This window comes from Streptomyces asoensis, from assembly GCF_016860545.1.
Taxonomy (GTDB): Bacteria; Actinomycetota; Actinomycetes; order Streptomycetales; family Streptomycetaceae; genus Streptomyces; species Streptomyces asoensis.
The window spans coordinates 57,672-285,658 of sequence record NZ_BNEB01000002.1; the positions used below are offsets into that span (position 1 = coordinate 57,672).

Annotated in this window: 208 protein-coding genes, 3 rRNA genes, 1 pseudogene and 1 riboswitch (1 of these 213 only partly in view); of the genes and pseudogenes, 125 read left to right on the top strand and 87 right to left on the bottom strand. The window is 72.0% G+C overall.

Annotation, left to right across the window (positions count from 1 at the left end):
* Positions 1–34 carry the final stretch of a CBS domain-containing protein gene (locus Saso_RS03385; protein WP_189916638.1) on the top strand. Its footprint begins 401 nt before the window's first position, so the window shows 34 of its 435 coding nt (coding positions 402–435); its start codon lies beyond the left edge, outside the window; the stop codon is at positions 32–34.
* A gap of 58 nt (positions 35–92) precedes the next feature.
* Here the strand turns inward: Saso_RS03385 and Saso_RS03390 are convergent, their stop codons facing one another.
* On the bottom strand, positions 93–1,220 hold the full coding sequence (locus tag Saso_RS03390; protein ID WP_189916636.1) for a magnesium and cobalt transport protein CorA: 1,128 nt from the start codon (positions 1,218–1,220) through the stop codon (positions 93–95).
* Positions 1,221–1,394: 174 nt separating this feature from the next.
* Here Saso_RS03390 and Saso_RS03395 point away from each other — a divergent pair, with 174 nt between their 5' ends.
* Complete coding sequence (locus Saso_RS03395; protein WP_189916634.1) at positions 1,395–2,189, top strand: methyltransferase; 795 nt, start codon at positions 1,395–1,397, stop codon at positions 2,187–2,189.
* A gap of 86 nt (positions 2,190–2,275) precedes the next feature.
* Here Saso_RS03395 and Saso_RS03400 read toward each other — a convergent pair whose 3' ends face one another.
* Positions 2,276–3,340, bottom strand: coding sequence for a carbohydrate kinase family protein (locus tag Saso_RS03400; RefSeq protein WP_189916632.1), 1,065 nt, complete (start codon positions 3,338–3,340; stop codon positions 2,276–2,278).
* Positions 3,337–4,245, bottom strand: coding sequence for a pseudouridine-5'-phosphate glycosidase (locus Saso_RS03405; RefSeq protein WP_189916630.1), 909 nt, complete (start codon positions 4,243–4,245; stop codon positions 3,337–3,339). The genes Saso_RS03400 and Saso_RS03405 overlap by 4 nt, the downstream gene beginning before the upstream one ends.
* Before the next feature lie 97 nt (positions 4,246–4,342).
* Here Saso_RS03405 and Saso_RS03410 point away from each other — a divergent pair, with 97 nt between their 5' ends.
* The gene (locus Saso_RS03410) at positions 4,343–4,771 is read left to right on the top strand and encodes a VOC family protein (RefSeq protein ID WP_189916628.1); all 429 of its coding nucleotides are present in this window, start codon (positions 4,343–4,345) and stop codon (positions 4,769–4,771) included.
* On the opposite strand, the gene Saso_RS03415 is transcribed toward Saso_RS03410, so the two are convergent.
* From Saso_RS03415 to Saso_RS03425, 3 genes are all read right to left on the bottom strand, one after another.
* On the bottom strand, positions 4,762–6,081 hold the full coding sequence (locus Saso_RS03415) for an MFS transporter (RefSeq protein ID WP_189916626.1): 1,320 nt from the start codon (positions 6,079–6,081) through the stop codon (positions 4,762–4,764). The genes Saso_RS03410 and Saso_RS03415 overlap by 10 nt on opposite strands.
* Positions 6,082–6,150: 69 nt before the next feature.
* Positions 6,151–6,705 (bottom strand): methylated-DNA--[protein]-cysteine S-methyltransferase, encoded by a 555-nt coding sequence (locus tag Saso_RS03420; RefSeq protein ID WP_189916624.1) that lies wholly within the window; start codon positions 6,703–6,705, stop codon positions 6,151–6,153.
* 88 nt (positions 6,706–6,793) lie between these two features.
* Positions 6,794–7,672: a glycerophosphodiester phosphodiesterase gene (locus tag Saso_RS03425; protein ID WP_189916622.1), complete on the bottom strand. Its 879-nt coding sequence runs from the start codon at positions 7,670–7,672 to the stop codon at positions 6,794–6,796.
* A 263-nt stretch (positions 7,673–7,935) separates the two neighbouring features.
* On the opposite strand from Saso_RS03425, the gene Saso_RS03430 reads away from it, so the two are divergent.
* From Saso_RS03430 to Saso_RS03460, 7 genes are all read left to right on the top strand, one after another.
* Positions 7,936–8,799 (top strand): MHYT domain-containing protein, encoded by an 864-nt coding sequence (locus tag Saso_RS03430; RefSeq protein WP_189916620.1) that lies wholly within the window; start codon positions 7,936–7,938, stop codon positions 8,797–8,799.
* Positions 8,800–8,883: 84 nt separating this feature from the next.
* Positions 8,884–11,028, top strand: a complete 2,145-nt coding sequence (gene uvrB / locus Saso_RS03435; protein WP_189916619.1) for an excinuclease ABC subunit UvrB — start codon at positions 8,884–8,886, stop codon at positions 11,026–11,028.
* Positions 11,029–11,187: 159 nt separating this feature from the next.
* A complete protein-coding gene (locus Saso_RS03440; protein WP_057580284.1) occupies positions 11,188–11,766 on the top strand; it encodes a TerD family protein in 579 nt (192 codons plus the stop codon).
* Positions 11,767–11,819: 53 nt separating this feature from the next.
* Positions 11,820–13,850: a TerD family protein gene (locus tag Saso_RS03445; protein ID WP_189916617.1), complete on the top strand. Its 2,031-nt coding sequence runs from the start codon at positions 11,820–11,822 to the stop codon at positions 13,848–13,850.
* A 225-nt stretch (positions 13,851–14,075) separates the two neighbouring features.
* Positions 14,076–15,077: a TerC/Alx family metal homeostasis membrane protein gene (locus tag Saso_RS03450; RefSeq protein WP_189916615.1), complete on the top strand. Its 1,002-nt coding sequence runs from the start codon at positions 14,076–14,078 to the stop codon at positions 15,075–15,077.
* 127 nt (positions 15,078–15,204) lie between these two features.
* Positions 15,205–15,519 (top strand): hypothetical protein, encoded by a 315-nt coding sequence (locus Saso_RS03455; protein WP_189916613.1) that lies wholly within the window; start codon positions 15,205–15,207, stop codon positions 15,517–15,519.
* A 190-nt stretch (positions 15,520–15,709) separates the two neighbouring features.
* Positions 15,710–16,810: a calcium:cation antiporter gene (locus Saso_RS03460; protein WP_189916611.1), complete on the top strand. Its 1,101-nt coding sequence runs from the start codon at positions 15,710–15,712 to the stop codon at positions 16,808–16,810.
* On the opposite strand, the gene Saso_RS03465 is transcribed toward Saso_RS03460, so the two are convergent.
* Positions 16,800–18,104 carry an MFS transporter gene (locus Saso_RS03465; RefSeq protein ID WP_230426615.1) on the bottom strand — a complete coding sequence of 435 codons (1,305 nt, stop codon included), beginning with the start codon at positions 18,102–18,104 and terminating at the stop codon, positions 16,800–16,802. The genes Saso_RS03460 and Saso_RS03465 overlap by 11 nt on opposite strands.
* A 167-nt stretch (positions 18,105–18,271) precedes the next feature.
* Between Saso_RS03465 and aroQ the strand changes: the two genes are divergently transcribed.
* The gene (gene aroQ, locus Saso_RS03470; RefSeq protein WP_189916607.1) at positions 18,272–18,745 is read left to right on the top strand and encodes a type II 3-dehydroquinate dehydratase; all 474 of its coding nucleotides are present in this window, start codon (positions 18,272–18,274) and stop codon (positions 18,743–18,745) included.
* Positions 18,746–18,782: 37 nt separating this feature from the next.
* Here aroQ and Saso_RS03475 read toward each other — a convergent pair whose 3' ends face one another.
* The 5 genes from Saso_RS03475 to Saso_RS03495 all read right to left on the bottom strand — a co-directional run bounded on the left by Saso_RS03475 (position 18,783) and on the right by Saso_RS03495 (position 23,071).
* A complete protein-coding gene (locus Saso_RS03475) occupies positions 18,783–19,553 on the bottom strand; it encodes an amino acid ABC transporter ATP-binding protein (RefSeq protein WP_307822190.1) in 771 nt (256 codons plus the stop codon).
* The gene (locus Saso_RS03480) at positions 19,550–20,482 is read right to left on the bottom strand and encodes an amino acid ABC transporter permease (RefSeq protein ID WP_189916605.1); all 933 of its coding nucleotides are present in this window, start codon (positions 20,480–20,482) and stop codon (positions 19,550–19,552) included. Before Saso_RS03480 ends, Saso_RS03475 begins: the two co-directional genes overlap by 4 nt.
* The gene (locus tag Saso_RS03485; RefSeq protein WP_189916603.1) at positions 20,479–21,381 is read right to left on the bottom strand and encodes an ABC transporter substrate-binding protein; all 903 of its coding nucleotides are present in this window, start codon (positions 21,379–21,381) and stop codon (positions 20,479–20,481) included. Before Saso_RS03485 ends, Saso_RS03480 begins: the two co-directional genes overlap by 4 nt.
* A 337-nt stretch (positions 21,382–21,718) precedes the next feature.
* A complete protein-coding gene (locus Saso_RS03490; RefSeq protein WP_189916601.1) occupies positions 21,719–22,375 on the bottom strand; it encodes an MBL fold metallo-hydrolase in 657 nt (218 codons plus the stop codon).
* Positions 22,376–22,384: 9 nt separating this feature from the next.
* Positions 22,385–23,071 (bottom strand): maleylpyruvate isomerase family mycothiol-dependent enzyme, encoded by a 687-nt coding sequence (locus Saso_RS03495; protein ID WP_189916599.1) that lies wholly within the window; start codon positions 23,069–23,071, stop codon positions 22,385–22,387.
* Between the two features lie 233 nt (positions 23,072–23,304).
* Between Saso_RS03495 and uvrA the strand changes: the two genes are divergently transcribed.
* Positions 23,305–26,382 carry an excinuclease ABC subunit UvrA gene (gene uvrA, locus Saso_RS03500; RefSeq protein ID WP_189916597.1) on the top strand — a complete coding sequence of 1,026 codons (3,078 nt, stop codon included), beginning with the start codon at positions 23,305–23,307 and terminating at the stop codon, positions 26,380–26,382.
* Positions 26,383–26,520: 138 nt separating this feature from the next.
* On the opposite strand, the gene Saso_RS03505 is transcribed toward uvrA, so the two are convergent.
* Positions 26,521–27,444 carry a carbohydrate kinase family protein gene (locus Saso_RS03505; protein ID WP_189916595.1) on the bottom strand — a complete coding sequence of 308 codons (924 nt, stop codon included), beginning with the start codon at positions 27,442–27,444 and terminating at the stop codon, positions 26,521–26,523.
* Positions 27,445–27,604: 160 nt separating this feature from the next.
* Positions 27,605–28,573 carry a hypothetical protein gene (locus Saso_RS03510; RefSeq protein WP_189916593.1) on the bottom strand — a complete coding sequence of 323 codons (969 nt, stop codon included), beginning with the start codon at positions 28,571–28,573 and terminating at the stop codon, positions 27,605–27,607.
* Positions 28,574–28,880: 307 nt separating this feature from the next.
* Between Saso_RS03510 and uvrC the strand changes: the two genes are divergently transcribed.
* The 12 genes from uvrC to Saso_RS03570 all read left to right on the top strand — a co-directional run bounded on the left by uvrC (position 28,881) and on the right by Saso_RS03570 (position 44,544).
* Entirely contained in the window at positions 28,881–30,998 is a 2,118-nt protein-coding gene (gene uvrC / locus Saso_RS03515; RefSeq protein WP_189916591.1) for an excinuclease ABC subunit UvrC, read from the top strand.
* Positions 30,995–32,053 carry an RNase adapter RapZ gene (gene rapZ, locus Saso_RS03520; protein ID WP_189916590.1) on the top strand — a complete coding sequence of 353 codons (1,059 nt, stop codon included), beginning with the start codon at positions 30,995–30,997 and terminating at the stop codon, positions 32,051–32,053. Before uvrC ends, rapZ begins: the two co-directional genes overlap by 4 nt.
* Complete coding sequence (locus tag Saso_RS03525; RefSeq protein WP_189916588.1) at positions 32,050–33,117, top strand: gluconeogenesis factor YvcK family protein; 1,068 nt, start codon at positions 32,050–32,052, stop codon at positions 33,115–33,117. Before rapZ ends, Saso_RS03525 begins: the two co-directional genes overlap by 4 nt.
* A complete protein-coding gene (whiA, locus tag Saso_RS03530; protein WP_189916586.1) occupies positions 33,108–34,097 on the top strand; it encodes a DNA-binding protein WhiA in 990 nt (329 codons plus the stop codon). The genes Saso_RS03525 and whiA overlap by 10 nt, the downstream gene beginning before the upstream one ends.
* A gap of 145 nt (positions 34,098–34,242) precedes the next feature.
* Complete coding sequence (locus Saso_RS03535; protein WP_189916585.1) at positions 34,243–37,197, top strand: M14 family metallopeptidase; 2,955 nt, start codon at positions 34,243–34,245, stop codon at positions 37,195–37,197.
* Positions 37,198–37,426: 229 nt separating this feature from the next.
* Complete coding sequence (gap, locus tag Saso_RS03540; RefSeq protein ID WP_189916583.1) at positions 37,427–38,437, top strand: type I glyceraldehyde-3-phosphate dehydrogenase; 1,011 nt, start codon at positions 37,427–37,429, stop codon at positions 38,435–38,437.
* A gap of 155 nt (positions 38,438–38,592) precedes the next feature.
* Positions 38,593–39,804 (top strand): phosphoglycerate kinase, encoded by a 1,212-nt coding sequence (locus Saso_RS03545; RefSeq protein WP_203833504.1) that lies wholly within the window; start codon positions 38,593–38,595, stop codon positions 39,802–39,804.
* Positions 39,805–39,810: 6 nt separating this feature from the next.
* Positions 39,811–40,587: a triose-phosphate isomerase gene (gene tpiA, locus Saso_RS03550; RefSeq protein ID WP_203833505.1), complete on the top strand. Its 777-nt coding sequence runs from the start codon at positions 39,811–39,813 to the stop codon at positions 40,585–40,587.
* 127 nt (positions 40,588–40,714) lie between these two features.
* Entirely contained in the window at positions 40,715–40,945 is a 231-nt protein-coding gene (secG, locus tag Saso_RS03555; protein ID WP_020131907.1) for a preprotein translocase subunit SecG, read from the top strand.
* Positions 40,946–41,156: 211 nt separating this feature from the next.
* Complete coding sequence (locus Saso_RS03560) at positions 41,157–41,492, top strand: RNA polymerase-binding protein RbpA (RefSeq protein ID WP_078615979.1); 336 nt, start codon at positions 41,157–41,159, stop codon at positions 41,490–41,492.
* 361 nt (positions 41,493–41,853) lie between these two features.
* Entirely contained in the window at positions 41,854–43,506 is a 1,653-nt protein-coding gene (pgi, locus tag Saso_RS03565) for a glucose-6-phosphate isomerase (RefSeq protein ID WP_203833506.1), read from the top strand.
* Positions 43,507–43,614: 108 nt separating this feature from the next.
* Entirely contained in the window at positions 43,615–44,544 is a 930-nt protein-coding gene (locus Saso_RS03570; protein ID WP_189928745.1) for a sulfur globule family protein, read from the top strand.
* A gap of 30 nt (positions 44,545–44,574) precedes the next feature.
* Here Saso_RS03570 and pgl read toward each other — a convergent pair whose 3' ends face one another.
* From pgl to tkt, 5 genes are read right to left on the bottom strand one after another with little or no spacing between them, the layout of a single operon-like run.
* Positions 44,575–45,357 (bottom strand): 6-phosphogluconolactonase, encoded by a 783-nt coding sequence (pgl, locus tag Saso_RS03575; protein WP_189928744.1) that lies wholly within the window; start codon positions 45,355–45,357, stop codon positions 44,575–44,577.
* Entirely contained in the window at positions 45,354–46,478 is a 1,125-nt protein-coding gene (opcA, locus tag Saso_RS03580; RefSeq protein ID WP_189928743.1) for a glucose-6-phosphate dehydrogenase assembly protein OpcA, read from the bottom strand. Before opcA ends, pgl begins: the two co-directional genes overlap by 4 nt.
* A complete protein-coding gene (zwf, locus tag Saso_RS03585; RefSeq protein ID WP_203833522.1) occupies positions 46,475–47,998 on the bottom strand; it encodes a glucose-6-phosphate dehydrogenase in 1,524 nt (507 codons plus the stop codon). The genes opcA and zwf overlap by 4 nt, the downstream gene beginning before the upstream one ends.
* Before the next feature lie 3 nt (positions 47,999–48,001).
* Positions 48,002–49,120, bottom strand: a complete 1,119-nt coding sequence (gene tal, locus Saso_RS03590; RefSeq protein WP_189927931.1) for a transaldolase — start codon at positions 49,118–49,120, stop codon at positions 48,002–48,004.
* A 33-nt stretch (positions 49,121–49,153) separates the two neighbouring features.
* On the bottom strand, positions 49,154–51,241 hold the full coding sequence (gene tkt / locus Saso_RS03595) for a transketolase (protein WP_189927930.1): 2,088 nt from the start codon (positions 51,239–51,241) through the stop codon (positions 49,154–49,156).
* Positions 51,242–51,596: 355 nt separating this feature from the next.
* Between tkt and Saso_RS03600 the strand changes: the two genes are divergently transcribed.
* From Saso_RS03600 to Saso_RS03615, 4 genes are all read left to right on the top strand, one after another.
* Entirely contained in the window at positions 51,597–52,550 is a 954-nt protein-coding gene (locus Saso_RS03600) for a heme o synthase (RefSeq protein WP_189927929.1), read from the top strand.
* Between the two features lie 135 nt (positions 52,551–52,685).
* Complete coding sequence (locus tag Saso_RS03605) at positions 52,686–53,042, top strand: hypothetical protein (protein ID WP_189927928.1); 357 nt, start codon at positions 52,686–52,688, stop codon at positions 53,040–53,042.
* Positions 53,043–53,117: 75 nt separating this feature from the next.
* Positions 53,118–54,224 (top strand): amidohydrolase family protein, encoded by a 1,107-nt coding sequence (locus Saso_RS03610; RefSeq protein WP_189927927.1) that lies wholly within the window; start codon positions 53,118–53,120, stop codon positions 54,222–54,224.
* Between the two features lie 18 nt (positions 54,225–54,242).
* On the top strand, positions 54,243–55,016 hold the full coding sequence (locus tag Saso_RS03615) for a nucleotidyltransferase (protein WP_189927926.1): 774 nt from the start codon (positions 54,243–54,245) through the stop codon (positions 55,014–55,016).
* 34 nt (positions 55,017–55,050) lie between these two features.
* Here the strand turns inward: Saso_RS03615 and Saso_RS03620 are convergent, their stop codons facing one another.
* The 4 genes from Saso_RS03620 to Saso_RS03635 form a co-directional block, all read right to left on the bottom strand.
* Positions 55,051–56,061: a COX15/CtaA family protein gene (locus Saso_RS03620; RefSeq protein ID WP_189927925.1), complete on the bottom strand. Its 1,011-nt coding sequence runs from the start codon at positions 56,059–56,061 to the stop codon at positions 55,051–55,053.
* A gap of 67 nt (positions 56,062–56,128) precedes the next feature.
* Complete coding sequence (locus Saso_RS03625; protein ID WP_189927924.1) at positions 56,129–56,899, bottom strand: ABC transporter permease; 771 nt, start codon at positions 56,897–56,899, stop codon at positions 56,129–56,131.
* Positions 56,896–57,819 carry an ABC transporter ATP-binding protein gene (locus Saso_RS03630; protein ID WP_189927923.1) on the bottom strand — a complete coding sequence of 308 codons (924 nt, stop codon included), beginning with the start codon at positions 57,817–57,819 and terminating at the stop codon, positions 56,896–56,898. Before Saso_RS03630 ends, Saso_RS03625 begins: the two co-directional genes overlap by 4 nt.
* An 87-nt stretch (positions 57,820–57,906) precedes the next feature.
* Positions 57,907–58,707 (bottom strand): AAC(3) family N-acetyltransferase, encoded by an 801-nt coding sequence (locus Saso_RS03635; RefSeq protein ID WP_189927922.1) that lies wholly within the window; start codon positions 58,705–58,707, stop codon positions 57,907–57,909.
* A 182-nt stretch (positions 58,708–58,889) separates the two neighbouring features.
* Between Saso_RS03635 and Saso_RS03640 the strand changes: the two genes are divergently transcribed.
* From Saso_RS03640 to Saso_RS03675, 8 genes are read left to right on the top strand one after another with little or no spacing between them, the layout of a single operon-like run.
* Positions 58,890–59,633 (top strand): helix-turn-helix transcriptional regulator, encoded by a 744-nt coding sequence (locus Saso_RS03640; protein ID WP_189927921.1) that lies wholly within the window; start codon positions 58,890–58,892, stop codon positions 59,631–59,633.
* Positions 59,630–61,054, top strand: coding sequence for a Fe-S cluster assembly protein SufB (sufB, locus tag Saso_RS03645; RefSeq protein WP_189927920.1), 1,425 nt, complete (start codon positions 59,630–59,632; stop codon positions 61,052–61,054). Before Saso_RS03640 ends, sufB begins: the two co-directional genes overlap by 4 nt.
* 56 nt (positions 61,055–61,110) lie before the next feature.
* A complete protein-coding gene (sufD, locus tag Saso_RS03650) occupies positions 61,111–62,295 on the top strand; it encodes a Fe-S cluster assembly protein SufD (protein WP_189927919.1) in 1,185 nt (394 codons plus the stop codon).
* On the top strand, positions 62,295–62,615 hold the full coding sequence (locus Saso_RS03655; RefSeq protein WP_189927918.1) for a non-heme iron oxygenase ferredoxin subunit: 321 nt from the start codon (positions 62,295–62,297) through the stop codon (positions 62,613–62,615). Before sufD ends, Saso_RS03655 begins: the two co-directional genes overlap by 1 nt.
* Before the next feature lie 8 nt (positions 62,616–62,623).
* Positions 62,624–63,388, top strand: coding sequence for a Fe-S cluster assembly ATPase SufC (gene sufC, locus Saso_RS03660; RefSeq protein WP_189927917.1), 765 nt, complete (start codon positions 62,624–62,626; stop codon positions 63,386–63,388).
* On the top strand, positions 63,385–64,641 hold the full coding sequence (locus Saso_RS03665; RefSeq protein WP_189927916.1) for a cysteine desulfurase: 1,257 nt from the start codon (positions 63,385–63,387) through the stop codon (positions 64,639–64,641). Before sufC ends, Saso_RS03665 begins: the two co-directional genes overlap by 4 nt.
* Before the next feature lie 16 nt (positions 64,642–64,657).
* On the top strand, positions 64,658–65,125 hold the full coding sequence (sufU, locus tag Saso_RS03670) for a Fe-S cluster assembly sulfur transfer protein SufU (protein WP_189927915.1): 468 nt from the start codon (positions 64,658–64,660) through the stop codon (positions 65,123–65,125).
* On the top strand, positions 65,122–65,454 hold the full coding sequence (locus Saso_RS03675; RefSeq protein WP_062649699.1) for a metal-sulfur cluster assembly factor: 333 nt from the start codon (positions 65,122–65,124) through the stop codon (positions 65,452–65,454). Before sufU ends, Saso_RS03675 begins: the two co-directional genes overlap by 4 nt.
* Before the next feature lie 108 nt (positions 65,455–65,562).
* Here Saso_RS03675 and Saso_RS03680 read toward each other — a convergent pair whose 3' ends face one another.
* A complete protein-coding gene (locus Saso_RS03680; protein WP_189927914.1) occupies positions 65,563–66,411 on the bottom strand; it encodes an AbfB domain-containing protein in 849 nt (282 codons plus the stop codon).
* A gap of 228 nt (positions 66,412–66,639) precedes the next feature.
* Between Saso_RS03680 and Saso_RS03685 the strand changes: the two genes are divergently transcribed.
* The 3 genes from Saso_RS03685 to dapD all read left to right on the top strand — a co-directional run bounded on the left by Saso_RS03685 (position 66,640) and on the right by dapD (position 68,689).
* On the top strand, positions 66,640–66,960 hold the full coding sequence (locus Saso_RS03685; RefSeq protein ID WP_189927913.1) for a DMT family transporter: 321 nt from the start codon (positions 66,640–66,642) through the stop codon (positions 66,958–66,960).
* Positions 66,960–67,553 carry a TetR/AcrR family transcriptional regulator gene (locus Saso_RS03690; RefSeq protein WP_189927912.1) on the top strand — a complete coding sequence of 198 codons (594 nt, stop codon included), beginning with the start codon at positions 66,960–66,962 and terminating at the stop codon, positions 67,551–67,553. Before Saso_RS03685 ends, Saso_RS03690 begins: the two co-directional genes overlap by 1 nt.
* Positions 67,554–67,699: 146 nt before the next feature.
* A complete protein-coding gene (gene dapD / locus Saso_RS03695) occupies positions 67,700–68,689 on the top strand; it encodes a 2,3,4,5-tetrahydropyridine-2,6-dicarboxylate N-succinyltransferase (RefSeq protein ID WP_189927911.1) in 990 nt (329 codons plus the stop codon).
* Between the two features lie 66 nt (positions 68,690–68,755).
* On the opposite strand, the gene Saso_RS03700 is transcribed toward dapD, so the two are convergent.
* On the bottom strand, positions 68,756–69,259 hold the full coding sequence (locus tag Saso_RS03700; protein WP_189927910.1) for an HAD domain-containing protein: 504 nt from the start codon (positions 69,257–69,259) through the stop codon (positions 68,756–68,758).
* A gap of 729 nt (positions 69,260–69,988) precedes the next feature.
* A complete protein-coding gene (dapA, locus tag Saso_RS03705) occupies positions 69,989–70,903 on the bottom strand; it encodes a 4-hydroxy-tetrahydrodipicolinate synthase (RefSeq protein ID WP_189927909.1) in 915 nt (304 codons plus the stop codon).
* A gap of 260 nt (positions 70,904–71,163) precedes the next feature.
* On the opposite strand from dapA, the gene Saso_RS03710 reads away from it, so the two are divergent.
* From Saso_RS03710 to Saso_RS03720, 3 genes are all read left to right on the top strand, one after another.
* Complete coding sequence (locus tag Saso_RS03710; protein WP_189927908.1) at positions 71,164–71,817, top strand: DUF3618 domain-containing protein; 654 nt, start codon at positions 71,164–71,166, stop codon at positions 71,815–71,817.
* A gap of 180 nt (positions 71,818–71,997) precedes the next feature.
* Positions 71,998–72,729, top strand: a complete 732-nt coding sequence (locus tag Saso_RS03715) for an ArsR/SmtB family transcription factor (RefSeq protein WP_189927907.1) — start codon at positions 71,998–72,000, stop codon at positions 72,727–72,729.
* A 12-nt stretch (positions 72,730–72,741) separates the two neighbouring features.
* Positions 72,742–73,497: an SRPBCC family protein gene (locus Saso_RS03720; protein ID WP_189927906.1), complete on the top strand. Its 756-nt coding sequence runs from the start codon at positions 72,742–72,744 to the stop codon at positions 73,495–73,497.
* A 3-nt stretch (positions 73,498–73,500) separates the two neighbouring features.
* On the opposite strand, the gene Saso_RS03725 is transcribed toward Saso_RS03720, so the two are convergent.
* Complete coding sequence (locus Saso_RS03725) at positions 73,501–75,327, bottom strand: endonuclease/exonuclease/phosphatase family protein (protein ID WP_189927939.1); 1,827 nt, start codon at positions 75,325–75,327, stop codon at positions 73,501–73,503.
* 291 nt (positions 75,328–75,618) lie between these two features.
* On the opposite strand from Saso_RS03725, the gene Saso_RS03730 reads away from it, so the two are divergent.
* The 6 genes from Saso_RS03730 to Saso_RS03755 all read left to right on the top strand — a co-directional run bounded on the left by Saso_RS03730 (position 75,619) and on the right by Saso_RS03755 (position 83,602).
* Entirely contained in the window at positions 75,619–77,046 is a 1,428-nt protein-coding gene (locus Saso_RS03730; protein WP_189927905.1) for a hypothetical protein, read from the top strand.
* Positions 77,047–77,294: 248 nt separating this feature from the next.
* On the top strand, positions 77,295–78,776 hold the full coding sequence (locus Saso_RS03735; protein WP_189927904.1) for an alkaline phosphatase PhoX: 1,482 nt from the start codon (positions 77,295–77,297) through the stop codon (positions 78,774–78,776).
* Between the two features lie 503 nt (positions 78,777–79,279).
* Positions 79,280–80,869, top strand: a complete 1,590-nt coding sequence (locus Saso_RS03740; RefSeq protein ID WP_189927903.1) for a TROVE domain-containing protein — start codon at positions 79,280–79,282, stop codon at positions 80,867–80,869.
* Positions 80,870–81,126: 257 nt separating this feature from the next.
* Positions 81,127–81,777 (top strand): GntR family transcriptional regulator, encoded by a 651-nt coding sequence (locus Saso_RS03745; protein ID WP_189927902.1) that lies wholly within the window; start codon positions 81,127–81,129, stop codon positions 81,775–81,777.
* 36 nt (positions 81,778–81,813) lie between these two features.
* Positions 81,814–82,830 (top strand): 1-aminocyclopropane-1-carboxylate deaminase, encoded by a 1,017-nt coding sequence (locus Saso_RS03750; protein WP_189927901.1) that lies wholly within the window; start codon positions 81,814–81,816, stop codon positions 82,828–82,830.
* 199 nt (positions 82,831–83,029) lie between these two features.
* Complete coding sequence (locus tag Saso_RS03755; protein WP_189927900.1) at positions 83,030–83,602, top strand: TetR/AcrR family transcriptional regulator; 573 nt, start codon at positions 83,030–83,032, stop codon at positions 83,600–83,602.
* 49 nt (positions 83,603–83,651) lie between these two features.
* Here Saso_RS03755 and Saso_RS03760 read toward each other — a convergent pair whose 3' ends face one another.
* From Saso_RS03760 to Saso_RS03790, 7 genes are all read right to left on the bottom strand, one after another.
* On the bottom strand, positions 83,652–84,851 hold the full coding sequence (locus Saso_RS03760; protein WP_189927938.1) for a TerD family protein: 1,200 nt from the start codon (positions 84,849–84,851) through the stop codon (positions 83,652–83,654).
* 104 nt (positions 84,852–84,955) lie between these two features.
* Complete coding sequence (locus Saso_RS03765; RefSeq protein ID WP_189927899.1) at positions 84,956–85,945, bottom strand: zinc-dependent alcohol dehydrogenase family protein; 990 nt, start codon at positions 85,943–85,945, stop codon at positions 84,956–84,958.
* Positions 85,942–86,766 carry a carbohydrate ABC transporter permease gene (locus Saso_RS03770; RefSeq protein WP_189927898.1) on the bottom strand — a complete coding sequence of 275 codons (825 nt, stop codon included), beginning with the start codon at positions 86,764–86,766 and terminating at the stop codon, positions 85,942–85,944. Before Saso_RS03770 ends, Saso_RS03765 begins: the two co-directional genes overlap by 4 nt.
* Positions 86,763–87,701 (bottom strand): carbohydrate ABC transporter permease, encoded by a 939-nt coding sequence (locus Saso_RS03775; RefSeq protein WP_189927897.1) that lies wholly within the window; start codon positions 87,699–87,701, stop codon positions 86,763–86,765. Before Saso_RS03775 ends, Saso_RS03770 begins: the two co-directional genes overlap by 4 nt.
* Complete coding sequence (locus tag Saso_RS03780; protein WP_189927896.1) at positions 87,698–89,068, bottom strand: ABC transporter substrate-binding protein; 1,371 nt, start codon at positions 89,066–89,068, stop codon at positions 87,698–87,700. Before Saso_RS03780 ends, Saso_RS03775 begins: the two co-directional genes overlap by 4 nt.
* A gap of 80 nt (positions 89,069–89,148) precedes the next feature.
* A complete protein-coding gene (locus Saso_RS03785) occupies positions 89,149–89,919 on the bottom strand; it encodes a DeoR/GlpR family DNA-binding transcription regulator (RefSeq protein ID WP_189927895.1) in 771 nt (256 codons plus the stop codon).
* 263 nt (positions 89,920–90,182) lie between these two features.
* A complete protein-coding gene (locus tag Saso_RS03790; protein WP_189927894.1) occupies positions 90,183–90,992 on the bottom strand; it encodes an NAD-dependent epimerase/dehydratase family protein in 810 nt (269 codons plus the stop codon).
* 235 nt (positions 90,993–91,227) lie between these two features.
* Between Saso_RS03790 and Saso_RS03795 the strand changes: the two genes are divergently transcribed.
* Positions 91,228–92,187 carry a 5-dehydro-4-deoxyglucarate dehydratase gene (locus Saso_RS03795; protein WP_189927893.1) on the top strand — a complete coding sequence of 320 codons (960 nt, stop codon included), beginning with the start codon at positions 91,228–91,230 and terminating at the stop codon, positions 92,185–92,187.
* Positions 92,188–93,363, top strand: coding sequence for a hypothetical protein (locus Saso_RS03800; RefSeq protein ID WP_189927892.1), 1,176 nt, complete (start codon positions 92,188–92,190; stop codon positions 93,361–93,363).
* Here the strand turns inward: Saso_RS03800 and Saso_RS03805 are convergent.
* Positions 93,300–94,538 (bottom strand): MFS transporter, encoded by a 1,239-nt coding sequence (locus Saso_RS03805; RefSeq protein WP_189927891.1) that lies wholly within the window; start codon positions 94,536–94,538, stop codon positions 93,300–93,302. The genes Saso_RS03800 and Saso_RS03805 overlap by 64 nt on opposite strands.
* A 111-nt stretch (positions 94,539–94,649) precedes the next feature.
* On the opposite strand from Saso_RS03805, the gene Saso_RS03810 reads away from it, so the two are divergent.
* The 17 genes from Saso_RS03810 to Saso_RS03890 all read left to right on the top strand — a co-directional run bounded on the left by Saso_RS03810 (position 94,650) and on the right by Saso_RS03890 (position 113,626).
* Entirely contained in the window at positions 94,650–95,252 is a 603-nt protein-coding gene (locus tag Saso_RS03810) for a TIGR03086 family metal-binding protein (RefSeq protein ID WP_189927890.1), read from the top strand.
* A gap of 163 nt (positions 95,253–95,415) precedes the next feature.
* Complete coding sequence (locus Saso_RS03815) at positions 95,416–96,177, top strand: MBL fold metallo-hydrolase (RefSeq protein WP_189927889.1); 762 nt, start codon at positions 95,416–95,418, stop codon at positions 96,175–96,177.
* A gap of 164 nt (positions 96,178–96,341) precedes the next feature.
* Entirely contained in the window at positions 96,342–97,022 is a 681-nt protein-coding gene (locus Saso_RS03820) for a GntR family transcriptional regulator (RefSeq protein ID WP_189927888.1), read from the top strand.
* Positions 97,019–97,930, top strand: a complete 912-nt coding sequence (locus Saso_RS03825) for a dihydrodipicolinate synthase family protein (protein ID WP_189927887.1) — start codon at positions 97,019–97,021, stop codon at positions 97,928–97,930. Before Saso_RS03820 ends, Saso_RS03825 begins: the two co-directional genes overlap by 4 nt.
* The gene (gene araD, locus Saso_RS03830) at positions 97,918–99,672 is read left to right on the top strand and encodes an L-arabinonate dehydratase (RefSeq protein ID WP_189927886.1); all 1,755 of its coding nucleotides are present in this window, start codon (positions 97,918–97,920) and stop codon (positions 99,670–99,672) included. The genes Saso_RS03825 and araD overlap by 13 nt, the downstream gene beginning before the upstream one ends.
* Before the next feature lie 116 nt (positions 99,673–99,788).
* Complete coding sequence (locus Saso_RS03835) at positions 99,789–100,724, top strand: carbohydrate ABC transporter permease (protein ID WP_189927885.1); 936 nt, start codon at positions 99,789–99,791, stop codon at positions 100,722–100,724.
* Entirely contained in the window at positions 100,721–101,620 is a 900-nt protein-coding gene (locus tag Saso_RS03840) for a carbohydrate ABC transporter permease (RefSeq protein WP_189927884.1), read from the top strand. The genes Saso_RS03835 and Saso_RS03840 overlap by 4 nt, the downstream gene beginning before the upstream one ends.
* A gap of 199 nt (positions 101,621–101,819) precedes the next feature.
* The gene (locus Saso_RS03845; protein WP_189927883.1) at positions 101,820–102,980 is read left to right on the top strand and encodes a Gfo/Idh/MocA family protein; all 1,161 of its coding nucleotides are present in this window, start codon (positions 101,820–101,822) and stop codon (positions 102,978–102,980) included.
* Positions 102,980–103,834, top strand: a complete 855-nt coding sequence (locus Saso_RS03850) for a DUF6807 domain-containing protein (RefSeq protein WP_189927882.1) — start codon at positions 102,980–102,982, stop codon at positions 103,832–103,834. The genes Saso_RS03845 and Saso_RS03850 overlap by 1 nt, the downstream gene beginning before the upstream one ends.
* Positions 103,831–105,375, top strand: coding sequence for a glycoside hydrolase family 43 protein (locus Saso_RS03855; protein WP_189927881.1), 1,545 nt, complete (start codon positions 103,831–103,833; stop codon positions 105,373–105,375). Before Saso_RS03850 ends, Saso_RS03855 begins: the two co-directional genes overlap by 4 nt.
* Before the next feature lie 164 nt (positions 105,376–105,539).
* Entirely contained in the window at positions 105,540–106,877 is a 1,338-nt protein-coding gene (locus Saso_RS03860) for an ABC transporter substrate-binding protein (RefSeq protein WP_189927880.1), read from the top strand.
* Between the two features lie 107 nt (positions 106,878–106,984).
* A complete protein-coding gene (locus tag Saso_RS03865; protein ID WP_189927879.1) occupies positions 106,985–107,785 on the top strand; it encodes a rhamnogalacturonan acetylesterase in 801 nt (266 codons plus the stop codon).
* Positions 107,786–107,875: 90 nt separating this feature from the next.
* On the top strand, positions 107,876–109,171 hold the full coding sequence (locus tag Saso_RS03870; protein ID WP_189927878.1) for a pectate lyase family protein: 1,296 nt from the start codon (positions 107,876–107,878) through the stop codon (positions 109,169–109,171).
* A 99-nt stretch (positions 109,172–109,270) separates the two neighbouring features.
* Positions 109,271–110,407 (top strand): pectinesterase family protein, encoded by a 1,137-nt coding sequence (locus Saso_RS03875; RefSeq protein ID WP_189927877.1) that lies wholly within the window; start codon positions 109,271–109,273, stop codon positions 110,405–110,407.
* Between the two features lie 4 nt (positions 110,408–110,411).
* Positions 110,412–111,440: a pectinesterase family protein gene (locus tag Saso_RS03880; protein WP_189927937.1), complete on the top strand. Its 1,029-nt coding sequence runs from the start codon at positions 110,412–110,414 to the stop codon at positions 111,438–111,440.
* Between the two features lie 140 nt (positions 111,441–111,580).
* The gene (locus Saso_RS03885) at positions 111,581–112,693 is read left to right on the top strand and encodes a right-handed parallel beta-helix repeat-containing protein (RefSeq protein WP_189927876.1); all 1,113 of its coding nucleotides are present in this window, start codon (positions 111,581–111,583) and stop codon (positions 112,691–112,693) included.
* A 135-nt stretch (positions 112,694–112,828) separates the two neighbouring features.
* Complete coding sequence (locus Saso_RS03890) at positions 112,829–113,626, top strand: HAD family acid phosphatase (RefSeq protein WP_189927875.1); 798 nt, start codon at positions 112,829–112,831, stop codon at positions 113,624–113,626.
* Positions 113,627–113,689: 63 nt separating this feature from the next.
* On the opposite strand, the gene Saso_RS03895 is transcribed toward Saso_RS03890, so the two are convergent.
* Both Saso_RS03895 and Saso_RS03900 read right to left on the bottom strand, forming a co-directional pair.
* The gene (locus tag Saso_RS03895; RefSeq protein ID WP_189927874.1) at positions 113,690–114,565 is read right to left on the bottom strand and encodes a hypothetical protein; all 876 of its coding nucleotides are present in this window, start codon (positions 114,563–114,565) and stop codon (positions 113,690–113,692) included.
* Positions 114,562–115,131 carry a SigE family RNA polymerase sigma factor gene (locus Saso_RS03900; RefSeq protein WP_189927873.1) on the bottom strand — a complete coding sequence of 190 codons (570 nt, stop codon included), beginning with the start codon at positions 115,129–115,131 and terminating at the stop codon, positions 114,562–114,564. Before Saso_RS03900 ends, Saso_RS03895 begins: the two co-directional genes overlap by 4 nt.
* 269 nt (positions 115,132–115,400) lie before the next feature.
* On the opposite strand from Saso_RS03900, the gene Saso_RS03905 reads away from it, so the two are divergent.
* The gene (locus Saso_RS03905; protein ID WP_189927872.1) at positions 115,401–116,852 is read left to right on the top strand and encodes an NCS2 family permease; all 1,452 of its coding nucleotides are present in this window, start codon (positions 115,401–115,403) and stop codon (positions 116,850–116,852) included.
* A 49-nt stretch (positions 116,853–116,901) separates the two neighbouring features.
* Here Saso_RS03905 and Saso_RS03910 read toward each other — a convergent pair whose 3' ends face one another.
* From Saso_RS03910 to Saso_RS03920, 3 genes are all read right to left on the bottom strand, one after another.
* Positions 116,902–118,356, bottom strand: a complete 1,455-nt coding sequence (locus Saso_RS03910; protein ID WP_189927871.1) for a penicillin-binding transpeptidase domain-containing protein — start codon at positions 118,354–118,356, stop codon at positions 116,902–116,904.
* 107 nt (positions 118,357–118,463) lie between these two features.
* On the bottom strand, positions 118,464–118,934 hold the full coding sequence (locus Saso_RS03915; RefSeq protein ID WP_189927870.1) for a GNAT family N-acetyltransferase: 471 nt from the start codon (positions 118,932–118,934) through the stop codon (positions 118,464–118,466).
* Positions 118,935–118,937: 3 nt separating this feature from the next.
* The gene (locus Saso_RS03920) at positions 118,938–119,711 is read right to left on the bottom strand and encodes an IclR family transcriptional regulator (protein ID WP_189927869.1); all 774 of its coding nucleotides are present in this window, start codon (positions 119,709–119,711) and stop codon (positions 118,938–118,940) included.
* Positions 119,712–119,851: 140 nt separating this feature from the next.
* On the opposite strand from Saso_RS03920, the gene Saso_RS03925 reads away from it, so the two are divergent.
* The 5 genes from Saso_RS03925 (at position 119,852) to Saso_RS03945 (ending at position 124,776) form a co-directional block, all read left to right on the top strand.
* Positions 119,852–121,381, top strand: coding sequence for an aldehyde dehydrogenase (NADP(+)) (locus tag Saso_RS03925; RefSeq protein ID WP_189927868.1), 1,530 nt, complete (start codon positions 119,852–119,854; stop codon positions 121,379–121,381).
* A 249-nt stretch (positions 121,382–121,630) separates the two neighbouring features.
* Entirely contained in the window at positions 121,631–122,239 is a 609-nt protein-coding gene (locus Saso_RS03930) for a DUF1349 domain-containing protein (protein WP_189927867.1), read from the top strand.
* A gap of 64 nt (positions 122,240–122,303) precedes the next feature.
* Complete coding sequence (locus Saso_RS03935; RefSeq protein WP_189927866.1) at positions 122,304–122,807, top strand: GNAT family N-acetyltransferase; 504 nt, start codon at positions 122,304–122,306, stop codon at positions 122,805–122,807.
* Between the two features lie 102 nt (positions 122,808–122,909).
* The gene (locus tag Saso_RS03940; RefSeq protein ID WP_189927865.1) at positions 122,910–123,626 is read left to right on the top strand and encodes a DsbA family oxidoreductase; all 717 of its coding nucleotides are present in this window, start codon (positions 122,910–122,912) and stop codon (positions 123,624–123,626) included.
* A 97-nt stretch (positions 123,627–123,723) separates the two neighbouring features.
* Positions 123,724–124,776, top strand: a complete 1,053-nt coding sequence (locus Saso_RS03945; RefSeq protein ID WP_189927864.1) for an aminotransferase class V-fold PLP-dependent enzyme — start codon at positions 123,724–123,726, stop codon at positions 124,774–124,776.
* An 84-nt stretch (positions 124,777–124,860) separates the two neighbouring features.
* On the opposite strand, the gene thpD is transcribed toward Saso_RS03945, so the two are convergent.
* The 5 genes from thpD to Saso_RS03970 form a co-directional block, all read right to left on the bottom strand.
* On the bottom strand, positions 124,861–125,748 hold the full coding sequence (gene thpD / locus Saso_RS03950; protein WP_189927863.1) for an ectoine hydroxylase: 888 nt from the start codon (positions 125,746–125,748) through the stop codon (positions 124,861–124,863).
* 5 nt (positions 125,749–125,753) lie between these two features.
* On the bottom strand, positions 125,754–126,158 hold the full coding sequence (locus tag Saso_RS03955) for an ectoine synthase (RefSeq protein WP_189927862.1): 405 nt from the start codon (positions 126,156–126,158) through the stop codon (positions 125,754–125,756).
* Between the two features lie 57 nt (positions 126,159–126,215).
* Positions 126,216–127,487: a diaminobutyrate--2-oxoglutarate transaminase gene (ectB, locus tag Saso_RS03960; protein ID WP_189927861.1), complete on the bottom strand. Its 1,272-nt coding sequence runs from the start codon at positions 127,485–127,487 to the stop codon at positions 126,216–126,218.
* 113 nt (positions 127,488–127,600) lie between these two features.
* Positions 127,601–128,107: a diaminobutyrate acetyltransferase gene (gene ectA / locus Saso_RS03965; RefSeq protein ID WP_189927860.1), complete on the bottom strand. Its 507-nt coding sequence runs from the start codon at positions 128,105–128,107 to the stop codon at positions 127,601–127,603.
* A 344-nt stretch (positions 128,108–128,451) separates the two neighbouring features.
* A complete protein-coding gene (locus tag Saso_RS03970) occupies positions 128,452–129,552 on the bottom strand; it encodes an aminotransferase class V-fold PLP-dependent enzyme (RefSeq protein WP_189927936.1) in 1,101 nt (366 codons plus the stop codon).
* A gap of 205 nt (positions 129,553–129,757) precedes the next feature.
* Between Saso_RS03970 and Saso_RS03975 the strand changes: the two genes are divergently transcribed.
* The 5 genes from Saso_RS03975 (at position 129,758) to Saso_RS03995 (ending at position 134,515) form a co-directional block, all read left to right on the top strand.
* A complete protein-coding gene (locus tag Saso_RS03975) occupies positions 129,758–130,621 on the top strand; it encodes a transporter substrate-binding domain-containing protein (RefSeq protein ID WP_189927859.1) in 864 nt (287 codons plus the stop codon).
* Between the two features lie 4 nt (positions 130,622–130,625).
* Positions 130,626–131,459: an amino acid ABC transporter permease gene (locus Saso_RS03980; RefSeq protein ID WP_189927858.1), complete on the top strand. Its 834-nt coding sequence runs from the start codon at positions 130,626–130,628 to the stop codon at positions 131,457–131,459.
* Positions 131,456–132,250: an amino acid ABC transporter ATP-binding protein gene (locus tag Saso_RS03985; protein WP_189927857.1), complete on the top strand. Its 795-nt coding sequence runs from the start codon at positions 131,456–131,458 to the stop codon at positions 132,248–132,250. Before Saso_RS03980 ends, Saso_RS03985 begins: the two co-directional genes overlap by 4 nt.
* 14 nt (positions 132,251–132,264) lie before the next feature.
* Positions 132,265–133,356: an amidohydrolase family protein gene (locus Saso_RS03990; RefSeq protein ID WP_189927856.1), complete on the top strand. Its 1,092-nt coding sequence runs from the start codon at positions 132,265–132,267 to the stop codon at positions 133,354–133,356.
* 166 nt (positions 133,357–133,522) lie between these two features.
* Positions 133,523–134,515, top strand: a complete 993-nt coding sequence (locus tag Saso_RS03995; RefSeq protein ID WP_189927855.1) for an SCO1860 family LAETG-anchored protein — start codon at positions 133,523–133,525, stop codon at positions 134,513–134,515.
* Between the two features lie 55 nt (positions 134,516–134,570).
* Here Saso_RS03995 and cobC read toward each other — a convergent pair whose 3' ends face one another.
* From cobC to cobM, 6 genes are read right to left on the bottom strand one after another with little or no spacing between them, the layout of a single operon-like run.
* Entirely contained in the window at positions 134,571–135,677 is a 1,107-nt protein-coding gene (gene cobC / locus Saso_RS04000; protein WP_189927854.1) for an Rv2231c family pyridoxal phosphate-dependent protein CobC, read from the bottom strand.
* A complete protein-coding gene (locus Saso_RS04005; protein WP_189927853.1) occupies positions 135,667–136,584 on the bottom strand; it encodes a sirohydrochlorin chelatase in 918 nt (305 codons plus the stop codon). Before Saso_RS04005 ends, cobC begins: the two co-directional genes overlap by 11 nt.
* Positions 136,581–137,183, bottom strand: coding sequence for a precorrin-8X methylmutase (locus tag Saso_RS04010; RefSeq protein ID WP_189927852.1), 603 nt, complete (start codon positions 137,181–137,183; stop codon positions 136,581–136,583). Before Saso_RS04010 ends, Saso_RS04005 begins: the two co-directional genes overlap by 4 nt.
* Positions 137,180–138,889, bottom strand: a complete 1,710-nt coding sequence (gene cobJ, locus Saso_RS04015) for a precorrin-3B C(17)-methyltransferase (RefSeq protein ID WP_189927851.1) — start codon at positions 138,887–138,889, stop codon at positions 137,180–137,182. Before cobJ ends, Saso_RS04010 begins: the two co-directional genes overlap by 4 nt.
* Positions 138,886–140,139, bottom strand: coding sequence for a precorrin-6y C5,15-methyltransferase (decarboxylating) subunit CbiE (gene cbiE, locus Saso_RS04020; protein ID WP_189927850.1), 1,254 nt, complete (start codon positions 140,137–140,139; stop codon positions 138,886–138,888). Before cbiE ends, cobJ begins: the two co-directional genes overlap by 4 nt.
* Positions 140,136–140,954, bottom strand: coding sequence for a precorrin-4 C(11)-methyltransferase (gene cobM / locus Saso_RS04025; protein ID WP_189927849.1), 819 nt, complete (start codon positions 140,952–140,954; stop codon positions 140,136–140,138). Before cobM ends, cbiE begins: the two co-directional genes overlap by 4 nt.
* A gap of 99 nt (positions 140,955–141,053) precedes the next feature.
* Here cobM and Saso_RS04030 point away from each other — a divergent pair, with 99 nt between their 5' ends.
* A complete protein-coding gene (locus Saso_RS04030; protein ID WP_189927848.1) occupies positions 141,054–141,857 on the top strand; it encodes a ZIP family metal transporter in 804 nt (267 codons plus the stop codon).
* Positions 141,858–141,889: 32 nt separating this feature from the next.
* On the opposite strand, the gene cobI is transcribed toward Saso_RS04030, so the two are convergent.
* From cobI to Saso_RS04075, 9 genes are all read right to left on the bottom strand, one after another.
* Positions 141,890–142,636 carry a precorrin-2 C(20)-methyltransferase gene (cobI, locus tag Saso_RS04035; protein WP_189927847.1) on the bottom strand — a complete coding sequence of 249 codons (747 nt, stop codon included), beginning with the start codon at positions 142,634–142,636 and terminating at the stop codon, positions 141,890–141,892.
* Positions 142,621–144,048, bottom strand: a complete 1,428-nt coding sequence (locus tag Saso_RS04040; protein ID WP_372442400.1) for a cobyrinate a,c-diamide synthase — start codon at positions 144,046–144,048, stop codon at positions 142,621–142,623. Before Saso_RS04040 ends, cobI begins: the two co-directional genes overlap by 16 nt.
* A 4-nt stretch (positions 144,049–144,052) precedes the next feature.
* Positions 144,053–144,652 carry a cob(I)yrinic acid a,c-diamide adenosyltransferase gene (cobO, locus tag Saso_RS04045; RefSeq protein WP_189927846.1) on the bottom strand — a complete coding sequence of 200 codons (600 nt, stop codon included), beginning with the start codon at positions 144,650–144,652 and terminating at the stop codon, positions 144,053–144,055.
* Complete coding sequence (locus tag Saso_RS04050) at positions 144,652–146,697, bottom strand: putative cobaltochelatase (protein ID WP_189927845.1); 2,046 nt, start codon at positions 146,695–146,697, stop codon at positions 144,652–144,654. Before Saso_RS04050 ends, cobO begins: the two co-directional genes overlap by 1 nt.
* Positions 146,694–150,350, bottom strand: a complete 3,657-nt coding sequence (cobN, locus tag Saso_RS04055; RefSeq protein ID WP_189927844.1) for a cobaltochelatase subunit CobN — start codon at positions 150,348–150,350, stop codon at positions 146,694–146,696. Before cobN ends, Saso_RS04050 begins: the two co-directional genes overlap by 4 nt.
* Positions 150,347–151,879: a cobyric acid synthase gene (locus Saso_RS04060; RefSeq protein ID WP_189927843.1), complete on the bottom strand. Its 1,533-nt coding sequence runs from the start codon at positions 151,877–151,879 to the stop codon at positions 150,347–150,349. The genes cobN and Saso_RS04060 overlap by 4 nt, the downstream gene beginning before the upstream one ends.
* Entirely contained in the window at positions 151,876–152,859 is a 984-nt protein-coding gene (locus Saso_RS04065) for a cobalamin biosynthesis protein (protein WP_189927842.1), read from the bottom strand. The genes Saso_RS04060 and Saso_RS04065 overlap by 4 nt, the downstream gene beginning before the upstream one ends.
* A 101-nt stretch (positions 152,860–152,960) precedes the next feature.
* Positions 152,961–153,100: riboswitch (cobalamin riboswitch) on the bottom strand.
* A gap of 131 nt (positions 153,101–153,231) precedes the next feature.
* Positions 153,232–153,453: a hypothetical protein gene (locus Saso_RS04070; protein WP_189927841.1), complete on the bottom strand. Its 222-nt coding sequence runs from the start codon at positions 153,451–153,453 to the stop codon at positions 153,232–153,234.
* 34 nt (positions 153,454–153,487) lie between these two features.
* Positions 153,488–154,744: an inorganic phosphate transporter gene (locus Saso_RS04075; RefSeq protein ID WP_189927840.1), complete on the bottom strand. Its 1,257-nt coding sequence runs from the start codon at positions 154,742–154,744 to the stop codon at positions 153,488–153,490.
* Positions 154,745–155,305: 561 nt separating this feature from the next.
* On the opposite strand from Saso_RS04075, the gene Saso_RS04080 reads away from it, so the two are divergent.
* The 3 genes from Saso_RS04080 to Saso_RS04090 all read left to right on the top strand — a co-directional run bounded on the left by Saso_RS04080 (position 155,306) and on the right by Saso_RS04090 (position 158,955).
* Complete coding sequence (locus Saso_RS04080) at positions 155,306–156,031, top strand: class II aldolase/adducin family protein (protein WP_189927839.1); 726 nt, start codon at positions 155,306–155,308, stop codon at positions 156,029–156,031.
* Between the two features lie 136 nt (positions 156,032–156,167).
* Complete coding sequence (locus Saso_RS04085) at positions 156,168–157,304, top strand: alpha/beta hydrolase (RefSeq protein WP_189927838.1); 1,137 nt, start codon at positions 156,168–156,170, stop codon at positions 157,302–157,304.
* Between the two features lie 214 nt (positions 157,305–157,518).
* On the top strand, positions 157,519–158,955 hold the full coding sequence (locus Saso_RS04090) for a hypothetical protein (RefSeq protein ID WP_189927837.1): 1,437 nt from the start codon (positions 157,519–157,521) through the stop codon (positions 158,953–158,955).
* An 84-nt stretch (positions 158,956–159,039) separates the two neighbouring features.
* Here Saso_RS04090 and Saso_RS04095 read toward each other — a convergent pair whose 3' ends face one another.
* Positions 159,040–159,450, bottom strand: a complete 411-nt coding sequence (locus Saso_RS04095) for a VOC family protein (protein ID WP_189927836.1) — start codon at positions 159,448–159,450, stop codon at positions 159,040–159,042.
* 249 nt (positions 159,451–159,699) lie between these two features.
* Between Saso_RS04095 and abc-f the strand changes: the two genes are divergently transcribed.
* The 3 genes from abc-f (at position 159,700) to Saso_RS04110 (ending at position 162,860) form a co-directional block, all read left to right on the top strand.
* Entirely contained in the window at positions 159,700–161,298 is a 1,599-nt protein-coding gene (abc-f, locus tag Saso_RS04100) for a ribosomal protection-like ABC-F family protein (RefSeq protein WP_189927835.1), read from the top strand.
* 389 nt (positions 161,299–161,687) lie between these two features.
* Positions 161,688–161,909, top strand: a complete 222-nt coding sequence (locus Saso_RS04105; RefSeq protein ID WP_004002281.1) for a helix-turn-helix domain-containing protein — start codon at positions 161,688–161,690, stop codon at positions 161,907–161,909.
* A 147-nt stretch (positions 161,910–162,056) separates the two neighbouring features.
* Positions 162,057–162,860, top strand: a complete 804-nt coding sequence (locus Saso_RS04110; protein ID WP_189927834.1) for an enoyl-CoA hydratase/isomerase family protein — start codon at positions 162,057–162,059, stop codon at positions 162,858–162,860.
* 22 nt (positions 162,861–162,882) lie between these two features.
* Here Saso_RS04110 and Saso_RS04115 read toward each other — a convergent pair whose 3' ends face one another.
* Entirely contained in the window at positions 162,883–163,596 is a 714-nt protein-coding gene (locus Saso_RS04115) for a nucleopolyhedrovirus P10 family protein (protein WP_189927833.1), read from the bottom strand.
* A gap of 96 nt (positions 163,597–163,692) precedes the next feature.
* On the opposite strand from Saso_RS04115, the gene Saso_RS04120 reads away from it, so the two are divergent.
* From Saso_RS04120 to amaP, 5 genes are read left to right on the top strand one after another with little or no spacing between them, the layout of a single operon-like run.
* Positions 163,693–164,175 (top strand): Asp23/Gls24 family envelope stress response protein, encoded by a 483-nt coding sequence (locus tag Saso_RS04120; RefSeq protein ID WP_189927832.1) that lies wholly within the window; start codon positions 163,693–163,695, stop codon positions 164,173–164,175.
* A 44-nt stretch (positions 164,176–164,219) separates the two neighbouring features.
* Positions 164,220–164,405 (top strand): hypothetical protein, encoded by a 186-nt coding sequence (locus Saso_RS04125; protein WP_189927831.1) that lies wholly within the window; start codon positions 164,220–164,222, stop codon positions 164,403–164,405.
* On the top strand, positions 164,402–164,785 hold the full coding sequence (locus Saso_RS04130) for an Asp23/Gls24 family envelope stress response protein (RefSeq protein WP_189927830.1): 384 nt from the start codon (positions 164,402–164,404) through the stop codon (positions 164,783–164,785). The genes Saso_RS04125 and Saso_RS04130 overlap by 4 nt, the downstream gene beginning before the upstream one ends.
* On the top strand, positions 164,782–165,408 hold the full coding sequence (locus Saso_RS04135; RefSeq protein ID WP_189927829.1) for a DUF6286 domain-containing protein: 627 nt from the start codon (positions 164,782–164,784) through the stop codon (positions 165,406–165,408). The genes Saso_RS04130 and Saso_RS04135 overlap by 4 nt, the downstream gene beginning before the upstream one ends.
* Positions 165,409–165,413: 5 nt before the next feature.
* Entirely contained in the window at positions 165,414–165,992 is a 579-nt protein-coding gene (gene amaP, locus Saso_RS04140; protein ID WP_189927934.1) for an alkaline shock response membrane anchor protein AmaP, read from the top strand.
* Between the two features lie 78 nt (positions 165,993–166,070).
* On the opposite strand, the gene Saso_RS04145 is transcribed toward amaP, so the two are convergent.
* From Saso_RS04145 to Saso_RS04165, 5 genes are all read right to left on the bottom strand, one after another.
* Complete coding sequence (locus Saso_RS04145) at positions 166,071–166,826, bottom strand: SDR family oxidoreductase (protein ID WP_189927828.1); 756 nt, start codon at positions 166,824–166,826, stop codon at positions 166,071–166,073.
* Positions 166,827–166,831: 5 nt separating this feature from the next.
* The gene (locus Saso_RS04150) at positions 166,832–168,619 is read right to left on the bottom strand and encodes a glycoside hydrolase family 15 protein (protein ID WP_189927827.1); all 1,788 of its coding nucleotides are present in this window, start codon (positions 168,617–168,619) and stop codon (positions 166,832–166,834) included.
* A gap of 95 nt (positions 168,620–168,714) precedes the next feature.
* The gene (locus Saso_RS04155) at positions 168,715–169,506 is read right to left on the bottom strand and encodes an SURF1 family cytochrome oxidase biogenesis protein (RefSeq protein WP_189927826.1); all 792 of its coding nucleotides are present in this window, start codon (positions 169,504–169,506) and stop codon (positions 168,715–168,717) included.
* Positions 169,507–169,597: 91 nt separating this feature from the next.
* Positions 169,598–169,831, bottom strand: coding sequence for a hypothetical protein (locus Saso_RS04160; RefSeq protein ID WP_078615750.1), 234 nt, complete (start codon positions 169,829–169,831; stop codon positions 169,598–169,600).
* Between the two features lie 80 nt (positions 169,832–169,911).
* Positions 169,912–170,913, bottom strand: coding sequence for a DEDDh family exonuclease (locus Saso_RS04165; protein ID WP_189927825.1), 1,002 nt, complete (start codon positions 170,911–170,913; stop codon positions 169,912–169,914).
* A gap of 390 nt (positions 170,914–171,303) precedes the next feature.
* Between Saso_RS04165 and Saso_RS04170 the strand changes: the two genes are divergently transcribed.
* The 3 genes from Saso_RS04170 (at position 171,304) to Saso_RS04180 (ending at position 173,805) form a co-directional block, all read left to right on the top strand.
* Complete coding sequence (locus Saso_RS04170; protein ID WP_189927824.1) at positions 171,304–172,014, top strand: VIT1/CCC1 transporter family protein; 711 nt, start codon at positions 171,304–171,306, stop codon at positions 172,012–172,014.
* A gap of 115 nt (positions 172,015–172,129) precedes the next feature.
* Positions 172,130–173,137 carry a sterol desaturase family protein gene (locus Saso_RS04175; protein WP_229901565.1) on the top strand — a complete coding sequence of 336 codons (1,008 nt, stop codon included), beginning with the start codon at positions 172,130–172,132 and terminating at the stop codon, positions 173,135–173,137.
* Positions 173,134–173,805 (top strand): lysoplasmalogenase, encoded by a 672-nt coding sequence (locus Saso_RS04180; RefSeq protein ID WP_189927823.1) that lies wholly within the window; start codon positions 173,134–173,136, stop codon positions 173,803–173,805. Before Saso_RS04175 ends, Saso_RS04180 begins: the two co-directional genes overlap by 4 nt.
* 33 nt (positions 173,806–173,838) lie before the next feature.
* Here Saso_RS04180 and Saso_RS04185 read toward each other — a convergent pair whose 3' ends face one another.
* The 3 genes from Saso_RS04185 to Saso_RS04195 form a co-directional block, all read right to left on the bottom strand.
* A complete protein-coding gene (locus tag Saso_RS04185; protein WP_189927822.1) occupies positions 173,839–174,789 on the bottom strand; it encodes a CopD family protein in 951 nt (316 codons plus the stop codon).
* Between the two features lie 96 nt (positions 174,790–174,885).
* Positions 174,886–176,367, bottom strand: coding sequence for a CoA transferase (locus Saso_RS04190; RefSeq protein WP_189927821.1), 1,482 nt, complete (start codon positions 176,365–176,367; stop codon positions 174,886–174,888).
* A gap of 147 nt (positions 176,368–176,514) precedes the next feature.
* On the bottom strand, positions 176,515–178,047 hold the full coding sequence (locus Saso_RS04195; RefSeq protein ID WP_189927820.1) for a S8 family serine peptidase: 1,533 nt from the start codon (positions 178,045–178,047) through the stop codon (positions 176,515–176,517).
* 313 nt (positions 178,048–178,360) lie between these two features.
* On the opposite strand from Saso_RS04195, the gene Saso_RS04200 reads away from it, so the two are divergent.
* From Saso_RS04200 to moaA, 3 genes are all read left to right on the top strand, one after another.
* Positions 178,361–178,717, top strand: a complete 357-nt coding sequence (locus Saso_RS04200) for a DUF485 domain-containing protein (RefSeq protein WP_189927819.1) — start codon at positions 178,361–178,363, stop codon at positions 178,715–178,717.
* The gene (locus Saso_RS04205) at positions 178,714–180,339 is read left to right on the top strand and encodes a solute symporter family protein (RefSeq protein WP_189927818.1); all 1,626 of its coding nucleotides are present in this window, start codon (positions 178,714–178,716) and stop codon (positions 180,337–180,339) included. The genes Saso_RS04200 and Saso_RS04205 overlap by 4 nt, the downstream gene beginning before the upstream one ends.
* Before the next feature lie 170 nt (positions 180,340–180,509).
* On the top strand, positions 180,510–181,499 hold the full coding sequence (gene moaA, locus Saso_RS04210; protein WP_229901564.1) for a GTP 3',8-cyclase MoaA: 990 nt from the start codon (positions 180,510–180,512) through the stop codon (positions 181,497–181,499).
* On the opposite strand, the gene Saso_RS04215 is transcribed toward moaA, so the two are convergent.
* Both Saso_RS04215 and Saso_RS04220 read right to left on the bottom strand, forming a co-directional pair.
* Positions 181,496–181,738, bottom strand: a complete 243-nt coding sequence (locus tag Saso_RS04215) for a hypothetical protein (protein WP_189927817.1) — start codon at positions 181,736–181,738, stop codon at positions 181,496–181,498. The genes moaA and Saso_RS04215 overlap by 4 nt on opposite strands.
* A gap of 208 nt (positions 181,739–181,946) precedes the next feature.
* Positions 181,947–182,354 carry a DUF3099 domain-containing protein gene (locus tag Saso_RS04220; RefSeq protein ID WP_189927816.1) on the bottom strand — a complete coding sequence of 136 codons (408 nt, stop codon included), beginning with the start codon at positions 182,352–182,354 and terminating at the stop codon, positions 181,947–181,949.
* Between the two features lie 244 nt (positions 182,355–182,598).
* Between Saso_RS04220 and Saso_RS04225 the strand changes: the two genes are divergently transcribed.
* Positions 182,599–182,877 (top strand): GlsB/YeaQ/YmgE family stress response membrane protein, encoded by a 279-nt coding sequence (locus Saso_RS04225; RefSeq protein WP_189927815.1) that lies wholly within the window; start codon positions 182,599–182,601, stop codon positions 182,875–182,877.
* Between the two features lie 76 nt (positions 182,878–182,953).
* Here Saso_RS04225 and tyrS read toward each other — a convergent pair whose 3' ends face one another.
* The 3 genes from tyrS to Saso_RS04240 all read right to left on the bottom strand — a co-directional run bounded on the left by tyrS (position 182,954) and on the right by Saso_RS04240 (position 187,213).
* Complete coding sequence (gene tyrS, locus Saso_RS04230) at positions 182,954–184,222, bottom strand: tyrosine--tRNA ligase (RefSeq protein WP_189927932.1); 1,269 nt, start codon at positions 184,220–184,222, stop codon at positions 182,954–182,956.
* Positions 184,223–184,289: 67 nt separating this feature from the next.
* The gene (locus Saso_RS04235; protein WP_189927814.1) at positions 184,290–185,693 is read right to left on the bottom strand and encodes a metallopeptidase TldD-related protein; all 1,404 of its coding nucleotides are present in this window, start codon (positions 185,691–185,693) and stop codon (positions 184,290–184,292) included.
* Entirely contained in the window at positions 185,690–187,213 is a 1,524-nt protein-coding gene (locus Saso_RS04240) for a TldD/PmbA family protein (protein WP_189927813.1), read from the bottom strand. The genes Saso_RS04235 and Saso_RS04240 overlap by 4 nt, the downstream gene beginning before the upstream one ends.
* Positions 187,214–187,457: 244 nt before the next feature.
* Between Saso_RS04240 and fabG the strand changes: the two genes are divergently transcribed.
* The 3 genes from fabG (at position 187,458) to Saso_RS04255 (ending at position 189,455) form a co-directional block, all read left to right on the top strand.
* Positions 187,458–188,162, top strand: coding sequence for a 3-oxoacyl-[acyl-carrier-protein] reductase (gene fabG / locus Saso_RS04245; RefSeq protein ID WP_189927812.1), 705 nt, complete (start codon positions 187,458–187,460; stop codon positions 188,160–188,162).
* A 5-nt stretch (positions 188,163–188,167) separates the two neighbouring features.
* Positions 188,168–188,935, top strand: coding sequence for an enoyl-ACP reductase FabI (gene fabI, locus Saso_RS04250; RefSeq protein ID WP_189927811.1), 768 nt, complete (start codon positions 188,168–188,170; stop codon positions 188,933–188,935).
* 163 nt (positions 188,936–189,098) lie between these two features.
* Complete coding sequence (locus tag Saso_RS04255) at positions 189,099–189,455, top strand: hypothetical protein (protein ID WP_189927810.1); 357 nt, start codon at positions 189,099–189,101, stop codon at positions 189,453–189,455.
* Here Saso_RS04255 and Saso_RS04260 read toward each other — a convergent pair.
* The gene (locus Saso_RS04260) at positions 189,436–190,125 is read right to left on the bottom strand and encodes a FadR/GntR family transcriptional regulator (protein WP_189927809.1); all 690 of its coding nucleotides are present in this window, start codon (positions 190,123–190,125) and stop codon (positions 189,436–189,438) included. The two genes, Saso_RS04255 and Saso_RS04260, sit on opposite strands and share 20 nt — an antisense overlap.
* Before the next feature lie 70 nt (positions 190,126–190,195).
* On the opposite strand from Saso_RS04260, the gene Saso_RS04265 reads away from it, so the two are divergent.
* The 4 genes from Saso_RS04265 (at position 190,196) to Saso_RS04275 (ending at position 192,797) form a co-directional block, all read left to right on the top strand.
* Positions 190,196–191,641 (top strand): CynX/NimT family MFS transporter, encoded by a 1,446-nt coding sequence (locus tag Saso_RS04265; RefSeq protein ID WP_189927808.1) that lies wholly within the window; start codon positions 190,196–190,198, stop codon positions 191,639–191,641.
* 56 nt (positions 191,642–191,697) lie between these two features.
* Positions 191,698–191,814, top strand: coding sequence for an SGM_5486 family transporter-associated protein (locus Saso_RS38720; RefSeq protein ID WP_267926429.1), 117 nt, complete (start codon positions 191,698–191,700; stop codon positions 191,812–191,814).
* A 178-nt stretch (positions 191,815–191,992) separates the two neighbouring features.
* Positions 191,993–192,199 carry a hypothetical protein gene (locus tag Saso_RS04270; RefSeq protein ID WP_189927807.1) on the top strand — a complete coding sequence of 69 codons (207 nt, stop codon included), beginning with the start codon at positions 191,993–191,995 and terminating at the stop codon, positions 192,197–192,199.
* Between the two features lie 79 nt (positions 192,200–192,278).
* Complete coding sequence (locus Saso_RS04275) at positions 192,279–192,797, top strand: SixA phosphatase family protein (protein WP_189927806.1); 519 nt, start codon at positions 192,279–192,281, stop codon at positions 192,795–192,797.
* 69 nt (positions 192,798–192,866) lie between these two features.
* Here Saso_RS04275 and serB read toward each other — a convergent pair whose 3' ends face one another.
* Positions 192,867–194,081 carry a phosphoserine phosphatase SerB gene (gene serB, locus Saso_RS04280; protein ID WP_189927805.1) on the bottom strand — a complete coding sequence of 405 codons (1,215 nt, stop codon included), beginning with the start codon at positions 194,079–194,081 and terminating at the stop codon, positions 192,867–192,869.
* A gap of 204 nt (positions 194,082–194,285) precedes the next feature.
* On the opposite strand from serB, the pseudogene Saso_RS38905 reads away from it, so the two are divergent.
* Positions 194,286–194,372, top strand: a pseudogene (locus tag Saso_RS38905) (ATP-binding protein); the annotation flags it as partial.
* 528 nt (positions 194,373–194,900) lie between these two features.
* Here the strand turns inward: Saso_RS38905 and Saso_RS04290 are convergent.
* Entirely contained in the window at positions 194,901–196,823 is a 1,923-nt protein-coding gene (locus Saso_RS04290) for a streptophobe family protein (protein ID WP_189927804.1), read from the bottom strand.
* A 245-nt stretch (positions 196,824–197,068) separates the two neighbouring features.
* Between Saso_RS04290 and Saso_RS04295 the strand changes: the two genes are divergently transcribed.
* Positions 197,069–199,597 carry an ABC transporter ATP-binding protein/permease gene (locus tag Saso_RS04295; RefSeq protein ID WP_189927803.1) on the top strand — a complete coding sequence of 843 codons (2,529 nt, stop codon included), beginning with the start codon at positions 197,069–197,071 and terminating at the stop codon, positions 199,595–199,597.
* A gap of 70 nt (positions 199,598–199,667) precedes the next feature.
* Here the strand turns inward: Saso_RS04295 and Saso_RS04300 are convergent, their stop codons facing one another.
* The 3 genes from Saso_RS04300 to Saso_RS04310 all read right to left on the bottom strand — a co-directional run bounded on the left by Saso_RS04300 (position 199,668) and on the right by Saso_RS04310 (position 202,533).
* On the bottom strand, positions 199,668–200,399 hold the full coding sequence (locus Saso_RS04300) for a transglycosylase SLT domain-containing protein (RefSeq protein ID WP_189927802.1): 732 nt from the start codon (positions 200,397–200,399) through the stop codon (positions 199,668–199,670).
* Positions 200,400–200,698: 299 nt separating this feature from the next.
* Positions 200,699–201,838: an S-adenosylmethionine:tRNA ribosyltransferase-isomerase gene (locus Saso_RS04305; protein WP_189927801.1), complete on the bottom strand. Its 1,140-nt coding sequence runs from the start codon at positions 201,836–201,838 to the stop codon at positions 200,699–200,701.
* Complete coding sequence (locus Saso_RS04310) at positions 201,835–202,533, bottom strand: SDR family NAD(P)-dependent oxidoreductase (RefSeq protein ID WP_189927800.1); 699 nt, start codon at positions 202,531–202,533, stop codon at positions 201,835–201,837. Before Saso_RS04310 ends, Saso_RS04305 begins: the two co-directional genes overlap by 4 nt.
* 242 nt (positions 202,534–202,775) lie before the next feature.
* Here Saso_RS04310 and Saso_RS04315 point away from each other — a divergent pair, with 242 nt between their 5' ends.
* From Saso_RS04315 to Saso_RS04330, 4 genes are all read left to right on the top strand, one after another.
* Positions 202,776–203,954 (top strand): GAF domain-containing sensor histidine kinase, encoded by a 1,179-nt coding sequence (locus Saso_RS04315; protein ID WP_189927799.1) that lies wholly within the window; start codon positions 202,776–202,778, stop codon positions 203,952–203,954.
* Positions 203,947–204,588: a response regulator gene (locus Saso_RS04320; RefSeq protein ID WP_189927798.1), complete on the top strand. Its 642-nt coding sequence runs from the start codon at positions 203,947–203,949 to the stop codon at positions 204,586–204,588. Before Saso_RS04315 ends, Saso_RS04320 begins: the two co-directional genes overlap by 8 nt.
* A gap of 190 nt (positions 204,589–204,778) precedes the next feature.
* Complete coding sequence (locus Saso_RS04325; RefSeq protein WP_189927797.1) at positions 204,779–205,024, top strand: chaplin; 246 nt, start codon at positions 204,779–204,781, stop codon at positions 205,022–205,024.
* Positions 205,025–205,216: 192 nt separating this feature from the next.
* A complete protein-coding gene (locus Saso_RS04330; protein WP_189927796.1) occupies positions 205,217–205,456 on the top strand; it encodes a chaplin in 240 nt (79 codons plus the stop codon).
* A gap of 90 nt (positions 205,457–205,546) precedes the next feature.
* On the opposite strand, the gene Saso_RS04335 is transcribed toward Saso_RS04330, so the two are convergent.
* The gene (locus Saso_RS04335; protein ID WP_189927795.1) at positions 205,547–206,329 is read right to left on the bottom strand and encodes a hypothetical protein; all 783 of its coding nucleotides are present in this window, start codon (positions 206,327–206,329) and stop codon (positions 205,547–205,549) included.
* A 152-nt stretch (positions 206,330–206,481) separates the two neighbouring features.
* Here Saso_RS04335 and Saso_RS04340 point away from each other — a divergent pair, with 152 nt between their 5' ends.
* The 3 genes from Saso_RS04340 (at position 206,482) to Saso_RS04350 (ending at position 208,856) form a co-directional block, all read left to right on the top strand.
* Positions 206,482–207,279 (top strand): ABC transporter ATP-binding protein, encoded by a 798-nt coding sequence (locus Saso_RS04340; RefSeq protein ID WP_189927794.1) that lies wholly within the window; start codon positions 206,482–206,484, stop codon positions 207,277–207,279.
* Positions 207,280–207,331: 52 nt separating this feature from the next.
* The gene (locus Saso_RS04345; protein WP_189927793.1) at positions 207,332–207,763 is read left to right on the top strand and encodes an NfeD family protein; all 432 of its coding nucleotides are present in this window, start codon (positions 207,332–207,334) and stop codon (positions 207,761–207,763) included.
* Between the two features lie 142 nt (positions 207,764–207,905).
* Positions 207,906–208,856, top strand: a complete 951-nt coding sequence (locus Saso_RS04350; RefSeq protein ID WP_189927792.1) for an SPFH domain-containing protein — start codon at positions 207,906–207,908, stop codon at positions 208,854–208,856.
* A 130-nt stretch (positions 208,857–208,986) separates the two neighbouring features.
* Here the strand turns inward: Saso_RS04350 and Saso_RS04355 are convergent, their stop codons facing one another.
* The 3 genes from Saso_RS04355 to Saso_RS04365 all read right to left on the bottom strand — a co-directional run bounded on the left by Saso_RS04355 (position 208,987) and on the right by Saso_RS04365 (position 211,133).
* Positions 208,987–209,493 carry an HNH endonuclease gene (locus Saso_RS04355; RefSeq protein ID WP_189927791.1) on the bottom strand — a complete coding sequence of 169 codons (507 nt, stop codon included), beginning with the start codon at positions 209,491–209,493 and terminating at the stop codon, positions 208,987–208,989.
* Positions 209,494–209,690: 197 nt separating this feature from the next.
* Positions 209,691–210,230, bottom strand: a complete 540-nt coding sequence (locus tag Saso_RS04360) for a YbhB/YbcL family Raf kinase inhibitor-like protein (protein ID WP_189927790.1) — start codon at positions 210,228–210,230, stop codon at positions 209,691–209,693.
* Positions 210,231–210,350: 120 nt separating this feature from the next.
* Positions 210,351–211,133: a sporulation protein gene (locus Saso_RS04365; RefSeq protein ID WP_189927789.1), complete on the bottom strand. Its 783-nt coding sequence runs from the start codon at positions 211,131–211,133 to the stop codon at positions 210,351–210,353.
* Positions 211,134–211,282: 149 nt separating this feature from the next.
* Between Saso_RS04365 and Saso_RS04370 the strand changes: the two genes are divergently transcribed.
* The 5 genes from Saso_RS04370 (at position 211,283) to Saso_RS04390 (ending at position 219,906) form a co-directional block, all read left to right on the top strand.
* Entirely contained in the window at positions 211,283–211,924 is a 642-nt protein-coding gene (locus tag Saso_RS04370) for a DNA-3-methyladenine glycosylase (RefSeq protein WP_189927788.1), read from the top strand.
* A gap of 615 nt (positions 211,925–212,539) precedes the next feature.
* Positions 212,540–214,065 (top strand): 16S ribosomal RNA (locus tag Saso_RS04375).
* A 317-nt stretch (positions 214,066–214,382) separates the two neighbouring features.
* Positions 214,383–217,505, top strand: a 23S ribosomal RNA gene (locus Saso_RS04380).
* A gap of 101 nt (positions 217,506–217,606) precedes the next feature.
* Positions 217,607–217,723 (top strand): 5S ribosomal RNA (gene rrf, locus Saso_RS04385).
* The 16S, 23S and 5S rRNA genes sit together here, the layout of an rRNA operon.
* Positions 217,724–219,096: 1,373 nt before the next feature.
* Entirely contained in the window at positions 219,097–219,906 is an 810-nt protein-coding gene (locus tag Saso_RS04390) for a tetratricopeptide repeat protein (RefSeq protein WP_194540239.1), read from the top strand.
* Positions 219,907–220,009: 103 nt separating this feature from the next.
* Here the strand turns inward: Saso_RS04390 and Saso_RS04395 are convergent, their stop codons facing one another.
* The gene (locus tag Saso_RS04395) at positions 220,010–221,293 is read right to left on the bottom strand and encodes a DUF1015 domain-containing protein (protein WP_189927650.1); all 1,284 of its coding nucleotides are present in this window, start codon (positions 221,291–221,293) and stop codon (positions 220,010–220,012) included.
* Positions 221,294–221,366: 73 nt separating this feature from the next.
* On the opposite strand from Saso_RS04395, the gene Saso_RS04400 reads away from it, so the two are divergent.
* The 4 genes from Saso_RS04400 (at position 221,367) to Saso_RS04415 (ending at position 225,451) form a co-directional block, all read left to right on the top strand.
* Complete coding sequence (locus tag Saso_RS04400) at positions 221,367–222,395, top strand: HAD hydrolase-like protein (protein WP_189927649.1); 1,029 nt, start codon at positions 221,367–221,369, stop codon at positions 222,393–222,395.
* Between the two features lie 71 nt (positions 222,396–222,466).
* Complete coding sequence (locus Saso_RS04405) at positions 222,467–223,510, top strand: FecCD family ABC transporter permease (protein WP_189927648.1); 1,044 nt, start codon at positions 222,467–222,469, stop codon at positions 223,508–223,510.
* On the top strand, positions 223,507–224,568 hold the full coding sequence (locus Saso_RS04410; protein ID WP_189927647.1) for a FecCD family ABC transporter permease: 1,062 nt from the start codon (positions 223,507–223,509) through the stop codon (positions 224,566–224,568). Before Saso_RS04405 ends, Saso_RS04410 begins: the two co-directional genes overlap by 4 nt.
* 58 nt (positions 224,569–224,626) lie before the next feature.
* Positions 224,627–225,451: an ABC transporter ATP-binding protein gene (locus tag Saso_RS04415; protein ID WP_189927646.1), complete on the top strand. Its 825-nt coding sequence runs from the start codon at positions 224,627–224,629 to the stop codon at positions 225,449–225,451.
* Here Saso_RS04415 and Saso_RS04420 read toward each other — a convergent pair.
* Positions 225,435–225,782 carry an SCP2 sterol-binding domain-containing protein gene (locus tag Saso_RS04420; RefSeq protein WP_189927645.1) on the bottom strand — a complete coding sequence of 116 codons (348 nt, stop codon included), beginning with the start codon at positions 225,780–225,782 and terminating at the stop codon, positions 225,435–225,437. The genes Saso_RS04415 and Saso_RS04420 overlap by 17 nt on opposite strands.
* A 42-nt stretch (positions 225,783–225,824) precedes the next feature.
* Between Saso_RS04420 and Saso_RS04425 the strand changes: the two genes are divergently transcribed.
* From Saso_RS04425 to Saso_RS04435, 3 genes are read left to right on the top strand one after another with little or no spacing between them, the layout of a single operon-like run.
* Complete coding sequence (locus Saso_RS04425) at positions 225,825–226,148, top strand: hypothetical protein (protein WP_189927644.1); 324 nt, start codon at positions 225,825–225,827, stop codon at positions 226,146–226,148.
* 7 nt (positions 226,149–226,155) lie between these two features.
* Entirely contained in the window at positions 226,156–226,971 is an 816-nt protein-coding gene (locus Saso_RS04430; RefSeq protein ID WP_189927643.1) for a TlyA family RNA methyltransferase, read from the top strand.
* Positions 226,968–227,873, top strand: coding sequence for an NAD kinase (locus Saso_RS04435; protein WP_189927642.1), 906 nt, complete (start codon positions 226,968–226,970; stop codon positions 227,871–227,873). The genes Saso_RS04430 and Saso_RS04435 overlap by 4 nt, the downstream gene beginning before the upstream one ends.
* Positions 227,874–227,987: the final 114 nt, after the last annotated feature.

The window sequence follows — 227,987 nt, forward strand, 5'->3', positions numbered from 1 at the left end:
CGTCTACTCCATGTCCGCCCCCTCCCCGCACTGACACCGCCGCCGCACCGGCCCGGGTCGCCGCACCGGCCCGGGGCGCCGGACCGCGCGGCTCAGAGCCAGCCGTTGCGCCGGAAGCCGCGGTACAGGACCCAGCACGCGACGGTTATCACGCCGATGACCAGCGGATAGCCGAACCTCCAGTGCAGCTCCGGCATGTCGTCGAAGTTCATGCCGTACACACCGCAGACCATCGTCGGCACGGCGATCACCGCGGCCCAGGCCGTGATCTTCCGCATGTCCTCGTTCTGCGCGACCGTGACCTGCGCCAGGTGGGCCTGGAGGATCGAGTTGAGCAGTTCGTCGAAGGCGGCGATCTGCTCGGTGGCACGCAGCAGGTGGTCGGAGACGTCCCGGAAGTACGCCTGTATCTCCGGGTCGACCACCCGGACCGGCCGGTCCGCGAGGTCCAGCAGCGGACGGCCCAGAGGCACCACCGCCCGCTTCAGTTCGAGGAGTTCGCGCTTGAGCTGGTAGATGCGCCCGGGGTCGGCGCGGGCGCCGTTCGCCGCGAACACGTCCGTCTCGACCTGGTCGATGTCCATCTGCACGGCGTCGATGACGTTGAGATAGTCGTCGACCACGTGGTCCGCGATCGCGTGCAGCACCGCCGACGGCCCCTTGGCCAGCTGGGTCGTGTCGGACTCCAGCTCCTCGCGCAGCGGCCCCAGCGACCCGTGCCGGCCGTGGCGCACCGTGATCACGAAGTCCTGGCCGACGAACACCATGATCTCGCCGGTGTTGACCACCTCGCTGGTCGCCGTGAGCTCCTCGTGCTCGACGTAGCAGACCGTCTTGAACACCGCGAAGAGCGTCTCCCCGTACCGCTCGACCTTCGGCCGCTGATGGGCCTCGACGGCGTCCTCGACCGCCAGGGGGTGCAGGTCGAACAGCTCGGCGATGCCCGCGAACTCGTCGTTCGTCGGCTCGTGCAGACCGAGCCACACGAAACCGTGGCCGTTCCTGCGCACCCGTCGCACCGTGTCGACCAGGTCCCCGCCGTGCGGGGCCCGCACGCCGTCCTGGTACGTCACGCAGTTCACCACCGAGGAACCCAGCGGGGACCGCGCGGGGTGACTCAGGTCGACCCGCGGCCGCCGTCGGGCCAGCCGTGCCACCCTGCGCAGGCCGCCGACCCCTCCGAGGCCGGTGACCCTCCGCAGATTCCCCGCCATGGTCATCTGGGTCTCCTTGCGTGAATCTCCGCACCGTGTTCCTGCATCCTGGCGCGCCAGTCTGCCAGGCCGGGGCAAGCCGGGACCAAGCCTGTGGAAAGGGCGGGTTCCGCTTTGTTCCCGCCTGTGGACGACGCGTCGAGGCCGCCCGGCGAGCGGGACAACTGGGATGATCGCGGCATGACGCGATCCGACGGGTACCTCCTCGACAACCGGCAGCCCGAGGCTGCGGAACGCTTCGACGCCTTCGCCGCCCTCTTCGACCCCACGACCTTCCGTCACCTCGAAGGCCTGGGGATCGGGCCCGGCTGGCGCTGCTGGGAGGCGGGCGCCGGGGGGACGTCCGTGGTGTCCTGGCTGGCGAAGAAGGTCGGTCCGACGGGCAAGGTCCTGGCGACCGACCTCGACACCTCCCTGCTGACGGCGGTGGCCCGCCCGCCGGTCGAGGTACGGGTCCACGACCTCGGCACCGAGGAACCGCCGATGGACGGTTTCGACCTGGTGCACGCCCGGCTCGTGCTGGTCCATGTGCCGGACCGGGAGCGGGCCCTGCGGTCGATGGTCGCGTCACTGCGCCCGGGCGGACGGATCCTGATCGAGGACGGCGACCCCGCTCTCCAGCCCCTCCTGTGCCCCGACGAGTACGGTCCCGAACAGCAGTTGGCGAACCGGCTGCGGCACGGCTTCCGCACGCTCCTCGCCGGCCGGGGCGCGGATCTGTCCTACGGCCGCAAGCTGCCGCGCCTGCTCCGCGAGGCCGGCTTGTCCCGGGTCGAGGCCGACGCCTATTTCCCCGTGACCTCACCCGACTGCGCGGCGCTGGAGACCGCGACGGTACGCCAGATCCGCGGCCGACTCGTCGAGGCGGACCTCGCGACCGACGAGGACATCGACCGTCACCTGGCGAACGTCGCCGCCGGCGGCATGGACCTCGCCACCGCCCCGCTGATCTCCGCGTGGGGACGCAAGGGGTAGCGCGAACGCGAGCGGCGCGGTGCGGCGAGGCCCGCCGGGGCCCGGCCCCCGCGCCGTGCCGCCCCGCACCGCGCTGCCCCGAGCTCTCAGCGGGCGGGGGCCGTGGCCGGCGCCGCCGGGTCGTCGCCGGGCACCGATGGCCTGCCGCCCACGCGTTCCACCGCGCGCGCCCCCGCCCGGCACCCCTCGGCCGCCGCGGACTCCGCGCCGGCGCCCGCCAGCAGCGCGGCGAGGAACGCGCCCGTGAAGGCGTCACCGGCGCCCGTGGTGTCGAGCGGTACCGCCGCGGCGGCGGGGACCCGGGCGAGCACCGCGCCGTCGCGGGCCACCAGGGCGCCGTCGGCCCCCTGCTTGGACACCACCAGCGGGACCAGGCGGCTCAGTTCCGCCGCCGCGCCCTCCCCGTCGGACCGCCCGGTCAGCAGACACGCCTCGTCACGACTGGGCAGCAGCACGTCCACCCCTTCGACGAGGGACAGGAAACGGTCCCTGCCCAACTCCACCAGGAAGCCCGCCGAGGCCGGATCGAGACTCACCGGCACTGCACGCGCGCGTGCCGCCGCCGACGCCGTGCGCACCAGGGCGCGCCCGGACTCCGAGAACAGCAGATAGCCCGACAGATGCAGTCGACCGACCCCGTCCAGCAGCGCGTCCGACCAGTCCGCGGGGCCGAGCCGCAGGGCGGCGCCGCTGTCGGTGAGGAACGTCCGCTCGGCCGCGGCGTCGGTGTCCACCAGACAGATCACCGTGCCGGTGGCGGCCTGCGGGTCGACGACCAGCCGCGGCCGCACCCCGCAGGCGGTCAGCTCCCGCTCGTGCCACGCCGCCGACTCCGCGCCCACCCGGCCGAGGAGCCGTACGTCCGCACACCCGTGACGGGCCGCCCAACACGCCACGTTGGCGCCCGCGCCGCCCGGCAGGGTCCTGACCACGGAGACCGTGTCCGTCCCCGGCGCCAGCGGCCCCCGGTAGCGCGCGACGACGTCCGTGACGACGTCCCCGACGACAAGCAGGGCCCGGTCCCGCCCGTCCCCGGGCCCGCCGCCCGCGGGCGCCCCGGTTCCCGGCCCCGTCGCCGCGGTCCGGTCCGGGTCGTGTCCGTGGCCTCGGTCGTCGGCACCGTGGTCCCTTCCGCCCGGTCGCGGGGTCATGCCTCGGCCCACGCCCGCGCGATCCGTGCCGCGAGCCGCACATTGCCGCGCACCGCCGCCAGGTTGGCGCTCAGGGACGCGCCGTCGGTGTGCCGGACGAGGTGGTCCAGCAGGAACGGCGTGACGCCCTGGCCGGTGACACCGGCCTCGTCGCAGGCGCGCAGCGCGTCGGCGAGCACCCGCGCGTGCAGCTCGGGATCGAGTTGCTCCTCCCGGGGGACCGGGTTGGCGACGATCAGCGCCGACTCCGGCCCGCCGAGCGCGTCCTGGGCCCGCATCACATCGGCCACCTGCCCGGGGCTGTCCACCGTCCAGTCCACGGGGTGGCCCGAGTCGGACAGGTAGAACCCGGGGAAGCGGTCGGTGCCGTACCCGGCGACGGCGACGCCCAGGGTCTCCAGCCGTTGCAGGGTCGCCGGCACGTCCAGGATCGACTTCACGCCCGCGCACACCACCGTGATCCGGGTGCTCGCCAGCAGCCCCAGGTCGGCCGACTCGTCCTGGGTGACGGTCCACTGCCGGTGCACCCCGCCGAGCCCGCCCGTGGCGAACACCCGCACGCCCGCGCGCGCCGCCAGCAGCGCCGTCGCCGACACCGTGGTCGCCCCGCTCGCCCCCGCGGCCACGGCGAGCGGCAGGTCGCGGTGGCCCAGCTTGCGGAAACCGTCCTCCTCGGCCACCCGTACGAGCTGCCGGTCGTCCAGGCCCACATGGGGACGTCCGTCCAGCACGGCGACGGTCGCGGGCACGGCTCCCTGCTCGCGTACGGCCGCCTCCAGCTCCCGCGCCACCTGGAGGTTGCGCGGGCGGGGCAGCCCGTGCGAGATGATCGTGGACTCCAGGGCCACCACGGGTTGACGCGCGTCGACCGCGTCCCGCACCTCTTGCGACACCACCAGCACCACGCGAGCCTCCTGTCCGTCGGTCTCCCCTCATCTCTGGCGGGCGCCACGCCCGGTCAAACCCTTGCCTCCTGTGGGGCAGGACACCAGCCTTGGAGGTATGACGGACCACACGACACGTCTGGACCACGTCGTCCTCTGGGTGCGCGACCCGGTGGCCGCCGCCGACTTCTACGCGAAGGCCGTCGGTCTGGAGCCGGTCAGGCTCCGCGAGTTCGAGGCCGGCGAGGAACCGTTCTTGTCGGTGCGCGTCAACGACGAGGCGCTCCTCGACCTCATGCCGTCGGCGATGGCGCCGCGGATGACGATGCTCCCCGGGGCCGTCGAGAGCGCCGGGCATCCCGTGAACCACGTCTGCCTCGCCCTGCCACGGGGCGACTTCGACGCGCTGCGCGCCCGGCTGGAGGAACGCGCCGTCCCCGTCTCGGAGATCACCCACGGTTCCTTCGGAGCCAGGGGCGAGGCCGAGCGCAGCTTCTACTTCCGCGACCCGGACGGCAACGTCGTCGAGGCCCGGCACTACGACTGACGTACCCCCGCGGGGCCGTCCGTGGTGGCTGCGGCGCCGTCCCCGGCCCCGTCGCGGTGCCGGGTGAGCAGGACCAGGGCGGCCAGCGGGACGAGCAGACCGGCCGCGGCGGCGTTGAGCCAGGCATAGCCCGCCCCGGCGACCACGAGCCCGGCGATCGCCCCGCCGACCCCCGCCGAGGTGTTCATGGTGAGGTCGCAGAGCCCCTGGGCGGCGGCCCGCGCCGACTGCGGCACCGAGTCCGTGAGCAGCGCGGAACCCGAGACGAGCCCGGCCGACCAGCCCAGGCCCAGCACGAACAGGCCGAGGGCGGTCCGTCCGTGGCTGCCGCCCGCCGTCCCCGCCAGGAACAGCGCCAGCGCGAGGAGCCCGGCCGCGAGCCCCGCCACCGAGAGCCGCCCCACCCGGTCCGCCAGCCGGCCCATCAACGGGGCGAACGCGTACATGCCGGCGATGTGCCCGCTGATGACGAGCCCGATCAGATCGATGCCCGCGCCGTGGTGGGCGAGGTCGAGCGGGGTCATCGACATGACCGACACCATCGTCGTGTGCGACACGGCCACCGTCACCAGCGCGAGCCGCGCGCGGGGCGAGGCGGCGATCGCGGCCAGACCGGCGCGCAGGGAACGGGCCTGCGGCGACCGGTCCTCCTCGGGGGCGAGCGCGCGGGCCGTCAGCAGCGGGTCGGGCCGCAGCAGCACGGCCACCACGACGGCCGCGACGACGAAGATCGCGGCCGCCCACAGGAACGGGCCGGCCGCCGCAGGGATCCCGAGTCCGGCGACGCTGCGGCCGGCCGGAGCGGCGATGTTCGGGCCCAGCACCGCTCCGACGGTGGTCGCCCACACCACGTTCGCCAGGGCCCGGGCCCGCCCGTCCGGTTCGGCCAGGTCGGCGGCGGCGAACCGCGCCTGGAGGTTCGCCGAGGAGGCGGCGCCGAACAGGGCCATGCCGCACAGCAGCAGCGGGAAGTTCCCGGCGCGGGCCGCCACCACGACGACACCGGCGCCCAGGGCGCCCACGAGATAGGCCAGCACCAGGCCCGGCCGGCGCCCGCGCGCGTTCATCACCGCGGCCATCGGCATCGACAGCACGGCGGTCCCGGCGACGGTCGCGGTGGGCGCGAGCCCGGACAGCGCCTCGGTGCCGCTGACCTGCCGGGCCAGTACGGCGGCCAGCGCGATGCCGGTGGCGACCCCGAGGCCGCCCAGGATCTGGCTCGCGACGAGCACCGCGGTCGTACGGCGGCGCAGGGCGGGCAGGGAAGCGGCGTCGACGGGCGCCGAGCGGACGCGCCCGGCGGCGGTCACGGCCCGCGCCTGACCGTCGCACCGGGGGACCGGCGGCCGCAAGATCTGGTCACCGGCGCAGTCTCCCCCTCAGAACAGCGGCTCGGGTAGTACGCCTTCCAGCGCGAGCAGCTGCCGCTTGGTCTCCAAGCCGCCCCCGAAGCCGCCGATACGGCCGTTGCTCTCGACGACCCGGTGGCAGGGCACGACGACTGGCAGCGGGTTGGCGCCCATCGCCGTCCCCACCGCCTGAGCCGCCGACGGCTGCCCCACCCGCTTCGCGAGATCGCCGTAACCGACGACCGCCCCGAACGGGACACCGGAGGCGAGCTCGCGCAGCACCTGCCGGTTGAAGCCGGAGATCAGCGACCAGTCCAGCGGCAGGTCGAAGTCGCGCCGCGTGCCGCGGAAGTACTCCTCCACCTGCCGTATCGCCTCGGCGAGCAACGGGGAGCCGGGCGCCTCGACGGGCTCCGTGCCCAGCCGGGCCGACAACCGGGCGAGCGCCTGGTCGCGCACCGGCTCGGTGGCGTGGAACACGACGTTGAGCAGGCCCCCGTCCGTCGCGGCCAGCAGCAGGGGGCCGATGTCGGTGCCGACGACGGCCCATACGACCCGCTGCTCGTTGTGCCCATGGCTGTCCATGCGCCCACGGTACGGCCCGCCACCGACAACGCCCCCGGGCCGCCGGCCCGGTCCCTCCCGCACCGGCGCCCCGGGAGCGCGCCGGACGTCAGTATCCGTACAGGGCGTGCCGCACCAGGTCGGGCTCGTCGGTGATCACGCCGTCCACGCCGTACCCGGCGACGGCCCGGGCGGTCGCCGCGTCGTCGACGGTCCAGGTGAACACCTTCACCGTCGTGCCGTGCGGTCCGGTCAGGGCGTGCACGGCGGAGACGTACGACGACGACAGGGAGGTGTGCGAGGGATTGACCAGGTCGGCGAACTGTGCGAAGCGGGGCAGGTCGGCGAGGGCCGGCATGCCGAGCAGACCGGTCCTCACGGCCGGTTCCAGGTCGTGGACGGTCCGCAGGCTGTCGGCGCTGAAACTCTGCACGATCAGCCGGTTCGCGAGGTGCCGCCGGTCCAGCCAGCCCTCGTTGCCCAGCAGCTTGAGGGTCTCCCGCTCGATCCCCGGATACAGCTCGGGGTTCTTCACCTCCAGGAGCAGCTTCTGGTGGTGTCGCTCGACCCGGTCGAGGTACTCCTCCAGCGTCGGCACGCGCGCCCCGGCGTACGCGGCGCCGAACCAGCTCCCCGCGTCGAGGCGGGCGATCTCGGCCGCGGTGAAGTCCCGGACCTTCCAGGGAGCGCGCCCGGGAAAGACCTCCTCGGCGTCCGTCGTCCGCCGGAGGCTCTCGTCGTGGATCACCACCAGTACGCCGTCGCTGGTGCGCTGGACGTCGTTCTCGACCCAGGAGACGCCCAGCGCGGCCGCGGCGTCGACGGCTTCCAGGGTGTTCTCGGGGGCGCGGGCGGAGGCGCCCCGGTGGGCGACCACGGACGGCCGCAGGGCGCTGCCCGCGCGCGCGTCGGGACCGGGGAGCAGGAGGGCGACGGTGCCGAGCACCGCGGTGGTCGTGGCGACAACGGCAACTACGCGTGCGTGCATGCGTACTCCTCGCGTCAGGCCATCACATACAGCACCACAGTGACAGCAGCGGGTCGACGGCGGAGGAGCGTCCGACGGCCCGGGGACGCCCGAGGCCGTTCACCGGTGCCGCACATGTGCGGCCGGGGCGTGTTTCTTTGCCGGAAAATCGTTCGACCATTCCGGTGGGGGTCATACTCTCTCTCAGCCTTGACCGCGCGCCGCGGTCCTGGGGAGGGGCGCATCACAGGGACATCCACCAACAGGGCGAAGGGCAACCGCGCATGCACGGCACGGTCGACGGTTTCAGCTACGGACTCGTCACACCGGTGGTGGCCTATCTCATGGCCTGTCTCGGCGGTGCCCTCGGACTGCGCTGCACCACCAGAGCCCTGCTCGTCGCCCAGTCCTGGCGCCCGGGGTGGCTCGCCCTGGGCTCGGCGGCGATCGGCTCCGGCATCTGGACCATGCACTTCATCGCGATGATCGGCTTCACCGTCGACGGCGCCCCGATCCACTACGACAAGCCGATGACCTACGCGAGCCTCGGTGTGGCCATCGTCATGGTGGGCGTGGGGATCTTCATCGTCGGCTACCGCGGCGCGACCGGGACCGCGGTCTTCACCGGCGGCACCATCACCGGCCTGGGCATCGCGTCCATGCACTACCTGGGCATGGCGGGGATGCACTTCAGCGGGACCTTCGAGTACAACACCCTGACCGTCGCCGCCTCCGTCGCCATCGCCATGGCCGCCGCCACCGCCGCCCTGTGGGCCGCCGGGCAGGTCAGGGGCTTCCTGTGGAGCGTGGGCGCCAGCCTGGTCATGGGGCTGGCCGTGACCGGCATGCACTACACCGGCATGGCGGCCCTGAGCGTCCACCTCCACGCGGGCGAGCCGACCGCGGGCGATTCCCCCGCCGCCCTCCTCGCCCCCATGCTTGTCGGCCCCCTCGCCTTCCTCTGCCTCGCGGGCGCCGTCGTCGTGTTCGACCCGCTCATGGTCGCGGGCGGGCCGGACCGGACCCCCGCCGAGCACAAGCCCGGCGTCCCCGCGCACACCCCCGCGCGGCGCCCGTCGCGCAGGCCCGGCCTCCGCGACCGCCGGCAGGTGACGCACGGCGGGTCGCGGGCCCCGCAGAACCGCTGATCCCGGCACCGGTGCTCCCCGCGCCGGCCGTCGGCATCCGCCGACCGGACCCCGTTGTCAGTGGGGGGTCGTACGGTGGATGGCATGCGGCCCGTTTCCCACATCGAACGCACGGTGGCGCCCTTCGAGGTCGTCAGTCCCTACCAGCCCAGCGGCGACCAGCCGGCGGCCATCGCCGAGCTGGCCAAGCGCGTCGAGGCAGGTGAGAAGGACGTCGTCCTGCTCGGCGCGACCGGCACCGGAAAGTCCGCCACGACCGCGTGGATGATCGAGAAACTCCAGCGCCCCACCCTGGTCATGGCGCCGAACAAGACCCTGGCCGCCCAGCTGGCGAACGAGTTCCGCGAACTGCTGCCGAACAACGCGGTCGAATACTTCGTCTCGTACTACGACTACTACCAGCCCGAGGCGTACGTCCCGCAGTCGGACACCTACATCGAGAAGGACTCCTCGATCAACGAGGAGGTCGAGCGCCTGCGGCACTCCGCGACCAACTCCCTGCTCACCCGCCGCGACGTCGTCGTGGTCGCCTCGGTCTCCTGCATCTACGGCCTGGGCACCCCGCAGGAGTACGTGGACCGGATGGTCCCGCTCCGCGTCGGCGACGAGCTCGACCGCGACGAGCTGCTGCGCCGCTTCGTCGACATCCAGTACACCCGCAACGACCTGGCGTTCACCCGCGGCACCTTCCGGGTGCGCGGCGACACCATCGAGATCTTCCCGGTCTACGAGGAGCTCGCCGTCCGCATCGAGATGTTCGGCGACGAGATCGAGGCCCTGTCCACGCTGCACCCGCTCACCGGCGAGATCATCAGCGACGACGAGCAGCTGTACATCTTCCCGGCGACCCACTACGTGGCCGGACCGGAGCGCCTGGAGCGCGCCGCCAACGACATCGAGAAGGAACTCGGCGAGCGGCTGGCCGAACTGGAGAAGCAGGGCAAGCTCCTGGAGGCCCAGCGCCTGCGCATGCGGACCACGTACGACCTGGAGATGCTCCGCCAGATCGGCTCCTGCTCCGGCGTCGAGAACTACTCGATGCACTTCGACGGGCGCCTGCCCGGCTCCCCGCCGAACACCCTGCTCGACTACTTCCCCGACGACTTCCTGCTGGTGATCGACGAGTCCCACGTCACCGTCCCGCAGATCGGTGCCATGTACGAGGGCGACGCCTCCCGCAAGCGCACCCTCGTCGACCACGGTTTCCGGCTGCCCTCGGCGCTCGACAACCGGCCGCTGAAGTGGGAGGAGTTCCAGGAGCGCATCGGCCAGACCGTCTACCTGTCGGCGACCCCCGGCAAGTACGAGCTCTCGCGCGGCGACGGCGTCGTCGAGCAGATCATCCGTCCCACCGGCCTGATCGACCCGGAGGTCGTCGTCAAGCCCACCGAGGGCCAGATCGACGACCTGGTGCACGAGATCCGCACGCGCGTGGAGAAGGACGAGCGCGTCCTGGTCACCACCCTCACCAAGAAGATGGCCGAGGACCTCACGGACTACTTCCTGGAGCTCGGCATCCAGGTGCGCTACCTGCACAGCGACGTGGACACGCTGCGCCGTATCGAGCTGCTGCGCGAGCTGCGCGCCGGCGAGTTCGACGTCCTGGTCGGCATCAACCTCCTGCGCGAGGGCCTCGACCTGCCCGAGGTCTCCCTCGTGGCGATCCTCGACGCCGACAAGGAGGGCTTCCTGCGCTCCGGCACCTCGCTGATCCAGACCATCGGCCGCGCGGCGCGCAACGTCTCCGGCCAGGTCCACATGTACGCCGACAAGATCACCCCGGGCATGGAGCGGGCGATCGACGAGACCAACCGCCGCCGGGAGAAGCAGGTCGCCTACAACACGGCCCACGGCATCGACCCGCAGCCGCTCCGCAAGAAGATCAACGACATCGTCGCGCAGATCGCCCGCGAGGAGGTCGACACCGAGCAGCTGCTCGGCACCGGCTACCGCGCGAAGAAGGACGGACGGGGGACCAAGGCCCCCGTGCCCTCCCTGGGCGACAAGGCGGCCAAGGGCGCCAAGACCAAGGCGGCCAGGGGCAAGACCGGGGAGACGGTGCCCACGGACCGTCCCGCGGCCGAACTCGCCGAGCAGATCGAGGAGATGACGGAGCGCATGCGGGCCGCCGCCGCGGACCTGCAGTTCGAGGTCGCCGCCCGGATCCGCGACGAGGTCTCGGAGATGAAGAAGGAACTGCGGCAGATGAGGGAGGCGGGTCTGGCCTGACGGACCCGTGCGGCCGATGTGCCCGGCCCCGCACGTGCTGTGTTGCAAGACCGACACAAAGTGCGGGCCTGGGTACGGCACTGTCAGTGCCTTTGCGTAGGGTTTCCGTCAACCGCGGGCTCGCGGCAACAGGGGACAGTCGAAGAGGGGAATCAGCGCGTGACCGTCAATATGACCAAGGGTCAGGCCATCAGTCTGCAGAAGAACGACGGGGGCAGCCTGACCGCGGTGCGCATGGGTCTCGGCTGGCAGGCGGCCCCGCGGCGCGGCCTGTTCGGCTCCCGGACCCGCGAGATCGACCTCGACGCCTCCGCCGTCCTGTTCGCCGACAAGCAGCCGGTGGACGTCGTCTTCTTCCGTCACCTGGTGAGCGACGACGGCTCCGTCCGGCACACCGGTGACAACCTCGTCGGTGGTGTCGGCCAGGGCGGCGACGACGAGGCGATCCTCGTCGACCTCGCGCGCGTGCCGGTCCACATCGACCAGATCGTCTTCACCGTGAACTCCTTCACCGGCCAGACCTTCCAGGAGGTGCAGAACGCGTTCTGCCGCCTGGTCGACGAGACCAACGGCCAGGAGCTCGCGCGCTACACCCTGGCGGGCGGCGGCGCCTACACGGCCCAGATCATGGCGAAGGTGCACCGCGTCGGCGGGGGCTGGAACATGACGGCCCTCGGCACGCCGGCCAACGGCCGTACCTTCCAGGACCTGATGCCCGCGATCCTGCCCGCGCTGTAGGGCGCAGAGCGGCACACCACAACACCGGACGCGACGCAGGGGGACGACAGGCGATGACGGCCGAGCTGGTGCGGGGACAGAACCACCCGCTCTCCCAGGTCCGCCTCGAGATCCGGGTCTCGGCCGGCAGGCCGGTCACGGCGGCCGCCACGCTCGGCGACGAGAGCGGCCGGGTCCCCGGTGTGGAGTGGGTCGCCCATCCGGGCGTGCCCACCCTGCCGGGCCTGGAGGTCTCCCGGCAGGCGGCCGCCGACCACCGTCTGGCGGTGGACCTGGACGCCGTGTCGGCGTCCGTGCACCGGGTCAGCGTCCTGCTCGCCCTGCCCACGGGCGTCGGCGGGCCGGCCTCGTTCGGCTCGGTCGCGGCCCCCTTCGTCGCGGTCACCGGCCTCGACGGCACCGAGGTCGCCACGTACACGATCACCGGTCTGGACGCGGAGTCGGCCGTCGTCGCGCTGGAGCTGTACCGTCGCCAGGGCGCCTGGAAGGTGCGCGCCGTCGGCCAGGGCTATGCGGGCGGCCTCGCCGAACTCCTCGCCGACCAGGGCCTGTCGCAGGCGCACCAGCTCGCGGCGGGCATCAACGACGCCGTGGTGCAGGGGCTGGCCCGTTCGGTGCCGGCCCCGCCGCCGCGCACCGCCGACGGCGACCGCTCCCGGCAGGCGGCCGCGTCCACCCTCGGCCCCGACCAGGGCGCCTCGCCGTACAGCACGCAGAACCCTCAGGGCGCGGGCCCCTACGGCCCGGCCCAGAACCCGCAGGGCACCCAGGGCGCGGGCTACCCGGCCGGCGCCGCCCCGGCGGACCCCGCCCCCCAGCCCACTTCCCCCGGCACCCCGTCGGCGCCGACGCCGCCGGGTGCGGGCGGCCCGATCGACTACAGCCACCCGCGCCGCGGCACCGGCGCACCGCCGCCCCCTCCGCCCACCGCGCCCCCGGCCCGGCCCGGGCAGCCCGCCACGCCCGTCGCGGGTGACGCGACCGGCTGGTCCATGGAGGAACGCCTCTACAACCAGGTCTGGGGCATGTTCGAGGACCTGGCCCGCACCACGGCCGCGTACCGCAGCGCCGTCGACTTCGCCGAGACGCGCATGGAGAAGGAGCTGGACCAGGTCCTGTCCGACCCGCGCAGCAGGATGGGCGGTCAGGGGGACGCCGCCCGCGAGGCGGCCCAGGCCAGACACCTCCAGCTCGTCGACCAGGCCAGGGAGGCGCTGGACCGGGACCTCGTCCAGCTCGGCGCCGAGGCCGACGTGGTGGAACCGGCGCTGCCCGCGGCGTACGCGCGCTGGGACAATCCCGTCTGGCACGCCTATCGCGTCCCGATGGAGATGCCCATGGCGGTGCGGCTGGGCGACCTGCGTCTTCCCGAGAGCGACCCGCTCAGCATCCCGATGCTGGTCAGGCTTCCGCTGGAACGCGGCCTGTGGATCGACAGCGGGCGGGTGGGCTCGTCCGAGGGGGCGTTCGCCGACTCCCACGACCTGCGGCGGCTCGCGATGGAGTCGGCCGTGGCGCACATGGCCCGGCTGCTCGCGGTGCACCCGGCCGACGAGTTCACCGTGCACGTCATCGACCCGGCCGGATCCGGTGCCCGCCAGCTCGAACCGCTGGTGCGCAGCGGGGTGCTCGCGGCGCCGCCCGCGGCCGGCGCGGCAGGGGTCGCGCAGGTCCTGGGGCGGCTCACCGAGCGCGTCGACCTGGTGCAGATGGCGGTGCGCGGCGGGATGACCGACTCGCTGCCGCCGGGCTTCGACACGGCGCACCAGCTGCTGGTGGTCAACGACTTCCCGCACGGTTTCGACGACCGTGCCGTGAACCAGCTGCGCTACCTCGCGGACGAGGGCCCCGGTGTGGGCGTGCACCTGATGATGGTCGCCGACCGGGAGGACGCCGGCGGTTACGGTCCGTTGCTGGATCCGCTGTGGCGCGGGCTGCTGCGGCTGACGCCGGTGCCCGACGACCACCTCGCCGATCCGTGGGTGGGCCACGCCTGGACGTACGAGCCGAGCCTCGTGCCGCCCGGCAGCCAGGTGCTCCAGCAGGTGCTGACCCAGGTGGCGCAGGCTCGCGCCAAGTACTAGTAAAGGCCTCTGACCAGCGTACTTGTACTTTCTTTTACCAATCGCTTTACCTTTTCTTGGTGGTTGGGGTACTGTTTTCCTCACGGAGGGGAGTACTCCCGCTGCGGCGTTCCCGTCAATACGGACCGAACGAGGTCCCGGGGCGCCGGCCCGGTTCCGGGTGGAAGAGACCTCCGGCAGCGCAACGACGCTGATCACCTGCCGTTACGTACTGCCGGAGGCGCAGTGGATGTTTCCCTGGCCCTATGGGTCCTGACCATCGTGGGCCTTGCCGCCCTCATCGCGGTCGACTTCTTCATCGGCCGCAAACCGCACGACGTGTCGATCAAGGAAGCGGGGATCTGGACCGTCGTCTGGATCGCCCTCGCCGGTCTCTTCGGTGTCGGGCTGCTCGTCTTCGGCGGCGGTGAACCGGCCGGCGAGTTCTTCGCGGGCTTCATCACCGAGAAGTCGCTCAGCGTCGACAACCTCTTCGTCTTCGTACTGATCATGGCGAAGTTCGCGGTCCCGTCGCAGTACCAGCAGCGGGTCCTGCTCGTAGGAGTCCTCATAGCCCTGGTCCTGCGGGCGATCTTCATCGCCGCGGGCGCCGCGATCCTCGCCAGCTTCGCCTGGGTGTTCTACCTCTTCGGCGCCTTCCTCATCTGGACCGCCTGGAAGCTCATCCAGGAGGCCCGTGCCGACGAGGAGGACGAGGAGTTCGAGGAGAACAAGCTGCTCAAGGCCGTCGAGAAGCGCTTCGGCGTCGCCGACCGCTACCACGGCACGAAGCTGTGGATCGAGCAGAACGGCAAGCGGATCATGACCCCGATGCTGGTCGTGATGCTCGCGATCGGCACCACCGACGTGCTCTTCGCCCTCGACTCGATCCCGGCGATCTTCGGCCTGACCCAGGACCCGTACATCGTCTTCACGGCCAACGCCTTCGCCCTGATGGGTCTGCGGCAGCTGTACTTCCTCATCGGCGGACTGCTGAGGAAGCTGGTCCACCTCAGCTACGGCCTGTCGATCATCCTCGGCTTCATCGGGGTGAAGCTGGTGCTGCACGCGCTGCACGAGTCCGGGGTCCACGTGCCCGAGATCAGCATCCCGGTCTCGCTCGGGGTCATCTGCTCCGTCCTGATCGTCACCACGATCACCAGCCTGCGCGCCTCCCGGAAGCAGGCGGCGGCCGAGGCGGCGCGGACCGGGAGCGAAAGCGCTCCGAAGGACAGCATCGGGGCCTGACCACGCAGTACGTGGCAACAACCACCCCGGGCGGCGGTGCGCGGCGCATTGCCGGGCACCGCCCCCGGTGCTTCGTCGGGTACCGGGGGTCCCCGTGCGGGGACACCGGGATCCGGGTGGAGGCACCATGGGCACATCGCAGAGGTTCGTCCAGATCATCGACTTCGAGACCGACCGCATCGACGAGTTGAGGGCGCTGGCCGAGGAGGGGGAGCGGAGCATCACCGGCCGGACCGACGGCCCCAGGCGTCGCCTGGTCCTCCAGGACCGGAGCCGGCCGAATCGCTACCTGGTGATCGTCGAGTTCGACTCCCACGAGGAGGCCATGCGCAACAGCGCCGACCCCGAGACGGGAAAGTTCGCGGAACGGATGGCCGCGCTCTGCACCAGCCCCCCGGCCTTCACCGACTGCGACGTCCAGGACACGACCGAGTTCAGCTGACGACGCCCGCGCGCGGACGGCGCGGATGGCGCTGACGGCGTTGACGGCGTTGACCGCACCGGCTGTGCGTCGACCGTACGATCCGCCGGAGCCGTGAGAGCACCTCACACGGTTCCGGCGCTCCCGCTCCGGCCGCCGCTGCCACCGCGGCCGGAATGCGAAGCCCCTACGGCTCTGCGACGATCGCAGCATGATCGCTCGGCTCGGTTCGGTCACGGCCCGCTGGACCACTCTCGTACCGGCGCTCGCGGTCGTCCTGCTGGTCCTGACGTGGGGACGCGATCTGCCCGGCGCGGTCGTGGCGGTGGTGACCCTGGTCCTCGCCGGAGCGGTCCTGGCCGCCGTGCACCACGCGGAGGTCGTCGCCCACCGGGTCGGTGAACCCTTCGGTTCCCTCGTCCTCGCGGTCGCCGTGACGATCATCGAAGTCGCCCTGATCGTCACCCTGATGGCGGACGGCGGTGACAAGAGCGCGACGCTGGCCAGGGACACGGTCTTCGCGGCCGTGATGATCACCTGCAACGGCATCGTCGGCCTGTGCCTCCTGGTCGCCTCGCTGCGTCACGGCACGGCGATCTTCAACCCCGAGGGCACCGGCGCGGCCCTGGCGACCGTCGCGACCCTGGCCACGCTCAGCCTGGTCCTGCCGACCTTCACCACCAGCAAACCGGGCCCGGAGTTCTCCACCGTCCAGCTCACCTTCGCCGCCCTGTCCTCGCTGGTCCTGTACGGCCTGTTCGTGACGACCCAGACGGTCCGGCACCGCGACTACTTCCTGCCGGTCACCCGGCAGGGAGACGTCATCACCGCCGACGACCACGCGGGCGCCCCCACCGCCCGGACCGCCCTGATCAGCCTGGGGCTGCTCGGCACGGCCCTGATCGGGGTGGTGGGCCTCGCCAAGGGCGTCTCGCCCACGATCGAGTCCGCGGTGGAGGCCGCCGGACTCCACCAGGCGGTGGTGGGGGTGATCATCGCCCTGCTCGTCCTGCTCCCCGAGACCATCGCCGCCCTGCGCTCCGCCCGCCGCGACCGGGTGCAGACCAGCCTCAACCTCGCGCTCGGCTCCGCCATGGCCAGCATCGGGCTGACCATCCCCGCGGTCGCCCTGGCCTCCCTCTGGCTCTCCGGCCCGCTCGTCCTCGGACTCGGATCCACCTACATGGTGCTGCTCGCGCTGACCGTCGTGGTCAGCTCGCTCACCGTGGTCCCGGGACGGGCCACGCCGTTGCAGGGCGGCGTCCACCTGGTGCTGTTCGCGGCCTATCTGGAACTGGCGATCAATCCGTAGCCGGCTGCACGGCGGCCACCGGCACCGGGCGGGTCTCCGGCAGCAGCGCGAAGCAGCCGAGGCTGAGCAGCGCGATCCCCGTCAGATACGCGCCCACCCCCCACGGGACCCGCCCCGGCTGCTCCGCGAGGGCGGTCGCCACGACCGGCGTCAGCGCACCCCCGAGGACACCGCCGAGGTTGTAGCCGACCGCCGCACCGGTGCAGCGCACGCGTGGCGCGTACAGCTCGGGCAGATAGGCCGCGATCACCGCGAACATCGTCACGAAGGCGAGCAGCGCCCCCAGGAGACCGAGGAACATCGGCAGCGGCTCACCGGTCGACAGCAGCGCGACCAGCGGGAACATCCACAGCGCGGCCGCCGCGCACCCCACGAGGCACAGCGGCCGCCGACCGTAGCGGTCGCCCAGCACCGCCATCACCGGTGTCAGCGCGCCCTTCACCGTCACGGCGCCCATGATGCAGGCCAGCACCACCGTCCGGCTCACGCCCAGCCGTTCGGTCGCATAGGCCAGCGACCAGGTCGTCACGGCGTAGAAGACCGCGTACCCGACGGCGAGCGCGCCGGCGGTCAGCAGGACGAGCCGCCAGTGGTCGCGCACGACCTCCACGAGCGGTACGCGCGCGTGCTCGCCGATCTCCAGGAACCGGGGGCTCTCGGGCAGCGACGACCGCAGCCACAGTCCCAGGACGGCCAGTGCCCCGGCCGCCCAGAACGGCACCCGCCACCCCCACTGCGTGAACTGCGCCTCGGTGAGCGACACCGACAGGACCAGCACCACCCCGTTGGCCAGCAGGAACCCCACCGCGGGCCCGACCTGCGGGAAGCTCGACCACAGGGCGCGCCGGCCCTCGGGCGCGTGTTCCGCCGTCAGCAGCACCGCGCCGCCCCACTCGCCGCCGAGCCCCAGCCCCTGGAGGAAGCGCAGGACGAGCAGCAGCAGGGGAGCGGCCACCCCGATCCTGTCGTAGGCCGGTACGCAGCCGACCGCGACCGTGGAGGCGCCGGTCAGCAGCAGGGAGACCACGAGGACCGGCCGCCGCCCGCGCCGGTCGCCGACGTGCCCGAACAGCACCGCCCCCAGGGGCCGCGCGACGAATCCCACGCCGAAGGTGGCGAACGCGGCGAGGGTCCCCGCCAGTGGTGAGAACGTCGGGAAGAACAGCGGCCCGAGGACCAGCGCGGCCGCGGTGCCGTAGACGAAGAAGTCGTAGAACTCGATGGCGGTCCCGGCGAGCGAGGCGGCCGCGAGCCGTGGCATGGAGGGCGCCCTCACGGTGCGTACGTCGTGCATGCCGCGTCAACCACCCGTCGTGATCACGGGTTACGGGGCGTGCGGGGGCGCGGCGCGCGGTCCGGGGGCGCGACGGCCCCCGGTGCCCGCTGCCCCGCGGTCGCACCGTGATAGACCGGGGTGAGCGGCGGCCCCCGACGGACCGCCCCCTACGGACCGGAGGAACCGTGCCCCGCAGCCTGGCCAACGCCCCGATCATGATCCTCAACGGGCCCAACCTGAACCTCCTGGGGCAGCGCCAGCCGGAGATCTACGGTGCCGACACGCTCGCCGACGTCGAGGCGCTGTGCGTGAAGGCGGCGGCCGCGCACGGCGGCACCGTGGACTTCCGCCAGTCCAACCACGAGGGCCAGTTGGTCGACTGGATCCACGAGGCACGGCTGGACCACTGCGGCATCGTGATCAACCCCGGCGCCTACTCGCACACGTCGGTGGCGATCCTCGACGCGCTCAACGCCTGCGACGGCCTGCCGGTGCTGGAGGTCCACATCTCCAACATCCACCGGCGCGAGTCCTTCCGGCACCACTCGTACGTGTCGCTGCGCGCCGACGGCGTCATCGCGGGCTGCGGGGTGCAGGGCTATGTGTTCGGCGTCGAGCGGGTCGCCGCGCTGGCCGGGGCCGGAAAGGCCGACGCGTGAGCACCGGCCCGCGGCGCCGGACCGCGCACCGCGCTTCCTAGAGGCGGCCCGCCTCCACGATCCGCCGCAGGAACTGCCGGGTCCGCTCCTGCTGCGGATCGCCGAACAGCCGCTCGGCGGGGCCGCGCTCCAGCACGACGCCCCCGTCCAGGAAACAGACCTGGTCGGCGACCTCGCGCGCGAAGCCCATCTCATGGGTGGCGAGCACCATGGTCATGCCGTCGGCCTTCAGGTCCCGCACGACGTTCAGGACCTCGCCGACCAGTTCCGGGTCGAGGGCGGCCGTGACCTCGTCGAGGAGCAGCAGCCGGGGACGTACGGCGAGGGCCCGCACGATGGCCACCCGCTGCTGCTGGCCGCCGCTGAGCCGGTCGGGGTACTCGTCGGCCTTGCCGGCCAGCCCGAGCCGCTCCAGGAGCTCCCTGGCGTGTTCCTCGGCCCGCGCCCGGGGCACCCCGTGCACGCGGCGCGGGGCCAGCGTGATGTTCTCCAGCACGGTCATGTGCGGGAAGAGGTTGTACGCCTGGAAGACCACGCCGATCCGGCGCCGCACCGCGTCCTGGTCGGCCCGCGGGTCGGTGATCTCCTCGCCGTCCAGCCAGATCGCGCCGTCGTCGATGTCCTCCAGCAGGTTGGCGCAGCGCAGCAGCGTGGACTTGCCGGAGCCGGAGGCGCCGATCAGCGCCGTCACCGTGTGCGGGGCGACCTCCAGGTCGACGTCCCGCAGGACGACGGAGCCGCCGAAGGTCTTGCGGACGGCCTCCATCCGCAGCACCGGCTCCGGCTTTGTCGGGGCGTCGTCGCTCATGTCGTTCCTCCCTGGGCCCGCTGACGGTCCATCCGGGCCGTCACCCAGTCGGTGAAGCGGGTCATCGGGATGGTCAGGGCCACGAAGACCAGTCCCGCGACGATGTACGGCGTGTAGTTCAGGCTGCGCCCGACGATGATGTCGGCCGCGCGTACGGCGTCGATCGCGCCGCCGATCGAGACGAGACCTGTGTCCTTCTGGAGCGACACCAGATCGTTGAGCAGCGGGGGCACCTGGCGGCGCACGGCCTGGGGGAGCACCACGAAGCGCAGTGCCTGGCGGTTGCTCAGCCCCAGGGAGCGGGCCGCGGCGCGCTGCGAGGGGTGCACGGACTCGATGCCGGCGCGGAACACCTCGGCGACGTACGCCGAGTACGTCAGCGTCAGCGCGGTGCCGCCCAGCAGCACCGGGTCGACGGTCACGCCCTGGAGCCGCAGCGCCGGGACGCCGAGCACGACGATCATCAGATTGATGATCAGCGGCAGACCGCGGAAGAAGTCCGTGTACGCCGCGGCCAGCACCCGCAGCGGGAAGAACACGGGCCCGCGCAGGGTGCGGGCCACGGCGATGAGCATGCCGAGGACCAGCACCGCGGCGCCGCAGACCAGCAGCAGCCTGACGTTCAGCCAGAGCCCTTCGAGGACCTTCGGGAGCGCCTCGCGCGCGTACTGCCCGTCGAAGAAGGTCTCCTTGGTGCGCGGCCAGCCCGGCGCGCCGACGACGACCAGGTAGAGGACGGCGCCGGTGACCAGGGTGGACAGCGCGGCGACGGCCGTGGCGCGACGGGCACGCGCGCGCTTGTAGCGCTCGCGCTCCCGCCGGCGCCGCGAGGGGACGTAGCCGTCCGCGGGGGCGTCCTCGCCGCCCCCGCGCGGGTCGCCCTCGCCGTCCGTGCCCTCCCGGCCGGACTCCCCCTTCGTGACGGTCACTTGAGGACCGGGGCGTCTACGGCGTCGGAGAGCCACTGCTGCTCGATCTTCGCCAGGGTGCCGTCGGCGCGGAGCGCGTCCACGGCGGCGCTCACGCAGGAGGTGAGCGTGCTGCCCTTGTCGAGCACCAGGCCGAACTGCTCGGGCGTACCGCCCTGGTTCTCGAACTGGCCGACGATCTCGGCGTCGGTGACCTCGGCCGCCGTGATGTAGAAGGCGGTCGGCAGGTCGGTGACGATGGCGTCGACCTGGCCGTTCTTCAGCGCCGACTTGGCCTGGTCGTTCTTGGCGTAGACGGCCGGCTGCCCGGTCGGCTTCACCACGTCGTCGATGTAGTCCAGGCTGGTGGTGCCGACCTGCGCGCCGAGCTTGAGCCCCTTGAGGTCCGCGACGCTCTTCGCCTTCGCCGCCTTGGTGCCCTTGAGGGCGATGACGGCCTGACGCACGTCGTAGTAGCCGGACGAGAAGTCCACGGCCTTCTTGCGCTCGTCGCTGATCGACACCTGGTTGATGTCGAAGTCGAAGGTCTTCGCACCGGGCGCGAAGGCCTTGTTGAACGGCACGCTCTGCCACACCACGGCGCTGCGGTCGTAACCGAGTTGCTCCGCCACGGCGTACGCCACCGCCGACTCGAAGCCCTTGCCGTTGGACGGCTTGCCGTCCTTGAACCACGGCTCGTACGCGGGCTCGTCGGTGGCGACGGTCAGCTTGCCGGTGGTCGCGGTGGCGAGCTTGCCCTTGGCGCAGACGTTCGCGCCGGAAGCGGCGTCCGCCCCCGTGCCGGAAGGCGCGGAGGCCGCCTTCTCCTCGGGCTGCGGGGCGCAGCCGACGGCGGTCGCGAGGAGGGCTACGGTGGCGCCGGCCAGGGCGCGGCGCAGAACACGCGGGGCGATGTGCATGGCCGGAGACTGGCAGCGAAACCCCTGTCTGTCCAGGTCACACCGGCGATTGTCCGCATGATGGGAACGGGTGTTGCGTTCTCGTGAACAGCGGGGCGGGCGCCCCCTGGGCCGCCGGTCGAGGGCGGGGAACGTGGACCGGCGGCCCGATCCGCGCCGGAGCCGTCATCCCGCGCGGAACCATGACCAGTTGACCGCGCAACCAGGCGTGCGGGGAGCGCGCGCGGGGCGTCGGCGCGTGCACGCGGTTCACACGGGGCACGCGTGCGTGGACGCGCGCCCTCACCGGGCGCGCGTACGCGAGGCGCACCTCTGCAAGGGCGGGTTCACGGGTGGCTCACCACCCGCGCGCGTGCCACTCCGGCAGGTGCGGCCGCTCCGCGCCGAGCGTGGTGTCGTTGCCGTGACCGGGGTAGACCCAGGTCTCGTCCGGCAGCACGGCGAAGATCTTCGTCTCGACGTCGTGCAGGAGACGGGCGAACGCCTCGGGATCCTTGCGGGTGTTGCCCACCCCACCCGGGAAGAGGCAGTCGCCGGTGAAGACGTGGGGGTGGCCGTGCGGGTCGTCGTAGACCAGGGCGATCGAGCCGGGGGTGTGCCCGACCAGGTGGCGGGCGGTGAGTTCCACGTTCCCCACCCGGATCACGTCGCCGTCGTCGACCGGGACGTCGGTCGGCACGGGGATCCCCTCGGCGTCCTCGCGGCCCGCGTAGGTGCGGGCGCCCGTGGCCGCCACCACCTCGGCGAGCGCCTGCCAGTGGTCGCCGTGCTGATGGGTGGTGACGACGGACGCGATGCCGTCGTCACCGATCGTGCCCAGCAGGGCGTGCGCTTCGGCGGCCGCGTCGATCAGCAGCTGCTCGTCCGTGGCCCGGCAGCGCAGCAGATAGGCGTTGTTGTTCATCGGGCCGACCGCGATCTTGGTGATCATCAGGTCCTTGAGCTCGTGCACGTCCGCCGGGCCGCCGACCGTCACCTCTCCGCTGTACGTCATGACGGCAGCCTATAGCGGCGGAAGGGCCGGCAGCGGCCCGCCGTCGACCGTCAGGCCCGAGCCGTCGCGGCGCCCGGCGAGCCAGCCCAGGAGGTCCGCGGGCGTGCCGGTGACGGTCACGGCGGACCCGTCGGCGGCACGGCCCGTGCGCCACACGCGTGTGCCGTCCGTCAGCCGGGTCGGCGGCACGTCGGGATGCCCGGTGAACCGGTCGGCGAGGAACTCGGTCTCCCGCTCGGTGAACTCCTGGGGGAGGTCCTCCAGCTCGTAGCCGATGCCGAGGTCGACGGCGTGCAGCTCGACCTCCGCCCACCGCCGGAACGGCACACGGGCCGCCGTGTCGACGACCCCGTTGCGCAGCTCCACCGTGCGCGACCAGTCCGCGGGCGCGGCTCCCGTGGCCCGGAAGCGGGCCGCGCTCTCGCGGACGTCGGCGAGCTGGGCGGCGAGGGCGCGGGGCGCGTCCCGCTCGATGTCGGCGTCGCGGACCTGCGCGTCGGCGTACATGGGCCGGCCCTCGAGCACGTTCACCAGGGCGTCGGCGTTGCGGGCGAGGTGGGCCAGGACATGGCCGCGGCTCCAGCCGGGCAGACGTGACGGTTCTCCCACCGCCGCGTCGTCCAGCTCGGCGACTGCGGTGAGGAGCCGCTCGGTCGCGTCACGTACAGACTCCAGGTCATGAGCGTGATCAGTCATGGTGCTGACCCTAGCCCCGCCACTCCTTCGGGTGAAGGTGGCACGGCAGGCCCGCAAATCGAATGCGCGTGCTATATGGTCGATGGCGGCGTCGGGCATGCTGGAAGGCCGGGGATTGTTGTGAACCGGTGAATCCGGGCTGAATCCAGACCGGCGTTGTCAGTGGCTCCCCCTAGTCTGGAAGAGACGGGGCCTCGCCCCTGTCACTTCTCTCAAGAAAGGTGCGGACCGGCGTGGCCGACCGTCTCATCGTCCGTGGCGCGCGCGAGCACAACCTCAAGAATGTCTCGCTCGATCTGCCTCGCGACTCGCTCATCGTCTTCACGGGCCTGTCGGGGTCGGGCAAGTCCTCGCTGGCCTTCGACACCATCTTCGCCGAGGGCCAGCGGCGCTACGTCGAGTCCCTCTCCTCGTACGCGCGCCAGTTCCTCGGCCAGATGGACAAGCCGGACGTCGACTTCATCGAGGGCCTCTCCCCGGCGGTCTCGATCGACCAGAAGTCGACCTCGCGCAACCCGCGCTCCACGGTCGGCACCATCACCGAGGTCTACGACTACCTGCGCCTGCTCTTCGCGCGCATCGGCAAGCCGCACTGCCCCGAGTGCGCCCGCCCGATCAGCCGCCAGTCGCCGCAGGCCATCGTCGACAAGGTCCTGGAGCTGCCCGAGGGCAGCCGCTTCCAGGTGCTGTCGCCGCTGGTGCGCGAGCGCAAGGGCGAGTTCGTCGACCTGTTCGCCGACCTCCAGACCAAGGGCTACTCCCGCGCGCGGGTCGACGGCGAGACCGTCCAGCTGTCCAGCCCGCCCACGCTGAAGAAGCAGGAGAAGCACACCATCGAGGTGGTCATCGACCGCCTCACGGTGAAGGAGTCGGCCAAGCGCCGGCTCACCGACTCGGTGGAGACCGCCCTCGGCCTCGCCGGAGGCATGGTCGTGCTCGACTTCGTCGACCTTCCCGAGGACGACCCCGAGCGCGAGCGCATGTACTCGGAGCACCTGTACTGCCCGTACGACGACCTCTCCTTCGAGGAGCTGGAGCCCCGCTCCTTCTCCTTCAACTCGCCCTTCGGCGCCTGTCCGGACTGCTCGGGCATCGGCACGCGCATGGAGGTCGACCCCGAGCTGATCGTCCCGGACGAGGACAAGTCGCTCGACGAGGGCGCCATCCACCCCTGGTCGCACGGCCACACCAAGGACTACTTCGGCCGCCTCATCGGTGCGCTCGCCGACGCGCTCGGCTTCCGCACGGACATCCCCTTCGCCGGGCTGCCGGTGCGCGCCAGGAAGGCCCTGCTGCACGGCCACAAGACCCAGATCGAGGTCCGCTACCGCAACAGGTACGGCCGCGAGCGCGTCTACACGACGCCCTTCGAGGGCGCCCTGCCGTTCGTGAAGCGCCGCCACAGCGAGGCCGAGAGCGACGCCAGCCGGGAGCGCTTCGAGGGGTACATGCGCGAGGTGCCCTGCCCCACCTGCCAGGGCACCCGCCTCAAGCCGCTCGTCCTCGCGGTCACGGTGATGGGCAAGTCCATCGCCGAGGTCTCCGGCATGTCCATCAGCGACTGCGCGGACTTCCTGGGCGAACTGCGGCTCAACGCCCGCGACAAGAAGATCGCCGAGCGGGTCCTGAAGGAGGTCAACGAGCGACTGCGGTTCCTCGTCGACGTCGGTCTGGACTACCTCTCGCTCAACCGCGCGGCCGGCACGCTCTCCGGCGGCGAGGCCCAGCGCATCCGCCTGGCCACCCAGATCGGCTCCGGCCTCGTCGGCGTCCTCTACGTCCTCGACGAGCCGTCCATCGGCCTGCACCAGCGCGACAACCACCGGCTGATCGAGACCCTGGTCCGGCTGCGGGACATGGGCAACACGCTCATCGTCGTCGAGCACGACGAGGACACCATCAAGGTCGCCGACTGGATCGTCGACATCGGCCCCGGCGCCGGAGAGCACGGCGGCAAGGTCGTGCACAGCGGTGGTCTGAAGGAACTCCTCGCCAACGACGAGTCGCAGACCGGGCAGTACCTGTCCGGCAAGAAGGCGATCCCGGTGCCCGACATCCGGCGCCCGCTCGACCCGTCGCGCCGCCTCACCGTGCACGGCGCCCGCGAGAACAACCTCCAGGACATCGACGTGTCCTTCCCGCTGGGCGTGTTCACCGCGGTCACCGGTGTCTCCGGCTCGGGCAAGTCGACGCTGGTCAACGACATCCTGTACACGCACCTCGCGCGTGAGCTGAACGGCGCGCGCAGCGTACCCGGCCGTCACACGCGCGTGGACGGCGACGACCTCGTCGACAAGGTCGTGCACGTCGACCAGTCGCCCATCGGCCGCACCCCGCGCTCCAACCCGGCCACCTACACGGGCGTCTTCGACCACGTGCGCAAGCTGTTCGCGGAGACCACCGAGGCGAAGGTCCGCGGCTATCTGCCCGGCCGCTTCTCCTTCAACGTCAAGGGCGGCCGCTGCGAGAACTGCGCGGGCGACGGCACGATCAAGATCGAGATGAACTTCCTGCCGGACGTCTACGTCCCCTGCGAGGTCTGCCACGGCGCCCGCTACAACCGGGAGACCCTGGAGGTCCACTACAAGGGCAGGTCGATCGCCGACGTCCTGAACATGCCGATCGAGGAGGCCACGGAGTTCTTCGAGGCCGTCCCCGCGATCGCCCGCCACCTCAACACCCTCAAGGACGTCGGTCTGGGCTACGTCCGGCTCGGCCAGTCCGCGACCACCCTGTCCGGCGGCGAGGCCCAGCGGGTCAAGCTCGCCAGCGAGCTCCAGCGCCGCTCCACCGGCCGCACGGTCTACGTGCTGGACGAGCCGACGACCGGTCTGCACTTCGAGGACATCAGCAAGCTGCTGAAGGTGCTCGGCGGCCTCGTCGACAAGGGCAACACGGTCATCGTCATCGAGCACAACCTCGACGTGATCAAGACCGCCGACTGGGTCGTCGACATGGGCCCCGAGGGCGGCGCCGGCGGCGGTCTGGTCATCGCCGAGGGCACGCCGGAGGAGGTCGCCGGGGTGTCCACCAGCCACACCGGCAAGTTCCTGCGGGAGGTGCTCGGCGCGGACCGGATCAGCGACGCCGCTCCGGTGAAGGCCCTGCGGAAGACCGCGGCGAAGAAGACGGTCGCCGCGAAGACCACGACCCGCCGGACCGCGACCGCCAAGACGGCGGCGAAGTCGACGGCGGCGAAGTCGACGACGGCGAAGTCGACGCCGGCCAGGACCACGGCGACCAAGACCGCCGGAGAGGCCGGCACGAAGGCGGCCGCCGCGAAGAAGTCCACGCGGGCCCGCAAGGCCTGACGGGACGAGGCACACGGGCCGTGCGGCCCGGACGGCACGGACAAGGGCGGCGCCCCGCGGGAACCCCGCGGGACGCCGCCCTTCGGCGTTCCGTCCTGTGCGACGTGATGCGACGCGGTGCGACACGGTGCGGCGCCCTCACCTCAGGTCGGGGAACGCCTCCAGCTCGGCGGCGTACGGCGGTTCCGCACCGGCCCGCGAGCAGGTGACGGCCGCCGCACGGGCGGCGAACCGCAGCAGCCGCTCCCAGTCCCCGGTGTCCAGCCCGGCGAGCCCCTCGCGGGACAGGGCGCCCTTCACCGCAAGACCGTGCAGCAGCGCCGCGTTCACGGTGTCCCCGGCCCCGATGGTGTCCACGACGTCGACCCGTTCGCCCGGCACCGGGACGACCGCGCCGTCCCGGGTGAAGGCGGTCAGCCCGTCCCCGCCCCGGGTGACCACGACGGCCGACGGGCCGCAGGACAGCCACTCGCGCGGCGTGCCGCCCAGCCACTCGGCATCCTCCTCGGACAGCTTGAGCAGCGTCACCGAGGGCAGCCAGCTCTTGAAACGGGCCCGGTAGGCGTCGGCGTCCGGGATCAGGCCCGCCCGGATGTTCGGGTCGAGCGCGGTGAACAGCCCCTGCGCCGCCGCGGCCCCCATCAGCTCCTCGTAGGCGCTCGCACCCGGCTCCAGCACGAGCGAGCAGGTGCCGAAGGACACCGCGCGCGTGCCCGGGGGCAGCGAGCCCGGCGCCGCGAACAGCCGGTCGGCGGTGCCGTCCACGTAGAAGGAGTAGGCGGCCGAACCGTCGTCGCCGACCGTGGCGACGGCCAGGGTGGTCGGCTCGGGGCCGCGCTGTACCGCGGACACGTCGACGCCCGACGCGCGCAGCCGGTCCAGCAGGGCCTCGCCGAAGGCGTCCCGTGAGGTGCGGGAGCAGAACGCGGTGGCCGATCCGAGGCGGCCGAGGGCGACGGCGGTGTTGAAGGGGCCGCCGCCGAGCGCCGGCCGCAGATCGGCGAGCGCGCCCGTGCCCCGGGGCACCAGGTCGATCAGGGCCTCACCGGCGACGACGATCACGGGGTGGTTCCTTCCAGGCTGTCCGCGGCCGTGCGGACCGTTGCCCGCGGGACGGCCGAACGCCGCGGGAGGGACGAGGGAGCGGGGACACCGCAGGCCGGGAAGCTACCCCATCACGCGGTCGCGCGTAAAAGCACGCCCGGGCCGCCGGCACCGCCGCTCAGTCCCAGTCCCACCCGATACCGACCATGCCGGACCGCACGCGTGGCTCGACGAGGTGCACCGAGCGGTGCCGTCCGCTGAGCGGCAGCTCCGCGCGCCCGCCGCGCGGGGCGGCCGCCGAGTGCTGGGTGAACCGGTGGCAGCGCACCGGCACGGCACGCTCGTCGAAGCGGACCTGGAGGGCGTACTGGCCGCCCGCCGTGCCGAAGTCACGGACGTACTCGCGCGAGACGTCGGCGGTGCCGTCCTCGACGCCGTAGCGGAAGAGGAACGTGTCGCCGGCCCTGAGGCGGGTGTCGAAGAGCAGCTCGGCCACGAGCACGCCGGTGTCGTGGTGGCGGCGTATCCGGCCGGCCCGGCAGTTCTCCAGGGCGTGCACCGTCATCCGCTCCGGCGCGCACCCGGGGTCGCCGTGGTGGACGGCCACGAAGCGGTCCACGCCGTCGCGGTGCGCCCGCACGATGTGCTGCGACTCGCGCCCCAGGAGCTCCCTGCGCGACCCGATGCGCACCCGCTCGTGATGGCCCAGGGTGTGCAGCCCGCCGTCGACCGGGCACTCCAGTTCGCCGAGCAGTTGTTCGAGGATGCCGGAGGCCGCGAGGAGGGAGCGGTAGGAACGGCCCGCGGACGGCCCGGCCGTCCGGTCGCCGGCCCCGCCGCCGGGTTCCGCGAGCAGCCGGATCAGGGATTCGTCCGGCAGCTGGAGGATCTCCTCCAGCGCGCGGACGGCGCGCAGCGACTCGGGGCGCTGCGGCCGCCGGGCGCCCTGCTGCCAGTAGCTCAGGCTCGTCACGCCCACCTTCACCCCATGACGCGACAGATGGTGCTGGACGCGTTGCAGGGGCAGGCCACGGGCGGCGATCGCGGCCCGCAGCGCCACGTGGAAGGGCCCGCCCCGCAGGGCCGTTTCCAGTTCCGCGGAGGCGGCGTCGGCTGCGGCGTCCGCGTGCTGTGTGGCGTGCGGCATGCAGAGGCCTTTCTGTGAATGCTCGCGACGGCTGGTCAAACCGTTCGCGCGGGTGGTCGGGCCCGGCCGGCGTCGCCGGAGTTCCTTCACCTCCGTGAGGCGGCCCTCGGGGCCCGAGTTCCCCCGCATTGAAGCGTGTTGACCAAGTCCCGACAACACCTGATGCCCGAGTGGCACATGCGGGTGGCCGAGTCGGCGCCGCGGGTGTGCCCTGCGTCACCGCCCGCCCGTCCACGGCCCCCGCGGACACCCCGGCCGTCGTCCACAGGCCGCCGGAGTGTCACCCCGCGCCAGTAGGGTGTGAGACATGGCCGACCCCTCCAGCTACCGTCCCGAGCCGGGACAGATCCCGGACTCTCCCGGGGTGTACCGCTTCCGCGACGAGCACCGCCGGGTGATCTACGTCGGAAAGGCGAAGAGCCTGCGCCAGCGCCTGGCGAACTACTTCCAGGACCTGGCCGGCCTTCACCCGCGCACCCGCACGATGGTCACCACGGCCGCGTCGGTGGAGTGGACGGTGGTGTCCACGGAGGTCGAGGCGCTCCAGCTGGAGTACTCCTGGATCAAGGAGTACGACCCCCGGTTCAACGTGAAGTACCGCGACGACAAGAGCTACCCGTACCTCGCGGTGACGATGAACGAGGAGTTCCCGCGGGTCCAGGTGATGCGCGGCCACAAGAAGAAGGGCGTCAGGTACTTCGGCCCCTACGCGCACGCGTGGGCGATCCGTGACACCGTCGACCTGCTCCTGCGGGTCTTCCCCGTGCGCACGTGCTCCGCCGGTGTCTTCAAGAACGCCGCGCGCACCGGCAGGCCCTGTCTGCTGGGCTACATCGGCAAGTGCTCGGCGCCCTGCGTCGACCGGGTCTCCGCCGAGGAGCACGGCGAACTCGCCGAGGACTTCTGCGACTTCATGGCCGGCCGGACCGGCACCTACCTCCGCCGCCTGGAGAGGCAGATGACGGAGGCGGCCGAGGAGATGGAGTACGAGCGCGCCGCCCGCCTGCGCGACGACATCGAGGCCCTGAAGAAGGCCATGGAGAAGAACGCGGTCGTGCTCGCCGACGCGACCGACGCCGATCTGATCGCGGTCGCCGAGGACGAGCTGGAGGCGGCCGTCCAGATCTTCCACGTCCGCGGCGGACGCGTCCGCGGCCAGCGCGGCTGGGTGACGGACAAGGTGGAGGACGTCACCACCGGCGCCCTGGTCGAGCACGCCCTCCAGCAGCTGTACGGCGAGGAGCGGGGCGACTCCGTCCCCAAGGAGGTCCTGGTCCCCGCCCTGCCCGAGCCCGTCGAACCCGTCCAGGAGTGGCTCACCGGGCGCCGCGGGTCCAACGTGTCGCTGCGCATCCCGCAGCGGGGCGACAAGAAGGCCCTGATGGAGACCGTCGAGCGCAACGCGCAGCAGGCGCTCGTCCTGCACAAGACCAAGCGCGCCTCCGACCTGACGACCCGCTCGCGGGCCCTGGAGGAGATCGCCGACGCCCTCGACCTGGACAGCGCGCCGCTGCGCATCGAGTGCTACGACATCTCGCACCTCCAGGGCGACGACGTCGTGGCCTCCATGGTCGTCTTCGAGGACGGCCTCCAGCGCAAGGGCGAGTACCGCCGCTTCCAGATCAAGGGCTTCGAGGGCCAGGACGACGTCCGCTCCATGCACGAGGTGATCACCCGCCGCTTCCGGCGCTACCTCGCGGACAAGGAGCGGACGGGGGAGTGGACCGACGGCGAGGACACCTCCGCCGGCGCCGGTCCGGTCTCCGCCGAGGGCTCCGGGCCCGCCCTCACCGACGTCGGCGAGGCCCCGCTGACCAGCAGCCTCAAGGACGAGGACGGGCGCCCCAAGCGGTTCGCCTACCCGCCCCAGCTCGTCGTCGTCGACGGCGGACAGCCGCAGGTCGCGGCGGCCAAGCGGGCGCTGGACGAGCTCGGGATCGACGACATCGCGGTCTGCGGCCTGGCCAAGCGCCTGGAGGAGGTCTGGCTGCCGGACGACGACGACCCGGTCGTCCTGCCCCGCAGCAGCGAAGGCCTCTACCTGCTCCAGCGCGTGCGCGACGAGGCGCACCGCTTCGCGATCACCTACCAGCGCACCAAGCGGGCCAAGCGCTTCCGCGCCGGCCCCCTGGACGACGTCCCCGGCCTCGGCGAGACGCGCAAGCAGGCACTGATCAAGCACTTCGGCTCGGTGAAGCGGCTGCGCGCGGCGACGATCGACCAGATCTGCGAGGTTCCGGGCATAGGCCGCAAGACGGCGGAGACCATCGCCGCGGCCCTCGCTGGGGCGGCCGCGCCCGCCCCCGCCGTGAACACGGCGACCGGAGAGATCATTGATGACGAGGAACCCGATACGACGGCGGGTTTCCCCGGTGACCCCGTGACGGCGGGCGCCCCGGAAGAACGACGGGGGCAGGAGACATGACCGAGCACGACGCACACCCCGCGACAGAGCGGGAACAGACGCCCACTACGGTGCCCACAGGCGCGCCCCGGCAGGATCCGGGGGGACCCGGCGGGGATTCCCCCGCGGCCGCCGACAGCCCACAGCAAGAAGTACGCCAGGAAGACGGAGCACAGGTGAGTACGGACGTCACGCCGCCAGGGATCCCCGAGGCGGCCATCCCCGAGCTGGTGATCATCTCCGGCATGTCCGGGGCCGGCCGTTCCACGGCGGCCAAGTGTCTGGAGGACCTCGGCTGGTTCGTCGTCGACAACCTGCCGCCCGCCCTGATCCCCACCATGGTGGAGCTGGGCGCCCGCTCCCAGGGCAACGTGGCCCGGATCGCGGTCGTCGTCGACGTCCGCGGCCGGCGCTTCTTCGACAACCTCCGCGAGTCCCTCGCCGACCTCGAGGCGAAGGGCGTCACCCGGCGGATCGTGTTCCTGGAGTCCTCCGACGACGCCCTGGTGCGCCGCTTCGAGTCGGTGCGCCGCCCGCACCCCCTCCAGGGCGACGGCCGCATCGTCGACGGCATCGACGCCGAGCGCGAGCTGCTGCGCGAGCTGCGCGGCGACGCCGACCTGGTGATCGACACCTCCAGCCTCAACGTGCACGAACTGCGCGCCAAGATGGACGCCCAGTTCGCCGGCGACGAGGAGCCCGAGCTGCGGGCCACCGTCATGTCCTTCGGCTTCAAGTACGGTCTGCCGGTCGACGCCGACCTCGTGGTGGACATGCGCTTCCTGCCCAACCCGCACTGGGTCCCGGAGCTGCGCCCCTACACCGGCCTCAACGAGGAGGTCTCGGCGTACGTCCTCAACCAGCCCGGCGCCAAGGAGTTCCTGGACCGGTACGCCGAGCTCCTCCAGCTGGTCGCCGCGGGCTACCGCCGCGAGGGCAAGCGCTACGTCACCATCGCGGTCGGCTGCACCGGCGGCAAGCACCGCTCGGTGGCCATGTCGGAGAAGCTCGCCGCGCGGCTCGCGGCCGAGGGCGTGGAGACGGTGGTCGTGCACCGGGACATGGGACGGGAATGACAGGACGTTCTCCACGGCTCGGCCGGCTGCGCAGGACCGCCCCCGACGGGCGGGTGAGCCGGCCGGTCGAGGCCCGCGGCGCCAGACCGCGCCGCCGCGGCACCCAGCCCAAGGTCGTCGCCCTGGGCGGCGGCATGGGGCTGTCCGCCTCGCTCGCCGCGCTGCGCCGGATCACCGGTGACCTCACCGGCGTCGTCACGGTGGCCGACGACGGCGGCTCCAGCGGCCGGCTGCGCGAGGAACTGGGGGTGCTGCCCCCGGGAGACCTGCGCAAGGCGCTGGCCGCGCTGTGCGGTGACGACGACTGGGGCCAGACCTGGGCCCGGGTCATCCAGCACCGCTTCCAGTCGCAGGGCGAGATCAACGGCCACGCCGTGGGCAACCTGCTGATCGTCGCCCTGTGGGAGCAGCTGGGCGACCACGTCCAGGCGCTGGACCTGGTCGGCAGGCTGCTGGGCGCGCAGGGGCGGGTGCTGCCCATGTCCGCCGTGCCGCTGGAGCTCCAGGCGCTGGTCAAGGGCCACGACCCGGAGCGCCCGGACGACGTCGACACCGTACGGGGACAGGCGACCGTCGCGTTGACGCCGGGCGAGGTGCAGTCCGTGCACCTGGTGCCGCACGACCCGCCGGCCGTCCCGGAGGCGGTCGCCGCCGTCCTGGACGCCGACTGGGTGGTGCTCGGACCCGGTTCCTGGTTCTCCTCGGTGATGCCGCACCTGCTGGTGCCCGACCTGCTGGACGCCCTCGTGGAGACGAAGGCGCGCCGGGTGCTCTCCCTGAACCTCGCCCCGCAGCCCGGAGAAACCGAGGGCTTCTCCCCGCAGCGTCATTTGGAGGTTTTGGGACGACACGCCCCTAAACTCGCCCTGGACGTGGTGCTGGCCGATGTGGCCGCCGTGCCCGACCGCGACTCCCTGACCGACGCCGCCAAGAGGTTCGGTGCCGCGGTCGAGCTGGCGCCGGTGGCCAGGCCCGACGGAACCCCGAGGCACGACCCGGAGCTGTTGGCCGCCGCGTACGACCGTATTTTTCGGATGCATGGAAGGATCGGCCCATGGCGATGACGGCAGCGGTGAAGGACGAGATCTCCCGGCTCCCCGTCACCCGGACCTGCTGCAGAAAGGCGGAGGTCTCCGCGATTCTGCGGTTCGCCGGCGGCCTCCACCTGGTGAGCGGGCGCATCGTGATCGAGGCGGAGCTGGACACCGCGATGGCGGCCCGCCGGCTCAAGCGGGACATCCTGGAGATCTTCGGCCACAGCTCGGAGCTGATCGTGATGGCCCCGGGCGGTCTGCGGCGCGGCTCGCGCTATGTCGTGCGGGTGGTCGTCGGCGGTGACCAGCTGGCCCGGCAGACGGGACTGGTCGACGGCCGCGGCCGTCCGATCCGGGGCCTGCCACCGCAGGTGGTCTCCGGGGCGACCTGCGACGCCGAGGCGGCCTGGCGCGGGGCCTTCCTGGCGCACGGTTCGCTCACCGAGCCGGGCCGTTCCTCCTCGCTCGAGGTGACCTGCCCGGGCCCGGAGGCCGCGCTCGCGCTGGTCGGCGCCGCCCGCCGGCTGTCCATCGCCGCGAAGGCCCGCGAGGTGCGCGGCGTCGACCGGGTCGTCGTCCGCGACGGGGACGCGATCGGCGCGCTGCTGACCCGCCTCGGCGCGCACGAGTCGGTGCTGGCCTGGGAGGAGCGCCGGATGCGCCGTGAGGTGCGCGCCACGGCGAACCGCCTCGCGAACTTCGACGACGCCAACCTGCGCCGCTCGGCGCGCGCGGCCGTCGCCGCCGGGGCCCGCGTCCAGCGCGCCCTGGAGATCCTCGCCGACGACGTGCCCGAGCACCTCGCGGCGGCCGGCCGGCTCCGCATGGACCACAAGCAGGCCTCCCTGGAGGAGCTGGGCGCGCTCGCCGACCCGCCGCTGACGAAGGACGCGGTCGCGGGGCGGATCCGCCGTCTGCTGGCGATGGCCGACAAGCGCGCCTCGGACCTCGGCATCCCGGGCACGGACGCCAACCTCAGTGACGAGCTCGCCGACAACCTCGTCGGCTGACTCCCCCTCAGAACGCCGGTGGCCGCGCCCGATCGGGTGATGCCACCGGCGTTCGGCGTGGTGGTGCTGCGGTCTTGACTGGATCATGAACTGTCATGAGCCTGGCAGGGTTCGCTGCTGGGGCGGACTCACGCAAGGGGGGTTCATGAGACGAAGAGCGAGCTCGATCCTCGCTGTCGGCGCGCTGCTGCTCGGCGGAGCGGCACTCGCACCCATCGCCCAGGCACAACCCGGCAACACACCGAAGCCCGACACGGACGAGGTCAAGGTCTTCCACGCCGACGTCACCCGGCAGCAGGTACCCCTGCTCCTGGCGACCGGCCAGGACGGCCGGGAACTCAGCGAGCAGGTACCCGCCAAGGGTGCCGCCACGGTCGAGGTCTACCTCACCGACAAGCAGGCGAAGAAGCTCGAGAAGCAGGGCGTCGCCCTCACCGAGCACACCCTCTCGGCCAAGACGGAGAACCGTCTCGACGCGGCGGCCGAGGGCGTCTTCCGCCCCTACAGCGGCACCGGCGGCCTGAAGGAGGAGATCCTCCGCACCGGCCGGCAGAACCCGGGCCTCACCAAGGTCGTCTCCATCGGCAAGACCGTCGGCGGTCAGGACATCCTCGCGCTCAAGCTGACCAGGGACGCGAAGAAGTCCAAGGACGGCGCCAAGCCCTCGGTGCTGTACATGTCCAACCAGCACGCGCGCGAGTGGATCACCCCGGAGATGACCCGGCGGCTGATGCACTACTACCTGGACAACTACCGGACCGACCAGCGCGTCAAGAAGATCGTCGACTCCCGTGAGCTGTGGTTCGTCCTGTCGGCCAACCCCGACGGCTACGACTACACCTTCCAGAACAGCGCCAACCGGCTCTGGCGCAAGAACCTGCGGGACGTCAACGGCGACGGCGTGATCTCCACCGGCGACGGCGTCGACCTCAACCGCAACTTCGCCTACAAGTGGGGCTACGACAACGAGGGTTCGTCCCCCAACCCCACCAGCGAGACCTACCGCGGCGCGAGCCCCGGCTCCGAGCCCGAGACCAAGGCCCTCGACGCCTTCGAGAAGCGGATCGGGTTCACCTACGGCATCAACTACCACTCCGCCGCCGAACTGCTCCTTTACGGCGTCGGCTGGCAGGTCGCCACCGACACCCCGGACGACGTCGTCTACAAGGCGCTCGCCGGAACCCCCGACAACTCCGCCGTCCCGGGTTACCACCCGCAGGTCTCCTCGGAGCTGTACACCACCAACGGCGAGGCCGACGGACACGCGTCGAACGTCAACGGCATGGGGATGTTCACCCCCGAGATGTCGACCTGCCAGACCGCGTCGGCCATCGATCCCGCCGACCAGTGGAACGCCGCCGACTGCCAGTCGGTGTTCAACTTCCCGGACGACGAGAAGCTGATCCAGGACGAGTTCGCCAAGAACGTGCCCTTCGCCCTCTCCGTCGCCGAGACCGCCGCACACCCGGACACCCCGTCGTCCTCGGTCGGTCTGAGCGCCGCCGACTTCACCCCGGCGCCGTTCACCACCTCGTACTCCCGCGGCGCGGACCAGGAGGTCTCCGTCGTCGTACGCAAGGCGGTCCGCGACAAGGAGCTCAGGTACCGCGTCAACAACGGCCGTACGCGCGAACGGAACCTCAAGGCCTGGAAGGGCGGCGAGACCTACGGCGGCGAGGACAACCTCTACTTCGACGAGTACCGCGCCGAGGTACGGGACGGCAAACCGGGCGACAAGGTCGAGGTGTGGTTCACCGGCGAGACCAGGAACGGCAAGAAGGTCTCCAGCGCGCACTTCACGTACACCGTCGCCGAGCGGCCCAGGGCCGACACCCTCGTCGTGGCCGAGGAGGGCGCGGCCGCCACACAGGCGCAGACCTACGTCGACGCGCTGAAGGCCAACGGCCGCAAGGCGCTCGTCTGGGACGTCGCGACCCAGGGCGCGCCCGACGCGCTCGGGGTGCTGAGCCACTTCGGCACGGTCGTCCACTACACGGGCGCGAGCGCGCCGGGCAACCCGACCCAGCTCCAGCTGCGCGCCTTCCTCAACGAGGGCGGCAAGCTGATCGAGGCGGGCGAACTGGCCGGCGGCAGCGTAGCCCTCGCCGACGGCACCCCGTCGAACGACTTCAGCCAGTACTACCTCGGCGCCTACTCCCGTACGTCGACCCCCGGCGCCACCGGCTTCACCGGATCCGGTGAACTCGCCGGAGCCGGCGGGACGCTCGGCCCGGCCACCGGCAACCCGCTCGACCGGGCGGGCACCTACGGCGTCACCTCCGACGAACTGCCGGCCGCCGCGTACCCGCAGTTCGCCGGCGCCGGCGCCGGCCAGTTCGCGGGGACGGTCAACCCGTACGGCCCGTACACGGGCTCGTACATGGCCGCCGCCGTCCACACCGACGACGGCTACAAGCGCCTCACCCGCACCGTCGACCTCGGCGGTGTCGCCGCGGCGAGCAAGCCGGCCCTGCGGACAAGGCTGCTGTGGGACACCGAGCCCGGCTACGACAACGCGATCGTCGAGATCCACACGGTCGGCTCCGACGACTGGACGACGCTGCCCGAGGCCGGCGGCGCCACCAGCACCGCCGTCCCCGCCGAGTGCGGCGCCGGGTTCTACGTCGGCGAGCACCCGTGGCTCGCGCACTACCTCACCCTCGGCTCCGGCGACTGCGCCGCGACGGGCACCACCGGCTCCTGGAACGCCCTCACCGGCGCCTCCAGCGGCTGGCAGCAGCTCACCTTCGACCTCAGCGCCTACGCGGGCAAGAACGTCGAGGTCTCCATCGCCTACGTCACCGACCCCGGCAGCGGCGGCCACGGAGTCCTCGCGGACGACGCCTCGCTGGTCGTCGGCGGCACGGCCACCGAGACGGAGGGCTTCGAGACGTCGCTCGGCGCCTGGCGCGCCGCCGGACCGCCCCCGGGCAGCCCGGCGGTGCTGAAGGACTGGGCACGCACCGGAGCCCTGTTCCGGACGTACGGAGCGGTCACCACCGACGACACCGTGCTGCTGGGCTTCGGCCTGGAGCACGTGACCTCGCCGGCCGACCGCAAGGCGCTCATCGGGAAGGCCCTCGCCTCACTCGAGAGCTGACCCGTGACGGTCCACACCGGGTGACGACGCGGTGACCGGACCGGCTGATCGGGCCCGCGGCCCGGGCGGTCCGTACCCCTACTGGCGGGTACGGACCGCCCTGCCGTGTATGGGCGGAGTCGATGTCACTCCGGCGGCCTCGGAGAGGTAGGGTCGGTGGTGGTCGGGGACATCCCAAATACAGCTCGCCGGCACCGCATGGCCGGCGTACCAACGAGGAGATCGGTTCGTGACGATCCGCGTAGGCATCAACGGCTTTGGCCGCATCGGTCGTAACTACTTCCGCGCGCTGCTGGAGCAGGGTGCTGACATCGAGATCGTGGCTGTCAACGACCTGGGTGACACCGCGACCACCGCACATCTGCTCAAGTACGACACCATCCTGGGCCGCCTCAAGGCCGAGGTGTCGCACACCGCCGACACGATCACCGTCGACGGCCACACCATCAAGGTGCTCTCCGAGCGCAACCCGGCGGACATCCCCTGGGGCGACCTGGGCGTCGACATCGTGATCGAGTCGACCGGCATCTTCACCAAGAAGGCCGACGCCGAGAAGCACATCGCCGGCGGCGCCAAGAAGGTCCTCATCTCGGCTCCGGCCAAGGACGAGGACATCACCATCGTGATGGGCGTCAACCAGGACAAGTACGACGCGGCCAACCACCACGTCATCTCCAACGCCTCCTGCACCACCAACTGTGTGGCGCCGATGGCCAAGGTCCTCGACGAGAACTTCGGCATCGTCAAGGGTCTGATGACGACGGTCCACGCGTACACCAACGACCAGCGCATCCTGGACTTCCCGCACTCGGACCTGCGCCGCGCCCGCGCCGCAGCCGAGAACATCATCCCGACCACCACGGGTGCCGCCAAGGCCACCGCGCTGGTCCTCCCGCAGCTCAAGGGCAAGCTCGACGGCATCGCCATGCGCGTGCCGGTCCCGACCGGTTCGGCCACCGACCTGGTCGTGACGCTCCAGCGCGAGGTCACCAAGGACGAGGTCAACGCCGCGTTCAAGAAGGCCTCCGAGGACGGCGACCTCAAGGGCTACCTGGCCTACACCGAGGACGCGATCGTCTCCTCCGACATCGTCGGCGACCCGGCCTCCTGCACCTTCGACTCCTCCCTGACCATGGTCCAGGAGGGCAACTCGGTGAAGATCCTCGGCTGGTACGACAACGAGTGGGGCTACTCCAACCGTCTCGTCGACCTGACGGTCTTCGTCGGCGGCCGGCTCTGATCGTCGGATCAGGCACCTCGATGTGAGTGCAGGGCTCGGGCGGCGCAGGGACGCGCCGCCCGAGCCCTGACGCACGTACGGATCAGCCTTCCTCACGGTCGCCGGCGATCACGAGCGATCACGAGCACCACGAGCCCTCTCCAGGAGCCCCCGTAATGAAGACGATCGACGAACTTCTCGCCGAAGGCGTCGCAGGCAAGCGGGTATTCGTCCGCGCCGACCTCAACGTGCCGCTCGACGGCGCCACCATCACCGACGACGGCCGCATCCGCGCCGTCCTGCCCACCGTCAAGGCCCTCGCGGACGCGGGCGCCAAGGTGGTCGTCGCCTCGCACCTGGGCCGCCCCAAGGGCGAGCCGGACCCCGCTTTCTCCCTCGCCCCCGCCGCCGACCGGCTGGGTGAACTCCTCGGCTCGACCGTGGCCTTCGCGACCGACACCGTCGGCGACTCCGCCCGGTCCACGGTCGCGGACCTCGCCGACGGTCAGGTCGCCGTCATCGAGAACCTGCGCTTCAACGCGGGCGAGACCAGCAAGGACGACGCCGAGCGCGGCGCCTTCGCCGACCGCCTCGCCGAGCTCGCCGACCTCTACGTCGGCGACGGGTTCGGCGCGGTCCACCGCAAGCACGCCTCCGTCTTCGACCTCCCGGCGCGGCTGCCGCACGCCGCCGGCTTCCTGATCGCCACCGAGGTCGGCGTCCTCAAGCAGCTCACCGACGACGTCAAGCGCCCCTACGTGGTCGCCCTCGGCGGCTCCAAGGTCTCCGACAAGCTCGCCGTCATCGACGAACTGCTCGGCAGGGCCGACCGGATCCTCATCGGCGGCGGCATGGCCTTCACCTTCCTCAAGGCGAAGGGCTACGAGATCGGCGCCTCCCTCGTCCAGGACGACCAGCTGCCCGTCGTCACCGAGTACGTCGAGCGCGCCGAGAAGAACGGCGTCGAGCTGGTCGTGCCCGTCGACGTGGTGGCCGCGGCCCGGTTCCCGGACCTGAAGACCAAGGCCCCGTCCGACCCCGTCACCGTCGACGCGGACGCGATCCCCGCCGACCTGATGGGCCTCGACATCGGTCCCCGCACCGGTGCCCTGTACGCCTCGAAGCTCGCCGACGCCGGCACCGTCTTCTGGAACGGTCCCATGGGCGTCTTCGAGCACCCCGACTACGCCGAGGGCACCAAGGCGGTCGCCCAGGCCCTCGTCGACTCCCCGGCTTTCACGGTCGTCGGCGGTGGTGACTCCGCCGCCGCCGTCCGCCTCCTGGGCTTCGACGAGAACGCATTCGGCCACATCTCGACCGGTGGCGGCGCCTCCCTCGAATACCTCGAGGGCAAGACGCTCCCCGGCCTCGCCGCACTGGAAGGCTGACCCCGCATGACCACTCGCACGCCGCTGATGGCGGGCAACTGGAAGATGAACCTCAACCACCTCGAGGCCATCGCCCACGTCCAGAAGCTCGCCTTCGCCCTGGCCGACAAGGACTACGAGGCCGTCGAGGTCGCCGTCCTGCCGCCCTTCACCGACCTGCGCTCCGTGCAGACGCTGGTCGACGGCGACAAGCTGAAGATCAAGTACGGTGCCCAGGACATCTCGGCGCAGGACTCCGGCGCCTACACCGGCGAGATCTCCGGCTCCATGCTCGCCAAGCTGAAGTGCACGTTCGTGGCGGTCGGCCACTCCGAGCGCCGCCAGTACCACAACGAGACCGACGACATCGTCAACGCCAAGGTCAAGGCCGCCTACAAGCACGGCCTGACCCCGATCCTGTGCGTGGGCGAGGAGCTGGACGTCCGCGAGGCGGGCAACCACGTCGCGCACACCCTCGCCCAGGTCGAGGGCGGTCTCAAGGAGCTCCCGGCCGAGCAGGCCGAGGCGGTCGTGATCGCGTACGAGCCCGTCTGGGCCATCGGTACCGGCAAGGTCTGCGGCGCCGAGGACGCGCAGGAGGTCTGCGCGGCCATCCGCGGCAAGATCGCCGAGCTGTACAGCCAGGAGCTGGCCGACAAGGTCCGCATCCAGTACGGCGGCTCCGTGAAGTCGGGCAACGTCGCCGAGATCATGGCGCAGGCCGACATCGACGGCGCGCTGGTCGGCGGTGCCTCGCTGGACACCGACGAGTTCGTCAAGATCGTGCGCTTCCGCGACCAGTGATCCGAACTGTGAGTATGCGGTAGCGACGATCCGTCGTACCCTTGCGGGGGCATAGCGGGTGCCGCTATGCCCCCGTCGTCCGTCCGAGTCGTTATCCGAATCCGAGGAAGTTGGTCCAGCCGTGGTTTTGGGGTTCTCGATCGCCCTGATCGTCTTCAGCCTGCTGCTGATGCTGCTGGTGCTGATGCACAAGGGGAAGGGCGGCGGCCTCTCCGACATGTTCGGTGGCGGCATGCAGTCCTCCGTCGGCGGCTCCTCGGTCGCCGAGCGCAACCTGGACCGCATCACCGTCGTGATCGGTCTGCTCTGGTTCGCCTGCATCATCGTGCTCGGCATCGTCATGAAGACGAACAGCTGATCAGCTTCGCACAGGCACGCACATTCCGGTACGTATGGCCCCATGTTCGGTACGCGCAGCTGAGCGCGGCCTATCATGGGGCTTGCGTCCAGGTGTGGAAGCTGTAACTCCAAGCACTGGACGCGCGTTGGGCCTTACGTAGACTGAGGCGCTCGCAGCGAAGCGAAACGCCGACTCGCTTTGCGGCACCATCACGCAGGGAGTTACGACCGTGGCAAGTGGCAACGCGATCCGAGGAAGCCGGGTCGGGGCGGGGCCGATGGGCGAGGCCGAGCGGGGCGAGTCCGCGCCGCGTCTGCGCATCTCCTTCTGGTGCTCCAACGGACACGAGACGGTGCCCAGCTTCGCCAGCGACGCGCAGGTTCCCGAGACCTGGGACTGCCCGCGCTGCGGCTTTCCCGCCGGCCAGGACCGGGACAACCCCCCGGACCCACCGCGCACCGAGCCCTACAAGACGCACCTCGCCTACGTGCGGGAGCGGCGCAGCGACGCGGACGGCGAGGCGATCCTCGCCGAGGCGCTCGCCAAACTGCGGGGCGAGATCTGACGACCGAGACCGGCCGGGTGCCCCAGGGCGTCCGGCCGGATCTGTCTCCGGCCCGGGCGACCGCCCGAGCCCGGCTCGCCCCCACCCCCTGCGCCCCGTCGCACCCCTGCGCGCCGTAGCCCTCGCGCTCGCCGCCTCTCCGCGCACGGCGCGCGCCCTCCCTGCCCGCCCCGCGCCCGCCGCTGCCGGAATCTGCTCGCCGGCCCCGCGTTGATACCCCCGGGCCGGGCGGACGTACCTGTTGTTGTCCCGTGCGACCGTGGCCCGTCGACCCGTGCGACGTGCTGATCAACTAGGTTGGAACCGGCGGGACAAGGCGTGCGCAGCACGGACAGATGAGGAAAGAGGGCTGAAGTCCGACATGAACGCAGACGGCCGTACGAGGCTCAACCAGACACCCGAGTGGACCGCGCTGGGCAGACACCGCGAGGAACTCGGCGAGGTGCGGCTGCGGGAGCTGTTCGCCGCCGACCCCGGACGCGGCGCCGGCTACACGGTGCAGGTCGGCGACCTGCGCATCGACTACTCCAAGAACCTGGTCACGGACGAGACACTGCGGCTCCTGCGTGAACTGGCCGCCGCGACGGACGTCTTCGGTCTCCGGGACGCCATGTTCCGCGGTGAGAAGATCAACGTCACGGAGGACCGTGCGGTCCTGCACACCGCGCTGCGGGCGCCCGCGGACGCGGTGGTCGAGGTCGACGGGGAGAACGTGGTCCCCGAGGTGCACGCGGTCCTGGAGCGGATGTCCGGCTTCGCCGGGCGGGTGCGTTCGGGTGAGTGGACCGGTCACACGGGCCGCCGGATCCGCAATGTCGTCAACATCGGCATCGGCGGCTCGGACCTGGGCCCGGCCATGGCCTACGAGGCGCTGCGGGCCTTCACCGACCGCTCGCTGACCTTCCGGTTCGTCTCCAACGTCGACGGCGCCGACCTCCACGAGGCCGTCCAAGGCCTGGACCCGGCCGAGACGCTGTTCGTCGTCGCGTCGAAGACGTTCACCACGATCGAGACGATCACCAACGCCACCTCGGCGCGCGGCTGGCTGCTCGACGGGTTCGGCGGCGACGAGAAGGCCGTCGCCCGGCACTTCGTCGCGCTGTCGACCAACGCCGAGAAGGTGGCCGGCTTCGGCATCGACACGGCCAACATGTTCGAGTTCTGGGACTGGGTCGGCGGCCGCTACTCCTTCGACTCGGCGATCGGCCTGTCGCTGATGATCGCCATCGGCCCCGACCGCTTCCGTGAACTCCTCGACGGCTTCCACCTCGTCGACGAGCACTTCCGCACCGCGCCCGCCGAAGCCAACGCCCCGCTCCTGCTGGGCCTGCTGGGCATCTGGTACGGCAACTTCCACGACGCCCAGTCGCACGCCGTGCTCCCCTACAGCCACTACCTCTCCAAGTTCACCGCCTACCTCCAGCAGCTCGACATGGAGTCCAACGGCAAGTCCGTGGACCGCGAGGGCCGCCAGGTCGACTGGCAGACCGGCCCCGTCGTCTGGGGCACCCCCGGCACCAACGGACAGCACGCCTACTACCAGTTGATCCACCAGGGCACGAAACTGATCCCCGCCGACTTCATCGGCTTCGCCGAGCCGGCCGCCGAGCTGAGCACGGAGCTCAAGGCGCAGCACGACCTGCTGATGGCCAACTTCTTCGCCCAGACTCAGGCGCTGGCCTTCGGCAAGACGCCCGAGGAGGTGCGGGCCGAGGGAGTGCCGCAGGAACTGGTCGCCCACAAGACGTTCCGGGGCAACCACCCCACGACCACGATCCTCGCCCGTGAGCTGACCCCCTCGGTGCTCGGCCAGCTCATCGCCCTCTACGAGCACAAGGTGTTCGTCCAGGGCGCGGTGTGGAACATCGACTCCTTCGACCAGTGGGGCGTGGAGCTCGGCAAGGTGCTCGCCAAGCGGGTCGAACCCGCCCTCACCGAAGGCACCGAGGTCCCCGGCCTCGACGCGTCCACCATTGCTCTGGTCGCCAAGTACCGCGAGCTGCGCGGCCGTTGAGGGTCGCTGCCCGCCACGGGCGCAATGCGGGAAGCGGGCGGCGCCCGGCCGTCCGCTTCCCGTAGACTCCCCGGCGATCATGAGGACGATCGCTCGGGGGAGAGCAACGTGAGCAGTGCGCGCAGGAGTTGGACCGACGGCTCGCTGACCGTCCGTTCCTTCCTGAAACCCCACAGGGCGGCGTGGGCGGTGTTCCACCCGGCGTGGATACCGCAGGCGCTCGACCCGACGGTGGAGCGGCTCAAGCGCGGCCGGGTCGTCGCCGGGGCGATCGCGGCCGTCGGCGTCTACACCTTCGTCGAGGGCGGCTTCGCCTTCGAGGAGATGCTGGAGAACACGGCGATCGCCTCCGCCGTCCTGTTCTTCCTCACCCCGCTCACCGTCGGCGTGATGCTCCTCGTCTGGCGGCGCACCGGCACCGTCCGTCAGCTGCGGACCCCGCTCCTCGACTCGCTCAAGCTGCTGCTCCTCTTCGTCGCCTGTGTCTTCGCGACCGTGGGGATCTTCCAGTCGAGCGAGATGGTCGGGCTGGTGCCGCGGATGCTGCTCACCCTGGCCGGCCTGTGGATGGCCTTCTTCGTGATGGCGGGCGCCGTCCGGCTCTCCGGGAACTTCTTCGGGTCCGCTGCGGTGCACCGCTGTCTGCCGCCGCTGCTCGCCACGGTGACGACCTGGCTGATGGCCGTCCCCGACCTGGTCACCGGCGATCTGCACGGACTGAGCCTCACCATGGGCGTCGTCTTCATCCTGGGGGCGCCCGTGACGGTCTCCGGCATCGCACTGCTCGAGATGCGCCGCCTCAAGCGCCGCTACGGCATCCTGCTGGGAGCCCACCCGGCCACCCTGCCCCCGGCCCCCGCCGGTTTGCCGCCCCAGGTCCCGCCCCCGGTCCCGCCGCAGGCGAACCCGTACGGACGGCCGCCGTACGGACAGCCCTACGGTTCTCCCTACGCGCCGGGCCCGGGGCGGCCGTTCCCCCAGGGCAACCCATACGGCGGCCACCGGGCCCGCAACGGGCAGAACCCGTACGGCGGTTGACCGTACGGGTTCTGAGCGGTGCCGACCGGGTCAGGCGGACGCCGGAGGGTACAGCGACCTCGGCAGCCGGGAGGCCGCCGCCGTGTCCAGGAGCCACAGGGTGCGGGACCTGCCCCGGGCACCCGCCGCCGGGGCCTGGATCTCGCCCGCGCCGGACAGCGCGATCGCCGCGGCCTGTGCCTTGTCCTCGCCGGCCGCGAGCAGCCACACCTCACGGGCCGCCCGGATCGCCGGGAGGGTGAGCGTGACCCGGGTCGGCGGGGGCTTGGGCGCGCCGCGCACCCCCACCACCGTGCGTTCGGTCTCCCGTACGGCCGGCAGCTCCGGGAAGAGCGAGGCCACATGGGTGTCCGGGCCGACGCCCAGCATCAGGACGTCGAAGGCGGGCACGCCGTCGTGGTTCTCCGCACCCGCCGCACGGGCCAGTTCCTCGGCGTAGGCGGCCGCGGCCGCCTCCACGTCCGCGCCGTACGGACCGTCCGACGCGGGCATGGCGTGCACACGCTCGGGGTCCACGGGGACGGAGTCCAGCAGGGCCGCGCGGGCCTGGGTGACGTTGCGCTCCGGGTCGCCCTCGGGCACGAAACGCTCGTCGCCCCACCACAGGTCGAGCCGGGACCAGTCGACGGCGTCACGGGCGGGCGCCGCGGCCAGGGCGGCCAGCAGGCCGTTGCCGTTGCGTCCGCCGGTGAGGACCACGGACGCCTGGCCCCGGGAGGCCTGGGCGTCCACGATCTTCGTGATGAGGCGGGCCGCGGCGGCCTGGGCCATCAGGTCCTTGTCGTGGTGCACGACCAGCTGGGGAGTGCTCACTGCGGATCCGCTTTCCTGACCGGGGGCATCTGCGCGGGCGTCGGCCGGTCGGCGTCCCCCGGTCCTGCCGGGGCCGCGGCAGGCGCGGAGCCCTTGGCGGAGGCCGCGGAGTCCGGCACGCCACGCACCGGGAGGGACGGCGGGGGCTGCGAGGAGGCCTCGGCCCGCTCCGCCTCCCGTTCCGCCGCCGACTGGATCCCGCCGAGCCGGTCCACGCCGAACCGCAGCGCGGACGCGTAGGTGTCGTCGGGGTCGAGCCTGCGCAGCTCCTCCGCGAGCAGCTCGGACGTCTCGCGGCGCTTGAGCGCCACCGCGCGGTCCGGCTGGCCGGGCAGCGCCAGGGTGGCCATCGCGCCGTCCGACCGGTGCAGCGTGATGGGGCCGCCCGTGGTCTCCATCCGGACCTGGGTCAGACCCGGGCCGGCCGAGATAGCGCGCCGCACGTGCACATGGAGCCGGTCGGCGAGCCACATGGCGAGCAGCTCGACGCTCGGGTTGGACTCCTCGCCCGCCACTTCGGCGGACACGATCTCGCAGCTGACCTGGTCGAGCGCGGCGGCCAGCATCGAGCGCCACGGGGTGATCCGGGCCCACGCGAGGTCGGTGTCACCGGGTTCGTAGCTCTCGGCCCGGGCCCGCAGCTCGTTGACGGGCTTCTCGGCCGCGTAGCTGTCGGTGACCCGGCGCTGGCCCAGGGCGCCCAGCGGATCGCCCGCGGGATCGCGCGGAGCGTCCACCGACCACCAGACCACCACCGGGGCGTCGGGGAGCAGCAGCGGCAGCACGACCGACTGGGCGTGGTCGGACACCTCGCCGTACAGCCGGAGGATCACCGTCTCGCCGCTGCCCGCGTCCGCGCCCAGCCGAACCTCGGCGTCGAGTCGGGACTGGGTGCGGCCGCGGGGGGAGCGCGAGACGCGCTTGATGACCACGAGCGTGCGCGAGGGGTGCTCGCGCGAGGCGTCGTTGGCGGCCTTCAGGGCGTCGTAGGCGTTCTCCTCGTCCGTGACGACGACGAGGGTGAGCACCATGCCGACGGCGGGTGTGCCTATCGCGCGCCTGCCTTGCACCAACGCCTTGTTGATCTTGCTGGCAGTGGTGTCCGTGAGGTCTGTCTTCATGGCCGGCGCCAGCTCCGTCCGTCTCGCTCGAGCATCTGGTCGGCCTCGACGGGACCCCAGGTGCCCGACGGGTACTGCGCGGGCTTGCCGTTCTTGTCCCAGTACTGCTCGATCGGGTCGAGGATCTTCCAGGACAGCTCCACCTCTTCCGTGCGGGGGAAGAGGTTCGAGTCGCCCAGCAGCACGTCGAGGATCAGCCGCTCGTAGGCCTCGGGGCTGGACTCCGTGAAGGACTCGCCGTAGGCGAAGTCCATCGACACGTCCCGGATCTCCATGGAGGTGCCGGGGACCTTGGAGCCGAAGCGGACCGTGATGCCCTCGTCCGGCTGGACGCGGATGACGATCGCGTTCTGGCCGAGCTCCTCGGTGGCGGTGGAGTCGAAGGGGGAGTGCGGGGCCCGCTGGAAGACCACCGCGATCTCGGTGACCCGCCGGCCGAGGCGCTTGCCGGTGCGCAGGTAGAACGGGACGCCCGCCCAGCGGCGGTTGTCCACCCCGAGCTTGACGGCCGCGTAGGTGTCGGTCTTCGACTTGGGGTCGATGCCGTCCTCTTCGAGGTAGCCGACGGCCTTCTCGCCGCCCTGCCACCCGGCCGCGTACTGACCGCGCACGGTGGAGCGGCCCAGGTCCTTGGGCAGGCGCACGGCGCCGAGCACCTTGGTCTTCTCGGCGGCCAGCGCGTCGGCGTCGAAGGAGGCGGGCTCCTCCATGGCGGTGAGGGCCATGAGCTGGAGCAGGTGGTTCTGGATGACGTCACGGGCGGCGCCGATGCCGTCGTAGTAGCCGGCCCGGCCGCCGATGCCGATGTCCTCGGCCATGGTGATCTGCACGTGGTCCACGAAGGACCGGTTCCAGATCGGCTCGAACATGGTGTTGGCGAAACGGAGCGCCAGGATGTTCTGGACGGTCTCCTTGCCGAGGTAGTGGTCGATGCGGAAGACCTGGTCCGGGGCGAAGACCTCGTGGACGACCTTGTTGAGCTCCTCCGCGGAGGCGAGGTCGTGCCCGAAGGGCTTCTCGATGACCGCGCGGCGCCAGGAGCCGTTCTTCTGGTCGGCGAGACCGTGCTTCTTCAGCTGCTGGATGACGACCGGGAAGGAACGCGGCGGCACGGACAGGTAGAAGGCGAAGTTGCCGCCCGTGCCCTGCGCCTTGTCGAGCTCCTCGATCGTGCCGCGCAGCCGCTCGAACGCCTCGTCGTCGTCGAAGGTGCCCTGCACGAAGCGCATGCCCTGCACCAGCTGCTGCCAGACCTCCTCGCGGAACGTCGTGCGCGCGTGCTCCTTGACGGCGTCGTGGACCTCCTGCGCGAAGTCCTCGTGCTCCCACTCCCGCCGGGCGAAGCCCACCAGCGAGAAGCCCGGCGGCAGCAGACCCCGGTTGGCGAGGTCGTACACGGCGGGCATGAGCTTCTTCCGGGACAAATCGCCCGTGACGCCGAAGATGACCAGGCCCGACGGCCCCGCGATACGCGGGAGCCGTCGGTCGGCGGGGTCACGCAGCGGGTTGCTGCTCGACAGAGTTCAGCCCTCCGAGGGGGCGAGGCGCCGGAGCTCCGCCTCGGTCGACTTGAGCAGGTCGTTCCAGGACGCCTCGAACTTGTCCACGCCCTCGTCCTCGAGGAGCTGGACGACCTCGTCGTAGGAGATGCCGAGCTTCTCGACGGCGTCGATCTCCGCGCGGGCCTGCTCGTAGGTGCCGGCGACGGTGTTGCCGGTGATGTCGCCGTGGTCCTCGGCGGCGAACAGGGTCGCCTCCGGCATGGTGTTCACCGTGTTCGGCGCCACCAGGTCGTCCACGTACAGGGTGTCCTTGTAGGCGGGGTCCTTCACACCGGTGGAGGCCCACAGCGGGCGCTGCTTGTTGGCGCCCGCCTTCTCCAGCGCGGCCCAGCGCTCGCCGCCGAAGACCTCCTCGTACGCCTGGTAGGCGAGGCGGGCGTTGGCGAGACCGGCCTTGCCGCGGGCGGCCTTGGCCTCGTCGGTGCCGAGCGCGTCGAGCCGCTTGTCGATCTCGGTGTCCACGCGGGACACGAAGAAGGACGCCACGGAGTGGATCTTCGACAGGTCCAGGCCCCGCTCCTTGGCCTGCTCCAGCCCGGTCAGGTACGCGTCCATGACCTGGCGGTAGCGCTCGAGCGAGAAGATCAGCGTCACGTTCACGCTGATGCCGAGCCCGATGACCTCGGAGATGGCCGGCAGGCCGCCCATCGTGGCCGGGATCTTGATGAGGGTGTTGGGGCGGTCGACCAGCCAGGCGAGCTGCTTGGCCTCGGCGACCGTCGGCTTGGTGTGGTGCGCGAGGCGCGGGTCGACCTCGATCGAGACCCGGCCGTCCTGGCCGCCGGTGGCGTCGAAGACCGGGCGCAGGATGTCGGCGGCGTCACGGACGTCCGCCGTCGTGATCATGCGGATGGCCTCTTCGACGGTCACCTTGCGGGCGGCGAGGTCGGACAGCTGCTGGTCGTAGCCGTCGCCCTGCGAGATCGCCTTCTGGAAGATCGACGGGTTGGTGGTGACGCCCACGACGTGCTGCTGGTCGATCAGCTCGGCGAGGTTGCCGGACGTGATCCGCTTGCGCGACAGGTCGTCCAGCCAGATCGCGACGCCTTCTTCGGAGAGGCGCTTGAGTGCGTCTGTCATGGAATTACATCTCCTACGGGTCGTATGTGAGCGTCAGCGCTGGGCGGCGGCGAGGGATTCCCGGGCCTTCGCGGCCACGTTCTCGGCAGTGAAGCCGTACTCCTCGAAGAGGACCTTGCCGTCGGCGGAAGCACCGAAGTGCTCCAGGGAAACGATGCGGCCGGCGTCCCCTACGTACTTGTGCCAGGTGAGGCCGATGCCGGCCTCGACCGAGACCCGGGCCTTGACGGACGGGGGCAGAACGCTCTCCCGGTACCCCTGGTCCTGCTCCTCGAACCACTCCACGGACGGCATGGACACCACGCGCGTGGGCACGCCGTCGGCTTCGAGCCGCTCGCGGGCCTCGGCGGCGACGTGCACCTCGGAGCCGGTCGCGATGAGGATCACCTCGGGCGTCCCCGTCGAGGCCTCGAACAGGACGTAGCCGCCCTTGGCCGCGTTCTCGTCGGGCTCGTAGGTCGGCACGCCCTGGCGGGTGAGGACCAGGCCGTGCGGGGCGCCCTTGCCGAAGACCTTGGTCCAGCGGCGGAGGATCTCGCGCCAGGCGATGGCCGTCTCGTTGGCGTCCGCGGGGCGGACGACGTTCAGGCCGGGGATGGCGCGCAGCGAGGCCAGGTGCTCGACCGGCTGGTGGGTGGGGCCGTCCTCGCCGAGACCGATGGAGTCGTGCGTCCACACGTAGGTGACCGGCACGTGCATCAGCGCGGAGAGGCGTACGGCGTTGCGCATGTAGTCGGAGAACACGAGGAACGTGCCGCCGTAGATGCGGGTGTTGCCGTGCAGCGCGATGCCGTTCATCTCCGCCGCCATGGAGTGCTCGCGGATGCCGAAGTGCACGGTGCGGCCGTACGGGCCGGCCTCGGGCAGCGGGTTGCCCTCGGGCAGGAACGACGAGGTCTTGTCGATCGTCGTGTTGTTCGAGCCGGCCAGGTCGGCGGAGCCGCCCCACAGCTCGGGGATGACGGCGCCGAGCGCCTGGAGCACCTTGCCGGACGCGGCACGGGTGGCGACACCCTTGCCGGGCTCGAAGACCGGGAGCTTCTCCTCCCAGCCGGTGGGCAGCTCGCCCGCGGCGATGCGGTCGAACTCGGCGGCACGCTCGGTGTTGCCCTCCCGCCACAGCTGGAAGGACTTCTCCCACTGCGCCTTCGCCTCGGCGCCCCGCCGCAGGGCACCCCGGGTGTGGGTGATGACCTCGTCCGCGACCTCGAAGGACTTCTCCGGGTCGAAGCCGAGGACGCGCTTGGTGGCCGCGACCTCGTCGTCGCCGAGCGCCGAGCCGTGCGCGGCCTCGGTGTTCTGCGCGTTCGGGGCGGGCCAGGCGATGATCGAGCGCATCGCGATGAAGGACGGCTTGTCCGTCACCGCCTTCGCGGCCTCGATCGCGTCGTAGAGGGCGTGCGGGTCGAGGTCGCCGTCCGGCTTCGGGGCGACGCGCTGCACGTGCCAGCCGTACGCCTCGTACCTTTTGACGGTGTCCTCGGAGACGGCCGTCTCCGTGTCGCCCTCGATCGAGATGTGGTTGTCGTCCCAGAGCAGGACGAGGTTGCCGAGCTTCTGGTGCCCGGCCAGCGAGGACGCCTCGGCGGAGATGCCCTCCTGGAGGCAGCCGTCACCGGCGATCGCGTAGACGAAGTGGTCGAACGGCGACTCGCCGACCGGGGCCTCGGGGTCGAACAGACCGCGCTCGTAGCGGGCGGCCATGGCCATGCCCACGGCGTTCGCGACACCCTGGCCCAGCGGGCCGGTCGTCGTCTCGACGCCCGTGGTGTGGCCGTACTCCGGGTGACCCGGCGTCTTCGAGCCCCAGGTGCGGAACGACTTCAGGTCCTCCAGCTCCAGACCGAAGCCGGCCAGGTACAGCTGGGTGTAAAGCGTCAGGGACGAGTGGCCCGCGGACAGCACGAAGCGGTCGCGGCCGACCCAGTCGGCGTCCGCCGGGTCGTGCCGCATCACCTTCTGGAAGAGGGTGTAGGCGGCAGGCGCCAGGCTCATCGCCGTACCGGGATGGCCGTTGCCGACCTTCTGTACGGCGTCGGCGGCCAGGACGCGGGCGGTGTCCACCGCCCGCTGGTCCAACTCGGTCCACTCGAGGTCTGTGGTGGTCGGCTTGGTGCTCACCCTGGGTCAGGGCTCCTCTCCACATGTCACGCATGTCGAATGCCGGTGCACGCGGCGCCCACCGGCCGTTGTCGAGCCTACCCCCGTGAGAACGTGCATTTTTTCGAGTCATTCCAGACTGCCGGGAGGATCGGTGATCCGCCTCCCGACCGGTGTGTTCCCTGTTCGGCAAGTGAATACGGAGCCGCTCGTACGAGTGCTCAACGGAGTACCCACCGGCTCTTCCGGGGGCGCCGTCCAACACGACCCCACCCCCGCGAATGTCGGGGTATGGGCAACGTCTACAGTGGCGTGGTACGCGCGAGCCTTTACGGGGAGTTCACACCCCCGGGCTTGCTGGGAGTCTCTGTCAGGGGTGTGCGTGACGGCCGTTGAATCCCGTCCAGTGGGGATTGTCGGGGCGAGCCAGAACCCGAGCCGGCGGCCGGTGGGGGCCCGGGTCAAGGCGTTCGTGGCGCTGACCAAGCCACGGATCATCGAACTGCTGCTGATCACCACCGTCCCGGTGATGTTCCTGGCGCAGCAGGGCGTTCCGGACCTGGGTCTGGTGGTGCTGACCTGCCTCGGCGGATATCTGTCCGCGGGCGGCGCGAACGCGCTCAACATGTACATCGACCGCGACATCGACGCGCTGATGGACCGCACCTCGCAGCGTCCGCTGGTCACCGGCATGGTCAGCCCGCGTGAATGCCTCGCCTTCGGAATCACCCTCGCGGTGGTCTCCACACTGTTGTTCGGTCTCACCGTCAACTGGCTGTCGGCCTGGCTCGCCCTCGGCGCACTCCTCTTCTACGTCGTCGTCTACACGATGATCCTCAAGCGCCGTACCTCGCAGAACATCGTGTGGGGCGGCATCGCCGGCTGCATGCCCGTGCTGATCGGCTGGTCGGCCGTGACGGACTCGGTGTCCTGGGCGCCGGTCGTCCTCTTCCTCGTCATGTTCTTCTGGACGCCGCCGCACTACTGGCCGCTGTCCATGAAGGTCAAGGAGGACTACGCGCGCGTGGGCGTGCCCATGCTGCCGGTGGTGGCGTCCAACAAGACCGTCGCCAAGCAGATCGTCCTCTACAGCTGGGTGATGGTCGCCGTCTCCCTGCTGCTGACCCCGCTGGGCTACACCGGGTGGTTCTACACCTCGGTCGCGCTGGTGGCCGGCGGCTGGTGGCTGTGGGAGGCGCACGCCCTCCAGAACCGCGCCAAGGCCGAGGTCACCGGCGGGAAGCTCAAGGAGATGCGGCTGTTCCACTGGTCGATCACCTATGTCTCGCTGCTGTTCGTGGCGGTCGCGGTGGACCCCTTCCTGCGCTGAGTTCCCGCCCCGCCCCTCCCGGGTCCCCCCGGACGGGGCGGATACGCCCACGGCCGACGAACGGCCGGGGTGCGTGGTCAAGGCCACGCACCCCGGCCGTCGCCGTTCGACCTACCCGTCGGTAGCATCCTGGCCATGGCAGACACCAAGCAGGTTGACGACACCGCCGACGCCAAGAAGGCCGCCAGGGCCGAGCGCAGGGCCGCCCGGCTCGCCAAGCAGATCAGCGCCTTCGCCAAGGAGCACGGCGGCGCCGAGGGCCAGATCGCGTACCTCGGCGACCGCGGCGCCCGTATCGTCCTCGTGGGCGAGGACGGCGGCTGGGGCGACCTGGTGGCCCCCTCGGTCGCCGTCGCCGAGAACGCCGTCGGCAAGGCCGGGATCACCGTCCACGAGGCCTTCGACGGCGAGTTCGCGGCGAAGGTGAAAACGGGCCCGTACGAGTGGACACGGATGGCCGGGATCCAGGTCGGCGGACCGAAGAACGGCTGAGCAGCAACAACCTGACACCCCGGTCACCCGTTAGGACCCGTGGAAGCGACGTGGTCCATCTCCCGGGGAGTCCGGATGATCGAAACGCCGTCCTTGGTGGACCAGTACTGCCACGGCGTCCTGAGAACGGAGCTGGGTCTCGGCACCTTCGAGGCCCAGCTGGCCCGCACCGAGGGCCCGCCCGCCCCGGGCACCACGCTCTTCGACACCCAGACGGGGTTCGCGGTACGCCGCTGGTGCCCCCCGCTGCTCGGCCTGGAACCGCACGCGCCGCCCGCCCGCTATCTCGCCCGGCGTCGTGAACTCGGCGTACTCGAAGCGGGCCGCCGGCTGCTGCGCGGAAGCGGCATCACGACCTATCTCGTCGACACGGGGCTGCCCGGCGATCTGACGGGACCGGGCGAGCTCGCCTCGGCCGGCGACGCCGAGGCGCGGGAGATCGTGCGCCTGGAGCTCCTCGCCGAACAGGTCGCCGACACCTCCGGCACCGTGGAGTCCTTCCTCGCCAACCTCGCCGAGTCGGTCCACGGGGCCGCCGCGAACGCCGTCGCCTTCACCTCCGTCGCGGGCGTCCGCCACGGCCTCGCCCTCGCGCCCGAACCGCCCGGCCCGGGCGAGGTGCGGGGCGCGGCGGGCCGCTGGCTGGCCGCGCGCACGGTCGGCGGCGAGCTGTTCGACCCGGTGCTCCTGCGGCACCTGCTCTGGATCGCCGTCGCCTCCGGGCTGCCCCTGCAACTGCACGCGGGCCTCGGCGAGCCAGGGGCGCGCATCGACCGCACGGACCCGGTCCTGCTGACGGACTTCGTGCGCGCGACGGCGGGCCTCGGCACCGACCTCGTCCTGCTGCACGGCTACCCCTACCACCGGCACGCCGCCCACCTCGCGGGCGTGTTCCCGCACGTCTACGCCGACTCCGGCGCCGCGCTCGTGCGCACCGGGGCCCGCGCCGCGACGATCCTCGCCGAGATCCTGGAGCTGGCCCCCTTCGGCAAGATCCTGTTCTCCAGCGGGGCCCGGGGCCTGCCCGAGCTGCACGTGGTCGGGGCCCGGCTGTTCCGGGAGGCCCTGACCCGGGTGCTCGGCACCTGGGTGGCCGAGGGCGCGTGGTCGCCGGGGGACGCCCAACGGGTCGCGGGACTGATCGCCGCGGGCAACGCGCGCCGGGTGTACGGGCTGGGCTGAGACCGCGAGACTGGGCGCATGACCAGCCCCACGGAAGGCCTGCTCGACCGGTTCCGCACCGGACTCACCGGACTCACCGGCCCCGCGGGGGCGGCGCCCCTCGCCCTGTGGGCCCACGGCTCGCTGGCCGGGGGCGACTACCAGGAGGGCCGCAGCGACCTGGACCTCGTCGCGGTCCTCGCGGGGCCCCTCGCCCCGCGTGCCGTGTGGGCCCTCGCCCGGCTGCACGCCCGGCTGCGCGGGGAGCCGCTCGCCCCGCTGCTGCACTGCACCTACCTCACCCCGGCCGCCGCGGCCGATCCCGGGCGCCGGCACCTCACCTGGGCGCACGGCGAGCTGTTCCGGCGGCCGGTCACCCCGGTGACCCGGCGCGAGCTGCTCGACTTCGGGCGGGTGCTGCACGGCGAGCCGCCGGGCGCCCTGCTGCCTCCCGTGCCGGACCGGGAGCTCGGCGAGTTCGTCGTCCGCGACCAGCGGGACTTCTGGCGGCCCGCCGTCGACAGGGCCCACCTGTGGAGCCAGGACGTCTGGGTCGACCTCGGGCTGCTGACCTTCGCGCGGGCGACGGTCACGGTGCGCGACGGCCGGCTGGTGTCCAAGCGCCGGGCCCTCGACGAGCTGCCCGCGCTGGGCGCGCCCGAGGAGGTCGTGGCCGACATCGAGCGGCGCCGCTACGACGGGGGCGGCGGGGCCGCCGGCACGGCCGACGGGGACTGGCGGACCCGCCGTGCCCGGCTGACCCGGGGTTTCCTGGGACCGGCGATCGACGGGCTGGTAGCCGCCCACACGTGACGCGCCCACACATGACCGCGCCCGCGCCGGTGTCTCAGCCGCGTGAGCCGACCGTGGCCTCCGCCGAGGGGCCCGGCAGGTCTACGGTCGTCTCCGGCCGCTCGCGCAGCGCCAGCAGCACCCGCAACACCGCGATCCACACCAGGCACGAGCCGAGCATGTGCAGCCCGACGAGGGCCTCGGGAAGGTCGGTGAAGTACTGGACGTAGCCGATGACGCCCTGCCCGAGCAGCACCAGGAACAGGTCCCGGGTGCGGTCCAGCGGGTTCTTCGGCGCGTCGACCGCCTTGAGGATGAACCACAGGGCGAAGGTCAGCGTCACCACGATCCAGGCGAGCACGGCGTGCAGCTTGGCCACCGTCTCCCAGTCCAGCGGCATCCGCTCGACCTTGCTGGAGTCGCCGGCGTGCGGGCCCGCGCCGGTCACCACGGTGCCGACGGCGATCAGCAGCGTCGAGGCGGCGACCAGGAACCACACCAGTTGCTGCACGGGCTTGCCGACCAGCGGGCGGGGCGGCGCGTCGCCCTCCGCGGCCCGCTGCCACATCACCGCGGCGACCGCGATCAGCGCCGAGGCGGCCAGGAAGTGCGCCGCCACCGTGTACGGGTTGAGGCCGACGAGGACCACGATCCCGCCGAGCACGGCGTTGCTCATCACCAGCCAGAACTGCGCCCAGCCCAGCCGGGTCAGGCTCCGCCGGTACGGCTTCTGCGAGCGCGCGGCGACGATCGCCCAGCCGATGGCCGCGCACAGCACGTACGTCAGCATGCGGTTGCCGAACTCGATGGCCCCGTGGACACCCATGGCGCCGGTCGCGGTGAGCGAGTCGTCGGTGCACTTGGGCCAGGTCGGGCAGCCCAGGCCGGAGCCCGTGAGCCGTACGGCACCGCCGGTGACCACGATCACCACCGACATGACGAGCGCGGACAGGGTCGCCCGCCGGACCGTCCGGTGGTCCGGGGTCCAGCGCGCGGCGATGAAGGCGAGCGGGTTGCGCGCGGCGGCTACGACGTCGGCACGAGTCACGTTTGGCACGCCTCCCATCGTAGGCGGCCGCTTGTGCACGCATTCACGAGGGTCCCCCGGGTCCGCGCGGCGGGCCGCCCGCGGATCACTCCCAGCGGAAGAAGCGGCCGGCCGCCGCGAGTCCGACGACCGCCCACACCGCGAGGATCACGAGGTCGCCCCAGGGGGTGCCCGCGCCGTGCTGGAGCACGTCCCGCAGGCCGTCGGAGAGGGCCGACACGGGGAGCAGGCCCAGCACGTCCTGGGCGCCGGCGGGGAACTTCTCGAGCGGGACGATCACCCCGCCGCCCACCAGCAGCAGCAGGAAGACCAGGTTGGCCGCGGCCAGCGTCGCCTCCGCCTTGAGGGTGCCCGCCATCAGCAGACCGAGGCCCGAGAAGGCGGCGGTGCCCAGCACCAGGAGCAGCACGACGGCCACCGGGGAGCCGTGCGGGTCCCACCCGAGGGCGAACGCGATCACCGTCAGCAGGAGCACCTGGAGGATCTCGGTGACCAGGACCGACAGCGTCTTCGCCGTCATCAGGCCCCAGCGGGGCAGCGGGGAGGAGGCGAGCCGCTTCAGCACGCCGTAGCGGCGTTCGAAACCGGTCGCGATGGCCTGCCCCGTGAAGGCCGTCGACATCACGGCGAGCGCGAGGATGCCGGGCGCGAGGAAGTCGACGGCCTCGCCCGCGCCGGTGTCGACGATGTCCACGGTACTGAACAGCACCAGCAGCAGCGTGGGGATCACGACGGTCAGCAGCAGCTGCTCACCGTTGCGCAGGAGCATCTTCGTCTCCAGCGCCGCCTGGGTCCCGATCATGCGGGACAGCGGTGCGGCCCCGGGCCGGGGGGTGTAGGTGCCGGTGGCGGTCACGAGCGCAGCTCCTTGCCGGTCAGTTCCAGGAAGACGTCCTCCAGGGTGTGCCGCTCGACCGAGATGCGGTCCGGCATCACCCCGTGCTGGGCGCACCAGGAGGTGACCGTCGCCAGCAGTTGCGGGTCGACCTTGCCCGTCACCCGGTAGGAGCCCGGGGTCAGCTCGGCGGCGGAGCTGTCGGCGGGCAGGGCCTTGAGCAGGGAGCCCACGTCGAGGCCGGGGCGGCCGGTGAACCGCAGGGTGTTCTCGGCGCCGCCGCGGCACAGCTGCTCGGGGGAGCCCTGCGCGATGACACGGCCCGCGTCGATGATCGCGACGTCGTCGGCGAGCTGCTCCGCCTCGTCCATGTGGTGGGTGGTCAGGATGACCGAGACGCCGTCCGCCCGCAGGTCCCGCACCAGCTCCCAGGTGGCGCGGCGGGCCTGCGGGTCGAGGCCCGCCGTCGGCTCGTCGAGGAACACCAGCTCCGGCCGGCCGACGACGGCCATGGCCAGCGACAGGCGCTGCTGCTGGCCGCCGGAGAGCCGGCGGTAGGTCGTGCGGCCGCAGGAGCCGAGGCCGAGGCGTTCGACGAGCGCGTCCACGTCCAGCGGGTGCGCGTGCAGTTTCGCCATGTGCCGCAGCATCTCGTCGGCCCGCGCACCCGAGTACACGCCGCCCGACTGGAGCATCACACCGATCCGCGGACGCAGCGCGGAGCCCTCCCGCACGGGGTCGAGGCCGAGGACGCGCACCGTGCCGGAGTCCGGTCTGCGGTACCCCTCGCAGGTCTCGACGGTGGTCGTCTTGCCGGCGCCGTTGGGTCCGAGGACGGCGGTCACGCCGGCCCGCGCCGTCAGGTCGAGGCCGTCCACCGCGGTCTTCGTCCCGTACCGCTTCACCAGGGCCTCGACCCGGACGACAGGCTCACTTCGCATGGCTCAAGAGTCTAGGTTCGCGGGCGGGGGCCCCGAGCGGGGGGTACGGGAACCGGCCACGGGCGGCGGGGCGCGTGCCCCGCGGACTCAGATCTCGTCCTCGCGGGACCGGTGCAGCGGCAGCCAGCGCTCGGCGTAGGCCACGGCCTCCGCGACCGTGAACAGCCGCGCGTCGGCCGCGCCCACCCTGCCCCGTACGACGTCACGGTCGCGTTCGAAGTCGTGGCCCAGCTCGTCGAAGCGGTCGGAGTCGATCGACACCTCGGTCATGACCTCCCACGTACCGTCCGGTCCGGGCCGGCCCACCTCGACGAGCGGCGCCGGGATCCGGTACTCGGCCAGGTGGAAGCTGGTGCAGGTGTCGTAGCCGGTGCCGAGGAGCAGGACCCGCGCCCCCGCCTTCTCCAGCCGCGCCAGCGGGCTGTGCTCGCCGAGCCGGCAGTCGGGCGCGTGGCCCTCGGTGAGCTCAGCGGCCCGCGCCCCGAGCGCGGCGAACGAGGTCTGCGGATGGGCGCTGCGCACGGCGCCGGGCCAGGTGCGGACCGTCTCCGGGACGACGCCCACGCCGAGGGCGGGGGTGGTGCGGGGGTCGTAGACGGGCATGGTCGCCCGGATCCGGTCCCACCACTGCGCCGGGACCGGCGGATTGCTCCACAGGGCCGGGTCGGACAGGTCGCCGGACTGGGTGGGGACCACGAGTGTGCCGTCCGGGCCGAGCGCGTCGAGCAGCCCCCGCACCACCGTGACGGGGCCTCCGCACACCCAGCCGAGTGAACTGAGCGAGGAGTGCACGAGGAGGATCTCCCCGGGCACGACACCGAGCGCGTAGAGCTCCGCGGTGAGGGAGTCGCGGGTGACGAGCGGGCCGGTCGGAGCGGGTATGGGCATGGTTGGGCAGTGTCCTGCACGGCTGCGCCGCGGGCCAGTGGTTTTCCGCCCGTCCGTCCCGCTCCGATCGACCGGAGATCGTTTACGCAGGTCAGATTAGGTATGCCTAAGTGACGCAGGGCACCGTCCGGTGATCGGGACGCGGCTTGCCTGCCCCGAAGGAATTACGCAACAATGGCGTTGTGAAAAACGTCGGCGAGGCTCGGGAGACCCCCACGGGTACCCCGCAGGAAGAGATCGCGACCGGTGAGCGCTCCACGCGCAACCGGGTCGCGCGCTCGATCCTGGACCACGGGCCCTCGACCGTCGCCGAGCTCGCCGCGCGGCTGCGCCTCACCCAGGCCGCCGTCCGCCGCCACCTCGACGCCCTCGTCGCCGACGACGTCGTCCAGGCCCGTGAGCAGCGGGTGTACGGAGCGCGCACGCGCGGGCGCCCCGCCAAGGTGTTCGCCCTCACCGACTGCGGCCGCGACGCCTTCGACCAGTCCTACGACAAGCTCGCCGCGGACGCCCTGCGCTGGATCCAGGACCGCCTCGGCGGGGACGAGGCCGTCGTCGCCTTCGCCCGCGCGCGGATCGCCGAACAGGCCGCCGGGTACCGCCGGGCGATCGAGGCCGCCGCCCCCGAGGAGCGGACCGAAGCCCTGGCCAAGGCCCTGAGCGCGGACGGGTACGCTGCTACGGCGCGCAGCGCGCCGGTCGGCGAGCAGCTGTGCCAGCACCACTGCCCCGTCGCCCATGTCGCGGAGAAGTTCCCGCAGCTCTGCGAGGCGGAGACCGAGATCTTCTCCCAGTTGCTCGGGACGCACGTCCAGCGGCTGGCGACCATCGCCCACGGCGACGGTGTCTGCACGACGTTCATCCCCAGAGTTTCGACAGCCACCCACAACGCATCCGCAAGCACCGCCGGGAGGAACCCCGCATGACGCTCCCCATCGAGGAGACTGCCCACCCCGAGCTCGAGGGTCTGGGCAACTACGAATATGGCTGGGCCGACTCGGACGTGGCCGGTGCCTCCGCCAAGCGCGGCATCAACGAGGATGTCGTCAAGGACATCTCCGCGAAGAAGTCCGAGCCGGAGTGGATGACGAAGCTGCGTCTGAAGGGCCTCCGGCTCTTCGACAGGAAGCCCATGCCCAACTGGGGCTCGGACCTGTCGGGGATCGACTTCGACAACATCAAGTACTTCGTGCGCTCCACGGAGAAGCAGGCGGAGTCCTGGGAGGACCTGCCCGAGGACATCAAGAACACGTACGACAAGCTCGGCATCCCGGAGGCGGAGAAGCAGCGCCTCGTCGCGGGCGTCGCGGCCCAGTACGAGTCCGAGGTCGTCTACCACCAGATCCGCGAGGACCTGGAGGAGCAGGGCGTCATCTTCCTCGACACCGACACCGCGCTGAAGGAGCACCCCGAGCTCTTCAAGGAGTACTTCGGCACCGTCATCCCGGTCGGCGACAACAAGTTCGCGTCGCTGAACACCGCGGTGTGGTCCGGCGGCTCCTTCATCTACGTGCCGAAGGGCGTGCACGTGGAGATCCCGCTCCAGGCCTACTTCCGGATCAACACCGAGAACATGGGCCAGTTCGAGCGGACCCTGATCATCGTCGACGAGGGCGCCTACGTGCACTACGTCGAAGGCTGCACGGCACCGATCTACAAGTCGGACTCGCTGCACAGCGCCGTGGTCGAGATCATCGTCAAGAAGAACGCCCGCTGCCGCTACACGACCATCCAGAACTGGTCGAACAACGTCTACAACCTGGTCACCAAGCGCGCCGTGGCGTACGAGGGCGCGACCATGGAGTGGATCGACGGCAACATCGGCTCCAAGGTGACGATGAAGTACCCGGCCGTCTACCTGATGGGCGAGCACGCCAAGGGCGAGACCCTCTCCATCGCCTTCGCGGGCGAGGGCCAGCACCAGGACGCCGGCTCCAAGATGGTCCACATGGCGCCGAACACGTCGTCCAACATCGTCTCGAAGTCCGTGGCGCGCGGCGGCGGCCGTACCTCCTACCGCGGTCTCGTCGAGATCGGCGAGGGCGCGCACGGCTCGAAGTCCAACGTGCTGTGCGACGCGCTGCTCGTCGACACCATCTCCCGCTCCGACACGTACCCCTACGTGGACGTCCGCGAGGACGACGTGTCCATGGGCCACGAGGCGACCGTCTCCAAGGTCTCCGAGGACCAGCTCTTCTACCTGATGAGCCGCGGTCTGAGCGAGTTCGAGGCGATGGCGATGATCGTGCGCGGCTTCGTCGAGCCCATCGCCAAGGAGCTGCCCATGGAGTACGCCCTCGAGCTCAACCGGCTGATCGAGCTGCAGATGGAGGGCGCGGTCGGCTGACCCCGCCCATCGGCCAGCACACTTCTTGATTTCAGAAAGCGAGCACTACGACAGCCATGGCTGAGGCTCAGAACTCCACGGTGGGGTCCTCCACCACCGCAGGATCGATCGCGGTGGCCGCCGAGTCGACCGTCGCCACGCGCATGAGCGCGCCCCCGTCCTTCGACGTCGCGGACTTCCCGGTCCCGCACGGCCGCGAGGAGGAGTGGCGGTTCACGCCGCTGGAGCGGCTGCGCGGGCTGCACGACGGCACCGCCGTCGCGGCCGGCGAGGGCGTGAAGGTCGCCGTCGAGGCGCCGGAGGGCGTCTCCGTCGAACTCGTGGACCGCGACGACCCGCGCCTCGGCAGGGCGGGCACCCCGGTGGACCGGGTCGCCGCCCAGGCGTACTCCGCGTTCGAGAAGGCCGGCGTGATCACCGTCCCCAAGGAGACGGTGCTCACCGAGCCGATCCGCATCGCGGTGCACGGCGAGGGCGGGGTCTCCTACGGCCACCAGGTCGTCGAGCTGGGCGCCTTCGCCGAGGCCGTCGTCGTCATCGACCACACCGGTGACGCCGTGCTCGCCGCCAACGTCGACTACGTCCTCGGGGACGGCGCGAAGCTGACCGTCGTCTCCGTCCAGGACTGGGACGACAAGGCCGTGCACGTGGCCCAGCACAACGCCCTCGTCGGGCGCGACGCGAGCTTCAAGTCGGTCGTCGTGACCTTCGGCGGCGACCTCGTGCGCCTGCACCCGCGCGTCGCGTACGCCGGTCCCGGCGCCGAGGCCGAGCTGTTCGGTCTGTACTTCACGGACGCCGGTCAGCACCAGGAGCACCGCCTCCTGGTCGACCACAACGTCCCGCACTGCAAGTCCAACGTCGTCTACAAGGGCGCGCTCCAGGGCGAGGCCGCGCACGCCGTGTGGATCGGTGACGTACTCATCGAGGCCAGGGCCGAGGGCACGGACACCTACGAGATGAACCGCAACCTCGTCCTCACGGACGGCGCCCGCGTCGACTCGGTGCCCAACCTGGAGATCGAGACCGGCGAGATCGTCGGCGCCGGCCACGCCTCCGCCACCGGCCGCTTCGACGACGAGCAGCTCTTCTACCTGATGGCCCGCGGCATCCCGGCCGACGAGGCCCGTCGCCTGGTGGTCCGCGGCTTCTTCGCCGAGCTGGTCCAGCAGATCGGTGTCGACGACATCGAGGAGCGCCTGCTCGCCAAGATCGAGACCGAGCTCGAGGCCACGGTCTGATGGCGGCCTTCGTACGCGCCTGCGGGCTGAGCGAGCTGGAGGAGGACACCCCCAAGCGGGTGGAACTCGACGGCACGCCGGTCTCGGTCGTGCAGACCGAGGGGGAGGTGTTCGCGATCCACGACATCTGCTCGCACGCGAACGTCTCGCTCTCCGAGGGCGAGGTGGAGGACTGCCAGATCGAGTGCTGGCTGCACGGCTCCAGCTTCGACCTCCGCACCGGCAAGCCGTCCGGCCTTCCCGCGACGCGCCCCGTCCCCGTATACCCCGTAAAGATCGAAGGGGACGATGTGCTCGTCTCCCTCAACCAGGAGTCCTGAGGCAATCCATGGCAACGCTTGAAATCCGCGACCTGCACGTCACCGTCGAGGCCGACAACGCCACGAAGGAGATCCTCAAGGGCGTCGACCTCACCGTGAAGCAGGGCGAGACGCACGCCATCATGGGCCCCAACGGCTCCGGCAAGTCGACCCTCGCCTACTCGCTCGCGGGTCACCCGAAGTACACGGTCACCGGCGGCACCGTCACCCTCGACGGCGAGGACGTCCTGGAGATGTCCGTCGACGAGCGCGCCCGCGCGGGCCTCTTCCTCGCCATGCAGTACCCGGTCGAGGTCCCCGGCGTCTCCGTGTCGAACTTCCTGCGCACCTCCGCCACCGCCGTCCGCGGCGAGGCCCCCAAGCTGCGCACCTGGGTGAAGGAGGTCAAGGAGGCCATGGAGCGCCTCAACATGGACACCTCCTTCGCCGAGCGCAACGTCAACGAGGGCTTCTCCGGCGGTGAGAAGAAGCGCCACGAGATCCTCCAGCTCGAGCTGCTGCGGCCGAAGGTCGCGATCCTCGACGAGACGGACTCCGGCCTGGACGTCGACGCCCTGCGCATCGTCTCCGAGGGCGTCAACCGCGTCCGCGAGACCGGTGAGGTCGGCACCCTGCTGATCACGCACTACACGCGCATCCTGCGCTACATCAAGCCCGACTTCGTCCACGTCTTCTCCGGTGGCCGCATCGTCGAGTCCGGCGGCGCCGAGCTCGCCGACAAGCTGGAGAACGAGGGCTACGAGGCATACACGAAGGGTGGCGTATCCGCGTGACGCAGCTGCCGGGCCTCCTCGACACCGAGGCGATCCGCAAGGACTTCCCGATCCTGGACCGTCAGGTCCACGACGGCCGGAAGCTCGTGTACCTGGACAACGCGGCGACCTCGCAGAAGCCGCGCCAGGTGCTGGACGCCCTCAGTGAGTACTACGAGCGCTACAACGCCAACGTCCACCGCGGTGTGCATGTGCTCGCCGAGGAGGCCACGGCGCTGTACGAGGGCGCGCGCGACAAGGTCGCCGCGTTCATCAACGCGCCGAGCCGCGACGAGGTGATCTTCACCAAGAACGCCTCCGAGTCGCTCAACCTCGTGGCCAACATGCTCGGCTGGGCCGACGAGCCCTACCGGGTGGACTCCGAGACCGAGATCGTCATCACGGAGATGGAGCACCACTCCAACATCGTGCCGTGGCAGCTGCTCTCGCAGCGCACGGGCGCGAAGCTGAAGTGGTTCGGCCTCACCGACGACGGCCGGCTCGACCTGTCGAACATCGACGAGATCATCACCGAGAAGACGAAGATCGTCTCCTTCGTGCTGGTGTCGAACATCCTCGGCACGGTCAACCCGGTCGAGGCGATAGTGCGCCGCGCGCAGGAGGTCGGCGCGCTGGTGTGCATCGACGCCTCGCAGGCCGCGCCGCACATGCCGATGGACGTCCAGGCCCTCCAGGCCGACTTCGTGGCCTTCACCGGCCACAAGATGTGCGGCCCGACCGGCATCGGCGTCCTCTGGGGCCGCCAGGAGCTGCTGGAGGACCTGCCCCCGTTCCTCGGCGGCGGCGAGATGATCGAGACGGTGTCGATGCACTCGTCGACGTACGCCCCGGCGCCCCACAAGTTCGAGGCGGGCACCCCGCCGATCGCGCAGGCGGTCGGTCTGGGCGCGGCCATCGACTACCTGTCCGCGATCGGCATGGACAAGATCCTCGCCCATGAGCACGCCATCACCGAGTACGCGGTGCGGCGGCTGACCGAGGTCCCCGACCTGCGCATCATCGGCCCGGCGACGGCCGAGGACCGGGGCGCGGCGATCTCCTTCACGCTCGGCGACATCCACCCGCACGACGTGGGTCAGGTGCTGGACGAGCAGGGCATCGCGGTCCGGGTGGGTCACCACTGCGCCCGCCCCGTCTGCCTGCGCTACGGAATTCCCGCGACCACGCGAGCGTCGTTCTATCTGTACTCCACGCCGGCCGAGATCGACGCTCTGGTCGACGGTCTGGAGCACGTACGGAACTTCTTCGGCTGAGGGGCGTGCTGGAACCGTGAAGCTGGACTCGATGTACCAGGAAGTCATCCTGGATCACTACAAGCACCCGCACGGGCGTGGGCTGCGCGACGGCGACGCCGAGGTGCACCACGTGAACCCGACCTGCGGCGACGAGATCACCCTCCGTGTGAAGTACGACGGCACGAAGATCGAGGACGTCAGCTACGAGGGCCAGGGCTGCTCCATCAGCCAGGCCAGCGCGTCCGTCCTCAACGACCTCCTGGTCGGCAAGGACCTGGCCGACGCGCAGAAGATCCAGGAGACCTTCCTGGAGCTGATGCAGTCCAAGGGCAGGATCGAGCCCGACGACGCGATGGAGGAGGTGCTGGAGGACGCGATCGCGTTCTCCGGTGTCTCCAAGTACCCGGCCCGGGTCAAGTGCGCCCTCCTCAGCTGGATGGCGTGGAAGGACGCGACGGCCCAGGCCCTGGGCGGAGCCGACGCCGAAAGGAAGACGGCATGACCGAGACCGTTGAGATGAAGCCGGCCTCCGAAGAGGAAGTCCGCGAGGCGCTGTACGACGTCGTCGACCCCGAACTGGGCATCGACGTCGTCAACCTCGGGCTGATCTACGGCATCCACATCGACGACGCGAACATCGCGACGATCGACATGACCCTCACCTCGGCGGCCTGTCCGCTGACCGACGTGATCGAGGACCAGGCGAAGTCCGCCACGGACGGCCTGGTCAACGAGCTGCGCATCAACTGGGTCTGGATGCCGCCGTGGGGCCCGGACAAGATCACGGACGACGGCCGTGAGCAGCTGCGCGCGCTCGGGTTCAACGTCTGAGTCGGTCCGACGACCGAGACCCGACCCGCGCACCGCACGTGAGAGCGGCGGCACCCCGACCGGGGTGCCGCCGCTCTCACGTGCGGGTGGGTTGTGAGCCGTGGGCCGTCAGCCCAGCGGGCTCACCAGCCGGAAGGAGAAGTCCGCCCGGTTGGTCGTGTTGTAGCCCCAGGGGTCCAGACGCAGCTGGAAGTTCTTGTGGCGCAACGCGTAGTTGGGGTAGTTCACCGACTGGAGCAGCACCGCGCCCTGTTCCCCCGAGTACCCGGGGCAGAAGGTGGCGTCCTGCTTGAACAGCGTGGAACCGTCGTTGCGTTCGGAGCGCAGGACGAAGTCGCGGTGGCGCAGGTACGTGCCGTCGTGCGTCGCGAACGAATAGCACGAGCTGTTGGACAGCCCCTTGACCAGGGTGAAGGTGGAGTCCTGGCGGGATTCCGAACCGCGCGGCGCGTCGAGTCGCACCAGACCGCCGCTCACATGCCAGTAACGGTCGGGGTAGTTGACCGCCTGCACCGACCGCCGGTCGCCGGACGGCGCCGGGTCGGCCGGCTTCCTGGTCGCCGTCGCCGACGCGGAGGCCTTCGACCCGCCCGGGGCGTGCGGGGACGGACTGCCCTGCGCCGCGGGGGAGGACGAGGCGGACGGGGACGCCGACGGTGACGGCGAGGCGCTCTTGCTCCCCGCCGGTGCCGCCGACCCGGTCGCCGAGGGGGAGGCGAAGGAGATCAGACCGCCCCCCGTCTCGTCGTCCGAGAGCGTCTGCCCCTGCCGGGACGCGGTCGTGTCCTCAACGGGCTTGTCGTTGAGGGCTATTGCGGTCACGCACGCCACGATGGTGGCGACGGCGAGTCCGCCGGCCAGCCAGAGGCGTCGTGTTCCGGGGGCCCGGGAGGTGTCCGGGGCCCAGCCGCTCTCCCAGGGTTGCTCCTGGGGCGGCCGGGACTTGTTTTCTGGCATGCGCTGTTCCTCCAGCGGTACCCCTGACGGCTGCCGCGGCTGCGATGGCCCTGTGTGTGAACGGTGAAACAGTAGTGGAACCCGTGGCTCACGTTCAGCCGTTTGGGTGAGCGCTTTCCATAACACTTTCGACTCCGCGGCCACTTGGGGCGCGCGGGGCCAGTGCGGGACACGTCTGCGGTCGACGGCTGTGTACGGGCGTACGCATCGTTGTGTACGCTCGTACACATGGGATACCTGACGCTCGCCGGCGCCATCGCCGCCGAGGTGGCCGCGACGACGGCCATGAAGTACAGCGACGGATTCAGCAGGCTCTGGCCCTCGTTGCTGACGGCCGCCGGCTATGTCGTCTCCTTCCTCCTGCTCGCCCAGACCCTGAAGACCGTCGGCATCGGCACGGCGTACGCGATCTGGGCCGGCGTCGGCACCGCGACCATCGCCGTCATCGGGCTGGCCCTGTTCGGGGAGTCCCTGACCCTCACCAAGGCCGCGGGCATCCTGCTCATCGTCGGCGGAGTGGTCGTGCTCAATCTCGGCGGTGCGCACTGATGCCCCGGCGCCACGACCCCGAGCGCCGGCAGCGGATCATCGACGCGGCGATCCGCGTCGTCGGGAAGAAGGGGCTGGCCGGGCTGAGCCACCGGTCGGTCGCCGCGGAGGCCGACGTCCCCCTCGGCTCCACCACCTACCACTTCGCCACCCTCGACGAACTGGTCATCGCGGCCCTGCGGCAGGCCAACGAGGGCTTCGCCAAGGCGGTCGCGGCGCACGGCGGGCTGACGGACCCCGGGCTCGACCTGCCCGCCGAGCTGGCCGGACTGCTCGGCGAGTGGCTCGCGGGCGAACGGACCGGCGTGGAGCTGGAGTACGAGCTCTACCTGGCCGCCCTGCGCCGCCCCGCGCTGCGCCCGGTCGCCGCCGAGTGGGCCGAGGACCTCGCCGCCCTCCTCGCCGCCCACGTCGACCCCCGCACCGCACGCGCGCTGGTCGCCCTGATGGACGGCATCTGTCTGCAAGTACTGCTGACGGACGCGCCCTACGAGGAGGAGTACGCGCGTGAGGCGCTGGCGCGGCTGATCCCGCCCGCTCCCTCCGGCCCGCCGGGGCGCCGGCCCCCTCGCTCGGGCCCCGGACGCGGCTGAGCGCCTCGCGCCCGTTTCGGCGCCTGCCCCGTGTCCGTCCCGGGATCCCGGGGAACGCGCCAGGTCGGCGGGGGAGCGCGGCCCGCCGGCTGAGACACCGCCGCGCGGGTTGGCCTCCGCGGCCCCCCGCCGGTTAGGTTGCCCTCATGACCGACACGACTGCTCCTCGCACCACCGGCGCCGTGGCCGCCGGCCTCGCCACGATCGCCGCCGACGGCACCGTTCTCGACACCTGGTTCCCCGCGCCCGCGCTCGTCGCCGAGCCCGGCCCGTCCGGCACCGAGCGCCTGTCCGCCGAGAAGGCCGTGGAGCTGCTCGGCGAGGGCGCGACGCAGGCCGTCGGTCCGGACGCCCGCCGGGGTGTCGACGTGGTCGCGGTCCGCACGGTCATCGCCTCGCTCGACGCGAAGCCGCTCGACGCGCACGACGTGTACCTGCGCCTGCACCTGCTCTCCCACCGGCTGGTGAAGCCGCACGGGCAGAGCCTGGACGGCATGTTCGGCCACCTCGCCAACGTCGCCTGGACCTCGCTGGGCCCGGTCGCCGTCGACGACGTCGAGACGGTCCGGCTGAACGCCCGCGCGCAGGGCCTGCACCTCCAGGTCACGTCCATCGACAAGTTCCCGCGCATGACGGACTACGTCGCCCCCAAGGGCGTGCGGATCGCGGACGCCGACCGGGTCCGCCTCGGCGCCCACCTCGCCGAGGGCACCACGGTCATGCACGAGGGCTTCGTCAACTTCAACGCGGGCACGCTCGGCACCTCGATGGTCGAGGGCCGCATCTCGGCGGGCGTCATCGTCGGCGACGGCTCGGACATCGGCGGCGGCGCGTCCACCATGGGCACGCTCTCCGGCGGCGGCAACGTGATCATCTCCATCGGCGAGCGCTGCCTCATCGGCGCCGAGGCGGGCGTCGGCATCGCCCTCGGCGACGAGTGTGTCGTCGAGGCCGGCCTGTACGTCACCGCGGGCACCCGGATCACCATGCCCGACGGCCAGATCGTCAAGGCCCGCGACCTCTCCGGCGCCTCGAACATCCTCTTCCGCCGCAACTCGGTCACCGGCGCGGTCGAGGCCCGCCCGAACAACGCGGTCTGGGGCGGCCTGAACGAAATCCTCCACGCCCACAACTGACCTGCGCGGCCGTGTTGTTCGGCCCTGCGCGACGGAGCGCCCCGGCCTGGACGGTGGGGCGCTCCGTCATGCGGTCAGGGCCGTCGCGAAGTCGGTGAGGGTGGTGAAGTCCTCCTCGCGCAGGCCCAGTCGGGGGTTCACGTGGTGCAGGAGGGCCGGGGCCGGGTGGTGGGCGGTGACGTAGGCCGAGTCGGCGGGGGACTGTTCGTCGTCGACCCAGGCGAAGGGGCGGCCCGCCGCGTGGGCGACGATCGCCTCCGTCTTCCAGTGGACTCCGTCGGCCCGGTGGGCGAAGAGCGCCGCGCCGAAGTCCACGTACGGGAGTTCGGGAAGCCCCACCACGGGCGCGATCCAGCGGTTGGCCTGAGCCATCCAGGTGGTCGCCCAGCACAGTTCGTAGGGGAGCCGGAGCAGGGCGGGGCCGTGGCCGGGGTGCAGCCAGACCCGCAGCGGCCGCTCCCGCCCGACCGACGCCCTGATGGTCGTGTAGCCGGCCGGCCGTTTCGAGGGCTTGGCGGCGTACGGGTTGAGGGGACCGTCGACGTCGAGGTAGAGCAGCGGGCGGCTCATGCCCCCACGGTACGTGGCCGGGACCGGGCCGATCGAGGGAATTCCCCGCGGTCCACGGGCACACCCGGTAGCCACGCGGGCGCCGCGCGCCTCCCCCGCACCGCCCGCCACCGACGGTCGCAGCCGCGCACAGCGACCCCGGCCCCGGCCCCCGGCCCCGAGACCCCGGCTCCCGGCTCCGGGTCCCCGGCTCCCGGACGCCGGCTCCCGGCTCCCGGCCCCGAGACCCCGGTCCCCGGACGTCGGCCGCGGTCCCCGGCCCCAGGCCGCGGTCCCAGGCCGCGGCCCCCGGTCCCGGCCTCGGCCTAGGCCTAGGCTTCGGTCCCGGCCCCGGTCTTGGCCCCGGCTTCGGTCCCGGCTTCGGTCCCGGCTTCGGTCCCGGCCTCGGTCCCGGCCCCGGCTTCGGTCCCGGCTTCGGTCCCGGCTTCGGTCCCGGTCCCGGCTTCGGTCCCGGCTTCGGCCCCGGTCCCGGCCTCGGTCCCGGTCCCGGTCCCGGCCCCGAGACCCCGGTCCCCGGACGTCGGCCGCGGTCCCCGGCCTCAGGCCGCGGTCCCAGGCCGCGGTCCCGGCCCCGGTCCCGGCCCCGGCTTCGGCCCCGGCCCCGGCCTCGGTCCGGCCCCGGCCTCGGTCCGGCCCCGGCCTCGGTCCCGGCCCCGCCCCGGCCCCCGGCCGGCCCGCCCCGCCCCGGCCCCCGGCCGGCCCGCACCGCCGACCGGCCTCGTTCGGTGCTCAGGAGTGCGGCCCGGACACGAGCCGTTCGCAGGCCGCGCGCAGGCCGTCGGTCGTCTTCCGGCCGGCGGGCCGCAGCGGCGCCCGGACCGGGCCGGCCGGCAGGCCCAGTCCGCCCAGGAGCGCCTTGGCCGTGACCGTCCCGGGCAGTCCCGACGCCATCATCGACTCCACCAGTTCCATGACCCGGTGCTGCCGCACGGCGGCCCCCGCGGTGTCGCCCGCGTCGAAGGCGTCCAGGACGGCCCGCAGGTGTGCCGGAATCACGTTCGCGACGGTGCTGACGTAACCCGCCCCGCCCACCGCGTACAGCGCGAGGTGGTGCTCCTCGCAGCCCGCGTAGTACGCCAGATCCGTCCGCGCGAGCACCTTCTGGGCGCCCAGGAAGTCGTACGAACAGTCCTTCACCGCGACGATCCGCGGGTGCCCGGCGAGCCGGAGCATGGTGTCGGGCTCGATCCGGGTGCCCGTGCGGCCGGGGATGTCGTACAGCATCACCGGCAGCGCCGACGCGTCCGCGACCTCGCGGAAGTGCGCCTCCAGGGCGTCCTGCGGGGGCCTGCTGTAGTACGGGCTGACCACGAGCACGCCGTCCGCGCCCGCCTTCTCCGCGTCCCGGGCGAGCCGGACGGTGTGCCGGGTGTCGGAGGTTCCCACCCCCGCCACGATCGACGCCCGGTCGCCCACCGCCTCCCGCACGGCGGCCACCAGTTCCGCCTTCTCGGCGTCCGAGGTGGTGGGCGACTCGCCCGTCGTCCCGGAGAGCACCAGGCCGTCGCAGCCGGCGGAGACCAGCCGGTCGGCGAGCAGGCGCGCGCCGTCGGTGTCGAGCGTGCCGGTGGCAGTGAAGGGCGTGATCATCGCGCACAGGGCGCGGCCGAAGGGGGCGGGAGCGGTCCGAGCGGCTGGAGTCATGGGAGCAGTCTCGGCGCCAGGACAGTGAAGCTCTACTTAATTCTTCTACGCGATACATCTAAGGGGTACTGCGGAATCGAGTCCCGGTGGACGCTCTTCCCCGGGGATGACGGCGAGCGGCCGGGGTACCCGCAGGGTGGGACCGGGGCAGGACGACGCACGGGCTGTGGCGCCGGCCCGCCCGGTGTGCCGGACGCTCCCGCGAGGGATCTCGGGAGTCTCCGGGCCGACGTCGAGGAGAACAGGGAGAGGGCGCACCGATGACGGACAGGACGCCGGCCGAACTGCGCCGGCAGATCGAGCGCACCCGGCACCGGCTGGGCGCCACCGTGGAGGAACTCGCGGCCAGGGCGGACCTGCGCGGCCGCACCCGGACCCGCGCCGCCGACCTCATGGACCGCGCCGGCGCCATGGGCGTGCAGTTGCGCAGCAGCGCGTCCCTGGCCGGATACCGCATACAGGAACGCGCGGGCCGGGCGGGACAGCTGGCACGGAGCCGCGCGGACCACGCCGGACGCGTGGCGCGGACGCGGGCCGGCCGTGCCGGTCACCTCGTGCGGGGACGGGCGGGCGGCGCGGGCCACGCCGTCCAGGAACGGGCGGGCCGCACGGGCCACGTCGTCCAGGAGCGGGCCGGTCGCGCCGGGCACCTGGTGCGGGACACCGCGGCCCGGGCCGGCCGTACCGCCCAGGAGCGGGCCGTCCGTGCCCGCCATGTCCGCGGCGGTCTCCGGGACGCGGCGTCCCGTACGGGGCGCACCCTGGAGCGGCCCGCACCCGCCCCCATCCGGATGCCCGTGCGGTTCGCGCTGCGCTACCCCTGGCCGACGATGATCGCCGGCGCGGCCGCGGCCGCCCTGGTGGCGGCCGGGGTGGTCGCCCGGAGCAGGGCGAGGGCGAAGGCCCGGCGGTAGACGGCCGCGCAGCCGGCACGGCCGGCACGGCCCGCACGGCCCCGCCGAGCGCTCGAGGCCCGGCACCCGCATCGAGCGGGTGCCGGGCCTTTCTGCGCTGCGGGTACGGAGATGCGGAGCCGACCTTCCGAAAACTCGATTGTCCTGGACAAAAAAAGTTTTCGGTGAGACGGTGGACGCATGCTGGACGTGACAGTCATCGAGGACCCCGAGGCGGCCGCCGTCTCCCTGGACCCCATACGGGCCCGGCTGCTCGCCGAGCTGGCCGCCGGTCCCGCCTCGGCGGCGATGCTGGCCGGCCAGGTCGGGCTGCCGAGGCAGAAGGTGAACTACCACCTCAAGGCGCTGGAGCGGCACGGGCTGGTCGAGCTGGCCGGTGAGCGCCGCAAGGGCAACGTCACCGAACGGCTGATGCGGGCGACCGCGGCGTCGTACGTCATCTCGCCGCTCGCGCTCGCCGTCGTGCAGCCGGACCCGGACCGCTTCCGCGACCAGCTCTCCGCGCGCTGGCTGCTCGCGCTCGGCGCCCGGCTGGTCCGTGACGTCGGCTCGCTGATCACCGGCGCCGCCAAGGCCCGCAAGGGCTTGGCCACGTACGCGCTGGACGGCGAGGTGTGCTTCGCCTCGGCCGCGGACCGGGCCGCGTTCATCCAGGAGCTGACGGCCGGGGTCGGCGGTCTGATCCGCAAGTACGACGCCCCCGACGCCGGGGGCGGCCGCGACCACCGGATCGTCGTCGCCGTCCACCCGACGCTCAAGTCCCCGCCACCGGCACAGGCGCCGGCACCAGCGCAGAGGCAGGCGCAGGCACCGGCAGGGACACACGCAGAAGCCGCAGCAGCGGCCGAGGATCAGGGCGTACCCCGGGTCCCGGCCGGCGGCGACCACCGGAACCACGGCGAGAGCCAGTGATCAGGAGTCATCATGTCCAAGGAATTCGAGATCGCCCGCGAGTTCGAGGTCGACGCCACGCCCGAGCAGGTGTGGGACGCCTTCACCGCCGGTACCGGCGGCTGGCTCTGGCCGATGGAGGCGCCGGAGCCGCGTGAAGGCGGCACGGGCCCCTTCGGTTCCACGGTCACCGTCTGGGACCCGCCCCACCGCTACACCAACCGCGTGGAGAACGTGGACGGGATCTCCGAGCAGACCCTGAACCAGCTCGACTACACCGTCGAGCCGCGCGACGAGGGCCGGCGGGCCTGGGTGCGCTATGTGCACAGCGGCATCTTCGTCGACGACTGGGACAACCAGTACGACGCGGCGGGCCGGCACACCGACTTCTACCTGCACACCCTGCGCCAGTACCTGACCCACTTCGACGGCCGTCCGGTCGCCTTCGTCACCTTCGACGGGCCCGACGCGTCCAAGGCGGCCGACGCCCTGACCGCCGTGGAGCGGGCGCTGGGCCTCGCGGACGACACCGCCGAGGGTGCGCGCGTGCGGGTCGCCGGACCCGGGGGGCGCGGCCTCGACGCGGTGGTCGACTTCCGCAACGCCTACTTCGTCGGGCTGCGCACCGACCGTGCCCTGATCCGCTTCTTCGGCCGCAACCACTGGGGTCACCCGGTCGGCGTCAGCGTCCACGACTTCGCGCCGGACGCCGACGCCGAGGCGAACGGGACCGCCTGGCGGGGCTGGCTGGACCGGGTGTTCAGCCGGCCCCTCCGACCGCGGCCGTAGGCCTTACGGCTGGAAACGCAGGATCTGCGGGTCGTGGTCGCTGATCTGGTCGTGGAACTCCGAGTTGATGTGCACGCTGTCGTACTCGAAGTCGCCGTCGTGCTTGATCGAACGGCTCACCAGGATCTGGTCCAGGACCTGCTGGTTGCCCTGGTAGTCGTAGGAGTAACGCTCGTTCCTGGACAGCGACTTGATCGCCGACCAGAGCGTGCCGTCACCCTCGAGGATCTGCGCCGTGCCGGAGAACTCGAAGTCGTTGATGTCGCCCAGGGCGATCACGTCCGCCTTCTTCTCCACGGCGAGGATGTCCTTGACGAAGGCGTTGACCAGCGTCGCCTGCTGGTGGCGCTGCGTCTCCGAGCTGCGCACCACCGGCTGGTACTGCGAGGTCAGACCCTGGTCGCCGCCCTTGGAGTTGAAGTGGTTGGCGATCACGAAGACCGTGCGGCCGCGGAAGACGAACTCGCCGACCAGCGGCTTGCGGCTGCTCGCCCAGGCGGTGTTCGCCGGGTCGATGCGGCCGGGGGAGGCGGTGAGCTGCGGGCGGCCCTGCACCTCGGTGACGCCGACGGCCGTGGTCGCGTTGCCGCCCGCGCGGTCCGTGAACGACACGCGCTGCGGGTTGAACAGGAACACCTGACGGATGTTCCCGCCCGGCTCGCCGCCGTCGGTGTTGTTGGTCGGGTCGATCGAGCGCCAGTCGTACCGGGGGCCGCCCGCCGCCACGATCGCGTCGATCAGCTTGCCCACCGTGACGTCGGCGGCGGTCGTGCCGTCGTTCGTCGCGCCGTTGTTGTCCTGGATCTCCTCCAGGGACACGATGTCGGGCGACTTCAGGTTGTTCACGATCGCGGCGGCGTGCTCCCCGAACGTGGCGTCGGACGGGTCGAGGTTCTCGACGTTGTACGTCGCGACCGCCAGTTCGTCCTTCTTCTGCTTGCGCGTCGACTCCCGCTCCAGGCCGCCGCTCTTCAGCGTGCCCAGCTGGTTCGCGACGAGCGTGTAGCCACCGAACTGGTTGTAGTCCAGCGGGCCCGAGGTGACGCCGGCGAGGGTGTCACCGACGTTCGCGACCGGGAAGTCGGCCGTCGCGCCGAGCGACTGGATCTGGAGCCGGCCGGTGTTCTGCGAGGCGTACGAGCCGTACAGCGTGCCACCGCGGCGGGTGTCGTTCTCGTGCGGCTTCACCGTGACCCACAGCTCGCTGTACGGGTCCGTGGCGGTGACCACGCCGGCGTCGGCGACCTGGACGTTCATGCCCTCGAGGGACTCGTAGTAGTCCAGGGCGTACGTGCCGGGCCGCAGGGTGAGACCGTTGACGGAGTTGTTGGCCGCGGGGTCGCCGGCCGGGGTGTACGCCGCCGGGACCGACTTCTTGTTCACCACGGTCGCGGCGGGCACCGCGTTGCCGCTGGACAGCACGGTGACCGTCGGCTTGGTGATCTCCGTGACCGACTGGTTGCCGGTCGAGACGCCGCCCGGGACGTACTCGGAGACCGTGCCGTTCACCGTGACGGAGTCGCCGACGGCGACCTTCGGGGCGGAGCTGGTGAAGACGAAGACGCCCTCACTGGTGGCCGGGTCGGCGTCCGGGTTCGGATCCTGGATCCAGAAGCCCTTGGACGAGCCGTAGGTGCGCACGCCGGTGACGATTCCGGCCACACCCGAGACCGCCTGGCCGGCGTACGGCGACACCCGGGTGGTGCCCTGGATGTCGTGGACGGCCACCGTCTCCGCGTGGGCGGGCGTGGTGAGCGCGACGGTGGAGGCCGCGGAACAGGCGGCGGCGACGGTGAGCGCGGCGAGACGCGCGGACTTCTTGCTCGGCAACGGAATCCCTCCGGGGACGTTCATGAGTGCCGGGACGAGGGTGGATCGTGGAACGGGAGGCCGCGACCCGCGGGGCGGACGCGACGCGCGTAGAAATTACAGTGAACATATGTCCATCGGATTTCTACGCGCGTCAATCTCCTGCCTGGTCACGCCACTTGTCAAGGTTTCAGCCATGTACGCGGCCTGACGGGGAGATGAACCGGGCGGCATGGGTCCATACCCGTCTAGGCTGAGTGGCCCAGTGTCCCGGCGGGCCGGTGGCACCACGCGCCCTAGGAGAACCAGCCGATGTCAGACAGCTCCCCCCTGCCGCCGGTGCTGCTGCACCCCGAAGCGGAGCTGGCGCGCGACGCGCTGTCCACGCCGTTGCTCTCCCGGGCCGCCCTGCTCGCCCGCTGGGCCGGCCCCGGCACCCGGGTCGACGCCGGGGGCGGACTCGTCGAGGAACAGCTGGCCCCCGCCGCCGAGGCGCTCGGTCTGACCGGGGACGACGCCGCCGCCGGCGCGAGCGAGGCGTGGCGGGTGGCCATGGACGCCGGGCTCGTGGAGGTCGTCGACGAGGAGGCCGGCACCGTCGTGGCCGGCGAGGACCTGGCCCTGCTGACCGGCGGTTCCCCGCACGACGTCCTCGCGGTGTGGCTCGCCGCCCTGGAGACCGTGCTGGCCGACGCGGCCGTCCCCGACCTGGACGAGCTGATGGACGCCATGGACGAGGGCGGCGAGATCGACTTCTCCCGCCTCGACTGGAACCCCGAGGCCGAGGCCGAGTTCCTCGACGGCGTGCTCGGCAACCTCTACCTGCTCACCGCCAGCGAGGACGGCCCCGGCGACGGCCCCGTCCCGCTCCCCGCGCTCGCCGCGTCGATGATCGTCCCCGGTGACATGGACGAGCCCACCAACGACGTGCTGGAGCAGGTCTCCGACGCGATGATGCGGCTCGACGACCAGTTCCGCCTCCTGGAGCCGATCGGGATCGTCGCCTACCGCCCTGTCGACGAGGACCTGATGGCGGACCCCGAGGAGGAGCCCGCCGCCCCGGTCGACGAGACCGACGTGTCGCGGTACGGCATGGTCCGGCTCACCCCCCTCGGCGTGTACGGACTGCGCGCCCGGCTGCTGGAGGCCGGGTTCGACGCCCCGGCCGTCGGGGACCTCGCCGACAAGGGCGCCGACGTCCTCCTCGACGGCAGCGCCGCCTACGGCTCGCGGGCCGCGCTCGCCGAGACCGAGCAGTGGCTCGTGCGCCGCGAACCCCTCGACGCCGCACGTGAGCTGCTGGGCGCCGCCCGCGGCGCGGACCACGGCGCGCCGCTGCGCAGGCTGCGCTGCCAGCAGGCCCTGTCCCTCGTCGGCGGCCAGGCCGAACCCGCCGTCCGCGAGGTCCTCGACGACCCCGAGCTCGGCGGCCTCGCCCGCGTCTGGCTGAGCGAGCTCGGCGCGACGGACGTACCCGCGCCCTCCGAGGAACTGGTCTTCTGGCTCACCATCGACACCCTGGCCGCGCAGCTCGCCGCCGAGGGCAACTCCGAGGAACTCCAGGCCCTCGTCGAGGGGCTCGCCCAGCAGCACGGCGGGTTCTTCTCGGCGGCCTGGCGCGTCGACCACCCGGCCACCCCGGACGTCCTGGAGGCGATGGGCCGCCTGCACCCCGACAAGCGCATCGCCAAGGAGGCCCGCAAGGCGGCCTTCAAGGCCCGCTCGCAACAGGGCGGATGACCCGGTGGCCGGTGGCCGGCCGCCGGTAGCCGGAGTCCGGTGAGCGGTGAGCGGGTGGGGTCCGGCGTGGGGAGGGGCTCTCTTCGGTCTTCCGTTGCCCTCCCGTGGCCTGATCCGTACGGATTCATGGAAGGGGGTCCCTCGAAGTCGCCGGACGTTCAACTCCCGTTCAGGCATGGGCGGGACGGTGACGCCGAACCGAGGTCCGCCACCCTCCACGGCACTTCCACCGCGTCTCAGGAGACACCATGTCGCTCACCCGCAGGGACTTCGCAAGGCAATCCGCGCTCACCGGTGCCGGGGTCGCGCTGGCGGGCAGCGTAGGCGCCCTCGCCACCGCGCCGAACGCCCTCGCCGCCTCGGAGACCGAGTCCGCCGCGGACGCCGCGGACGCCGCCCACGCCGGGCAGGGCGCGCAGGCGTCGGCGGCCGGGCACCACGGCGTCGGCTACGGCCCGCTGCTCCCCGACCCCGCGGGCATCCTCGCCCTGCCCGCCGGATTCAAGTACCGCGTCATCACCTACAGCGGGAAGACCAAGCTGGAGTCCGGCGAGATCACGCCGTCCAACCACGACGGCACCGCCACCTTCTGCGGCCCCCGCGGCGCGACGCTGCTCGTCAACAACCACGAGCTCAAGGGCCCGCGCGCGAGCTGGCAGTACCCGGTCCCGCTCACCGAGGGCCTCGTCTACGACCCGGCCGCGGCCGGCGGCTGCACGGTCGTCGAGGTGCGCCCCGGCGGCCGGGTCGCCGAATGGGTCGGCATCGCCGGAACCTCCACCAACTGCGCGGGCGGCACCACTCCCTGGGACACCTGGCTCACCGGCGAGGAGACCGAGGACAAGGCCGGCCAGAACGGCATGACCAAGGACCACGGCTACATCTTCGAGGTCGACCCGGAGGACCGCCGCGCCAACCGCGACCCGCGGCCGGTCAAGGCGTTCGGCCGCTACGCCCACGAGGCCGTCGTCATCGACCCCAAGCGCGGCCACGCGTACCTGACCGAGGACGCCTCGGGCCCCAACGGCCTGCTCTACCGCTGGACCCCGCCGGCGGGCTTCCGCCACGGCCGCGGCAAGCTGCGCACCCTCGCCGACGACGCCGGTGTCCTCCAGGCCTTCAAGTGCTTCGACTCCGGCGGCAAGTTCGTCGACGACCTGTCCCGCGCCACGAAGACCGGCACGGTGTACGGCGTGGACTGGGTCGACGTGCCCGACCGCGACGCCCGGACGGTGTCCGTCCGCAAGCAGTTCGCCGACGGCCAGGTCACGCGCGCCCGCAAGCTGGAGGGCATGTGGTGGGGCGACGGCGGGACCTACATCGTCTCCTCGTACGCCCGTGACGAGAGCCCCGTCCAGCACGACGGCGCCGTCTGGTTCTACGACCCCAAGCGCCGCACGCTGACCCTGAAGGTCCTCCTCGGCGTCAACCCCGACCCGTCCGTGGACGGCGCCTTCGACGGTCCCGACAACATCACCGTCTCCCCGTACGGCGGTCTCGTCATCGCCGAGGACGGCGAGGGCGTCCAGCACCTGTTCGGCGCCACCGACAGCGGCCGCACCTACCCGATCGCCCGCAACGAACTGAACATCGGCACCGAGGACGAGCCGGAGTACAGCGAGTTCACCGGCGTCACCTTCTCGCCCGACGGCCACACCCTCTACGCCAACATCCAGACGCCGGGCATCATGCTGGCGATCACCGGCCCGTGGAAGCGGCAGAAGCGGTGAACCTGACGCGCAATTAATTCGTTCGCTCCGTCCGCGGCCGCCCTCCTAAAGTGATGAACGTCCAGGTGCGAAGGCAGGACCTACTTCCACTGATAATGGGGCGGCCGCGGGTTCGAGTCCCGCCACCGGTACTACGCGCCGGTGTAGCTCAGGGGCAGAGCACCTTGTCGGTTCCGCCGGCTTCGATCTCTGGACGCCACAATTTCACAGCACCTCCCGGTGCGCGGGCTGCGGCTACTTCTCTCCAAAAGAAATCCGGGCCGCCGCCGACTTGATCTCGGGAGGCGCAGCATGTGGTGGGTGTCCGGTGCGCAGGCAGCGGTTACTTCATTGGATCGGACGGTCGCGGGTTCGAGTCCCGTCACCGGCTCAGGGCCGGTGTAGCTCAGTGGGCAGAGCATCTGGCTGAGTCCGTCGCCGACCCCTGATCTCGGGCACCTTCCTTTTGCTGCGCCTTTCCCCGACAGACGAAACAATGAACACCGAATTCGGGGGAATTCACCATGGCGCGCTTCAATATCCGTGCCCGTAAACCGCGTCCCGTCTCGCCCGTGACCACCACGGGCCGGGTGCTCCGTACCCATCAGGGCGGCCGCGGTCACGAGCGGGACACCCGCTCCGAACTCTTCCTGCTGGCGATCGCGAACTTCGTCTCGCAGCAGACCTTCTACGAGTCCGGCGCCGACCGCGACGACCGCTTCACCCGGCTGGTCCGCGAACTCGCCGTCAGCGACCCCACCTGGACGGCCGGCCTGCTCGGCTGGCTGCGTGGCGAGGGCAACCTGCGCACCGCCGCGATCGTGGGCGCCGCCGAGTACGTGCACGCGCGGCTCGCGGTGGGAGCCACCGGCGGTCCTTCGAACCGGCAGGTCGTGGACTCCGTGCTGCGGCGTCCCGACGAGCCGGGCGAGCTGCTCGCGTACTGGACGGCGACCCACGGCCGGGCCCTGCCCAAGCCGGTCAAGCGCGGTGTCGCCGACGCCGTACGGCGGCTCTACAGCGGCAAGTCGCTGCTGAAGTACGACACAGCGTCCAAGGGCTACCGCTTCGGCGACGTCCTCAACCTGGTGCACGCCTCGCCGGACCCGGCGAAGCCGTGGCAGGGGGACCTGTTCCGGTACGCCCTCGACCGCCGGCACCACCCGGACACCGCCGAGGTGCCCAGGTCGCTGCCCGTCCTCGTCGCCCACCGCGACCTGATGGCGCTGCGGCCCGCGAAGCGGCGCAAGGTGGTCACCGGAGCCGGCGGCACGCGGCGGCTGGCCGAGGCCGGCATGACCTGGGAGGCCCTGGCGGGCTGGCTCCAGGGGCCGATGGACAGGGCGGCCTGGGAGGCGGTCATCCCGACGATGGGGGTGATGGCCCTGACGCGCAACCTGCGCAACTTCGACGAGGCCGGGGTCTGTGACGAGGTCGCGGCGCAGGTGGCGGCGAGGATCAGCGACCCGGCCGAGGTCGCCCGTTCGCGTCAGTTCCCGTTCCGCTACCTCGCCGCGTACCGGCACGCGCCCTCGCTGCGCTGGGCGTATCCGCTGGAGCAGGCGCTCGGCCACTCGCTGGCCGCGGTGCCCGCACTGCCCGGCCGGACGCTGGTGCTCGTCGACCGCTCGGGCTCGATGTTCTACGCCCGGCTGTCGGACCGCTCCGAGCTCAACCGGGCCGACGCGGCGGCGATCTTCGGTACGGCGCTCGCGGTGCGGGCGGCGGACGCGGACCTCGTCGAGTTCGGCACCGTCAGCAAGGCGATCGATTTCCGTAAGGGGGAGGCCATGGTGAAGATTCTGGAGCGTTTCGGTGACCTCGGAGGCACGGACACCACCGAGGCCGTACGCCGGCACTACCGCGGCCACGACCGGGTGCTGATCGTCACCGACGAGCAGTTCACCGCGAGCCGGCACGGCGACCCGACCGACCAGGTCCCGGCGGACGTGCCGGTGTACACCTGGAACCTGGCCGGCTACCGCGCCGGTCACGGCCCGTCGGGGAAGGCGAACCGGCACACCTTCGGCGGGCTCTCGGACGCGGCCTTCCGGATGGTGCCGCTGCTGGAGGCCGCGGACGACACGCGGTGGCCGTGGGCGGCCGCGGCCTGAGCCGTCGCACACCGGGCCGGTCGGTGAACGAGAACCGTGACGTCCGGACAGCCGAGGAGCAGGCGTCGGCCGGGCGCCCGGTCTCGAGGAACCGGTGGTCGGCGGTGGTGCCGGGGGGGCCGGGAGTCGGAGCAGTCCGCGACTCCCGGCCTTCCCATGCTCCAGGGGTGCAGCGCGGCGAGGAAGCCGTGCGTCTCGTCCACCGCGGGCCGTGCGGCCCTTGTGCCGCCGAGAACTGATATCTAACATTTCAGTTCATGGAAGCCGTACCCCGCACCCTGCTCCGGGACCGCGCCTACGCGGCGATCCGGGACGCCATCGTCGCCGGGGACATCGCCCCCGGCGCGGTGGTGCGCGACGCCGATCTCGCCGAGCGGCTCGGGCTGTCGCGGGCGCCGGTACGCGAGGCGTTCGCCCGGCTCGTCGACGAAGGGCTGCTGGAGAGCAAGCCGCAGAGCTACACCCGGGTGACCCCGGTCGTGGCCGCCGAGGTGCGGGACGCGGCCGCCGTGGTGGGCGCCATGCACGAGCTGGCGACCCGGACCGCGGTGCCCCGGCTGTTCGCGGCGGACGTCGAGGGGATGCGCGCGGCCAACGAGCGCTTCGCCGCCGCCGTCGCGGCCGGGGACGTGGACAGCGCCCTGCGGGCCGACGACGCGCTGCACGACGTGCTCGTCCGGGCCGCAGGGAACCGCGCGGCCGCGGCCACCATCGCGCGCTACACCCCCCTCATCAGGCGGCTGGAGCGACGGCGCTTCGGCGAGGGCGGTACCTGCCGTTCGGCCGGACTGCACGGCCGGCTGATCGACGCCTGCGCGGGCGGTGACGTGGACGAGGCGGTCCGTGTCACGGCGGAGATCTGGCGCACCCTCGCCGATCTGGCCGACCTCGCCGGCCCCGACGACTGACCTGCCTCCCCACCCACCGCTGCTCCAGGAGGTCCCATGTCCCTCTCCTCGTACGAGCGTTACCCCCTTCTCTTCGGCCCGTCGCCGGTCCACCCGCTGGAACGGCTCACCGCCCACCTCGGCGGAGCCGCCCTGTGGGCGAAGCGGGAGGACTGCAACTCCGGTATCGCGTACGGCGGCAACAAGACCCGCAAGCTGGAGTACCTGGTCGCCGACGCGCTCGCGCAGGGCTGCGACACGCTCGTGTCGATCGGCGGGGTGCAGTCCAACCACACCCGCCAGGTCGCCGCCGTCGCGGCCCGCGCGGGACTGAAGTGCGTCCTCGTGCAGGAGAGTTGGGTGGAGTGGCCCGACGCCGTGTACGACAAGGTGGGCAACATCCTCATCAGCCGGCTGGCCGGGGCCGATGTGCGACTGGTCCGGGCCGGGTTCGGCATCGGTTTCAAGGAGAGCTGGGAGCTGGCGCTGCGGGAGGTCGAGGAGTCCGGAGGGAAGCCCTACGCCATCCCGGCCGGAGCATCCGACCACCCGCTCGGCGGCCTCGGCTTCGCCGGCTGGGCGTACGAGGTCGCCGAGCAGGAGCGCGAGTCGGGCGAGTTCTTCGACACCGTGATCGTCTGTTCGGTGACCGGGTCGACCCAGGCCGGCATGGTCGCCGGGTTCGCCGCGCTGGAGGAGGCGGGCGGGCGCCCCCGGCGCGTCATCGGCATCGACGCCTCGGCCGAACCGGCGAGGACCCGCGAGCAGATCGCCCGCATCGCGCACCGCACCGGGCGGCTCATCGGGGTCAAGCGCGAGCTGACCGTCGAGGACGTCGAGCTGGACGAGCGCTACCACGCCGGTGTCTACGGCGTCCCCGACGGGACGACCCTGGAGGCGATGCGGCTCGCCGCACGGACCGAGGGCATGGTCACGGACCCCGTCTACGAGGGGAAGTCGATGGCCGGGATGGTCGACCTGGTCGCGCGCGGCGAGATCGGCCGCGACTCCACCGTGCTGTACGCCCACCTGGGCGGTCAGCCCGCCCTGAACGCCTACAGCGCCCTCTTCTGACCCCACCCCGCCGGCCGCCCCCACGTGGACACGGGGTACTCCCTGTCTGGTGTCCCCGTGTGATGTGGTGGAACATGCGGGCAGCACGGCATGACCCATGCCGGGGGTCGCGCAGAGACGAGCAGAGTGATCGGGGACTGTCTCCGTCCGGCGCCCGCCAAAATACGGAGAGAGTCCCCGGTTTGCGAGGAGTTACTGGATGACGCAGGTCAGACCCATGCGCGCGGACGCTCGCCGCAACTACGAGCGCTTGCTGAAGGTGGCGGCGGAGGCCTTCGCCGAGCATGGGGAGGGCGCCTCCCTCGACGACATCGCCAAGCGGGCGGGCGTCGGGTCCGGCACGCTGTACCGGCACTTCCCGACCCGGCAGGCCCTGCTGGAGGCGGCCTACGTCGACCGGATCGAGGCGCTGGCCGCACGGGCCGACGAGCTCGGCGCACGCTTGCCGCCGGGCGAGGCGCTCCAGGAGTGGCTCGACGAGCTGTGCGTCGGCACGATCCAGGTCCGCGGCATGAAGTCCCTGCTGGGGTCCGCCGTAACGGACGGCAGCGCGGTCGCGGTCACGGCGTGCAGCACGCACCTGAAGGGGGCGGCGGCCCGTCTGGTGGCGGCGGCGCAGCGCGCGGGCGCCCTGCGGGCGGACGTCGAAGCGATCGACGTGCTGCGCCTCGCGCACGGGGTGGCGACGGCGTCGGAGCTCGCGAAGGGGGACGGCGACGCCATCCGCCGGTACGTGTCCCTGCTGACCGAGGGCCTGCGCCCCCGGAGGTGACGGCGACGGGCGCCCCCGTGACGGCGGGCGCCCCTGGCCGCACGGCCGGCTACAGCGCCTCGGCCCCCGGCTTCACCATGTTCCGCACGGTGCGGGCCTTCACGAAACTGCCCATGGCCGTCATCTCCCACTCGCCGGAGTACTGCCGGATCAGCTTCGCCATCAGCACGCCCGTCTGCGGTTCGGCGCCGGTGAGGTCGAAGCGCACGAGCTCCTCGCCGCTCGACGCGTCCAGGAGGCGGCAGTAGGCCTTGGCGACCTCCGTGAACTTCTGGCCGGAGAAGGAGTTCACCGTGAAGACCAGTCCGGTCACCTCCTGGGGGAGGCGGCCGAGGTCGACGACGATCACCTCGTCGTCACCGCCGCCCTCGCCGGTGAGGTTGTCGCCCGAGTGCTTGATCGCGCCGTTGAGGATGGACAGCTTGCCGAAGTAGCAGCTGTCGAGGTGGTTGCGCTGGGGGCCGTAGGCGATGACCGAGGCGTCCAGGTCGATGTCCTTGCCGCGGAACGCGGGCTCCCAGCCCAGGCCCATCTTGACCTGCGCGAGCAGTGGACGGCCGCCCTTGACGAGGGAGACGGTCTGGTTCTTCTGGAGGCTGACCCGGCCCTTGTCCAGGTTGATCTTGCCCGTGCCCGTGGCCGCGGGCGGGGCGGGCGGTGCGGCCGGCATCGGCGGGGCCGCCGGCGCCGTCGGGCTCTGCGCGAACGGGGCGGGCGGCGGCGGAGCGGCCTGCTGCGGGGCGGCGGCGGGCGCCGGCTCCTCCACCGTGACACCGAAGTCGGTGGCGATGCCGGCCAGCCCGTCGGCGTAGCCCTGGCCGACCGCGCGGGCCTTCCACGCGCCGTTGCGCAGGTAGATCTCCACGACGACCAGCGCCGTCTCCGTACCGAGCCGCGGGGGCGTGAAGGTGGCCAGCACGCTGTTGTCGTCCGCGCCGCGGATCGTCGCCGTGGGTTCGACGCCCTGGAACGTCTGCCCCGCCCCGTCCGGGCTGGCGGTGACGACGATCTTCTCGATGCCCGGCGGGAGCGCCGACGTGTCGACGGTGATCGCGTCCGGTGCCGTGCCGCCGCCGGAACGGTAGGTCACGCCGGGGCCGCTGGGCTGGTTGTAGAAGATGAAGTCGTCGTCCGAGCGCACCTTGCCGTCGGCGGTGAGCAGCAGGCCCGACACGTCGAGCCGCACCGGGGCGGCGACGTCCACCGTCACGCGCGCGGTGGGGAGAGGGATGTTCGAGCCGGGGGTCATAGCGGTCATGCCGGGTGAACGAGCGAGACCACTTTGCCGTTCCCTTACCCGGACCCGAACGGGTCCGGGCCGGGATCCCACGGGCTCGTCGTGACGTTCCGGCCCTACGGAACCACGACGATCTTGCGGCCGACGCCCGCCGCGAACTGCTCCAGCGCCCGCGGGTACTCCTCCAGGGGCACCCGGTCGCTGATGAAGACCTCCGGGTCCAGCACCCCGTTCGCGAAGAGCTCGGCGGCCCGCTCGAAGCTGTGCAGGACGGCCATCGAACCGGTGATGGTGATCTCCTGGTTGTAGATGCGGTACGGGTCGACGGTGACCCGGGCCGCGTAGTCGGCGACGCCGAACTGGAGGAACGTGCCCGCCTTCGCCACCCGGCCCAGACCGTCCTGGATGGCCGCCGCGTTGCCGGTCGCGTCCACCACCACGTCCCAGCCGCCCGGCCGCTCCAGCTCGTCCGCGTCGGCCGCCGCCCCGGAGACACCGAGCCGGCGGGCCGTCTCCAGCCGGGCCGGGTTGAGGTCGACCACGTCCACGCTCGCCGCTCCCGTGCGCTTGGCGAGCTCCAGCATCATCAGCCCCATCGTCCCGGAGCCGTAGACCAGCACATGGGCGCCCAGCCGCGAGCGCAGCACGTCGTAGCCGCGCACCGCGCAGGACAGCGGCTCGATCAGGGCCGCGTCCTGGGTGCGGACGTGCTCGGGCAGCCGCACACAGTTCGCCACCGGCGCCACCGCGTACCGCGCCGCGCCGCCCGCCGTGGTCACGCCGATCGCGGCCCACCGCTCGCAGAGGTTGTTGTGGCCGGTGCGGCAGTAGCGGCACTCGTGGCAGTACAGGGACGGGTCCACCGCCACCCGGTCGCCCACCGACACCTCGGTGACCTGGGTGCCGACCCCCACGACCGCGCCCGCGAACTCGTGCCCGGGCACGATGGGCAGCTTCGGCGCGAACTCGCCCTGGAGGATGTGCAGATCGGTCCCGCACAGTCCGCAGGCGGCGACCTCCACGACCACCTCGCGCGGACCCGGCGTCGGGTCGGGGACCTCGGTGACGACGGCACGGCCCACGGACTCGATGACGGCGGCCTTCATTTGACGGCTCCCAAGGACAGGCCCTGGACCAGTTTGTCCTGGGCGGCGAACCCCGCGGCGAGCACCGGCAGGGAGACGACGAGCGACGCGGCGCACACCTTCGCCAGGAACAGGCCCTGGCTGGTGATGAAGCCGGTCAGGAAGACCGGGGCGGTCTCGGCGACCACGCCCGTGAGCACCCGCGCGAAGAGCAGTTCGTTCCAGCTGAAGATGAAGCAGATCAGCGCCGTCGCGGCGATGCCGGGCAGGGCGACCGGGGCGACCACGCGCGCGAGGATCGTCGGCAGCCGTGCCCCGTCCACGCGCGCCGCCTCGATGATCGCCACCGGCACCTCGGCGAGGAACGACTGCATCATCCACACCGCGATCGGCAGGTTCATGGAGGTGTAGAGGATGACGAGCAGCCAGATGTTGTCGAGCATCCCGGCGTTCTTGGCGAACAGGTAGATCGGCAGCAGGCCGGCCACGACGGGCAGCATCTTGGTGGACAGGAAGAAGAACAGGACGTCCGTCCACTTGCGCACTGGCCGGATCGACAGCGCGTAGGCCGCCGGGAGGGCGAGGAGCAGGACGAACAGGGTCGACGCCACCGACGCGACGGCCGAGTTGACCAGCGCGGGCCAGGGGCTCGCGCCGCCGCCGGTGCCGAAGAACTCGCGGTAGCCGTCCAGGGTGAGCGGCGCGGTGAAGGAGGGCGGGTTGGTCGCCGCGTCCTGTTCCGAGTGGAAGGACGTCAGGGCCATCCAGGCGACCGGCAGGAAGAACACGATGCCGCTCACCCACGCCAGCAGCCCCAGGCCGCCTCTGCGTACGGCGTTCATGGGCGGGACACCTCCTCGCGGAACAGGGACGACACGACCCGCAGGGCGAAGGTCGCGATGACGATCGAGCCGATGACCACCAGGACGCCGGCGGCCGACGCGAGGCCGTTCTCGTGGGCCTGGTAGAAGCTCTGGTAGACGGTGTAGGGGAGGTTCGCGGTGCCGAGCCCGCCCGAGGTGATGGTGAAGACCGCGTCGAAGTTCTGGACGATGTAGACCGAGCCGAGCAGGGCGCCCAGCTCCAGGTAGCGGCGCAGGTGCGGGAGCGTCAGATGGCGGAAGATCTGCCAGTCGCTCGCGCCGTCCACCCGGGCCGCCTCGATCTGCTGCTGGTCCCGGCTCTGGAGGCCGGCCAGCAGGATCAGCATCATGAACGGCGTCCACTGCCAGACCAGGGAGGCCTCCACGGCGAGCAGCGGGGTGTCCGAGATCCAGTCCGGCTGGGGCCCGCCCACGTAGTGCAACAGCCCGTTGAGCAGGCCGTATTCAGGGTTGTAGAGCACGTGTTTCCAGAGCAGGGCGGCGGCCACCGGGACGACCAGGAAGGGCGCGATCAGCAGGGTGCGGACCACGCCCCTGCCCCGGAACCGCCGGTCCAGGAGCAGGGCAAGGGCCAGCCCGAGCACCAGGCTGACCAGCACCACGGTCGCCGTCAGCAGGACGGTCGTCCACACGGAGTGGCGCAGGTCCGCGTCGGTCAGGACCTGGTGGTAGTTGTCGAACCCGGTGAAGCGGCGGGCCTTGGGGTAGAGGGCGTTCCAGTCGAAGAAGGAGATCACCACCGTCGCCACGAACGGCAGCTGGGTGACCACGATCATGAAGACCAGGGCGGGGAGCAGGGGCGCCCGGGTCGCCCAGGCGCGCAGGCGGGGGGACGGCGTGCGCGGGGCCTGTGCGGAGGGTGCGGCCACGGGGGCCGTGGTCGTCGCGGTCATCGTCCCTCGTACTCCTCGGAGATCCGTTCGGCGAGCGCCTGCGACTTCTTCAGGGCCGACCCGACGGACTGGCGTCCGGCGATGGCCGCGCTGATCTCCTGGGAGACCTTGGTGCCGAGGTCGGTGAACTCGGGGATGCCGACGAACTGGATGCCGGGCGCGGGGCGCGGCTGCGTTCCCGGATCGTTGGGCTTCGCCGCCTCGATGGCCCGCTTCGTCATGTCCTGGAAGGCGGAGGCCTCCTCGCGGTAGGCCGCGTTCTCGTAGGTGGACGCCCGTTTGCCGGCCGGGACGTTCGACCAGCCGGCCTTCTCGCCGACCAGCTGCTCGTACTCCTTGCCCGAGGCCCAGGAGACGAACTTCCAGGCCTTGTCGGCGTTGCGGGAGGCCTTCTGGATGCCCCAGGCCCAGGTGTAGAGCCAGCCGGAGGAAGCGGTCTTCTCGACGGGGGCCGGGGTGTAGCCGACCTTGCCCTTGACCGGTGACTTGTCCGCCTCCAGCGAGCCGGCCGCGGAGGTGGCGTCGTACCACATGGCGACCTTGCCCTGGGTCATGTTGTTGAGGCACTCGGCGAACCCGGACTGCGCGGCGCCGGACTCGCCGTGTTCGCGGACCAGGCCGACGTAGAACCTGGTCGCCTCCTCGAAGGCGGGCGAGTCGAGCCGCGCCTTCCAGTCCTTGTCGAACCAGGTGCCGCCGAAGGTGTTCACCACGGTCGTCAGCGGCGCCATCACCTCGCCCCAGCCGGGCAGTCCGCGCAGGCAGATGCCCTTCATGCCGGGCTCGGCGCCGTCGGTCCTGGCCGCGAGGTCGGCCACCTGCCGCCAGGTGGGACGGGCGGGCATCGTCAGGCCCTTCGCGGCGAACACGTCCTTGCGGTACATCAGGAAGGACGACTCGCCGTAGAAGGGCTGGCCGTAGAGCTTTCCGTCGTCCCCGGTGAGCGACTCGCGCATCGGCGTCAGGACGTCGCGCTCGTCGTAGGCGGGGTCCGCCGCCACGTACGAGTCCATGGCGTGCAGCCAGCCGTTGCGGGCGTAGATGGGTATCTCGTAGTTCGACAGGGTCGCCACGTCGTACTGGCCCGCCTGGTTGGCGAAGTCCTGGCTGATCTTGTCGCGGACGTCGTTCTCCGGCAGCAGGGTGAAACTGACCTTGATGCCGGTCTCCGCGGTGAAGTGGTCGGCGGTGAGCTTCTGCAACTCGGCCATCTGGGGGTTGTTGACCATGAGGACGTTGAGGGAGTCGCCGCCGGAACCCGCCCCGCCGGCTCCGGCCCAGCAGCCGGAGAGCAGCGGGGCGAGCAGCGTCCCTGCGGCGACCGCGGCGAGTGTGGCTCGCGGCCTCCGTCGGCTCGGGGTGCGCATGGATCGCTCCTGGACATAGTGGGATCTATCGGGTGTCCCGAGGCGTGGCGGTGCCCTCGGGGGGAGGGTGGTCCGGGGCTTCAGACCCTGATGACCTGGGGCCCCAGCAGTGAGTAGCGGTGGGCCTCGGCCGTCGGCAGGAGCGTGCTCGTCACGATCGCCTCCAGCGCGCCCACCTCGGCGAACCGGCAGAAGCTGACCGCCCCGAACTTGGAGTGCACGCCGGTGAAGACCACCCTGCGGGCGGCCCGCACGGCCTGGGTCTTGACCTCGCCGACGGCCGGGTCGGGCGTGGTCAGGCCGTGTTCGCGGGAGATGCCGTTGGCGCCGAGGTAGGCGAGGTCGACGACGAAGCCGGCCAGCATCTTCGTCGTCCAGTGGTCGACGGTGGCCAGCGTGCCCGGGCGGACCCGGCCGCCGAGCAGCAGCACGGACATGTTGTCGGTCCCGGCGAGCGCGCCCGCGACCGGCAGGGAGGCGGTGACCACGGTCAGCGGCCGGTCCCGGGGCAGCGCCTCGGCGATGAGCTGCGGGGTGAAGCCCTCGTCGACGAAGACGGTCTCGGCGTCCGCGAGCAGGGCGGCGGCCGCGGCGGCGATCCGGCGCTTCTCGGGCACGTGGCTGGTGGCGCGGAAGGCCAGGGTCGTCTCGAAGCCGGCGCTCTCCACGGGGTAGGCGCCGCCGTGCGTACGGCGCACCAGGCCGTGGTCCTCCAGGGCGCGCAGATCCCTGCGCACGGTCTCGCGGGCCACGCCGAGTTCGGCGGCGAGCGCGGCGACGTCGACCGAGCCGGTGGCCCGCGCGGTGCGCACGATCTCGCGCTGGCGCTCCTCCGCCGTCCTCGGGGTCATGCCGTCACCTCGCTCTCCCGCCGTGCTGCCCGTTCGGGCCCGGATCGGCCCATGGGGAGAGTTCTACAGCGGGTGCGCGGCACTGACCAGGCCTGTTGCGGGCCCGATGGTGCCCGGGTGCGCCCGTTCGCGGCGGGGGCTGCCCGGCGCGGACCTGCGGGGCAGCCGGGTGCCGGGTGGGATCGGGCAGGGCGGCTGCCCGTATGTGCCGGCGGGCGGGCCCGTTCGGTGCCCGCCCGCCGTCCGCACGGTCCGCCCCGCGGTCAGTACGGCCAGATCGGCGGGTCGCTGACGAAGTGGCCGCCCAGGCAGGCGTGGGCGATGTTCTCCGGGTCCAAGTCCCCCTGCTCGGCGATCAGCTTCTCGGCGTACGGCTCGGAGTCGTCCTGCGGGTCGTAGCCGAGTGCCCGCGCGGTGCTCAGGTCCCACCACAGCCGGGTGTTGGCGGACGAGCCGTAGACGACGGTGTGGCCGACGTCCTCGGCGGTCAGGGCCGCGTGGAAGAGGCGGGCGCCGTCGGCCGGGCTCATCCACACCGACAGCATGCGCACGCTTGTCGGTTCCGCGAAGCAGGAGCCGATGCGGACCGACACGCTCTCCAGGCCGTGCTTGTCCCAGTACAGCTGGGCGAGGTCCTCGCCGAAGGACTTGGACAGGCCGTAGAAGGTGTCCGGGCGGTGCGGGGTGTCGACCGGGATCAGGGGGTCGCCCTCGCCGGGGCGCGGGGTGAAGCCGACCGCGTGGTTGGAGGAGGCGAAGACGACGCGCCGCACCCCCTCCTCGCGGGCCGCCTCGTAGAGGTTGTACGTCCCCGCGATGTTGGCGGCGAGGATCTTCTCGAAGGGAGCCTCCAGCGAGATGCCCGCGAGGTGGACGATCGCGTCCACGCCCCGTACCGCCTCGCGGACCGCGTCCCGGTCGGCGAGGTCGGCGACGATCGCGTCCGGCGCGCCCTCGACCGGGCGCAGGTCGAGCAGCCGCAGCTCGTGACCGTAGGCGGGCAGCAGGTCCCGCATCAGGGTGCCGAGGCCGCCGGCTGCGCCGGTGAGCAGGACGGTACGCGGAGCGGGCATTCTCGGGACTCCTCGGATCGCGGAAGGCGGGAGCGCTGACCAAAAGGACGCATGTATGGCCGCGGTTCACATTCATGGACACGCTAGGGAGCGGCGGCCGTACCCGTCAAGTGTCCCGTGCACAGGGCAAAACTGCTGGTGTCTCGGGAGATTGCCCGCTTGACCCGGCTCGCCGGGGCGCCCTAGCGTGAGCTTGTTCAGGAATATGGACGCTGCTCAAGAATATGGACCCGTTATGGACCCGGGAGAGCCCGTGACGTCAGCCCCGCTCGCCGATCGCCTCCGCGTCCCCAGCGGACCGCTGTTCTTCCCCGTCACCGCCTACGGCCCCGACGGCTCCCTCGATCTCGACACCTACCGCGCGCACGTCCGCGCCGGCGTCGAGGCGGGCGCCGCGGCCGTCTTCGCGGCCTGCGGGACCGGGGAGTTCCACGCCCTCGACCCGGAGGAGTTCGAGGCCTGCGTGCGGGCCGCCGTGACCGAGACGGCCGGGCGGGTGCCGGTCGTCGCGGGCGCGGGCTACGGGACCGCGCTCGCCGTGCGCTACGCGCGGCTGGCCGCGTCGGCCGGGGCGGACGGCCTGCTCGCGCTGCCGCCCTACCTCGTCGTCGCCCCCCAGGAGGGCCTCCTGAGGCACTACCGGGAGGTGGCGGCCGCGACCGCCCTGCCGGTGATCGTCTACCAGCGCGACAACGCCGTCCTCACCCCGGCCACCGTCGTGGAACTCGCGCGCACCGAGGGGATCATCGGCCTCAAGGACGGCCTCGGCGACCTGGACCTGATGCAGCGCACCGTCAGCGCCGTGCGCACCGAGGTCCCCGGCGACTTCCTCTACTTCAACGGCCTGCCGACCGCCGAACAGACCCAGCTCGCCTACCGGGCCCTCGGCGTCACCCTCTACTCCTCGGCCGTGTTCTGCTTCGCCCCCGAGATCGCCCTCGCCTTCCACCGGGCCCTCACCACCGGCGACGACACCACCGCCCACCGCCTCCTCGACGGCTTCTACCGGCCCTTCGTCGAACTGCGGGCCCAGGGCCGCGGTTACGCCGTCTCCCTGGTCAAGGCCGGGGTCCGGATGCGCGGCCTCGACGTGGGCGAAGTGCGCCCGCCGCTGCACGAACCGAGCGAGGATCACGTCAAACAGCTCGCCCAGGTGATCGAGCGCGGCCACGCGCTGCTGGAGGAGGACCGTTAAGTGAAGGCGTCGACATTCGTCTACCCCTGGGACGTCACCGGCGACCCGGGGGCGCCGGCCCGGATCGCCGCGCTCGGCGTGGAGCAGGTGACGCTCGCCGCCGCCTACCACTCCACGCGCGCCCTCACCCCCCGCCACCCGCGTCACCGCGTGGTCACCGCCGAGCACGCGGCCGTGCTGTACCCGGCGGATCCGGCCGGCGACCGCTGGAAGGGCCGCGCGCTGCGCCCCTACGCGGCCGGTGACTGGGCCCCCGGCGACGCCTACGGAGAGGCCGCCGAGGCACTCGCGGCGGCCGGGCTCGGCGTGCACAGCTGGGTGGTCCTCGCGCACAACTCCCGGCTGGGCGCCGAGCACCCGGACACCTCGGTGGTCAACGCCTACGGCGACCGCTACCCGTGGGCCCCCTGCATCGCCCAGCCCGCCACGCGCGCGTACCTCGTCGACCTCGCCGCCGAGGCCGCGGTACGGCCCGGCGCGGCCGGCACCGAACTGGAGTCCCTCGGCTGGTACGGGTTCCAGCACCTGCACGCCCACGACAAGACCGGCGGCGTCGGCCTCGGGGACGCCGGCCAGTACCTGATGGCGCTCTGCTTCTGCCCCACGTGCCGGGTCGGCTACGACGGACAGGGCCTGGACGCCGATGAACTGGCCGCCGCCGTACGGGCGGCGCTGGAACCGCTGTGGCGGGGCGCGCCGGACGGCGGGGGAGGCTGGACGGAGATCGAGAAACTCCTCGGGCAGGAGACGGCGGCGGCCACGCGCGCGTGGCGCGACGACAGGGCGCGCACGCTCCAGGAGACGGCGGTACGGGCGGTACGGGCCGCCGCGCCCGACGGCTTCCAGGTGCTGCTGCACGCCGATCCGGTGACGTACCACGTCGGCGCCAACCCGGGGGTCGACCCCGAGCACGTCCTGTCCGTCGCGGACGGAGTGGTCGTGCCCTGCGCGGGCGGTCCCGCTCTGCTCGCCCCGTTCGCCGCCCGGCGCCGCGAGGGCACGGTCGTCGCCGCCAACCTCGGCATCGTCTCCGGCATGGGCGGCAGCCCCGACACGCTCGCCGCCGACCTCGGGCGGGCACGCGACCTCGGGGCGACCGAACTGCGGCTGTATCACGCGGGACTGGCGTCGGACGGCGACCTCTCGGCGGTCCGCGCGGCGCTCGCCGGCCGCTGAGGGCGGCGCAGCAGCGGCAGCACCGCCAGCCGGGCCAGCGCCAGCAGCACCAGCAGCGCCCGGTACGGCACGAACCCGACCAGGCCCGCGCCCGCCGCGAGACCGACGGCGGTCGGCGCGTACATCAGGGTGCCGGCCGTCGCGGTGACCCGGCCGAGCAGCGCGTCCGGGGTCTCCCGCTGCACCGCCGTCAGCGCGGCGATCAGCACACAGGGCAGCCCCACCCCGATCGCCGCCGCGCTCACCAGGGTCACGGGATCCGAGGCGACGGACTGCGCGGCCACGGCGACGGCCGTCAGGACGATCCCGTACGCGGCGAACCGGCGTTCCCCGAGCCGCCGCAGCGCGGGCCCCGCCAGCAGTCCGACCACGATCGAACCGGCGCCCTGGGCGGCGTAGAACGTGCCCGTGTACGCGGGGGAGTGGCCGAGGCCCTCGACCACGGCGTGGACGAGCGGACCGCCGAGACCCGAGAGCAGCAGGGCCGCGCCGCCCGCCAGCACCAGCGGGCGCAGTGCGGGGTGGCCCCACAGGAAGCGGGCGCCCTCGGCGGTCTGCGCGCGCCAGGGCAGGCCGGCCTGCCGCGGCGGCTCCTCGCGCACCCGCACGCACGCGTACAGCCCCGCAGCGCAGCCGAAGGTGGCCGCGTCCAGGAGTGCCACGGCCGGGCCGCCCCAGGCCGCGTAGACGCCCGCGCCGGCCAGCGGGGCGAGCAGCTTCATGCCCTCGTCGGACGTCATGCGCAGCCCGTTGAAATCGCCCAGCAGTTCCGGCGCGACGGCGGCGGCGACGAGCGCGGACTCCGCCGCGTCGGCGACCACCGCGGCGGCGCCGTACAGCAGCAGCACCGTCCACAGCAGCCACAGCCGGCCGGGGGAGCCGACGGCCAGGACGGTGGGCAGCAGGGCCGCGGGACCCAGGTTGAGCGCGACGAGCAGCGGTTTGCGGCGCCCCCTGTCGGCGAGGGTGCCCAGCGGCGGGCCGAGCAGCGTGGGCAGCCACAGGGCGAGCACGGACAGCGCCGCGAGCCCGTTCGAGCCGGTGAGGTCCTTGACCCACACACCGGAGGCCAGCCAGAGCGCCGAGGTGCCGAAACCGGAGACCGAGGACGCGGCCAGATACAGCGCCGCGTCGCGGTCCCGCAGGACCCGCGCCACGGACCAGTTCTTCGTCATGCCAGGTCATCGTGGAGCTAAGGCCCCTGGCCCGGCATCGGGAAGTTGCCCCGTACGTGCCGCCCGGCCGGACACCGATGAGTTCTCGTGCCTACGGCGGTCCACCCCTGTATGACCACCGACACGACAGCCCTACCCACCCTCGACCTCGGCCCGCAGACCCTGATCGTGGCGCGCCTCGCGGAGGGCGTCCGCGACGAGCAGCTCGCGCACGGCACGCCCTGCCCCGGCTGCGCCGTCCGCAACATGCTCGGGCACCTCACCGGCCTCTCCGTCGCCTTCCGGGACGCCGCCCGCAAGGACCTGGGGCCCACCACCGACACGGCTCCGGACGCCGCCGCTCCCGACATCGGCCCCGGCTGGCGCGCGGAGCTGTCCAAGGCGCTCGACGGGCTCGCCGACGCCTGGCGCGACCCGGCCGCCTGGACCGGCATGACCCGCGCGGGCGGCGTGGACCTGCCCGGCGCGGTCGCGGGCGCCGTCGTCGCCGACGAACTGGTGATCCACGGCTGGGACCTGGCCCGGGCCACCGGCCAGGAGTACGCGCCCGACCCGGCCGCGCTGACCGCGGCGCACGGGTTCCTCGCAGCGGCCGCCGCCGAGGGTGAACCCGGCAGCGGTGTGTTCGGCCCCTTGGTCCCCGTCCCGGACGACGCCCCGCTGCTCGACCGCGCGCTCGGACTCAGCGGCCGCGACCCCGGGTGGAAGCCCTGAAGCCATGAAGTCGTGAGGCCGTGAGGCCGTGAGGCCTGACACCGTGAAGACCTGAGCCCGTGTCCGGCCGGCCCGGACGGCCGGACGTGGACGGCCCCCGCCGGTTGCCGTAGACGGGGCAATCACGGCACACCCGGCGGGCCCGAAACGTACGCTCACCGGCATGCCCCTCAGCCTCACCGTCCTCGGTACCGCCTCACCGCACCCGGGTCCCGGCCGCCCCTGCTCCGGCTACCTGCTGCGCGGCGCTGGGGCGGAGGTATGGGTGGACGCCGGACCCGGCACGTTCGCGGAGTTGCAGCGGCACACGGATCCGGACCGGCTCACGGCGATCTGGATCTCGCACCTGCACGCCGACCACAGCGCCGACCTCCTCGCCGCCGCCTACGCCCTCGCGTACGGCGGGATGACCCCTCCGGCCCCGATCCCGGTCTACGCGCCGCTCGACTGCGCCCGGCGCCTGGCGGGGTTCCTCGGACGGCCCGACGTACGGTTCCTCAGCGAGGTGTTCGACTTCAGGGCCCTGTTCGACGGCCACACGGTGCGGCACTGGAACCTGCGCCTCACCTCGCGCGCCGTGGCACACGACACCGAGGCGTACGGACTGCGCGCCGAGTGCCAGGGGAGCGTCCTCGCCTACTCGGGGGACAGCGGGCCGTGTGACGCCCTCGGTGAACTGGCCTTCGGGGCCGACCTGTTCCTGTGCGAGGCCGACATCGACCGGCATCGCGAAGGCGAACACGACCAGCGGGTCCACCTCACGCCGGAGGAGGCGGGCGAGGCCGCCCGCAGGGCGGGAGCGCGCGAGCTCTACATCACCCACGTCGGACCCACCCTCACCCGCGAGGACGCCACCACCCGGGCCGCCGTCACCTTCGGCGGGCCCGCCCGCACGGCACGCGAGGGCGAGACCATCCCCTTCTGACCCCCCTTGGGGCGCTTGCGCCCCGGCAACCTCAACTTCCTTTGCCGGAAGCATTGACGAAACACGGGGCCGCTCCTACCTTCAACGCGTCGTACTTCGTACGTCATATATGAGACGCGATACGCGAGATCCGAGACCGGACCCGCGACACCCGAGAGGCGCGCATGACCTCTGTGCCCACGCCGATCCCCTCCCGCACGCAGTACGTGCTGGAGGAGATCAAACGCCGCATCCTCACCGGGCGGCTGACGCCCGGTCAGGCCCTGGTGGAGACCGAGCTCGCCGCGCAGTTCGGGGTCTCCAAGACCCCGGTCCGCGAGGCGCTCAAGACCCTGGCCGGCACCGGACTGGTCGTCATGAGCCAGTACAAGGGCGTCACGGTGCGCATGGTGGACGCGGACATGGCGCGCGAGGTCTACGACGTACGCCTGCTCCTCGAACCCGAGGCGCTCAAGCGGGCCGTGCGGCGCGGCGCCTCCCTGGACGCCGCGCGCGAGGCGCTGACCCGGGCCGACGAGGCGACCGACACCGCCGAACGGTCCCTGGCCAACCGGGAGTTCCACCGCGCCCTGTACCTGCCGTGCGGCAACCCGCTGCTCGGCCGCATGCTCGACGAGGTGCGCGACCAGGCCGCCCTCGTCTCCGCCGTCGCCTGGGCCGCCTCCCCCTCCTGGGACCGGGAGGCGGGCGAGCACCGCGAGATCCTGCGGCTCGCCCTGGCCGGCGACGCCGAGGCGGCGGGCGCCGCCCTGCACGCCCACATCGCGTCCTTCGTCCACCGGGCGTTCCCCGAGACCGCCCAGGAGGCCCCCGTGCGGGCCCAGGCAGAGAAAGGCCAGGAATGAGCAGCGTGGCGTTCGAGACCGAGCGAGCGGCCCTGGCCGACGTGGTGGCCATCCCGGTGACCCCGTTCGCCGAGGACGGCTCCGTCGACGGTGACGCCCACCGGGCCCTGCTGCGCCGGCTGCTCGACGGCGGCATCACCACCCTCACCCCGAACGGCAACACCGGCGAGTTCTACGCCCTGACGCCCGACGAGCGCCGGCTGGTCATGGAGCTGACCGCCGAGGTGGCCGGCGGGCGGGCGGTGATCCTGGCCGGTGTCGGCCACGACGTGCCGACGGCCGTCGCCTCCGCCCGCCACGCCCGTGAACTGGGCGCCCGGATGGTGATGGTCCACCAGCCCGTCCACCCCTACGTCTCGCAGCGCGGCTGGGTCGACTACCACCGCGAGATCGCGCTGGCCGTGCCCGAGCTGGGCGTCGTCCCGTACATCCGCAACGCCCAGCTGCACGGCGAGCGGCTCGCCGAACTGGCCGACGCCTGTCCGAACGTCATCGGCGTCAAGTACGCCGTCCCGGACGCCTCCCGGTTCGCGGCCTTCGCCCGGGACGCGGGCCTGGAGCGCTTCGTCTGGGTCGCGGGCCTGGCCGAGCCCTACGCCCCCTCCTACTTCTCCGCGGGCGCCAGCGGATTCACCTCCGGGCTCGTCAACGTCGCCCCGGCCGTCTCGCTGAACATGATCGAAGCGCTTCGATCCGGCGACTACCCGGCCGCGATGAAGGTGTGGGAACAGATCAGACGCTTCGAGGAGCTGCGCGCCGCCAACGGCTCCGCGAACAACGTCACCGTCGTCAAGGAAGCCCTCGCGTCCCTCGGCCTGTGCCGCCGCGAGGTGCGCCCCCCGAGCCGGACGCTGCCCGAGGCCGATCGCGCCGAGGTCGCCGCCATAGCCGCCGGATGGTCCCTGTGAAGCGCTTCGACGATCAACCCCGCAAACGGCCCGAGGACCTCAGAAGCCACCAGTGGTACGGCACCGACGGCCTGCGCTCCTTCAGCCACCGGGCCCGCACCCGCCAGCTCGGCTACCTGCCCGAGGAGCACCTCGGCAAGCCGGTCGTCGCGATCCTCAACACCTGGTCCGACATCAACCCCTGCCACGTCCACCTGCGCGAACGCGCGCAGGCCGTGAAGCGGGGCGTCTGGCAGGCGGGCGGATTCCCGCTGGAGTTCCCGGTCTCCACGCTCAGCGAGACCTTCCAGAAGCCCACCCCGATGCTCTACCGCAACCTCCTCGCGATGGAGACGGAGGAGCTGCTGCGCTCCTACCCGGTCGACGGGGCGGTGCTGATGGGCGGCTGCGACAAGACGACACCCGCGCTGCTCATGGGCGCGGCCAGCGTCGACCTGCCGACGGTCTTCGTCCCGGCCGGACCCATGCTGCCCGGTCACTGGCGCAACGAGGTCCTCGGCTCGGGCACCGACATGTGGAAGTACTGGGACGACAAGCGGGCCGGCCTCATCGGCGACTGCGAGCTGGCCGAGCTGGAGAGCGGCCTCGCGCGCTCGCCGGGCCACTGCATGACGATGGGCACGGCCTCCACGCTGACGGCCGCCGCGGAGGCGCTGGGCGTGACGGTGCCGGGCGCGTCGAGCATCCCGGCCGTGGACTCCGGGCACGACCGGATGGCGGCCGCCGCGGGTCTGCGCATCGTCGAACTGGTCCACCTGGACCGCAGGCTGAGCGAGATCCTCACCCGGGACGCCTTCGAGGACGCGGTGACGACCGTCCTCGGCCTCGGCGGTTCGACCAACGCGGTGATCCACCTGATCGCCATGGCGGGCCGGGCGGGCGTCACGCTCACCCTCGACGACTTCGACCGCGTCGCCCGGACCGTCCCGGTCCTCGCCGACGTGCGGCCCGGCGGCCAGAAGTACCTGATGGAGGACTTCCACTTCGCGGGCGGCCTGCCCGGGTTCCTCTCCCGCATCCCCGACCTGCTCCACCTCGACCGCCCGACCGTCTCCCACGACACCCTGCGCGAGCAGCTCGCCGGCGCCCGGGTGCACGACGACCACGTCATCAGGCGCCGGGACGACCCGGTGGCGGCCGAGGGCGGGGTCGCCGTACTGCGCGGGAACCTCTGCCCGGACGGGGCGGTCATCAAGCACATCGCGGCCGAGCCGCACCTGCTCAAGCACACCGGGCCCGCGGTCGTCTTCGACGACTACCGGACCATGCAGCGCACCATCAACGACCCCGGGCTGGGGATCACCGCCGACACCGTCCTGGTGCTGCGCGGCTCCGGTCCCAAGGGCGGTCCGGGCATGCCGGAGTACGGCATGCTGCCCATCCCCGACCACCTGCTCAAGCAGGGCGTGCGGGACATGGTGCGGATCTCCGACGCCCGGATGAGCGGGACGAGTTACGGCACGTGCGTCCTGCACGTGGCACCCGAGTCGCACGTCGGCGGTCCCCTCGCCCTGGTGCGCACCGGGGACTCGATCACCCTCGACGTGGAGGCCCGCATCCTCCGGCTCGACGTCGACGACGAGGAGCTGGAACGGCGCAGGGCGCAGTGGACGCCCCCGCCCGTGCGCTACGAGCGTGGCTACGGCGCGCTCTACAACGAACAGATCACCCAGGCCGACACCGGCTGCGACTTCGAGTTCCTGGCCCGCGCGGGCAAGGTCGCGGACCCGTACGCGGGCTGACCCGCCCGAGCACGTCCCGGCCCACGCCTGCGCACGAAGAAAGCGCTTCACCCGACCCGAGCGCCCGCGACAGACGCACGACGCACCGAGAGACGTACTGAGAACGGAGAACAGTCATGGCCCAAGCCGCAGCCGTGGCGAAACCGCCCGCGCCACCCCGGCGGCGCCGTGCCTCCGCCACGCCCCGCAGGCTGCCGTACCTGCTGATAGCGCCGGCGGCCCTGCTGATGCTGGGTTTCATCGCCTACCCGGTCATCAGCGTCTTCTACTACAGCCTTCAGAACTACAACCCCACCAAACCGTGGCGCAACGGCTTCGCGGGCTTCGACAACTTCGTCCACGCCTTCACCGACGACCCGCAGTTCTGGGACACCCTGACCTTCAGCGCCAAGTGGGTGTTCGTCGAGGTCGGGCTCCAGCTGCTGTTCGGTCTGGCGCTGGCCCTGATCGTCAACCAGACCTTCGTGGGGCGCTCGCTCGGCCGGGCCCTGGTGTTCTCGCCGTGGGCCGTCTCCGGCGTGCTGACCTCCGCGATCTGGGTCCTCCTCTACAACTCCCAGACCGGCATCACGCGTTACCTCGCCGACGCCGGCATCGGCGAGTACGGCACCAGCTGGCTGTCGGACACCTCCACCGTCTTCCCCGCGGCGATCGTCGCCGACCTGTGGCGCGGTGTCCCCTTCTTCGCGATCCTCATCCTCGCCGACCTCCAGTCCGTCTCCAAGGACCTGTACGAGGCCGCCGAGGTCGACGGCGCGAGCCGGATCAAGCAGTTCTGGCACATCACCCTGCCGCACCTGAAGGACGCGATCGTGCTGTCCACGCTGCTGCGCGCGGTGTGGGAGTTCAACAACGTGGACCTGCTCTACACGCTCACCGGCGGCGGTCCGGCGGGGGAGACCACCACCTTGCCGCTGTACATCGCCAACACCAGTGTCGACGCCCACAACTTCGGTTACGCGTCCGCCCTCACCACGGTCGCGTTCGTGATCCTGCTCTTCTGCTCGATGGTCTATCTGCGGCTCAGCAAGTTCGGAGGGGGCGACAAGTGATCACCAAGGAGGCCACCGAGGTCACACCCGTCCCCGTGCGCGTCCCCGGCGCGCCCGACCGGCGCCCGACCCGGCACCGGCGCGCCTGGGACGAGGCCCCCCGCTGGCAGATCTACCTCCCCCTGGGGATCTATCTGGTCTTCACCCTGGTCCCCTTCTACTGGATCCTCCTGTTCGCGCTGCGCCCGGCGGGCTCGACCTCGCTGGTGCCCTGGCCGATGACCTTCGAGCACTTCGAGAAGGTCTGGAACGAGCGGGACTTCGCGGTCTACTTCCAGAACAGCGTGATCACGGGCGTGGCCACCCTGCTGCTCACCACCGGCGTCGCCCTGGCCGGCGGCTACGCCCTCGCCCGCTTCGACTTCAGGATCAAGCGCGGCTTCATGCTCGCCCTGCTGTGCACCCAGTTCGTGCCGGGCGCGCTGCTGCTCGTCCCGCTCTTCCAGATCTTCGCCGAACTCAAGATGATCAACTCGCTGGGCAGCGTCATCATCGCCGAGACGGTCTTCCAGCTGCCCCTGTCGATGATCCTGATCAGCGGCTTCATCCGGAACGTGCCGTACTCCCTGGAGGAGGCCGCCTGGGTCGACGGCTGCAACCGGCTCACCGCCTTCCGGATCGTCGTCCTGCCGCTGCTGCGGCCCGGACTGATCGCCGTCGGGTCCTTCGCCTTCGTGCACGCCTGGAACCACTTCCTGTTCGCCCTGATGTTCCTGTCCGACCAGACCAAGCAGACGATCCCCGTCGGCCTCAACACCCTGATGAGCGCGGACAGCGTCGACCTGGGCGCGCTCGCGGCGGGCGGCATCATCGCCGCGGTCCCCGTGGTGATCGTCTTCGCCTTCATCCAGAAGTGGCTGATCACCGGGTTCAGCGCGGGGGCGGTGAAGGGATGAGGCCGCACCGGATCACGGGGACGGCGGCCGCGCCGGGTCCGCTGCGCGCCCCCGCGCGGGCCGGTTCCGGGGACGTCCGCGGCACCGCGCGCGCTCTCCCGGCGGACGCCGGCCGGGCGCCTACCCTGCACCGAAAGACCGGCAGCGCCGCGCCGGCCGACCGTGAGGCGGCACGCGGCGCGGGCGCAGGGAGGAACCCATGAGCATCGCCGTACCCGTCGTCCTCGCGGGTGCGCGTGGCCACGGCCACTGGCACCTGGACAACATCCGCCGGCTCCAGGACAAGGGCATCGTGCGCCTGGCGGGCATCTGCGAACTGACCCCGCTGAGCCCGCGGGAGATCCCCGAGGGCCTCGGCGCACCCGAGCAGTCCGCCGACTTCGGCGCGCTGCTGGAGTCCACCGGCGCCCGGATCGCCGTCGTCTGCACTCCGATCCCCACCCACACCGACCTGGCCCTGACCGCGGCGCGCAAGGGGGTGCACCTGCTGCTGGAGAAGCCGCCCGCGCCGTCCTACGCCGAGTTCCGCCGGATGGCCGACGGGGTCGCCGAGGCGGGCGTGGCCTGCCAGATCGGCTTCCAGTCGCTGGGCTCGCACGCCGTGCCCGCGATCCGCGACCTCATCGCCGACGGGGTGATCGGCGAGATCGCCGGGGTCGGCGGCGCCGGCGCCTGGGCCCGCGCCGAGGACTACTACCGGCGGGCGCCCTGGGCGGGCAGGCGGCGGCTGAACGGCGTCGACGTGATCGACGGGGCGCTCACCAACCCCCTGGCGCACGCCGTCGCCACCGCCCTCGCGCTGGCCGGGGCCACCCGCGCCGACGACGTCACCGGCATCGAGACCGAGCTGGCGCACGCCAACGCGATCGAGTCCGACGACACCTCCTGCGTTCGGGTCCGCACGGCCGGCGGCCGCGAGATCGTCGTCGCGGCGACTCTGTGCGCCGAGGACCCGGACGACCCGTACGTCGTCGTGCACGGCAGCCGCGGCCGGATCACCTACTGGTACAAGCAGGACCGCGTCCTGCTCCAGCGGGCCGGGCACGGCCCCGAGGAGTCCGAGTACGGCCGCACCGACCTGCTGGAGAACCTCGTCGACCACCTCCGCGACGGGACGCCGCTGCTGGTCCCGCCCGCCGTGACCGAGTCGTTCATGCGGGTCGTCGAGGCGATCCGGGTGGCCCCCGACCCGGTGCGGCTGCCCGACGACGCCTGGCATCTGCTGCCCGACGAACGGCGGCGCGTCGTCCCGGGCGTCGACGGGCTGGTCGCCGCCGCCGCCGACACCCTCGCGCTCTTCTCCGAACTGGGCGCCCCCTGGGCGTTCCCGACCGCGCACCCGAAAGAGGTGAGCCCCTGATGGCCTCACAGCCATCCGACGCCCCGGTCGTGCTGCGTGTCGCCGGCCGCCCGGTCGCCCGCTACGTCATCCGGCCCGAGCTGCCCGCCCGGCTCTCGCCGCGCCCCTATCTGCATCCGGTCACCACCCTGGCCGGTACCGCGGTCACCGAGCTGAGCCCGGCCGACCACACACACCACCTCGGCGTCGGTGTAGCCGTACCCGACGTCGGGGGGCACAACTTCTGGGGCGGACGCACCTACGTCCGCGACCGCGGCCCGACCGAGCTCGACAACCACGGCGCCCAGCGGCACAGTTCCTTCCAGCTCCGCGACCCGGACGGCTTCGTGGAGGAACTGCGCTGGGTCGCCTCGGGCACCGAACTGCTGCGGGAGCGGCGGACGGTGGCGGCCACCGAGCTCACCTCCTCCGCCTGGGCGCTGGACTTCACCTTCTCCCTCACCAACGTCACCTCCGGCCCGCTGTCCATCGGCAGTCCGGCGACGAACGGCCGCCCCGGGGCGGCCTACGGCGGCTTCTTCTGGCGGGCCCGCAAGGAGGACGTCCCTCCCGAGGTCTTCACCGCCGGCACGCGGGGCGAACCGGCGGTCCACGGAGCCCGCGCCGACTGGATGGCCCTGGCCGGCGCCGACTGGACGCTCGTCTTCGCCGGGGCCACGAGCGTCACCCGGCGCGACCCCTGGTTCGTGCGCACCGGCGAGTACCCGGGCGTCGGCTCCTCGCTGGCCTGCGCGGAGCGACTGCCCTTACCGCCCGGGGAGACGGCCGTACGCCGGATCGTCACCGTCGTCGCCGACGGCCGCCCGGACCGGGACGAGGCGGCGGCACTGGTACGGAAGGCGGTCAGCCAGTGACGCACGAGACGTACACCAACCCCGTCCTGAACGCCGACTGGTCCGACCCGGACGTCGTGCGGGTGGGCGACGACTTCTACCTCACGGCCTCCAGCTTCGGCCGCGCCCCCGGCCTGCCGCTGCTGCACTCGCGCGACCTGGTCGACTGGACACTCATCGGGCACGCCCTCGAACGCCTGGAGCCCGCCGCGGAGTTCAGGACCCCGCGGCACGACTGCGGGGTGTGGGCGCCTTCCCTGCGCCACCACGACGACCGGTTCTGGATCTTCTGGGGCGACCCCGACCGGGGCATCTTCCAGATCAACGCCCGGGAGATCAGGGGGCCGTGGTCCCGCCCGCTCCTGGTGAAGGAGGGCAAGGGCCTGATCGACCCGTGCCCCCTGTGGGACGAGGAGACGGGCGAGGCGTATCTGGTGCACGCCTGGGCCAGGTCTCGGGCGGGCGTGAAGAACCGGCTCACCGGTCACCGGATGCACCCGGAGGGGACGGCCGTCCTCGACGAGGGCAAGGTGATCGTCGAGGGGGACCGGATCCCCGGCTGGTTCACGCTCGAGGGACCGAAGCTCTACCGGCACGACGGCTGGTTCTGGATCCTCGCGCCCGCCGGGGGCGTGGAGAGCGGCTGGCAGGGCGCCTTCCGCGCCCGGGACTTCTTCGGTCCCTACGAGGAGCGGATCGTCCTCGAACAGAAGGACACCGACGTCAACGGCCCCCACCAGGGCGGCTGGGTGCGCACCCCTTCGGGCGAGGACTGGTTCCTGCACTTCCAGCAGAAGGGCGCCTACGGGCGGGTCGTCCACCTCCAGCCGATGCGCTGGGACGCGGCGGGCGGCTGGCCGGTGATCGGCGACGAGGGCGCACCCGTCCGGGAGCACCGGCGGCCCGCCCTGCCGGCGGGGCCCCCGGCCGCGCCCGCCACCGACGACGACTTCCCCGGAGGACGCTTCGGCCGCCAGTGGTCGTGGACGGCCAACCCCGAGGCCGGCTGGGCGACCCAGCACTCCGCCGACGGACTGCGCCTGACCTGCCTGCGGACCGCCGACGCGCACGATCTGCGTGCCCTGCCGAACATCCTCACGCAGCGGCTTCCCGGCGACCCGTGCGCCGTGGAGGTGGAGCTCGAACTGCACAGCGAGGAGCCGGGCGCCCGGGCCGGGCTCACGGTCCTCGGTGACGCCTACGGCTGGATCGGGCTCCAGCGGGGTGCCGACCGGACCGTCCACCTGGTGCACCGCTTCGCCGAACCGGTCGCCGCGGGGGCGCCTCCCGCACCCTGCGGAGCGGGGGAGCGGGAGCGGGACGCGGCCCACGCCAGGCTCGCCCCCAGCGGCCGGGCGCGTCTGCGGATCGAGATCGGCGCCGGGGCCCGCTGCCGTTTCGCGTACGACATCGGCGACGGCCTGCGCCGGTCGGGCCCCGTGTTCACCGCCACCCCCTGGCGCTGGGTCGGCGCCCTGCTCGGCCTCTTCGCCCTCGCGCCCACCGGGACGGGCCACGCGGGAGCGGCCACGTTCGGCGAGTTCCGGATCGCACCGCTCTGACCCTGCCGTGTCCTCAGCCCGTTGGGAGCCGCCATGACGCACCCCTGTAGCAAGCGCTTGCCCCCCGGGTGTCCGCCGGGAACCGTACGCCCGGGCCGGCACCGCCAACCGACCCCCCACACCTTCCTTTCACCGTCGGGATCCAGAAGAAGAGAGCCGAACACATGAAGAGCAGCATCCGCAGAAGCAGGCGCGCCGCACTGGCCGTCGCCCTGGGCTCCGTGCTCGCGCTGACCGCCACCGCCTGCGGCGACGACGGCAGCGGCGGCGCGGGGGACAAGGGGGGCGAGGGCTCCGGCAAGGGGGAGATCACCTTCTGGGACAACAACGGCGGTGTGCGTACCGACGTCTGGAAGGAGATCATCGCCGACTTCGAGAAGGCGAACCCCGACATCAAGGTCAACTACGTCGGCGTACCGGCCGACAGCGTCCAGTCGAAGTACGACACCGCCATCCAGGGCGGCGGGCTGCCCGACGTCGGAGGCGTGGGCACCGCGATGCTCGCCGAGGTCGCCGCGCAGGGCGCCCTCGAACCGCTGGACGGCCGGATCTCCAAGAGCACGCTGAACGGCAAGCTCAACCAGAAGTTCCTGGACGGCGTCAAGGCCGCGGGCATCGACGGGAAGACGTACTCGGTGCCGACCTCGGCGAACAACGGCACCCTCTGGTACCGGACCGACCTCTTCCAGCAGGCCGGCCTCGACGCCCCGACGACCTGGACGAAGTTCTACGAGGCCGCCGGCAAGCTCACGGACAAGAAGAAGAACGCGTTCGGCTACACCATCCGCGGCGGCGCGGGGTCCATCGCCCAGGCCCTGGACGCCACCTACGGACAGAGCGGCATCACCGAGTTCTGGAGCGGTGACAAGACCACGGTCAACGACCCGAAGAACGTGGCCGCGCTCACCAAGTACGTCGGCCTGTTCAAGAAGGACACCCCGTCCGCCGACGTCAACAACGACTTCACCAAGATGGTCGCCCAGTGGGACTCGGGCACGATCGGCATGCTGAGCCACAACCTGGGCTCCTACGGCGACCACCAGAAGGCGCTGGCGGGCAAGTTCAAGGGCATCCCGGCCCCGACGCAGGACGACGGCACGCGGGTGCAGGTGTCCAATCCGGTGGACGGGCTCGGTCTGTTCAAGGCCAGCAAGAACAAGACCGCCGCCTGGAAGTTCATCGAGTTCGCCGCGTCGCACGAGTCCAACAGCAAGTGGAACAAGACGGCCGGGCAGGTGCCGGCGAACTCCGAGGCCGCGCAGGACAGCTGGGTGCAGGAGTCGGAGCCGACGAAGCTGGCCGCCGAGGCGCTGGCGGGCACCAGCACGAAGATCGTGCAGCTGCCCTACTACCTGCCCGACTGGAACACCATCTCCAAGGCGGACAACGAGCCCAACTTCCAGAAGGTGCTGCTCGGGAAGCTGAGCCCGAAGGACTTCCTGGACACGCTGGCCGAGCAGCTGAACACCGCGCAGGCCGACTGGAAGAAGAACCACGCGTAGTCCGAGCGCTCGTGGTGGCGGGGAACCGCGGGCCCCTGCGGGGCCGCTCGCGCGGTTCCCCGCGCCCCGGGAAGACATCCACACACCCCTGTTGAGAGGTGCACCTCGTGTCCCTTACCCGCAGACAGGTCACGTCCGCGGCGCTCGCCGCCGTCCCGCTGGGCGCGGCGGCGGCCGGGCCCGCCCGGGCCGGGACCGCCCGCCGGCCTCGCACGCTCTTCGTCGCCGGTGACTCCACCGCCGCCCAGAAGTACTCCGACGCCGCCCCCGAGACCGGGTGGGGGATGGCGCTCCCGTTCTTCCTGCGCAAGGACCGGCCGGTCGCCAACCACGCGGTCAACGGGCGCAGTTCGAAGAGCTTCATCGACGAAGGCCGGCTGGACGCGGTCCTCGCCGCGATCCGGCCGGGGGACTTCCTGCTGGTCCAGTTCGCGCACAACGACGAGAAGACCACCGATCCGACCCGGTACACCGAGCCCTGGACGACGTACCAGGACCACCTGCGCCAGTACATCGCCGGCGCCCGTGCCAAGGGCGCGCGTCCCGTGCTCGCCACGCCCGTCGAGCGGCGCAGGTTCGACGCCGCGGGCACCGCCCTGCCCACGCACGGGGAGTACCCGGCCGCCATGCGCGCACTGGCCGTGCAGGAGCGGGTGGCGCTGCTCGACATCCAGGCGCTGTCGCTCGCGCTGTGGCAGGAACTGGGCGTCGAGGAGACGAAGACCTACTTCAACTGGACCGACACCGAACAGGACAACACGCACTTCAACCCGCCGGGCGCGATCGCCGTGGCGCGGCTCGTCGTGCGGGAACTGCTGCGCACGCGGGTGCTCGCGCCGCGTGACGTCGTGCGGCTGCACGACGAGATCCCCACGTCCTGGATCACCTGGCCCCCACCGCTCGCCTAGGGCGCCCGCCCCGGGCAGGCGCACCCGCACCGCCGTTCGCGACAAGAGGAGAACCGCACAGTGCGTACACAGATATGTCATGGACGCGTCATGGCTGCCCTGGTGGGGTGCACCGCCCTGGTGCTCACCGCCACCGCGACGGCCTCCGCCCGTCCCGCGTCCGGCCCCGCCCCCCGCGACCTCGGCCGGCAGGTCCTGGGCGCGAACGACGGCTGGGCCTCCTACGGAACCGGGACCACGGGCGGCGCGGCCGCCGACGCCGACCACGTGTACACCGTCACCACCTGGGCCGGCTTCAAGGCGGCCCTCGCCGCCGGCGGCAGCGCACCGAAGATCATCAAGGTGAAGGGCGTCATCGACGCGGTCGCCGAGGGATGCGACTCCTTCGCCGCCCCCGGATACGACCTCGACGCCTATCTCGCCAAGTACGCGCCCGGAACCTGGGGCCTGGACACCGACCTGAGCGCCGAGCCCGACGACAGCCCGGAGGGACTGCGGCGCGCCTCCGCCGCCGCCCAGGACCAGGCCATCAAGGCGAACGTCCCCGCCAACACCACCATTGTCGGCATCGGGAAGAACGCCGGGTTCAAGGGCGTCAGCCTCCAGATCAAGGCCGTCGACAACGTCATCGTCCGCAACCTGGCCTTCGAGTCGCCCATCGACTGCTTCCCGCAGTGGGACCCCACCGACGGCGCGAACGGCAACTGGAACTCCGAGTACGACACGGCCGTCGTCTACGGCTCGACCCATGTCTGGCTGGACCACAACACCTTCACCGACGGCTCGCACCCGGACAGCGCCGCGCCGACCTATTTCGGGATGCTGTACCAGCAGCACGACGGCGAGCTGGACATCGTGCGGGGCGCCGACTACGTCACCGCCTCCTGGAACGTCTTCACCGAACACGACAAGACGATCCTCATCGGCAACAGCGACAGCGAGTCCACGGCGGCCGGCGACCGGGGGCACCTGAAGGTGACCTTCCACCACAACCTGTTCTCCAAGCTGGTCGAGCGGGCCCCCCGGGTGCGCTTCGGACAGGTCGACTCCTACAACAACCACTTCGTCGGCGACGACTCCTACTCCTACAGCTTCGGCGTCGGCAAGGAGTCCCAGCTCGTCGCCCAGCACAACGCGTTCACGCTGCCCGAGGGGGTCAGCGCGGCCAAGGTCCTGAAGCGGTGGAACGTGTCGCCGGTGACCGCCGACGACAACTACGTCAACGGCAGGCTCACCGACCTGATCGCCGTGCACAACGCGGAGATCCCGGCCGAGGTCCTCCAGCCCGGCGCGGGCTGGACCCCGACCCTGCGCACCAAGGTCGACCCGGCGCGGGCGGTCCCGCGGATCGTCGACTGCGGCGCGGGCGCCGGACGCCTGGGCTGACCCCCGGACACCGGCCGGGGCGGTGGCACCCGCCGCGGCCCCGGCCCGTGTCACCACCCCGGCCCCCTCCGCGGAGCCGCACCGCCAAGGAGCACCCGCATGCCCTCCTCCCCACCGCACCGACGCCCCCTCTCCCGAAGGGGACTGCTCGCCGCCGGCGCCGGCACGGCCGCCGCACTCGCCCTCGCCTGCGCCCCCGCGCGGGCGGCCGGCTCCGGGCGGCGGCCGTTCGGCCGCTTCGGGTCCCCCGCCGCCCGCCGCACCGACCGCACCCTGTACGTCGACCCGCTCGGCCGGGGCGACTTCACCGGCGTCCGGGACGCCGTCGCCGCCACCACGGGCAGCGGCTGGACCCTGGTCCTCGCCCCCGGCACCTACCGGGAGACGGTCGTGCTCGACGCCACCCGCACCGACGCCACCTGGATCGGCGCCTCCGAGGACCCCCGTGACGTCGTGATCGTCTACGACAACGCGGCCGGCACCCCCAAGCCCGGAGGCGGCACCTACGGCACCACCGGGTCGGCCACCACCACCCTCCAGGCCGACGGCTTCACCGCCCGCTGGATCACCTTCGCCAACGACTGGCTGCGCGCCGACCACCCCGGGACCACCGGCACCCAGGCCGTCGCCGTCAAGGTGCAGGGCGACCGGTCCGCCTTCCATCACTGCCGTTTCCTCGGCCACCAGGACACCCTGTACGCCGACTCGATCGCCCTGACCGCCTTCGCCCGCCAGTACTACGCGCACTGCTACGCCGAGGGAGACGTCGACTTCGTCTTCGGCCGGGCCACGGCCGTCCACGAACACTGCCACTTCCGCACCCTGGACCGCACCGACCTGGCCGCCGCGCCCTACGGCTTCGTCTTCGCCCCCTCGACGGCGGGCGCCAACCCGCTCGGCCACCTCGTCACCCGGAGCCGGATCAGCAGCGGGGCGCCGGACGCCTTCTACAAACTCGCCCGTCCCTGGGTCCCCAGCTCCGACACCACCGCCCGCCCGAGCCTCGTCGTCCGGGACACCCGGCTGGACGCCGGGATCGACGCGGTCGCGCCCTACACCGACATGTCGGCCTCCTTCCCGTGGCAGGACCAGCGGTTCGCCGAGTACCGCAACAGCGGACCGGGAGCCCGGATCACCGTCCCCGCCAACCGCCCCCAGCTCACCGCCGAACAGGCCCGCTCGGCCACCCGCGAGGCCTACCTGGGCGACTGGCAACCCTGGAAGGGGGAGTGCTGACATGCTGCGCCGGCGCACACTCCTCGCGGGGCTCACCGGCCTCGCGTCGGCCGTCACGTCCCCCGCTCACGCCCGCTCCCACGCCACCCTGCACGTCCGCCCCGGCGACTCCCTCCAGGCCGCCGTGGACGCCGTCGACGGCCCCGGCCGGACCGTCGTCGTGCACCCGGGCACGTACCGGGAGGCCGTCGTCGTGCCCCCGGACAAGGCGGAGCTGACGATCCGCGGCGCCTGCCGCGACCCGCGCGCCGCCGTCCTCGTCCTCGACCGCGCGAACGGCACGCCGAAGCCCGACGGGTCCGGCACCTACGGCACCGCCGGCTCGGCGACCTTCACCTCGGCCGCCCCCGGCCTCACCGTCCGCGACCTCACCCTCGCCAACGACTGGCTGCGCGCCGACCACCCCGACATCACCGGGACCCAGGCCGTGGCGGCCTACGTCACCGGCGACCGCACCCATTTCGAGAACGTCCGCCTCCTGGCGCACCAGGACACCCTCTTCGCCGACACCACCGCGCTGGACGCCTTCGACCGGCAGTACTTCCACCGCTGCTACATCGAGGGCGACGTCGACTTCGTCTTCGGCCGCGGCCGGAGCGTCTTCGACGCCTGCCACTTCCACACGCTCCGGCGCGACGTGGACTTCACCCCCAAGGGCATGGTGTTCGCCCCCGCCACCGCCCGGGCCGACCCCTACGGATTCCTCGCGCTGCGCGGCCGGATCACCTCCGGCGCCGAGGACGGGGCCTACAAGATCGCCCGGCCGTGGGTGCCGTCGTACGAGACGACCGCCTGGCCCTCGCTCGTCGTCCGGGACACCTGGATCGGCCCCGGTATCGACGCGGCCGGCCCGTACACCAACATGCGCGACGCCTACCCCTGGCAGACCATGCGGTTCCGCGAATACCGCAACACCGGTCCGGGAGCGGTCGTCACCGTGCCGGAGAACCGGCCGCAGCTCACCGCCGAGGAGGCCGCGACGCACACCCGCCAGACCTACCTCGGTGACTGGAGGCCGTATGGACGCCCGTGAACCGGCCTCGCGACGAGGGGCCTTCACGCGAGTCCTCACCCGGCTCGACACCGTCCCCTGAACCGTTCCCCCTCCCCGAAGGGCGCCCGTCCCCCTGAACGGCGCCCGTCTCCCCGCACGACGGAAAGGACCCGCACTCCATGTCTCGTCGTATCGCTCCCGCGGCCGTCGCCGCCCTCGCCCTGGGCGCCGGACTCGCCTCCCTGCCCACCCCGGCACAGGCCGCCACCGTGGTGGTCGCCAACTCCACCGACCTGTCCAACGCCATCAAGAACGCCACGGCCGGCACCGTCATCCAGGTCCGCGGCGGCACCTACTACCCGACGGCCACCCTCCAGTCCACGGCCAACGGCACCTCCTCCTCGCCCGTCACCCTCACGGCGTACGGCTCGGAGACGGTGAAGATCGACGGCTCGTCGCTGCCCGACGGCGACTGGATCTTCAAGCTGACCGCCGACTACTGGAACGTCTCCAACCTCACCTTCCAGAACTCACCGGACAGCGCGGTCGTCTGCCAGTCCTGCACCGGCACCAACTGGAACAACATCAAGACCATCAACGGCGGCGACTCCGGCTTCACCCTCACCGGCGACGCGACCGTCAACAACACCGTGCGCAACATCGACAGTTACGGCAACTACGACGCCGCGGGCCACGGTGAGAACGCCGACGGCGTCGCCGTGAAGTTCGGCTCGGGCACCGGCAACCTCATCACCGGCGCCCGCCTCTACAACAACTCCGACGACGGCATCGACTTCTGGTCCTTCTCCTCGCCCGTCACCGTCGAGCACACCTGGTCCTTCGGCAACGGGGTCAACCGCTGGTCCGACTCGGCCTTCGCGGGCGACGGCAACGGCTACAAGCTGGGCGGCGACGGCGAGGTCGTCGCCCATGTCGTGAACAACTCGGCCGCCTGGGGCAACGCGGGCAACGGGTTCACCGAGAACTCCAACACCGGTGCCCTGGTCCTCAACCGCACCACCGCCTACGCCAACAGCAAGTGGGGCTACTACTTCGCCACCAGCGCCGCCAGGCTGGGCAAGAACCTGGCCGTCGGCAACGGCGGCGGCTCGGTCAGCAAGGGCTCGAAGGTCACCTCGGCCGGCAACAACTGGGACTCCGGGATCGCCACGCCCGCCTTCCGCTCGACGGACGCGAGCTCCACGTACAACGCCCGCTCGTCGAGCGGCACGCTGCCCGCGACCACCTTCCTGACCACCGGGTCGACGACCATCGGAGCGACCATGGACTGATGGCCCGTCAGGCCGCCCGGGGCGGGCGAACACCCCGCCCGCCCGGGCGCTTGGCAAGGTTTTTGCCCGTCGAACGGGTCTCGATCGGGCAACGGGTCTCGCGCTCACCGGTGTGACGCGCGTAGAAAACGTGTCATGCATAAGCCACTGCGTATCGCGGCCGTCGCCGCTGCCTGCGCCGTCGCCGGCGCCGCCCTGTACGGCGCCGGCGCGGCGACGGCCGGCCAGTCCACGGCCAACTCCACCCACGAGCCCTACAACATCGGGCTCCTGGTGAAGGACATCGACACCTACTACGGCACCACGCCGGACGCCGGCGGCGTGTACCAGGCGTCGCCCACGAGCCCGTACGCCAAGGACCTTGCGAGCATCGACAAGGCCGCCCGGAAGTACATCGACAAGGCCGCCCGCAAGGCGGTCAGGAAGGGCGAGAAGCCCGCGGTCGTCTTCGACATCGACGACACGCTGCTGCTCAGCCTCGACTACGAGAAGCGGTACAACTACACGTACAACTCCGCCAGCTGGGCGGCCTACGTGAACAAGGCCGACCGTCCGGCGGTGTTCGGCACCCCCGAACTGGTGCGGTACGCCCAGGCGCACGGTGTCGAGGTCTTCTACAACTCGGGCCTCGCCGAGGCGCAGCGCTCCGCGGCCGTGGAGAACCTGAAGAAGGTCGGCGCCGACGTCGACCTCGACGCCGACCACATGTTCCTCAAGAACGCGGCCGCCCCGCCGGCCTACCTCGGCGCCTGCGCCACCCCGGGGGCCTGGACCTGCACGACCGTCCAGTACAAGTCCGGCACCCGCAAGCACATCGAGCAGGACCTCGGGTACGAGATCATCGCCAACTTCGGCGACCAGTACTCCGACCTCGACGGCGGCTTTGCCGACCGGACGTACAAGCTGCCGAACCCCACCTACTTCGTGGGCTGAACCGGCGTACGCGAGGGCGCGGGCCGGCGGGGGTCGCCCCCGCCGGCCCGCGCCCTGTGTCGCTCAGGAGTCGTCGTCCTTGTCGTGGGCGGCGAAGTCGCCCCCGACGGCACCCCGCTGTCCCTTCGCGCCACCGGTGGCGGCGTAGGTGTCGTCCTTGGCGTCACGGCCGCCGCGGTCGTGGTCGTACTGCCCGGCGAACACCCACTCGCCCTCGGGGACCGTACGCCCCGCCCTGAGCACCCAGGTGTAGACCAGGAAGCCGTCCCGCTCGGCGACCGAGAAGGTGAAGTCGTCCTCGGGCAGTGAGCGCCAGGCCCCCGCCGACGAGACGCCGCCGGTCTGCGCCACCTTCAGCTGCACCGTCAGCTCCGTGAGCACCGCGGACGTCTTCAGCGTCACGTTGCTCTGCGCCCAGAAGTCGTTGCTGTGCGGGTCGACCGAACCGTCCGACCACAGCGGGCCGTCCTCCTCGTCGCCCGTCACGGGCAGCAGGGCGGCCGCGGACGCGGAGGGCTGCGCCGCGGGGCTCCGCGGCGGGGAGGTGCTCGGCTCCACGGGCTCCTTCGAGCCGTCGCCGGAACCCGGCGTGGCCTTCGGGGAGGCCGGCGGGCGGCTCGTCGCGTCCGGTGACCGCACCGGCGGCGAGGAGACGGAGACCGTCTGCTGCGCGGGGGTGTCGTCCTTCACCGCGGACGCCACCGCGTAACCGCCGGCCGCGAGCATGCCGGCGACCGCGGCCGTGGCCCCCACGATCCGGGCCCAGCCCCACAGCACCGGGCGGCTCGCCCGGTGCGCGGACCGCTCCGGTACCCGGACCTCGCCCGCCATACCGCGCTCGACGCGGGCCAGGATGCGCGCCCGGTCGGGTTCGTGCGCCTCGGCCGCCTCGTGCAGCCGGGCGCGCAGATCGTCGTGCACGTCCCGCCGCATCGTCATCGGTCCCTTCCTGAGGCCGAGGCCTCACCGGTGCGCACCATGGCGGGCATCTTGAGCGGAGCCCCCTTGGCGCCGAGCAGTTTCTGAAGCTCGGCCATCCCCTTCGAGGTCTGGCTCTTCACGGTACCCACCGAGACCCCCAGGGCGAGCGCGGTGTCCTTCTCCGAGAGGTCGAAGGCGTGCCGCAGCACCACACAGGCCCGTTTGCGGAACGGAAGTCTACGCAGCGCCGACTGGACGTCCACCGCGCCCGCGATGTCGGGGTTCTCCGTCTTCTCCTCGCGCTGCGACCAGAACAGCGCGACCCTGCGGCGCTCCCGGACGGCGCTGCGGATGCGCGTGCGGGCGAGGTTGGCGACGACGCCGCGGGCGTACGCCACCGGATGGTCGGCCGCGCGGACCCGGTCCCAGCGGTTCCACAGGGCGAGCAGCGCGTCGGCGGCGAGATCGTCGGCGGCGTCGGCCTCACCCGTCAGCAGGTGCGCGAGACGGGCGAGTTCGGCGTAGTGGCGGTCGAAGAAGGCGTGGAATTCCACCGAGGCGGCGTCGTCGACGACTGTGCCCACGGGTGACCTCTTCTCGGAAACGACTGCTGTGCCTGTGTGTGTCATGTGAATGACATGGGGATGCCCCGAGGAGGTGGTCGAGGCGAGATCGGGAAGCGTAGCAGTGCGCGACCGCCCCGATCGGTACGGGGGTTCGAACATCATGTGGCGGGCCGAACGTCTGCGGAGTCCGATTCCGTAACACGGCGAAAACCCGAAGACGGTTCAACGCGGCCACAATCCAGCCAGCATCCGCACCCGGATCGTTCAGCCACCAGGGAGCACCAGCCATGTCCGAGACGAAGACGGCGGCCGACCGGCCGAGCGCCGAGCCACCCGCGACGAGCAGCGTCGACCGGTTCTTCAAGATCTCCGAGCGGGGATCCACCTTCGGCCGGGAGATACGCGGCGGCTTCGCCACGTTCTTCACCATGGCCTACATCCTTGTCCTGAATCCCATCATCCTGGGCAGCGCCGAGGACAAGTACGGGCACCACCTCGACACCGTCCAGCTCACCACCGCCACCGCCCTGGTGGCCGCCGTGATGACGATCGTGATGGGCGTCGGCGGCAACCTGCCCCTCGCGCTCGCCGCGGGCCTCGGCCTCAACGCGGTCGTCGCATTCCAGATCGCCCCGCTGATGAGCTGGGACGACGCGATGGGCCTCGTCGTCCTCGAAGGCCTGCTCATCTGCGTCCTGGTGGTGACCGGTCTGCGCGAGGCCGTCATGCACGCCATCCCGCAGCCGCTGAAGCAGGCGATCAGTGTCGGCATCGGCCTGTTCATCGCCTTCATCGGCTTCGTCGACGCCGGCTTCGTCAGCCGGGTCCCCGACATCGCCCACACGACCGTCCCCGTGCAGCTCGGCGGCACGGGGACGCTCGCCGGCTGGCCGGTGCTCGTCTTCTGCCTCGGCGTGCTGCTGACGGTCGGACTGCTGGCCCGCAAGGTCAAGGGCGCGATCCTGATCAGCATCGTCGCGATGACCGTCCTCGCGATCCTCATCGACTCGCTCGCGGACATCAAGTCCTGGGGGCTGACCACACCGTCCTGGCCCGACAAGGTCGTCGGCACCCCCGACTTCGGGCTGATCGGCCACTTCAGCCTGTTCGGCGCGTTCGGCGCGACCGGCGTCGTCACCGTCGTCCTGCTGGTCTTCACCCTGGTCCTGTCCGACTTCTTCGACACCATGGGCACCGTCGTGGGCATCAGCGCGGAGGCCGGACTGCTGGACGACAAGGGCGATGTGCCGCACCTCGGCCGGGTGCTGCTCATCGACGGCGCGGCGGCGGTCGCGGGCGGCGCCGCCTCGGCGTCCTCCGCGACCTCCTACATCGAGTCCGCCGCGGGCGTCGGCGAAGGGGCGCGCACCGGATTCTCCAACCTGGTCACCGGCGGCCTGTTCGCGCTCGCCCTGTTCCTGACCCCGCTGCTCACCATCGTTCCGCTCCAGGCGGCCGCCCCCGCCCTGGTGGCCGTCGGCTTCCTGATGATGACCCAGGTCAAGCACATCGACTGGGACCGGTACGAGATCGCCGTCCCGGCGTTCCTCACCATCGCCGTGATGCCGTTCACCTACTCGATCACCAACGGGATCGGCGCGGGCTTCGTCGCCTACGTCGTCATCAAGACGGTGCTCGGCAAGGCGAAGGACGTGCACTGGCTGCTGTGGGGGGCTTCGGCGCTGTTCGTCGTGTACTTCGCCATCGACCCGATCGAGCAGGTGCTCGGCGTGCGGTGACGGCACGGCACGAGGGCGGGACCGCGGCCGGCGCGGTCCCGCCCCGCGCTCACTTCAGTGCCGCCCGCATCATCGCCCGGGCCACCGGAGCGGCCAGCCCGTTGCCGCTGACCTCGGAGCGCGCCGCGTCGGACTGCTCCACGACGACCGCCACGGCGACCTCCTCGCCGGAGGAGTCGGACTTCCCGTACGAGGTGAACCAGGCGTACGGCGCCTTGCTGTTGTTCTCGCCGTTCTGCGCCGTGCCCGTCTTGCCGCCCACGGTGACGCCGTCGATGAGCGCGTTCGTGCCGGTGCCCTTCTCGACGACGGTCCGCATCGCCGACTGCAACTGCTCGGCGGTGGAGGAGCTGACGACCCGCGTGCTCGACGCGTCGTCGTCGTAGTCCTTCAGCACGTCACCGCCGCCGTCGGTGATCTGCGAGACCATGTGCGGCGAGACGAGCTCGCCGCCGCCTGCGATGGCGGCCGACACCATGGCCATCTGGAGCGGCGTCGCCGTCACGTCGAACTGGCCGATGCCGGTCAGGGCCGTCGACGAGGCGTCCATGCCGGAGGGGTAGACGCTCGGGTACGCCCGTACCGGCACGTCCTGGCTGTTGTCGTCGAAGCCGAACCGGTCGGCCATCGCCTTCAGCTTGTCCTGTCCGAGCTGGACGGCCATGTGCGCGAACACGTTGTTGCACGAGTACTGCAACGCGACCCGGATCGAGGCGTTCTCGCAGGGCGCGGACGGGTTCTCGTTGCTCAGGTCCGTGCGCGTGCCCGGCAGCCGGTAGGGGTCCTGGCTGTCGGTCTTCTCGTCCACCGACGTGTACAGCTTGTCCTCCAGCGCGGCCGCGGCCACCACCAGCTTGAACGTCGAGCCCGGCGCCAGCGGCTGGCGCAGCGCCCGGTTGGTGAGCGGCTTGGCGGGGTCCGCGTTCAGCTCCTTCCAGGCCGTCCCGGCGGTGTTGGCGTCGGTCAGCGTCGACGGGTCGTACGACGGGGTCGACACCACCGCCAGGATCCGGCCGGTCTTCGGGTCGATCGCGACCGCCGCGCCCTTCTTGTCGCCGAGCGCGTCGTACGCGGCCTTCTGCACGGCCGGGTCGATCGTGGTGATCACGTTGCCCGGGTCGGCCCGCTTTCCGGTGACCGTGTCCAGCGCGGTCTTCAACCGGATGTCCGTGCCGTTGAGGAGGTCCGCGTAGATGCCCTCCAGCTGCGTCGGGGCGTAGCTCTGGGAGGCGTAGCCCGTCACCGCCGCGTACAGCTCGCCGTCCGTGTAGGTGCGCTTGTATCTGAGGTCGCCGCCGGTGGTGACGGCCGAACCGGTGACCGCCTTTCCGCCCACGATGATGTTCCCGAGCGGCTCCGCGTACGTGGAGATCGCGTTGCGCCGGTTGCTCTTGTCGTCCGCGAGCGCCCGGCCCTCGTAGAACTGCACCCAGGTCGCCCGCAGCAGCAGGGCGAACACGAGCAGCAGCGCGAAGACCGAGGCGCGCCTGATCGTCTTGTTCATGGCGACCGGAAAGACGAACGAGGCGGCGGGGTTCGTTCCCGTCCGCCCGTTTTCTCATCGTCCGTTCATCTGCCGGCCCGGCCGGCGGGCCGTCCGCCCGGGGCCGCTCAGGGCTCCAGGCGCAGCACGATCTCCTCGATCTCCGCGCCGCGCGCGTGCGCGTATCCGGTGGCCCGGGCGGTGGACCGGAAGCCGCACTTCTCCAGGACCCGCAGGGAGGCGGCGTTGTCGGCCGCCGCCCGGGCGAACAGCGGCCGCTCCGCGACCTCGGCCACCAGCCCCCGCAACGCCCCCGTGGCGATGCCCCGGCCCCAGTAGGCCCGGTCCACCCAGTACGTCACCTCGCGCTCGCCCGGCTCCCCGTACACCGCCGCGCTGCCGACGACGTCCCCGTCGGCCAGGATCGTGCGCGGCACGGCGGAGGAGGCGCGGATCCGGGCCCAGTGGGCGTCGAAGGCGTCCCGGTCGGCCGGGTCCTTCGCGGTGAACGCGGCCATCCGCAGGGACTCGGGGTCGTTCATCTGCCGGAAGAACACGGGCAGATCGCTGTCGTGGACCTGGCGCAGGGTGATCAGCATGCCTCAGAGCCTACGGGTGGCCAGGGTGAGCCGGTCGCGTGCGTCGAACAGCGCGTCCTTGACCAGCTGCTCGTGCGCGGGGGTGAGCCGGGCCACCGGCACCGAGCAGCTGATCGCGTCGCGGGCCGGGGTGCGGTAGGGGATCGCGACCCCGAAGCAGCGCAGGCCCAGCGTGTTCTCCTCGCGGTCCACGGAGAAGCCCTGCTCACGGATCTGGTGCAGCTCCTCGATGAGCTTCTCGCGGTCCGTGATCGTGTGCTCGGTCAGCGCGGACAGCGTCTCCGGCAGCAGCTTGCGGACCTGCTCGTCGGTGTACGTGCTCAGCAGCGCCTTGCCCAGGGAGGTGGAGTGGGCGGGGAGGCGGCGTCCGACGCGCGTGAAGGGGCGCAGGTAGTGCTGCGACTGGCGGGTGGCGAGGTACACCACGTTCGTGCCGTCGAGCCGGGCGAGGTGGATGGTCTCGGTGGTGTCGTCCGACAGGCGGTCCAGGGTCGGCCGGGCGGCCGCGACCACCTCGTCGCCGTCGATGTACGACGTGCCGACGAGCAGCGCCCGCACCCCGATCCCGTACCGCGTGCCCGTCGCGTCGGTCTCCACCCACCCCAGCTCCACCAGGGTGCGCAGCAGCATGTAGAGACTCGACTTGGGGTATCCCACCGCCTCCTGGACGGACGCGAGGGAGTGCATTCCGGGGCGGCCGGCGAAGTATTCCAGCAGCTCAACCGTCCGCACCGCGGACTTGACCTGCGCTCCGCCCCCCGTCTCGACAGCCGACATCGCCCTTGACCCCTTCGTTCGACGGGAAATACGCTCCGACAGCATATTCATCATCAGAGACAGCGTTCAGTATATCGAACGACCCTGGTGAATGAGCCAGTACCAAACGTGGTCAAGAACCAAGCGTGGAGGGACCCGCGGTGGCAGCAGCACCAGTCTGGAGTGTCGACCCCCGAACCGGGAAGCAGCGTGAACAGGTTGCGGTGGAGGCCACGGCCCAGGAGGTCGACGCCGTCGTCCGCGCCGCCCACGAAGCGCGCGGCTTCCTCGCCGACCGCACCGTGCGCGCCGCCTTCCTGCGTTCCGCCGCCGACCGGCTCCAGGCGGCCAAGGACACGCTCGTGGAGGTGGCCGACGCCGAGACGGCGCTCGGCCCGGTCCGGCTGACCGGCGAGCTCGCCCGCACCTGCTACCAGCTGCGCGCGTTCGCCGACATCGTCGACGAGGGCGCCTTCCTCGACGTCGTCATCAGCCACCCCGACGACACCGCGACCCCGCCCATCCCCGACCTGCGCCGCTACAAGGTGCCGCTCGGGGTGGTGGCCGTGTACTCGGCGTCCAACTTCCCCTTCGCGTTCTCCGTCGCCGGCGGGGACACCGCGAGCGCGCTCGCGGCGGGCAACCCGGTCGTCGTCAAGTCCCACCCCGACCACCCGGGGCTGTCCGAGCTGGTCGCCAAGGTGGTGCGCAACGCCGCCGCCGAGCACGGCATCCCGGCGGGGGTGCTGGGTCTGGTGCACGGCTTCGAGGCCGGCGTCGAGCTGATCAAGCACCCGCTGGTCGCCGCGGCCGGTTTCACCGGCTCGATCCGGGGCGGGCGCGCGCTGTTCGACGCGGCGGCGGCCCGGCCGGTGCCGATCCCGTTCCACGGCGAGCTGGGTTCCCTGAACCCGGTCGTGGTGACCGAGGCGGCCGCCGCCGAACGGGCCGAGACCATCGGCAGCGGCCTCGCCGGGTCCATGACGCTGGGCGTCGGCCAGTTCTGCGTGAAGCCCGGGCTGGTCCTGGTGCCGTCCGGCGCGGCGGGCGACGGACTGGTCAAGTCGCTCACCGACGCGGTGAGCGACACCGACGCGGGCGTGCTGCTCGACCACCGGATGCGCGACAACTTCATCGCCGGCGTCGCCGAGCGGGCCGGGCTGCCCGACGTGGAGTCGCCGGTGACGCCCGGCGCGGGCGGCGAGCACACGGTCAGCGCGGGCTTCCTGACCGTGCCGGCCTCCCGGCTGGCCGCCGAGGGCGCGCACGACCTGCTGCTCGAGGAGTGCTTCGGCCCGGTCACCGTCGTGGCGCGCTACGACGACGAGGGCGAGGTCAAGGCGGTGCTGTCGCGTCTGCCCGGCAACCTCACCGCGACCGTCCAGCTGTCCGAGGAGGAGGCCGCGGGCGAGGGCCGGGGCGGCGAGATCCTCGCCGAACTGACCCCGCTTGCCGGGCGCGTGCTGGTGAACGGCTGGCCCACGGGTGTCGCCGTCGCGCCGGCCCAGCACCACGGGGGGCCGTACCCGGCCACCACCTCGACGTCCACCTCGGTCGGCGGGACCGCCATCGAGCGGTGGCTGCGGCCGGTCGCCTACCAGAACGCCCCCGCGGCGCTGCTGCCGGTGGAGCTGCGCGACGAGAACGAGCTGGGGCTGCCGCGGCGGTTCAACGGGCGGTTGGAGCGGTAGCGCTCCGCTGGGGTGCGGATGGGGACTTCGGGACGCCGTCCGGGGTGTGTTCGGACGGCGTCCGGGGTGCGGTGGGGGGTGCGTGCGGGTCCGTTGGGGCTCGGCGCGCAGTTCCCCGCGCCCCTGGGGGTTGGCTCGCCCGGGGTTCGAGGGGTGCCCGGGGGCCCGGCGCGCAGTTTCCCGCGACCCTGGGGGGGTGACTCGTCCGGGGTTTGTCGTGCGGCCGGGGTGGGGTGATGTGATGACGTCATGGATGTCTCGCTTCCCGAACTGCCTTTTCCCCTTCGTACCTATGGGCCCGACGGGCACTGGTCCCACGAGCACGGGGTGCTCACCGGGTGGGCCGGTGCGCGGCAGGACCGGTTCGTGCCGCCCACCGGGGACGGGGTGGACCCCGCCGCCGACGCGCCCCGGCTGCTGGGAGCGCCGGAAGGCGACTTCCAGCTCATCGCCCGCGTCACCGTCGGCTTCAACTGGGCCTTCGACGCGGGGGCGTTGTACGTCCACGTCGGCGAGCGGGCCTGGGCCAAGCTGTGCCTGGAGTACTCCCCGGACGTGGCCACCGTCTGCACGGTGGTCACCCGGGGCCACTCCGACGACGCCAACTCCTTCACCGTGGAGGGAAGTTCGGTCTGGCTCCGGCTGAGCAGGACCGGCCGCGCCTTCGCCTTCCACGCCTCCCGCGACGGCAGGCGCTGGACCTTCGTCCGGCTGTTCACGCTGGGGGAGGAGAAGGAGACCGGCGCCGCCCTGGTCGGCTTCATGACCCAGTCCCCGATGGGCGAGGGATGCGTGGTGACCTACGACCACCTCGAGTTCAGGACCGAGTGGCCGGACGACCTGCGGGACGGGAGCTGAACGCGGCCCGCCGGGCGGCGCCCGTGCCCGGAACCGGGGAGCGCGTGGCCACGTCCTCCTCTGCATGATCGGAGAACGCTTCACCGGCGACCGGGTGATCCGTACCGCCGTACCCGCCGAGGCGGAGGCGATCGCCGCGCTGCACGCGCGCGCCCGCGCCACCTATTACCCGGACGGGACGCCCCAGGACGGCACGGACTGGCTCGCGAACTGGCGGTTGGCCGTCGAGCGGCCCGACGGCCAGGTGCTGTGCGCCGTCGAGCGGGGACGGATCGTCGCCCTCGCGTCCTTCCGCCCGCCGCAGGACGCGCCCGCGCACACCGTCAAGCTGTTCCAGTTCCACGTCGATCCCGACCACTGGCGGGCCGGGATCGGTACGGCCCTGCACACGGCCTGTGTCGAGCAGTGGCGGGCGGAGGGGCGGCGCACGGCCGTCCTCGACGTGCACGTCGACAACCTGCGGGCCCGGGCCTTCTACGCCCGCCAGGGCTGGCGGCCGGACGAGGAGAACCCGCCCGCCCCCGACGACCACCACCTCTGGCTGCGGTACGCGGTCCCCGGGGAATGAAACCGTCTGCTTGAACGTTCATCCACCCGGCGGAGGAAACCTCCGTGCGGGTCTCCGGCCGTGAGCCCCGTACCGCACGCACGACCTGGAGAAAGCCGAGACATGCGCGTCGAGATCTGGAGCGACATCGCCTGCCCCTGGTGCTACGTGGGCAAGGCCCGCTTCGAGAAGGCGCTCGAGGCCTTCCCGTACCGTGACCAGGTCGAGGTGGTGCACCGCTCCTTCGAGCTGGACCCGGGCCGCGCCAAGGGCGACGTCCAGCCGGTGCTGGCCATGCTCACCAAGAAGTACGGGATGAGCCAGGCGCAGGCGCAGTCCGGCGAGGACAACCTGGGCGCCCAGGCCGCCGCCGAGGGCCTCGACTACCGCACCCGGGACCGCGACCACGGCAACACCTTCGACATGCACCGCCTGCTGCACTTCGCCAAGGAGCACGGCCGGCAGGACGAGCTGATCCAGATCCTCTACCGCGCCAACTTCGCCGAGGAGAGGTCCGTCTTCGCCGAGGGCGACGAGCGGCTCGTGGAGCTGGCCGCCGAGGCCGGTCTCGACGCCGGGGCCGCCCGCGAGGTCCTCGCCGACCCGGCCCGCTACGCCGACGAGGTCCGCGCCGACGAGCGCGAGGCCGCCGAGCTCGGCGCCAACGGCGTGCCCTTCTTCGTCCTCGACCGCGCCTACGGCGTCTCCGGCGCCCAGCCCGCAGAGGTCTTCACCCAGGCCCTCACCCAGGCGTGGGGCGACCGCTCCCCGCTGAAGCTGATCGACGACGGCGGTGCCGAGGCCTGCGGACCGGACGGGTGCGCGGTGCCGCAGCACTGAGGAACCGCAGGTCAGGGCCGATCCATAAGCGGTCCTTGGCGGAATCACGTAAAAATCGGCAATGGACGGGGAGTTCCAGGGGTCCCACAGTGGACCCATGGAGACCTTCGAGAGCCTCGTCCGCGCCGAGTTCACCCCGAAGACCACGTACCTGAACACGGCGAGCAACGGCCTGCTGCCGGCCCGCACCGTCGCCGCCCTGCACGAGGCGGCGGTGCTGCGTGCCGAGGGCAGGCCGCTGACCCCGCTGCACGAGGACACCGAGGCCTGCCGCGCCGCCTACGCCCGGCTGGCCGGGGTCCCGGTCACCCGAGTGGCGCTGGGCGCCTCGGTGGCCGCGCACACCGGAGTGATCGCGGCCTCGCTGCCCGCGGGCGCCGAAGTGCTCACCGCCGAGGACGACTTCACCTCGGTGCTGAACCCGTTCCACGTCCGCGGCGACCTCAAGGTGCGGGCCGTCCCGCTGGAACGGCTCGCCGAGTCCGTCCGGCCGGGCACCGCGCTGGTCGCGGTGAGCGCCGCCCAGTCCGCCGACGGCCGCGTCGCCGACCTGGCCGCGCTGCGGGAGGCGGCCCGCGCGCACGGCGCCCGCACCTACGTCGACCACTCGCAGTCCGCGGGCTGGCTCCCCACGGACGCCGGCGCCGACGACTTCTCCGCCGCCGTCTCCTTCAAGTGGCTGCTCGGCCCGCACGGGGCGGCCTTCCTCGTGGTCCCCGAGGACTTCGGCGGGCTGTCACCGGTGCTCTCCGGATGGGTCGCGGGCGAGCGCCCCTGGGACAGCTGTTACGGTCCGGTGGCCGAACTCGCCCGCTCGGCACGGCGGTTCGACCTCACGCACGCCCTGTTCACCTACGCGGGACTGCGCCGCTCCCTGGAACTGGTGGAGGAGATCGGCGTGCCGGCGATCGCCGCCCACGACCTGGCCCTCGCGGACCGCTTCCGCGCCGGACTCGCCGCGCTCGGCCACCGGCCCGTCCCGGCCCCCGGTTCCGCGATCGTGTCGGTGCCCGGACTCGGCTCCCGGCAGCCCGCTCTCGCCGACGCCGGCATCCAGGTCTCCGACCGCGCCGGCAACCTGCGCGCCTCCTTCCACCTGTACAACACGGCAGCCGACGTCGACCGTCTGCTGACCGCCCTGTCGGCCTGACCGGCGCCAGGACGCCCCCGCCCCTGACCCGGGGCGGGGGCGTCCTGGCCCGGCGGCACGCGCCGGGGAAGCGAGCGGCCGGGCTCACCGCACGGGGGTGAAATCCCGTGCGCCGATGAACTCCGGCCGGCGGATCGGTGCCGCGAACGGTTCCACGGCCGTGTTCTCCACGCTGTTGAACACGATGAACACGTTGCTGCGCGGGAACGGCGTGATGTTGTCCCCTGAGCCGTGCATGCAGTTGCAGTCGAACCAGGTCGCCGAACCGGCCCTGCCCGTGAACAGCCTGATGCCGTAGTCGCCCGCCATCGCGGTCAGCGCCTCGTCCGACGGGGTGCCCGCGTCCTGCATCTGCAACGACTGCTTGTAGTTGTCCTCGGGCGTGGCCCCGGCGCAGCCGAGGAACGTCCGGTGCGAGCCCGGCATGATCATGAGCCCGCCGTTGGTGTCCAGGTTCTCGGTCAGCGCGATCGACACGGACACCGTCCGCATGTTCGGCAGCCCGTCCTCGGCGTGCCAGGTCTCGAAGTCGGAGTGCCAGTAGAAGCCCCCGGCCCCGAAGCCCGGCTTGACGTTGATCCGCGACTGGTGGACGTACACGTCCGAGCCCAGGATCTGCCGGGCCCGCCCGACGACCCGCTCGTCACGGACCAGCGCGGCGAACACCTGGCTGAGCTTGTGCACCTCGAAGACGGACCTGATCTCCTTGGAACGCGGTTCGACGATCGCCCGCTCGTCCGCCCGGATCTCCGGGTCGGCGACGAGCCGCTCCAGCTCACGCCGGTAGATCGCCACCTCGTCGTCGCCGATCAGCTGGTCGACGGCGAGGAAGCCGTCGCGCTCGTACTCCTGGAGCGCGGCCGTCGGGATCGGGCCCGGTGTGTCCGGGGAGCCCCAGACGACGGGGTCCTTGCGGGGCACGGACACCTCGGTGGTGCCGCGGGTGGGGTAGAGATCGGTGAGTGCGGTCATGACGCTCACACCTCCTCGGGCTCGGTCAGCAGGGGGTACACGCCGTTCTCGTCGTGGTCCTCCCGGCCCGTGACGGGCGGGTTGAACACGCAGATGCAGCGGAAGTCCTCCTTGACGCGGAGCGTGTGCCGCTCGTGCCCGTCGAGGAGGTACATGGTCCCGGGCGTGATGCGGTGCGTGAGCCCGGACTCGTGGTCGGTCAGCTCGGCGTCGCCCTCGACGCAGACGACGGCCTCGATGTGGTTCGCGTACCACATCGACGTCTCGGTGCCGGCGTACAGAATCGTTTCGTGCAGCGAGAATCCGACCCGTTCCTGGGCGAGCACGATGCGCTTGCTCTCCCAGGTGCCGGACGCCGCCCGCACATGCCGGTCGGTGCCTTCGATGTCCTTGAACGAACGGACGATCACGGTGCTGCGATGCCTCCTAGATAGGGGAAGGGGTAAGGGGGAACGGGCGCGAGGGCGTCAGAGGGTCTCGCGTACGGCGCGGGCGAGGATGCTGAGGCCCTCGTCCAGCTCCTCGGGGGTCACGGTCAGGGCCGGCAGCAGTTTGACGACCTCGCTCTCCGGGCCCGACGTCTCGATCAGCAGGCCCAGTTCGAAGGCGCGCCGGGCGATCCGGCCGGCCCGCTCCTTCTCGTGGAACTCCAGGCCCCACACCAGACCGCGCCCGCGGTACTCCTTGATGTCGGCGAGGTTCTCCTCGGTGATCGAGATGAGCCCCTGCTCGATCTGCTCGCCGCGTGCCCGGGTCTGCTTCTCCATGGCGGAGCCGTCGGCCCAGTACGCCTCCAGGGCGGCGGTGGCGGTGACGAACGCCGGGTTGTTGCCGCGGAAGGTGCCGTTGTGCTCGCCCGGCTCCCACACGTCCAGCTCGGGCCGGAACAGGCAGAGGGACATGGGCAGTCCGTACCCGCTGATCGACTTGGAGACCGTCACGATGTCCGGGACGATCCCGGCCTCCTCGAAGGAGAAGAAGGCGCCGGTGCGCCCGCAACCCATCTGGATGTCGTCGACGATCAGCAGCATGTCCTGCCGCTCGCACAGCTCCTTGAGCGCCCGCAGCCACTCGGGCCGCGCCACGTTGATGCCGCCCTCGCCCTGGACCGTCTCGACGATCACCGCGGCGGGCTTGTTGAGCCCGGAACCCTGGTCCTCGAGCAGCCGCTCGAACCACAGGAAGTCGGGCACCTGGCCGTCGAAGTAGTTGTCGAACGGCATGGGCGTGCCGTGCACCAGCGGTACGCCGGCACCGGCCCGCTTGAACGCGTTGCCCGTCACGGCGAGCGACCCGAGGGACATCCCGTGGAAGGCGTTGGTGAACGACACGATGGCCTCGCGCCCCTTCACCTTCCGGGCCAGTTTCAGCGCGGCCTCCACGGCGTTGGTGCCGGTCGGGCCCGGGAACATGACCTTGTACGGCAGGTCGCGCGGGCGCAGCACCAGATCCTGGAAGGTCTGGAGGAAGGACCGCTTGGCGACGGTCGACATGTCGAGTCCGTGCGTGACGCCGTCCCGCAGCAGGTAGTCGATCAGCGCCCGTTTCAGCACGGGGTTGTTGTGGCCGTAGTTGAGCGAACCGGCCCCGGCGAAGAAGTCCAGGTAGCGGTGACCGTCCTCGTCGTACATGCGGCTGCCCTGCGCGCGGTCGAAGACGGCGGGCCAGCCGCGGCAGTAGCTGCGTACCTCGGACTCGAGGGTCTCGAAGACGCTGAGGTCGGGCTGGGTGATGGTCACGACGAAAACACTCCTCGGTGTGGGGTCGGAAGGAGAGCGGGTGGGGGCGGCGCGGTGGGGCAGCCGGATGCCGGGGGGAAGCGCGGGGGAGGGCCGGCCGGCGGGCGCGGGCGTCAGAAGGAGAGCGGCCCGATGCGGTACAGCACCTCGGGGTCGTGCGGACCGTCGGGGAACAGCCCGGTGCCGAACAGCACCTCGCGGGTGACGGTCGCCCCGTGCCGCTCGGCATACGAGGTGAACAGCCGCTCGGAGGCGGTGTTGCCCGGCGTGATCGTGGTCTCCACGGCGGTGAGCGGGTGTACGGCGGCGAGCCGGGCGGTCAGCCCGTCCAGCAGCGCGGCGGCGAGACCGCGACCGCGGTGCGCGGCGTCGACGGCCACCTGCCAGACCAGCAGCGTGTGCGGGTCCTGCGGCCGGACGTACCCGGTGACGAAGCCGACCGGTTCGCCGTCCTCGGCGCGTGCCACCACTGAGGTGTCCGCGAAGTCGCGGCACCACAGCAGATAGCTGTAGGAGGAGTTCAGGTCGAGCGTTCCGGATTCCTTCGCGAGACGCCAGAGTGCTGCTCCGTCCTCCACTGACGGGCGGTCGATACGCAGGTCTGCTTGTGCGGCGGTCATGCGGCTTGAACTTACCCAGCGAAATTCAAAAACGCATGGAGAGGCCGTGGTGATTCCGTGATACCGAAGGGGCGGGATGCCGTTTCATCCCTTTTTGCACCGCGCAAAAGGTGCATATCTTCCTGCTTGTGCAATGCGTCACGCACGGGGAGGTCGCTCGAAATTCTCCGCGTTTAGAGGCGGGAAATCCGGGCAGAAGAGCCAGGGCAAGCTATCGGTGGGAAATCGGAGAGGGAATTCACTGTTTTCCTGAATTCGGATTCCGGCGGCCGTCCGTTCGTTTCCGGGAAATGGTTCCCCGGTCGCCGTCGTCGCGCCGCCGGTCCGGCCGGTTGTCCGTGCCGTCAGCGCCAGGCGTCCTCGGCGCCGCGCCGGGCCGCCTCCAGGTCCACGTCGCGCCCCTGCTCCGCCAGCGCCGCGCCGAGCGCCGCCAGGCAGCCCTGCACCGCCCCCACCGTGGCGTCGGCCCCGTAGTGGTTGACCCGGATCATCTCCGCGGCCAGCGCGCCCCCGCCCGCGGCCAGCGGCAGCGCGGGGTCGCCCGCCAGGGCCCGGGCGACCAGGTCCGAGGCCACCACCCCGGACGGCGTCCGCAGCGTCGTGGCGACGGGCGCCGCCTCTGCCGCGTCGTGCACGTACGGCTCCAGACCGCCGCCCAGGGCGACCGCCCCCGCGCGGGTCGCGGCGGCCGCGGACGCGTGGCGGGCCATCACCGTCCCGGGCCCCACGGCCTCGATCCGCTCGACGCACGCCTCCAGGGCCAGCATCTCCAGCTGCGCCGGTGCGTGCAGCAGCGCCTTGCGGCCGCCGTCGACCCACCGCTCCTTCCAGTCCAGCAGCGACAGGTACGAGCGGCGCGGGGCCCCGGGGTTCGCCGCCATCCTGGCCCAGGCGCGCTCACTCACCGACACGGCCGACACGCCCGCGGGTCCGCCCATCGCCTTCTGGGCGCCGATCACGCACAGGTCCACCCCCCACGCGTCCGGCAGCACGGGCTCCGCGCCGATCGAGGCCACCGCGTCCAGGTAGAACAGCGCGCCGTGCTCCCGCACCACCTCGCCGATCTCCGCGACCGGGTTGGTGTTGCCGGTCGCGGCCTCCGCGTGCACCAGCGACACGAAGTCGATCTCCGGGTGCTCCATGAAGGCCTGCCGGACCTGTGCGGCCGTCACCGCCGTGTGGAAGGGCACCGCCAGGTCGATCACCGTGGCGCCGCAGTCGCGCAGCCAGTCCCCGAAGGTCTTGCCGTACGGGCCGGTGATCACGTTCAGCGCGGTCGTGTCCGGACCGGCCGTGCCGCGGATCGCGCCCTCCAGCGGCAGCAGCGCCTCGCCCTGCATGATCACGACGTCCTGCCGGGTGTCCAGCAGCCGCGCCACCCGGTCCTCGATCGAGGCGAAGTGTGCGGCACTCAGCGGGGCGAGGTCCAGGAACGGGTGTGTCACGGCGGTGCTCTCTTCACTCACGGGGTAGAGGTGACGAGACTAGCCAACACGCGCCCCACCCTCCCCGCCCTCCCCATCGACGACCCGCGCCCTCCCGGCCGGTGACATCCCAGGCCCGAGAGCCCTGTGACCATCGGTTTGGTTTGAGAGCCCCAAACATCTCCTTATAATCGGAACCCATAGTTCCCTTACAGGAAGGCCCGCCGTGAACACCCTCCCCGGCCGCCGGAACCGCGTCCTGGCCGCCACCACCGTGGCGGCCGGGCTCATGCTCGTCGCCGCCTGCACCTCCACCGATGACGGCGCCAGCGGCTCCAAGACCGCCGCCGGCGGGGTCGAGCTCGTCAAGGCGGGCCAGCTCACCACCTGCACCCACCTGCCCTACCCTCCGTTCCAGTCGGAGATCGACGGCAAGGTGCAGGGCTTCGACGTGTCCCTGATCGACCTGGTGGCCGAGGACCTGGGCGTCAAGCAGGTGATCACCGACACGCCGTTCGAGAACTTCAAGACCGGCGCCTTCCTCAACTCCGGGCAGTGCGACCTGGCCGCGGCCGGCATGACCATCACCGACGAGCGCAAGAAGAACGTCGACTTCTCCGACCCCTACTTCGACGCGACCCAGGCCGTCCTGGTCGACAAGGGCGCGGGCGTCACCTCGCTCGCCGACGTGAAGGCCAAGGGCGTCAAGCTCGGCGCACAGGCGCAGACCACCGGCGAGGACTACGCGAAGAAGCAGGGCTTCGACCCCGTCTCCTTCGAGTCCTCCGACGCCGTCCTCAACGGCCTGCGCACCGGCCAGGTCAAGGCCGTCATCATCGACTACCCGGTCGTCCAGGGCTGGCTGAAGACCAAGGCCAACGCCGACGCCTTCAAGGTCGTCGACAACCTCAACACCGGCGAGCAGTACGGCTTCACGGTGAAGAAGGGCAACACGAAGCTGGTCGCCGCGATCAACAAGGCGCTCGCCGACGCCAGGGCCGACGGCACCTACAAGAAGCTGTACGAGAAGTGGATCGGCCCCTACGACGCCGCGGCCGCCTCCCCGTCGGCCGCCGCCTCGGCCTCCTGACCCCATGGCCGATACCGACGTACGGCTCCAGCCGAAGAAAAAGGGCCTCACCCGACGGCAGAAGCGCCGTCTCTCGCGCGGCGCGCAGTATGTCGTCTTCGTGGCCGCCGTGATCGTCTTCGCGACCACGGCGGACTGGGGCCGGCTGAAGAACCAGTTCGCCCAGTGGGACATCGCCCGGCAGATGTTCCCGGACGTCCTCACCCTGGCGCTGAAGAACACCGTCCTGTACACGGTGTCCGGCTTCGTCCTCGGACTGCTGCTGGGCCTGGTCATCGCGCTGATGCGGCTGTCCTCCGTGGGCCCGTACCGCTGGGTGGCCGGGGTCTACATCGAGATCTTCCGCGGCCTGCCCGCCCTGCTGATCTTCGTGTTCATCGGCGTGGCCGTGCCGCTGGCCTTCCCCGGCACCGAGATCGTCGGCGGCACGTACGGCAAGGCGGCGCTCGGACTCGGCCTGATCGGGGCCGCCTACATGGCGGAGACGTTCCGCGCGGGGATCCAGGCCGTGCCCAAGGGCCAGCTGGAGGCCGCGCGGTCGCTGGGCTTCTCGCCCGCCCGCGCGATGGTCTCGGTGATCATCCCGCAGGCGTTCCGGATCATCCTCCCGCCGCTCACCAACGAGCTGATCATGCTCTTCAAGGACTCCTCCCTGGTCCTGCTGCTCGGGGTGACACTGGAGGAGCGCGAACTGTCCAAGTACGGCCGCGACCTGGCCAGTACGACAGCCAACTCCACGCCGATCCTGGTCGCCGGCCTGTGCTACCTGCTGGTGACCATCCCGCTCGGCTTCGTCGTGCGCCGCATGGAGGCGAAGGCCCAGGAGGCCGTGAAATGAGCCGACCGGAGATCGAGGTCCGCGACCTGCACAAGTCGTTCGGCGCCAACGAGGTGCTGCGCGGCATCGACCTGGAGATCGGCCGGGGCGAGGTCGTCTGTGTGATCGGCCCGTCCGGGTCGGGCAAGTCGACGCTGCTGCGCTGCGTGAACCTGCTGGAGGAGCCCACCGGGGGCCGGGTGTTCGTGGGCGGCACCGAGCTCACCGACCCCGACGTCGACATCGACGCCGTACGCCGCCGCATCGGCATGGTCTTCCAGCAGTTCAACCTGTTCCCGCACCTGTCGGTCACCGAGAACCTCACGCTGCCGCAGCGCCGGGTCCTCGGGCGCGGCAAGGCGGAGGCGGCGAAGGTGGCCGCCGAGAACCTGGAGCGGGTGGGACTGTCGGAGAAGGCGAGCGCCTACCCCGCCTCGCTCTCCGGTGGTCAGCAGCAGCGGGTGGCGATCGCCCGCGCGCTGGCCATGGGCCCCGAGGTGATGCTCTTCGACGAGCCCACCTCGGCGCTCGACCCGGAACTGGTCGGGGACGTCCTCGCGGTCATGCGCATGCTCGCCGACGAGGGCATGACGATGATGGTCGTCACGCACGAGATGAGCTTCGCCCGTGAGGTGGCCGACCGGGTCGTCTTCATGGACGGCGGGGTGATCGTGGAGGACGGCGTCCCGGCCGAGGTCATCGGCCGCCCCCGCCACGAACGCACCCGGCACTTCCTGTCCCGGCTCCTCGACCCGGCGATGGCCCAGGTGGAGGAAGGCACCTCCGGCCAGGTGGGCGCGCCCGAGCAGTAGTTAGGGTGCACCGCATGAGCGATCGCGCGGTGCTGCACGTGAAGGGCCGGATCCTGACGGGGTCCGACGAAGTCCGCGACGGACTGTGGGTCGTCGACGGCCGGATCACCTACGACCGTCCCGTCGGCGCCCGCGACGTCCGCACCGTCGAGGGCTGGGCCCTGCCGGGGCTGGTCGACGCGCACTGCCACGTGGGCCTGGGCGCGCACGGCCCCGTCGACCGGGACGTCGCCGAGGAGCAGGCGCTGGCCGACCGCGATGCCGGCACCCTGCTGATCCGCGACGCCGGCTCGCCCTCGGACACCCGGTGGACCGACGCCCGCGAGGACCTCCCGAAGATCATCCGGGCGGGCCGGCACATCGCCCGCACCCGGCGCTACCTGCGCGGCTACGCGCACGAGATCGAACCCGACGACCTGGTCGCGTACGTCGCCCGGGAGGCCCGGCGCGGTGACGGCTGGGTCAAGCTCGTCGGCGACTGGATCGACCGCGAGGTCGGTGACCTGGCTCCCAGCTGGCCCCGGGAGGCGGCCGCGGCGGCCATCGCGGAGGCCCACCGGCTGGGCGCCCGGGTCACGGCGCACTGCTTCGCGGAGAACTCGCTCCGCGACCTCGTCGAGTCCGGCATCGACTGCGTCGAGCACGCGACGGGCCTGACCGAGGACCTCGTCCCGCTGTTCGCCTCCCGCGGGGTGGCGATCGTGCCGACCCTCGTCAACATCGCCACGTTCCCGAAGCTCGCGGCCGGCGGCGAAGCCAAGTTCCCGCGCTGGGCCGCCCATCTGCGCCGCCTGCACGAACGCCGTTACGACACCGTCCGCGCCGCCTACGACGCAGGCATCCCCGTCTTCGTCGGCACGGACGCCGGCGGCACGCTGCCGCACGGCCTGGTGGCCGCCGAGGTGGCGGAACTGGTGACGGCGGGCATCCCGGCGGTGGAGGCGCTCTCGGCGACCACATGGGGCGCGCGCGCCTGGCTCGGACGCCCCGGTCTGGACGAGGGCGCTCCGGCGGATCTGGTGGTCTACGAGACGGACCCGCGCGCCGACGTACGCGTGCTCGCGGCCCCTCGACGGGTGGTCCTGAACGGCGCGGTGGTGAGCTGAGGACGGTGCGGCGTGCGCGGCCGGGGGGAACGTGCGTGCCGCCGGATTCGAAGAAACGCGCGGAGATTCCACGTTGGAGTGAACCGGCGTCACCCCGCTGACCGTTCACCCCTCGTACGCAATTCTTGCGGGGTCCCGAGGCATTTCTCTTCTGGGGGTCCCACCCTTGAACGGCAACAACTTCCCGCTGCCCGCGCGCGCCCGTCGCGCGGCCACCGTCTGCGCGGTCACGGCCCTGGCCGCCGGCCCCGCGCTCCTGGCCGGCGCGGACACCGCGCACGCGACCTCCGGCCAGGGCCGGGCCGGTGCGTCCGTCCTGCGCACCGGTCTCGACGTGGCGCTGCTCGGCGAGGCGGCCGACGTCCCGCTCGCCGTCTCCCTGAACGAGGTGGAGGCGCCGCGCAGCGCCGAGAAGACCGCGCTCACCGCCCGGCTGCACGGCGTCCACGGGGGAAGACCGTTCGACGTCCTGCGCGCGGACGTCGCCGAGGCGAAGGCGACCGTCGAGGACGGCCGGGCCGAGGCCTCCGTCCGCCTGGTCCGCGCCAGGCTGCACGTCCCGGGCCTGCCGCTGCTCTCCCTCGTCGAGGTCGGCACGGTCACCTCGCGGGCGACCTGCGAGGCGGGCCGGACCCCGGTCGCGGTCTCCGACCTGCCCGGTGCGGTGACGGTCCTGGGCAAGAGGGTGTCGGTGAGCACCGGCGGCCCGACGGACGTGAGGGTCCCGGGCGTGGGCGAGGTCCGCCTGGACCTGTCGAAGCGGGCGACCACCTCCCGCACGGCCGCCGCCACGGCCCTCGAACTCACCGTCTCCGTCGACCCGTCGAAACTCGGGGTGGCCCGGGTGACGGGCACGATGACCCTCGCGAAGGCGACCTGCGAGACGCCACCGGCGGCGGACGGGGAGGCCCAGGCCCCGCCGTCGCCCCAGAAGCCGGAGCCGGAGCCGGAGCAGGAGCAGGAGCAGGAGCAGGAGCAGGAGCGGCCGGCGGGCGCCGACGCGTCCCCGTCCGGGGACGTCAGGGCACAGGGCGCCCCCGCCCGGGCCGACCTGGCGCAGACCGGCGGCGGTTCCCTGACCCCGTACATCGCGGGCGGCGCGATCGCCCTGCTGGCCGTAGGCGCAGGAACGGTCACCCTGGCCCGCCGCCGCCCCTGACCCCGACCGGGGTGGGGCGGCGGGGTGTCGCGGGGTGGGGTCGGCCCGGGGGTCGTCAGGGGCGGGTCAGGGAGAGGGACTGGTCCAGGGCCTGGAGGAAGCGGTTGACCGTGGGGCGGTCGCGTACCGCCAGCCGCAGCCACTCCTCGTCCAGCCCCGGGAAGGTGTCCCCGCGCCGCACCGCGAAGCCCAGGGTGCGCAGCTGCCGGCGGACCGCGTCGGCCCGGGGCAGCCGCACGAGGACGAAGGGTCCCTCGGCGGGTCCCACCACCCGCACCCCGTCGGCACCGAACTCCTCGAGCCCGGCCACGAGATGCGCGCGGTCGGCGGCGACACGGTGTGCCGCGTGCGCCGCCTCCGCCAGCGCCTGCGGGCCCATGCACGCCTGCGCCGCCACCAGCGCGGGCGTGGACACCGGCCACAGCGGCTGCGCCCGCTCCAGCCCGGCCACGGTCCGCGGGGAGGCGAGCACATAGCCGATGCGCAGCCCCGCGAGACCCCAGGTCTTCGTCAGGCTGCGCAGCACCACCAGGCCGGGCACGTCCGTCCGCCCGGCCAGGGCCTCCCGCTCGCCCGGCACCGCGTCCATGAACGCCTCGTCGACCACCAGGGTGCGCCCGGGCCGGGCCAGCCGGGCGATCGTCCCGGCCGGGTGCAGCACCGACGTGGGGTTGGTCGGATTGCCGATCACGACCAGGTCGGCCGCCTCGGGCACGGCCGCCGGGTCCAGTCGGAAACCGTCCTGCGGGCGCAGCACCACCCGCTCCACCTCGTGCCCGGCGTCCCGCAGCGCGGCCTCCGGCTCCGTGAACTGCGGGTGCACCACGACGGGCCGCCGGACCTCCAGGGCCCGTGCGAGCAGGACGAACGCCTCCGCCGCGCCCGCCGTCAGCAGGACCCGCTCGACGGGCAGCCCGTGCCGCGCGGCGACGGCGGCCCGCGCGGCCCGCCCGTCCGGGTAGGCCGCGAGGCCGCCGAGGGACGCCGCGACGCGCTCCCGCAGCCAGCGCGGCGGCGTGTCCGCGCGGACGTTCACCGCCAGGTCGACGAGGGCCGAGCCGTCGTCGCGCACCTCCGCGTCCCCGTGATGACGCAGGTCGTGACCGTCGGCACCCCCGGCGCCGCCGGGTAGGTGGCTCGCGGCGGACCCGTCAGTGCGCATGGGAGTGCGCGTGGCCGTGGTGGTGGCCGTCGTGGTGGTGGTGACCCTCGTCGTCCGGGTGGAAGTGCGGCTGCTGCGGCCGGCCCACCTTGTCCTCGAAGCCCGGCAGCGCGATCCGGTAGACGCACGAGTCGCAGTTCATCCGCAGGTCGCCCTTGACGGCCTCCTCGTAGCGCTCCATCACCAGGTCGAGCAGCTCGGGCTCGGGACCGATGACGTCCGCCGACCGCACCTCGACCTCCGGGTGCGCGGCCGCCCAGTCCTCGGTCTGGTGCCGCACCCGGTCCGGCAGGATCCCGGTGAACAGGAAGTACGGCAGGACGACGATCCGCCGCGCCCCCAGCCGCAGGCACCGGTCGAGTCCGCTCGGCACGTCCGGCGCGGCCAGCGACACGAACGCGGTCTCCACGCCCGCGTAGCCGCGCCCCTCCCACAGCAGCCGCGCCGCCTTGAACACCTCCGCGTTGGCGTCCGGGTCCGACGACCCGCGCCCGACCAGCAGCACGGTCACCTCGGACGGATCACCGCTGTCGCCCAGCGCCTGTGCCAGCCGCCGCTCCAGCACGTTCAGCAGGGCCGGGTGCGGGCCCAGCGGACGCCCGTAGGTGTACGAGATCCCCGGGTGGCGCTCCTTCTCCCGGGACAGGGCCGCGGGGATGTCGCCCTTGGCGTGCCCGGCGGACACCAGCATCAGCGGTACGGCGGCGAACCGCCGTACGCCCCGCTCCACCAGTTCCGTCACGGCCTCGCCGAGCGGCGGCGGGGACAGCTCGATGAAGCCGCCCGCGACGGGCAGTTCGGGGTGGCGGCGGCCCAGCTCCCGCACGAAGTCGCGGAACGCCTCGGCTCCGGCTTCGTCCCGGGTGCCGTGGCCGGCGATGAGCAGGGCGGGCGGCGGGGTGGTCACTGTTTCTCCTCGGAGGGTGAAGCGGGGGACGGATGCGGGGTGTAGAGCAGGGCGTTGAGCGCGGCGGCGGCGACCGCCGACCCGCCCTTCTCGGAGACGTTGCTCACGGCGGGCAGACCGCTCGCGCGCAGCGCGGCCTTGGACTCGGCCGCCCCGACGAAACCGACGGGCAGGCCGATGACCAGCGCGGGGGAGGCGTCGAGCGTGAGCAGCTCCTCCAGGGCGGTCGGCGCGCAGCCGATCACCCAGAGGGCGCCGGGCCCGACCTCCTCGTACGCCAGCCGGACGGCGTGGGCCGACCGGGTCAGCCCGGGACCGGACCGGGCGTCCTTGAGACGGCAGACGGTCTCGCGCCGGGTGATGCCCGCCGCCACCATCTCCACGTCGACGACGACGGGCGCCCCGGCGTGCAGCGCGCGGTGCGCGGCCACCAGCTCGCCCTCGTCCAGGACGAGGTCGTCCGCGTACTCCAGGTCGGCCGCGGAGTGGATGACCCGCTCCACCACCGCCCGGCTCAGCGGTGCGAGGTACGAGGTGTCCAGGCGGGCGCGCAGCCGCCGGAAGGACTCCTGCTCGATGGGGTGGACCACACGGTTCACCGGGCACCCTCCTGGGGCTCTGGCTGCGGGGAGTTCTCCTGCCAGCGGTAGCCGCGGGGCGTCACCATGCGTCCCGCGATGTTCCGGGTCGCCGTGTTGCCGACCGTGACGACCGTCATCATGTCGACCCAGGCCGGGTCGAGTTCGCCGAGGGTCGTCAGCCGCGCGGTCCCGTCCGGGCGCGAGGCGTTGCGCACGACGCCCACCGGGGTGCCCGGCTCCCGGTGCCCGGCGAGGATCGACAGCGCCTTGGGCAGCTGCCAGTCGCGGCCCCGGGAACGGGGGTTGTAGAAGGTGACGACGATGTCCGCCTCGGCGGCCGCGCGCACCCGCCGCTCGATGACCTCCCACGGGGTGTGCAGGTCGGACAGGCTGATCGACACGTGGTCGTGGCCCAGCGGCGCGCCGAGGATCGCCCCGGCGGCGAGCGCGGCGGTCACCCCCGGCACCCCGACGACGTCGATGTCGTCGGACGCCTCGGCCAGTGCCGGCGAGGCCATCGCGTACACGCCCGCGTCCCCGCTGCCGATCAGCGCGACTGACTGTCCGCGCCGGGCCTCCTCGACGGCGGTCCTGGCCCGCTCCTCCTCGGCCCCGAGCCCCGACTCCAGGATCCGGGTGCCGGGCCGCAGCAGGTCGCGGATCTGGTCCACGTACTGGTCGAGGCCGACGAGCACCGAGGCCCGCGCCAGCTCCGCCTTCGCCCGCGGTGTCAGCAGGTCGCGCGCGCCGGGACCGAGCCCGACCACCGCGAGCCGCCCCCGCCCCGGCCGCCGTACGACCGCGCAGGTCGCGGTCGCGGGCACGTCGGCCGACTTCCGCTTGGGGACGAGGAGTTCGCCCCCGCCGATCAGCGCCGCCGCCTCCGCCACCGAGGGCGTGCCGACGGCGGCGAGCGGGGCGTCGGACGGGTTGGGCACCTCGACGTCCGCCAGCTCCCCGGCGGAGTGCGTCACCAGGGGCACGCCGAGCCGCCGGGCGGCCTCGACGAGGCCCGGCTCGTCCCGCTTGGCGTCGACGGTGGCGAGCTCGGCGAGGCTGAGGGCGGACAGCCCCGCCTCCCGCAGCGCGTCCTCCACCAGCGCGAGCACCACGTCGGCCGGGGCGCCCCTGGACGCGCCGACGCCGACGACGACGGTCGGCGGGCGCAGCAGGACCTCCCGCTCGCCGGGTGCGACGGCCCGGTCCGTCAGGCGCACGATGTGGGCCCCACCCGGCGCGAACGGCACCGGCGGCAGCGGCCAGGCCACCTCGGCGTCCAGCGCGACCGGTTCCCCGTCCAGCAGGGCCCGCGTCACCCCGGGCACGTCGCCCTCCACGGGCAGGCCGAGGGTGTCGAGCCCGGGGATGCCGACGGCGTCGGTGGCCGTGGTCACCACCGGACGGGCGCCCAGCACCTCCGCGACGGCCACGGCGAGCTCGTTGGCCCCGCCGCCGTGCCCGCCGACCAGGGACACGGCGAACCGGCCGCCCTCGTCGACGCACACCACCCCGGGGTCGGACGCCTTGTCGCCGAGCAGCGGCGCGACGAGCCGGACGACCGCGCCCGTCGCGAGGAAGCACACCAGTTGCCCGCACTCCGCGAACGCCCGCCGTACGGCGTCCCCGACGGGTCCGTCGTACACGCGCGTGCGGTCCGGCCAGGCCGCGGCCAGCCGGTCGCGCGCCGCCGCTCCCGCCGCGGTGGCGGAAATGAGGCCGATCACTGAGCAACTCCTTCTTCGAAGAGGGGGGTTCTGGTCCCCCACAGCAGGAAAACCGGGTTGGTCGCCGCGAGCCGGGTCACGTCACCGGGCAGCGGCGCGAGCCGGGCGGACTGCAACAGCACCCCGTCGGTGCCGTACCCGGCGTCCGTCAGCGCGGCGCGCACCGCGGGGACCCGGTCGAGCGCGGCCAGCGCGACGACCACGGTCCGCCGGGCCCGTCGCGCGCACACGCCGACGATCGCGGGCAGTTCGCGCCCCCCGCCGCCGACGAACACGGCGTCGGGTGCGTCGAGCCCGTCCAGCGCGTCCGGCGCGTCGCCGTGCACCACGTGCACGTCGACGCCGTGCGCGACGGCGTTGGCGCGGATCCGCCCGACGCCGTCCGCCGTCCGCTCGACGGCGCTCACCGCGGCGCCGAGCCGGGCGCACTCCACGGCCACCGACCCGGACCCCGAGCCCACGTCCCAGACGAGGTCGCCGGGGCGCGGACCGAGCCGGGCCAGGGCCAGCGCCCGCACCTCGAACTTGGTGATCATCGAGTCCCGGTGGGTGAAGCCGCCCTCGTCCAGCGCCCATCCGGCCGGCCGGACGGCCGGCCCCGCCAGGGTCCGTACGGGACCGGCCGCCCGCGACTCGTCCAGGCACAGGACGACGCTCACCGCCGTGCCCCAGTCGCGCGCGGCCGCCTCGGCGGGGGAGACGCGCTCCACGCGCTCGTGGACCGGGTCGCCCAGTGCGGAGGCGACGACGAGCACCCGCCCGGACGCGCTGCGCGCGAGCGCGGCGCCCAGCTCGGCGGGCCCGGCGCCCGGGCCGGTCAGGACGGCGGTCTTCGGATGTGCCCGGCACACGTTGACCGCCGTCCGCGGATCCCGCCCGTGCGCGCTGACGACGACGGCGTCGTCCCAGGTCAGTCCGATCCGGGCGAAGGCGGCGGCCACGGAGGACACGCCGGGCCGCACGTCCAGCCGGTCCGGCCCGAAGCGCTCGGCCAGCGCCCGCACGATCCCGAAGAACCCGGGATCGCCGGAGGCCAGCACGACCACCCGCCGGCCCCGGTCGGCGTACTCCCCGACGGCGTCGAGGGCCGGGGCCAGCGGACCGAGCACGATCCGCTCGGCGGACGCGGGCAGCTCCGCCGCGTCCAGGTGCCGCCGCCCGCCCACCACGAGGTCGGCGCCGGCGAGGACCTCCGCCGCGGGCGCCGCCGCCCCGGTGCCGGTGCCGACGACGGTGATCTGTCCGGTCACGTACCGGCACCCCGCGTCCGCAGCGCGCGGCGGGCCTCCGGGTCGGCCTTGCGGTAGCCGTGGAAGTGACCGGGGTGGTACAGGTGCGAGCGGGTGCCGTGCGCGTCGAGGGCCGGGCCGACCAGGAAGAGGGTGTGCTTCCAGAGCTTGTGCTCCTTCACCGTCTCCTCCAGCGTCCCGATGGTGCACTTCACGACCAGTTCCTCCGGCCAGGTCGCCTGGTACGCGACGACCACCGGGGTGGCCGTGGGGTAGCCGCCCTCCAGCAGCTCGCGCACCAGCTGACCGCTGCGGGCCGCCGACAGGAAGACCGCCATGGTCGTCCCGTGCCGGGCGAACTCCCGTACCTCCTCGCCGGGCGGCATGGGCGTCTTGCCGCCGCCGAGCCGGGTCAGGACGACGGACTGGGCGACCTCGGGGATCGTCAGCTCGCGCCGGGCCAGCGCCGCGACCGCCGAGAACGAGGACACCCCGGGCACGATCTCGGTCGCGACGCCGATCGCGTCGCACCGGTCGAGCTGCTCCTGCGTACCGCCCCAGAGCGCGGGGTCGCCGGAGTGGATCCGGGCCACCTTCAGCCCCTCCCGGTGGGCCCGCTCGTACACGGCGACGACGTCCTCCAGCGACATGGTCGCCGAGTCGAGGATCTCCGCGCCCTCGCGCGCGTGCTCGAGGACCTCCGCCTGGACCAGGCTCGCGGCCCAGATCACGACGTCGGCGTCGGCGATGGCGCGCGCGGCACGGAACGTCAGCAGGTCGGCGGCGCCGGGGCCGGCACCGACGAAGGTCACCTTGCCGGCGGGGGCATCGGCCATGGGTTCGGGTCCTCTCATAGCGGGATTCGTACGGTTTTCGCGGCGTCAGCGGACGGCGCGGATGTGCGCGACAGGGGGTCGATCGGATAGCAAGGGCCTATGGCGGTCTTCGTCGCGCTCGGCGCGTTCCTCATGACGCTGGCCGGCGGCTGGACGGCACAGCACGTGACCGACCGCCGCCATCTGGTGCTGGGCCTGGCCGGCGGGCTGATGCTCGGCGTGGTCGGCCTGGACCTGCTGCCGGAGGCCCTGGAGGCGGCCGGCGCCGAGGTCTTCGGCGTCCCGGCGGCGCTGCTGCTGTTCGTCGCGGGCTTCCTGCTGGCCCATCTGGTCGAACGCCTGCTCGCGGCGCGCCGGGCCGCGCACGGCGCCGAGGAGCACGTGCCCCCGGCCGGGCCGCCGGAGCACCACGGCCACGGACACCCCGCCCACCGGAGCGCCGACGGCAGGATCACCGACGGCAGGGCCCCGGAGGTCGGCCTGACGGCGGCCGCGGCGATGGTCTTCCACAGCGCCATGGACGGCGTGGCGATCGGCGCGGCCTTCCAGGTGGGCGGCGGCATGGGACTCGCCGTGGCCCTCGCGGTCGTCGCCCACGACTTCGCGGACGGCTTCAACACCTACACGCTCACCAGCCTGTACGGGAACGACCGGCGCAAGGCCCTGGCCATGCTGTTCGCCGACGCGGCGGCGCCGGTCGTGGGCGCGGCCTCGACGACGTTCGTCACCATTCCCGAGCAGCTGCTCGGCGGCTATCTGGGCTTCTTCGGCGGCGCGCTGCTGTATCTGGCGGCGGCCGAGATCCTGCCCGAGGCCCACCACGAACACCCCGCCCGGTCGACCCTGCTGTGCACGGTCGCGGGCGCGGCCTTCATCTGGCTGGTGGTGGGCCTGGCCTCGTGAGCGGGGGCCCCGGGGCCGGAGCGCGGACGGACTCACAGCTTGCCGCCCCGGCCGCCCTCGCGCCGCGCGGGCGCGATGAGCGTGGAGAGGTAGGGGAGCGGCTCGCCGTCCAGCTCGTCGGCCGACCGGATCGACTCCTGCTCCAGACCGAGCGCCGACCCCCACACGGCGTCCCCGATCCGCCCGGTCTCCCGCAGCGCCTCGGCGACCTCGGCGGCCTGCCGCCCGAACTTGTACGCGACGACGGTGCCGGGCCCGGCGAGGGCGTCCTTCAGCACGGCCGCCCCCGCGGTCACCGGCACCAGGGTCAGCGGCTCGGTGCCCTCGGTCAGCACGGCGCCCGACCGTGCCGCCAGGTCCTGCATGGCGGTGATCCCCGGCACGGTCTCGACGACCACGCCCGGCACCGACTCCACGATCGTCTGCGCGAGGTAGGTGAAGGTGGAGTACACGTTCGGGTCCCCGATGGTGGCGAACGCCAGGCTGCCGTGCCGGCGCAGCAGCTCGGCGACGCGTTCCCCGGCCGCGTCCCAGGCGGCCTCGCGGCGCGAGCGGTCGGTCCGCTCGTTGAGCGCGAACACGACCCGGACGATCTTCTCCTGCGGCACGTAGTGCAGCACGGTGGCCTCGGCCCGGCCCCGCTCACCGCTGTCCATCACGGGGACCACGACGACCTCGGCGGCCCGCAGCGCGTTGACCCCCTTGACGGTCACCAGCTCGGGGTCGCCGGGCCCGACCCCGACTCCGACCAGTCTGCTGTCGCTCATGACGTCCGGCACCTCTCCACGAACCGACGGGCCACACCGGGCTCGGACGCCCAGTGCGTGTGCAGATAACTCGCGTGCACACCGCGTTGCACAAAGCCTTCGACCCGCCGCGGGGCCCGTACGCCCCAGGCGGGAGCGGTCCCCGCGCCGGGCTCGACGACGGTCCGGTGGAACTCGTGTCCGCGCATCCGGGTCCCGGCCACGGCCAGCACGCTGTCGCTCACGGCCACGGCGTCGCGGTACCCGAGCGTGAGCCGCTCGCTCATCCGCGCGGTGGCGTCGAGCACCCCGCACATCGGCCGCCCGTCCAGCTCCCGGCACAGGTACAGCAGCCCGGCGCACTCGGCGGCGACCGGCGCCCCGGACCCGGCGAGGGCGGCGACCTCCTCGCGCAGTGCCTCGTTCGCGGACAGCTCGGCGGCGTACACCTCGGGGAACCCGCCTCCGACGACCAGCCCGGCCGTCCCTTCCGGGAGCCGCTCGTCCCGAAGCGGATCGAAGACGACGACCTCGGCCCCGGCGGCACCGAGCAGCTCGGCGTGCTCGGCGTAGGAGAAGGTGAACGCGGCCCCGCCCGCCACGGCGATAACCAGCCCGTCCGGGAGTCCCCCCTCCGGGGTCGGGACGGGAAGGGGCGGCGGGGGCGAGGAGGCCAGCGCCTCGGCCGCGTCCCAGGCCGCACCCGACAACACTCCCGCGGACCGCGCCAGCGCGACCAACGCCTCCAGATCGCACCCCCGGGAAACCTGCGCCGCCATGGCCGCGACGGCGTCGACCGCCGCGGCCTGCCGCTCGGCGACCGGCACCAGCCCCAGATGCCGCGCGGGCGTCTCCACCTGGGCCGCCCGCCGCAGCACACCCAGCACCGGCACCCCGGCCGACTCCAGCGCCTCCCGCAGCAGCTCCTCGTGCCGGTCGGAGGCGACCTTGTTCAGGATCACGCCCCCGATCCGCACCTCGGGGTCCCAGGAGGCGAACCCGTGCACCAGCGCGGCCACGGACCGCGACTGCGACGAGGCGTCGACCACCAGGACGACCGGCGCCCGCAGCAGCTTCGCCACCTGCGCGGTCGAGGCGAGTTCGCCCTCGCCCGCGGCCCCGTCGAACATCCCCATCACGCCCTCGACCACGGCGATGTCGCACCCGTGCGCCCCGTGCGCGAACAGCGGCCCCACCAGCTCGGGGCCGCACAGATAGGCGTCGAGGTTGCGGCCCGTGCGCCCGGTCGCGAGCGCGTGGTAGCCGGGGTCGATGTAGTCCGGCCCGACCTTGTGCGGGGACACGGCGAGCCCCCGCGCGGTGAGCGCGGCCATCAGCCCGGTGGCGACGGTGGTCTTGCCGCTGCCCGAGGAGGGCGCGGCGATCACCAGCCGGGGCACGGAACGCGCCGGGGCGGGGGACGGGGAGGACGGGGAGGTCAGCACGGTGTCACCACTCGATACCCCGCTGCCCCTTCTGGCCCGCGTCCATCGGATGCTTGAACTTGGACATGTCGGTGACGAGATCGGCGTACCCGACGAGCTTCTCCGGCGCGTTCCGCCCCGTGATCACGACATGCTGGGTGCCGGGCCGGTCCCGCAGCACGGAGACGACCTCGTCGGTGTCGACCCACCCCCAGTGCATCGGGTACGCGAACTCGTCGAGCACGTACAGCTTGTACGTCTCGGCGGCGAGATCCCGCTTGACCTGCTCCCAGCCCTCCCGGGCCTTCTCCTCGTTGTCCATCTGGGAATCCCGCTGGACCCAGGACCACCCCTCGCCCATCTTGTGCCAGTCGACGGTGCCGCCCTCGCCCGAGGCGCCCAGCACGCGCAGCGCGTTCTCCTCGCCGACCTTCCACTTCGCCGACTTGACGAACTGGAACACCCCGATGGGCCACCCCTGGTTCCAGGCCCGCAGCGCGAGCCCGAAGGCGGCGGTGGACTTGCCCTTGCCGATCCCCGTGTGCACGATCACCAGCGGCCGGTTCCGTCGCTGACGTGTGGTCAGCCCGTCGTCCGGCACCACACTCGGCTGCCCCTGAGGCATTACGCGGTCCTCCTCGAAGTCCCCTGCACATCCCTGACCAGCCCGGCGATGGAGTCCGCCCGCAGTTCCTCCAGCGTCACGGCCGTCCCTCCCAGTTCGCCCGCGAGCCGTCCCGCGAGCCCGAGGCGCACGGGCCCCGACTCGCAGTCGACGACCACCGACGCGATCCCCTCGGCGGCGAACAGCCGGGCCGCCCGCCCGGCGAGCGCGACCGGCTCGGGACCGCCGGTGGCCCGTCCGTCCGTCACGACGACGACCAGCGCCCGCCGGGCCGGGTCCCGCAGCCGCTCCACCCGCAGCACGTCGTGCGCCCTGAGCAGTCCCGCGGCGAGCGGCGTCCGCCCGCCGGTCGGCAGCGACTCCAGCCGGACGGCGGCCGCGTCCACCGACGAGGTGGGCGGCAGCGCGACGTCCGCGGACGTCCCCCGGAAGGTGACCAGCCCGACCTTGTCGCGCCGCTGGTAGGCGTCGAGCAGCAGCGACAGCACGGCGCCCTTCACCGCGCCCATCCGCTGCCGGGCCGCCATCGACCCCGACGCGTCCACGACGAACAGCACGAGGTTCCCCTCGCGCCCCTCCCGGGTCGCCTGGCGGAGATCGTCCCGGCGCACCACCAACCCGCGCCCGGTGCGGCCCCGCTCGCGCTGGTGCGGGGCGGCGGCCGTCACCGTGGCGGCCAGGTGCAGCTTGGTCAGCGTCCCCCGGGGCCGGCGCGCACCCGTCGTCCGCCCGTGCTCGGTCCGGGCCCGTGAGCGCCGGCCGGTGGCGCCCTCCCCGATCCCGGGGACGCTCAGCACCTTCGTACGGAACGGCTCGGCGGCCGGGGCGGCGGACCGCTCCCCGGCACCGGACCCGCCCTCCTGCGGCGTGCCGTCCGCCGCGTTCCCGGGGCCTTCGGCGCCCTCGGCGCCCTCGCCGGGCTCGGACCGGGCGTCGTCCTCGCCCCGCGGCCCGTCGCCGTCGGAGCGCGGCGGCTCGCCGCCGTCCCCGCCGCCCGGCCCGTCGGGGTCGGGGTCGGGGTCCTCGTCGTCCTGGCCGCCGAACTGCTCCAGCGTCTCGTCGAGCTTGTCCTCGTCCAGCCCCGGCGCGTCGAAGGGGTTGCGGCGCCTGCGGTGCGGCAGCGCGAGCAGCGCCGCCTGCCGCACGTCCTCGGCGAGCACGTCGGTGCGCCCGGCCCACGCGGCCAGCGCCACCGCGGTCCGCGCCATCACGATGTCGGCACGCATGCCGTCCACCTCGAAGGCGGCACAGGTCGCCGCGATCTGCCGCAGCGCGCCGTCGCCCAGCCGCACCGAGGGCAGCAGCTCGCGCGCGGCCACGATCCGCCGGCGCACGGCGCCCTCCTCGTCGGCCCACCGCGCGGCGAACGCGTCCGGGTCGTCGTCGTACGCGAGCCGCCGCCGTACGACCTCCACCCGCTGGTCGGGCTCGCGCGAGGCGGTCACCTCGACCGTCAGCCCGAACCGGTCGAGCAGCTGCGGCCGCAGCTCGCCCTCCTCGGGGTTCATCGTGCCCACGAGCAGGAACCGTGCGGCGTGCCGCACCGAGACGCCCTCGCGCTCCACGTACGAGGCGCCCATCGCGGCCGCGTCGAGCAGCAGGTCGACGAGGTGGTCGTGCAGCAGGTTGACCTCGTCGACGTAGAGGATCCCGCGGTGCGCGTCGGCGAGGAGCCCCGGCTCGAAGGCCTTCACGCCCTCGGCGAGCGCCCGTTCGATGTCGAGGGCGCCGACCAGCCGGTCCTCGGAGGCGCCGACGGGCAGTTCGACCATCCGGGCCGGCCGGGTCTCGAACGCCCCCGGCTCGTGCGGCCCGTCCGGGCAGGCGGGGTCGGGGGAGCCGGGGTCGCAGGAGAACCGGCAGCCGGTGACGACGTCCAGCGCCGGCATGAGCGCCGACAGGGCGCGCACGGCCGTGGACTTGGCGGTGCCCTTCTCCCCGCGGACCAGCACACCGCCCACCGCGGGAGAGACGGCGTTCAGCAGCAGCGCGAGCCGCAGGTCGTCCTGGCCGACGACGGCCGTGAACGGGAACGGGGTACTCACTTCTCGTCGCCCTCCAAGTCGCCTTCGAGCTCCAGATAGGTGCCGCGCAGCCGCTCGATCGTGTCGGCGTCCGGCTCGGCCCACAGCCCGCGGTCGGCGGCTTCGAGGAGCCGCTCGGTGATGCCCCGCAGAGCCCACGGGTTGGACTTCTTCATGAAGTCCCGGTTCTCCGCGTCGAAGACGTACTCGGCACTGAGCTTCTCGTACATCCAGTCGTCGACGACGCCCGCGGTGGCGTCGTAGCCGAAGAGGTAGTCGACGGTCGCCGCCATCTCGAAGGCGCCCTTGTAGCCGTGCCGGCGCATCGCCGCCATCCAGCGCGGGTTGACCACCCGGGCCCGGAAGACCCGGTGCGTCTCCTCGCCCAGCGTGCGGGTCCTGACCTGGTCCGGCGTCGCCGAATCGCCCACGTAGGCCTCGGGGTTGGCGCCCGTCAGATGCCGCACCATGGCGACCATGCCGCCGTGGTACTGGAAGTAGTCGTCGGCGTCGACGAGATCGTGCTCCCGCGTGTCCACGTTCTTCGCGGCGACGGCGATCCGCCGGAACGCCGTCTCCATGTCCCCGCGCGCCGCCCGCCCGTCGAGTCCGCGCCCGTAGGCGTAACCGCCCCAGACGGCGTACACCTCGGCGAGGTCGGCGTCCGAACGCCAGTTGCGGGCGTCGATCAGCGGCAGCAGCCCGGCTCCGTAGGCCCCCGGCTTGGAGCCGAAGACCCGGGCCGTCGCGCGCCGCCGGTCGCCGTGCGCGGCGGCGTCCTCGTCCACGTGGGCCTTCACGAAGTTCCGGTCGGCGGGCTCGTCCAGCTCGGCCACCGCTCGCACCGCGTCGTCGATCAGCCCCACCACGTGCGGGAACGCGTCCCGGAAGAACCCGGAGATGCGCACCGTGACGTCGATGCGCGGCCTGCCCAGCTCGGCGAGCGGCACGATCTCGAATCCCGTCACCCGGCGGGAGGCGTCGTCCCACACCGGACGGCAGCCCAGCAGCGCCAGGATCTCGGCGATGTCGTCGCCCTGGGTGCGCATCGCGGACGTGCCCCAGACCGTCAGGCCGACGGACTTGGGGTAGGCGCCGGTGTCCTGGAGGTACCGCTGCACGAGCGAGTCGGCGAGCGACTGCCCGACCTCCCAGCTCAGCCTGGACGGGATGGCCTTGGGGTCGACCGAGTAGAAGTTGCGCCCGGTCGGCAGCACGTTGACCAGACCGCGGGTCGGCGAGCCCGAGGGGCCGGCCGGGACGTAACCGCCGTCCAGGGCCTTGAGGATGTGCCCGATCTCGTCGGTGGTCCTCGCCAGCCGCGGCACGACCTCCGTGCACGCGAACTCCAGCACCGCGACGGCGTCCGGGAGTTCGGTGCCGAGGACCTCACGGACGAGGGCCCGGCCGCCCGCCGGGTCCCAGCCGCGCTCCTCGGCGCCCTCCGCGATCCGCCGGCACAGCTGCTCCAGCAGGTCGACGGCGTCGGCACCGGTCCGGGCGGGGCCCCGGACGAGGTCCGTCAGCTCGACGGGCACCTTCACCGGCGCGCCCGGCTCGGCGAGCAGCTCCTTCTCGACCAGCCCGAAATGGGCGGCCAGCGCGGCCCGCAGCCCCGGCAGCGCGTTGGCCCGCCCGCCCCACACCTGTGAGGCGCGCAGCACGGCCAGCACGAGGTTCACCCGCGCCTCGCCGACCGGACCGCCGCCGAGGATGTGCAGCCCGTCCCTGATCTGCACGTCCTTGATCTCGCACAGATAGCCGTCGATGTGCATGACGAACTCGTCGAAGGCGTCGTCGTCGGGCTGGTCGTCGACGTGCAGGTCGTGGTGGAGCTCCGCCGCCTTGACCAGCGTCCAGATCTGCGCGCGCACGGCCGGCGCCTTCGCCGGGTCCAGGTCGGAGACGAGCGCGTACTCGTCGAGGAGCTGCTCCAGCTTGGCCAGGTCGCCGTAGGTGTCGGCGCGCGCCATCGGCGGGACGAGGTGGTCGACGACGGTGGCGTGCCCGCGCCGCTTGGCCTGGGTGCCCTCCCCGGGGTCGTTGACGATGAAGGGGTAGACGAGCGGCAGGTCACCGAGGACGGCGTCCGGCGCGCACCCGCCGCTCAGCCCGAGGCCCTTGCCCGGCAGCCACTCCATCGTGCCGTGCTTGCCCATGTGCACGATCGCGTCGGCGCCGAAGGAGTTCTCCAGCCAGCGGTAGGCCGCCATGTAGTGGTGCGACGGCGGCATGTCGGGGTCGTGGTAGATCGCGATCGGGTTCTCGCCGAAGCCGCGCGGCGGCTGGATCATCACCACGACGTTCCCGAAACTCAGCGAGGCCAGCACGACGTCGTCCCCGTCGACGTACAGCGAGCCCGGCGGCTCGCCCCACGCCTCCAGCATCCCGTCCCGCAGCCGCGGGTCCAGCTTGTCGAACCACGCCCGGTAGTCGGCCAGCGGCACCCGCGCGGGCGCGGCGGCCAGCTGCTCCTCGGTCAGCCACTCGACGTCGTGGCCGCCGGCGTCGATCAGCCGGTGGATCAGCTCGTCACCGTTGTCGGGGTGTCCTTCGACGACGTACCCGGCGTCCCGCAGCGCGTCCAGGACCCGCACGGCCGAGGCGGGCGTGTCGAGACCGACCGCGTTGCCGACCCGCGAGTGCTTGGTCGGGTAGGCGGTGAAGACGAGCGCGAGTTTCTTCTCGGCGTTCGGCTTGTGCCGCAGCCGGGCGTGCCGCACGGCGATCCCGGCGACGCGGCCGGCCCGCTCGGGGTCGGCGATGTACACCGGGACGTCGTCCGGGCCCTGTTCCTTGAAGGAGAAGGGGACGGTGACGATCCGCCCGTCGAACTCCGGGATGGCGACCTGCATCGCCGCGTCCATGGGGGACAGGGCCGCGTCGGACGCCTCCCAGGCGCTCTTCGACGAGGTGAGGCAGAGCCCTTGGAGCACGGGCACGTCGAGGTCGGCGAGCGCGCCGACGTCCCAGGCCTCCTCGTCGCCGCCCGCCGAGGCCTGCGAGGCGTGCGTGCCGCCGGCCGCGAGGACCGTGGCGACCAGGGTGTCGGCGCGTCCGAGGATCTCGTACAGCCCCGGGTCCGCGCCGCGCAGCGAACCGCAGTACACGGGAAGGGCGTTGGCGCCGTGCGCCTCCACCGCGTCGCACAGCGTGTCCACGAAGGCGGTGTTGCCGCTCAGTTCGTGCGCCCGGTAGAACAGCACCCCCACGGTCGGCCGCCCCTCGACGAGGGGACGCTCGCCGTGGACGCCGTACTCAGGCATCTTCCGCGGCTCGACGAACCCCTCGCCCGTCAGCAGCACGGTGTCGGAGAGGAAGCGCGCCAGCTCGGTCAGGTTGGCCGGGCCGCCCTCGACGAGATAGCGCAGCGCCTCCGCCACCACACCGGCGGGCACCGACGACTCGGCCATCAGCTCCGCGTCCGGCACGGCCTCGCCGCCCAGCAGCACGGTCGGCACCCCGGACGCCCGCAGCGCGGCGAGCCCGTCCTCCCAGGCCCGCTTGCCGCCGAGCAGCCGGACGACGGCGATGTCGGCGCCGTCGAGCAGCGCGGGGAGTTCCGCGGCGACGTCCACCCGGGTCGGGTTGCCGATCCGGTACGCGGCGCCGGAGGCGGCCCGGGCCGCCAGCAGGTCCGTGTCGGCGGTCGACAACAACAACACTGTGCTCATGCGGGCGCTCCCGGTGGAATGAAGGGCAGTCCTTGCGGCGCGCCCGACTCGATGAGCCGCCGGAGCGCGTCGGTGTCCGCGTGCTGTTCGATCAGGTCGCCGAGCCGGTCGAGCTGCTCCTCGCGCAGCGCGGCGAACGAGGTGTCGGCGGCTGGCACGAAACGGCGGCCCGCGGCGGCCGCCACCTCGCGCAGGAAGGCCCGCCGGAAGCCGTCCGACTCCAGCGAGCCGTGCCAGTGCGTGCCCCAGGTCTGTCCGACCCGGCAGCCGTCGAGGGGACGCCCCCCGCCGTCGGTGAGGAACGGCTCCCCGCCGGTCACGTCGGCGACCCCGTGATGGATCTCGTAGCCCTCGACCCGCTCGCCGAGGGCTTCCCCGACGGGCCGGGTGAGGGTCTTCTCCCGGGCGAACCGCACCCGGACCGGAAGGACGCCGAGGCCCGCCACGTGCCCGAGCCGGCTCTCGACGTCGTCCTCGATGTGCTCGCCGAGGAGCTGGAAGCCCCCGCAGACGCCGAGGACGGGCCGCTGCGCGGCCGCCCTGCGCACGATGGCGTCGGCCAGCCCCCGCTCGCGCAGCCACTGGAGGGCGCGCACGGTGCCCCGGGTCCCCGGGATCACCACCAGGTCGGCGTCGGCCAGTTCCTCCGGCCGGTCCACGAACCGCACGACGACGCCGGGTTCGGCGGCCAGTGCGTCCACGTCCGTGAAGTTCGACATGAGGGGGATCGCGCAGACGGCGACGCGCAGCACGTCCTCGCCGACGGGCGGGGCCGTGGAGGACTCCCGCACGGTCCCGCGCAGCGAGACCCTCAGGCCGTCCTCCTCGTCGATGCCGAGCCCGTGCCGGAACGGCAGCACACCGTACGTCCGGCGCCCGGTCAGCCCGTGGAGCATGTCCAGGCCCGGTTCCAGCAGGGAGACGTCCCCGCGGAACTTGTTGACGAGGAACCCGGCGACGAGTTCCTGGTCCTCGGGGGAGAGCAGGGCGACGGTGCCGAAGAAGGAGGCGAAGACACCCCCGCGGTCGATGTCCCCGACCACGAGCACGGGCAGCCGCGCGCCCCGCGCGATCCCCATGTTCACGATGTCGGTCCGCCGCAGGTTGATCTCGGCCGGACTGCCCGCGCCCTCACAGATCACCGCGTCGTACGTGCCCCGCAGTTCGGCGAGGCAGTCGAGGACGGTTCCGAGGAGTTCGCGCTGCCGCCCCCCGTGGTACCCGCGGGCGCTCATCTCGCCGACCGGCTTGCCGAGCAGCACGACCTGACTGCTGCGCTCGCCGCCCGGCTTGAGGAGCACGGGGTTCATCAGCGCGGTCGGCTCCACCCGGCAGGCCTGCGCCTGCATGGCCTGGGCCCGGCCGATCTCCGCGCCCTCCCGGGTGACGAACGAGTTGAGCGACATGTTCTGCGCCTTGAAGGGCGCGACCTTCACCCCCTGCCGTACCAGCCACCGGCAGATCCCGGCGGTGACGACGCTCTTGCCGGCGTCGGAGGTGGTGCCGGCGACGAGGAGGCCCCCGTTCATGACGTACGTCCCTTCGTGCGGCCGGTGGCGGCGAAACGCGTGGCGGCGACGTGTGCGGCGGTGCGCGCGGCGACGGTGACGCCGAGCGCGAGCAGGCCGACGCGGCGCGAGAGCCGTGCGGCGCGTTCGATGTCCCGGACGGCTACGGGCCGCCCGGCCGCCGCGTTGAGCACCGGCCGGTGCTCCACCCGCCCCGCGTACGACAGGGTCCCGCCCAGCCGCACCCCGAGGGCGCCCGCGAAGGACGCCTCCACGGGCCCGGCGTTGGGGCTCGGATGCCTGTGCGCGTCGGCGCGCCAGGCCCGCACCGCGCCCCGCGGTTCGTCGCCCGCGACGGCGGCGAGCGCGGCGGTCAGCCGCGCCCCCGGCCAGCCGGCGACGTCGTCGAGGCGGGCGGCGGCCCAGCCGTAGCGCAGGTATTTCGGCGACCGGTGTCCGACCATGGCGTCCAGGGTGTTGACGGCCCGGAACCCGAGCAGCCCCGGCACGCCCCCCGCGGCCCCCCACACCAGGGCGCCCACGACGGCGTCGGAGGTGTTCTCGGCGACGGACTCCACGACCGCCCGGGCGATCCCGTCGGCGTCGAGCGCCTGCGGGTCGCGGCCGCACAGGTGGGGCAGCCGCTCGCGGGCGGTGTCGATGTCGCCGGCCTCCAGGGCGCGTCCGACGGCCCGCGCCTCGCGGACCAGTGAACTGCCCCCCACGACGGCCCAGGCGGCGGCGGCCACGAGCGCTACGGAGGCGGCGGGGGACCGGCGTACGGCCTTCTCGGCGGCGGCTCCCAGGCCCACGGCGGCACCGGCGCAGACGGCGGTGTGGAGGGCGCCCCATCCCCGGTGGTCCCGCCACAGCACCCGTTCCACGGCGCCGGCGGCCCGTCCGAACACGGCGACGGGGTGCCCGCGGCGCGGATCGCCGAGGAGCAGGTCGCCCAGGAGGCCGGTGGCGGCGCCGTACGCGTAGAGGCGATCGGCACGCATCGGCTCAGCCGGCCGTGCGGTCGGACAGCGATCCGGTGCGGTACCTCGACGGCCGAGCAGGCATGGCGATATGTCCTCACTCAGGGTGTCCACGCCCTGGTTCGACGAGACCGGCGGCGAGAGTTCCTGGCTCCCGGGGGTTACTACCCCGGTGACAGTGGCGGGACCGCGCCGGATTCGCACCGGCTTCCTCTTCTGCCTCCGTACATGGCCCGGGAAGTCCACCACGGGCCCGGAAGGGCCGTCAACTTGCTGTTGACCTGCGAGAGGAGAGTGTGCAGAACCCCACACGGACCGGTCGGCGCCGGTCACGACGACCGAGGGGTGCGGGACGGTGGTCCGTCCCGCACCCCTCGGGTGTCGGATGGTGCGTCAGGCGACGATCAGTGAGATCCCGTAGGCCACCGCCGCGGCGCAGGCCGCGAAGCAGGCGTACGCGCCGGTCACCGCGAGGGTGGCCGAGCCGCCTTCCGCCGCGGCCCGTTCCTGCCGCGACAGGCCCATGACGCCGAGGGTGAACAGGGCCACGAGGCCCACGGTGACCACGAGGCTGACGCCGAAGACGGAGCCCAGGGCTGCCCAGTCGATTGTCATGCTGCTTCTCTTCCTTCGTACCGGGTGCGCGGGCTCAGACGGCCGCGGCCGGGGGAGCGGCGGGGGCCACCGGCTCTACGGCCGGGCCGGGGATCGTGGCCGTCAGATCCGTCTCCTGCTCCTCGGGGAGCGTGCCGGTGGGCGGCGGGGTGACGACGGCGATCGCGGTGGTGATGACACCCGCCGGCTCCTCGGTCGCGTTGACATTCGAGGCGTCGACGACCTCGCGGCGGGAGATCTTCCAGATGGCCGCGCTGGAGGCGATCAGGAAGACCGCGACCACGGCCGTTCCCCAGTCGCCCAGGTCGGTGACGGACTCGGCGAGCGCGCCCACCAGGGCCGCGGCCGGGAGCGTCAGGCCCCACGCGACGAACATGCGGGTCGCGGTCGACCAGCGGACCACGCCCCCCTTGCGGCCGAGGCCCGCGCCCATCACCGAACCGGAGACCGAGTGGGTGGTGGAGAGGGAGAAGCCGAGGTGGGAGGAGGCCAGGATGACCGTGGCCGCGCTGGTCTGGGCGGCGAAGCCCTGCTGCGGCTGGAGGTCGGTCAGGCCCTTGCCCATGGTGCGGATGATGCGCCAGCCGCCGAGGTAGGTGCCGAGCGCGATGGCCAGGCCTGCGGAGAGGATGACCCAGGTGGGCGGGTCGGAGTCGGGGGCCACCGCGCCGCCGGCCACCAGGGCCAGGGTGATGATGCCCATCGTCTTCTGCGCGTCGTTGGTGCCGTGCGCGAGGGAGACCAGACCGGCCGAGGCGATCTGGCCCGTGCGGTACCCCTTGGCCGCGGCCTTGCCGTCGGCCTTCTTGCCGAGGGTGTAGGACAGCCGGGTCGCGAGCATCGCCGCGACGCCCGCGACGATCGGTGCCGCGATCGCGGGGATCAGCACCTTGGTGACCAGGGCGTCACCGTGCACCGCGCCGGTACCGGCCGAGGCGATGGTGGCGCCGATCAGACCGCCCATCAGGGCGTGCGAGGAACTGGAGGGCAGACCCACCAGCCAGGTCAGCAGGTTCCAGAGGATCGCGCCGACCAGGGCGGCGAAGATGACCTCGGGACGGATGCCGGTCTCGTCGACGAGACCCTTGGAGATCGTGTTGGCGACCTCCACCGAGAGGAAAGCGCCCACAAGGTTGAGCACGGCGGACATGGCCACCGCGACCTTGGGCTTGAGTGCACCGGTCGAGATGGTGGTGGCCATCGCGTTGGCGGTGTCGTGAAAACCGTTCGTGAAATCGAACGCGAGTGCGGTAACGACCACAATCGCGAGGATCAGCGAGAAGTTTTCCATTTACCCAGGCAATCGTTCGAAGTCATTGGCTGGTTGACCGTAAGCAATCCGGGTGAACGGAAGATGAACTGAGAAGGGCATCCGGGTGTCTGTGTACGGGGGTCGGGAGAGCCCCTCCGCCGCCCGGCCGGGCGCCGTACGGCCGCCCGGCGCCGGCCCTGCCCGACGGGCCGTTCCAGGACGCCGGACGAGATCCTCGTCACGCCGTGACGGTCGACTCACGAGGGGTGATCGCCGGCCCCGGAACGCCCCTGCCCACGGGTGCCCGGGACCCCTCGGAGCCCGTCGGCGAGGGGAGCCGGAACGAACCCGTCCACCCGGCCCCGCGCCACCGCGGGACCCCGTGCCGGAACCCCCCTGCCCGCCCCCGAGCCCTCGATGCCGGAACTCACCGCCGGGCCCGTACCGCCCCCCGCCCCCGGCCGGCGCGGCCCCGCCGGTCCGGCCCTCGCCGGCGGTCATCGTGTACGAAACGCCCACCGCGACCTCGGCCCGGACCCCGCCGGTGCGTGACGGGCGGGTTCTCCGGCGGCGGCCCGCCGCGGCTGGCAGGATCGCGGCATGGCTGAGCAGCGGCACGAGCAGGTGGACGCCCGGGAGCGCCGAGGCGCACCGGACCGGGAACGACCGGGCCGGCACGCGGTGCTCGAGGAGGCACGGGCCTGGGAGGCCCTCGTCACGACGGCCCGCCGCACGGTGGCCGACCAGCTGGTCGTCGGCACCTCCGGCAACGTCTCCGTACGCGTCGGCGACACCGTGCTCGTCACCCCTTCGGGTGTGCCCTACGACCGGCTCACCCCGGACGACGTCACGGGCGTCGACCTCACCGGCCGGCAGGTCCTCGGCACCCTGCGCCCGACCAGCGAGCTGCCCATGCACCTGGCCGTCTACCGCACCACGGACGCCGAGGCGATCGTCCACACCCACGCCGTGCACGCGACCGCCGTCTCGACCCTCGTCACCGAGCTGCCCCGCGTCCACTACATGGCGGGCGCGCTCGGCGGCCCCGTCCGGGTCGCCCCCTACGCGGCCTACGGCACCCAGGAGTTGGCCGACCACATGCTCACGGCCCTCGCCGGCCGCAGCGGCTGCCTGCTGCGCAACCACGGCACCCTCACCTACGGCACCACCCTCGACCAGGCCTACGACCGCACGGCCCAACTGGAGTGGATGTGCCGCCTGTGGCTGACCGCCGCCTCGGTACCCGGCCTGGAACCCTCGCTGCTGACGGAGGAACAGATCGCCGAGGCGGGCGAACGGCTGCGCGGGTACGGCCAGCGCGACTGACCCGCCCGCCCCGCCGCCGCGCCCGCCCGGCGCACCGCCCGCACCCCGCCGTGCCCGGCCCCGCCCGCCTCCCGTCGCCGTCCCCCGGCCACCCTCACCACTGGCCGGGAGGTGGACGGGCCAGGACACTGGACGCGTGCGCACTGTCAAAGCGACGGCCGCCGCCGTCACCGCCGCCCTGGCCGCCTCCGCCGTCAGTGTCGCCGCCGGCCGGCTGGCCAGCGACGCCGCGCTGAAGGCGTCTCCCGGCCGCCCGCTGCCCACCGAACCGCGGCTCACCGTGCACGGCACGGCCGCCGGCCGGATCACGCTCACCCGGGACCTGGCCGCCCTGCGCCCCGGCACCTACGGCCTCGCCGGCAACGGCTCCCACGCCGTCGTGGGCCCGGTCCTGCCCACCGCCGCGGCCTCCGCCGACACCGTCGTGCGCCGCCTGGAGCGGGTCACCCACGGCACCCTGGACCCCGGCGACGCCGTCTGGCTCACCCCCAACCTCCATGTCGGCAACCCCGGCAGCGCCCTCGGCCTCGACCACGCCGACATCGACGTCCCCGGCGAGCTGGGCAACCTGCCCGCCTGGTTCGTCCCCGCGGCGCGCCGCACCTGGGTGATCGCCGTGCACGGCCTGGGCACCACCCGGGAACACGCCCTGAACGTCATGGGCTTCCTGCACCGCAGGCACTTCCCCGTGCTGGCCCTCGCCCACCGCGGCGACCTCGGCGCGCCCCGCTCCCCGGACGGCCTGAACCACCTCGGCGCCACCGAGTGGCGCGACCTGGACGCGGCCATGCGGTACGCGGTGCGCTACGGCGCCGAACGCCTCGTGCTGTTCGGCTGGTCCACCGGCGCCACCATGGCCCTGCGCGCCGCCGCCGACTCGGGGCTGCGCGACCTCGTCTCCGGGCTCGTCCTGGACTCCCCGGTCCTCGACTGGCGGACCACCGTGCGCGCCCTCGCCGCCGCGCGGCACACCCCCGGCGCGCTGCTGCCGCTCGCGGTCCGCGCCGCCGAGGGCCGCACCGGCCTGCACTCGGGCCCCGGCGGCCACGGCGACGCGGTGGCCGACCCGGACCGGCTGAGGGTCCCGACGCTCGTCCTGCACGGCCCCGACGACACCGTCGCCCCCTGGGGCCCCTCCCGCCGCCTCGCCGGCCGCCGCCCCGAGCTGGTCACCCTGCACACCGTCCCGCACGCGCCGCACGGCGCCATGTGGAACCCCGACCCGGCCGCCTACGAGGAGGCCCTGCGCCGCTTCCTGACCCCGCTGATGTGACCCGCCGCAGATCCCGGCCGCCCACCGCGCGGGTCCGCTCCCGGCCCGCGCGGACGCGGGCTCCCGGACCGGTCCCGCCGGTTCCGTTCAAGCCCGTACCACTGGCCTGAACGCACCCGCCGACCCCGCGCGGAACCCGGTGCCTTGGCCAGTCCCGTAGCCCGCCGTGACATTCCGTTTGGGTTTTCGGACCGTCAACCGGAAGACTGCACCCGTGACGTCCCGTATCCCGCGCGACTCCAGGCTTCGACTCGTCCGCCCGCGACCCCTGGCCGCCGCACCCTCAGCTGTGAACGAGCGGCGCCCGCGCCGCCCCGCACCCCGCCCGCCGGAGGGCACCCCGGCCCCCGCGGAGCTGGCCAGAATGGCGCGCTCCGGACTGGCCGCCGCGGCCCGCGTCGCCCGCTGGGCCGACAACGCCCTCGGCCCCGGCCGAGACGCCGCCACGGCCGACGGCAAGGCCACCCTCTCCGACGCGACCGCCGAACGCGCGGCCGCCGATCTGGGCCTGACCACGGACCGGGTCCGTGCCGACTGGGACACCGCCCGCCTCGCCGGTCTCGTCGAGGTGCACGGCGACAGCGCCCGCCCCGGCTGGCGCCTGCGCGCCTGGAACCGCGACGACAGCGCCGTCCTGCGCGGCTGGGTCGCCCTGTTCGACGCCTGGTCGCTGGCCTCCCCGGAACCCGGGGACCAGGAGCCCGGCGCGGTGGCCGAGGTCGTCTCGGCCATGCCCCAGGTGCTCTCCTTCCTCCAGCTCTCCGCCGGGCCCGTCCCCGTGGAGCAGCTGCTGGACCTGCTGCGCCAGCGCGTCACCGAACTGCGCACCGAACGCTGCGAGGTGCCCTACGGCGCCGGTTCGGAACCCGCGACCCCCCTCGCCCCGGTCCTCTCCGCCGACGCCGACCCGGCGGAGCCCGCGCACAACGCCGAACTCGCCCCGCTGCTCGACTGGGCGCTGCACGCCCTCGCCGCCGTGGGCGCCCTCACCTGCGGCTCGGGCCAGGCCACGCTGACACCGCTGGGCAGCTGGGCGGTGTGGGTCAAGCTGGAGCAGATCTGCGTCGCCGCGCAGAGCCCGGCCGGCAACATCGAGCAGTCGGCCGAGGCCATGCTGCGCGGCTGCGCCCAGCTGCGCCCCAACGCGGCCCGCGCGGAGTACCGCGCCTGGCTGGCCGCCCGGACCGTCGGCAGCGCCGTCGCCGAACTGCTCCTCGCCGCCCGGGGCGACGACGCCCTGCTGCGCGGCCTCGCCTTCGAGGCGCTGCGCGTCGTCGGCGCCCCCGCCGAGCCCGACGTCCGCGCGGTCGTCGACGAGCCGGCGCTGCGGCCGTACGCGCTGCTGTGGCTCGCCGAACACGACGGCGTCGACCCGGAGGACGCCCACGAGGTGCTCACCCGGCAGGAGGCCACCTGGCTGTGGGTCGACACCGCCGCGGCCGTGGCCGACCACGGGGAGGCGCCGATGCTCGTGCGCCATCTGGAGTCCGCCCTTCAGCCGACCGTCCCCGCGCTGCTGACCGAGGTGCGGGCGGTCGGGCATCCGCGCACCGTGCAGGTGCTCGTGGCGCTCGCCGCCGCGCATCCCGACCCGGCGCTCGCCAAGGCCGTCCGCCGGGCCGCGTTCCAGGTGCACACCGGGGGCAGCTGACCGGCCCCCGCGCGGAGCTCCCCGGGGAGCTCCGCGCCCGGCCCGGGCAGGCCCCGGCGGGTCCTGCGAGGGGGCGGGGCGCCCTCAGCCCTGTAGCTCGGGCGCGTAGGTGCCGAAGCTCCAGAGGTTGCCCTCGAGGTCGCGGGCCAGGTAGTCGCGGGAGCCGTAGTCCTGGTCCGTCGGGGGCGTCAGGACCTCCACGCCGTGTTCCACGGCCCGCCGGTGGTGTGCGTCCACGTCGTCCACCACCACGTACACCCCGGCCGGACCCCCGTCCTTCATCGCCGTGTCGAAGACACCGCCGCGCCCCTTGGAACCGAGCATCACCACGCCGTTGCCCTGCGCCAGCTCGGCGTGTACGACCGCGCCGTCCTCTCCCTCGTACACGGACAGTTCGGTGAAGCCCAGCGCCTGTGTGAGCTGCCGGATCGCCGCCTTCGCGTCGGCGTACAGCAGTGCCGGGCAGATGCCGGGCCGCGCGCTCGTGCCTGCCATGCGGATCACTCCCCTGGGATCGATGCCGGTGCCGGATTCGTCCGCCGTCGCCCAGTCTGGCACCCGCCACCGACAACGCCCCGCGACACCGGCGCACCGGGCGCGGGCGAAGATCGAACACCTGAAGCCAGAAAAAGTGCTTGCATCGGCCCGTTAGACTGGCCTCATGGCCATTCTCCTCGCGCATTAGACGGCGGGAACGTCCTCAGCCGCCCATCCCGCCAACGACCCCCGCACTGGAGTCTGTCCGTGATCTCCGCCTCCGGCATCGAGCTGCGCGCCGGTGCCCGCATCCTCATCGAGAACGCCTCCTTCCGTGTGGCCAAGGGCGACCGCATCGGTCTCGTCGGGCGCAACGGCGCCGGCAAGACCACGCTGACCAAGGTCCTGGCGGGGGAGGGCATCCCCGCCGCGGGACAGGTCACCCGCTCCGGCGAGGTCGGCTACCTCCCGCAGGACCCCCGCACCGGCGACCTCGACGTGCTGGCCCGCGACCGCATCCTGTCCGCGCGCGGTCTGGACGTGCTGATCCGCAAGATGCGCGAGAACGAGCAGCGGATCGCCAACGGCAGCGGCGCCACCCGCGACAAGGCGATGCGCCAGTACGAGCGCCAGGAGACGGAGTTCCTCACCAAGGGCGGCTACGCCGCCGAGGCCGAGGCCGCCACCATCGCCGCCGCGCTCAACCTGCCCGACCGGGTGCTCGGCCAGCCCCTGCACACGCTCTCCGGCGGTCAGCGACGCCGGGTCGAGCTGGCCCGCATCCTGTTCTCCGACGCGGACACACTGCTGCTCGACGAGCCGACCAACCACCTCGACGCCGACTCGATCGTCTGGCTGCGCGACTACCTCAAGACGTACCGCGGCGGCTTCATCGTCATCAGCCACGACGTCGACCTGGTCGAGACGGTCGTCAACAAGGTGTTCTACCTCGACGCCAACCGCTCCCAGATCGACGTCTACAACATGGGCTGGCGGCTCTACCAGCAGCAGCGCGAGTCCGACGAGAAGCGCCGCAAGCGGGAGCGGCAGAACGCCGAGAAGAAGGCCGCCGCGCTGCACTCGCAGGCCGACAAGATGCGCGCCAAGGCCACCAAGACGGTCGCCGCGCAGAACATGGCGCGCCGTGCCGACAAGCTGCTCTCCGGCCTGGAAGCGGTCCGCCAGTCCGACAAGGTCGCCAAGCTCCGCTTCCCCGAGCCCGCGCCCTGCGGCAAGACGCCCCTGATGGCCGAGGGCCTGTCCAAGTCCTACGGCTCGCTGGAGATCTTCACCGACGTCGACCTGGCCATCGACAAGGGCTCGCGCGTCGTGATCCTCGGACTGAACGGCGCCGGCAAGACGACCCTGCTGCGGCTGCTCGGCGGGGCGGAGAAGCCCGACACCGGAGAGGTCGTCGCCGGCCACGGGCTCAAGCTCGGCTACTACGCGCAGGAGCACGAGACCCTCGACCCCGAGCGCACGGTCCTGGAGAACATGCGGTCCGCCGCCCCCGACCTGGATCTGGTCGAGGTCCGCAAGACGCTCGGTTCCTTCCTGTTCTCCGGCGACGACGTCGACAAGCCCGCCGGTGTCCTGTCCGGCGGGGAGAAGACCCGGCTGGCCCTGGCCACGCTCGTGGTCTCCTCGGCCAACGTGCTGCTGCTCGACGAGCCCACCAACAACCTCGACCCGGCCAGCCGCGAGGAGATCCTCGGCGCGCTGCGGACGTACAAGGGCGCGGTCGTCCTCGTCACCCACGACGAGGGCGCGGTGGAGGCGCTCCAGCCGGAGCGGATCATCCTGCTGCCGGACGGCGTCGAGGACCTGTGGGGTGCCGACTACGCGGATCTGGTCGCCCTGGCCTGACCGGCCCGGCGGGCCGCGGCCACGGGCCGTCCGCCGCGCGCTCCGACGGGTGATCCACGGCGTTGGATCATTCGTCTGGATCATTCGGCCTACCGGTGATCCATCATCTGTGTGAGATCTCCTCGTATCGAGGTGTGTCCTACATCGATTTCACGGCCGATCCCTTTGTCGACAAGGGGTCGGCCGTCGCGCGTCTCTGACCTGCCCTTTCACGGGACAACCCGTTCGGCCCCACGAACGCCGACAGCTGGAATCCGGCATTCCGTTCGTGGGGACGCGCTCCTGTCGTCAAAACCCTGTCGCACGGACCTTGCCGAATGGGTGGCCATCACGCGCCGGAGGGGTGATCATGAGGATGACCAGAGCGCACTTCCCATGAGGAGGCACGGGTGGCCGAGACTCTGAAGAAGGGCAGCCGGGTGACCGGCGCCGCGCGCGACAAGCTCGCGGCAGACCTGAAGAAGAAGTACGACTCCGGGGCGAGCATCCGGGCGCTGGCCGAGGAAACCGGTCGCTCGTATGGCTTTGTCCACCGGATGCTCAGCGAGTCGGGCGTCACGCTGCGCGGGCGCGGCGGGGCGACCCGGGGCAAGAAGGCCGCCTCGTCCTGACGCGGGCCGGCCCACCGCCTTCGGTGACCACCCGGCCGGTGCCCCTCCGGACCCTGAAGGGGCCCGGCGGGATTCCGGATCGGCCGGGTGGTTACTGTGCAGTCACTTAGCTGACCGCTAGCTGACCGCACCCATCGGAGGCACGACATGGCCACGCCCGACCAGGAACTCGTTCCCCTGCTCGACAAGGACGGCGTACGCCTCACCGTCGACGACGCGCTCGCCACGGTGACGCTGGCCAACCCGGCCAAGCGCAACGCGCAGAGCCCCGCCATGTGGCGGGCGTTCGCGGAGGCCGGGCAGCTGGTGCCGGGCTCCGTCCGCGTGGTCGTGCTGCGCGGCGAGGGCAAGTCCTTCTCCGCGGGGCTCGACCGGCAGATGTTCACGCCCGAGGGGATCGAGGGCGAGCCGTCCTTCATCGATCTCGCGCGCAGCGGCGACGCCGAACTCGACGCCGCCATCGCCGGGTTCCAGGAGGGCTTCACCTGGTGGCGGCGCAACGACCTCGTGTCCATCGCCGCCGTCCAGGGCCATGCCATCGGTGCCGGCTTCCAGCTGGCCCTCGCCTGTGATCTGCGGGTCGTCGCCGACGACGTGCAGTTCGCCATGCGGGAGACCGGCCTCGGCCTCGTACCCGACCTGACGGGCACCCACCCCCTCGTCTCGCTGGTCGGCTACGGCCGCGCCGCCGAGATCTGCCTGACCGGCCGGTTCGTCGGCGCGCAGGAGGCGGTCGCCTCGGGCCTCGCCAACCTCGCCGTGCCCGCGGCGGAACTCGACGCGGCGGCCCGCGAGCTCGCCGCCGCGGTCCTCGCCGCACCCCGGGAGGCCGTCATCGAGACCAAGGCCCTGCTGCGGGGCGCCGCCGACCGCACCTACGACGAGCAGCGCGCCGCCGAGCGGGCCGCCCAGGGCCGCCGGCTGCGGGACCTGGCCGGGATCGGCGAATGAGCCGCCTCCTCCCGGACCCCGCTCACTCCACCGCCGTGACCAGCACGGTCACCGTCGGGTGATCCCCTAGCGCCTCCGGCACCACCCGGCGCACCTGCCGGGCCACGTCCAGGGCCCGGTGGTGCGCGCTCACCGCGATCTCCACGCGTGCGTGGCGGCGCGGCAGGGCCGCCGCCCGCTCCCGCTCCTCGATGCGCACCGCCCCGCCGGCGACGTCGGTCAGCCGCGTCACCCCCGGCACGGACAGCGCGGCGACGGCCGCGCGTGCCTCGTCGCCGTGCTGCGCCGTCCCCACCGGGGGCGGTTCGGAAGCGGGCCGTACCGCCGCCGGTTCCGGGGCCTCCTCCAGCAGGGCGGTCACCCGTAGATCCACGTCCGACACCGGCAGGCCCAGACGCTCCGTCGCGGCCGCCGCCAGCGCCGCCCGCAGCCGGGCCGCGGCCGCCGGCAACGGCTCGGACGCGAACACGGCGATGTCCGCCGTCACCCGCAGCGGGCCGGGCGGCAGGGCGCCGGGCGGGGGCGGCACCGCGGGTTCGTACACCCCGGCCGGATCGGCCGCGGCGATCCGCAGCACGCCCGGCCGGACGCCCTCCACCTGCCGCACCGCCCGCCGCAGCACCGCCACGGCCGCGGTCTCCGTGATCCACGCACCGTCCCGCGGCCCGCCCAGGGGGAGCAGCCGGCCGAGGGCCAGCTGCTGCCGTACCGCGCTCGTCCATCCGTCCGCCGTCATTGCTCCAGCCTGCCGCATCCCCGGGGCGCGGCGGCGCAACCGCGCTTACGGTGGTCACAGGAACGAGGAACGAACCGGACGTAAGGACGTACGGCGATGACCGAGCCAACGGAGCAGCACCGCACCCAGGTCTCCGACTCAGGAACCGAGCCGCTGGGGACCCGCAAGACGACCAGACGCGGCGGCGGGGACCCGTCGACCCGGGGGCGCACCACCATCGCCGACGGGGTCGTGGAGAAGATCGCGGGCCTCGCGGCACGGGACGTCCTGGGCGTCCACGCGATGGGCAGCGGCCTCAGCCGCACCTTCGGAGCAGTGCGGGACCGGGTGCCCGGCGGCTCGAAGTCGGTGACCCGAGGAGTCAAGGCCGAGGTCGGCGAGGTGCAGACCGCCCTCGACCTGGAGATCGTCGTCGACTACGGCGTGGCCATCGCCGATGTCGCGCAGGCCGTGCGGGAGAACGTGATCGCGGCCGTGGAGCGGATGACCGGACTCCAGGTCGTCGAGGTCAACATCGCGGTCAGCGACGTCAAGCTGCCCGACGAAGAGGACGAGGAGCCGGAACCCCGGATCCAGTGACACCGCAGACGGCCGGGTGACCGGACCGCCGAGGGGAGAGCACCTTGAGCATGGCCGTGGTCGGCATGATCGCCGGCATGGCGCTGGGCTTCGCCGGATACTTCGGCGGGTTCGGAGCCTTCCTGCTGGTGGCGGCACTTGGCGCCATCGGGTTCGTCGTCGGCCGGTTCCTCGAGGGGGACCTGGAGCTCGGCGACCTGTTCCGCACCCGCGGCGACCGGCGCCGGTGAGACCCGTGGAGGAGGGAGGCGGCGCCGCGGGCGGGCGCCCGTCCGCCGTTCCCCCGGGCGAGCGCGGTGCGACCCGCATCGCCGACCGGGTCGTGGCGAAGATCGCCTCGCAGGCCGCGCGTGAGGCGGTCGGCCCGCTGCCGGACGACGCCGGGCGCCCGCACGCCACCGTCGTCGTCCACCACGAGGCGGCGCACGTCCGGGTCCACCTCGAACTCGACTATCCGACCGACATCGGCGCGCGCTGCCACCGGGTGCGTCGGCATGTCGCCGAGCGGGTAGGCGCGTTGGTGGGAATGGAGGTCCCGGAGGTCGCCGTCCAGGTGGAACGGCTGCACCTGGCATCGGCCGCCGGCCCGGCGCACGGGAGGACGCGATGAGCGAGCCCACAGGCTTGCAGGGCACAGTGCCCGTTCTGGACAAACCCACGCGCGACGAAGGACCCGGCACGACGGGCGCCGCCGAGCACCGCTTCTGGTCGGCGCGCCGGGTCCCGGCCGCCGTCGTCGCGGTCGTGCTGCTCGTCGTCGCCGGGGCCTTCCTGTACGACGTGGCGGCCGTGCGCGCGCATCGCTCCGCCATGGCCTGGCGCAGCGGACTGGCCCACCAGCTGGCCGAACGCCCCCTGGACGACATCTGGGTACGGGTCGGGGCCGGTGTCGCGGCGGCCCTCGGTCTGTGGCTGATCCTGCTGGCCGTGACCCCCGGGCTCCGGGACGTCCTGCCGATGCGCCGCACCCACCCGGACGTCCGGGCGGGACTGGACCGCGACGCGGCCGCCCTGGTGCTGCGCGACCGGGCCATGGAGGTGGCCGGCGTGCAGTCGGTACGGGTGCGCGCGGGCCGGCGCAGGGCGGACGTCCGGGCCCTGTGCCACTTCCGCGACCTGGACGACGTGCACGCCGACCTGGACGCCGTTCTCGCCGACGCGGTCCGCGGCCTCGGACTGGTCCGGCCGCTCACCCTGTCGGTCCATGTACGGCGACCCGGGAAGAAGAGGTGAGCGCGATGCTCGCCACCGTCAACCGCGTGCTCCTCGCCGTCGTCGGAGCGGTGCTGCTCGCCGTCGGCGGCGCGGTGCTGGCCGTGGGGTTCGGCGCCCCGCCGCCCTCCTGGTGGCTGCACCAGGGCCCTCACGACGTCCTGCTCACCACCGCCGAACGCACCCGCTGGCGCGGTGACGGCTGGTGGTGGCCGACGGTGATCGGCGCCCTCGCCCTCCTCGTCCTGCTGGCCCTGTGGTGGCTCACCGCGGTCCTGCGCCGCCGTCGGCTCGGGGAGCTCCTCGTGGACACGGGCGACGGAGCGGGAGCCCTGCTGCGCGGCCGCGCCCTGGAGGGCGTCCTCACCGCCGATGCGGCGCGGCTGGACGGCGTCGCCCACGCGCACGTGGCGCTGACCGGCCGCAGGGAGGCACCCGCGGCGCGGGTACGCCTGCAACTGGAGCCGCACGTGGACCCGGCGACGACCCTGGACCAGCTCACGGCGAGGGCCCTGACCCACGCGCGGGAGTCGGCGGCGCTGGAAGCCCTGCCCGCGGAGGTCCGGATGCGGGGCGTCAGGCACAAGGCGGAACGGGTCAGTTAGGCAGGCACGCACAGACGGGCACGGGAAGGGCCGGCCGCGGACGCAGGGTCCGCGGCCGGCCTCTTGCCCCGGGGACGGTCAGAAGCCGTGCCGCATCCCGCCGTCCACCGGCACCATGAGGCCCGTGAGGTAGGAGGCCGCCGGGGAGAGCAGGAACGCGGCCGTCCGGCCGAACTCCGCCGGGGTGCCGTAGCGCCGCAGCGGGATCCGGGACTCGTTCGCGGCCCGGGTGGCCTCCGGGTCGGCCGACAGCCCGTCCAGCTCGCGCACCCGGTCGGTGTCGATACGGGCCGGCAGCAGGCCCACCACCCGGATCCCCCGCGGGCCCAGCTCGTCGGAGAGCGACTTCGCGAACCCGGCGAGCCCCGGCCGCAGACCGTTGGAGATCGTCAGGCCGGGGATCGGCTCGTGCACCGACCCCGAGAGCACGAACCCGATGACCCCGCCCGCCTCCAGTTCGGCGGCGGCCGCCCGCGCCAGCCGGACCGCCCCGAGGAACACCGACTCGAACGCGGCCTGCCACTGCTCGTCCGTGTTGTCCGCGACGAACCCGGGCGGCGGACCGCCCACGCTCACCAGCACGCCGTCGAAACCGCCGAAGGCCTCGCGGGCCGCCGCGATCAGCCGCTCCGCCGCCCCGGGGTCGGCGTTGTCGACGGCGACACCGATCGCCGCCGGTCCCAGTTCGGCCGCCGCGGCGGCGACGCGCTGCTCGTCGCGCCCGGTGAGGACGACCTTCGCGCCGTCCGCGACGAGTTCGCGCGCGGTGGCGTTGCCGAGGCCCCGCGTGGCCCCGGTGACGACGTACACCCGGTCCTTCAGTCCAAGATCCATGGCCCCTATCCTGCCCGCTCGTCCCCGAACAGGGCGAGGGCGGTGTTCACCAGGCCGATGTGGCTGAACGCCTGCGGGAAGTTGCCGAGATGCCGGCCGGTCGTCGGGTCGTACTCCTCGGCCAGCAGCCCCACGTCGTTGGCCAGGCCCACCAGGTGCTCGAACAGCTCCCTGGCCTCCTTCGTACGGCCCGTCATGTGCAGCGCGTCCGCGAGCCAGAACGAGCAGGCCAGGAAGGTGCCCTCGTCGCCCGGCAGCCCGTCGACGGCCGCGCCGTCCGTGCTGTAGCGGCGCAGCAGACCGCCGTGGCCGAGTTCCTCGCGGACCGCGTCCACGGTCCCGACCACCCGCGGGTCGTCCGGCGGCAGGAAGCCGACCCGCGGGATGAGCAGCAGCGAGGCGTCGAGGTCGCGCGAACCGTAGTACTGGGTGAACGTGTTGCGCACCGGGTCGTACCCCTGCTCGCACACCTCGCGGTGGATCTCGTCGCGCATCGCCCGCCAGCCCGCCAGATCGCCGCGCAGGTCGGGGTACTCCTCCAGCGCCCGCACCGCCCGGTCGGCGGCCACCCACACCATCACCTTGGAGTGCACGAACTGGCGCCGGCCGCCGCGCACCTCCCACAGCCCCTCGTCGGGCTGCCGCCAGTTCTCGCAGAGCCACTGCATCAGCGCGCACTGCAACGACCACATGTGCGGTCTCGGCGACATGCCCGCGGTCCTGGCCAGCGACAGCGAGTCCATGACCTCGCCGTAGACGTCCAGTTGCAGCTGGTCCACGGCCCCGTTGCCGATCCGTACGGGCTTGGAGTCCGCGTAACCGGACAGCCAGGGCAGCTCGCACTCGGGCAGCCGGCGCTCGCCCGCGAGCCCGTACATGATCTGGAGGTCCGCCGGATCGCCCGCCACGGCCCGCAGCAGCCAGTTGCGCCAGGCCTCCGCCTCGTCCTCGTACCCGGCGGCCAGGAGGGCGCCCAGGGTGAGGGTGGAGTCGCGCAGCCAGCAGTAGCGGTAGTCCCAGTTGCGGACCCCGCCCAGCTCCTCGGGCAGCGACGTGGTGAGCGCCGCCACGATGCCGCCCGTGGGCACGTAGGTGAGGGCCTTGAGGGTGATCAGGGAGCGGACGACCGCGTCCCGGTGCGGCCCGTCGTAGCGGCAGCGGGCGGCCCAGGCCCGCCAGTCGTCCACGCTGACGCGCAGCGCCTCCCAGGGGTCGACGAGCGGCGGCCGTGACTCGTGCGAGGGATGCCAGGTCAGCACGAACGCCACCGACTCGCCCTCGGAGACCGTGAACTGCGAGTGGGTGCCGAAGTCCTCGCCCCAGGTCGGCACGGGCGGCTCGCTGCGGAACCAGACCGCGTCCGGTCCGCCGATCGCCACGCGGTGACCGTCGGACCGGCGCATCCACGGGATGATCCACCCGTAGTCGAAGCGCAGCCGCAGCGTGCTGCGGACGGTGACCCGGCCCCGCAGGCCCTCCACGATCCGTACGACGTCGGGGGCCCGGTCCCGCTGGGGCATCAGGTCGGTGACCCGGATCGCGCCCTCGGCGGTCTCCCACTCGGTGTCCAGGACCAGGGTGTCGGGCCGGTAGGCGCGCCGGGTGCAGGGACCCTCCACGCCCTTGGGGGCGATGCGCCAGTGGCCGTTGTCCTCGTCGCCGAGGAGGCGCGCGAAGCAGGCCCCGGAGTCGAAGCGGGGCAGACAGAGCCAGTCGACGGAACCGTCCGTGCCGACCAGGGCGGCGGTCTGCTCGTCGCCGATGAGCGCGTAGTTCTCGATGCGGGGGTGCACGCAGTTCCGGGTTCCCGGCGCGCCCTGAGCACAATCAGGGCTGCGGCCGGGCGGGTGACGCGGGCCTCACCGGCGTGACGGCGGCCGGGCGGGGTTCAGACCGTCGCGGGCTCGGCCTGCTCCGTCTCCCGGGCGGCGGCCTGCGACCGGTCCCGGGCCTCACGGCGCACCAGGACGACCCAGCCGATCGGGACCCCGGCGGAGAACAGCCACCACTGTATGGCGTACGCGTAGTTCAGGGCCGCGTCCTCGCTGCCGGGCCGGCCGACCAGCTCGGGGGTGTCGCCCTTCGGCTCGGGCGCCGTCTGGGCGATGTAGCCGCCGAGCACCCGCGCGCCCAGCCGCCGGGCCTCCTGCTCGCTGTTGATCAGCATGACCTGGCGGTCCGGGAGGCCCTTGAGGTCCTTGATGCCGCTCGCCGCGGTCGTCTCGTCGGGCATCAGCCGCCCGGTGACGGTGAGCCGGCCGCCGGGCGGCGCGGGGACCTTCGGGAACGCGGTCTGGCTCGCGGCGTCCGCGGGGATCCAGCCCCGGTCGACCAGCAGCACCGTGCCGTCCGTCAGCACGAACGGGGTGAGGACGTGGAAGCCGACCGTCTCGTCGGCGTTGACCCGGCGCCTGACGACGACCTCACGGGCGGTGTCGAAGGAGCCGGTGGCGGTGACGCTGCGGTACCGCTCGTCGCGGGTGACCGTGTGCCCGGGGGTGGTGAGCCGTTCGACGGGCACCGCCGCGGCGGTCAGCGCGTCGGAGACCAGCTGGTTGCGCGCGGTGCGCTCGTCGTAGCGATGCATCTGCCAGAAGCCCAGCCTGATCATCGTGGGGATGAGGAGGAGGGAGACCAGCGTGAGGATCACCCACTGCCGGGACAACAGGAAGCGGTACACCCCACGACCGTACAACTCGGTCGTGGGGTTCCCGCGCGCGGGTACCGGACGGGGCGTCCCGGTGTCGGGTCCCGGGGCCGCCCCGGCCGGCTCACACCTTGTCGACGATGCCCGCCCTGCCCTCCGCCCGGGCACAGTGCGCACCGCAGTACCAGTGCCCCTCCACCTCGACGCCCTGGCCGATGATCTGCACCCGGCAGTGCTCGCAGATCGGGGCCATGCGGTGGATCGCACAGGAGAAGCAGTCGAAGACATGGATCGCGCCCTGCGCGTGCACTTCGAAGGTCATTCCGTAGTCATTGCCGCAGACTTCGCATCTCGCCATGCGCCACAGGGTGAGCCGTCGCCCGCGCGCGGGCGAGCGGCCGGTGGGCGAGTCGCGTGTCAATCACCCGTACGCAGGGCTCACCCGTCGGCCGGTTCGACATCCCGCAGGAGCTGCCCGAAGGCGGCCTCGTCGACGACGGGGGTCCCGAACTGGCGGGCCTTCACCACCTTCGACGTGCCCGAGTCGGGGTCGTTGGTGACCAGCAGGCTGGTCAGCCGGGACAGGCTCGTGGCCACGTGCAGTCCCGCCTCGGCGGCCCGGTCCTCCAGCAGTTCGCGCTCGACCGACGTGTCACCCGAGAAGGCGACCCGCATGCCCTGCTTGAGCCTTTTGCCGTCTTCGTACCGGCCGGGGTTGGGATGGGGGCATGCGGGCCTTTTGCGCGACGGCCGCCAACTGCCCGGCCGGTAGCTGCCGTAGCCGCCGCCGGAACCACCGGCCTGGCGGCCGATCAGCGGCGACGGGCGGTCGGCCCACTCCGTCAGCGGCCGGCACTCCAGCAGGGGCAGCCGGACACCGCCCGCGGCCGCGGCCCGCAGGCTGGGCCGGAACGCCTCCGCCAGCACGCGCGCGTCGTCGAGCGCGTGGTGCGCCCGCTGCTGGACGACGCCGTAGTGCGCCGCCAGCGACTCCAGCTTGTGGTTGGGCAGCGGCAGCCCCAGCTCCTTGGAGAGCGCGATGGTGCACAGCCGCTGCCGCACGGGCGCCTCACGCTCGGCGCGCGCGTACTCCCGCGCGATCATCTGCCAGTCGAAGACCGCGTTGTGCGCGACGAGCACCCGTCCGTCGAGCCGGGCGGCGAACTCCTCCGCCACGTCCCGGAAGAGGGGCGCGCCCTCGAGGACGTCGCTCGTCAGACCGTGGATCCACACCGGGCCCGGGTCGCGCTCCGGGTTGACCAGCGTGTACCAGTGGTCCTCCACCTCCCCGCGCGCGTCCAGCCGGTAGACGGCGGCGGAGATGATCCGGTCGTCCCGGGCCAGGCCGGTGGTCTCCACGTCAACGACCGCGTATCCCCCGGGATACGCGGTCGGCCACTCCGTGGGGGAGGACGCTGTCGTCGTGTGGTCTTCGAGCATGGTCACTGAGGATACGGGCCCCCACCGACACCCCACCGCACCCGCCCCGCGTCAGGGGCGCGCGAAGCCCTCGGGGCCGTACGGGAGTTCGTGCCCCGCACGCGCGCGTGCCGCTCTCCCGCGGCCACCGGCCGCCAACCGCGTTGCGCCGGGCCGGAATTCACGCTCCGGCCGTCCCCGCCGTCCGGGACGTCGTCCTGAGGGCGTGCGCGCATACTGTGCCCCTGATTGACCTGTTACGTCCCCCTGGTCGTCGTCGGGGTCGTCACGGCCCGTGGTTCCCTCCCGTGGCCGGCCGCCGCTTCCGTGACCGTGCCGTTCCCGTGCCCGTCCCCCTCCGCCGAGCGTCGGTACTGCGCCCGTGTGCGCCGGGGTGCCATCCTCCGTCCTGTGACGGAACCCACCCACGCCGAGGCCCACGGCGGCTCGCTCGGATCCCGGCTCAACTGGCTTCGCGCGGCGGTCCTCGGCGCGAACGACGGCATCGTCTCCACCGCCGGTCTCGTCGTCGGCGTGGCCGGCGCCACGGACGACCGCTCGGCCCTGCTGACGGCGGGCCTCGCCGGTCTGCTCGCCGGATCGATGTCCATGGCGGCGGGGGAGTACGTCTCCGTGTCGACCCAGCGCGACTCCGAACGGGCCGCCCTCGCGCTGGAGCGCCGGGAGCTGCGCGAGCAGCCGGAGGCCGAGCTGGAGGAGCTGACCGAGCTGCTGGAGGAACGCGGGCTGTCCCGGGACGTCGCGAGGGAGGCCGCCGTCCAGCTCACGGAACGGGACGCCCTCAAGGCGCACGCGCGCGTGGAGCTCGGCATCGATCCCGACGACCTCACCAACCCCTGGCACGCGGCCTGGGCGAGCTTCCTCGCCTTCACGGTCGGTGCCCTGCTGCCCCTGCTCGCCATCGTGCTGCCCCCGGCCGACGCGCGTCTCGCCGTCACCGTCGCCTCGGTCCTGGTCGCGCTGGTCTGCACGGGGTGGAGCAGCGCCCGCCTCGGGGCCGCGGCGCCGCGGCCGGCCGTCCTGCGCAATGTCGCGGGCGGGGCGCTGGCGATGGGCGCGACGTATCTGGTCGGATCGCTGCTCGGAGCGGCGGGAGTCTGAGGGCGTCGTCCGGGGGCGTCTGAGGGAAGGTCACAACAAGCAAGCGCATACCGTCGGTAATACTTGTCGGTAACAACGTCTAGCCGCAGCCCGGAAGCGGTTCTACGGTGCCTGCATGCCGAACCTGCCCGATGTCGTGCTGTGGTCGATACCCGCCTTCGTGCTGCTCACCGTGATCGAGGTGATCAGCGTCCGGCTGCATCCTGACGAGGACGCGGCCGGGTACGAGACGAAGGACGCCGCCACGAGCGTCGGCATGGGGCTCGGCAGTCTCGTGTTCGACTTCTTCTGGAAGATCCCGATCCTCGCGATCTACACGGCGGTCTACGAGCTGACCCCGCTGCGCGTGCCGGTCCTGTGGTGGACGGTCCCGCTGATGCTGCTCGCGCAGGACTTCTTCTACTACTGGTCCCACCGCGGCCACCACGTCATCCGTGTGCTGTGGGCCTGCCACGTCGTCCACCACTCCAGCGAGAAGTTCAACCTCACCACCGCCCTGCGCCAGCCCTGGACCTCGTTGACCGTCTGGCCGTTCTACGTCCCGCTCGTCGCCCTGGGCGTCCACCCGGCCGCGCTCGCGTTCTGCTCCTCGGCGAACCTCGTCTACCAGTTCTGGATCCACACCGAGCGGATCGACAGGATGCCCCGGTGGTTCGAGTTCGTGTTCAACACGCCCTCCCACCACCGCGTCCACCACGCCTCGCAGGGCGGCTACCTGGACCGCAACTTCGGCGGCATCCTCATCGTCTGGGACCGGCTCTTCGGGTCGTTCGTGCCCGAGGTGGACCGGCCCGTCTACGGGTTGACGAAGAACATCAACACGTTCAACCCGATCAAGGTGGCCACCCACGAGTACGTCGCCATCGCCAGGGACGTGCGGGCGGCGAGCGGCTGGCGCGAGCGCGCGGGGCGGGTCTTCCGCGGCCCGGGCTGGCAGCCGGCGTCGGCCGCCGCCACGCCCGTGCCGAACACCGGAGCAGGCGCCGGCACGCCCGCGGGGACCACCGGAACCGGCACGCCCGCGGAGACCGTCGGCATCACGGCCGCCGAGACCGGCGGCGCCGGTGACGTGAAGGCCGCCGGGGCCACCGGCGCCTCCGTCGGGGAGAGCACGGCCGCGTGACCCGCTCGCGCGTCCTCCTCGCCCTCTTCGCCCTCGCCGCGGCCGGCGACCTGCTCGCCCTCGCGTCCGGCTTCCCCGCGGGGCACCTGGTCGCCAAGCCGCTGCTGATGCCCCTCCTGGCCGCCTGGGCGGCCCTGCGCGGCGCGCCCCGGCTGCTCGTCGTGGCCCTGCTGTGCGGCTGGGGCGGCGACGTCCTGCTGCTGTCCGACGCCGACCCGGCGTTCCTCGCGGGCATGGCGTCCTTCGCCGCCGGACACGTCTGCTACCTGGCGCTGTTCGCCCGCACCGGCCGGCCACGCGCGCATGCCGCGCTGCTCGCCCCCTGCTACGCCGTCGCCCTGATCGCCACCGTCGCCCTGCTGTGGTCCGACCTCCCCGCCGGTCTGCGCGTCCCCGTGGCCGTCTACAGCACCCTGCTCACGGCCATGGCGTACGGCGCGTCGGCCCGGCTCGGCCCGGTCGCGGGCGTGGGCGGTGCGCTGTTCCTGCTCTCCGACACCCTCATCGCGACCGGCGTCGCCGAGTGGCCGCAGCCGCCGCGCCCCGACCTGTGGATCATGCTCACCTACATCGCCGCGCAGTTCCTGCTGGCCCGGGGCGCGACGATCCACCGGAACGCGGAGGGGGGACGGGAGCGGGAGCGGACGACCTCGGGCGTCCCCTGCTGATCGCGTGCTGATCGCGCGCGACCGCACCGGTCCTCACCCCGCGCCGGGCAGCGGCAGCGCCGTCAGCAGTCCCGACACCGCGACCACCACGGCCAGCGCGGCGATCTCCACGCGCGCGGGGGAGCACGCGGCCAGCGGGTCGGGGGCCCGGCGCAGCCGGGTCCGGGCCCACAGGGCGAGCACCGCGACCGCGCCCACGAGGAGCACCTTGGCGAGCAGCACGCGCCCGTACGCCGTCGCCGTGAGCCCGTCGAGCACCGACTCCGACGGCAGCCTGCGCAGGGAGCTGCACAGGCCGGTCGCGGTGACCGCGGCGAACAGGACGGCCGCCACGCGCGCGTAGAGCCCGAGCAGTGCGGTTCCTGCCCCGCTGCCGTTCCACCGGCGCAGCAGGCGCAGCACGTTCAGCAGTCCGCCGGCCCACAGCGCGGAGCACGTCAGATGGACCACCGTCAGCCCGGACCCGATCAGCGCGGTGGGCTCGGTCGGCGGATGCGCGCGCAGCGCTTCGGCCAGGATCACCGCGGCGAGCGGCCACGCCTGCCGGTCGGGCCGGCGTGTGAGCGCGCACAGCCCGGCCACGGCGAACGCGATCGCCTCCAGCAGCGCCAGGACGCCGCTTCGCGAGCCGTGGCCGTGCGGCGCGAGCTCCCCGGCCGCCGCGGCGGCGCCGAACCCCACGACCGCCGCGTAAGGCGCCCAGCTGACCGGCCGGTCCGCCGGGGCCCCGGGGGACCTGCGCACGAGGAAGGCCGCGAACAGCTCTCCCATCTGCACGCACAGCGCGGCGAACAGCAGGGTCCGCAGCAGTGCGACCATGCCGGAGTCGGGGCTCAGGGCCTGTGTGGTGCCGTGCGCGGCGACGGACGGCCCGAGCAGCGGGACCAGGGCGGCGAGCGCCACCAGGGCGAGCAGCGCCACCGCCCGGCCGTGGCCGGGGCGGCGGAGGGATTCGGGTGCGTCGGGCGGTCGTATGAGGGCCATGGCAGGAATCCTCGCCATATCCCACAAAGCCGGGCAAATCGTCCATGGCTGTGCCGGAAGCGGTGAGGCCCGGGCGGGAGCGGGCCTCACCGCGGCTCAGAGCCAGCGCGCCGGATCGGCCCCCCAGGCCCCCGGCGGCCGGGTCCAGTCGCGGGGGCCGCCGTCGAACGACACCGGCGCGAGGGCGTACCGCAGCCGTCCGAGCGGGCTGTCCGTCCCGGCGAGCCAGGGCCCGGCGTCGCGCAGTCCGCCCGCGTCCGCCGTGGGCTCCTCCTTCTTGGTCATCCCTTTGCCGTCCCCTTCGTCCATCCGGACGCCCTCGCCCGGCTCGCTCCCCGCGGGCCGGCCTGCGTCCCCGGCCGCTTCCGCGTCCCCGGCCGCCTCCGTTCCCCCGGTGAGCCAGGCCGCGGTCCGGGCCAGCGCCAGCCGCACGGACCGGCTGCCGCCGTCGTACGACTGCTCCGTCAGCGCCCGCAGCACGGCCGCCGCCAGGAGATGACCGGTGCCGTGGTCCAGGGCCTGGGCGGGCAGCGCCCCGGGCCGCTCCGTGCCGCCCTCCAGCACCGCGATGCCGGTGGCCGCCTGGACCAGGCTGTCGAAGCCGCGTCGGGCGCCCCACGGCCCGTACGCCCCCCAGGCCGACACCTGGGCCACGACCAGCCCGGGCCGGCGTTCGGCCAGGGCCTCGGGGGAGAGCCCGAACCGGTCCAGGGCGCCCGGCCGGTAGCCGGTGACCACGACGTCGGCCGCCGCGAGCAGCTCCTCGAAGGTGCGCCGGTCGCTCGACAGGTCGAGCAGCGCCGACCGTTTGCCGAAGCCCGTGTCCGCGTGCTGGTCGGGCAGTTCGGGCAGGTGGGGTGCGTCGACGCGCAGCACGTCGGCGCCCAGGAGCGCGAGGGTGCGGGTGGCGACGGGCCCGGCCAGCACCCGGGTCAGATCCAGCACCCGCAGTCCGGCGGCGGGCAGCAGCGGTCCGCCGTCGAACGGCGCGAACCCGCGCGCGCGTGATCCGTCGAGCCGGCCGCGCTCGACCAGGGGACGTGCGGCGACCGCGTCCGCCTGCGGGTGGGCCGTCCACTGCCGGGGCGTGCGCAGCGCGACGGCGAGACCGCCGGCCGCGTGGACCGTGTCCTCCACCTCCAGGGCGGCCCGCCCCGCGAGCGCCCGCGCCACGGCCGTGGGAGCGGCGTCCCCGGGCAGGCCGAGGGCGCGCAGCAGGCGTACGCGGTGGTGCGGGTAGTTGGCGTGGGTGCGCACCCAGCCGTCGGCCGTCCGCCAGAACCGTGACAGCGGGGCGAAGGCGACCGGTGCGCGCCCGTCGACGAGCAGCCGGCGCTCACTGGTGAACGAGACGGCGACCGCGCCGTCGTCCACCCGGACCCGGGGCACCCGCGCGAGGGCGGCCCGCCGAGCCCCCAGCTCCGCGCCGGCCAGCGCGCACACGCCGACACAGGCCCGGGCGAGCTCCCGTACGGGAAGCCGTGCGGGCAGCGCGTCCGCGCGGACCACGGTCGACACGCGCGCGAGGAGGGCGGGATCGCCACCCAGTTCCGCCCAGGCGGACGTGATGTATGTCATGACTCCATGATGCATTATTGATCGAATCAATATGTGTCGGCCGGGGCGGTCGGCGGCACGGGGAGCCCACGGCGCAAGAGGAAGGGCCGGGCGGATGATCCGCCCGGCCCTCGTGCCGCTTCGGCCCCGTCGACGGGACCGTCCTCGCTACTTCACGGCGCGCAGCGCGTTCACGACGCCGTGGCCGAAGAAGCCGTTGAGACGCTTGCCGCCCACGCAGGTAGCGTCCACGACGCCGTTGCCGTCACCGTCGTACGGCTCCGTCGGGCACGCCGTGCTGTCGGCCTGGAGCTTCAGCAGCGCCTGGAGCTCGGCCGGGCTCGCGTGCGGGTGGGTCGACTTCAGCAGCGCGGCCACACCGGCCACGTGCGGGGACGCCATCGAGGTGCCCTGGAGGAACCCGTACGCGTTGTTCGGCAGCGTCGACAGGACGCGGCCGTTGGCGGACGGGGTGTCCGGGATCTGGTACTTGTCGCCGCCCGGGGCCGCCACGTCGACCACACCCAGACCGTAGCTGGAGTAGTACGACTTGGTGCCCTTGACGCCCGTCGCGCTCACGGTGACGACACCCGGCAGCTGGGTCGGGACGTCGAAGCACTCGTGCGGGTCGATGGTCCGCTCGACCGGCGTGGCGTCGTCCGGGCTGGAGGCGTCGACCAGGGCGTCGGAGTCCAGGTCGTGGTTGGAGTTGCCCGCCGAGGCGACGTTGATCGTGCCCTTCTTCTGGGCGTACAGCTGGGCCCTGTTGACCGCGTCGACGATCGCCTTCTGGTCGGGGTCGTCCATGCAGTTGTACAGCCACGGGTCGACGTAATAGCTGTTGTTCGTGACCTCGACGCCGTGGTCGGCGGCGAAGACGAAGGCGCAGACGACGTTCTCCGGGTAGAACAGGCCGTCCTTGGGGTCGCTCACCTTGATGCCCGCGACCTTCACGTCGGGCGCGACACCCGCCACGCCGATGCCGTTGCGGGCGGCGGCGATCTCACCGGCCACATGGGTGCCGTGGTAGTCCTCGGTCGGGTTGTACGGGCGCCAGGCGCCGGGGGTGGTGTCCGCGACGCCGCCGACGCAGTTGGCCGACTGGGAGGCGGAGAAGTTCGGCGCGAGGTCCGGGTGGGTGTCGTCGACACCGGTGTCGATGACGGCGACCGTCACCTTCTTGCTGCCGGGGTTGATCGCGGCGGCCTTGTCGGCGCCGATCGCCCGCAGGTCCCACTGGTCGGCCTCGAGCGGCTCGCTCTGGCCCGCCGCGTCGGAGGCCTTCTCGATCTTCGCGGCCTCCGCCTTGGTCAGGACCTGGGCGGCCCCCTCGTCGGTGGTGCCCGCGGCGCTCAGCGGCGCGGTACGGGTCGCACCGGCCGACTGCACGCCGCGTACGGCGCGTATCTGCGGACCGAAGTCCGGGTTCGCCGAGTGGACGACGAGCACGCCGATCTTGTCGTACGTCGCGACGACGGTGCCACCGGCCTCGGCGACCGCCTGCTTCACCTTCCGGATCGTGCTGTGGTTGGCCTTCGTGTTGACCACGTACGCCAGGGTTCCGGCGTCGGCCGCCCGGGTGGCGGAGGCCTTGACAGGGGCCGCGGAGGCCGCCGTCGGCAGGAAGCCGAGGGAGGCGGTCAGCGACAGCACGACGGGCACCGCGAGGGCGAGGCGGCGTCTGGAAGGCAGATGAGCCATGGGGTCTCCACATCATCCGGATAAGGGACCTGGCCCGAGCACAGGTACTGCTGGGCAGGTACATGACGGGTGGTGCTCGCCCGAAGCTATCTCTCCGACTCACCGGCCAGCAATGACTTCCAGGCGGCGAGTTTGCCGACCCATGACCTGACGCGGGCCCCGCTCGTTGGTCAGGAACCGGTGGGAGGCCACTTCGACAAACCCGTCCGACGCGTTGAACCCGTCCTCGTGCGGCGCCGTGACCTTGGGCAGGGAGCGAGAGGACACTCGCCTCCTTTCGCCGTCCCACCCGCATCCGCAACGAGGAGACTTCGTGGCCACCGAGACACCGCCCCCCTCGAAATCCCCAGCCCAACTCCCCACCACCGAGGAGTTCGTCGCGGTGCAGGAGAGCGCGGAGTTCGGTGAACTGCGCCGCTCCTACCGCAACTTCGCCTTCCCCCTGACCTTCGCCTTCATCGTCTGGTACCTGCTGTACGTCCTGCTGTCCAACTACGCGGGCGACTTCATGGGCACCAAGCTCTTCGGCAACTTCAACGTGGCCATGACCCTCGGCCTCGGCCAGTTCCTGACCACGTTCCTCATCGCCTGGTGGTACGCCCGCACGGCCGCCGCGCGCTTCGACCCCAAGGCCGACGCCATCAAGTCCCGGATGGAGGGCGGCGCATGAGCCCCGCACAGCAGACCCTGATCGCCGCCGGCGAGGCCGGTGAGCACCGCACGCTGATCATCGTCCTGTTCTCCGTGTTCGTCGCCGCGACCCTCGTCATCACCGTGTGGGCCGGCCGCCAGACCAAGGACGCCGCCGACTTCTACGCGGGCGGCCGCCAGTTCACCGGATTCCAGAACGGCCTCGCCGTCTCCGGCGACTACATGTCCGCCGCGTCCTTCCTCGGCATCGCGGGCGCCATCGCCCTCTTCGGCTACGACGGCTTCCTGTACTCCATCGGCTTCCTGGTCGCCTGGCTGGTCGCCCTCCTCCTGGTCGCCGAGCCGCTGCGCAACTCCGGCCGCTACACGATGGGCGACGTCCTGGCGTACCGCATGCGCCAGCGCCCCGTCCGCACCGCCGCCGGCACCTCGACCATCGTCGTGTCGATCTTCTACCTGCTCGCCCAGATGGCGGGCGCGGGCGTCCTGGTCTCGCTGCTGCTGGGCATCACCAGCGACGGCGGCAAGATCGGCATCGTCGCCCTGGTCGGCGTACTGATGATCGTCTACGTCACGATCGGCGGCATGAAGGGCACCACCTGGGTCCAGATGGTCAAGGCCGTCCTGCTCATCGCGGGCGCCCTCCTGCTGACCTTCCTGGTCCTGCTGAAGTTCGACTTCAACCTCTCCGAGCTGCTGGGCTCGGCCGCCGACAACAGCGGCAAGGGCGCGGCCTTCCTGGAGCCCGGACTGAAGTACGGCGCCACCGGCACCACCAAGCTGGACTTCATCTCCCTCGGCATCGCCCTCGTCCTGGGCACCGCCGGCCTGCCGCACATCCTGATCCGCTTCTACACCGTGCCCACCGCCAAGGCCGCCCGCAAGTCCGTCCTGTGGGCCATCGGCCTGATCGGCGCCTTCTACCTGATGACCCTCGCCCTCGGCTTCGGCGCCGCCGCGCTGATCAAGCCGGACGAGATCACCGCCTCCAACAAGGCCGGCAACACCGCGGCGCCCCTGCTCGCCCTCCATCTCGGCGGCGTCGACTCCAACTGGGGCGCGATCCTGCTGGCCACCATCTCGGCGGTCGCCTTCGCCACCATCCTCGCCGTCGTCGCGGGCCTCACCCTCGCCTCGTCCTCCTCCTTCGCCCACGACATCTACGCCAACGTCATCAAGAAGGGCACCGCCAGCGAGAAGCAGGAGATCAACGCGGCCCGCTACGCCACCGTGGGCATCGGCGCCGTCTCCATCCTGCTGGGCGCCCTCGCCCGTGACCTGAACGTCGCCGGCCTGGTCGCCCTCGCCTTCGCGGTCGCCGCCTCCGCCAACCTCCCGACGATCCTCTACAGCCTGTTCTGGAAGCGGTTCACCACCGCCGGAGCCCTGTGGTCGATCTACGGCGGCCTGGTCACCGCGGTCGGCCTGGTGCTGTTCTCGCCGGTCGTCTCCGGCAAGGCCACCTCGATGTTCCCGGACGTCGACTTCCACTGGTTCCCGCTGGAGAACCCGGGCATCATCTCCATCCCGGTCGGCTTCCTGCTGGGCGTCGTGGGCACCCTGCTGTCGAAGGAGGAGCCCGACAAGGCCAAGTACGCCGAGCTGGAGGTCCGCTCCCTGACCGGCACCGGAGCCCACTGAACGACCACCGGCCACGCCCCCTCCACGCGGCCGCGTCGTAGATCCCTACGACGCGGCCGCGCCTTGCCGCACCTGATCTGGTGGGATCGGGCCCTGTCGTTGTCAGCGGCGTCACGTAGGCTCGCAAGTGACGCAAGACGACCGCGATCGCTACGAGGGAGGGGGCCCACGTGCTCATCGACACCTATGGCCGGGTGGCCACCGACCTGAGGGTCTCGCTGACCGACCGGTGCAATCTGCGCTGCACCTACTGCATGCCCGAGGAGGGCCTGCAATGGCTGGCCAAGCCGGACCTCCTCACGGACGACGAGATCGTCCGCCTGATCGACATCGCGGTCACCGGGCTCGGCATCGAGGAGGTCCGCTTCACCGGCGGCGAACCCCTGCTGCGCCCGGGCCTCGTCGGCATCGTGGAGCGGGTCGCCGCGCTGGCCCCCCGCCCCCAGATGTCTCTCACGACCAACGGCATCGGACTGCGCCGCACCGCCGAGGCCCTCAGGGCAGCGGGCCTGGACCGGGTCAACGTCTCCCTCGACACCCTGCGTCCCGACGTCTTCAAGACCCTCACCCGCCGCGACCGCCACAAGGACGTCCTCGAAGGCCTCGAAGCCGCCCGCGAGGCCGGCCTGACCCCGGTCAAGGTCAACTCGGTCCTGATGCCCGGCCTGAACGACGACGAGGCCCCGGACCTCCTCGCCTGGGCCGTCGAGAACGACTACGAGCTGCGCTTCATCGAGCAGATGCCGCTGGACGCCCAGCACGGCTGGAAGCGCGAGGGCATGGTCACGGCCGGGGACATCCTGGCCTCCCTGCGCACCCGCTTCGACCTCACCGCCGAGGGCGAGGGCGAGCGCGGCTCGGCCCCGGCGGAACGCTGGCTGGTGGACGGCGGCCCGCACCGGGTCGGCGTCATCGCCTCCGTCACCCGCCCGTTCTGCGCCGCCTGCGACCGCACCCGCCTCACGGCCGACGGCCAGGTCCGCACCTGTCTCTTCGCCCGTGAGGAGACGGACCTGCGAGCGGCCCTGCGGTCCGGCGCCCCCGACGAGGAGATAGCCCGTATCTGGCGTCTGGCCATGTGGGGCAAGAAGGCGGGCGCGGGTCTGGACGACCCGTCGTTCGTCCAGCCGGACCGCCCGATGTCGGCGATCGGCGGCTAGACCTGGCCGCCGGACAGGCCCCCGGAGTCCTCCCGGGACGTCCACTCGGTCAGCGGGACGACGTCCTTGAGGAAGCCGCGGACGCCGAGGAACTGCGACAGATGCTCGCGGTGCTCCTCGCACGCCAGCCATGTCTTGCGCCGCTCCGGCGCATGGATCTTCGGATTGTTCCACGCCAGGACCCACACCGCGTCGGCACGGCAGCCCTTGGCAGAACAGATCGGGGTCTCGTCACTCACAGACTTGTCTCACCACACGCACACAAAGGCGACGCCGAGCAGCCACGGGGGGAGCTGCCCGGCGTCGGTCCGTCGCTCCGACGGGGGATGCGGAGCGCGTACGAAGTATGTCACGGCCCCCCTCTCCCACGGGACTGGAACAACATGATTGATCTGAGCTTTTCCTGAGCTTGCCGCACAGCTCGGCCACGGCCGCCTCACGGCCGGTTCATGGCTTTCGCTCGGCCGGATCGGGCGCCGATTCCCGCCGCACGGATTCCGTGAAGCCCTCCTCTTGATGCAGGGAGCCGGCCCGTTCGTCCTCCGGGCGGGAGGGATCGATCATGGGCCGCACCGGCGCGCTCAGGAAGGTCGAGGGCAGTGAAGGCACGTTCTCGCGGCCCGCGTTGGCGATCACCACCGAGATGTAGGGGAGTACCACCCCCAGGACCAACGCCACGAGAGCCACGTGCCGTTCCACGTTCCACAGCGTCGCCGCGAGGATCACCGACACCGTGCGGATCGACATCGAGATGACGTAACGCCGCTGCCGGCCGCGCACGTCTTCCTGGAGACCCTGACGCGCACCGGTGATCCGGAACACCTGAACGTTCCCGCTGCCGGCCTGCTTCCGCATCACATTCCACCGTCCGCCCGCATCGCCCTCGCCTCGGCCCCTGTCCGGTCCGCTCCCGATCGGGGAACGACCCCCGGACGCGTTCCACGGTACGCCGCGACTGCGCCGCCTTCGAGACCGGGTCGGCTCCCGTCCCGGCGAAGGACCTGCGCCGTCGCACGTACGGCGGTACCCGACATGCGTCGTACGGCGAGCGGATCGAGACTTGGGGCAATGCTCAGGCAGAGCGTACGAGGAGGCAGCCATGGGCTGGTTGTGGGCGATCATCGTGGGTTTCGTGCTGGGCCTGATCGCCAAGGCGATCATCCCGGGAAAGCAGCACAGCCCGCTCTGGCTGACGACCATCTTCGGCATGCTGGGCGCCGTCGTGGGCAACTCGATCGCCCGCGCGTTCGGGGTCGAGGAGACCGCCGGCATCGACTGGAGCCGCCATCTCTTCCAGCTGATCGCCGCCATCATCATCGTCGCCCTCGGCGACATGCTCTACATGGCGACGCTGGGCAAGCGGAAGTACCACGCCTGACCCGGGCGACCTCGCCCACCGCCACGGCCCACCCCCTCGGGGGGCGGGCCGTGGCGGCAGGGCTCAGGCGCAGGGCTCAGGCGCCGGTGACCTCGACGGCGGCCAGGTTGCGCTTGCCGCGCCGCAGCACCAGCCACCGCCCGTGGATGAGCTCTTCCTTCGACGGGACGGCGTCCTCCGCGGTGACCTTGACGTTGTTCACGTAGGCCCCGCCCTCCTTCACGGTCCGCCGCGCGGCCGACTTGCTGGCCACCAGGCCGACCTCGGCGAACAGGTCCACGACCGGACCGAGCTCGGCGACCTCGACGTGCGGCACCTCGGAGAGGGCCGCCGCCAGCGTCCGGTCGTCGAGCTCGGCGAGCTCGCCCTGACCGAAGAGGGCCTTGGACGCGGCGATCACGGCCGCCGTCTGGTCGGCGCCGTGCACCAGCGTCGTCAGCTCCTCGGCCAGCGCGCGCTGCGCGGCCCTGGCCTGCGGACGCTCCTCGGTCTGCCGCTCCAGCTCCTCGATCTCCGCGTGGGAGCGGAAGCTGAAGATGCGCAGGAACTTCGAGACGTCCCGGTCGTCCGCGTTCAGCCAGAACTGGTAGAAGGCGTACGGCGTCGTCATCTCGGGGTCGAGCCAGACCGTGCCGGACTCCGTCTTGCCGAACTTGGTGCCGTCCGCCTTGGTGATCAGCGGAGTCGCCAGCGCGTGCACCACCGCGTCGGGCTCCACCCGGTGGATCAGGTCGGTGCCCGAGGTCAGGTTGCCCCACTGGTCGCTGCCGCCGGTCTGGAGCACGCAGCCGTGCCGGCGGTACAGCTCCAGGAAGTCCATGCCCTGGAGGATCTGGTAGCTGAACTCGGTGTAGCCGATGCCCGCGTCGGAGTTGAGCCGCCGGGAGACGGCCTCCTTGGCGATCATCTTGTTGACGCGGAAGTGCTTGCCGACGTCCCGCAGGAACTCGATGGCCGACATGCCCTGCGTCCAGTCCAGGTTGTTGACCATGACCGCCGCGTGCGGGCCCTCGAAGTCGAGCAGCGGCGCGATCTGCGCGCGCAGCCGCTCGACCCACTGGGCGACGACCTCCGGGGAGTTCAGCGTCCGCTCCGCGGTGGGTTTAGGGTCGCCGATCAGACCGGTGGCGCCCCCGACCAGGCCCAGCGGACGGTTGCCCGCCTGCTGGATCCTGCGCATCGTCAGGATCTGCACGAGGTTGCCGAGGTGCAGGCTGGGCGCGGTCGGGTCGAAGCCGCAATAGAACGTGACGGGACCGTCCGCGAACGCCTTGCGCAGTGCGTCCTCGTCAGTGGAGAGGGCGATCAGCCCGCGCCACTGCAGTTCGTCGACGATGTCCGTCACGGTTCTCATATCTCCTTGATGATCTTCGGGCACTCGCGGGGCGGTCGTACGACCACCGGCTACGAGGTTATACGCCCTGACTGACAGAGCTCATATTGAAGTCCGGCACCCGCAGCGCGGGCATCGCGGCCCTGGTGAACCAGTCGCTCCACTCCCGCGGCAGCGTCTTCTCGGTGCGCCCCGCCTGAGTCGCCCGCCCCAGCAGGCCCACCGGCGACTCGTTGAACCGGAAGTTGTTCACCTCGCCCACGACCTCGCCGTCCTCCACCAGGTAGACGCCGTCCCGGGTCAGACCGGTGAGGAGCAGCGTCGCCGGATCGACCTCCCGGATGTACCACAGGCAGGTGAGCAGCAGCCCGCGTCCGGTGCCCGCGACCATCTCCTCCAGGGAGCGGTCCTCGCCGCCGTCCAGGATCAGGTTGTCGGCCCCGGGCGACGCCGGCAGACCGGTCAGGGCCGCGCTGTGCCGGGTGGTCGTCAGGTGCTTCAGCTCGCCCGCCGAGATCCACTCGGTGGGCCGCACGGGCAGGCCGTTGTCGAAGACCGACTGATCGCCGCCGGAGGAGTGCGCGATGACGAACGGCGGCGACTCCAGACCCGGCTCGTGCGGGTCGCTGCGCAGGGTCAGCGGAAGCTCGGAGAGCTTCTCCCCGAGCCGGGTGCCGCCGCCGGGCTTGGAGAACACCGTCCGGCCCTCGGTCGCGTCCCGGCCGGACGCCGACCACAGCTGGTAGATCATCAGGTCCGCCACGGCGGTCGGCGGCAGCAGCGTCTCGTAGCGCCCGGCGGGCAGCTCGATCCGCCGCTGCGCCCAGCCCAGCCGTACGGCCAGCTCGGCGTCGAGCGCGGCCGGGTCGACGTCCTTGAAGTCCCGGGTCGAGCGGCCCGCCCACGCCGAACGCGTCCGGTCCGGGGACTTGGCGTTGAGCTCCAGCGTCCCGTTCGGCTGGTCGTGCCGCAGCCGCAGCCCGGTCGAGGTCCCCAGGTACGTCGAGACGAGCTCGTGGTTGGCGAACCCGTACAGCTCGCGACCGCCGGCGCGCGCGCGGGCGAACGCCTCGCCCAGCGCGGGCGCGAAGTCCGCGAACACCGCCGACGAGGTCTCCGCCGGCGCCTCCGTGAACTCGGGGGACGGGGCCACGCCGGTGACCAGCGGCTGCGCGTCCTCCGCGGGACCAGCGCCGCGCGCGGCCGCCTCGGCGGCCCGTACGAGGGGCTCCAGCTCGTCCGCGGTGACGGCGGCCCGCGAGACGACGCCGGAGGCGGTGCCCTCCCTGCCGTCGACCGTGGCGATGACGGTGAGCGTGCGCCCGCGCGTGACGCCGTTGGTCGTGAGCGCGTTCCCCGCCCAGCGCAGGTTGGCCGTCGACTGCTCGTCCGCGATGACGACACAGCCGTCGGCCCGCGACAGCTCGAGGGCGCGCTCGACGACCTCGTGCGGCTTCTGCGCCTTGTTGCTGCCCGCGCTCATCGACCGGCCTCCTGCGTGGTGTTGAGGATGTTGACTCCCTTGAAGAGGGCGGAGGGGCAGCCGTGCGACACCGCCGCCACCTGGCCCGGCTGGGCCTTGCCGCAGTTGAAGGCGCCGCCGAGGACGTAGGTCTGCGGACCGCCCACCGCGGCCATCGAACCCCAGAAGTCGGTGGTCGTCGCCTGGTAGGCCACGTCCCGCAGCTGCCCGGTGATCCGCCCGTTCTCGATACGGAAGAACCGCTGGCCGGTGAACTGGAAGTTGTAGCGCTGCATGTCGATGGACCAGGACCGGTCCCCGACGACGTAGATGCCCCGGTCGACGCTGCCGATGAGCCCCTCGGTCGACATGCCGGCCGGGTCCGGGCGCAGCGACACGTTGGCCATGCGCTGCACCGGCACATGGCCGGGGGAGTCGGCGAAGGCGCAGCCGTTGGAGCGCTCGAACCCGGTCAGCTTCGCGATCCGCCGGTCCAGCTGGTAGCCGACGAGCGTGCCGTCCTTGACGAGGTCCCAGGACTGGCCCTCGACGCCCTCGTCGTCGTAGCCGACGGTCGCCAGGCCGTGCTCGGCGGTGCGGTCGCCCGTGACGTTCATCAGGTCCGAGCCGTAGCGCAGCTTTCCGAGCTGGTCGAAGGTGGCGAAGGAGGTGCCCGCGTAGGCGGCCTCGTAGCCGAGGGCCCGGTCCAGCTCCGTGGCGTGCCCGATGGACTCGTGGATGGTCAGCCACAGGTTGGACGGGTCGACGACCAGGTCGTACAGGCCGGGCTCGACGCTCGGTGCCCGCATCTTCTCGGCGAGCAGTTCCGGGATCCGGTCGAGTTCCTCGTCCCAGTCCCAGCCGGTGCCCGTGAGGTACTCCCAGCCGCGTCCGACCGGCGGCGCGATGGTGCGCATGGAGTCGAACTCGCCGCTCGACTCGTCGACCGACACCGCGTTCAGCGAAGGGTGCAGCCGGACCCGCTGCTGTGTGGTCGCCGTGCCGGCCGTGTCGGCGTAGAACTTGTTCTCGTGGACGGTGAGCAGCGAGGCGTCCACGTGGTTGATCCCGTTGGCCGCCAGCAGCCGCGCGCTCCAGTCGGCGAGCAGCGCCGCCTTCTCCTCGTCCGGGACGGTGAACGGGTCGATCTCGTAGGACGAGATCCACGTCCGGTCGGCGTGCACCGGCTCGTCGGCCAGCTCCACCCTCTCGTCCGATCCGGCGGCCTTGATCACCTGCGCGGACAGCTTGGCCATCGCCACGGCCTGCGAGGCGACCCGCGCGGCCGCGTCCATAGTCAGATCCACCCCGGAGGCGAATCCCCAGGTACCGCCGTGCACGACCCGCACCGCGTACCCGAGGTCGGTCGTGTCGGACGAACCGGCGGGCTTGGCGTCCCGCAGCCGCCAGGACGCGCTGCGCACCCGCTCGAACCGGAAGTCCGCGTGCTCCGCCCCGAGCGCACGCGCGCGTGCGAGCGCGGCGTCGGCGAGGGCGCGCAGGGGCAGGGCCGTGAAACTCTCATCGATGCTATGGGGCACCTACGTGTCTCCCTGGTGTCGTCACGTGTGAAGGCTCCGATCATGTCGCGCCCGGCGGCCGCCGGACCACACCTTTCCGCCCCGCTTCCGCAAACTTTCTGTAGGGACCCCACAGCCAGCCCGGTGAGCCACTGTCGGTGCCCGAATGTCCGCGGACGGGAGGGGACCGATAGGTTTCGAGTGAAGCCACCTGCCGTCCCGTGTGCGGTCAGGTGCGTCAGATCACTATCGAAAGGGTGATCCGTTGAGCCGCTCGGTTCTCGTCACCGGAGGAAACCGGGGCATCGGCCTCGCCATCGCCCGCGCGTTCGCCGACGCCGGCGACAAGGTCGCGATCACGTACCGCTCGGGCGAGCCACCGGCCGGCTTCCTGGCGGTCAAGTGCGACATCACCGATTCCGAGCAGGTGGAGCAGGCCTACAAGGAGATCGAGGCCGAGCACGGCCCCGTGGAGATCCTCGTCGCCAACGCCGGCGTCACCAAGGACCAGCTCCTGATGCGCATGTCCGAGGAGGACTTCACCTCGGTCATCGACACCAACCTCACCGGCACCTTCCGCGTCGTCAAGCGTGCCAACCGGGGCATGCTGCGCGCCAAGAAGGGCCGCGTCGTGCTGATCTCGTCGGTCGTGGGCCTGTACGGCTCGCCCGGCCAGGCGAACTACGCCGCGTCCAAGGCCGCCCTCGTCGGCTTCGCGCGTTCCCTCGCCCGTGAGCTGGGATCACGCAACATCACCTTCAACGTCGTCGCGCCCGGCTTCGTCGACACCGACATGACCAAGGCGCTCACCGACGAGCAGCGCGAGAACATCGTCTCGCAGGTCCCGCTCGGCCGGTACGCGCAGCCGGAGGAGATCGCCGCGACGGTGCGGTTCCTCACCTCGGACGACGCCTCGTACATCACTGGAGCCGTCATTCCCGTTGACGGCGGACTGGGAATGGGTCACTGATCACCATGAGCGGAATCCTCGAGGGCAAGCGCGTCCTGATCACCGGTGTGCTGATGGAGTCCTCCATCGCCTTCCACACCGCCAAGCTGGCCCAGGAGCAGGGTGCCGAGATCATCCTGACGGCCTTCCCGCGGCCCACGCTGACCGAGCGCATCGCCCGGAAGCTGCCCAAGCCCACCAAGGTCATCGAGCTCGACGTGACCAACGACGAGCACCTCGCCCGGCTGGCCGACGTCGTCGGCGAGGAGCTCGGCGGCCTCGACGGCGTCGTGCACTCCATCGGTTTCGCGCCGCAGGACGCGCTCGGCGGCAACTTCCTGAACACGCCGTTCGAGTCGGTCGCCACGGCCATGCACGTCTCGGCGTTCTCCCTGAAGTCGCTCACCATGGCCTGCCTGCCGCTGATGCAGAACGGCGGCTCGGTCGTCGGCCTCACCTTCGACGCCTCGTTCGCCTGGCCGCAGTACGACTGGATGGGCCCCGCCAAGGCGGCCCTGGAGGCCACCAGCCGCTACATGGCCCGGGACCTGGGCAAGCAGAACATCCGCTGCAACCTCGTCTCGGCGGGCCCGATCGGCTCCATGGCCGCCAAGTCCATCCCGGGCTTCGCCGAGCTGGCGTCCGTGTGGGACAACCGGGCCCCGCTGGAGTGGGACCTCAAGGACCCCGAGCCGGCCGGCCGCGGTGTCGTCGCCCTGCTGAGCGACTGGTTCCCGAAGACCACGGGCGAGATCGTCCACGTGGACGGCGGTCTGCACGCCGTAGGAGCCTGATCCCCGAAGCCTTGCCGACGCCCCGCTCTCCCCGCCCGCGCGGAGAGCGGGGCGTCACCCGTTCGGCCCCTTTGGCCAGGCGCGGGAGCCCTCCCGCGAGCCACTCTGAGGTGCGGGTACGTCACCGCGCTTTCCTCCCCAGCACGGCCGAGGAGGTCCCCTTGTGCGCCTGTCTCGCAGCCTGGCCCCAGTGACCGTCGCCGTCTGTCTCGTCCTGTCGCTGCCGTACGACGCGATGCCGCACGCACGCGTGGCGGCGCCGCGGGCCGCCCCCGTCGCCCCCGAGGAGCCGTTCGGCGCGGAGTGCCGCACCGACGTCCAGGGCTCCCGCGTCGTCGTCCACTGCCACAACCCCTACGCCGACACCGACAGCGTCCGTCTGCACATCGAGTGCGACCGCTGGTGGGATCTCGACACCGACGGCGCCCCCGTCGACGTGGGTCCCGCGCAGACCGTGCGGCTCACCGGCCGCTGCTGGAAGGAGGTCCGCTCGGTCTGGGTCAGCCACCGGAAGCGGTGAACCGGCCGGGCCGGCACAGCAGCGGATAGCCGGCCGCCTCCGCGGCGGCGGTCTCCGCGTCGCCCGCGCGGATCGCGTCCACCAGCCGCGTGTGGTCCATGTAGGTCTCCGGCGTCAGCTCCTCGCCGACGTCCTCGCGCAGCCAGTCCCGCAGCACCTCGCCGAGGTCCGCGTACATCGCGGTCATGACGTCGTTGTGGGAGGCCGCGACGACCGCCAGGTGGAAGGTCGCGTCCGCCGTCACGAACGCCTCGGCGTCGCCCGACTCCCAGGCCCGCTCACGCCGCAGGAGGAGGGCGTCCAGCTGCTTGAGGTCCTTCTCCGTGCGCCGACCGGCCGCCAGCCGTGCCGCGCTGGACTCCAGCGTGGCGCGCAGTTCGGCGATGTGGCCCGGATCGGCGTCGGCGAAGCGGCGGTGCATCACGCCCGCGAGTTCGCTGGTCGCCGCCACGTACGTGCCCGAGCCCTGCCGGATGTCCAGCAGCCCGTTGTGCGCGAGGGCGCGGACCGCCTCGCGGACCGTGTTGCGGGCGACGCCCAGCTGCTCGACCAGCTCGGGCTCCGTGGGGATGCGCGAGCCGACCGGCCACTCGCCCGAGGTGATCTGGGTGCGCAGCGCGGCGATGACCTGCTCGGACAGCGCCGAGCGGTGGGGATGGCTCAGGGGCATGGCACACCTTCGCACGTGCGGGGCGGCCGCATGGCACCCGGGGATGGACAGCCAATCATCCCATGATTCTATGATGGACGGCATGGCGAGCGAGCAGATCCGTACGACGACACCCCTGACTTCGCGTGATCCCGCGGAGGGCGAGCCCCCGCACGCCCCCACGCGCGCGGGGAAGTGGCGTACGCGCCTGCTCGTGGCCGGGATCGTGCTGGCCGCGCTGAACCTGCGGCCCGCCATCACCAGCCTCGGCGCCCTGCTGGAGGAGGTGCGCGACGGACTCGGCATGAGCGGCACCGTGGCCGGGCTGCTGACCTCGGTGCCCCCGCTCTGCTTCGCCGTCTTCGGGGTCATGGCGCCCAGGCTGGCACGGCGCTTCGGCGCCGGCGCCGTCGTGTGTGCCGGAATGGCCGCCATCGCGGCGGGACTGCTGCTGCGGCCCTACGCGGGCGGCACGGCGGGATTCCTCGCCGCCAGCGCGCTCGCCCTCATGGGCATCGCCGTCAGCAACGTCCTGATGCCGGTCATCGTCAAGCGCCACTTCCCCGACCGGGTCGGGCCCATGACCGGCCTGTACTCCATGGCCCTCGCCCTCGGCACCTCCGCCGCCGCCGCGACCACCGTGCCGATGACGCAGGCGGTCGGCGGCAGCTGGCGGACCGGGCTCGTCCTGTGGGCGGCCCTGGCGGCGGCCGCCGTCCTGCCCTGGCTGCCCCTCGCCCGCGAGCACGGGACGTCCGCGGGAGGCACGGGCAGGACGGGCGAGCGGCGGAGACGCGCCCCCCGGCCCGCCGCCCCGCGGACGCAGACGCCCGCACCGCAGGCCGACACCGCCGTACCGGCCGCCCAGGCGCGCGTGCCGCAGACCGACGGCCGCCTGCCGCGGGCCCACGCGCGCGTGCCGCAGCCGCCGACCGCCCCGCTGCGCATCACCCGCAGCCGCACCGCGTGGGCGCTCGCCGTCTTCTTCGGCCTACAGGCCACCGCCGCCTACATCACCATGGGATGGATGCCGCAGATCTTCCGGGACGCGGGTGTGTCCGCCGGCACCGCCGGACTGCTGCTCGCCGTGACCATGGCGATGGGCGTGCCCCTGGCCTTCGTCATACCGCGCGTCGCCACCCGGCTGCCGCACCAGGGGCCGATCGTCCTCGCGCTCGGCGCCTGCGGGCTCGTCGGGTACACGGGCCTCTACCTCGCCCCGGCCGGCGGCGCCTGGCTCTGGGCCGTGCTGCTCGGCATCGCCAACTGCGCCTTCCCGCTCGCCCTCACGATGGTCGGCATGCGCGCCAGGACCGGCGCGGGCGTGGCCCAGCTCTCGGCGTTCGCGCAGAGCACCGGCTACCTGATCTCCATTCCCGGCCCGCTGCTGGTGGGCGTCCTCTACCAGCACAGCGGCGGCTGGGGCCTGCCTCTGGCGCTCATGGCGGCCCTGATGGTCCCGCAGACGGTCGTGGGCTTCCTCGCGGGCCGCGACCGCACGGTGGAGGAGGAGGCCGCCCGCGGGCGCGCCCGCTGAACGGGCGCGGTCACCCCGCGGCGACCGGCACGGACGCGGAGTGCGAGACTTGCCCCATGCCAGTGCTCGATCCGAACCCGCGCAACGGCCAGAAGAAGATGCTGCTCGTCTTCGGCTCGTTCCTCGCCATCTTCGTCGTCATCGCCGTCATCGCGACCATCGCCTCGCCCTGACGACCCGGCCCGGGGTGGGGTTAACCCCCCGTCCCCTAGGGGGCGAGGGTCAGGGTCGAGTGGGTGGATCACCGGATGGGCCGGGGGCCGCCGGTTCCGTAACTTCGAGAGTGTGACCGCGAGGACGCGGAGCACCTGCCAAGGGTCCACGGACCACTCGAAGACAGCGGAGGCACCCATGTCGGCCCCTACGCACACCCGGCCCCACCCGGCCGCCACGGGCGGCGTCGACTCGCGGCTGCCCTGGTGGGCCCTCGCCCTCCCCACGCTCGCCTTCATCACCCTGTTCGTGCTGATACTGAACCCGGCCGACGCCCACGCGGCCACGGGCGACCCGGCGATCACGCATCTCGTCGAGCGGGTACAGCAGCTGGTCGCCCACTAGCGCGCACCTGAGGACCGCTGGTGAAGCCGCATGTCAACTCCCTGCGCCCCATGGCCTGTTTCATGCGAAGCTGGGACTCATGAGCGTCGCAGAACCCCGCAGGATCGTCCTCTTCCGCCATGCGAAGGCCGACTGGCCACAGGTGACCGACCATGAGCGTCCGCTCGCCGAGCGGGGGCGTATGGACGCCGCCGTCGCCGGACGCAGACTGGTCGACATCGGTGTCCCCATCGACCTGGCCCTCTGCTCCACCGCGGTCCGCACCCGCGAGACATGGAAGATCGCCGTCCACGAGTTCCCGCAGCGGCCGAAAACCGTCTACGAGGAGCGGATCTACGAGGCCTCACCGGGTGAGCTGATCGCCCTGCTCAACGAAACACCGGACGACGCGCGTGACGTCGTCCTGATCGGCCACAACCCGGGCATCCAGGGACTCGCCGACATCCTGTCCGGCCAAGCCGAGGGCGACGCCGGCGAGCGGATGCGCGGCCGCGGGTTCCCGGCCGCCGCCTTCGCCGTCCTCTCCTTCGACGGCTCCTGGAAGTCCCTGGAGCCGGGCGTGGCCACCCTGCTCGACTACTGGGCACCCGCCGAGTAACCCACCGCGCACGCGTACGGGGCCCGGCACCGCATCGGTGCCGGGCCCCGCTCGTCGCGCTCCGCTTCCCTAGTGCTCGTCGTGGGTCTCGGCGGCCTCGACCTCTTCGCGGGTGATGCCGAGCAGATACAGCACGGTGTCCAGGAACGGCACGTTCACCGCCGTGTGCGCCGCCTCGCGCACCACCGGCTTGGCGTTGAAGGCGACCCCGAGGCCGGCCGCGTTGAGCATGTCGAGGTCGTTCGCGCCGTCGCCGATCGCCACGGTCTGCGAGAGCGGCACCCCCGCCTCGGCGGCGAACCGGCGCAGCAGCCGGGCCTTGCCCGCCCGGTCCACGATCTCGCCGGTCACCCGGCCGGTCAGCCTTCCGTCGACGATCTCCAAGGTGTTGGCCTGGGCGAAGTCCAGCCCCAGTCGCTCCTGGAGATCGTCGGTGACCTGGGTGAACCCGCCGGAGACGACGCCCACCTGGTACCCGAGCCGCTTCAGCGTCCTGATCAGCGTGCGCGCACCCGGCGTCAGCCGCACCTCGGTGCGCACCTTCTCCACGACCGAGGCGTCCAGTCCCGCCAGCAGCGCCACCCGCGCGTGCAGCGACTGCTCGAAGTCGAGCTCGCCGCGCATCGCGGACGCCGTCACCTCGGCGACCTCGGCCTCGCAGCCGGCGTGCGCGGCGAAGAGCTCGATCACCTCGTCCTGGATCAGGGTGGAGTCGACGTCCATGACGACGAGCCGCTGGGCCCGCCGGTACAGGCCCGCGTCGACCACCGCGACGTCCACTCCCAGCGCCGCCGCGTCCGTGACCAGCGCCGTGCGCAGCGGTTCGGTCTCCACGCCGGACACCGCGAACTCCACGGCGGTGACCGGGTACTTGGCGAGCCGGAAGATGCGGTCGATGTTGCCGCCGGCCTTCGTGATCTTCGCGGCGACCGCCGCCGTGGCCTCCGCGGTCAGCGGGTGCCCGAGCACGGTGACCAGCGACCTGCCGAGGCCGCGCGGCCGGTTGTCGCCGATGCCTGAGATGATCTCGGCCTGCATCTTCATCGACTCGGCCCAGCTGTGGACCGTCGAGCGCAGCTCGCCCTCCATACCGGTCGGCGGCTCGGTCACGAGCGCGCACAGCACCATCCGGCCTCGGGTCACGACCTGCTCGATGTCGACCACGTCGACGGAGAAGGCGGCGAGGGTGTCGAAGAGGCCGGCCGTGATGCCCGGCCTGTCCTTGCCGAAGATCTTGACAAGGAGCGTGGGGACGTCGGAGGACGAAGTCTGCAAAGCGCTCATGGTGTACCCACCGTATCCGGCACCCAGTGCCGCCCGCCGCTCAGGTCCGCCTGACGGACGGGTAACAGTGGATGTCGACGAGATGGCGCCCACCTGGACGAAAGCCCGGCCCCTCGCAAGCGGCCCCCACACCGTCCCCGTCCGCGGCCCCCTCGCCCGTCCGCGGCCCTCGCGTCTTGTCCCTCCGCCCTCGGTGCTTTGCCCGTCCGCCACCGCGCGTCCAGCCGCGACGTCCCGATGACGCTCATGCCCTTCCTGCACTCCCTGGCCCTCACCCGCAGCCTCACCTGACCCGCGGCCCACCCGGACCCGCGGGCCCACCCGCCCCCGTGCCTTGCCCGGCCGTCCCCGGCGCTTTGCCGTCCGTAGCCCCCGTGCCTTGCTCGGCCGCCCTCGGTGCTTTGCCCGTCCGGAGTCCCCGTGCCTTGCTCGGCCGTCCCCGGCGCCTTGCCGTCCACAGCCCTCACGCCTTGCCCGGCCGCCCCCACGCCCTGCCCACCGCGGCTCCCGTGTCCGGCCCGGCCGCCGCGGGCGGACCGGCGGCGGTGCCCCGCGCCCGGCCATGACCACGGCGCCGCGTCCTCTCCTCGGACCCTCGGAGCCACCCCCACCCGGGCCCGCCCCCCCCGGCGCCCGTACCGGTTTGCTCGCGCCGCCCCGGACTCGCCGCCCAGGGCGCCCGGGCCTTCTCGATCCACGGCATCCGCAGCACTCGGCTCCGGGGGCGGAAGACCCCCGCACCCCGCACCCCACCCCGTGCCTTGCGCCACTACTCGCCCGGCCCCCGGACCCCGCGCACCCGCCGGGCGGCGCCCGTGCTCACCTTCGGCCTCCCGGGGGCCCGGGGGTCCGGGGAGGTGGTGGGGGAGGAGGCGGGGGCGGGCCCTCGTCCGAGTCGGGTCGCGGGCGCTCGCCGGGGCGCTGCCCGGGAGGGCGACGCGGTGGCCGCGGACCCTGCCCGGCCGGCCGGACCACGGTCGGCGCCCCGTAGACGTCGTCCGCCCCCGGCGCCGCGGCGGGCGGCCACCCGCCGCGCCGGGCGTCCGGCGACGGCTCGTCCCCCCGTGCGCCCTCACGGGGCCCGGACGGGCCGGGCCCCTCGCCCGGCGCCCGCCGCGGCCGGGCGTCCCGCGGCCGCCGCACCTCCTCGGGGATCCTCAGGTAGGGATTGGTGTCCGGGTTCGGCGGCCGGTACGAGGGCCCGTCCGCCGAGTACGGCCCCGCCCGCTCCGACGTGGACGCCGAGCGCCCGCCGCCCGCGCCGGACCCGCCGCCGCCCGCGTCACCCCGTGCCAGGGGCGCCGCAAACCGCCCGGCGGCTCCCGTCGCACGGGCCAGCAGCGCCCCCGCGGCGCCGGCCCCTGCGCCCCAGGCCGCGCCGAGCAGCAAGGCCGCCCCGAGGTGCCCCCGCAGGTCGATCCCGGCACCGAAGGCGTCGAACCCCAGCACGGACAGCGACGCGTCCACCGAGACGTTCGTCAGCCAGGCGATCAGCGGCAGCGCCGCCGCCGTCGCCGACCCGAGCCGCACCGCACAGTGCACCGCGAACCCGCCCGCCCCGGCCCCGCGTCCGCCCCGGCCGCCGTGTCCCTCGCCCGCCCCCGGCACCGCGGGCCCCACGGGGGTCCGCACGGCCGTCAGCACCCCGGCCAGCAGCATCATCAGCGCCGCCGCCACGCCGAGCAGCCACACCCGTCCGTCCAGCTCGGCGAGACGGCCGAGGGTCACCGGCTGTCCGGTGCCGCCGTCGAGCAGATCGTCCAGCGGGTCCGGCAGGACGCTCGTCAGCGCGCCCGTGGCCTCGCCGTCCCAGGGGACGAACAGGCCGATCGGGATGCCCAGCCAGACCCCGTTGGGCGCCCCGAGCAGCGCCGCTCCCGCGATCCGCTTCGGATGGTCGTCGCCGATGGCCGCGTACGCCGCCGCGGCGCACCCGGCCGCCACGGCCACCAGCAGCACGGTCACCACGGCGGACACCGCCGGCCGCACCACGCGGTGGACGGCCTCCCAGCCGGGCGGCAGCGGTGTGCGGCGCGAGGCGAGCAGGGCGATCAGCAGGATGCCGAGCGACCAGCCGAGGCCCCCCAGCAGGGTGGGCGCCGTGTCGACGGTGAAACCGACCGCCGCCTTCGCGTCGACGAGGTCGCCGAGCCGGTCGGGCAGCAGTCCGCCGATGTCCCCGACGCTCCCGAGCCCGGGGATGTCCAGCCCCCCGCCGCCGCTCCCGCCCCCCGTGCCGGGCAGGTCGTCCAGGCCCAGCTTGCTCCCGTCGAGCGTGATGACGTCGTGCCCCGCCCAGGCCAGTCCGCCCAGCATCGCCGCGTACAGCGCCACCACCGCGCCCACGCGCGCCAGGAGTTCGGCCGGGGCGACGACAACTGCGGCCGTGCGCAGGGACCGCAGGAAGAACCAGGCCAGCAGCAGCGCACCGACCAGGCTCACCCCCAGTGGCGTGATCTCGATGGCGGTGGCCGTCTCCGCGCCCGTCAGACCGAACGCGGAGACGTCGCCCGACGGGGTCACCGAGCCGCCGGCCGCCAGGGCCACCACCGCGGCCGTCATCGGACCCAGCGAACCGGCCGAGTCCGCCCCCAGCAGGTGCAGTCCCAGTGCCGCCGTCCCCGCCATCCCGATCAACGCCCAGCTCACCGCGGCGATCGCGGCGAGCACCACGTCCGTCCACGGCACACCCCTGGCGCGCACCGCGTTCCCACTGCCCTCGACACCCGTACCGGCACTCATGCAGACCCCCCGATCCGCGGCGCGCGGCGGCGAAGATCGCCGCTTCCGTCCCCCTCGCGTGCTTTACCACTCTCCGGGCCGGTTTCAACCCCGTCAACGGGAACGGCCGATACGCTCGCGCACGCTCTTCACAAGGCCCGACTTTCGGTCAGGGGGCCGCTACTGAAATAGTTCCCCCCGATGTTCGACATCCCTAGACTCCCCGTTGATGGGGCTAACTCGGGGGACAACTCAGTGGGGCTGGAGTGCCGGAACTCGTACTGGAATTGAACGGACGCACCTGGACGCTCGATCCGTCCAGGCAATACACCCTCGGACGTGATCCGCAGGGGGACATCGTCTTCGACGACGCCAGGGTCTCCTGGCGTCACGCCACCGTCAGCTTCAACGGGCGCAGTTGGGTCGTCGAGGACCACGGGAGCACCAACGGCACGTTCGCGCAGGGGCAGCGCGTCCATCAGCTGGACATCGGTCCCGGCACGGCGCTGCACCTGGGCAACGCGACCGACGGACCGCGCGTGAACGTGTCGGGGTCGCAGGCGCCCGCCGCGCAGCCCCAGCAGCAGCCGTACGCCGCGCAGGCCGCGAACCCGGGCTGGGCCGCCCAGCAGGCACCGCAGCCGCAGGCTCCGCAGGGCGGCTGGCAGGCTCCGCAGCAGGGCGCGCCGCACGTCCCGCAGCAGCAGGGGCCGGGCGAGCCGTACGCGCAGCAGGTGCCCGGCGGAGGCGCGGGGGCGCCGCCGGTCTACGGTGACCGCAGCCCGACCACGTTCCACCAGTTCTCCCTCGGCCGGGTGATGCGCATCGGCCGTGCCCTGGAGAACGAGCTGGTCGTCTCCGACCTCCAGGTCTCGCGTCACCACGCCGAGTTCCACTCGACGCCCGACGGGCGCATGGAGATCCGCGACCTCGGTTCGCACAACGGCACCTACGTCAACGGCCAGCCGATCCCCAAGGGCGGCTCGGTCCAGCTGGGCCCCGCCGACATCGTCGGCGTCGGCCACTCGACGTTCCGGATCGTCGGCGACCGGCTCGAGGAGTTCGTCGACACCGGTGAGGTGTCCTTCTCGGCGCGCCACCTGACCGTCACCGTCGACGGCGGCAAGCAGATCCTCAAGGACGTCTCCTTCGGCGTCCCGGAGAAGTCGCTGATCGCGGTCATCGGACCGTCCGGCTCCGGCAAGTCGACGCTGCTCAAGGCGCTCACCGGATACCGGCCCGCCAACCAGGGCGACGTCCTCTACGACAACCGGAACCTGTACAAGCAGTTCGCCGAGCTGCGCCAGCGCATCGGTCTGGTCCCGCAGGACGACATCCTGCACAAGGAACTGACCGTCAAGAAGGCCCTGAAGTACGCGGCCAAGCTCCGCTTCCCGGCCGACACCACGGCCGCCGAACGTGACGCCCGCATAGACGAGGTGCTGCGCGAGCTGAAGCTGGACATCCACAAGGAGAAGAAGGTCACCTCCCTCTCCGGTGGCCAGCGCAAGCGTGTGTCGGTGGCCCTGGAGCTGCTTACCAAGCCGTCGCTGATCTTCCTGGACGAGCCGACCTCCGGCCTCGACCCGGGCATGGACCGCGACGTGATGCAGCTGCTGCGCGGACTGGCCGACGACGGCCGCACGGTCCTGGTCGTCACGCACTCGGTGGCCGAACTCGCGATCTGCGACAAGCTGCTCGTGATGGCCCCGGGCGGCGCCGTGGCGTACTTCGGCCCGCCCGAGGAGGCGCTGAACTTCTTCGGCTACGATACCTGGGCCGATGTCTTCTCCGCCTTCGAGAACTACCGCGACTACGACTGGGCGGGCCGCTGGAAGGGCTCGCAGCACTACCAGATGTACGCCGCGGACATCGACGCCATCGCGCCGCAGTCCGTACAGATGCCGCCGATGCAGGCGATGAAGCCGCCGAAGCCGCAGGGCTGGATGTCGCAGTTCGTCACCCTGGTGCGCCGCTACGTCTCGGTGATCGCCTCCGACAAGGGCTTCCTGGCGCTGACGGTGATCCTGCCGGCCGTCCTCGGCGCGGTGAGCCTGCTCATCGACTCCGGCAACAGCCTGCTGCCGAACCCGGTCAACCCGAAGTCGGGCCGGATCATCCCCAACGGCACGGCCACCACCGTCCTGCTGATCCTCGCGGTGGGCGCCTGCTTCGCGGGCGCGGCCAACTCGGTCCGTGAGCTGATCAAGGAACGGGTCATCTACGAGCGGGAGCGCGCGACCGGCCTGTCGCGTTCCGCCTATCTGATGTCCAAGGTCTTCGTGCTCGGTGTGGTCACCGTGCTCCAGGGCCTGATGGTCGGCGTCATCGGCTTCGCGAGCCGGGAGATCCCGAAGGAGGGCCTCGTCCTCGGCAGCGCCACCATGTTCGAGCTGTCCATCCCGATCATGGCGCTGGGCTTCACCTCGATGATGTTCGGCCTGGTCATCTCGTCGCTGGTGAAGACGGCCGAGAAGACCATGCCGCTGCTGGTGATGTTCGCGATCATCCAGGTCGTCTTCACCGGCTGCCTGTTCACCCTGAACGGCGCGGTGGGTGTCAACGAGTTCTCGTACCTGATGCCCTCGCGCTGGGCGGTGGCGGCGGCCGGCGCCACGCTGGACTTCAACAAGATCAGCCCGCCCAAGGACGGCGGTGGGACGGACCCGCTGTGGGAGCACACGCTCGGCGCCTGGAGCCTGGACATGGTCGCGCTGGTCGTCCTCGGTGTGATCTGCGGTTTCTTCGTGGCCCGCTTCCTGCGCCGCCACGAGCCCGAGGTCATGCGCAAGTAGGCGCCTCGCCGTACGCCGATGGGCGGCACCCCTGGTCCGGGGTGCCGCCCATCGGCATGGAGCGGGTCGCTCAGTACGCGCTGTCGACGTTGTCGATCGTGCCGTACTTGTCGGCCGCGTAGTTGGCGGCGGCGGTGATGTTGGCGACCGGGTCGTAGATGTTCCAGGAGGTCCCGGCCACGTGGTACGCCTTGAAGGTCGGCGGGATCACCTGGAGCAGGCCCTTGGACGGGATGCCGTTGATGGCGTTGATGTCCCAGTCGTTGATCGCGTTCGGGTTGCCCGAGGACTCGCGGATGATGTTGCGGTGCAGCCCGTCGTAGGAGCCCGGGATGCCCTTGGACTTCATGATGTCCAGGGAGTGCTTGATCCAGCCGTCGAGGTTGTCGGCGTAGCTCTTGACGGAGACCTGCTTGATCGCGGCGCGGTGGGCGGCGCGGCTCGCGGCGGCCTTGGCCTTGCGCTCGGCGGCCGCCTTCTTCGCGGCGGCCGCGGCGGCCGCCTTCTTCTTCGCGACGGCCTTGGCGGCGGCCTCGGCGGCCGCCTTCTTCTTGGCCGCCGCGGCCGCTGCCGCCTTCTTCTTCGCCTCGATGGCGTCGACCTTCACGCTCGTCGCGGCCAGCTGGTCGGTCACACTGGTCTTGACGTTCTGCACCGGCGTCGAGCTGTAGGCGACCGGGGCCGCGGAGACGGCGTCCGTAGTGGTCGTCTGCGCGTCGGCCGGCACCACGGAGAAGGCGAGGGCGGCGGCACCGAGCGTGGCTGCACCGGCGATCGCGATCTTGTGAGTGTTCTTGGGCATGCGGAAGGACCTCTTCGAATAGCGCGGAGGTCGCTCTCTTCGTCCGGCGGCGGACAGCGGGTGCTTTCGGCACGAGCGCCGCAGGAGAACCCGCGGCGCTGAGCGACGTGAGCCATTGTTAGCGGCCGCAAAAAGGGCAGGCAAAGGTGTGACGTACGATCCCGGGTAGTGGATCAGGGAAGGGCAAATCGGGACAGATGGAGCCATCTGCCCCGTTCATCGCGTCCCCTTTATCTCCTATTGACCGTAGTACGTGATCCGCGCCCTATGTGCGGGCTCACACGGGGCCCGCTTCGTTCTCACTGCTGGTTGCCCGAGCAATGCTCTGCGTCAGCACGCTCCTCCGGCAGGAGCAGGTGCACGTCCCCGAACTCGTGCCACAGGTAACGCCCGTCCAGCGCCGCCTCGTAACCCCGGTCGACCGCGGCCCGCCCCGCCACCGCCTCCAGCATCAGCAGATGCGAGGCCTCCGGCTCGTGCAGCCCGGTCAGCAGCCCGTCCACCACCCGCACCCCGCGCGCGGGAGTGACGACGAGATCCGTCCAGCCCGCACGCGCGCGTACGACCCCGTCCGCCCCGGCGGCCGACTCCACGGCCCGCACGGCGGTCGTCCCCACCGCGATCACCCGCCCGGCCGCCGGCCTCCCCGCACCGCCCCGCACGTCGTTGATCAGCCGGGCCGACGCCCGCGGCACCACGAACCGTTCCGGATACGGCGGCTCGTGCACCTCCGCCGAGGCCACCCCGGTGTGCAGGATGACCGGTGCGAACAGCACCCCGCGGCCGGCCAGCTCCGCCACGAGCCCCGCCGTGAAGGGCCGCGCCGCACTCGGCATCTCCGCACTGCCCGACCCGTCGGGCGACGGCAGCGCGAACACCGTCTGATAGACGGACAGCGGCTGGTCCCGCTCGGTGTAGGAGTAACGGATCGGCCGCCCGTGCTCCCGCAGCAGACCCGGCACGGCGCCGGCGGGGGAGACCCGCGCCCACCACAGCCGCCCGCTCCCGGGACTCAGCGGCTCCTGCGCCGTCAGCCGCGCACCCCCCGCCAGCCGCACCTCGGTCCCCGCGGGTCCGCCCGCACGCGCGCGCGTGGTGCCCCTGCCGTCCGGATCACGCAGCTCCACCGCCCACCGCCCGTCGTCACCGCGCGTGGAGAAGTGCACCACCACGCGCGTGGACCCGATCCGCCCGTCCACGGCCGCCGCCAGCGTCGGCGAGGTGTTGACCACGAGCAGGTCCCCGGCCCGCAGCAGCCCCGGCAGCTCCCGGAACGCGTGATGCGCCGCCTCCGTCCCCCGCGACACCAGCAGCCGCACGTCATCACGGCCCCGCCCGGGCCCGCGCTGCTCGGCCGGCACCCGCGCCGACAGCTCCCCGGGCACCTCGCGCCGTCCTCGGCCGGACCCGTGCCGCGCCGCTCCCACGGTGAGCGTCATCGCCGTCCCTCCAGCAGCGCCGGAGCCGCGTACCGCCCGCTCGCCGGACGCTCGTCCAGCAGCCGCAGGAACGCCGGCGCCACCTCGTCCGGATCGGGCCGCGGATCACGGTCGTCCGGAACGGCCGCCGCGTACAGGTCCGTGGCCATGTCCCCCGGGTCCACGGCCCACACCCGCAGACCGGGCTCCTCCACGCCGAGCACCGCCGCCAGATGGTCCAGGGCCGCCTTGGACGCGCCGTACCCGCCCCACGTCCCATAGGCCTCGGCCGCCGCGTCCGAACTGACGGTGATCACCGTCCCGGCCCGCGCCGCGCGCAGCAGCGGCAGCGCCTCCCGGACCAGCCCCAGCGGCGCCACGACGTTCACCTCGAGCGCCCGCCGCAGCCCGTCCAGGGGCAGCTCGGCCAGCCGCACCAGCGGCTCCGCGCCCAGCGCGCTCGCGTTGTTCACCAGCAGATCGCAGCCCCCGAGTCCTTGGGCGGCCGCCACCAGCGCCGCCCGGTGCGCCGCGTCCGCGACGTCCCCCGCCCGGGTCTCCACCCGGGTCCCGTACGCCGCCGCGGCCACCGCCGCCTCCTTCAGCACCGCCTCGGTCCTGGCGCCGAGCACCAGATCCCAGCCCCGTGCCGCGAGTGCCCGGGCCAGGGCCCGGCCCAGCCCCTTCGAGGCCCCCGTGATGATCGCTACCGGCATGACAACCGTCCCCTCGTCCCGTCCGCCTGCGTCCGGCGGTGATCCCAACGTAGGAACGGCTCGCGGGCCCCCGCCTCGGACGCGGGACGCAGACCGACGGGGCCCTTCGTCGTAGACCGCGGCACCCGGTCCCTTCGCCGTAGGCCGCGGTACGGGGGACCTCCGGCCTAGGTCCTGCGACCCGGTCCGGGGCCGTCACAGGTCCGATCCGCGCTGTCACACCCCGCCGGTACCGTGAGGGAATGAGTCAAGGCCCCCGGTCCGGCCTCGCCGCGGTGAGCACCGCGCTGCTGGCCATGAGCAGGCACCTCGAGGTCCGCGACGTCCTCAAGACGATCGTCGCCTCCGCCCGCGAGCTGCTCGACGCCCAGTACGCCGCCCTCGGCGTCCCCGACGACCACGGCGGCTTCGCCCAGTTCGTCGTCGACGGCGTCAGCGACGAGCAGTGGAAGGCGATCGGCCCCCTGCCCCGCCAGCACGGGATCCTCGCGGCGATGCTCCAGGAGGCCCGCTTCGAGCGCCTCGCCGACGTGCGCGAGGACCCCCGCTTCGAGGGCTGGCCCTCCGCCCACCCCGAGATGTCCGACTTCCTCGGCGTACCCGTACGCGACGGCGACGAGGTCATCGCGGCCCTCTTCCTGGCCAACAAGCTGCGTCCCGCGCGGGAAGACCGCCCGCCCGCCCCGGACACCGGGCACCGGGGGGACTGCGGCTTCACCGAGGACGACGAGGAACTGCTCGCGATCCTCGCCCAGCATGCCGCGATCGCGCTCACCAACGCCCGCCTGTACGAGCGCAGCCGCGAACTGACGATCGCCGAGGAACGCTCCCGGCTGGCCCACGAACTGCACGACGCGGTCAGCCAGAAGCTGTTCTCCCTGCGCCTGACCGCCCAGGCAGCCGCCGCCCTCGTCGACCGCGACCCGCCGCGCGCCAAGGACGAACTCCAGCAGGTCGCCGCGCTCGCCGCCGAGGCCGCCGACGAACTGCGCGCCGCCGTGGTGGAGCTGCGCCCCGCCGCCCTCGACGAGGACGGCCTCGTGGCCACCCTGCGCACCCACGTCCAGGTCCTCGACCGCGCCCACACCGCGCGCGTGACCTTCGCGTGCAGGGGCGTCCGCGCGCTGCCCGCCGCCCAGGAGGAGGCCCTGCTGCGGGTCGCGCAGGAGGCCCTGCACAACGCGCTGCGCCACTCCGGCGCGGAGCACGTCGAGGTGACCCTCGGCCGCCGCGGCCCGGGCGCGTTCCTGCGGGTCACCGACGACGGCTGCGGCTTCGACCCGACGACGGTCCGCCGCGCCGGCCGGCACCTCGGCCTGGTCTCGATGCGGGACCGGGCGAGCGGGGTCGGCGGCACGCTCACGGTGCAATCGGAGCCCGGCAAGGGCACCACGATCGAGATGGAGGCTCCCGGTGGCTGACGCAATCAAGGTGCTGCTCGTCGACGACCACCAGGTCGTCCGCCGGGGCCTGCGCACCTTCCTGGAGGTGCAGGACGACATCGAGGTCGTCGGCGAGGCCGCGGAGGGCGCCGAGGGAGTCGCCCTCGCCGAGGAGCTGAAGCCCGACGTCGTCCTGATGGACGTCAAGATGCCCGGCATGGACGGCGTCGAGGCCCTGCGCAAGCTCCGGGAACTGGACAACCCCGCGCGCGTGCTGATCGTCACCAGCTTCACCGAGCAGCGCACGGTCGTCCCGGCCCTGCGCGCGGGCGCCGCCGGATACGTCTACAAGGACGTGGACCCCGACGCCCTCGCCGGCGCCATCCGCTCGGTCCACGCCGGGCACATCCTGCTCCAGCCGGAGGTCGCCGTCGCTCTGCTCTCCCAGGAGGAGGGCGGCACGGGGCAGGGCAGGGGCGGCACGCTCACGGAACGCGAGCGCGAGGTGCTCGGCCTGATAGCGGACGGCCGCTCCAACCGCGAGATCGCCCGGGCCCTGGTGCTCTCCGAGAAGACCGTCAAGACGCACGTGTCGAACATCCTGATGAAGCTCGACCTCGCGGACCGCACCCAGGCCGCCCTGTGGGCCGTGCGCCATGGAGTGACCCGCTGAGACACGCCCCGGCGCACCCCCCGGGGCGTCCGGGGGCGCTCCGCCGGGAGGACGCGGAAGGTTAACTTCCGATCCGAGATTCATACCGTCGTGGGAATGTCCCCCGGATGGCGCATCCTTCCCGGCCGCGCACCGTTCTCCAGTGCGTGCCGCGGCGACTGCCGCGGCAGTCGCCAGGAGAGGCTCAGAAGTGAAGAACCTGAAGAAGGCCGCGGCCGTGACGATGGTGGCCGGCGGGCTGATGGCGGCGGGTGCCGGCATGGCCTCCGCCGCCGACGGTGCCACCGCCCTCGGCGAGGCCAAGGGCTCCCCGGGCGTCGTCTCGGGCAACCTCGTCCAGGCCCCGGTGGACGTCCCGGTCAACGTCGTCGGCAACAGCGTCAACGTCATCGGCGTCCTGAACCCGGCCTTCGGCAACCTGGGCCTCAACCACTGAGGTCCGGTGCCCGCCCGCGATGAGCGCCGGTCTCCCTCGGCCCCCACCGGGGAGGCCGGTCTGTTTGTCGCCCCAATGATCCGAACGAGGTGTCTTCCCGGCACCCCCCGCACCGTTCCCGGGCACTGCCGCGTTGGGCAGCGCACGACCCGCGGCCGGGTCGGACACGCAACAGCAGGAGGAACACTTCCCATGAACATCGCCAAGAAGGCCGCCGTGGCCCTCAGTGTCGCCGGTATCGCCGCGGGCGCCTCGGCCGGTGCCGCTTTCGCCGACGCCGGTGCGGAAGGCGCGGCCGTGAAGTCGCCGGGCGTCGTCTCGGGCAACGTCGTCCAGATCCCGGTGCACGTCCCGGTCAACCTCTGCGGCAACACGATCAACGTGATCGGTCTGCTGAACCCGGCGTTCGGCAACACCTGCGTCAACGACTGAGTTCACAGCGGCACACCGAGGGGCCCGCGCGTCGACGACGACGCGCGGGCCCCTCGGCGCGACCGGCGAAGAGCCGGCCGGACACCGCGCTCAGCGGCTCTCCCGCTCCTCCACCACGGAGTTGTACACGGCGACCAGCGCCCGCCGCCCCGTCCGCTCCACGGGCCGCAACGCCTCCGCGCGCGCCGCCATCTCGGCGGAACTCACCGCACCCCCGGGACCGTTCTCCTCGGCGAGCGACACCAGCAGCCCCACCCGCTGCGCCAGCTCCAGCACCCGCACCGCCCGGGGCGGATACCCCGGCGCCAGCACCTCCCGCCCCCGCTCCGCACGGGCCCGGTACGCGTCGATCGCCGCCTCCGCCACCGGCCCCGAACCCGCCAGGTCCAGCCGCGACAGCACCGCCGTGGCGTCCCGCAGCGCCTCCGCCAGCTCCCGTTCCGCCTCGCCCAGCGACGGCACGTCGGCCGGCGGCGCCTCGCGCACCGGCAGGCAGTGCCACACGACCTCGACGTGTACGTCGCCGTCGGGCCCGGCCTCGTACACCTCGGGCACCAGCCCGTAGCCGGCGCCGTGACAGACCACGGCCTCCTCCGCCTCCAGCGCCCGCTTGTTGAAGTCCGGCGGCCCGCTCAGCCCCAGCGGATGCCCCGGCGCGGGCAGCGCCACCCTCAGCCCGCGCACCCCGAGCGTCCGCAGCCGGCCCAGCGCGAGGGTGAGCCCGACGGGCGCCGCCTCGCCGGGCAACCCCTCCACCCGGTGGACGGCGTCCTCGCCGACGATGGCGATCACGGCGTCGTCCGGCGAGACAAATCCGGCCAACAGGGCATTTCCCCAAGCGGCGAGGCGACCAGAGCGCGGTTCCGAGAGCATGCCCCCACCCTAAGGACCGGACCGATGGAACGGGCCGCCCGAGCGGTGGCGTAGATTTTCCCGCAGAGGCCGCGCCCACCCACGCGCGGCGGTCCGAGCCACCGGCGCCCGTGACACCGACCGGCCACACTGCAAGGGGAGACAACGCGCTCATGAGCGATGTTCTGGAGCTTCAGGACGTATCCGTGGTCCGCGAGGGCCGGGCTCTGGTGGACCAGGTCTCCTGGTCGGTCAAGGAGGGCGAGCGCTGGGTCATCCTCGGTCCCAACGGGGCCGGCAAGACGACCCTCCTGAACATCGCCTCCACCTACCTCTTCCCCAGCTCGGGCACCGTCTCCATCCTCGGCGAGACCCTCGGCAGCCCCGGCACGGACGTCTTCGAGCTGCGCCCGCGCGTCGGCATGGCCGGCATCGCCCTCGCGGACAAGCTCCCCAAGCGCCAGACCGTCCTTCAGACCGTGCTGACCGCCGCCTACGGCATGACGGCCGGCTGGCAGGAGGAGTACGAGGACATCGACGAGCAGCGCGCCCGCGCCTTCCTCGACCGCCTCGGCATGAGCGACTACCTCGACCGCAGGTTCGGCACCCTGTCCGAGGGCGAGCGCAAGCGCACCCTCATCGCGCGCGCCCTGATGACCGACCCCGAGCTCCTCCTCCTGGACGAGCCCGCCGCCGGCCTCGACCTCGGCGGCCGCGAGGACCTCGTCCGCCGCCTCGGCCGTCTCGCCCGCGACCCCATCGCCCCCTCCATGATCATGGTGACGCACCATGTCGAGGAGATCGCCCCCGGCTTCACCCACGTCCTCATGATCCGTCAGGGCAAGGTCCTCGCCGCCGGCCCGGTCGAACTCGAACTCACCTCCCGCAACCTCTCCCTCTGCTTCGGACTCCCGCTCGTCGTGGAACAGGTCGGCGACCGCTGGACGGCACAGGGCCTGCCGATGTCCTGACCGCTCCCCGTGCGCCCTGTCCCGGCAGCAGGCGCGGCCCTACCATGACGGTGTGAACGACATCGACGCATGGGTGTGGTGGCTCGTCGGCGCCGCGGCGCTCGGTATCCCACTCGTGGTGACCGCGATGCCCGAGTTCGGCATGCTCGCGGCCGGCGCGGTCGCCGCCGCCGTCGCGGCCGGCTTCGGCGTCGGAGCCGTAGCCCAGGTACTCGTCTTCATCGTCGTCTCCGTCGCCCTGATCGCCGTCGTACGCCCGATCGCGAACCGGCACGGCAAGCAGAGCCCCCGACTCGCCACCGGCATCGACGCCTTGAAGGGCAAGCAGGCCGTCGTGCTGGAACGCGTCGACGGCTCGGGCGGCCGCATCAAGCTCGCCGGAGAGGTGTGGTCGGCACGCGCCCTCGACACCGACCGCGCCTACGACGTCGGACAGGAGGTCGACGTCGTGGACATCGAGGGGGCCACGGCGATCGTCATCTGACCTTGTACAACTCCCGCACCACGCAAGTGAACAGAACACCTGCCGAGCCCCACGACGGTCTGTCACACTCGACCAGCAAGATCTTCAACAGACATAAGATCTTCCGAAAGCGCCGAGGCGGAGAAAGGTACGGGGAGCCGCGATGGAACCGGTCATCATCGTCCTGGTCATTCTGGTGGTGTTGGTCTTCATCGCCCTGATCAAGACGATCCAAGTCATCCCGCAGGCGAGCGCCGCCATCGTCGAGCGCTTCGGCCGCTACACGCGGACGCTCAACGCGGGCCTCAACATCGTCGTCCCGTTCATAGACACCATCCGCAACCGCATCGACCTGCGCGAACAGGTCGTCCCGTTCCCGCCGCAGCCGGTGATCACCCAGGACAACCTGGTCGTGAACATCGACACGGTCATCTACTACCAGGTGACCGACGCCCGGGCCGCGACCTACGAAGTCGCCAGCTACATCCAGGCGATCGAGCAGCTCACCGTCACCACCCTGCGCAACATCATCGGCGGCATGGACCTCGAACGGACCCTGACCTCCCGCGAGGAGATCAACGCGGCGCTGCGCGGAGTCCTCGACGAGGCGACCGGCAAGTGGGGCATCCGCGTCAACCGCGTGGAACTGAAGGCCATCGAACCGCCCACCTCCATCCAGGACTCGATGGAGAAGCAGATGCGCGCCGACCGTGACAAGCGCGCCGCGATCCTCACCGCCGAAGGTACGCGCCAGGCCGCCATCCTCACCGCGGAGGGCGAGAAGCAGTCCCAGATCCTGCGCGCCGAGGGTGAGGCCAAGGCGGCCGCCCTGCGGGCCGAGGGTGAGGCGCAGGCCGTGCGCACGGTCTTCGAGGCCATCCACGCCGGAGACCCCGACCAGAAACTGCTGTCCTACCAGTACCTCCAGATGCTCCCCAAGATCGCCGAAGGCGACGCCAACAAGCTCTGGATCGTCCCGAGCGAAATCGGCGACGCCCTCAAGGGGTTGTCCGGCGCGATGGGCAACTTCGGCTCGTTCGGCGGAGGTCCGGGCGCCGGGAACTCCGGCAACGGCGGCGGCACCGAACGCCGCGAGAAGCCGTCGATCGACTGACCCGGCGGCTCCGCACATGTTCCCCGCACCCACCCAGGGGCGCGGGGAACTGCGCGATCAACCACGGCGGACCCGCGGCCGGAAGCCGTGACCTCACGCGGACGGAGAACCGGTCCGCACGCGCGGAGCGCTACGCGGCCTCTCCGGCCAGCCAGTCCGGCAGGGCGTCGAAGTTGTCCTGGCCCAGGGCCAGCAGCATCGCGTCAGCGGGCGTCGGCTCGAACGGCTGCCGCAGCAACGGCATCTGCGCCTGCTCCGGAGTACGGTCCGCCTTGCGGTGATTGTCCTCGGCGCACGAGGCGACGGTGTTCAGCCACACGTCCTGGCCTCCCTGCGCCCGCGGCACCACGTGGTCCACGGTCGTCGCCCGGCGGCCGCAGTACGCGCACCGGTGACGGTCCCTGATCAGCACACCCCGCCTCGACCACGGAGCTTGTCTTCGGAACGGTACGCGTACGTACCTGCACAGCCTGATCACGCGGGGCGCCGGGATGTCGACCTCGGCTCCGCGCATCCGCAGTTCGGGGTGGGCCTGCTCGACGACGGCCTTGTCCTGGAGCACCAGAACGACGGCTCGGTTCAACGTCACCGTCGACAGCGGCTCGAAGCTCGCGTTCAGTACCAGCGTGTCCCGCATACCAGCCCACCTCCTGTGTGCACCGGCCCACCCCCTGGCGGGCTGGGGTCAACTCTGGCCGGGCACGCCGAGATGGACAACGCAATATCTGCTGCTCCACGGGAGGTGACCCCCGCGACCCCCGGCAACAAAAATGCCCGCCTCTGATCACTTCCAAGACCAGAGGCGGGCAAACGTTCAATGAACGATGAGCTGACTCATCCTTCTTGCGGAACTTCGTACTCACCGATCAGCTGCGCACGGCCGACGGTGTGGAACCGCAGGTTGAAACCGACGACCGCGGGGGAGGCGTCGGAGTCCGGTCCGAGCTTCTCCTGGTCCACCGCGTACACCGTGAAGACGTACCGGTGCGGCCCGTCCCCGGGCGGCGGAGCGGCCCCGCCGAACTCCTTGTCGCCGTAGTCGTTGCGCGCCTGCACGGCGCCCTCCGGCAGCCCCTCGAACGTGCCGCTGCCCGCCCCCGCCGGCAGCTCGGTCACCGAGGCCGGGATGTCGAACAGGACCCAGTGCCAGAAACCGCTGCCCGTCGGAGCGTCGGGGTCGTAGCAGGTCACGGCGAAACTCTTGGTCCCGGACGGGAATCCTTCCCACCGCAGCTGCGGAGAGGTGTTCCCCGCGGCGTGCACCTGGGCCTCGCCGAGGGTCGCCCCCTCCCGCACGTCCTGGCTCGTGACCGTGAACGACGGCACCGGCGGATGGAAATCGTGGGGCAGCGGCCGCCTCTTCAGCTCGGTCACCTCGACACCTCCTGCTAGATCGGAAAGGCACTCCCTTCGGAGCCTACGACCTTCACGCCCGGCGCGAGACAGCACGGAGGGCCCGGAACGCCGTACGGCACTCCGGGCCCTCTCCGCGGCTCAGAACCAGTTGCGCTTGCTGCCGACCTCGGACAGCCACTGGTTGAGGTACGCCGCCCAGTCGGTTCCCCGGTAGTCGTTCAGGCCCACCTGGAACGAGCGGAAGGTGTCGCTGCCCTCGCTGAACAGGCCCGGCTTCTTGTCCATCTCCAGGACGACGTCCATCGTGTGCTCGTCGGCCACGAAGGTCAGCTCGACCTGGTTCAGACCCCGGTACTGCGACGGCGGGTAGAACTCGATCTCCTGGTAGAAGGGCAGCTTCTGCCGCGTGCCGCGGATGTGCCCGCGCTCCAGGTCCGCGCTCTTGAAGCGGAAGCCCAGCTGGATGAAGGCGTCCAGGATGGCCTTCTGCGCCGGCAGCGGGTGCACGTTGACGGGGTCCAGGTCACCGGAGTCGACGGCGCGGGCGATCTCCAGCTCCGTGGTCACACCGATGTGCATGCCGCGCAGCGTCTGGCCGTCGATCGTCGTGACCGGCGTCTCCCAGGGGATCTCGAGCCCGAACGGCACGGCGTGCACGGCACCGGCCTGGAGCTCGAAGGCGCCCCCGAGCCGCAGCTTCGTGAACTCGATGTCCTGCTTGTACTCCTGGTCGCCGCTCTCGACCTCGACCTTGGCCTGAAGCCCGACCGACAGCCCCTCGATCTGCTGGTTGACGGACCCGCCCTGGATCCGCACCTCACCCTGGACGACACCACCCGGGACGACGTTGACCTCGGTCAGCACCGTCTCGACCGAAGCCCCGCCGGCCCCCAGACTCGCGAGCAGCTTCTTGAACGCCATGTCTCTCCCTCTACGACCTTCTACTGACGGGATCCCTCGACCCCTACATACGCGATCCCGGCGTGACCGGTTCCGCTGCACACCCTCGCAAGCCGGATGCCCGCTGACCACCCCGACGCACTTACGCGTCTGCACTACGCTCGGAGGGCATGATCGCGACCCCCGACCGTACGCCCCTGCCCAGGACCTTCTTCGACCGCCCTGTGCTGGAGGTGGCCCAGGACCTGCTCGGCCGTCTCCTCGTCCGTACGACCCCCGACGGTCCGATCACCCTGCGTCTCACGGAGGTCGAGGCCTACGACGGCCCGAACGACCCCGGCTCCCACGCCTACCGTGGTCCCACGGCCCGCAACGAAGTGATGTTCGGTCCGCCCGGACACGTGTACGTCTACTTCACCTACGGCATGTGGCACTGCATGAACCTCGTCTGCGGCCCGCGGGGCACGGCGAGCGGTGTCCTGCTCCGCGCCGGGGAGATCGTCGAGGGCGCCGATCGGGCTCGCAAACGTCGACTCTCGGCCCGGAACGACAAAGAACTGGCCAAAGGGCCCGCCCGCCTGGCCACCGCCCTGGACGTGGACCGCACCCTCGACGGCGCCGACGCGTGCGCCGCGGGCGACGCCCCTCTGAGGATGCTGACGGGGACCCCGGTCTCGTCCGACCTGGTACGCAACGGCCCCCGCACGGGAGTCTCCGGTGACGGAGCCGTTCACCCGTGGCGCTACTGGGTCGCCGACGACCCGACGGTGAGCCCCTATCGGGCCCACGTCCCGAGGCGCCGCCGAAGTTGACTCGGTGTTGGCCGGCGCGTAACGTAGCCCGAGCCGCTTGAACCGGGTACGGCGATCGCCTGCAGCCGGAAGTGGCCAACCCACTACCTACGACATCCCTCAGCGGGAGCAAATTCGGCATGCCCGCATGCCTGAATTCAACCCGATGTCACTCGATTATGAGCTGCCGAGGGAATCGGCTAACGTAGTGAATGTCGAAAGGCCGACAGGCGAAAGCCCCAAGCCCAAGACAATCCCGCCGACAGGGAATCAGGCCCGAAAGGATCTGATAGAGTCGGAACCGCCGGAAAGGAAACCGCGAAAGCGGGAACCTGAAAAGCACCGAGGAAATCGGGTCGAGAAAAGATCTGATAGAGTCGGAAACGCAAGACCGAAGGGAAGCGCCCGGAGGAAAGCCCGAAGAAGTTCGGGTGAGTACAAAGGAAGCGTCCGTTCCTTGAGAACTCAACAGCGTGCCAAAAATCAACGCCAGATATGTTGATACCCCGTCCCCGGCAGTGATAGCCGAGGATGAGGTTCCTTTGAAATAAACACAGCGAGGACGCTGTGAACGGCCGGGCTTATTCCGCCTGGCTGTTCCGCTCTCGTGTGTGTGCACCGGATTACCGGTAAACATTCACGGAGAGTTTGATCCTGGCTCAGGACGAACGCTGGCGGCGTGCTTAACACATGCAAGTCGAACGATGAACCACTTCGGTGGGGATTAGTGGCGAACGGGTGAGTAACACGTGGGCAATCTGCCCTTCACTCTGGGACAAGCCCTGGAAACGGGGTCTAATACCGGATATCACTTCCACTCGCATGGGTGGGGGTCGAAAGCTCCGGCGGTGAAGGATGAGCCCGCGGCCTATCAGCTTGTTGGTGAGGTAATGGCTCACCAAGGCGACGACGGGTAGCCGGCCTGAGAGGGCGACCGGCCACACTGGGACTGAGACACGGCCCAGACTCCTACGGGAGGCAGCAGTGGGGAATATTGCACAATGGGCGAAAGCCTGATGCAGCGACGCCGCGTGAGGGATGACGGCCTTCGGGTTGTAAACCTCTTTCAGCAGGGAAGAAGCGAAAGTGACGGTACCTGCAGAAGAAGCGCCGGCTAACTACGTGCCAGCAGCCGCGGTAATACGTAGGGCGCAAGCGTTGTCCGGAATTATTGGGCGTAAAGAGCTCGTAGGCGGTCTGTCGCGTCGGATGTGAAAGCCCGGGGCTTAACCCCGGGTCTGCATTCGATACGGGCAGACTAGAGTGTGGTAGGGGAGATCGGAATTCCTGGTGTAGCGGTGAAATGCGCAGATATCAGGAGGAACACCGGTGGCGAAGGCGGATCTCTGGGCCATTACTGACGCTGAGGAGCGAAAGCGTGGGGAGCGAACAGGATTAGATACCCTGGTAGTCCACGCCGTAAACGGTGGGAACTAGGTGTTGGCGACATTCCACGTCGTCGGTGCCGCAGCTAACGCATTAAGTTCCCCGCCTGGGGAGTACGGCCGCAAGGCTAAAACTCAAAGGAATTGACGGGGGCCCGCACAAGCAGCGGAGCATGTGGCTTAATTCGACGCAACGCGAAGAACCTTACCAAGGCTTGACATACACCGGAAAGCATTAGAGATAGTGCCCCCCTTGTGGTCGGTGTACAGGTGGTGCATGGCTGTCGTCAGCTCGTGTCGTGAGATGTTGGGTTAAGTCCCGCAACGAGCGCAACCCTTGTTCTGTGTTGCCAGCATGCCCTTCAGGGTGATGGGGACTCACAGGAGACTGCCGGGGTCAACTCGGAGGAAGGTGGGGACGACGTCAAGTCATCATGCCCCTTATGTCTTGGGCTGCACACGTGCTACAATGGCCGGTACAAAGAGCTGCGAAACCGTGAGGTGGAGCGAATCTCAAAAAGCCGGTCTCAGTTCGGATTGGGGTCTGCAACTCGACCCCATGAAGTCGGAGTTGCTAGTAATCGCAGATCAGCATTGCTGCGGTGAATACGTTCCCGGGCCTTGTACACACCGCCCGTCACGTCACGAAAGTCGGTAACACCCGAAGCCGGTGGCCCAACCCCTTGTGGGAGGGAGCTGTCGAAGGTGGGACTGGCGATTGGGACGAAGTCGTAACAAGGTAGCCGTACCGGAAGGTGCGGCTGGATCACCTCCTTTCTAAGGAGCACTTCTTACCGATCCCTTCAGGGTGAGGTCAGAGGCCAGTACATCGGCGAATGTTCGATGCTGGTTGCTCATGGGTGGAACGTTGATTATTCGGCACTCTTGACTGTCTTCTCCTTCCAGTACTGCTCTTCGGGGCGTGGAACGAATGAGGGAAGCGGCAAGGGTGCCGGGCACGCTGTTGGGTGTCTGAGGGTGCGAGCGTTGCTCGTCCTTCTGATGCCGGCCCCAGTGCACTCGGACCGTAAGGGTTCGGGGTGATGGGTGGCTGGTCGTTGTTTGAGAACTGCACAGTGGACGCGAGCATCTGTGGCCAAGTTTTTAAGGGCGCACGGTGGATGCCTTGGCACCAGGAACCGATGAAGGACGTGGGAGGCCACGATAGTCCCCGGGGAGTCGTCAACCAGGCTTTGATCCGGGGGTTTCCGAATGGGGAAACCCGGCAGTCGTCATGGGCTGTCACCCGCTGCTGAACACATAGGCAGTGTGGAGGGAACGCGGGGAAGTGAAACATCTCAGTACCCGCAGGAAGAGAAAACAACCGTGATTCCGGGAGTAGTGGCGAGCGAAACCGGATGAGGCCAAACCGTATACGTGTGAGACCCGGCAGGGGTTGCGTGTACGGGGTTGTGGGATCTCTCTTTCACAGTCTGCCGGCTGTGAGACGAGTCAGAAACCGTTGATGTAGACGAAGGACATGCGAAAGGTCCGGCGTAGAGGGTAAGACCCCCGTAGTCGAAACGTCAGCGGCTCGTTTGAGAGACACCCAAGTAGCACGGGGCCCGAGAAATCCCGTGTGAATCTGGCGGGACCACCCGCTAAGCCTAAATATTCCCTGGTGACCGATAGCGGATAGTACCGTGAGGGAATGGTGAAAAGTACCGCGGGAGCGGAGTGAAATAGTACCTGAAACCGTGTGCCTACAAGCCGTGGGAGCGTCGGACATCAAGCTTGCTTGGTGTCTCGTGACTGCGTGCCTTTTGAAGAATGAGCCTGCGAGTTTGCGGTGTGTTGCGAGGTTAACCCGAGTGGGGTAGCCGTAGCGAAAGCGAGTCCGAACAGGGCGATTCAGTAGCACGCTCAAGACCCGAAGCGGAGTGATCTAGCCATGGGCAGGTTGAAGCGGAGGTAAGACTTCGTGGAGGACCGAACCCACCAGGGTTGAAAACCTGGGGGATGACCTGTGGTTAGGGGTGAAAGGCCAATCAAACTCCGTGATAGCTGGTTCTCCCCGAAATGCATTTAGGTGCAGCGTCGTGTGTTTCTTGCCGGAGGTAGAGCACTGGATAGGCGATGGGCCCTACCGGGTTACTGACCTTAGCCAAACTCCGAATGCCGGTAAGTGAGAGCGCGGCAGTGAGACTGTGGGGGATAAGCTCCATGGTCGAGAGGGAAACAGCCCAGAGCATCGACTAAGGCCCCTAAGCGTACGCTAAGTGGGAAAGGATGTGGAGTCGCAGAGACAACCAGGAGGTTGGCTTAGAAGCAGCCACCCTTGAAAGAGTGCGTAATAGCTCACTGGTCTAGTGATTCCGCGCCGACAATGTAGCGGGGCTCAAGCGTACCGCCGAAGTCGTGTCATTGCAGCAATACGCCCAACGGCGGCTGTGATGGGTAGGGGAGCGTCGTGTGCCGGGTGAAGCAGCACCGGAAGGTAGTTGTGGACGGTTCACGAGTGAGAATGCAGGCATGAGTAGCGATACACACGTGAGAAACGTGTGCGCCGATTGACTAAGGGTTCCTGGGTCAAGCTGATCTGCCCAGGGTAAGTCGGGACCTAAGGCGAGGCCGACAGGCGTAGTCGATGGATAACCGGTTGATATTCCGGTACCCGCTGTGAAGCGTCAAACATCGAACCAGGCGATGCTAAGTCCGTGAAGCCGTTCCGGACCCTTCGGGGAAAGGAAAGTGGTGGAGCCGACGAACCAGACTTGCAGTAGGTGAGTGATGGGGTGACGCAGGAAGGTAGTCCATCCCGGGCGGTGGTTGTCCCGGGGTAAGGGTGTAGGGCGAACGGTAGGCAAATCCGCCGTTCACGTGTCTGAGACCTGATGCCGAGCCGATTGTGGCGAAGTGGATGATCCTATGCTGTCGAGAAAAGCCTCTAGCGAGTTTCATGGCGGCCCGTACCCTAAACCGACTCAGGTGGTCAGGTAGAGAATACCGAGGCGTTCGGGTGAACTATGGTTAAGGAACTCGGCAAAATGCCCCCGTAACTTCGGGAGAAGGGGGGCCATCACTGGTGATTGGATTTACTCCATGAGCTGGGGGTGGCCGCAGAGACCAGCGAGAAGCGACTGTTTACTAAAAACACAGGTCCGTGCGAAGCCGTAAGGCGATGTATACGGACTGACGCCTGCCCGGTGCTGGAACGTTAAGGGGACCGGTTAGTCACATTTCGGTGTGGCGAAGCTGAGAACTTAAGCGCCAGTAAACGGCGGTGGTAACTATAACCATCCTAAGGTAGCGAAATTCCTTGTCGGGTAAGTTCCGACCTGCACGAATGGCGTAACGACTTCTCGACTGTCTCAACCATAGGCCCGGTGAAATTGCACTACGAGTAAAGATGCTCGTTTCGCGCAGCAGGACGGAAAGACCCCGGGACCTTTACTACAGTTTGATATTGGTGTTCGGTTCGGCTTGTGTAGGATAGGTGGGAGACTTTGAAGCGGCCACGCCAGTGGTTGTGGAGTCGTCGTTGAAATACCACTCTGGTCGTGCTGGATGTCTAACCTGGGTCCGTGATCCGGATCAGGGACAGTGTCTGATGGGTAGTTTAACTGGGGCGGTTGCCTCCTAAAGAGTAACGGAGGCGCCCAAAGGTTCCCTCAGCCTGGTTGGCAATCAGGTGTTGAGTGTAAGTGCACAAGGGAGCTTGACTGTGAGACCGACGGGTCGAGCAGGGACGAAAGTCGGGACTAGTGATCCGGCGGTGGCTTGTGGAAGCGCCGTCGCTCAACGGATAAAAGGTACCCCGGGGATAACAGGCTGATCTTCCCCAAGAGTCCATATCGACGGGATGGTTTGGCACCTCGATGTCGGCTCGTCGCATCCTGGGGCTGGAGTCGGTCCCAAGGGTTGGGCTGTTCGCCCATTAAAGCGGTACGCGAGCTGGGTTTAGAACGTCGTGAGACAGTTCGGTCCCTATCCGCTGCGCGCGCAGGAATATTGAGAAGGGCTGTCCCTAGTACGAGAGGACCGGGACGGACGAACCTCTGGTGTGCCAGTTGTTCTGCCAAGGGCATGGCTGGTTGGCTACGTTCGGGAGGGATAACCGCTGAAAGCATCTAAGCGGGAAGCCTGCTTCGAGATGAGTATTCCCACCCCCTTTGAGGGGTTAAGGCTCCCAGTAGACGACTGGGTTGATAGGCCGGATGTGGAAGCCCAGTAATGGGTGAAGCTGACCGGTACTAATAGGCCGAGGGCTTGTCCTCAGTTGCTCGCGTCCACTGTGTTAGTTCTGAGGCAACGACTGTTGCCGGCTAGAGCTAGAAACAAGTAAAAAGTGTGCTTGTTCGCTCGAAACCATTAGGGTTTCGGTGGTCATAGCGTGAGGGAAACGCCCGGTTACATTCCGAACCCGGAAGCTAAGCCTTACAGCGCCGATGGTACTGCAGGGGGGACCCTGTGGGAGAGTAGGACACCGCCGAACAATCTTTGGAAGGACCCCTGGTCCCAGCGTTCAGCTGGGACCAGGGGTCCTTTTTTGTTTTTCCGGAGCGCGCCGGGTACCCGGGTGCGCGAGAATGTTTGCGGTACCGAAGACAGGAGTCACCGATGTCCACCAACTCTCCCGACGACCGACCGGAGCGCGAGGAGCGGCGACGGGACAGTGGTGCGGACCGTGACAACCGCGGCGGCAACCGCGGTGACCGTGGCGGCTTCCGTCGCGACAACGACCGCGGTGAGCGTCCGCCGTTCCGTCGCGACGACCGTGGCGATCGTCCCGCGTTCCGTCGTGACGACCGCAGGGACGACCGGCGTGACGATCGTCGTGGTGACGACCGTGGTTACGGCCGGCGCGACGACAACCGCGGTGGCGGTGGCGGCGGTGGCTTCCGGCGTGACGACAGCCGTGGTGGTGGGTTCGGTGGCCGTCGCGACGACCGTCGTGAGGGTGACCGCGGCTCCCGTCCGGCGTTCCAGCGTGACGACCGCGGCCCGCGCCGCGACGACCGCGGCGAGCGCCCCCCGTTCCGCCGTGACGACCGCCGCGACGACCGCCGCGACGACCGACGTGACGACCGCGGCAGCGAGCGTCCCGCCTTCCGTCGCGACAACGACCGTGGTGAGCGTCCGCCGTTCCGTCGTGACGACCGTGGAGATCGTCCCGCGTTCCGTCGTGACGACCGCAGGGACGACCGGCGTGACGATCGTCGTGGTGACGACCGTGGTTACGGCCGGCGCGACGACAACCGCAGCGGTGGCGGCGGTGGCTTCCGGCGTGACGACAGCCGTGGTGGTGGGTTCGGTGGCCGTCGCGACGACCGTCGTGAGGGTGACCGCGGCTCCCGTCCGGCGTTCCAGCGTGACGACCGCGGCCCGCGCCGCGACGACCGCGGCGAGCGCCCCCCGTTCCGCCGTGACGACCGACGCGACGACCGACGTGACGACCGCGGCAGCGAGCGTCCCGCCTTCCGCCGCGACAACGACCGCCGGGACGACCGCGGCGAGCGTCCCCCCTTCCGTCGTGACAACGACCGCCGCGACGACCGGCGCGACGACCGCGGCGGCGAGCGCCCCGCGTTCCGTCGGGACGACCGGCGTGACGACCGCAGGGACGACCGCCGTGACGATCGTCGTGGTGACGACCGTGGTTACGGCCGCCGCGACGACAACCGCAGCGGTGGCGGCGGTGGCTTCCGTGGGTCTCGTGACGACCGCGGGCCCCGCAGGGACGACCGTGGTGGGCGGCCCGGCGGGTACCGGGGCCGTGACGGGCGGGACGACCGCAGGGACGACCGGCGGGGCGGTGGACCCCGATTCCGCGACGAGCGGGACCGGGACCGTGAGCCGATCAAGCGGCTGCCGATCCCGGAGGACGTCACCGGCGACGAGATCGACAAGGACGTACGGCAGGAGCTCCAGAGCCTGCCCAAGACGCTCGCCGAGGACGTCGCCAAGAACCTGGTGATGGTCGCGCGGCTGATCGACGAGGACCCCGAGGGCGCCTACGGGTACTCGAAGGTGGCCCTGCGGCTCGCCTCCCGTGTCGCCGCCGTCCGGGAGGCGGGCGGATTCGCCGCGTACGCGACCCAGCGGTACAGCGAGGCGCTCGCCGAGTTCCGGGCCGCGCGGCGGATGACCGGTGGCGTCGAGCTGTGGCCCGTCATGGCCGACTGCGAGCGCGGGCTCGGGCGGCCGGAGAAGGCGCTCGACATGGCCGGCGCTCCCGAGGTGAACAAGCTCGACAAGGCCGGCCAGGTGGAGATGCGGCTCGTAGCGGCGGGCGCACGGCGCGACATGGGGCAGCTCGACGCGGCCATCGTGACGTTGCAGAGCCCCGAGCTGGCGGCCGGCTCCGTGCAGCCGTGGACCGCGCGGCTGCGGTACGCGTACGCCGACGCGCTGCTGGCGGCCGGGCGTGAGGGGGAGGCGCGCGAGTGGTTCGCCAAGGCGCTCGAGGCCGACCGCGACGGCAGCACGGACGCCTCCGACCGCCTCGCCGAACTGGACGGGGTGGACTTCGTCGACGCCCTGGACGAGGAAGGGACCGACGGGACCGACGCGACCGTCGTCGAGAAGGCGGCGGACGAGGCCGACGGGCCGGTAGAAGCAGAGGCCGAGGCGGATGCCGGGGCCGTGCGCGAGCGGGACGCGGACGACCGCGACTAGGACTGACGTCCCGGCGCAGTACGTCGGCGTCGCGACAACGGGAAGGGGCGGGATCCGGTGCCACCGGGTCCCGCCCTTTCGCGCGTCGTGAGGGCGCGCGGGCTCAGAGGTCGAGGGCGCGCAGGACCAGGCCCGACGCGGGCTTGGGGCCGAACGACGTCGACTTGCGGGGCATCGTGACGCCCTGGCGGGCGAGATCGCGCACGACCTCCTCGCGGACGGGGTGCAGCAGGACCGCCGTACCGCCGTCGCGTTCCGCCTTGCGCACGGTCGCGGCGGTGTCGTGGATGTAGGCGATGCGGGCGGGGTCGTCCTCGGGGATGTGCCAGACGTGGTCGAGGAGGGTGGCGTGCAGGACCGTCGCGTCCAGGGTGCGCCAGGCCTCGGGGAGCCCCGTGGGGATCGTCCGGTCGAGGAGCGCCGGGTCGGGCCGGTCGACGAGATGGAAGGCGCCGTCGCCCGCGAGGAGGAACGCGTTGCCGGGGCAGGCCGCGTCCGCGAGGGCCGCGAGGGCCTCCGGGAGGTCGGTCTCCAGGCGGCGGACGCGGAACCGTCCGTCGAGGGCTGCCACGGCCTCGGCGACCGGCAGGCCGTGCAGGAGGCGGTGGATGGCGCGGACGCGCAGGGGATAGCGGGCGGTGTCCACCAGGAGGACCAGGCCGTGGTCCCAGGGGCTGGGGGAGGGTTGCTCGGCGCGCAGCCGCAGGTAGGTCGCCCAGCGGTGGTGGCCGTCGGCGATGAGGGCCTGGTGGCCGGCGAGGTCCGCCTGGACACGGGCCGTCTCGGCGGGGTCGGTGATCGCCCAGAGCCGGTGGCTGTAGCCGTCCTCGGTGGTGGTGGACAGGAGCGGTGGGAGCTCCGCCGCGCGGTCCACGATCTCGGCCGTCGTGCCGTTGCCGCGGTAGGTGAGCAGGAGGGGTTCGAGGTTCGCGTGCGTGGCGCGCATCAGGGCCGCGCGGTCCGCGACGACGTGCGGCATGACGTCCTCGTGCGGCAGGACGATGCCCTCCGAGGGGTCCGAGACGCGCAGGGTGCCGATCAGTCCGCGCTGGAGCATGCCGTCCGCGTGCCGCTGTTCGTAGACGTACAGGGCGGGCTCGGGATCGGTGGTCAGGACCCCCTCGGACAGCCAGCGGCGCAGGGTGTCGGCGGCCTGTTCGTTGCGGGCGGCCGGGGTGGTGGCCTGGGGGAGGATCAGACGGACGATGTTGTACGGGTCCGCGTCCTGGAGGTGGTGCAGGCCGTCGGGGCGGACCACGACGTCGTACGGCGGGGAGGTGACGGCGGCGAGACTGCCGACCCGGTCGGGGTCGTAGCGCAGGCCTCGGAACGGGGTGAGTTCCAGGCCCCGGGGCGCCGTCGCTTCCGAGTGACCTGCTGAGTTCATCCCGGCATCGTACGTCCGTCGGCGGCATGCGGGATGATCGGGGGAAAGCGGAGCTAACGAGGAGCGATGTGGAATGAGCCGGAGCGTCAGGACGAGGCCCGAGGGCAGTGGGCAGGCCCTGAGCGAGGCGTACGACACGGCGCTGCTCGACCTGGACGGGGTGGTCTACGCGGGCGGTAACGCGATCGCGCACGCCGTCGAGTCGCTGGCCACCGCGCGTGCGGACGGGATGCGGCTCGCGTACGTCACCAACAACGCGCTGCGCACGCCGGACACGGTGGCCGGGCATCTCACCGAGTTGGGGATACCGACGGGCGCCGACGACGTCATCACGTCGGCGCAGGCGGTCGCGCGGCTGATCAGCGAGCAGGTCCCGGCGGGCGCGCGGGTGCTGGTGATCGGCGGGGAGGGGCTGCGGGTCGCGCTGCGCGAGCGCGGGCTCGAACCGGTGGAGTCGGCGGACGACGATCCCGCGGCCGTGGTCCAGGGGTTCGGCGGGCCCGATCTGCCGTGGGGGCGGTTCGCGGAGGCGTCGTACGCCGTGGCGCGCGGGGTGCCGTGGTTCGCGTCCAACACGGACCTGACGATCCCCAGCGGGCGTGGCATCGCCCCGGGCAACGGCGCGGCGGTGGAGGTCGTGCGGATCGCGACCGGCGCCGAGCCGCAGGTCGCGGGCAAGCCGTTGCCGCCGATGCACCGGGAGACGATCCTGCGCACGGGCGCCGAGCGGCCGTTGGTCGTCGGGGACCGGCTGGACACGGACATCGAGGGGGCGTTCAACGGCGAGGTCGACTCGCTGCTCGTCCTCACCGGTGTCACGGACGGGGCGCAGTTGCTCGCCGCGCCGCCGCAGCACCGGCCGACGTACGTGGACAGCGATCTGCGGGGGATGCTCACCGGCCAGCCGGAGGTCACCGAGGAAGGCGGCGGGTTCCGCTGCGGTGGCTGGACCGCGAGCGCCGGCGCCGAACGCCTGGAGCTGGCGGGGGACGGCGAACCCCTCGACGGGCTGCGGGCGTTGTGCGCGGCGGCCTGGACGGCGGCCGGCGAGCGCGGTGGTGTGCTCGACGGAGGAAAGGCGCTGGCGCGGCTGGGGCTGTGACCACGGGCCACGGGCGGCGCCGTCGGTGCCCGGGAGCGAAGGGTGTTGGCAGGGTAGGCTAACCTAACTGCGTGTTGGTCGACAGTGTTCCCGAACAGCGCGCGGAGACCGCCCCCGCGCCTCCAAGACGCCTTGCGCTGCGGTCCGTCGGGCTGCTCGCCTCGGCGGCGCTCCTGCTGCTGGTCGCCCTGGCGAGCATCGCCGTCGGCGCCAAGGAGCTGTCCGTCGCGCAGGTCCTGCACGGACTGTTCGAGGACTCGGGCACCTACGCGGACGTCGTGGTCGACGAGCGGCTGTCGCGGACCGTGCTCGGGCTGCTCGTCGGGGCCGCACTGGGTCTGTCCGGCGCGGTGCTCCAGGCCCTGACGCGCAATCCGCTGGCCGACCCCGGACTGCTCGGCATCAACGCGGGCGCCTCGGCGGCCGTGGTCACCGCCATCACCTTCCTCGGCGTCACGAGCCTCGACGGATACGTGTGGTTCGCCTTCTTCGGGGCGGCCGCGGTCGGCGCGCTCGTCTGGTTCCTGGGCGGCAGCCGGGGAGCCACGCCGGTGCGGCTCGCGCTCGCCGGTACGGCGATCAGCGCCGCGCTCTACGGCTATCTCCAGGCCGTGATGATCATGGATGACGCGGCGCTCGCCAGGATGCGGTTCTGGACGGTCGGGTCGCTGTCCTCGGCCACCGACGGGACCATCCGGCAGGTGCTGCCCTTCCTGGTCGTCGGCACCCTGCTGTCGTTCGCCCTGGCCCGCCCGCTGAACGCCGTGGCGATGGGCGACGACACCGCCAAGGCGCTCGGCGCGAACCTGAACCGCACCCGGGCGCTGTCGATGCTCGCCGCCACCGTGCTGTGCGGGGCCGCGACCGCCGCCTGCGGGCCGATCGTGTTCGTCGGGCTGATGGTCCCCCATGTCGTGCGTTCGTTCACCGGCCCCGACCTGCGCTGGATCATGCCGTACGCGGCCGTCCTGTCGCCCGTGCTGCTGCTCGGGTCCGACGTCCTCGGCCGGGTCGTCGCCCGCCCTTCGGAGGTCCAGGTCGGCATCATCACCGCCCTCGTCGGCGGCCCTGTCTTCATCTTTCTCGTACGACGGCGGAGGACGGCCCAGCTGTGAAGAGCGCGCAGAAGACCCCGCACGGCCGTCCTCGTGCGCTGCGGACCCCCGGCGGGCTCTCCTTCCGGCTGGAGCCGCGGGCGCTGATCGTCGTCGTGCTGCTGGTGGTCGCCGCGCTCGTGGCGGGCGTGGTGCTGATCGGCACCGGCGACTACCCGATCCCGGCCGGCGACGTCGTGCGGACGCTGCTCGGGGACGGCGACCCCGGCCAGGAGTTCATCGTCGAGGAGCTGCGGCTGCCGCGGGTCCTCGTGGGGCTGCTCGTCGGCGCCTCGCTGGGGCTCGGCGGCGCGCTCTTCCAGGCCGTGTCGCGCAACCCGCTGGGCAGCCCCGACGTGCTCGGGCTCGGGCAGGGGGCGACGGCCGGCGCGCTCGTGATGATCGTGCTGTTCTCCGGGAGCACCGCCCAGGTGACCCTGGGCGCGCTGGTGGGCGGCCTGGTGACCGGGGCGCTGATCTACCTGCTGGCCTGGCGGCGGGGGGTGCACGGGTACCGGCTCGTGCTCGTCGGCATCGGTGTCTCGGCGATGGCCACGGCGGTCAACGGCTATCTGCTGACCAAGGCGGACTTCGTGGACGCGGCGCGGGCGCTGGTGTGGATGACCGGCACGCTCGACGGCCGCGACTGGAAGCAGGTCTGGCCGCTGCTCGCGCTGGCCGGTGTGCTCGTGCCGCTGGTCCTCGCCAACGCGCGCGGGCTGCGGATGATGGAGATGGGCGACGACGTCTCGTACGCGCTGGGGGTGCGGGTGGAGCGGGTGCGGCTGCTGCTGATGGTCTGCGCCGTGCTGCTCACGGCGGCCGCCACCGCCGCCGCGGGCCCCGTGAGTTTCGTGGCGCTCACCGCGCCGCAGCTCGCCCGGCGGCTGACCCGCTCGCCCGGCCCGAACCTGGTGCCGTCCCTGTGCATGGGCGCGGCCCTGCTGGTCACCGCCGACTGGGCCTCCCAGCGCCTCTTCGGCGACGGACAGCTGCCCGTGGGCGTGGTCACCGGCGTGCTGGGCGGCGTCTACCTGCTGTGGCTCCTCGTCACCGAGCGCAGGGCGGGGCGGATATGAGGGGCGCGCGCCGGTCAGCGGCGGCCGCCCGCCCGATCAGGACAACCGAAGGAGCACCGTGAACCGCCTGTCCGCCGAGAACGTCACCCTCGCCTATGACCAGCGGGTCATCGCCGAACAGCTGTCGGTGGAGATACCGGACAACTCCTTCACGGTGATCGTCGGCCCGAACGCCTGCGGCAAGTCGACGCTGCTGCGGGCGCTGTCGCGGATGCTGAAGCCGAGCCGGGGCCGCGTGCTGCTCGACGGGCAGGCGATCCAGTCGATGCCCGCCAAGAAGGTCGCCCGGACGCTGGGGCTGCTGCCGCAGTCGTCGATCGCGCCGGACGGGATCACCGTCGCCGACCTCGTGGGCCGCGGACGCTATCCGCACCAGGGCATCCTGCGCCAGTGGTCGGACGACGACGAGCGGGTCGTGCGGGAGTCCATGGCGCAGACCGGTGTCGCCCAGCTCGCCGACCGGTACGTCGACGAGCTGTCCGGCGGTCAGCGCCAGCGGGTGTGGATCGCGATGGCCCTCGCCCAGCAGACGCCGCTGCTGCTGCTCGACGAGCCGACGACGTACCTCGACATCCAGCACCAGATCGACGTGCTGGACCTGTGCGCGGAGCTGCACGAGGAGCAGGGACGCACGCTCGTCGCGGTGCTGCACGACCTCAACCACGCGGCCCGGTACGCCACCCATCTGATCGCGCTGAAGGGCGGCGAGATCATCGCGCAGGGCGCGCCGAACGACATCGTGACGGCCTCTCTGGTGGAGGAGGTGTTCGGGCTGCGCTGCCAGGTCGTCGACGACCCGGAGACGGGGACGCCGCTGGTGGTGCCCGCGGCCCGCAAGGCCCGGGCGCGGGCCGGGCGGGCGGTCGCTACAGAAGCTTCCTGAGCTGGAACAGGTCGCGCAGGCCCGCCTCGAGCCTGACCCGGCCCGAGCCCCAGGCCTTGGCGAAGTTCAGCTCGCCGTCGACCAGCGCGACCAGGTCGTCGCCGGTCATGGCGAGCCTGATCTGCGCCTTCTCGACGGGAGGCCCCTGGAGGGTGTCCTGCACGACGATCCGGCCGTCCGTCATCCGGCCGACGAACGTGATGTCGAGATCGGTGATCCGGCAGCTCACCGACCGGTCCAGGGCCGCGGCCGTACGGACGTCCCCCTCGGCGCTGCGCATGGAGTCGGAGAGCTTCTCGAGTGCGGCGCGGCACTCTTCGGTCGTGGCCATGGCGACCGACGGTACCCCAGGTGTTCGGAGTACCGTCTGGGCATGAGCGACACAGCGCCGCAGGCGGCGGCGGGGACCGTACCGGAGTCCGGTCGGGAGACCGGCCCCGACGAGCCGTTCGAGCGGCGGGAGCCACCGGAGCACGATCCCGCCGCGCCCGCCCCGCTGGCCGTCCCCCGCGTTCCCACCGGTGACGCGGAGGTGGACGCCCTGCTGGACCGGCTGGCCGACGCCGACCACCTCGCCACCGACGGACACGTCGAGGTGTACGAGGATGTACACCGGGGGCTGCGCGACGCGCTCACCGCGCTCGACGCCCGCCCGGGACCTCCGGCGCCCCCGGTGCCGTACCGACACAGGAGCTGAACCGAACGTGGCAGGAGTCGCACGACGCCGTCTGGACGCGGAGCTGGTCCGCCGCAAGCTCGCGCGTTCGCGTGAGCACGCCGGCCAGCTGATCGCCGCCGGGCGGGTCACCGTCGGGAAGACCGTCGCGACCAAGTCCGCCACCCAGGTCGAGACGGCCGCCGCGATCGTCGTCGCCGTCGACGGCGACGACCCCGACTACGTGTCCCGGGGCGGCCACAAGCTGGCCGGCGCGCTGGCCGCCTTCGTGCCGCGGGGGCTCGTCGTGGAGGGGCGGCGGGCGCTGGACGCCGGCGCGTCGACCGGCGGATTCACCGATGTGCTGCTGCGGGCCGGGGCCGCGCACGTGGTCGCCGTCGACGTCGGATACGGACAACTCGCGTGGTCTCTTCAGAGCGATGAACGCGTCACCGTCAAGGACCGTACGAACGTACGCGAGTTGACGCTTGAAGCGATCGGTGGGAAGCCTGTGGATCTTGTCGTGGGGGACTTGTCCTTCATCCCGCTGGGGCTGGTGCTGCCGGCTCTGGCACGGTGCGCCGGGCCGGACGCGGATCTGGTGATGATGGTCAAGCCGCAGTTCGAGGTGGGCAAGGAACGGCTCGGCAGCGGGGGCGTCGTACGCAGCCCGCAGCTGCGGGCGGAGGCCGTGCGGGGTGTGGCCGCCAAGGCGTGGGACCTGGGGCTGGGGGTGCGGGGTGTCACGGCCAGCCCGCTGCCCGGACCGTCGGGCAACGTCGAGTACTTTCTGTGGCTCAGGGCGGGGGCGCCCGCCCTCGACCCGGCCGACGTCGACCGTGCAGTTGCGGAGGGGCCGCGTTGACTCAGAACCGAGCTCGTACTGTTTTCCTGCTCGCGCACACCGGGCGGCCCGCGGCCATCCGCAGCGCCGAGCTGGTCGTCAAGGGCCTGCTGCGCGAGGGCATCGGGGTACGCGTCCTGGAGTACGAGGCCGCCGACCTGCCCCTGCCCCAGGAGGTGGAGCTGGTCTCCGAGGCCACTCCGCAGTGCCTCGAAGGGTGTGAGCTGCTCATCGTCCTCGGCGGCGACGGCACGCTGCTGCGCGGCGCGGAGTTCGCGCGGGCCTCGGGGGTGCCGATGCTCGGCGTCAACCTCGGGAGCGTCGGCTTCCTCGCCGAGGCCGAGCGCGACGACCTCGACAAGGTCGTCGACCGGGTGGTGACCCGGGCGTACGAGGTCGAGGAACGGATGACCGTCGACGTCGTCGTGCACCGCAACGGCGACATCGTGCACACCGACTGGGCGCTCAACGAGGCGGCCGTGCAGAAGGCGGGCGCGGAGAAGCTGCTCGAGGTCGTCCTGGAGATCGACGGGCGGCCGGTCACCGGGTTCGGGTGCGACGGGATCGTGCTGTCCACGCCGACCGGGTCCACCGCGTACGCGTTCTCGGCCGGCGGTCCCGTGGTGTGGCCCGAGGTCGAGGCGCTGCTCATGGTGCCGATCAGCGCGCACGCGCTGTTCGCCAAGCCCCTGGTGACCTCGCCCGACTCCGTGCTCGCGGTGGAGGTGCTGCCGCACATCCCGCCGGGCGTGCTGTGGTGCGACGGGCGGCGCACGGTCGAGCTGCCCGCGGGGGCGCGGGTCGAGGTGCGGCGGGGCGCCGTCCCGGTGCGGCTCGCCCGACTGCACCACGCCTCGTTCACGGACCGGCTGGTGGCGAAGTTCGCCCTGCCCGTCTCCGGATGGCGGGGCGCCCGGCAGTAGCCGCCCGCGCGCCCCGGCCCGGGGAGGCCGTCCACCCGCCCGGGTGATAAGTGCGGCCTCTCCGCTTTCGTCCACCTGCGGCTTCCGCTTCCGGGGGCGGGGGGCGTCGCACTT

What these genes read in the sequence shown, in the direction of transcription:
- Saso_RS03390 (WP_189916636.1), bottom strand. Translation starts at nt 1,220, where the DNA reads ATGACCATGGCGGGGAATCTGCGGAGGGTCACCGGCCTCGGAGGGGTC.
- Saso_RS03395 (WP_189916634.1), top strand. Translation starts at nt 1,395, where the DNA reads ATGACGCGATCCGACGGGTACCTCCTCGACAACCGGCAGCCCGAGGCT.
- Saso_RS03400 (WP_189916632.1), bottom strand. Translation starts at nt 3,340, where the DNA reads ATGACCCCGCGACCGGGCGGAAGGGACCACGGTGCCGACGACCGAGGC.
- Saso_RS03410 (WP_189916628.1), top strand. Translation starts at nt 4,343, where the DNA reads ATGACGGACCACACGACACGTCTGGACCACGTCGTCCTCTGGGTGCGC.
- Saso_RS03420 (WP_189916624.1), bottom strand. Translation starts at nt 6,705, where the DNA reads ATGGACAGCCATGGGCACAACGAGCAGCGGGTCGTATGGGCCGTCGTC.
- Saso_RS03425 (WP_189916622.1), bottom strand. Translation starts at nt 7,672, where the DNA reads ATGCACGCACGCGTAGTTGCCGTTGTCGCCACGACCACCGCGGTGCTC.
- Saso_RS03430 (WP_189916620.1), top strand. Translation starts at nt 7,936, where the DNA reads ATGCACGGCACGGTCGACGGTTTCAGCTACGGACTCGTCACACCGGTG.
- uvrB (WP_189916619.1), top strand. Translation starts at nt 8,884, where the DNA reads ATGCGGCCCGTTTCCCACATCGAACGCACGGTGGCGCCCTTCGAGGTC.
- Saso_RS03445 (WP_189916617.1), top strand. Translation starts at nt 11,820, where the DNA reads ATGACGGCCGAGCTGGTGCGGGGACAGAACCACCCGCTCTCCCAGGTC.
- Saso_RS03455 (WP_189916613.1), top strand. Translation starts at nt 15,205, where the DNA reads ATGGGCACATCGCAGAGGTTCGTCCAGATCATCGACTTCGAGACCGAC.
- Saso_RS03460 (WP_189916611.1), top strand. Translation starts at nt 15,710, where the DNA reads ATGATCGCTCGGCTCGGTTCGGTCACGGCCCGCTGGACCACTCTCGTA.
- Saso_RS03465 (WP_230426615.1), bottom strand. Translation starts at nt 18,104, where the DNA reads ATGCACGACGTACGCACCGTGAGGGCGCCCTCCATGCCACGGCTCGCG.
- Saso_RS03475 (WP_307822190.1), bottom strand. Translation starts at nt 19,553, where the DNA reads ATGAGCGACGACGCCCCGACAAAGCCGGAGCCGGTGCTGCGGATGGAG.
- Saso_RS03485 (WP_189916603.1), bottom strand. Translation starts at nt 21,381, where the DNA reads ATGCACATCGCCCCGCGTGTTCTGCGCCGCGCCCTGGCCGGCGCCACC.
- Saso_RS03490 (WP_189916601.1), bottom strand. Translation starts at nt 22,375, where the DNA reads ATGACGTACAGCGGAGAGGTGACGGTCGGCGGCCCGGCGGACGTGCAC.
- Saso_RS03495 (WP_189916599.1), bottom strand. Translation starts at nt 23,071, where the DNA reads ATGACTGATCACGCTCATGACCTGGAGTCTGTACGTGACGCGACCGAG.
- Saso_RS03510 (WP_189916593.1), bottom strand. Translation starts at nt 28,573, where the DNA reads ATGCCGCACGCCACACAGCACGCGGACGCCGCAGCCGACGCCGCCTCC.
- uvrC (WP_189916591.1), top strand. Translation starts at nt 28,881, where the DNA reads ATGGCCGACCCCTCCAGCTACCGTCCCGAGCCGGGACAGATCCCGGAC.
- rapZ (WP_189916590.1), top strand. Translation starts at nt 30,995, where the DNA reads ATGACCGAGCACGACGCACACCCCGCGACAGAGCGGGAACAGACGCCC.
- Saso_RS03525 (WP_189916588.1), top strand. Translation starts at nt 32,050, where the DNA reads ATGACAGGACGTTCTCCACGGCTCGGCCGGCTGCGCAGGACCGCCCCC.
- whiA (WP_189916586.1), top strand. Translation starts at nt 33,108, where the DNA reads ATGGCGATGACGGCAGCGGTGAAGGACGAGATCTCCCGGCTCCCCGTC.
- Saso_RS03535 (WP_189916585.1), top strand. Translation starts at nt 34,243, where the DNA reads ATGAGACGAAGAGCGAGCTCGATCCTCGCTGTCGGCGCGCTGCTGCTC.
- Saso_RS03545 (WP_203833504.1), top strand. Translation starts at nt 38,593, where the DNA reads ATGAAGACGATCGACGAACTTCTCGCCGAAGGCGTCGCAGGCAAGCGG.
- tpiA (WP_203833505.1), top strand. Translation starts at nt 39,811, where the DNA reads ATGACCACTCGCACGCCGCTGATGGCGGGCAACTGGAAGATGAACCTC.
- pgi (WP_203833506.1), top strand. Translation starts at nt 41,854, where the DNA reads ATGAACGCAGACGGCCGTACGAGGCTCAACCAGACACCCGAGTGGACC.
- opcA (WP_189928743.1), bottom strand. Translation starts at nt 46,478, where the DNA reads ATGAAGACAGACCTCACGGACACCACTGCCAGCAAGATCAACAAGGCG.
- tal (WP_189927931.1), bottom strand. Translation starts at nt 49,120, where the DNA reads ATGACAGACGCACTCAAGCGCCTCTCCGAAGAAGGCGTCGCGATCTGG.
- Saso_RS03605 (WP_189927928.1), top strand. Translation starts at nt 52,686, where the DNA reads ATGGCAGACACCAAGCAGGTTGACGACACCGCCGACGCCAAGAAGGCC.
- Saso_RS03610 (WP_189927927.1), top strand. Translation starts at nt 53,118, where the DNA reads ATGATCGAAACGCCGTCCTTGGTGGACCAGTACTGCCACGGCGTCCTG.
- Saso_RS03615 (WP_189927926.1), top strand. Translation starts at nt 54,243, where the DNA reads ATGACCAGCCCCACGGAAGGCCTGCTCGACCGGTTCCGCACCGGACTC.
- Saso_RS03620 (WP_189927925.1), bottom strand. Translation starts at nt 56,061, where the DNA reads ATGGGAGGCGTGCCAAACGTGACTCGTGCCGACGTCGTAGCCGCCGCG.
- Saso_RS03630 (WP_189927923.1), bottom strand. Translation starts at nt 57,819, where the DNA reads ATGCGAAGTGAGCCTGTCGTCCGGGTCGAGGCCCTGGTGAAGCGGTAC.
- Saso_RS03635 (WP_189927922.1), bottom strand. Translation starts at nt 58,707, where the DNA reads ATGCCCATACCCGCTCCGACCGGCCCGCTCGTCACCCGCGACTCCCTC.
- sufB (WP_189927920.1), top strand. Translation starts at nt 59,630, where the DNA reads ATGACGCTCCCCATCGAGGAGACTGCCCACCCCGAGCTCGAGGGTCTG.
- sufD (WP_189927919.1), top strand. Translation starts at nt 61,111, where the DNA reads ATGGCTGAGGCTCAGAACTCCACGGTGGGGTCCTCCACCACCGCAGGA.
- Saso_RS03655 (WP_189927918.1), top strand. Translation starts at nt 62,295, where the DNA reads ATGGCGGCCTTCGTACGCGCCTGCGGGCTGAGCGAGCTGGAGGAGGAC.
- sufC (WP_189927917.1), top strand. Translation starts at nt 62,624, where the DNA reads ATGGCAACGCTTGAAATCCGCGACCTGCACGTCACCGTCGAGGCCGAC.
- Saso_RS03675 (WP_062649699.1), top strand. Translation starts at nt 65,122, where the DNA reads ATGACCGAGACCGTTGAGATGAAGCCGGCCTCCGAAGAGGAAGTCCGC.
- Saso_RS03680 (WP_189927914.1), bottom strand. Translation starts at nt 66,411, where the DNA reads ATGCCAGAAAACAAGTCCCGGCCGCCCCAGGAGCAACCCTGGGAGAGC.
- Saso_RS03685 (WP_189927913.1), top strand. Translation starts at nt 66,640, where the DNA reads ATGGGATACCTGACGCTCGCCGGCGCCATCGCCGCCGAGGTGGCCGCG.
- Saso_RS03690 (WP_189927912.1), top strand. Translation starts at nt 66,960, where the DNA reads ATGCCCCGGCGCCACGACCCCGAGCGCCGGCAGCGGATCATCGACGCG.
- dapD (WP_189927911.1), top strand. Translation starts at nt 67,700, where the DNA reads ATGACCGACACGACTGCTCCTCGCACCACCGGCGCCGTGGCCGCCGGC.
- Saso_RS03700 (WP_189927910.1), bottom strand. Translation starts at nt 69,259, where the DNA reads ATGAGCCGCCCGCTGCTCTACCTCGACGTCGACGGTCCCCTCAACCCG.
- dapA (WP_189927909.1), bottom strand. Translation starts at nt 70,903, where the DNA reads ATGACTCCAGCCGCTCGGACCGCTCCCGCCCCCTTCGGCCGCGCCCTG.
- Saso_RS03710 (WP_189927908.1), top strand. Translation starts at nt 71,164, where the DNA reads ATGACGGACAGGACGCCGGCCGAACTGCGCCGGCAGATCGAGCGCACC.
- Saso_RS03715 (WP_189927907.1), top strand. Translation starts at nt 71,998, where the DNA reads ATGCTGGACGTGACAGTCATCGAGGACCCCGAGGCGGCCGCCGTCTCC.
- Saso_RS03720 (WP_189927906.1), top strand. Translation starts at nt 72,742, where the DNA reads ATGTCCAAGGAATTCGAGATCGCCCGCGAGTTCGAGGTCGACGCCACG.
- Saso_RS03730 (WP_189927905.1), top strand. Translation starts at nt 75,619, where the DNA reads ATGTCAGACAGCTCCCCCCTGCCGCCGGTGCTGCTGCACCCCGAAGCG.
- Saso_RS03735 (WP_189927904.1), top strand. Translation starts at nt 77,295, where the DNA reads ATGTCGCTCACCCGCAGGGACTTCGCAAGGCAATCCGCGCTCACCGGT.
- Saso_RS03740 (WP_189927903.1), top strand. Translation starts at nt 79,280, where the DNA reads ATGGCGCGCTTCAATATCCGTGCCCGTAAACCGCGTCCCGTCTCGCCC.
- Saso_RS03745 (WP_189927902.1), top strand. Translation starts at nt 81,127, where the DNA reads ATGGAAGCCGTACCCCGCACCCTGCTCCGGGACCGCGCCTACGCGGCG.
- Saso_RS03750 (WP_189927901.1), top strand. Translation starts at nt 81,814, where the DNA reads ATGTCCCTCTCCTCGTACGAGCGTTACCCCCTTCTCTTCGGCCCGTCG.
- Saso_RS03755 (WP_189927900.1), top strand. Translation starts at nt 83,030, where the DNA reads ATGACGCAGGTCAGACCCATGCGCGCGGACGCTCGCCGCAACTACGAG.
- Saso_RS03760 (WP_189927938.1), bottom strand. Translation starts at nt 84,851, where the DNA reads ATGACCCCCGGCTCGAACATCCCTCTCCCCACCGCGCGCGTGACGGTG.
- Saso_RS03765 (WP_189927899.1), bottom strand. Translation starts at nt 85,945, where the DNA reads ATGAAGGCCGCCGTCATCGAGTCCGTGGGCCGTGCCGTCGTCACCGAG.
- Saso_RS03770 (WP_189927898.1), bottom strand. Translation starts at nt 86,766, where the DNA reads ATGAACGCCGTACGCAGAGGCGGCCTGGGGCTGCTGGCGTGGGTGAGC.
- Saso_RS03775 (WP_189927897.1), bottom strand. Translation starts at nt 87,701, where the DNA reads ATGACCGCGACGACCACGGCCCCCGTGGCCGCACCCTCCGCACAGGCC.
- Saso_RS03780 (WP_189927896.1), bottom strand. Translation starts at nt 89,068, where the DNA reads ATGCGCACCCCGAGCCGACGGAGGCCGCGAGCCACACTCGCCGCGGTC.
- Saso_RS03785 (WP_189927895.1), bottom strand. Translation starts at nt 89,919, where the DNA reads ATGACCCCGAGGACGGCGGAGGAGCGCCAGCGCGAGATCGTGCGCACC.
- Saso_RS03790 (WP_189927894.1), bottom strand. Translation starts at nt 90,992, where the DNA reads ATGCCCGCTCCGCGTACCGTCCTGCTCACCGGCGCAGCCGGCGGCCTC.
- Saso_RS03795 (WP_189927893.1), top strand. Translation starts at nt 91,228, where the DNA reads ATGGACCCGGGAGAGCCCGTGACGTCAGCCCCGCTCGCCGATCGCCTC.
- Saso_RS03805 (WP_189927891.1), bottom strand. Translation starts at nt 94,538, where the DNA reads ATGACGAAGAACTGGTCCGTGGCGCGGGTCCTGCGGGACCGCGACGCG.
- Saso_RS03810 (WP_189927890.1), top strand. Translation starts at nt 94,650, where the DNA reads ATGACCACCGACACGACAGCCCTACCCACCCTCGACCTCGGCCCGCAG.
- Saso_RS03815 (WP_189927889.1), top strand. Translation starts at nt 95,416, where the DNA reads ATGCCCCTCAGCCTCACCGTCCTCGGTACCGCCTCACCGCACCCGGGT.
- Saso_RS03820 (WP_189927888.1), top strand. Translation starts at nt 96,342, where the DNA reads ATGACCTCTGTGCCCACGCCGATCCCCTCCCGCACGCAGTACGTGCTG.
- Saso_RS03825 (WP_189927887.1), top strand. Translation starts at nt 97,019, where the DNA reads ATGAGCAGCGTGGCGTTCGAGACCGAGCGAGCGGCCCTGGCCGACGTG.
- araD (WP_189927886.1), top strand. Translation starts at nt 97,918, where the DNA reads ATGGTCCCTGTGAAGCGCTTCGACGATCAACCCCGCAAACGGCCCGAG.
- Saso_RS03835 (WP_189927885.1), top strand. Translation starts at nt 99,789, where the DNA reads ATGGCCCAAGCCGCAGCCGTGGCGAAACCGCCCGCGCCACCCCGGCGG.
- Saso_RS03845 (WP_189927883.1), top strand. Translation starts at nt 101,820, where the DNA reads ATGAGCATCGCCGTACCCGTCGTCCTCGCGGGTGCGCGTGGCCACGGC.
- Saso_RS03850 (WP_189927882.1), top strand. Translation starts at nt 102,980, where the DNA reads ATGGCCTCACAGCCATCCGACGCCCCGGTCGTGCTGCGTGTCGCCGGC.
- Saso_RS03860 (WP_189927880.1), top strand. Translation starts at nt 105,540, where the DNA reads ATGAAGAGCAGCATCCGCAGAAGCAGGCGCGCCGCACTGGCCGTCGCC.
- Saso_RS03870 (WP_189927878.1), top strand. Translation starts at nt 107,876, where the DNA reads ATGGCTGCCCTGGTGGGGTGCACCGCCCTGGTGCTCACCGCCACCGCG.
- Saso_RS03875 (WP_189927877.1), top strand. Translation starts at nt 109,271, where the DNA reads ATGCCCTCCTCCCCACCGCACCGACGCCCCCTCTCCCGAAGGGGACTG.
- Saso_RS03885 (WP_189927876.1), top strand. Translation starts at nt 111,581, where the DNA reads ATGTCTCGTCGTATCGCTCCCGCGGCCGTCGCCGCCCTCGCCCTGGGC.
- Saso_RS03890 (WP_189927875.1), top strand. Translation starts at nt 112,829, where the DNA reads ATGCATAAGCCACTGCGTATCGCGGCCGTCGCCGCTGCCTGCGCCGTC.
- Saso_RS03895 (WP_189927874.1), bottom strand. Translation starts at nt 114,565, where the DNA reads ATGACGATGCGGCGGGACGTGCACGACGATCTGCGCGCCCGGCTGCAC.
- Saso_RS03905 (WP_189927872.1), top strand. Translation starts at nt 115,401, where the DNA reads ATGTCCGAGACGAAGACGGCGGCCGACCGGCCGAGCGCCGAGCCACCC.
- Saso_RS03910 (WP_189927871.1), bottom strand. Translation starts at nt 118,356, where the DNA reads ATGAACAAGACGATCAGGCGCGCCTCGGTCTTCGCGCTGCTGCTCGTG.
- Saso_RS03915 (WP_189927870.1), bottom strand. Translation starts at nt 118,934, where the DNA reads ATGCTGATCACCCTGCGCCAGGTCCACGACAGCGATCTGCCCGTGTTC.
- Saso_RS03920 (WP_189927869.1), bottom strand. Translation starts at nt 119,711, where the DNA reads ATGTCGGCTGTCGAGACGGGGGGCGGAGCGCAGGTCAAGTCCGCGGTG.
- Saso_RS03930 (WP_189927867.1), top strand. Translation starts at nt 121,631, where the DNA reads ATGGATGTCTCGCTTCCCGAACTGCCTTTTCCCCTTCGTACCTATGGG.
- Saso_RS03935 (WP_189927866.1), top strand. Translation starts at nt 122,304, where the DNA reads ATGATCGGAGAACGCTTCACCGGCGACCGGGTGATCCGTACCGCCGTA.
- Saso_RS03940 (WP_189927865.1), top strand. Translation starts at nt 122,910, where the DNA reads ATGCGCGTCGAGATCTGGAGCGACATCGCCTGCCCCTGGTGCTACGTG.
- Saso_RS03945 (WP_189927864.1), top strand. Translation starts at nt 123,724, where the DNA reads ATGGAGACCTTCGAGAGCCTCGTCCGCGCCGAGTTCACCCCGAAGACC.
- thpD (WP_189927863.1), bottom strand. Translation starts at nt 125,748, where the DNA reads ATGACCGCACTCACCGATCTCTACCCCACCCGCGGCACCACCGAGGTG.
- ectA (WP_189927860.1), bottom strand. Translation starts at nt 128,107, where the DNA reads ATGACCGCCGCACAAGCAGACCTGCGTATCGACCGCCCGTCAGTGGAG.
- Saso_RS03980 (WP_189927858.1), top strand. Translation starts at nt 130,626, where the DNA reads ATGGCCGATACCGACGTACGGCTCCAGCCGAAGAAAAAGGGCCTCACC.
- Saso_RS03985 (WP_189927857.1), top strand. Translation starts at nt 131,456, where the DNA reads ATGAGCCGACCGGAGATCGAGGTCCGCGACCTGCACAAGTCGTTCGGC.
- Saso_RS03990 (WP_189927856.1), top strand. Translation starts at nt 132,265, where the DNA reads ATGAGCGATCGCGCGGTGCTGCACGTGAAGGGCCGGATCCTGACGGGG.
- cobC (WP_189927854.1), bottom strand. Translation starts at nt 135,677, where the DNA reads ATGCGCACTGACGGGTCCGCCGCGAGCCACCTACCCGGCGGCGCCGGG.
- cobM (WP_189927849.1), bottom strand. Translation starts at nt 140,954, where the DNA reads ATGGCCGATGCCCCCGCCGGCAAGGTGACCTTCGTCGGTGCCGGCCCC.
- Saso_RS04030 (WP_189927848.1), top strand. Translation starts at nt 141,054, where the DNA reads ATGGCGGTCTTCGTCGCGCTCGGCGCGTTCCTCATGACGCTGGCCGGC.
- cobO (WP_189927846.1), bottom strand. Translation starts at nt 144,652, where the DNA reads ATGCCTCAGGGGCAGCCGAGTGTGGTGCCGGACGACGGGCTGACCACA.
- cobN (WP_189927844.1), bottom strand. Translation starts at nt 150,350, where the DNA reads ATGAGCACAGTGTTGTTGTTGTCGACCGCCGACACGGACCTGCTGGCG.
- Saso_RS04060 (WP_189927843.1), bottom strand. Translation starts at nt 151,879, where the DNA reads ATGAACGGGGGCCTCCTCGTCGCCGGCACCACCTCCGACGCCGGCAAG.
- Saso_RS04065 (WP_189927842.1), bottom strand. Translation starts at nt 152,859, where the DNA reads ATGCGTGCCGATCGCCTCTACGCGTACGGCGCCGCCACCGGCCTCCTG.
- Saso_RS04070 (WP_189927841.1), bottom strand. Translation starts at nt 153,453, where the DNA reads ATGACAATCGACTGGGCAGCCCTGGGCTCCGTCTTCGGCGTCAGCCTC.
- Saso_RS04075 (WP_189927840.1), bottom strand. Translation starts at nt 154,744, where the DNA reads ATGGAAAACTTCTCGCTGATCCTCGCGATTGTGGTCGTTACCGCACTC.
- Saso_RS04080 (WP_189927839.1), top strand. Translation starts at nt 155,306, where the DNA reads ATGGCTGAGCAGCGGCACGAGCAGGTGGACGCCCGGGAGCGCCGAGGC.
- Saso_RS04095 (WP_189927836.1), bottom strand. Translation starts at nt 159,450, where the DNA reads ATGGCAGGCACGAGCGCGCGGCCCGGCATCTGCCCGGCACTGCTGTAC.
- Saso_RS04110 (WP_189927834.1), top strand. Translation starts at nt 162,057, where the DNA reads ATGGCCACGCCCGACCAGGAACTCGTTCCCCTGCTCGACAAGGACGGC.
- Saso_RS04115 (WP_189927833.1), bottom strand. Translation starts at nt 163,596, where the DNA reads ATGACGGCGGACGGATGGACGAGCGCGGTACGGCAGCAGCTGGCCCTC.
- Saso_RS04120 (WP_189927832.1), top strand. Translation starts at nt 163,693, where the DNA reads ATGACCGAGCCAACGGAGCAGCACCGCACCCAGGTCTCCGACTCAGGA.
- Saso_RS04135 (WP_189927829.1), top strand. Translation starts at nt 164,782, where the DNA reads ATGAGCGAGCCCACAGGCTTGCAGGGCACAGTGCCCGTTCTGGACAAA.
- amaP (WP_189927934.1), top strand. Translation starts at nt 165,414, where the DNA reads ATGCTCGCCACCGTCAACCGCGTGCTCCTCGCCGTCGTCGGAGCGGTG.
- Saso_RS04145 (WP_189927828.1), bottom strand. Translation starts at nt 166,826, where the DNA reads ATGGATCTTGGACTGAAGGACCGGGTGTACGTCGTCACCGGGGCCACG.
- Saso_RS04160 (WP_078615750.1), bottom strand. Translation starts at nt 169,831, where the DNA reads ATGGCGAGATGCGAAGTCTGCGGCAATGACTACGGAATGACCTTCGAA.
- Saso_RS04165 (WP_189927825.1), bottom strand. Translation starts at nt 170,913, where the DNA reads ATGCTCGAAGACCACACGACGACAGCGTCCTCCCCCACGGAGTGGCCG.
- Saso_RS04175 (WP_229901565.1), top strand. Translation starts at nt 172,130, where the DNA reads ATGCCGAACCTGCCCGATGTCGTGCTGTGGTCGATACCCGCCTTCGTG.
- Saso_RS04185 (WP_189927822.1), bottom strand. Translation starts at nt 174,789, where the DNA reads ATGGCCCTCATACGACCGCCCGACGCACCCGAATCCCTCCGCCGCCCC.
- Saso_RS04190 (WP_189927821.1), bottom strand. Translation starts at nt 176,367, where the DNA reads ATGACATACATCACGTCCGCCTGGGCGGAACTGGGTGGCGATCCCGCC.
- Saso_RS04195 (WP_189927820.1), bottom strand. Translation starts at nt 178,047, where the DNA reads ATGGCTCATCTGCCTTCCAGACGCCGCCTCGCCCTCGCGGTGCCCGTC.
- Saso_RS04205 (WP_189927818.1), top strand. Translation starts at nt 178,714, where the DNA reads ATGAGCCCCGCACAGCAGACCCTGATCGCCGCCGGCGAGGCCGGTGAG.
- Saso_RS04220 (WP_189927816.1), bottom strand. Translation starts at nt 182,354, where the DNA reads ATGCGGAAGCAGGCCGGCAGCGGGAACGTTCAGGTGTTCCGGATCACC.
- Saso_RS04225 (WP_189927815.1), top strand. Translation starts at nt 182,599, where the DNA reads ATGGGCTGGTTGTGGGCGATCATCGTGGGTTTCGTGCTGGGCCTGATC.
- Saso_RS04235 (WP_189927814.1), bottom strand. Translation starts at nt 185,693, where the DNA reads ATGAGCGCGGGCAGCAACAAGGCGCAGAAGCCGCACGAGGTCGTCGAG.
- fabI (WP_189927811.1), top strand. Translation starts at nt 188,168, where the DNA reads ATGAGCGGAATCCTCGAGGGCAAGCGCGTCCTGATCACCGGTGTGCTG.
- Saso_RS04260 (WP_189927809.1), bottom strand. Translation starts at nt 190,125, where the DNA reads ATGCCCCTGAGCCATCCCCACCGCTCGGCGCTGTCCGAGCAGGTCATC.
- Saso_RS04265 (WP_189927808.1), top strand. Translation starts at nt 190,196, where the DNA reads ATGATGGACGGCATGGCGAGCGAGCAGATCCGTACGACGACACCCCTG.
- Saso_RS38720 (WP_267926429.1), top strand. Translation starts at nt 191,698, where the DNA reads ATGCCAGTGCTCGATCCGAACCCGCGCAACGGCCAGAAGAAGATGCTG.
- Saso_RS04270 (WP_189927807.1), top strand. Translation starts at nt 191,993, where the DNA reads ATGTCGGCCCCTACGCACACCCGGCCCCACCCGGCCGCCACGGGCGGC.
- Saso_RS04275 (WP_189927806.1), top strand. Translation starts at nt 192,279, where the DNA reads ATGAGCGTCGCAGAACCCCGCAGGATCGTCCTCTTCCGCCATGCGAAG.
- serB (WP_189927805.1), bottom strand. Translation starts at nt 194,081, where the DNA reads ATGAGCGCTTTGCAGACTTCGTCCTCCGACGTCCCCACGCTCCTTGTC.
- Saso_RS04290 (WP_189927804.1), bottom strand. Translation starts at nt 196,823, where the DNA reads ATGAGTGCCGGTACGGGTGTCGAGGGCAGTGGGAACGCGGTGCGCGCC.
- Saso_RS04300 (WP_189927802.1), bottom strand. Translation starts at nt 200,399, where the DNA reads ATGCCCAAGAACACTCACAAGATCGCGATCGCCGGTGCAGCCACGCTC.
- Saso_RS04305 (WP_189927801.1), bottom strand. Translation starts at nt 201,838, where the DNA reads ATGACGCTCACCGTGGGAGCGGCGCGGCACGGGTCCGGCCGAGGACGG.
- Saso_RS04310 (WP_189927800.1), bottom strand. Translation starts at nt 202,533, where the DNA reads ATGCCGGTAGCGATCATCACGGGGGCCTCGAAGGGGCTGGGCCGGGCC.
- Saso_RS04315 (WP_189927799.1), top strand. Translation starts at nt 202,776, where the DNA reads ATGAGTCAAGGCCCCCGGTCCGGCCTCGCCGCGGTGAGCACCGCGCTG.
- Saso_RS04330 (WP_189927796.1), top strand. Translation starts at nt 205,217, where the DNA reads ATGAACATCGCCAAGAAGGCCGCCGTGGCCCTCAGTGTCGCCGGTATC.
- Saso_RS04335 (WP_189927795.1), bottom strand. Translation starts at nt 206,329, where the DNA reads ATGCTCTCGGAACCGCGCTCTGGTCGCCTCGCCGCTTGGGGAAATGCC.
- Saso_RS04340 (WP_189927794.1), top strand. Translation starts at nt 206,482, where the DNA reads ATGAGCGATGTTCTGGAGCTTCAGGACGTATCCGTGGTCCGCGAGGGC.
- Saso_RS04350 (WP_189927792.1), top strand. Translation starts at nt 207,906, where the DNA reads ATGGAACCGGTCATCATCGTCCTGGTCATTCTGGTGGTGTTGGTCTTC.
- Saso_RS04355 (WP_189927791.1), bottom strand. Translation starts at nt 209,493, where the DNA reads ATGCGGGACACGCTGGTACTGAACGCGAGCTTCGAGCCGCTGTCGACG.
- Saso_RS04365 (WP_189927789.1), bottom strand. Translation starts at nt 211,133, where the DNA reads ATGGCGTTCAAGAAGCTGCTCGCGAGTCTGGGGGCCGGCGGGGCTTCG.
- Saso_RS04370 (WP_189927788.1), top strand. Translation starts at nt 211,283, where the DNA reads ATGATCGCGACCCCCGACCGTACGCCCCTGCCCAGGACCTTCTTCGAC.
- Saso_RS04395 (WP_189927650.1), bottom strand. Translation starts at nt 221,293, where the DNA reads ATGAACTCAGCAGGTCACTCGGAAGCGACGGCGCCCCGGGGCCTGGAA.
- Saso_RS04400 (WP_189927649.1), top strand. Translation starts at nt 221,367, where the DNA reads ATGAGCCGGAGCGTCAGGACGAGGCCCGAGGGCAGTGGGCAGGCCCTG.
- Saso_RS04420 (WP_189927645.1), bottom strand. Translation starts at nt 225,782, where the DNA reads ATGGCCACGACCGAAGAGTGCCGCGCCGCACTCGAGAAGCTCTCCGAC.
- Saso_RS04425 (WP_189927644.1), top strand. Translation starts at nt 225,825, where the DNA reads ATGAGCGACACAGCGCCGCAGGCGGCGGCGGGGACCGTACCGGAGTCC.